This window comes from Streptomyces sp. NPDC015346 (genome assembly GCF_043078785.1).
GTDB lineage: Bacteria > Actinomycetota > Actinomycetes > Streptomycetales > Streptomycetaceae > Streptomyces.
This window is the reverse complement of sequence record NZ_JBIBTW010000004.1, coordinates 185,081-409,464: the sequence shown is the minus strand read 5'-3', so window position 1 is coordinate 409,464 and position 224,384 is coordinate 185,081. Positions and strand designations below refer to the sequence as shown.

Genomic DNA, 224,384 nt, shown 5'->3' with positions numbered 1-224,384 from the left:
GACGACGTGACCGGCCGCGTGAAGGTCTACGAGGCCATCGTCAAGGGCGAGAACATCCCTGAGCCCGGCATCCCCGAGTCCTTCAAGGTGCTCATCAAGGAGATGCAGTCCCTGTGCCTCAACGTGGAGGTGCTGTCCTCGGACGGCATGTCCATCGAGATGCGCGACACCGACGAGGACGTCTTCCGCGCAGCGGAGGAGCTCGGTATCGACCTGTCCCGGCGCGAGCCGAGCAGCGTCGAAGAGGTCTGACGGGAGTCCGGCCGGGGCACCAGCGATGGTTCCCCGGCCGGCCCCAGGACCCCCGTATCAGACCCCTAAGACTTACAACCCTGAGAGGGATTGACGCATAGTGCTCGACGTCAACTTCTTCGATGAGCTCCGGATCGGTCTGGCCACCGCTGACGACATCCGTCAGTGGAGCCACGGCGAGGTCAAGAAGCCCGAGACCATCAACTACCGCACCCTGAAGCCCGAGAAGGACGGACTCTTCTGCGAGAAGATCTTCGGTCCGACCCGGGACTGGGAGTGCTACTGCGGCAAGTACAAGCGTGTCCGCTTCAAGGGCATCATCTGTGAGCGGTGTGGCGTCGAGGTCACCCGCGCCAAGGTGCGTCGTGAGCGGATGGGCCACATCGAGCTCGCCGCTCCCGTCACCCACATCTGGTACTTCAAGGGCGTCCCGTCGCGCCTTGGCTACCTGCTCGACCTCGCGCCGAAGGACCTCGAGAAGGTCATCTACTTCGCCGCGTACATGATCACGTTCGTCGACGACGAGCGCCGCACGCGTGACCTGCCGTCGCTGGAGGCCCACGTCTCCGTCGAGCGTCAGCAGATCGAGAACCGCCGCGACTCCGACCTGGAGGCCCGCGCCAAGAAGCTCGAGACCGACCTGGCCGAGCTCGAGGCCGAGGGTGCCAAGGCCGACGTGCGCCGCAAGGTGCGCGAGGGCGCCGAGCGTGAGATGAAGCAGCTGCGCGACCGTGCGCAGCGCGAGATCGACCGTCTCGACGAGGTCTGGACCCGCTTCAAGAACCTCAAGGTCCAGGACCTGGAGGGCGACGAGCTCCTCTACCGCGAGCTGCGTGACCGCTTCGGCACGTACTTCGACGGTTCGATGGGCGCGGCCGCTCTGCAGAAGCGCCTGGAGTCCTTCGACCTCGAGGAGGAGGCCGAGCGCCTCCGCGAGATCATCCGTACCGGCAAGGGCCAGAAGAAGACCCGTGCGCTCAAGCGCCTCAAGGTCGTCTCCGCGTTCCTGCAGACCGCGAACAGCCCCAAGGGCATGGTTCTCGACTGCGTGCCGGTGATCCCGCCGGACCTGCGTCCGATGGTGCAGCTGGACGGTGGCCGCTTCGCGACCTCCGACCTCAACGACCTGTACCGCCGTGTGATCAACCGCAACAACCGTCTGAAGCGTCTGCTCGACCTCGGTGCCCCCGAGATCATCGTGAACAACGAGAAGCGGATGCTCCAGGAGGCGGTCGACGCCCTCTTCGACAACGGCCGTCGCGGTCGCCCGGTCACGGGCCCCGGCAACCGTCCGCTGAAGTCCCTCAGCGACATGCTGAAGGGCAAGCAGGGTCGATTCCGTCAGAACCTGCTCGGTAAGCGTGTGGACTACTCCGCGCGTTCCGTCATCGTCGTCGGTCCGCAGCTGAAGCTGCACCAGTGCGGTCTGCCCAAGGCCATGGCCCTGGAGCTCTTCAAGCCGTTCGTGATGAAGCGCCTGGTCGACCTGAACCACGCGCAGAACATCAAGAGCGCCAAGCGGATGGTCGAGCGCGGCCGCACGGTCGTGTACGACGTCCTCGAAGAGGTCATCGCCGAGCACCCGGTTCTCCTGAACCGTGCGCCCACGCTGCACCGCCTCGGCATCCAGGCCTTCGAGCCCCAGCTGGTCGAGGGCAAGGCCATCCAGATCCACCCGCTCGTCTGCACCGCGTTCAACGCGGACTTCGACGGTGACCAGATGGCCGTGCACCTGCCGCTCTCCGCGGAGGCGCAGGCCGAGGCCCGCATCCTGATGCTGTCCTCGAACAACATCCTCAAGCCGGCCGACGGCCGTCCGGTCACGATGCCGACCCAGGACATGGTCCTCGGTCTGTTCTTCCTGACCACCGACGGTGAGCTGCGTGACACCAAGGGCGAGGGCCGCGCGTTCGGCTCCACGGCCGAGGCGATCATGGCGTTCGACGCCGGTGAGCTGGCGCTGCAGTCGCAGATCGACATCCGCTTCCCGATCGGCACCGTTCCTCCGCGCGGCTGGGTTCCCCCGGTCGCCGAGGAGGGCGAGCCGCAGTGGCAGCAGGGTGACTCGTTCCGGCTGCGGACCTCGCTGGGCCGCGCGCTCTTCAACGAGCTGCTGCCCGAGGACTACCCGTTCGTCGACTACTCCGTCGGCAAGAAGCAGCTCTCCGAGATCGTCAACGACCTCGCCGAGCGCTACCCCAAGGTCATCGTGGCGGCGACGCTCGACAACCTGAAGGCGGCGGGCTTCTACTGGGCGACCCGTTCCGGCGTCACCGTGGCCATCTCCGACGTCGTCGTTCCCGAGGCGAAGAAGGAGATCGTCAAGGGCTACGAGGCGCTGGACGAGAAGGTCCAGAAGCAGTACGAGCGCGGTCTCATCACCAAGGAAGAGCGCACTCAGGAGCTCATCGCGATCTGGACCAAGGCGACCAACGAGGTTGCCGAGGCCATGAACGAGAACTTCCCCAAGACGAACCCCATCTTCATGATGGTTGACTCGGGTGCCCGAGGAAACATGATGCAGATGCGGCAGATCGCCGGTATGCGTGGTCTGGTGTCGAACGCCAAGAACGAGACGATCCCGCGTCCCATCAAGGCGTCCTTCCGTGAGGGTCTCTCCGTCCTCGAGTACTTCATCTCGACGCACGGTGCCCGTAAGGGTCTGGCCGACACCGCCCTGCGTACCGCCGACTCGGGTTACCTGACCCGTCGTCTGGTGGACGTCTCGCAGGACGTGATCATCCGCGAGGAGGACTGCGGCACCGAGCGCGGTCTGAAGCTGCGGATCGCCGAGAAGGGTGCCGACGGCATCCTGCGGAAGACGGACGACGTCGAGACCTCCGTGTACGCGCGGATGCTCGCCGAGGACGTCGTCGTGGACGGCAAGGTCATCGCGCCGGCCAACGTCGACCTGGGTGACGTGCTCATCGACGCCCTGGTCAACGCGGGTGTCGAGGAGGTCAAGACCCGCTCGGTCCTGACCTGTGAGTCCGCGGTCGGCACCTGTGCCTTCTGCTACGGACGCTCGCTGGCCACCGGCAAGCTGGTCGACATCGGTGAGGCCGTCGGCATCATCGCGGCCCAGTCCATCGGTGAGCCCGGTACCCAGCTGACGATGCGTACCTTCCACACCGGTGGTGTGGCCGGTGACGACATCACCCAGGGTCTGCCCCGTGTCGTCGAGCTCTTCGAGGCTCGTCAGCCCAAGGGTGTCGCCCCGATCTCGGAGGCGGCCGGCCGCGTCCGTATCGAGGAGACCGAGAAGACCAAGAAGATCGTCGTCACCCCGGACGACGGCAGCGACGAGACGGCGTTCCCGATCTCGAAGCGTGCCCGTCTGCTGGTGGGCGAGGGCGACCACGTCGAGGTGGGCCAGAAGCTCACCGTGGGTGCCACCAACCCGCACGACGTGCTGCGGATCCTCGGTCAGCGCGCGGTCCAGGTCCACCTGGTCGGCGAGGTCCAGAAGGTCTACAACTCGCAGGGTGTGTCGATCCACGACAAGCACATCGAGATCATCATCCGGCAGATGCTGCGCCGTGTGACGATCATCGAGTCCGGCGACGCGGAGCTGCTGCCGGGCGAGCTCGTCGAGCGCTCGAAGTTCGAGACCGAGAACCGTCGGGTCGTGACGGAGGGTGGCCACCCGGCCTCCGGCCGTCCGCAGCTGATGGGTATCACCAAGGCCTCGCTCGCCACCGAGTCGTGGCTGTCGGCGGCGTCCTTCCAGGAGACGACCAGGGTTCTGACCGACGCGGCGATCAACGCCAAGTCGGACTCCCTGATCGGCCTCAAGGAGAACGTCATCATCGGTAAGCTCATCCCGGCCGGTACGGGCCTGTCCCGCTACCGCAACATCCGGGTCGAGCCGACCGAGGAGGCCAAGGCCGCGATGTACTCGGCCGTCGGCTACGACGACATCGACTACTCGCCGTTCGGCACCGGCTCCGGCCAGGCCGTCCCGCTGGAGGACTACGACTACGGTCCGTACAACCAGTAAGTAGATCGAAACCGAAGGGCGGTCACCCCGTGGGGTGGCCGCCCTTCGGCGTCTTTGGAACTAGCTCTGGAACTGTCTCTGGGGCTGTCTCTGGAACTGAGGGGCTACCGCCCCGCCAGCTCCCAGACCGCGAGCATCAGACCCGCGCTCGCCGTCAGCGCGGCGATGCTGGCCAGGGGCCAGCGGGCGCGCTCCAGGGCGTCGAGGCGGGTCTCCATGTCGGCGAGCTGCTTGTCGGTCTGGTCGCTGCGCTGCACGAGCAGCGCGAGCGAGCCGTCGACGCGGGCGAAGCCGGCCTCCAGGGTGCCGCGCAGCCGTTCCAGTTCGAGCGCGACGGTGACCGGGTCGTGCTGATCAGAGTCGGTCATCGGCACCGCCCGGGGAGCCGCTGCGCAGCCACGCCGGCAGCAGGTTCTGGACACCGGGGACGGCCATGACACGGGTCAGACCGCCGGCCACGGCCAGGGCGGCGGCGACCCAGGGGAGGGTCGCGGGGATGCCGGAGGCATCGACGATCGCGGGGAGCACGACGGCGATACCGACGGCGGACTGCAGGACGGTACGGGCCGTGCGCCTGGCGGCGTCGGACATGGGGACTCCTTTACGTGGGGTACGGGGGCCTTTACTTGGTGTACGGGACCTTGAGCGCGTTCCAGGACATGAGGCCCGGCCAGCCGTCGGCGTCGGAGCCGCTGAAGCCGAGCTTGCGCTGCCACGCGGCGTACGACTGCCGGTCGGCCTCCGACCAGCGCGGACCGGGGCCGACCCGGTAGCGGCCGCAGCCCTCGGCCATCAGCCGGCGGCCCATCGCGGTGATGATCGGCGAGCTGGGGTTGTTCTTGAAGAACGACGTGCCGGGGAAGGGCTGGTAGCGCGGGGCGGCCGGCTTGGCGGGGGCGGTCGTGCCCTTCGAGGGGGCGGCGCCGAGCCGCTTCTGGACCCGCTCGCGCATGACCGGCATGGCGAAGCCGCGGGGGTCGCTCTTCCAGTCGGACCACTCCAGGTGCCCGATGACGGACTTGGCGCCCCAGCTGTGGGCCCGGCAGAGCGCGGCGGAGGCCCGCTCGATGGCTTCGAGCTGGGCGGCCGGCCAGGGGTCGGTGCCGTTGCCGAGGTTGACGCACTCGAAGCCGTAGAAGCGGGAGTTGCCGTCGACGGCGCCGGAGCTTCCCTGGTGCTCGCGGGGGGCGGGCGGCCGGTCCCCGTACGTCTCGGTGATCACGGCCTGGAGGACGGAGGGGTCGCCGCCGCCGGCGTGGTTGGCGCGGCCGCTGCCGACGAGGTGGACGGTGCCGTCCTTGGCGATCACGCCGTGGCAGAGGGGGCCCGGCAGACCGGCGTACCCGTTGTAGCAGAGCTCGACGGACTGGCTGGTGCCGCTGGAGACGGTGTGGTGGATCATCACACCGACCACCGGGCCCCAGGCGCCCGCCTGGTTGCGGTGGTGGGTGCGCCAGCCGTCGTGCTCGACGACCTTGACGCCTTCGGCGCGGAGCGCGGCGACGAGCCGGTCCGCGGAGAGGGGAGTGGCCATCTGGTGTCCTCCAGAAATGGGAAAGGCCCGCACGGGGGCGGGCGTACGAGGGTGGGCGGTGGCCTTGGCGGGCTACTCGGCCGGGGGCTCGGGGGCCTCCGGGGCCGGGTCCGGGGTGGGCTCCGGGGCCGGTTCCGGCGCCCAGGTCGCGCACAGTGCGGCGTAGGCGGCCCGGCGGTTCTCGAAGTCGGCGAGGGCGGCGGTCACGGCGCGCTCGACGGCGGTCGGGTCGGGCACGATCGGGTTGCCGCCCTGGCCGTGGACGATGACCATGCCGGAGCCCCGCAGGGCGGCATCCGCATCGCCGGTCTCGGTGACCTGGGCGGTGACGTACACCTGCGGGTACTCGCCCGTCATCGGGTCCCGTTCCAGGGTGCCTCCGATGCTGTTGTCGAAGACGCGTACGTCGAGGGTGTGGCCCGTCTCGGTGACGGTGGCGCGGCCCGCGTAGTCGATGGCCACGCCCCAGGGCTGTGTGGGGTCGATGTTCATGGTGGGCTCCTCGTCGGGGCGGGTCAGGTCTGGGTGCCGTACATCAGGACGGGCTGGGCGTAGACCGTGCCGCCGCTGGCCAGGGCGTGGATCTCGACGGTCATCACCTTGCCGAACTTGGTCGGGAAGTCGACGGGCAGCAGGCCGGTGTGGTCGAAGGTCGAGCCGGCGGTGACCGTCGGGCCGAACTGCTGGCCGTCGACGAGGACCTTCACCTGGCCGGTGACCCCGGTGCCGGAGACCTTCGTGTAGACCGTCATCCGCATCTTCGGCTGCCAGACCGGGTTGAAGGACTGGGCGATGCTGGTGAAGGCGGCGCTGGTGGTGGACGGCCACCGGGTGTGGTTCATGTCCATCGGGGGCATCAGCTGCAGCCAGGGCCGGGCGAGACCGCCGGTCAGGATGTCGTCCGCGAAGATCTCGTGGTTGTAGCCGTCGAAGATCCGGATGACGGGCCTGGTCGTGCCCGGTGCGCTGCCGCCCATCAGCAGGACGGGCGAGGTGGTGTTGTCGTTGTTGGTCCGGTTGACCGTGAACTGGCCGTTGGTGACCTGGTTCTGGGCCGGACGGGTGTTGACGGCGGTGGAGAGCGCCTTGAGCCGGCGCTCCATCTGGTTCAGCCGGTCGATGATGTCCTCGGGCAGCTGGGGCATCAGGCCTCCTCAAGGTAGAGCTCGGCGGTGTCGGGGCGGCCGCGCTCCTGGGGGGTGACCTTGACGCCGATGATGCGGTAGCGGGCGTCGAGGCCGTCCGCGAACCACTCGTCGGTGATCCGGACGCGGGCCACGCGCCCCAGGAGCGCCGGCGGGACGATCCCGCCGAGGCGGATGCTGATCGCCGGGATGACCACGGCGCCGCGCGCCTGGCCGAGTTCCGCGGCGGCCAGGGAGTCGAGCGTGAGCTGATCCGTGACCTCGTTGTGGTCCGAGGACAGGTCGATCAGCGGCCAGCCGTCGGCGAGCAGGTCGGTGGCCACCTGCTCGCGGGAGACGAGCGGCCGGGACTCGGCGGCGGCGTTGCTGTTGGTGGACGCGCCGCGGGCCAGGGCGGTGGTGCCGCCACGGGTCGCGTCCCAGGGGAAGGAGTACGACAGGATCGCGCCCGGCCGGTCGAAGATGAGGTCAGTGGCGCCGGTACGGATCTGGGGCGAGCCGAGCCGCAGCTGCCGGATGCGCCTGCCGGTGACCGGGTCCCGGTACACCAGGATCTGGTGCTCGAATCCGTCCCGCAGGGCGGCGAGCTGGTCCAGCGCCTCCAGGTAGACGGTCTCGTCGCCGGGGCGCCAGCTGACGGTCCGCTTGACCTCGGAGGCCTCCTCCCCGAACTCGATCTGGAAGCCGCCCCTCGTCAGCTCGGTCCACAGCCCGCGGGCGATGTCCAACTGCTCGGTGTCGGTGTACTTGATCTCGGTGCGGATGCGCCGCCGGCCCGCGTACGAGTCGAAGGTCGCGGCCTGGAGGGAGAGGGTCAGTACCCCGCGTCCGCTGGACTGCAGGGTGCTGGTCCAGACGATGCCGCCCCACCACAGGTCGCCGCCGCGCTCCAGGTAGACCGCGGTGCGGCCTTCGCGGACCTTCTTGACCCGGTCGGCGATCTCCTTGTTCGGGATGGGGATGGTGCCGGACATGGAGCCGGCCTTGCCGATGTAGTCGTCGAAGGAGACGTCCCGCAGAGGCAGGATGTCGAGTGTCTGGTCGGTGATCAGATCGCAGAAGATCGCCCGGTAGGGCGTGTCGAGACTCATGCGGAGGCCCTCACGGAAGGATGTAGGTGGCGCTGAGGCGGACGTGGCGGCCGGCTTCGAGCGTGCCGTTGGGTGACCAGGTGCGCAGGTTGACCTGCCCGTTGGTCCAGAAGTTGCCGCTGCCGCTGCCGATGCCGTCGCTCGCCGAGGCCTCGTAGTCGATGGCGGGGCGCCATCCGGCGGGCAGGGTGCACAGCGGCTCGTCGGGGATGTGGCCCGCGTTGGTGGCGGTGATGGTGGCGCCGTTGCGGGTCACGGAGAGCAGCACGTGCGCGATGCCGCGGGTGCGCCGGCCCGAGAAGGACACGACGGTCCAGCCGGGCAGCGCGATCGCACCGGTGGTGGCGCTCTCCACCTCGACCGGCGGGTGGTAGGTCGCCCACACGCTGCCGTTCCACCGCTGGAGGACGCCGTTCGCCTCGCGGAACTGTCCGATGTAGCTGCCGGCGGTCAGGACCCCGCTGGGCGCGATCCCGCCGACCTCCTTCGGATACGGGACCCACTCGGTGCCGCTCCAGCGCTGCAGGACGTGGGCGTTGTCGTTGTCCCGATACTGGCCCGGATACGAGCCGAAGTCGGCGCCGTTGTTGTAGACGGGCAGGATCCCGCCGACGCCGACGGTGGTCACGCGCAGGTCGGTGGACGCGCCGGCCGACCAGTCGATGCCACCGGTGCCGGCGGAGGCACCGGCCTTCACCTTGACGGAGAACAGCGCGAGCGAACGCGGCGGCACCGCGGGCTTCTCCGGAGCGGCCTTCGGCTGGCCCCGGACGATCTCGACGACCGCCTCGTGCCGCCCGGGGCTCTCGACGTCGTTGTCGTACACGCGCAGCACGACGAGGTCGATGCGCGGGTTGAGCGGGTCGCCGTCGGCGAAGGTGATCGAGGTGTCCTGGTCGAGCGCGACCGGGTAGGCGCCCTCGGCGTTCGTGCCCTGGATCACCGCCCGGCCGGTGTAGACGGTGGCCGTCATCGGGCCGGTCGAGCTCATCCACAGGCCACCGACGCGGTACTTGCCGTCGGTGGTGCCCGGCAGGATGCCGGACCGGGAGGAGAGCGGGCCCGTCGTGAGGGTCGCGCCCAGTGCGGTGTGACGGGTGGCGACGCGGGTCTGCCCCGAGGGCGTGAGCCAGCCTGAGTGCAGGGTCATGAGGGTCTCCTGGGGTCCGTGGATCAGGCCTGCGGGTCGACGCGGATGAAGGAGTTGTCGAACCAGGCCTTCACACCGGACGGATTGGCGACGACGCGGTAGTAGGCGGTCAGCGTGTACGAGGCTCCGGCGACCAGGCCCGACAGCCGCCGGCTCATGGAGAGCGACAGGGAGTGCACGGTCGCCGCCATGACGGCGTAGTCGTCGCTGGGCTCCTGCACGACGGTGCTGCCCTGGGTGAGCCGCAGGGCCATGTACGAGTAGTAGTCGTTCGACCCCCTCGTCCGGGCGCCGAAGTTGACCAGGACGGCCTTGGACGGCGGCGCGGTGAAGGTCAGGGAGAGGTTCGAGGTCCGCTCCACCAGGGTCGGGGTGTACGTCGCCGACGTGGTGTACCCCGCGTCCGTGTTGTCGTTGTAGTACGGCCCCGGGACCGCCGGGGCCCACGCCGAGCCGTTCCACCGCTGGAGCTGGCCGCCGGCACCGTCCCGGTACTGGCCGGTGTAGCTGGCCGGGGTGGTGGAGGCGGAGGACGGGATGATGCCGCCGATCGCCGCCGGGTACGACACCCACTTGCCGCCGTCCCAGCGCTGGAACTGGCCGTCCGCCGTGTCCTGGTACTGGCCCGGGTGGGCGCCCGGCAGGACCGGCCCCTCGACCGGGATGATGCCGCCGACGGCGACGACCGGCGTGCGCAGGTCCCTGAGGGCGGTGTTCCACGGGATACCGCCGTTGCCGGCGCTGGCGCCGGCCGGAACGGTCACCTCGTACAGCGCGAGGCTGCGCGGCGGTGCGAGCGGCGCCTTCGGGTCGGGCTCGGCCTTGCCCTGGATGATCTCGATCTTCGCCTCGTTGCGCTGGGTGGCGTCGTAGACGTTGTCGTAGATCTTCAGAACGACCAGGTCGATCCGGTTGAACTGGGCGTTGCCCGCACCGAAGGTGATCGTCTCCGACGTGGGCAGCGTCACCGGGTACATGCCCTGGGAGATGTCGCCCTGGATGACGGCCCGGCCCTCGGAGACGGTCGCCGACATGGCGGCGGAGCCGAACATCCAGAAGCCGGACAGCCGGTACTGGCCGTCGTACGAGCCCGGCAGGATGCCGGAGCGGACCTGGACGGGGTTGGCGGGGGTGGTCGCGCCGACCTGGTTGAGGCGGGTGTCCTCGCGGGTCTGGCCGGTCTCGGCGACCCAGCTGCTGCGCAGGTTCATGGTGTCTCCAATCAGAGAAGAGCGGGGGACGGGCGGGTCAGGACTTGATCCACTCGGCGGAGAGGTTGCCGGCGTAGCCGGAGCCGCCGAGGGTCTTCACCGCCGCGGTGTGCGTCTGGTAGCCGGCCAGCGTGATCGTGGAGCCCGCGGTGAGCTTGAGCAGGCCCTGGCCGCCGACGGCGACGGCTCCGGCGCCGGCCGGCACGAGCCAGGTGCAGCGCAGGACGCCGACGCCGTTGACCACGACACGGGCGCCGCGCATGCCGGTCTGGGAGTCGTTGGCGAACACGACGTGCCCCGAGACGCGCCACCAGCCGGCGCGCGGCACGGTGTAGGTGGTGGAGCCGTCCCAGCCGGGGCCGTCGTCCACGTCGGTGCTCTGGAAGGCGAGCGTGGTCCAGGTGTTGGGGGCGATGGACTGGGAGGCGGTCTGCGAGGCGCTGAAGAGGATCTTCGATCTGCCCTCGACGTACTGCCAGTTGGAGCCGTCCCAGCGCTGCAGGATCCCGGCGTTGTCCCGGTACTGGCCGGTGTAGCCGCCGGCCGTCACCGAAGAGGGGGCGATGCCGCCGAGCGCCTTCGGGTACGAGCTCCAGGTCGCGCCGTCCCAGCGCTGGAGCATGCCGCCCGCGTCGCGGTACTGGCCGACGTACGCGCCCTTGAAGCCGCTGGTGGGCATGATGCCGCCGAGCGCCACCACCGCCCAGTGCTGGGTGGTGACGCCGCCGCCGGTCCAGGCGATGCCGCCGGTGCCGGCCGAGGCGGCCTTCGGGACGCGGATCGTGTAGAGCGGGATCGTGCTGCCCGGGCCGGTCGCCGGAGCGGTCGGGGAGGCCTCAGGCTTGCCCTTGACCAGGCGGATGACGGCCTCGGTGGTGCCGGTCTTGTCGTAGTCGACGTCGACCACGGCCAGTTCGATCAGGTCGATGCGGTCGTACTGCGGGTCACCGTCCTCGATGGTGATCTTCTCCGGCGAGACGCAGCTGACCAGGTAGGCGCCCTGACGGGTGTCGTTGCCCTGGACGATCGCGCGTCCCGTGCCGATCGTGCACTCCATGGGAGCGGTTCCGGTCAGGACGAAGCCGCCCGGCACGATGCCCGGCCGGGAGCGCAGCGGGGTCTCCTCCGGGGCCTGACCGCTGGGAGTGAGCAGGGCGGCCAGGGTGAGACGGGTGTCCTCGCGGGTCTGGCCCTCGGTTTGGAGCCAGGCGGCCCGTACGGTCATGGGTTCACCTCTTCTGGGAGTGGGGGAAGGGGGCTGCGGTCACCACTCGGCGCTGCGCCAGCGGACCGTCATCAGGGCGTCCGGGGTGGAGGCGTCGGGCCGGAAGGACAGCTCCGTGCGGCCCGGATCGAGCAGGAAGAGCTCCTCCGGGCTGGAGTCGGCCATCGCCGTGTGCCGGCGGGAGGCGGTGTTGTTGAGCATCACGGTGCCGTTGACGGTGTCCACGGTCAGCTCGTCGCCGGCGGCCAGGTCGATCGCGTACCGCAGTCGGCGCCGGCTGGTGCGTTCGGTGACGGTCGGCGTGGAGCACGGGCCGCGGAAGACGATCACCGGGTGGGTGGGGGCGGAGCCGGTGTTGTCGACGACGGCGTCGCCGGTGCTCTTCGCCTCGCCCCACTTGAGCGGCCAGGTCAGCGGCCAGGTGAGGCCGGACTCGGGCTGCGGGGCGGTGGTGGTGGCGGTCTGCTCGTTGACGACGTAGCGGCGCGGGTCGGCGGCCAGCCACTGGATGGACATCTTCGAACTGCCCTGGGTGGCGAAGCCCTGGTCGGCGGGGACCACGCGCTGGGCGATCCGCGCGCGTACGGCGAGCAGTTCGCCGTGGAGCTGTACGGTCAGCCAGCGCTCCTCGTCGAGCAGGGCGAGCGCCTGCCGCAGGGCGCGGATGGCCTCGGGGGCCGCCTTGTACTCCGGTATCAGCACGATCGTCCCGCCGACCTTGCGCGGCTTGGCGTACCGGGATCCCGGCCAGGCGCCGTGCGAGGTGGGGCGGTCGGCGTCGGAGGAGTCGTACTCGGGCAGGTCCTCCCAGCCGGTGAGGCCGGAGCGGTCGACGGCGAAGGGGGTGCCGGGGCCGATGAGAAGCCCGGCCCACTGGATCTGCCCGTCCTGGGTGATCAGTGAGCCGGGCGCGAGGTCTGCGGTGTAGGCGTTTCCGGCGTATGCGGTTGTGTTCTCGGCCATGGGCCGGTCACCTCACTTCTGATGGAGTGTCGGTGGTGGGCGGTGCGGTGGGCGGTCGGCGGTGCGCGGTCGGTGGTGACGGTCGGCCGCTCGACGGTCGGTCGTTCGACGGTCGGTCGTTCGACAGTCGGTCGCTCGACGGTCAGCGGTGCGCGGTCGCCAGGAAGAGGAGGTCCTCGGCGGTCGACCGGGGGCCGGCGCCGGGCTCCTCGCGGAACTCCCGTATGCGGTGCGGCGGCCGGTCCGGCTCGGTGAGGGCCGGGACGCGGCGGTTCTCCAGCACGGTGAGCGAGTCGATGCGCGGGGCGTCGGCGGCTCCGGGGAAGACGACACCGCCGTCTGCGAGCATCGGGATCTTGTCGATGTCGACGCCGAACTTCTTGTCCGTGAGCGGGATCGACACGGTCAGCTTGTTGAGACCGTCGATGATCCAGTTGGCGAAGGCGATGAGGCCGTTGATCGGGCCCTTGACGACGCCGACGACGGCGCTCAGGGCGCCCTTGATGAGATCGCCGATCCCGCGCAGGGCCTTGCTCACCGCGTCCTTGGCGGTACGGAAGAAGCCGGGGATCTTGTCCGTGATGAAGGAGACGACCGGCTTGACCGCGTTCTTGATCCCGCCCAGGGTGCGCGAGGCGATCCCGCGCAGCGCGTTGGAGGCGGAGGTGACGGCGCCGCGGATCTTGGAGATGCCGTTGATCGCGGCTCCGACGATCTTCAGGGCGGTCTTGAACAGGGTGAGGTACGCCTTGAAGTACGTCCCGACGGCCTGACCGAGCACCTTCATGATCGGCGAGAGGAACTTCCAGATCGCCTGGAAGACCTTGAGAGCGGCCTGGAAGGCCTGCTTGAGGAACTTCTGACCGGTCTGGGAGTTGACGGCGAGCTCGATGAGGTACGCGGCGACGGGCACGAGGATGCCGACGAGGAAGCCGATCGGGTTGGCGCGCATGGCGACGTTGATGCCGGTCATCGCGATGGAGGCGACGGTCATGACGGTGCCGTAGGTCTCCATCAGCTTGGCTATGACATCGGTGACGGGCAGCAGGGGCGCGAGGATCGCGACCAGGCCGCCGATGCCGGTGCCGATCTTGCCGACGGCGGTCCTGGCCTTGCCCGCGGCGGTGCCCGTCCTGCGGATGCCGGTGGCCGCCTTGGACTGCTGGATCTTACGGACGGCGGTCGCGGCGCCGGAGGCGTTGGTGCCGAGGGTGCGTAGGGAGGAACCGGTGGTGCGCAGGCCGGTGGCGAACGTGGACATGCCGCCGGCCGCCTGCTGGACGCCCTGCTTGAGCCGCTTGAGCGAGTCGCCCGCCTGAGCGGCGCCCTGCCGCAGGGAGCTCATCACCGGAGTGACCGCGCCGAACCGTGGCATGGCGACTGCGGCGGCACTCATCCGCGTGCCTTCGCCAGGTACATCAGCGCGTTCGCCGTCGACTGCGGGTCGGTGCCCCGCGCCGCGTGATAGTGCTCGATGTGCAGGGTGGCTCCCGCGCCGCCTGCCTGTGTGTGGGCCGACATGCGGGCGCGGCGGGCGGTCTGGGCGAGCAGCCGGTCCAGCTTGGAGAGCGGGAGGACGGCCTCGGCCTCGCCGGCCTCGGCGAGGATCGCCGGGACACCGCCGTGGCGGGGCATGACGACACCACCGGTGGCGAGCATGGGGATGGTCGGGATGTTGACGCCGAAGGTCTTGCCGCCGACGAGCGGGACCCAGCTCGGGACGCTGACCTTGACCCGGTTCAGGCTGCCGATCATGCCGTTGATGAGGCCGATGACCGCGTTGATCGGACCCTTCACGCCGTTCTTGATGCCCTCGAACGCCCGGGACGCGATGTCCTTGAGGCCGTTCCAGATGGAGGACATCTTGTCCTTGACGGCGCTGAAGGCCTTCGGGATCACGGTCTTGATCCAGTTGACGATCGGCGTGATGACGGCCTTGATGCCGTTCCAGACGGCGCTGATGACCGTCTTGATCGCCTTCATGACCGTGGTGATGACCGTCTTCCAGATCTTCACGTAGGTCTTGATGACGGTGGCGACGGCCTTGACGACGGTGGAGATGGCCTTCTTGATGCCGTTCCAGACCGTCTTGATCAGCTGACCGGCCTTCTTCATGATCGGGCCGATGGCCTTCATGACCGAGCTGATGACGGTCTTGATGGCGCTGAAGGCCTTCTTCATGATCGTCTGCATGGTCTTCGAGCGCATCGCCATGTCGACGATCTTCTCGATGAGCGGCATGAACAGCTCGATCAGGCGGGCGAGGATGTTGCCCTTCATGGACCTGTTGAGCTTGTCCTGGCCCTTGGCGGCCTTGCCGGCGCCGGACTCGTACTTCCCGAGCTTCTTGCCGGCGGACTCGGCGGTCTGTCCGGCCTTCTTCATGGAGCGCTCGGCTTGGTCCGAGGCGGTCTTGAGGTTCTTGAGCTGGGTGCTGGAGCCCTGGGCGCTGGTCTTGAGGTTCTTGAGCTGCCCGTTGGCCGACCGCCCGGCATCACCGACCTTCTTGACCGAGGTGCCGGCGCCGGAGGCTTGGGTCTTGAGGTTGCGGAGACCGGTGGACGCGTTCTTCAGGTTTCTGACGAGAGACATGGGTTACCTCCTTTCGGGGTGGGTGGGGGTCAGGCGGGGGAGCCGGCGCCGAGTTCCTGGTTGATGTCGCTGACCGTTCGTGCGAACTCGCGCATCTTCGTGGCCAGGGTCCCGGTGTTGTCGGCGAGTCGCTTCGCGTTGTCCGCCGCTTGCCCCAGGGTCCCCGCCTTGGGGACCTTGTCCACTTCGAGGCCGTCCATGGCGAGCTTGAGCTTCCCGATGGCGCCGGCGAACTTGGTGGTCTTCTTGGGGTCCGAGTTCTTCACGGCGCCGTTGATCTTGCCCATGCCTCGGGCGACCAGAGGCATCGACTGGTAATCGACGCCGGCGACTGCCTCGGCGATCTTCTTGATGGCGGTCGCCGCCTTCTCCACCGCGCTCACCTTCGGCAGCTTGCGGAACGCCTCGTTGAACGAGGGGGCGTGGCGGTTGAACTCCTTGAGGTGCGGGTTCAGGTTGGTGAGCTGTTCGCGGAGGCCGTCGAAGTTGGCGTCTCGCGGGATGGCGGCCATACCGCCACCAGCGGCCGCCTCGCGGTCGTTCACGACCGTGCGGTCCTGGAGGCGGGGGATGATGCCTCCTGCCCCTCCGGCGATGACTTTGTTCTCGAGCCTCGGGAACCGTCTGGCGAGGCGATCGATGATCGCGGTCTGGAGGCCCCGCTGCAGGTTCTTGAAGTTCAGCGCCAGGGCGAGGAGGAACGCGGGGATGGCGAGGCTGATGAAACCCGACAGGAGATATGCGGGCCACCACACGTTGTTCTCGTGCCACTTCTCGACGGCGGCGGCGAAACTGCCGAGCCCCATCGCCTCCAGCCACTCCGTCTTCTTGGCCTTGGTGAGCTCCTGGTGCATGTCGTCGATCTTCTTGAAGTACCCCGCCGTGAACATGTTGTCCATGTAGTAGGTGGTGACGACATACGGGGAGACCGCGATCAGGTGTTCCTTGAGCTGGGAGACGTTCGGTGGTTTGCCGGGCTCGGGCTGGGGATAGACGAGGGCGGCCTTGAGATCCTTGATCGCGCTGATGACCTCGGCGTTCGTTGGGTCTGCCATGAGTTGCTCCGCTTCCGGCCCGTGAGGGCCAAGCGCCGAAAAGCCCCTGTCGGCATGGAACTTCGGCAGGGGCTCGTGCGTGAGGGGCGGGCGGTCGGGTGGCTAGGCGTCGTCGTCCCGGCGGGAGCCGCGGCGCGTCGTCGCGAGGGCGTCGTTCCAGCCGGCCGCGTACGCGAGGGTCTCGTAGCGGGAGACCTCGGCGTACAGCGTGCCGAGCAACGCTCTCTTGTCGAGGGCGACGGGTCCGTCGAGGAGCTGGCGGAGGCGGTCCTGGAGCGGGATGTGCGGTCGCGATGCCTCGGCCTGCTGAGTCATGGACGCCTGCCTTCCGGTTGCTTGCCCTTGCGTGCGTGGCGGCGCCGCGGAGTGAGGCGGGGGCACCACATGTTCGAACGAGTGTACGAACAGAGTGTGGAACACCTGTTCGAGGTTTGTCGAGCGGGAATGCTCTGACGGCGTGTCTGCTTGTGGCGAAACGTGACCGGTTGATGATGCAACGTTCGCCGAGAACGACCGGGTACGCTGGATACGCGTTCCAGAGCCGGACCATCTCGGAGCGCCAGGGGCGCGAGTGGCGCGAGGGGACCCCAGGGGGCGGAAGGCATACAGACGTATGGACAGGGAGCGGGGCGATGGCCGCCGCGGACGGGTCGTCGACTGGTTCGAGACGAACTCCGACCTACCCCATCTGTTCGCATGGATCTCCGAACTGGTCCATGTCCACGGGTACGCACCCGAGGATCTCGTCGTGATCGCCAGAGCCGAACTCGACCGCCGCGAGACCGCCGCCTTCACCGCCGGCTGGGCCGAGGCCGTGTCGGAGGAACTCCCCCGCATACGCCGGGAGTACGAGCGACGTGTCGCCGACGCCTACGCGCAGGGCCAGCGTGACGCGCGTGGAGTCCGTCGCCCCCAGCGCCGTGTGGGGGAGGGCGAGGACGGTGCCCGGGTCATCCCGCTGCCCTTCGCCCGGCTCCTGGAGCCGCCCGCCGCCGTGATCCAGGCCGAGGAACGCCTCCGCCGGGAACGCGAACAGTTCGACGAGCGGGCCCGGCCGCCCGAGCCTGAACAGCAGACGCAGCCGGACCCAGAGCCGGACCCCGAGCCGGGTCGCGATGCCCAGCCCGAACACGCCACCGCGCTCCGGGACGACGACGAGCCGCCCCGCCCCCGCACCGAGGAGCCCGAAACCGAAGCCGAAACGGTACGGGCCCCGGAGCCGGAACCAGGACAGGACGTCCTGCTCACCGCGCAGGAGCTGCGGACCCGCAGGGCGACCCATTCGGTACGGAAGGTGGTACGCGGCAAGGGCGGGCGCCCCGTGGTGCCGCCGCTCGGCCAGGTCCCCGGACAGACCGGGTCCGCGGCCGACCGCCGTACCTCCGAACCCGGCGAACCGGAGACGCGCGGGCGCAGGGGACGACGGCTGTCGGAGCGGGCCAGAGCTCTGGAGGAGGAACTGGTCGACCGAGCACAGGAACCGCCCCCGGAGCCCGCTCCCTGAAAAACGGGAACGGGCGCCGGGGGCCGGGGCGGGACGGGACGGGCCGTCAGCCGAAGAACCGGGCGAGCGCTCCCGGGGAGACCGCCTCGCCGGCGCCCTCCGCCGCGGTGTCCCCGCCCTCTTCCTCTCCCTCGCCGTCCGCGTCCGAGCCCGGACGCGGGACGGGCTTCGGAGGATCGGGCGTATCGTCGTCCTCGCTGCTGTTGACGCACTGGAACATCCAGTTGGCGACGGCCAGATGGTCCACCGTCGCCGCCAGCAGATGATCGGTGATCGACCACTCCGCGGCCTCGCCGTGCAGCTCCCGCTGCACGGCGCTGTCCTGCGGAAGGTGCTTGATCAGCGTCAGGACCCGGCGACTGGAGAGGTCGCCGCGGTACCAGTCGAGGAGATCGACGGAGTAATAGCGGAGGAGATCCGCTTCAAGGGCCTCGGCGTGTTCGTCGACGAACTCGACGAGGCTCAGTCTTCCCCCAGGCCGAGCCCGGTCTCCTTGCCGTAGGCCTCCAGGATGGCGGCGATGTCCTGCATGGTGATGTCGTGCTGCTCGAAGCGGGCGAACTGCTCCTCACCCATCAGGAGCGCGAGGAGCCCGTCCACGTCGTTGTCGTCGAGCTTGCGCAGACCCTTCGCGGTCGCGCGGCTGAGCTCGGTGGGGAGGGTGTAGGACTCGCCGTCCAGCTCGAAGGACCAGCTGCGGCCGCTGGCCTCCAGGCGCTGGGCGCGGGCTGCGTTGACGTCGAAACGGGCCATGGTGATGCGTACTCCTTGTTCGAGTGAGTGAAGAGGAGAGGGGTGGGGCGGGACGGCGGTGTGCCGTCCCGCCCTGGGTGGAGAAGGGATCAGACGGTCGTGGAGTACTGGTTGTCCTGCATGAGGAAGGTGGCCAGCGGCTTGCCGTCGCCCTTCGACATGGCGGAGAAGGTGATGCCCAGGGTGGACGCCGCCTTGCGGGCCAGCTTGATGTCGTCGGACGCGGTGACCTGACCGCGCGGGATGATGAAGCGGTACGTGACCTTGCTGCTGGTGCCGTCCGCGTTGGTCTTGTAGTCGGTGAACTCCAGGCCGAGGGCGCGCACGTCCGCGAACGGACGCTCGGCGATGTCGTACTTGTAGACGCCGACCGCCGGGGCGGCCTCCGCCTCGACCTTGCCGCCGCCCATGAAGAAGGGCAGCGTGTCCTCGTTGAACTGGAGCATCGAGAACTTCAGCGAGAGATCACGGGCCGAGTAGATGTAGTGGACCGGGGAGACCGACTGCCACGAGTCGATGGCCTCCAGCTTGTCCTTCTTGGAGAAGGTGACGCCGTCACCGGTGGTGAAGCCGAGGTCGGTCCAGCTCGACCAGTCGGCGGAGGCCTCGCCGGTGCCGAAGGTCGGGGCGGCGGTGCCGACCTTGGCCACGTAGAGCTTGCCGGTGCCTGCGACGCGGATCTCGGCGGAGTTGTTTCCTGCCATGGTGGTTTTCTCCTTGGGTTGAGACGTGGGTTGAGCGGGAGCACCGTCCCCGGGCATCGGGCCCGGGAACGGCAAAGGCCCCGCCGGATGGCAGGGCCTGGTCTGTGGGGTGAGCGTCCGTCAGGAGCCGGGAGGGATCCGTCAGGGAGCAGGGAGGGAGCCGGGAGGGCTCAGAAGACGCTCACGGAGAGGCGGATCACGCACAGGTAGCGGTTCGCGCCCCGGTAGAGGTAGTCGGGCAGCCAGCGGGGGCCGTCCTGCTCCTCGACGTCGCTGATGAAGTTCGTGCCGATCTGCTTGCCGATGGTGGCGAGCAGCGAGCGCCGGGCCGCGTTGGCGAGGACGTGGGCCGCGTTCTTGGTCGGCCCGTACACCTCGAACTCGATCAGCGGCATGTCGACGTGCTGGTCGCCGATCCAGGCGCCGCCGCGGCGGTTCACCAGGACGGCGCTCTGCGTTCCGTCGAAGCCGGCCGGCGCGTTGACCGCGATGGTCGCGCCGGCCAAGGCGGGGTCGGCCTTGAGGACGTCGACGACCAGCTTCTCGACGTCTGGGAAAGCACTCGGGGGAGTGGTCATGACGGTTCTCCTCAGGAGGGGATGGCGTGAGGGCCGCTGCCGGGCGCGCTCCCCGCGGGGAAGGGGGGCGTACGGCGCGGGAGCGCGCCCGGACAGCGAACGGCGGAGCTGCGGCCCGTCTCGCGGGCACAGCTCCGCCGCTGCACCAACTGTGACAGAGAGCGTGCGCGCACGCAACTAATTCGGGGGGCGGGTTCGGGACGCGGTCTCGGGCGTCGGCCGCCGACGGCCCACCGCCGTGCCCCGGCAACGACAGAACGCCCCCTGTCCGGAGAGGACAGGGGGCGTTCCGGGTGTCGGTGCGCGCCGGTCGGCGGGTCGGCGGGTCGGCGGGTCAGACGGAGAGGCGTGGGCGGCGGCGGGCCGCGCGTTCCGCGGCGAAGACGTCCTCCAGGCGGAAGAGCTGGGCGCGGCCCGCCTTGCCGGCCGCCCTCAGGTGGCCCAGCTGGACCCACTTGCGGATGGTCGCCGGAGCGACGCCGGCCTCCTCCGCCGCGAGCGGGCCCGGGATCAGGGCCGGCAGGGGCAGGGAGAGGGGCAGGGACTTCAGCACGGGGTCTCCTCCATCGCGGCTTCGAGTTCCTCGGTACGGCAGCCCGCCGCGTCCGCCAGTTCCCGCCACTCCGCCTCGGGCCACAGGTGGCGGTAGGCCGGGTCGTCCTGGCAGCCGCAGTCCTCCACGGTGCACGTGCAGGCCGGGTTCACGCAGAGCACGGCCCGCCGGTCCGGGAAGGCCCGCAGCGACACCGAGTCGCACCACGGGCAGCGCCCCGACACCCGTACGACCGGCTCCGTGTCGCCCAGCGTGCGGGCACAGCGCCGCGCCATCCGGCGCAGCTCGTCGCGCACGTGCCGGGCCAGGTCCGGGTGGGCCGCGATGTCGTCGAGCAGCGCGGCGATCCGCCGGAGCCGCTCGACCACCTGCGCCCGCGCCGGCCGGGGCAGGCCGAGCCGCGCCCGTACCGCCTCCTCCAGCTCCACCACGCCGTCGGTGATGTCGCGGATGGCGTCGGAGATGTGCAGCCGGATCGGGGCGGCGCCGTGACCCGGAACCACCAGGCCGTGCCGCTGCTGGAGGAGGAGCGCCTCGCGGCGCTCCTCGCGGATGAGCTCGTCCCGGGCCGGGGAGGGCGCGGTGGGGGCGGTGCCGACGGGGGAGCGGCGGCCGGGCGCCAACTCCTCGGAGAGCTCGGGGAACTGGCGGACGAGCGAGGCCGTCCACAGGGTGATGTCGGTGATGATGCGGTCGATCGCGCGGTCAGACACGGACGCTCCCAGCGGCAGCGGCAGCGGCGGCGGCGGAGGAGGGGGCGGCGGAGTCGGTGGCGGAGTCGGTGGCGGGCGCGGGGAGCGTCGTCGTACGAGACGCGGTGCCCACCCCCGTACGCGATGCCGGCACCGGGCGGCCGTTGCGCCACAGGCGGCCCGCGCAGACGCCGTCGAAGAAGCTCTCCGCCGGTGCGACCGCCTCCTCGCACTCGCGGCGGACGGGACAGTTCGTGCAGGCGCGCAGCGCCGGGGCCGCCTGCTTGGCGCGGCGGGAGAAGACGACGGCCGGGGGGAGGCCGGCACACGCGGCGACGGTCTGCCAGGCGGGGGAGTCGGGTGGAAGCAACGTGTACTCCGGGTCCGGGGCCAATGGGCGTCCCGCGGGGCCTGTGAGGTCCCTGGGGCTCAGGAGGCCGATGAGTTCGGCGGCGAGCCAGCGTGACATGTTGCGTGCGGGCGCGCAACAAAGAAATGGAGACCTCTTCACTGATTCGCCACGATTGCGCACCCGAAAGCACGTAATTCTGTGCGCGCAAGCACGCTAGAGTAAGGCGCCTGGAGGAGTGAGGAGCGGTACATGACCACTCGTGGGCTGGATGAATTCGCAGGCTGGGTCGAAGGCCTGATGAGAGCGCGCGGCTATGACATCGACAGCCCGCGCGGCGGCGGCAAGTCGCGGATCGCGGACGAGGCGGGAGTCCATCGCGCCGCCGTGACCCGGCTGCTGCAGCGGCAGAGCATGCCGGACCTGGAGACCATGCGCAGGATCGCCCCGCTCCTCGGGGTGTCCGTCCGCGACATGCTCATCCGGTCCGGCCGGGTGACCCCGGAGGAGCTGCCGCTGGCGGAGGATCTGCTGCCACCGAACGACTGGCAGCCGACCATGGAGGACTTCGCGCGCTGGCTCGGCGTCCCCGACGAGCGGCTCGGGGTCTTCATCAAGGTGGTGAACCAGTTCCTGGAGCCCGACGCGGACGACGCGGAGGGCGGCGAACGCGCCGAGGCGCGCCGCGCCGCACGGGACTGAACGGGACCGGGTGGCCGCCGGTGCGGCCGGGGAAAGAAGAGCCGAGGGAAGCCCCCCGGCTCTTCGGCGCGTCCGGCCCCAGGCCCAGCGCTTGACCCGGACCGGATCCCCTTCCGGACCGGGGCCCGACCCCCCGCCCCGGCCCCCGCCCCCACCCCGATCCGGCCCCCCGCCCCCACCCCCTCCCCACCCCCTCGTTCTCCGAGGTGAGCCGGGCTTCGGGGTGCGTGGGCATTTGTTTTGACCGGAGTCCATGCGATAGGTACGCTCAGACCTTGTGCCTGGGGTGTGCCTGGGCTCGTGTGCGTGTCCTCAACCGCATGGCGAGTCCGTCAACGGCCATCGCAATCTGCGCCTTTTCCGCCCCACGGCGGACGATCGCAGTATTCGACACACCCGACCGCGTGGGTCGGAGATGTTCCAGGTTAGTTTCACCGACGGCACACAGAAACCGGAGAAGTAGTGCCTACGATCCAGCAGCTGGTCCGGAAGGGCCGGCAGGACAAGGTCGAGAAGAACAAGACGCCCGCACTCGAGGGTTCCCCTCAGCGCCGCGGCGTCTGCACGCGTGTGTTCACGACCACCCCGAAGAAGCCGAACTCGGCCCTCCGTAAGGTCGCGCGTGTGCGTCTGACCTCCGGCATCGAGGTCACGGCCTACATTCCGGGTGAGGGACACAACCTGCAGGAGCACTCCATCGTGCTCGTGCGTGGTGGCCGTGTGAAGGACCTGCCGGGTGTTCGTTACAAGATCATCCGCGGCTCGCTCGACACCCAGGGTGTCAAGAACCGCAAGCAGGCCCGCAGCCGCTACGGCGCCAAGAAGGAGAAGTAAGAATGCCTCGTAAGGGCCCCGCCCCGAAGCGCCCGGTCATCATCGACCCGGTCTACAGCTCTCCTCTTGTCACCTCGCTGATCAACAAGATCCTGCTGGACGGCAAGCGCTCCACCGCCGAGCGCATCGTCTACGGCGCCATGGAAGGCCTCCGCGAGAAGACCGGCAACGACCCGGTCATCACGCTGAAGCGCGCCCTCGAGAACGTGAAGCCGTCGCTCGAGGTCAAGTCCCGCCGTGTCGGTGGCGCCACCTACCAGGTTCCGATCGAGGTCAAGCCCGGTCGCGCCTCCACCCTCGCGCTCCGCTGGCTCGTGGGCTACTCCCGCGCCCGCCGCGAGAAGACCATGACCGAGCGCCTCATGAACGAGCTTCTCGACGCCTCCAACGGCCTCGGTGCTTCGGTCAAGAAGCGCGAGGACACGCACAAGATGGCCGAGTCCAACAAGGCCTTCGCGCACTACCGCTGGTAGTCGCACCCCACATCGAGACCGAGAGAAGACTGAAGCCTTATGGCTACCACTTCGCTTGACCTGGCCAAGGTCCGCAACATCGGGATCATGGCCCACATCGACGCGGGCAAGACGACCACCACCGAGCGGATCCTGTTCTACACCGGCGTTTCGTACAAGATCGGTGAAGTCCACGACGGCGCTGCCACGATGGACTGGATGGAGCAGGAGCAGGAGCGCGGCATCACGATCACGTCTGCCGCGACGACCTGCCACTGGCCGCTGGAAGACGTTGACCACACCATCAACATCATCGACACCCCGGGCCACGTCGACTTCACCGTCGAGGTGGAGCGTTCGCTCCGCGTGCTCGACGGTGCGGTGACGGTGTTCGACGGCGTCGCCGGTGTCGAGCCCCAGTCCGAGACTGTCTGGCGTCAGGCGGACCGCTACGGCGTCCCGCGTATCTGCTTCGTCAACAAGCTCGACCGTACGGGCGCCGAGTTCCACCGCTGCGTCGACATGATCGTGGACCGCCTCGGCGCGACCCCGATCGTCATGCAGCTCCCGATCGGCGCCGAGATGGACTTCCAGGGTGTTGTGGACCTCGTCCGCATGAAGGCCCTGGTCTGGTCCGCCGAAGCGACCAAGGGCGAGATGTACGACGTCGTCGACATCCCCGCCTCGCACACCGAGGCCGCTGAAGAGTGGCGCGGCAAGCTGGTCGAGACGGTCGCGGAGAACGACGAAGAGATCATGGAGCTCTTCCTCGAGGGTGTCGAGCCCACCGAGGAGCAGCTGTACGCCGCGATCCGTCGTATCACCATCGCGTCCGGCAAGGGCGGTGGCGAGAAGACCGTCACCCCCGTCTTCTGTGGCACCGCGTTCAAGAACAAGGGCGTCCAGCCCCTGCTCGACGCGGTCGTGCGCTACCTCCCCTCCCCCCTGGACGTCGAGGCCATCGAGGGCCACGACGTGAAGGACCCGGAGGAGGTCGTCAAGCGCAAGCCGTCCGAGGACGAGCCGCTGTCGGCCCTCGCGTTCAAGATCGCGAGCGACCCGCACCTCGGCAAGCTCACCTTCGTCCGGATCTACTCCGGTCGCCTGGAGGCCGGCACCTCGGTGCTGAACTCCGTCAAGGGCAAGAAGGAGCGCATCGGCAAGATCTACCGCATGCACGCGAACAAGCGTGAGGAGATCGACTCGGTGGGCGCCGGCGACATCGTCGCCGTCATGGGCCTGAAGCAGACCACCACCGGTGAGACGCTGTGCGACGAGAAGAACCCGGTCATCCTGGAGTCCATGGACTTCCCGGCGCCGGTCATTCAGGTCGCGATCGAGCCCAAGTCCAAGGGTGACCAGGAGAAGCTGGGTGTCGCCATCCAGCGTCTCGCGGAGGAGGACCCCTCCTTCCAGGTTCACTCGGACGAGGAGACCGGCCAGACCATCATCGGTGGTATGGGCGAGCTTCACCTCGACATCCTCGTCGACCGTATGCGTCGCGAGTTCAAGGTCGAGGCGAACGTCGGCAAGCCGCAGGTCGCGTACCGCGAGACGATCCGCAAGGCCGTCGAGCGCGTGGACTACACCCACAAGAAGCAGACCGGTGGTACCGGTCAGTTCGCCAAGGTGCAGATCGCGATCGAGCCCATCGAGGGCGGCGACGCTTCGTACGAGTTCGTGAACAAGGTCACCGGTGGCCGCATCCCGAAGGAGTACATCCCTTCGGTCGACGCCGGTGCGCAGGAGGCCATGCAGTTCGGCATCCTGGCCGGCTACGAGATGACTGGCGTCCGCGTCATCCTTCTCGACGGTGCCTACCACGAGGTCGACTCCTCCGAGCTCGCGTTCAAGATCGCCGGTTCGCAGGCCTTCAAGGAGGCCGCGCGCAAGGCTTCCCCCGTCATCCTTGAGCCGATGATGGCCGTTGAGGTCGTCACGCCCGAGGACTACATGGGTGAGGTCATCGGTGACATCAACTCCCGCCGTGGTCAGATTCAGGCCATGGAGGAGCGCAGCGGCGCTCGCGTCGTGAAGGGCCTCGTGCCCCTTTCGGAGATGTTCGGCTACGTCGGAGACCTCCGCAGCAAGACCTCGGGTCGCGCAAGCTACTCGATGCAGTTCGACTCCTACGCCGAGGTTCCGCGGAACGTCGCCGAGGAGATCATCGCGAAGGCCAAGGGCGAGTAACTCTCCCAAGTTCACGCTTTAGGCTTGACACCAGTCGCCGGGGCTCCGCCCCCGAAACCCGAGGATCGGGTCCCGGCGCCTGGCATCCCAGCAAAGATCACCTGGCGCCGATGAAGCAAGGCGTTCAGAACCACTCCAGGAGGACCCCCGTGGCGAAGGCGAAGTTCGAGCGGACTAAGCCGCACGTCAACATCGGCACCATTGGTCACATCGACCACGGTAAGACGACCCTCACGGCCGCCATTACCAAGGTGCTGCACGACAAGTACCCGGACCTGAACGAGGCTTCGGCCTTCGACCAGATCGACAAGGCTCCTGAGGAGCGTCAGCGCGGTATCACCATCTCCATCGCGCACGTCGAGTACCAGACGGAGTCGCGTCACTACGCGCACGTCGACTGCCCGGGTCACGCGGACTACATCAAGAACATGATCACCGGTGCGGCCCAGATGGACGGCGCCATTCTCGTCGTCGCCGCCACCGACGGCCCGATGCCGCAGACCAAGGAGCACGTGCTCCTGGCCCGCCAGGTCGGCGTTCCGTACATCGTCGTCGCCCTGAACAAGGCCGACATGGTGGACGACGAGGAGATCCTGGAGCTCGTCGAGCTCGAGGTGCGTGAGCTCCTCTCCGAGTACGAGTTCCCGGGCGACGACCTGCCGGTCGTCAAGGTCTCGGCGCTCAAGGCGCTCGAGGGCGACAAGGAGTGGGGCGAGTCGGTCCTCAACCTGATGAAGGCTGTCGACGAGGCCATCCCGCAGCCCGAGCGTGACGTCGACAAGCCGTTCCTCATGCCGATCGAGGACGTCTTCACGATCACCGGTCGTGGCACCGTCGTCACCGGTCGTATCGAGCGTGGTGTCCTCAAGGTCAACGAGACCGTCGACATCGTCGGTATCAAGCCCGAGAAGACCACCACCACGGTCACCGGCATCGAGATGTTCCGCAAGCTGCTCGACGAGGGCCAGGCCGGTGAGAACGTCGGTCTGCTCCTCCGTGGCATCAAGCGCGAGGATGTCGAGCGCGGCCAGGTCATCATCAAGCCCGGCTCGGTCACGCCGCACACCTCGTTCGAGGCCCAGGCGTACATCCTGTCGAAGGACGAGGGTGGCCGTCACACCCCGTTCTTCAACAACTACCGCCCGCAGTTCTACTTCCGTACCACGGACGTGACCGGCGTCGTGACCCTCCCCGAGGGCACCGAGATGGTCATGCCGGGCGACAACACCTCCATGACCGTCGAGCTGATCCAGCCCGTCGCCATGGAGGAGGGCCTGAAGTTCGCCATCCGTGAGGGTGGCCGGACCGTGGGCGCCGGCCAGGTCGTCAAGATCAACAAGTAATTGTCGATCGTCTGACCTGTGCCGCTCCTGACGGAGCGTCATCAGAGGGCCCCCGGCCCGCCGTTCGCGGCGGGACGGGGGCCCTCGTCGTCGTTCCTCCGCCCCGCTTACGAGGGGGAGGCGCCGGACCCGTCCGCCGGGCGCCACACCCACGGGTGGGCGTCGGCGCCCAGACCGACGGCGAGCGGACCCGCCGGTACGAGGCGTAGCGCCGCCGCCTGCACGGCCGCCGTTCCCTGCGTACGGGTCCAGAGCCGGCCGCCGCGCCGCAGCTGGATCCGGCCGCGCAGGTCCCTGCCGAGCAGCACGGTTCCGTGGGCGTCGGCAGCGGCGGCCACGGGACCGTAGCCGTCGAAGGAGGCGTTCCCGGCGCCCGAGAGCAGCTCTTTCGCGGCCGGCTCGCGGTAGTACACGGCGAGACCACCCGTACCGCCCGCGCCGCCCGTACCGCCCGCGCCCGGGACGGCGGCGACGGGATCACCGGCCGGCGGCAGCGGATCGGCGAGCGTGCCGTCGATCCAGTGCGCGACGGCCTCCCGGCCCGCCGCCAGCACATGGACCCGGCCGGCCGCGTCGACGACGGCGTTCAGCCCGTCCTGCACCTCGACGCCGCCGCCCAGGGCGCGCCACGCGCTCCACTCGCCGTCGGTCTCCCGTACCCGCGTCGACACTCCCTTGTCCGCGTCGCGTACGAAGAGATGGACCCGGCCGTCGGGGGCCGTCACGGCCACCGGCACACCGATCCTGCGCCCCCGGTCGGCCCCGCGCTCCGGGTTGCCGAGGCCCCGCCAGGCGAGGAAGGGGCCGCCGGGGGAGCGCTGCTCCAGGAGGACGACCTCCCGCCTGTTCGGGCCGCCGTGGCCCGAGAGCGCGGCGAAGCGCACCCCGAAGAGGAGGACGCGGCCGTCGAGGAGCGTGGCCGAGCCCAGCGCGGGCGCGAGCGGGCCGCCGCCCAGGTCCTCCGGCTCGCCCCACCGGCCCGAGCCCTTCTCCGTCTCCCGCCAGCGCACCGCGCGCAGCCCGAGGACGCCGAAGGCGTCGAGCCGTCCGTCCGGCCGCTCGACGACCGCGGGGCCGGCGCCCGGCCAGCGGTGGTGGGTGGCGCGCACCCAGCCCTTCTTGTTGGTGAGCGGCCGGTCGCCGCCGACGCCGTAGTCGCCGCAGCCGGACGGATTGCCGCACTGCCAGGACGGATCGCCGCCGTACGGAACGAGGTTGCCGGCCTTCTCCTTGAGGACCTGCGGGGGGAGGTTCTTGGGCCAGTGGCGGTTGTAGTAGCCGCGGAAGGCGGTCGCGACGAAGGCCGGTATCGTCCCGCCGCTCCGGGCGGTGTCGGCGACCCAGCGGATGAGCGCCGCCCAGGAGAAACAGGCGACGGCGGTGTGGTCGCCGTGGTCGGAGTAGCCGGGCTGCTCGCTGTCCCGCTTGCGGGTCGCCTCGTCGCTGAGCTGGATGTCCGGGTCGGGGTCGAGGGTCTGGACGACGGTCGGCCGGTAGCGGTCGAGCAGCCCGACGAGGACCTCGATCAGCTGCCCGTGGTCGTACGTGTCCGACCGTTCGACGGGGGAGTCGGCCGACAGATGCGTCCGCAGTTCGAGGGCGCGGTCGTCCCAGAGCGCGGGCAGGGCCATGTAGCGGCGGGAGGTGTGCATGGGCAGATTGAGGAAGATCAGCTCCACCCGGCGGCCGCCGTGCGTGAGGGTGTTGATCTCGGCGGTACGCCCGCCGCTGAGCGGGGTGGTGCCCTTCTGCCAGGGCGTGAACATGTCGAGACCCAGGAGCGTCGCGTACGCCTGCCGCAGGCCCTGGTGGCGCGCGGAGGAGTAGGCGGCCTTGTCCGGTGCCGTCTCGGGCATCCCCTGGATCCAGTTCTTGCCGGTGTGCTCGCCCGCCGTGACGTAGACGGAGACGAGCGGGACCCCGGCGTCGAGCATGCGCTGGGTGTCGGGGTTCATGAAGTACAGGTCGTCGTCCGGGTGCGCGGCGATCTGCATCAGCCGCGCGGGGCGCGAGCCGGCGATCGGCATCCCGGGCGCGGGGTCCGCGGTGGGTCCGGTGCGCCGGGTCGCGGGTACGGAGCAGCCGGTGAGGCCGCCCGCGAGGGGGCCGGCGAGCGCGGCGGCCCCGATCGCGGCGGCGAGCACACGGCGTCGACGGGGCAGACCCGTCCTGGGTTCGGATCTGTCGTCCACTGCTGGTGCGTCCCCTGGGCTGGTACCGATCCTGCGCCTTGCCAGACGGGTGTTCGGTGCCCGGGGTTGTGCGGGATCTGGTGCGATCTGCCGAAAGTATCCCCGAACGGAGGTGCGACCTGGTCAGGCGGGGGTCCACCGGACGACGCCGGTTCCGAGTCGCACGGTCGCGCGGACGCGCATCGGCTCGTCGCCGCGGCGGGAGAGCAGGACGAGTTCGGTGACGCGCGCGGTCATCGCCCCGAGGAGGGCCTCGGCCTCGGCGGCGAGCTGGTGGGGGTCGCGGCTGCGCCCGAGGGAAAGGTGGGGCGTGTAGCCCCTGGAGTCGTCCGCGCAGAGGGGGAAGCGGCTCTCCAGGGCGGCCCGCAGCCGGGCCCACGGCTCTTCCCCGGCCGCCGCGGGGTCGATCCAGACGGTGGCGTCCTCGCGGTGCCCGAACCAGTGCACCCCCTCAAGGCGCGCCTTGAACGCCTGGACCTCGGCGAGGGCGGACGCGACGAGCGGGGCGGCCCGGGGGAAGTCGTCCTCGGGCACGAAGCCGAAGAGGACGTTGACGTGGGGCGGCCAGCGGTGGATCTGCCGGTCGTGCGCGCGCCGGATGTGCTGGATGGCCGGCCACAGCTCCTGGGGCGGGATCCAGGCGACGGCCGTACGGTGCGTGGGCGCGACGGCGAGCACGGGAGGCGGCGGCTCGGGCCGGTCACCGGCGAGGGTCTCGCGGAGCCGGTCGACGTGGGAGGCCCGGTCCCAGACGATCTCGCCGTCGGCCTCGAAGAACACCACCCGATGCCAGGGAATCTCCCCACCGGGCACGAAGTCGGCCAGCGCCATCCGCGTCGGTGGCGCCCCGCGCTCGGCGATCCCCATGACGAAGCGCTCGGCCTCCAGTCGGGGATCCCAGAGGACCTGGTGGTAGATCTCGTCACTGGTGCGCATGATGATGCGCCTCCCCGGGTGCGGCACCGCTACGGGTAGCGGGGCAGATCCTCGGTCGAGATCGTCCAGTTCGCGATGGTCACGTCCTCGCCGTAGACGAAGTCCTTACGGGTGGCGTAGCGCGGGCCCTCCGGCGTGGCGTGGATGTCGGAGAACACGGCGCCCGTGCCGGTGCGGGGGTCGAAGATCGCGTAGAGGGGTACGCCGATGAGCGCGTAGTCCCGCAGCTTGCCCACCCAGTCGTTGTCGGGGTTGGACCGTGAGACGACCTCGATGGCGGCGATGAGGCTGCGGGGGGCGAACGAGCTCTCCACTTCCATGTCCGCCTCGGCGATCACCATCACGTCCGGGTGGCGCATGATGCCCTCGGGCTCGTCCTCGACGTCTGGCTCCCCGGTGTGTGCGGCGAGCTCGTCGGGCATCACCTTCTCCAGCCTCTTTCGCAGCCGCAGCACGGTGAGCTCGTGGGGACCCCCGGGCGTCATCATGTCGTGAACGAGTCCTTCTTTGGTGATCTCGAATTTGCCGGAGACGGTGTCGTCCAGCTTCTCCACCGCCGCGCGCATACTCCGGTAGTGGGCAGAAACGGTCGTCATGGCGCTGGCTCCTCGTCCGTGCCCTGGGGCTCGAGTCATCAGCTTCATGCTAAGCGGCCTCTCTCTCGTGGGGACGGCAGTCGCGGCAGCGGCCGGGCTCCCGCGCGCGGAAGGGGCGGTCGCAGCCGTCGCAGTCCTGGAAGGGGGCCATGGCCTGCGGTTTCACCGGTAGTGGGGGTGGACGCAGGGCCGTGAGGCGGTGGGCGAGGAGTCCGGCCGGGTGCACCAGATCGTCCGGGAGGCTCGCGGCGAGGGTGCGCACGATGGCGTCGGGGGCAGCGCCGCGTTCCAGCCAGGTGGTGACGCCGGGCGCGAGGCGCTGGATGTCGCGCTCGGCCAAGAGCAGCCGGGGCTCGTGGAGGCGGAGGCCGGCGAGCAGGTCGGCCGCCGGGTGGTGTGCGGGCGCGAGCGGCGGGGGAGCCGGGGTTACGGGGCGGGGCGCGGGTTTCGCCGGGCGCGGCGGGGCCGGCGCCGGGGTGTCCGGGGGCTCCGGCGGCGACGGCGGTTGCGGGGGCTCCGGCGGCTCCGGCGGCGACGGCGGCTCCGGGGGCTCCGGGGGCGTCTCCGGTACGGGCTCGGGTTCAGCCACTGGTCGGTTGTACGAGATCGTGCGCGGGGCGATGCGCCCGTTGGGCAGCCGCTCCTTGTACCGCTTCAGGTAGCCGTGGTCCTCCAGCTCCCGCATGGCGCCCGCGATCCGCATCTCGCTCTCCGGGAATTCCGAGGCCAGGGCCTTGATTCCGACGGGTGCCCCGGTGGGGAGCGACTGGAGGTGGACCGCGAGCCCGATGGCGAGCAATGAAAGCTGGCGGTGCTGGGAGAGGTGGTTGCCGACGACCGTGTAGCGGCTCGTGTGCCGGACGTTGACGTGAATGAGCCCGGAGGCGCGCGAAGGCGCGCTAGGGTGCTGTGAAGCCATCGGGAAGCCCTAACTTCCTCGTTGGTCAGGCCCTCGATCGGGATCGCTAGTCCCGGCCGGGGGCCGTCGCATGTCTGGGGTTGTGGCGGTGAGCATATGCCAGGCAACCGGCCCCAAATCCAGCCCAGTTGGCACAGATCACCCGTGTGGGTGACGGGGCGCGGCGGGGAGGCTGGAGGGGTTGGGAGGGGTACTTGCCCTGGTTCTTCAAGTCTTTTATGTCGTGGGCCACCGGGTCGCGGACGGCCGCGTCGCGGTCGCGGCGTGATCAACAGACCCGACCTGCCTGAGCCCTCCGCCACGCCGCGTGAAACCCTCCTGACCGCACACACGATCAGGAGTGGGGAACATGAGCGAGAAGGGCCCGTCGGTCTCCGACGAGGATTGGGCCGCGTTCGTCGAGGCGGCGAGGAAGGACGGGGTCGGTTCCGGTGCCGTCCCGGAGCCCCGGCGGCGGCTCCGGCGGCCGGAGCGGAGCGAGCCTGAGGGGTGGCGGACCGGGCCCGCCTGGCGGGAGATGGACGGACGGGGCAAGGCCCGGCGCCAGGTCAAGGGCGTCGTCGGGATCACCCTGGCCGCCGGCCTCCTCCTGGTCGTCCTGCGCCCGGAGCTCGTCACCGACCGGTTGCCCCAGGGGCTCGGCGGCCCGGGCGCGACCACCCCACTGTCCGCGGAGACCGCACGCCCCAGCGCGCCCCCGTCCCAGGAGGTGCTCCCGGATCGCCCGACGCTGAAGGAACCGTTCAAGGGATCGCCGGCTCTCCGGTGGGCGGACGGGGCCGCGGGTATCGAGGTGCCCAAGGCCAAGGCCGTCGGAGGGATGTCCAGGGAGGAGGTCGCCGGAGCGCTCGACTCGGTCAGACGGTTCCTCGTCGCCGCGAATCTGGACCCGGCCACGCTGCGCGGGGAGCGGCCGACCGACGCGATCGAGCTGCTCGACCCCCTGCAGAAGGACGTCCGCCCGCGCATCGACCGGTGGCTCACCGAGCCGGACAAGGACAACAACCCGCTGTGGCTGTTCAGCCGGTTCGACCCGGCCGAGGTGCGCCTCGCCGGTGACGTCGTCAAGACGCGCGGGCGCATGACCTTCGAGGCGGGCGAGCGGAGCGGCGAGGTGCGGGTGCACGCCGACTACACCTTCGTCTATCCGCTGGTGAAGACCCGCCCCGGCTTCGACGAGGTGGCCCGTACCGTCGTCCGCCGCCAGATGACGTTCGCTCTCCACGACCCGGCGAAGGTCGTGACGACGCGAGGCATGTTGTCCGTGCTGCGGATGGAGGAGTCCGCCGGGAACAGCGACTGCGCCAGGGCCGCGGACGGCTTCCTGCATCCGCAGTTCAGCGAGGACCTGGCCGGCGCGGCGCCGCACCCCGGAGGGCCGGAGATCGATCCGTACGACCGCAGCAAGGACATCGGTGATCTCTCGCACACGTGCGGCACGGTCACCCGCACCTGACGCGTGTCCCGGGTTTGATCTCTGTCACGCCCGGGGTACTCTCTTCGGCCCGATTGGCCACGATCGCATCCCGTATGGCAGACTGTCGGGGTTGCTCGGTTGAGTGCCGATGCTGCGCGCCTCCCGCCGGGAGGACCGGAAGCGAGTCCCACAGTACTCGTCGCCTCTTCTCAGGGGCGGACGTACGGGAATCTTCCGGGAAGCGTCAGCGGGGCGCCGACCAGGCACCCGGTGGGTGTTCCACCCCCGGTTCCGCGGGTTTCTGGGCCCGCACCCCCTTGGTTGGGAAATCCTTCGGGACTTCTGCGTAGAGGGAGTGCGACACGCCCGACCGCGTGGGTCGGAGGAGGAGTCAAGAGAACCCCCGGGTTCCAGAGCGTTTCGAGAGACAGGACTACTGAGTAGCCATGGCGGGACAGAAGATCCGCATCCGGCTCAAGGCCTACGACCACGAGGTCATCGACTCCTCGGCGAAGAAGATCGTCGAGACGGTGACCCGCACTGGTGCGTCGGTCGCGGGCCCGGTGCCGCTGCCCACTGAGAAGAACGTGTACTGCGTCATCAAGTCGCCGCACAAGTACAAGGACTCGCGCGAGCACTTCGAGATGCGCACGCACAAGCGCCTCATCGACATCCTCGACCCCACGCCGAAGACGGTTGACTCGCTCATGCGCCTCGACCTCCCGGCAGGCGTCGACATCGAGATCAAGCTCTGAGGTGACGCGCGAGATGGCTAAGAACATTAAGGGCGTCCTGGGCGAGAAGCTCGGCATGACCCAGGTCTGGGACGAGAACAACCGGGTTGTCCCGGTGACCGTCGTCAAGGCCGGGCCCTGCGTCGTCACCCAGGTGCGCACCAACGACAACGACGGCTACGAGTCGGTCCAGATCGCCTTCGGCGAGATCGACCCGCGCAAGGTGAACAAGCCCCTCAAGGGCCACTTCGCCAAGGCCGACGTCACCCCGCGCCGCCACCTGGTGGAGCTGCGTACCGCTGACGCCAGCGAGTACACGCTCGGCCAGGAGATCACCGCCGCCGTGTTCGAGTCGGGCGTCAAGGTCGACGTCACCGGCAAGAGCAAGGGCAAGGGCTTCGCCGGTGTCATGAAGCGTCACAACTTCAAGGGCCTCGGCGCCGGTCACGGCACCCAGCGCAAGCACCGCTCGCCCGGTTCCATCGGTGGCTGCGCCACCCCGGGCCGCGTGTTCAAGGGCCTCCGCATGGCGGGCCGCATGGGCAACGAGCGGGTCACCACCCAGAACCTGACCGTCCACGCCGTTGACGCGGAGAAGGGTCTGCTGCTCATCAAGGGCGCGGTCCCCGGCCCGAACGGTGGCCTCGTCCTGGTCCGTACCGCGGCCAAGGGGGTTTGAGGAACCGATGAGCACCATTGACATCCTTTCGCCGGCAGGCGACAAGGCCGGGACCGTCGAGCTCCCCGCGGAGATCTTCGACGCGAAGACCAGCGTTCCGCTGATCCACCAGGTCGTCGTCGCCCAGCTGGCCGCTGCCCGTCAGGGCACGCACAAGACCAAGCGCCGCGGCGAAGTCCGCGGTGGTGGCAAGAAGCCTTACCGCCAGAAGGGCACCGGCCGCGCGCGCCAGGGTTCGACCCGTGCGCCGCAGTTCGCCGGCGGTGGCGTCGTCCACGGCCCCGTGCCGCGTGACTACTCGCAGCGCACCCCGAAGAAGATGAAGGCCGCCGCCCTGCGCGGTGCCCTCTCGGACCGGGCGCGCCACTCCCGCATCCACGTCGTCACCGGCGTGGTCGAGGGTGAGGTCTCCACCAAGGCCGCGAAGACGCTGTTCGGCAAGATCTCGGAGCGCAAGAACCTGCTCCTGGTCGTCGACCGCGCCGACGAGGCCGCGTGGCTCTCCGCCCGCAACCTGCCCCAGGTTCACATCCTGGAGCCGGGCCAGCTCAACACGTACGACGTGATCGTCTCCGACGACGTGGTCTTCACCAAGGCCGCCTTCGAGTCCTTCGTGTCTGGCCCCCAGACCGCTGAGACCGAAGGGAGCGAGGCCTGATGTCCGAGGCCACGATCACCAGCAAGACCTTCACGGACCCGCGCGACATCCTCGTCAAGCCGGTTGTCTCCGAGAAGAGCTACGCGCTGCTCGACGAGAACAAGTACACGTTCATCGTCGCGCCCGGATCCAACAAGACCCAGATCAAGCAGGCCGTCGAGGCGGTCTTCTCGGTCAAGGTCACCGGGGTCAACACGATCAACCGTCAGGGCAAGCGCAAGCGCACCCGCACCGGTTTCGGCAAGCGTGCCAACACCAAGCGCGCCATCGTGACCCTTGCCGAGGGCAACCGTATCGACATCTTCGGCGGTCCGACCGCCTAACGGCGGTCTGGATCGTCCGAAATCGGACGAGGACTGAGAAATGGGAATCCGCAAGTACAAGCCGACTACGCCGGGCCGCCGTGGCTCCTCCGTAGCCGACTTCGTCGAGATCACGCGGTCCACGCCGGAGAAGTCGCTGGTCCGCCCGCTGCACAGCAAGGGCGGCCGTAACAACACCGGTCGTGTGACCGTCCGTCACCAGGGCGGTGGCCACAAGCGTGCCTACCGTCTGATCGACTTCCGTCGCCACGACAAGGACGGCGTGCCGGCCAAGGTCGCTCACATCGAGTACGACCCGAACCGCACCGCGCGCATCGCGCTGCTCCACTACGCGGACGGCGAGAAGCGCTACATCATCGCCCCGAAGAACCTGTCGCAGGGTGACCGGGTCGAGAACGGCCCCGGCGCCGACATCAAGCCCGGCAACAACCTGGCCCTCCGCAACATCCCGGTCGGTACCACGATCCACGCGATCGAGCTCCGTCCCGGCGGTGGCGCCAAGTTCGCCCGTTCCGCGGGTGCCTCCGTGCAGCTGCTGGCGAAGGAGGGCTCGATGGCCCACCTTCGTATGCCGTCCGGTGAGATCCGTCTGGTCGACGTCCGCTGCCGCGCCACTGTTGGCGAGGTCGGCAACGCCGAGCAGTCGAACATCAACTGGGGCAAGGCCGGCCGCAAGCGCTGGCTGGGCGTTCGCCCGACCGTTCGCGGTGTGGCGATGAACCCGGTCGACCACCCGCACGGTGGTGGTGAGGGCAAGACCTCCGGTGGTCGCCACCCGGTCTCCCCGTGGGGTCAGAAGGAGGGTCGTACTCGCTCGCCGAAGAAGGCTTCGAGCAAGTACATCGTCCGCCGCCGCAAGACGAACAAGAAGCGCTAGGAGCGGGTTTAGATGCCGCGCAGTCTCAAGAAGGGGCCCTTCGTCGACGACCACCTCGTAAAGAAGGTGGACGCCCAGAACGAAGCCGGCACCAAGAACGTCATCAAGACCTGGTCCCGTCGCTCGATGATCATCCCGGCCATGCTCGGCCACACGATCGCGGTGCACAACGGCAAGACCCACATTCCGGTGTTTGTCACCGAGTCGATGGTCGGCCACAAGCTCGGCGAGTTCTCGCCGACGCGCACCTTCCGGGGTCACGTGAAGGACGACCGGAAGTCGAAGCGCCGCTAGTAGCGGGGTGGAATGACCATGACAGACACTGGAAGGACAACCATGGAAGCCAGGGCCCAGGCGCGGTACATCCGCGTCACGCCCATGAAGGCCCGCCGCGTGGTGGACCTTATCCGTGGCATGGACGCCACGGAGGCTCAGGCGGTCCTGCGTTTCGCCCCGCAGGCCGCGAGCGTGCCGGTTGGCAAGGTGCTGGACAGCGCCATCGCCAACGCTGCACACAACTACGACCACAGTGACGCCTCTTCGCTGTTCATCAGCGAGGCGTACGTGGATGAGGGCCCGACCCTGAAGCGGTTCCGTCCGCGTGCTCAGGGCCGTGCCTACCGGATCCGTAAGCGGACCAGCCACATCACCGTGGTCGTCAGCAGCAAGGAAGGAACCCGGTAATGGGCCAGAAGGTTAACCCGCATGGGTTCCGGCTCGGCATCACCACGGACTTCAAGTCCCGCTGGTACGCCGACAAGCTGTACAAGGACTACGTCAAGGAAGACGTCGCCATCCGTCGGATGATGACGTCCGGCATGGAGCGCGCCGGCATCTCGAAGGTTGAGATCGAGCGCACTCGTGACCGCGTGCGGGTGGACATCCACACCGCGCGTCCCGGCATCGTCATCGGCCGCCGTGGCGCCGAGGCCGACCGCATCCGCGGCGACCTCGAGAAGCTCACGGGCAAGCAGGTCCAGCTGAACATCCTCGAGGTCAAGAACCCCGAGATGGACGCTCAGCTGGTCGCCCAGGCCGTTGCCGAGCAGCTCTCCTCCCGCGTCTCCTTCCGTCGCGCCATGCGTAAGAGCATGCAGGGCACGATGAAGGCCGGCGCCAAGGGCATCAAGATCCAGTGCGGCGGTCGTCTCGGCGGCGCCGAGATGTCCCGCTCGGAGTTCTACCGCGAGGGCCGTGTGCCCCTGCACACGCTCCGCGCGAACGTCGACTACGGCTTCTTCGAGGCCAAGACCACCTTCGGTCGCATCGGCGTGAAGGTCTGGATCTACAAGGGCGACGTCAAGAACATCGCCGAGGTCCGCGCCGAGAACGCCGCGGCCCGTGCGGGTAACCGCCCGGCCCGTGGTGCCGGCGCTGGTGACCGTCCCGCCGGCCGTGGTGGCCGCGGTGGCGAGCGTGGCGGCCGCGGCCGCAAGCCGCAGCAGCAGTCCGCGCCGGCTGCGGAGGCCCCCAAGGCCGACGCTCCCGCCGCCGCTGCCGCTCCGGCTGAGAGCACCGGAACGGAGGCCTGACCGAAATGCTGATCCCCCGTAGGGTCAAGCACCGCAAGCAGCACCACCCGAAGCGCAGCGGTATGTCCAAGGGTGGTACGCAGGTTGCGTTCGGCGAGTACGGCATTCAGGCCCTCACTCCGGCGTACGTGACCAACCGCCAGATCGAGGCGGCCCGTATCGCGATGACCCGCCACATCAAGCGTGGCGGCAAGGTCTGGATCAACATCTACCCGGACCGCCCGCTGACCAAGAAGCCTGCCGAGACCCGCATGGGTTCCGGTAAGGGTTCGCCGGAGTGGTGGATCGCGAACGTCAAGCCCGGTCGGGTGATGTTCGAGCTGTCCTACCCGAACGAGAAGATCGCGCGCGAGGCCCTGACCCGTGCGGCCCACAAGCTGCCGATGAAGTGCAAGATCGTCAAGCGCGAGGCAGGTGAGCTGTGATGACTGCCGGTACCAAGGCGTCCGAGCTGCGCGAGCTGGGCAACGAGGAGCTTCTCAACAAGCTCCGCGAGGCCAAGGAAGAGCTGTTCAACCTCCGCTTCCAGGCGGCGACTGGCCAGCTCGAGAACCACGGGCGGCTCAAGTCCGTCCGCAAGGACATCGCGCGGATCTACACCCTGATGCGTGAGCGCGAGCTGGGCATCGAGACGGTGGAGAGCGCCTGATGAGCGAGAACAACGTGACTGAGAAGACCGAGCGCAACGCCCGCAAGGTCCGTGAGGGCCTGGTCGTCAGCGACAAGATGGACAAGACCGTCGTCGTCGCCGTCGAGGACCGCGTCAAGCACGCTCTGTACGGCAAGGTCATCCGCCGTACGAACAAGCTCAAGGCTCACGACGAGCAGAACGCTGCCGGCGTCGGCGACCGCGTCCTCCTGATGGAGACCCGGAAGCTGTCCGCCACGAAGCACTGGCGCGTCGTCGAGATCCTCGAGAAGGCCAAGTAATTACCTGAGGGGTTTCCCTCAGGTCAGTTCCGCCAGGCTCGGCAGGGGCACTCCGGTGCCCCTGCCGGGAACCGGCAGACAATCAGGAGATAGACGTGATCCAGCAGGAGTCGCGACTGCGTGTCGCCGACAACACTGGTGCCAAGGAGATCCTTTGCATCCGTGTTCTCGGTGGTTCCGGTCGCCGCTACGCGGGCATCGGTGACGTCATCGTCGCCACCGTCAAGGACGCGATCCCCGGTGGCAACGTGAAGAAGGGTGACGTCGTCAAGGCGGTCATCGTTCGCACCGTCAAGGAGCGCCGCCGCCAGGACGGCTCGTACATCCGCTTCGACGAGAACGCCGCTGTCATTCTCAAGAACGACGGCGACCCTCGCGGCACCCGTATCTTCGGCCCCGTGGGCCGTGAGCTGCGCGAGAAGAAGTTCATGAAGATCATCTCGCTCGCGCCGGAGGTGCTGTAAGCATGAAGATCAAGAAGGGCGACCTGGTCCAGGTCATCACCGGTAAGGACAAGGGCAAGCAGGGGAAGGTCATCGCGGCCTTCCCCCGCGAGGACCGTGTCCTGGTCGAGGGTGTCAACCGGGTCAAGAAGCACACCAAGGCCGGCCCGTCGCAGGCCGGTGGCATCGTCACGACCGAGGCCCCTGTCCACGTGAGCAACGTTCAGCTCGTCGTGGAGAAGGACGGCAACAAGGTCGTCACGCGTGTCGGTTACCGCTTCGACGACGAGGGCAACAAGATCCGCGTTGCCAAGCGGACGGGTGAGGACATCTGATGGCTACCACCACTCCGCGTCTCAAGACGAAGTACCGCGAGGAGATCGCGGGCAAGCTGCGTGAGGAGTTCTCCTACGAGAACGTCATGCAGATCCCCGGCCTCGTCAAGATCGTGGTCAACATGGGTGTGGGCGACGCCGCCCGCGACTCCAAGCTGATCGAGGGCGCCATCCGCGACCTCACCACGATCACCGGTCAGAAGCCGGCCGTCACCAAGGCCCGCAAGTCCATCGCGCAGTTCAAGCTGCGTGAGGGCCAGCCGATCGGTGCGCACGTCACCCTCCGTGGCGACCGCATGTGGGAGTTCCTCGACCGCACCCTGTCGCTCGCGCTTCCGCGCATCCGCGACTTCCGTGGTCTGTCCCCCAAGCAGTTCGACGGGCGTGGCAACTACACCTTCGGTCTCACGGAGCAGGTCATGTTCCACGAGATCGACCAGGACAAGATCGACCGTGTCCGGGGTATGGACATCACCGTGGTCACCACGGCGACCAACGACGCTGAGGGCCGCGCCCTTCTCCGTCACCTCGGCTTCCCGTTCAAGGAGGCGTAAGCGAGATGGCGAAGAAGGCTCTCATCGCGAAGGCTGCCCGCAAGCCCAAGTTCGGCGTGCGCGGCTACACGCGCTGCCAGCGCTGTGGTCGTCCCCACTCCGTGTACCGCAAGTTCGGCCTGTGCCGCGTGTGCCTTCGTGAGATGGCTCACCGTGGCGAGCTGCCGGGCGTGACCAAGAGCTCCTGGTAATCCCCGTACTTCTGGGATAACCGGAGTCTCTCGGTAAGCAGAGGGTTGGCAGAGGCCCACCCCTCCATGGCTTAGGCTAGGAGGGTTGGGCGTCTGCCGCCCGTACGACTTACTACGCCGTAGGTCCCCGCGCCGCACCCGTCCCGCCCCTGTGTGGGGAGAGGGATGGCGCATACAGGAAACCCCGGCGAGAGAGGCCGAAGGCCAATTCATGACCATGACTGATCCCATCGCAGACATGCTCACGCGTCTGCGTAACGCGAACTCGGCGTACCACGACTCCGTGTCGATGCCGCACAGCAAGATCAAGTCTCACATCGCGGAAATCCTCCAGCAGGAGGGCTTCATCACGGGCTGGAAGGTCGAGGACGCCGAGGTCGGCAAGAACCTCGTTCTCGAGCTCAAGTTCGGTCCGAACCGTGAGCGCTCCATCGCGGGCATCAAGCGGATCTCGAAGCCGGGCCTCCGGGTTTACGCGAAGTCCACCAACCTGCCGAAGGTCCTCGGCGGCCTGGGCGTGGCGATCATCTCCACGTCCCACGGTCTCCTGACCGGACAGCAGGCAGGCAAGAAGGGCGTAGGTGGGGAAGTCCTCGCCTACGTCTGGTAGTCGGGAACGGAGGAATAGCTAATGTCGCGTATTGGCAAGCTGCCTATCCAGGTTCCCGCCGGTGTGGACGTCACCATCGAGGGCCGCACGGTCACGGTCAAGGGTTCCAAGGGCACCCTGAGCCACACCGTCGCCGCGCCGATCGAGATCGTTAAGGGTGAGGACGGCGTTCTCAACGTCACCCGCCCGAACGACGAGCGTCAGAACAAGGCCCTCCACGGCCTGTCCCGCACGCTGGTGGCCAACATGATCACCGGTGTGACCCAGGGGTACATCAAGGCGCTCGAGATCAGCGGTGTCGGTTACCGCGTCGCCGCGAAGGGCTCCGCTCTGGAGTTCCAGCTCGGTTACAGCCACCCGATCCTGATCGAGGCGCCCGAGGGCATCTCGTTCAAGGTCGAGTCGCCGACCAAGTTCTCGGTCGAGGGCATCGACAAGCAGAAGGTCGGCGAGGTCGCCGCCAACATCCGCAAGCTTCGCAAGCCCGACCCCTACAAGGCCAAGGGCGTGAAGTATGCGGGTGAGGTCATCCGCCGCAAGGTCGGAAAGGCTGGTAAGTAAGCCATGGCATACGGTGTGAAGATCGCCAAGGGCGACGCCTACAAGGGCGCTGCCAAGAAGCGCCGCCACATCCGCATCCGCAAGAACGTGTCGGGTACGGCGGAGCGTCCGCGCCTCGTCGTGACGCGTTCCAACCGCGGTATCACCGCTCAGGTCATCGACGACCTCAAGGGTCACACCCTTGCGTCGGCGTCGACCCTGGACGCGTCGATCCGTGGCGGCGAGGGTGACAAGTCCGCGCAGGCCAAGCAGGTCGGATCCCTGGTCGCCGAGCGCGCCAAGGCCGCCGGCGTCGAGGCTGTCGTGTTCGACCGTGGTGGCAACAGGTACGCCGGGCGCATTGCCGCTCTGGCTGACGCCGCCCGCGAAGCCGGGCTGAAGTTCTAAGCCCCGGTTCCGGGACTAACGGACGTAACAGAGAGAGGTAATCCAATGGCTGGACCCCAGCGCCGCGGAAGCGGTGCCGGTGGCGGCGAGCGGCGGGACCGGAAGGGCCGCGACGGTGGCGCTGCCGCCGAGAAGACCGCGTACGTTGAGCGCGTTGTCGCGATCAACCGCGTCGCCAAGGTTGTGAAGGGTGGTCGTCGCTTCAGCTTCACCGCGCTGGTCGTGGTGGGCGACGGTGACGGCACCGTAGGTGTCGGTTACGGCAAGGCCAAGGAAGTTCCCGCGGCCATCGCCAAGGGTGTCGAGGAAGCCAAGAAGAACTTCTTCAAGGTTCCCCGCATCCAGGGCACCATCCCTCACCCGATCCAGGGCGAGAAGGCCGCGGGCGTCGTCCTGCTCAAGCCGGCTTCCCCCGGTACCGGTGTGATCGCCGGTGGCCCGGTGCGCGCCGTGCTCGAGTGCGCCGGCGTTCACGACATCCTGTCGAAGTCGCTCGGCTCCGACAACGCGATCAACATCGTGCACGCGACCGTGGCGGCCCTCAAGGGCCTGCAGCGTCCCGAGGAGATCGCGGCTCGCCGTGGTCTGCCCCTCGAGGACGTCGCCCCCGCGGCTCTGCTCCGTGCGCGTGCTGGGGCGGGTGCGTAATGGCTCGCCTCAAGGTCACGCAGACGAAGTCGTACATCGGTAGCAAGCAGAACCACCGCGACACCCTGCGTTCGCTCGGGCTCAAGCGCCTGGGCGACACGGTTGTCAAGGAGGACCGCCCCGAGTTCCGCGGAATGGTGCACACCGTCCGCCACCTCGTGACGGTTGAGGAGGTTGACTGACATGGCGGAGAACAGCCCGCTGAAGGCCCACAACCTCCGGCCTGCCCCGGGCGCCAAGACCGCCAAGACCCGTGTGGGTCGTGGCGAGGCGTCCAAGGGTAAGACCGCTGGTCGTGGTACCAAGGGTACGAAGGCCCGTTACCAGGTTCCGCAGCGCTTCGAGGGTGGGCAGATGCCCCTCCACATGCGTCTGCCGAAGCTCAAGGGCTTCAAGAACCCGTTCCGCACCGAGTACCAGGTCGTGAACCTGGACAAGCTCGGCGCTCTCTACCCCGAGGGTGGAGAGGTCACGGTGGCCGACCTGGTCGCCAAGGGCGCGGTGCGCAAGAACAGCCTCGTCAAGGTGCTCGGCACCGGTGAGGTCTCCGTGGCGCTGCAGGTGACGGTCGACGCCGTCTCCGGCTCCGCCAAGGAGAAGATCGCCGCTGCCGGCGGCACCGTCACCGAGCTCGTCTGAGACGACTCGATGGCTTGAACATCCAACCGGGGATGCCTCCCAAAAGGGGCATCCCCGGTTGGTCGTTCCTAGGGGGGCATGGTCGCCGGTAAGGTGGCGTGCACTGTCTATGCTCCGTGCGGTATGCCCGTACGGCCTTGACCGGTATCCGTACCTGTTTCTGTACCTGTTTCTATTCGTCGAACCTCAAGACCGTCACCTCTGACGCACTTGCGCGGGGGTCGCAGGAGGCACCGTGCTCACCGCGTTCGCCCGGGCGTTCAAGACGCCCGACCTGCGCAAGAAGCTGCTCTTCACGCTCGGCATCGTCGTGCTGTACCGGCTCGGGGCACACATCCCCGTCCCCGGTGTCAGCTACAAGGCCGTCCAGCAGTGTGTTGACCAGGCGAGCCAGGGCAACAACTCCCTGTTCGGCCTGGTGAACATGTTCAGTGGCGGAGCGCTGCTGCAGATCACCATCTTCGCGCTCGGCATCATGCCGTACATCACGGCGAGCATCATCCTGCAGCTGCTGACCGTCGTGATCCCGCGACTGGAGGCCCTCAAGAAAGAGGGACAGTCCGGCACCGCCAAGATCACGCAGTACACGCGCTACCTGACGATCGCGCTCGCCATCCTCCAGGGCACGGGTCTCGTGGCGACGGCCCGCACCGGCGCGCTCTTCAGCGGCTGCACGGTCGCCAACCAGGTCGTCCCCGACCAGTCGATCTTCGTGACCATCACCATGGTCATCACCATGACCGCCGGCACCGCCCTCGTCATGTGGCTCGGTGAGCTCATCACCGACCGCGGCATCGGCAACGGCATGTCGATCCTGATGTTCATCTCGATCGCCGCCGGCTTCCCGGGCGCCCTGTGGGCCATCAAGGAGAGCGGCAAGCTCGCCAAGGGCTGGATCGAGTTCGGCACCGTCATCCTGATCGGCTTCGTGATGGTGGCGCTCGTCGTCTTCGTCGAGCAGGCCCAGCGCAGGATCCCGGTGCAGTACGCGAAGCGGATGATCGGCCGCAGGTCCTACGGCGGAACGTCCACTTATATCCCTCTCAAGGTGAACCAGGCAGGTGTGATTCCTGTCATCTTCGCCTCGTCGCTGCTCTACATCCCGGCCTTGATCGCCCAGTTCTCGAACTCCACCGCGGGCTGGAAAACCTGGATCGAAGCCCACTTCGTCAAGGGTGACCACCCCTACTACATCGCTACGTACTTCCTCCTGATCGTGTTCTTCGCCTTCTTCTACGTGGCGATCTCGTTCAACCCCGAGGAAGTCGCGGACAACATGAAGAAGTATGGTGGCTTCATCCCGGGTATCCGGGCTGGTCGACCTACTGCCGAGTATCTGAGCTACGTGCTCAACCGGATCACTTGGCCGGGCTCGCTGTATCTGGGTCTGATCGCTCTTGTGCCGACGATGGCGTTGGCAGGCTTCGGTGGCGCCAATGCCAACTTCCCCTTCGGCGGGACGAGCATCCTCATCATCGTGGGTGTGGGGCTGGAGACCGTGAAGCAGATCGAGAGCCAGCTCCAGCAGCGCAATTACGAAGGGTTCCTCCGCTGATGCGAATCGTCCTCGTCGGACCGCCCGGGGCCGGCAAGGGTACGCAGGCCGCGTTCCTTGCCAAGAACCTGGACATCCCGCACATCTCCACGGGTGACCTGTTCCGCGCCAACATCAGTCAGGGCACGGAGCTGGGCCTCAAGGCCAAGGCGTTCATGGACGCCGGTGACCTGGTGCCCGACGAGGTGACCATCGGCATGGCCAAGGACCGCATGGAGCAGTCGGACGCCGCGAACGGCTTCCTGCTCGACGGCTTCCCGCGCAACGTGGCCCAGGCCGAGGCGCTGGACGTGGTCCTGAAGGCCGAGGACATGCAGCTGGACGCGGTCCTGGACCTGGAGGTCCCCGAGGACGAGGTCGTGAAGCGGATCGCGGGTCGCCGCATCTGCCGCAACGACAGCGCGCACGTCTTCCACGTGACGTACACCCCGCCGAAGGCCGAGGGCGTGTGTGACGTGTGCGGCGGCGAGCTCTACCAGCGCGACGACGACTCCGAGGAGACCGTCCGCCGGCGCCTGGAGGTCTACCACACGCAGACCGAGCCGATCATCGACTACTACCGGGCGCAGAACCTGGTCGTCACGATCTCGGCGCTCGGCAAGGTGGACGAGGTCACCGCACGCGCGATGGCGGCGCTGAAGAAGAGCTGACGCTCACCCCTGTTCCACGGATACGGCCGCGGTGCCCCTCGGGGGCGCCGCGGCCGTATCGTTGTTCTGTTCCCCGTATCCGAAGGAAAGGCCCCCGCCGCGATGGTGCAGATCAAGACCCCCGAGCAGATCGCGAAGATGCGCGAGGCCGGGCTGGTCGTCGCCGCCATCCACGCGGCGACCCGGGAGGCGGCCGTGCCGGGCGCCACGACGAAGGACCTGGACGAGGTCGCCCGCAAGGTGATCGCCGACCACGGCGCGAAGTCGAACTTCCTCGGGTACGGCGGCTTCCCCGCGACGATCTGCACCTCGGTGAACGAGGTCGTCGTCCACGGCATCCCGGACGAGAAGACGGTCCTCAAGGACGGGGACATCATCTCGATCGACTGCGGCGCGATCGTCGACGGCTGGCACGGGGACGCGGCGTACACGGCCTTCGTGGGCACGGGGCACGCCCCGGAGCTGATCGAGCTCTCCCGGGTGACCGAGGAGTCGATGTGGGCCGGCATCGCCGCGATGAAGAACGGCAACCGGCTGGTGGACATCTCGCGCGCGATCGAGACGTACATCCGCCGCCAGCCGAAGCCCGGCGGCGGCAAGTACGGCATCGTCGAGGACTACGGCGGCCACGGCATCGGCACCGAGATGCACATGGACCCGCACCTGCTGAACTACGTCTCCCGCAAGCGCGGCAAGGGCCCGAAGCTGGTCCCCGGCTTCTGCCTGGCGATCGAGCCGATGGTCTCCCTCGGCACGCCGCACACCGAGGTCCTCGCCGACGACTGGACGGTCATCACGACGGACGGCACCTGGTCCTCCCACTGGGAGCACTCGGTGGCCCTCACGGAGGCCGGACCCCTGGTCCTGACCTCCCCGGACGGCGGCAAGGCGAAGCTGGCGGAGCTGGGCGTGACGGCGGCCCCCGATCCGCTGGCGTAACGATCTCCGCGGGTGGGCATTCTTCCTGGATTCGTCTTTTCCAGGGGCCTGACGTAGACTGATGCGTCGGCTCTCGTGTACCCGTGTGTCTTCACCCGGGGCGAGAGTCGATCAAGGTAGCCGATTCGAAAGGCGAAGCGTGGCCAAGAAGCAAGGTGCCATCGAAATCGAGGGCACCGTGATCGAGTCCCTCCCGAACGCCATGTTCAAGGTGGAGCTCCAGAACGGTCACAAGGTCCTCGCGCACATCTCCGGCAAGATGCGGATGCACTACATCCGAATCCTTCCGGACGACCGGGTCGTCGTGGAGCTCTCTCCGTACGACCTGACGCGTGGCCGGATCGTCTACCGGTACAAGTAGATCTTGCCCGCACCCCGCATCTTCCGTGCGCGGGTGGTGGCACTGACCCGGAGAACCTCACATCCCATGAAGGTCAAGCCGAGCGTCAAGAAGATCTGCGACAAGTGCAAGGTGATCCGCCGTCACGGCCGGGTCATGGTCATCTGCGACAACCTGCGCCACAAGCAGCGCCAGGGCTGACGCACGCCGACCGACCTGCACCTCCGCAGTTCTTCGCGCGACGCAAGCAACGTACATATGGCAAAGCCCGCCCAGCCCGCAAGGGTCGGCGGCACCTCCGGCGGGGGCCGGGGACCCGGACGTACCACTTCTTTGACATCAAAGGGGTCGGCGGTCGGGAGCGGCTTTGTTGAAGACCCCCGAACACACAGGAGCCATTGAATGGCACGCGTTTCCGGTGTTGACATCCCGCGCGAAAAGCGTGTGGAGATCGCACTCACCTACGTCTTCGGTATCGGGCGTACCCGGTCCAAGGAGATCCTCGCCTCGACCGGCGTGAACCCGAACACCCGCGTTCGTGACCTGGCCGAAGAGGACCTCGTCAAGATCCGCGAGTACGTGGACGCCAACCTCCAGACCGAGGGTGACCTCCGCCGCGAGATCCAGGGCGACATCCGCCGCAAGATCGAGATCGGCTGCTACCAGGGCATCCGCCACCGTCGCGGCCTCCCGGTCCACGGTCAGCGCACCAGCACGAACGCCCGTACCCGCAAGGGCCCGCGTCGCGCCATCGCCGGCAAGAAGAAGCCGGGCAAGAAGTAGTCCTCAGCGGACGCTTGACCACACGGTCTTCGCTGTAGGACCGACCACCTCCCGTAGGAGATATAGATGCCCCCCAAGGGTCGTCAGGGCGCTGCCAAGAAGGTGCGCCGCAAGGAAAAGAAGAACGTCGCTCACGGCCACGCGCACATCAAGAGCACGTTCAACAACACGATCGTCTCGATCACGGACCCCTCGGGCAACGTGATCTCCTGGGCCTCCGCCGGCCACGTCGGCTTCAAGGGCTCGCGCAAGTCGACTCCGTTCGCCGCGCAGATGGCCGCCGAGTCGGCCGCTCGCCGCGCGCAGGAGCACGGCATGCGCAAGGTCGACGTCTTCGTGAAGGGTCCGGGCTCCGGCCGCGAGACCGCGATCCGCTCCCTCCAGGCCACGGGCCTCGAGGTCGGTTCGATCCAGGACGTCACCCCCACGCCGCACAACGGCTGCCGTCCGCCGAAGCGTCGTCGCGTCTGACGCACGACCGGTGACGGTCTGAGTGTCCGGGCGGTACGACCCCTTCGGGGGCCGTGCCGCCCGTACCCTTGCAGTACCAGCAGTGCCTCAGGACATCAAATAGTGGGTGTCCATGACTGAAGGAACCACATCATGCTGATCGCTCAGCGTCCCTCGCTGACCGAAGAGGTCGTCGACGAATTCCGTTCGCGGTTCGTCATCGAGCCCCTGGAGCCGGGCTTCGGCTACACGCTCGGCAACAGCCTCCGTCGTACGCTCCTCTCCTCGATCCCGGGTGCGGCGGTCACGTCCATCCGCATCGACGGTGTCCTGCACGAGTTCACCACCGTGCCGGGCGTCAAGGAGGACGTCACCGACCTCATCCTGAACATCAAGCAGCTGGTCGTCTCCTCGGAGCACGACGAGCCGGTCGTGATGTACCTGCGCAAGCAGGGTCCGGGTCTGGTCACCGCCGCCGACATCGCCCCGCCGGCCGGTGTCGAGGTGCACAACCCCGACCTGGTCCTCGCCACGCTCAACGGCAAGGGCAAGCTGGAGATGGAGCTGACCGTCGAGCGCGGTCGCGGCTACGTCTCCGCCGTGCAGAACAAGCAGGTGGGCCAGGAGATCGGCCGTATCCCGGTCGACTCCATCTACTCGCCGGTGCTCAAGGTCACGTACAAGGTCGAGGCGACCCGTGTCGAGCAGCGCACCGACTTCGACAAGCTGATCGTCGACGTCGAGACCAAGCAGGCCATGCGGCCGCGTGACGCCATGGCGTCGGCCGGTAAGACCCTGGTCGAGCTGTTCGGTCTGGCGCGCGAGCTCAACATCGACGCCGAGGGCATCGACATGGGCCCGTCCCCGACGGACGCCGCCCTCGCCGCGGACCTGGCGCTGCCGATCGAGGAGCTCGAGCTCACCGTTCGTTCGTACAACTGCCTCAAGCGCGAGGGCATCCACTCCGTGGGTGAGCTCGTGGCGCGCTCGGAGGCCGACCTGCTCGACATCCGCAACTTCGGTGCGAAGTCGATCGACGAGGTCAAGGCGAAGCTGGCCGGCATGGGCCTGGCCCTCAAGGACAGCCCGCCCGGATTCGACCCGACCGCCGCGGCGGACGCCTTCGGCGCCGACGACGACGCGGACGCGGGCTTCGTCGAGACCGAGCAGTACTAGTCACCGGCCCGGCGGGACCGGCCCCTCGGGGCCGGCCCCGCCGCGACGGGTGCACCCCCGGGGCTCCGCCCCGGACCCCCCCGGCCTCCGGCCGGGAAGCGCAGCGGCCTCGCGGCCGCGCGCCGCGTGACTTCCGGGCCTCGCGGCCCGGGGATCCCTCCGGCCTTCGGCCGGGAAACGCAGCGGCCTCGCGGCCGCGGCGCATGCCTGGGCCTCGGCCCGGGCCGTCGGGCCGTGAGGCCCGGCAGACTCCGGGCCTCGGTCCGGGAATTCCTCCGGCTTCGGCCGGATCTCCGTCGGGCAGACGCCCGCGCGGACACTGACACCGGTACCTCACACGGCCGGTGCAGATCAGAAGGAGAAACACCATGCCGCGTCCCACCAAGGGTGCCCGCCTCGGCGGCAGCGCCGCTCACGAGCGTCTGCTGCTCGCGAACCTGGCGAAGTCGCTCTTCGAGCACGGCCGCATCACCACGACCGAGGCCAAGGCCCGCCGCCTGCGTCCGGTCGCCGAGCGCCTGATCACCAAGGCGAAGAAGGGCGACATCCACAACCGTCGCCTGGTGCTGCAGACGATCACCGACAAGGGCATCGTCCACACCCTCTTCACCGAGATCGCCCCGCGCTACGCCGAGCGTCCGGGTGGCTACACCCGTATCACCAAGATCGGCAACCGTCGTGGCGACAACGCCCCGATGGCCGTGATCGAGCTCGTCGAGGGCGAGATCGCCAAGAAGGCGACCGTCGCCGAGGCCGAGGCCGCCACCAAGCGTGCGGTCAAGGAGGACGAGGCCAAGGTCGAGGAGACCAAGGCCGAGGACGCCACCGAGGCTCCGGCCGAGGAGGCGAAGGACGCGTAAGCGTTCTTCCGTTTTTCTCGTGGGCGGGCCCGTACCCCTTGGGGTGCGGGCCCGCCTCCGTACGCAGAGGTTTCGAGAGGATTCAGCGCGTGAGCGACGACGTGCAGGCCGGGTTCGTACGCATCCGGCTCGACCTGTCCTACGACGGCAAGGACTTCTCCGGCTGGGCCAAGCAGGCCCACGGGCAGCGCACCGTCCAGGGCGACATCGAGGACGCCCTGCGGACCGTCACCCGGTCCAAGGAGACGTACGAGCTGACCGTCGCCGGCCGGACCGACTCCGGCGTGCACGCGCGCGGGCAGGTCGCCCACGTCGACCTCCCCGTCGAGCTGTGGGCCGAGCACCGCGACAAGCTGCTCCGGCGGCTTGCGGGGCGCCTCTCCCACGACGTACGGGTGTGGAAGCTCACCGAGGCCCCCAGCGGCTTCAACGCCCGCTTCTCCGCCGTCTGGCGCCGCTACGCCTACCGCGTCACCGACAACCCCGGCGGTGTCGACCCGCTCCTGCGCGGCCACGTCCTGTGGCACGACTGGGCCCTCGACATGGACGCCATGAACGCCGCCGCCGAGCGGCTCGTCGGCGAGCACGACTTCGCCGCGTACTGCAAGAAGCGCGACGGCGCCACCACCATCCGGACGCTCCAGGAGCTCCGCTGGGAGCGGCGGCCCGGCGGCATCCTCGAAGCGACCGTGAAGGCCGACGCCTTCTGCCACAACATGGTCCGCTCGCTCGTCGGCGCCCTGCTGTTCGTCGGCGACGGGCACCGCCCCGTCGACTGGCCCGCGAAGGTGCTCGCCGCGGGCGTCCGGGACTCGGCCGTCCACGTCGTACGTCCCCACGGGCTCACCCTCGAAGAGGTCGGCTACCCGGCCGACGAGCTCCTGGCCGCCCGCAATCTGGAGGCCAGGAACAGGCGGTCACTCCCCGGGAGCGCCGGCTGCTGCTGAGGCCTGGGCGCGGCCGCGGGCGTAGATCTGGTTGAAGGCGAAGGTGGCCAGGTCGTCGCTGACCTCGTAGATGGGCTTGTCGGCCGTCGTGACCCGCTTGCCGTCGGCGAAGCCGGCGGTCGTGAAGTAGGCGTACCGGCCGATCGAGTTCGAGCGCCAGAGACAGACCGTCGCGCGGCAGAACTCGGCCACGCCCGAGCCGGCGAGCGGGGCGACACCGCCCTTTGCCTGGTCCTTCGCCTTCAGCGCCTCCGCCTCGGTGGAGAAGACCGCCACACCGACGGTGATCGCGACGCCGTCCTTCACGTAGGTGGCACGGATCACACGGTCGCAGCCGTTCCGCTTCAGGATCGGGCCGAGCCCGCCCTGTGTGACGCTCGCGCAGTTCGTGGTCGAGGAGGTCGCGCCCTTCTTGTACGCGCGGCCGCTCATCGTGAGTTTCTTGCCCGGGAAGAGGCCCTCGGCGCTGAGCGGGGCCTTGTCCTTCGTCTCGTTCGAGATGAAGTCCTTCGGGTTCGGCGGGGGCGGCGGGGCCACGGACGAGAACGTCGGCTCCGGAGTGGGGGAGTCGGTGGGCGCGGAGCCCGTGGGGGTGACCGAGCCGTTCTTCGCCGTGTCCTCGCCCTTCCCGCTGCTCACGACCGCGGTGGCGACGAGCGCGCCGACCACGAGGGTCGCGAGCGCGCCGCCGCCGATCATCAGCCAGCGCTTGCGCCGCCGGCCGGCCGCCGAGGCGTCCGCCAGGGCACCCCAGTCGGGTGTCTGCGGTGCCTGCGCCCCGGGAAACGGGTTCGGCTGCTGTCCGTACGGCTGCTGCTGACCGTGCTGCTGCGGCTCCTGCGGCCACTGCGGTCCCCCAAAGCTCATGCCGCGCATCCTAATCCGGTTGGGAACAGGCGGTGCGGGCGGCGACAATGCGCACCATGGGACATGTCGAGGCCGCGCATCTGGAGTACTACCTTCCGGACGGGAGGGTGCTTCTCGCCGATGCCTCCTTCCGCGTGGGGGAAGGCGCGGTGGTCGCCCTCGTCGGGGCCAACGGCGCGGGGAAGACCACGCTGCTCCGGATGATCGCCGGTGAGCTCCAGCCGCACGGCGGCACGGTCACCGTCAGCGGCGGCCTCGGGGTGATGCCGCAGTTCGTGGGGTCGGTGCGCGACGAGCGTACGGTCCGCGACCTGCTGGTCTCCGTGGCCCAGCCCCGCATCCGTGAGGCCGCGAAGGCGGTCGACGAGGCCGAGCACCTGATCATGACGGTCGACGACGAGGCCGCGCAGATGAAGTACGCGCAGGCCCTCAGCGACTGGGCCGAGGTCCAGGGGTACGAGGCCGAGACGGTCTGGGACATGTGCACGACGGCCGCCCTCGGCGTCCCGTACGAGAAGGCGCAGTTCCGCGAGGTGCGCACGCTCAGCGGCGGCGAGCAGAAGCGGCTGGTCCTGGAGTCCCTGCTGCGCGGCACCGACGAGGTGCTGCTCCTGGACGAGCCGGACAACTATCTCGACGTGCCCGGCAAGCGGTGGCTGGAGGAGCGGCTGCGGGAGACCCGTAAGACCGTGCTCTTCATCTCCCACGACCGGGAGCTGCTGGCCCGGGCCGCGCAGAAGATCGTCGCGGTCGAGCCGGGTCCGGCCGGGTCCGACGTCTGGGTGCACGGCGGCGGCTTCGACACCTTCCACGAGGCGCGGCGGGAGCGGTTCGCCCGGTTCGAGGAGCTGAAGCGCCGCTGGGAGGAGAAGCACGCCCAGCTGAAGAAGCTGGTGGTCAACCTGCGGCAGGCGGCGGCGGTCAGCCACGAGATGGCGTCCCGGTACGCGGCCGCGCAGACCCGGCTGAAGAAGTTCGAGGAGGCCGGCCCGCCGCCGGAGCCCCCGCGCGAGCAGGACATCCGGATGCGGCTGCGCGGCGGCCGGACCGGCGTACGGGCGGTGACAGCTGAGAATCTTGAGCTGACCGGGCTGATGAAGCCGTTCTCGCTGGAGATCTTCTACGGGGAGCGGATCGGCGTCCTCGGCTCGAACGGCTCGGGCAAGTCGCACTTCCTGCGGCTGCTCGCCGGGGACCCCTCGGTCGCGCACACGGGGACGTGGAAGCTGGGCGCGCGGGTCGTCCCGGGCCACTTCGCCCAGACCCACGCCCACCCGGAGCTGCAGGGCCGGACCCTCGTCGACATCCTGTGGACGGAGCACGCGAAGGACCGGGGCGGGGCGATGTCGGTGCTGCGCCGGTACGAGCTGGAGGGGCAGGGGGACCAGCCCTTCGAGAAGCTCTCCGGCGGGCAGCAGGCCCGTTTCCAGATCCTGCTCCTGGAGCTGTCCGGCACGACGGCGCTGCTGCTCGACGAGCCGACGGACAACCTGGACCTGGAGTCGGCGGAGGCCCTGCAGGACGGCCTGGAGTCGTACGAGGGCACGGTGCTCGCGGTGACGCACGACCGGTGGTTCGCGAAGACCTTCGACCGCTTCCTGGTCTTCGGGTCGGACGGGGTCGTGCGGGAGACGACGGAGCCCGTCTGGGACGAGCGGCGGGTGGAGCGCGCGCGCTGACCTGGTGCCTCGCTGCGTTTTGACCCGTCGGGGGCGGCGCGGGTACTGTTGCGGTTTGTTATGCGTATTGGCTTCGTCGCTCTCGCGCGAAGAACCCGTACGCAGGTTCCCTGGAGCAGTTACCAGTGGTTTGCATACGGGCGATGATCCCGGCAGTGCAGGCCCCAGCTGCATGATCGCTTCAGGTGTGTCTGGACTCCATCCACTGAAGAAGCGAAGGCTACGAAGTGCGTACGTACAGCCCCAAGCCCGGCGATGTCACTCGCCAGTGGCACATCATCGACGCGCAGGACGTTGTCCTGGGCCGTCTGGCGACCACGGCTGCGAACCTCCTGCGAGGCAAGCACAAGCCGATCTACGCCCCGCACATGGACATGGGCGACTTCGTCATCATCATCAACGCTGACAAGGTCCACCTGTCCGGCAACAAGAAGACCCAGAAGCTGGCGTACCGCCACTCCGGTTTCCCGGGCGGTCTGCGCTCCGTCCGTTACGACGAGCTGCTGGAGAAGAACCCCGAGAAGGCCGTCGAGAAGGCCATCAAGGGCATGATCCCCAAGAACTCCCTGGGCCGTCAGATGCTCTCGAAGCTGAAGGTCTACGCGGGTGAGAACCACCCGCACGCTGCCCAGCAGCCGGTCCCGTTCGAGATCACCCAGGTCGCGCAGTAGTTCCGGCCACCCCCTAAGAACGAAAGAAATCTGAGGAGAATCGTGGCCGAGACCACTGTTGAGACCCCCGTCGAGGGCGTCGAGGGCGAGGAGACCTACGCGGAGGTCACCACCTTCGAGTCCGAGGTCCCCGTCGAGGGCGAGTACACCACCGAGTCCCTGGCTTCCCGCTTCGGCGACCCCCAGCCGGCCGCCGGCCTGGGCCGTCGCAAGAACGCCATCGCCCGCGTCCGGATCGTTCCGGGCACCGGCAAGTGGAAGATCAACGGTCGCACCCTCGAGGACTACTTCCCGAACAAGGTGCACCAGCAGGAAGTCAACGAGCCCTTCAAGGTGCTCGAGCTCGACAACCGCTACGACGTCATCGCCCGCATCTCGGGTGGCGGCGTCTCCGGCCAGGCCGGCGCCCTGCGCCTCGGTGTGGCCCGTGCGCTGAACGAGGCGGATGTCGAGAACAACCGCCCGGCGCTGAAGAAGGCCGGCTTCCTCTCCCGCGACGACCGTGCGGTCGAGCGCAAGAAGGCCGGTCTCAAGAAGGCCCGTAAGGCCCCGCAGTACAGCAAGCGTTAATCTGCCTGCTCGACCTGCTTTGCACGTACGCCCCGGCGGCACTGCCCGTGCTGCCGGGGCGTACGTCTTTTCCTCCCCCTGAGTACGTTCTGGTCGGCTCGCGCAGTAAAAACGGGCATCACAGGCTCAGGGGATCGCACTTTCGGAGCAGTTTCGGAGGACAGCTGTGGGACGACTCTTCGGCACGGACGGTGTGCGCGGTGTGGCCAACGCGGATCTGACGGCGGAGCTCGCGCTCGGCCTGTCGGTCGCGGCGGCGCACGTGCTCGCCGAAGCGGGGACCTTCGAGGGCCATCGGCCGACCGCCGTGGTCGGGCGCGACCCGCGTGCGTCGGGAGAGTTCCTGGAGGCCGCCGTCGTGGCGGGCCTCGCGAGCGCGGGTGTCGACGTCCTGCGCGTCGGCGTGCTGCCCACCCCCGCCGTGGCCTATCTCACCGGGGCGCTCGGCGCCGACCTCGGCGTGATGCTCTCCGCCAGCCACAACGCGATGCCCGACAACGGCATCAAGTTCTTCGCCCGCGGTGGCCACAAGCTCGCCGACGAGCTGGAGGACCGGATCGAGTCCCTCTACGAGGAGCACCGCACCGGCGCCCCCTGGGAGCGGCCGACCGGCTCCGGCGTCGGCCGGGTCCGCGACTACGACGAGGGCTTCGACAAGTACGTCGCCCACCTCATCGCCGTCCTGCCGAACCGGCTCGACGGGCTCAAGGTCGTCCTCGACGAGGCCCACGGCGCCGCCGCGCGCGTGTCGCCCGAGGCGTTCTCCCGGGCCGGCGCCGAGGTCGTCACCATCGGTGCCGAACCGAACGGCCTCAACATCAACGACGGCTGCGGCTCCACCCACCTCGACCTGCTCAAGGCCGCCGTCGTCGAGCACGGCGCGGACCTCGGCATCGCCCACGACGGCGACGCGGACCGCTGCCTCGCCGTCGACGCGGCGGGCAACGAGGTCGACGGCGACCAGATCCTCGCCGTCCTCGCGCTCGCGATGCGCGAGGCCGGGACGCTGCGCGGCGACACCGTCGTCGCGACCGTGATGTCCAACCTCGGCTTCAAGCTCGCCATGGAGCGCGAGGGGCTGCGGCTCGTACAGACGGCGGTCGGCGACCGCTATGTCCTGGAGTCCATGAAGGAGCACGGGTACGCGCTGGGCGGCGAGCAGTCCGGGCACGTGATCGTGCTCGACCACGCCACCACCGGCGACGGCACCCTGACCGGCCTGATGCTGGCCGCCCGGCTCACGGCGACGGGCAAGTCCCTCGCCGAGCTGGCCGGTGTGATGGAGCGCCTGCCCCAGGTGCTCGTCAACGTCCGCGACGTCGACAAGACGCGCGTGACGACCTCGGGAGAGCTGGCCGCGGCGGTCACCGAGGCCGAGCGCGAGCTCGGCACCACCGGCCGGGTGCTGCTGCGTTCCTCCGGGACGGAGCCGCTGGTACGCGTGATGGTGGAGGCCGCCGACATCGAGCAGGCGCGGTCGGTGGCGGGCCGGCTCGCCGACGTGGTGAAGTCCACGCTGGGCTAGCTTCTTCGAGCTGATGACGATGACGAGCAGGCCCCGCCGCCCGGGAGACCGGGAGGCGGGGCCTTCGCATGTTGGGGGAGCGTCGCTCAGCGCTTACCGGTACGGGTCCAGCGGCCGCGCTGGGTCCGCCAGAGCAGCTTCTGTCCGTACAGCGTCAGAATGCCCGCCAGCATGATGCCGAGCAGGTTCAGCAGCAGCTGCTCCGCCGAGCCCCACATCTGGCCGACCTGCCCGTAGCTGAGGGCCACGGCGGCGTTCGCGGCGGCCGGGACCGTGGTGACCGAGATCGCGACGCCCACCAGGGCCCCGGACTTCGACGAGGTCAGCGAGAGGACGCCGGCCACCCCGGCGAGGACCGCCACGACGAAGGAGAACGGGTCCGGCTGCCAGATGAAGCTCGTGTTGGGCCGGGGATCGTCGAGCTGATCCTCACTGAACAGATCCAGCGCGTCCATCCCCAGACTGAAGACGGTGGTCGCCGCTATCGCCACCGCGAAACCGATCAGCAGCGCTGTCAGGGAGCGCGCGGCCAGCCTCGGAGCCCGCCGCACCACACCCGTACAGACACCGGCGAGCGGACCGAACTCCGGGCCGACCGCCATCGCGCCCACGATCAGGATCGCGTTGTCCAGGACGACACCACAGGCCGCGATCATCGTCGCCAGGATCATGAACGCGCAATAGGTGATCGAGAGGGTCGACTCCTCGTGGGTCGCCTCGGACATCTGCTCCCAGAGCACCGCGTCGGCGCCCTCGCCCGGAGCCTCCTCCTCGGCGTCGTCCGCGCGCTTGGAGAGGGAGAGATCGATGTTCTCGACGGCGATCGAGCCGTCCTGATCGATGTTCAGGTCGCGCAGTCCGCCGAGCAGTTCGTCACCCGCCTCGCGCGCGACGTCACACAGCACCACGTCGCCGGAGGGGTCCCGGGCGGCCCCGGGCAGGACGACCAGATGGGTGGTGCCGACGGTCTTCTCGATGAGCTGGACCGTCGCCTCCGTGTGCTCGGAAGGAACGATTATCCGCAGATGCAGCATCCTCAGAGCTTACGGAGGCTCAGGCGCTGCACCTTGTGATCGGGGCCCTTGCGGACGACGAGCGTCGCACGGCCGCGCGTGGGAGCCACGTTCTCCAGGAGGTTCACCTTGTTGATCGTCCGCCACATCGTGCGGGCGTAGTCCAGCGCCTCCTCCTCGGAGACCTGGGTGTAGCGCTGGAAGTACGAGAAGGGGTTCTGGAACGCCGTCTCGCGCAGCTTGCGGAAACGGTTGAGGTACCAGCGCTCGATGTCCTCGGGCCGGGCGTCGACGTACACCGAGAAGTCGAAGTAGTCGGCGAGACCGACGCGGGTACGGCCGTCCTTGCCGGGCAGGGCCGGCTGGAGGACGTTGAGCCCCTCGACGATCAGGATGTCGGGGCGGCGCACGACGAGCCGCTCGCCGGGCACGATGTCGTAGATCAGGTGGGAGTAGACGGGGGCCGTGACCTCGTCCTTGCCCGCCTTGATGTCGGCGACGAACCGGGTCAGGGCTCTTCTGTCGTACGACTCGGGGAAGCCCTTACGGGACATGAGGCCGCGAGCCTTGAGCTCCTCCATGGGATAGAGGAAGCCGTCGGTGGTGACCAGCTCCACGCTCGGGTGCTCCGGCCAGCGGGCGAGGAGCGCCTGGAGGAGACGGGCGACGGTGGACTTGCCGACCGCGACGGAACCGGCGACCCCTATGACGAAGGGGGTGCCACGCTGCTCGCCCCGCTCGCCGAGGAAGGTGTTCAGGGCGCCGCGCAGACCGCTGGTGGCCTGGACGTAGAGGTTGAGCAGACGGGAGAGCGGGAGGTAGACGTCGCGGACCTCGTCGAGGTCGATGACGTCGCCGAGGCCACGGAGCCGCTCGACCTCGTCGGCGGAGAGCGGAAGCGGCGTCTTGTCGCGCAGCGCGCTCCACTCGGCGCGGGTGAGGTCCACGTAGGGGGTGGCCTCGGGCCGGCGCTGGCCGTTGCCGTTGCCATTGCCGGGGGCGCTTCGTGGCGGCGAAGTGATCACAGGGCCATTGTCGGGGGTCGGGGGCGGTTGTGGGGGGTGGGGTGGGTCACGCGGGGGGCTCGGGGGGCTCGGGGGGCTCGGGGGCCTTGGGGTGGGCCGGGTTCGTGGGTTTCTGGTGGTGGCCGCCCTCTCTCCGAGTGTGGCGCCCTCCGCCGGCCCCTCAAGGGCGCTCCTTCGTCGCGTCGCTGCGCGATGGGCTCCGCCCACCCTTGACCGCCCGGCTCCGGGCGCCTTTTCACACTCGGAGGGCGGCCCGGGGTGGGGTCCCCACGCCTTCGCAGAATCGTTCCTCCGTTGGGCGGGCGCCTGCGGCCGCGTGGGTGGATTGCGCGGCAGTGGAGTGGGGCGGCCCGGCCCGGCTTAGCGAGTGACCTTCGGTGGGCGGTGGGGCTTCATGCCCCGCTGGGCACTGTCCGGCAGCCAAAACCGCAGCGAACTTGCCCCGCCGAGGCCCGGTATCCCCGCAAATGGGGCATCCGGTCCGGTGTTACCGGAAGTAGGCAGCACTTAGGCACGCTGGAAGCCCCGAATGGGCGCCCGACCCCCCACCGGAACAGCCGCCAGCGGGGCATGAGGCCCGGCCAACGGACGGCCGTCAGCCGCTAAGCCGTGCCGGGCCGCCCCATTCCACTGCCGCGCAATCCACCCACCGCCCCGCACACGCCCACGGCGCTGCGCGCCGAGGAAGCCGGCGCGTGGGGACCCCACCCCCGGGCCGCCCTCCGAGAGTTTTCACGCGCCCGGAGGTGGCGGGTCAAGGGTGGAGCGCAGCGGAATCGGCGGAGCCGACGCGACGAAGGAGCGCCCTTGACGCGTCGCCGGAGGGCGCGACTCTCGGAAGGAAGGGCGGCCAGCGCCAGAAGCAGCCGGAAACGCTCGCCCGGAGTGCCTGCCCGCACTGCCGTCGGGCGCTTCCGGTCAGGCTGCCTGGGTCAGCCCCGGCGTGGGTGCCAGTTCGCACCAGAGGAGTTTGCCGCCGCGCCCGAAGAGGTCGTCGCCCAGCGGGTAGCCACCCCAGTTGTCGGCGCAGAACTGGACCAGCAGGAGGCCCCGGCCGGTCTCGCTGTCCGCCGGCGGATGCGTCGGTACGGCCCGCAGTGCGCCGGGGGGCCTGTCGAACGGTGGCGGGATGAGCGGGTTGGTGTCCCAGACGCTGATCCGTAGCCATCCGCCGTCCATGTGCCGAAGGCGGAGCATGGCCGGGCCGCAGGAGTGCCGGTACGCGTTGGTGATCAGCTCGCAGGCGAGCAGCTCGGCGGTGTCGAGACGGTCCTCCATGCCGTGGCCCCCGAGGGCGGCGCGCAGCGTCATGCGGGCGACGCGGGGTGCGCGGGGATCGTGGGGGAGGTGGAGGACGTACGACCAGGGGGCGTGCGGGGATGGGGCTACGGTGGTCACGGAAGTCTCCTGCGAGGAGGTGGAGTTGGGTCACTCTGCGACGGCGGGCCGTGCGGTGGCATTGCCGCGTGGACGCGGTGCGCTTCCGGCTCGGCCGAGGGGCTTGAGTCACACCGTAGAGCTCGTGTTGATATACCTACCAGCGATCTAATGAGAACCATCGCAAGATGCCCTGTGTGGGTGACAGGGTCGTGAATGTGTGTGCGACGAACGGAGATCTGTGCGTCCCAGTACTGCCCCCACGCTCCGCCAACAGCGACTCGGCGCGGAGCTGCGGAAGTTGCGCGAGCAGGCCGGCCTCAGCTCCACCAGCGCCGCAGCGCTGCTCGGCCTCAACCAGGCGCGCGTCAGCAGTATCGAGTCGGGCCGTTACGCGGTGAGCGCCGAGCGAGTGCGCGCCTTCGCGCGCGGCTACGACTGCGCGGACGAGCCGCTCGTCGAAGCGCTGTGTGCCATGACGGGCGGGCGGACCCGGGGCTGGTGGGACGAGTACCGCGAGTACCTGCCCGCAGCCCTGGCCGACCTGGCCGAACTGGAGCATCACGCCGTGGCCTTGCGCGTCAGCCTGGTGATTCACATCCCGGCTCTGCTTCAGACGGCCGATCACGCCCGGGCGCTGTTCCGGGAAGTGGCGCCGCCGCTCCTTCCGTACGAGATGGAGCACCGGCTTTCCCACCGCATCAAGCGGCAGGGCGTGCTGTACGGCGAAGCCCCGGTGCCCTACACCGCGCTGATCCATGAGGCCGCGCTGCGGATGGGTTTCGGCGGGCCGGAGGTCTCCCGCGCGCAGCTCCAGCACCTCATCGACATGGGGGAGCGGGACAACATCACCGTGCAGGTGACCCCCTTCGGCAGTGGCTTCGCGGGCACCGGGCAGTCCGTGGACTACATCTCGGGCTCAGTGCCCCAGCTCGACACCGTGCAGTTGGACACCCACCACGGCTGTGAGTTCCTCGACGCGCGAGCCCAACTGGCGAAGTACGCGTCGGTACTCGACCGGATACAGGAAGCCGCTCTGAGCCCGGCCGCCTCGCGGGATTTCATCCACCGGCTTGTCCAAGAGATCTGAGGAGGGGCTGCAAAGTGCCCACGTACCAGTGGAGGAAGTCCTCCTACAGCGGCGATGCCTCCAACTGCGTCTGCGTCGCCCTCGCCCCCGACGGCTCCGTCCGCATCCGTGACAGCAAGGTGCCCGGCGTCATCGTCGCCGCCAGTGCCGAAGCCCTCCGGGTGTTCGTCGAGGCCGTCGGGGGAGCGCACCCCGGTGAGCCACGGGGCGCGGCCCGTACATAGGGTTCGCACAGATTCGCTTGCCCCGACAGAGAGTTGCGTCATGAGAGCCACCGCCCTTCGCCGTACCGCCGTCGCCGCCACCACCGTCTCTCTGGCGCTGCTCGTCACCGCCTGCGGTGGTGGAAAGGAGGAGGGCGGCGACAAGGGGAAGGACGCCCCCAAGGGCTCCGCCTCCGCCTCCGCCGCGCCCGACGCCAAGGCGCTCTCCGCCGCCGAGCTGGAGAAGCTGATCATCGAGCGGGCCGATGTCCCGGGGTACCAGGTGCAGAAGGGCAAGCCGACCGACGTCGTTCCGTCCAGCGCCGTCACGACGGACAAGCCGGCCTGCAAGCCGCTCGCCGACGCCCTGTCGTTCATCGCGACCGGAAACCCCGGGGCCAGCGTCATGCGCAAGGCGATCGCCGAGCCGAAGAAGGACAAGGCGACCTCGCCGGAGGACATCATGGGCGCGCTGGGCGCGCCGGTGACGGCCGTGACGCTCGGCTCGTACGACGGGAAGGGCGCCCAGGACGCGTTCGCCTCGCTGAAGACGGCCGGCGCCGAGTGCGCGGGCGGCTTCACGCTGAACGGCGGCGGCGAGAAGACGAAGATCATGAAGGTCGCCCCGGAGACCGTGACCGCCGGTGAGGAGGCCGTCGCCTTCACCGTCACCACCGACATGGACGGCAAGCCGTTCATCAGCAAGCTCGTGGCCTTCCGCAAGGGCAACACCCTCGCGTCCTTCTCCGTCATCAGCCTCGCCGGCAAGGTGACGGAGCTCCCGAAGGCCGTCGTCGACGCGCAGTCCACCAAGCTGGGCTGAGTCCGGCCCCGCGGCGGCCTTCGGCCTTAGGCTGCCGACCATGTGCGGAATCGTGGGTTACGTCGGCGGGCAGTCGGCGCTTGATGTGGTGATCGCGGGCCTCAAGCGGCTCGAGTACCGGGGCTACGACTCGGCCGGTGTCGCGGTGCTCTCCGACGGAGGACTGGCCGCGGCGAAGAAGGCGGGCAAGCTCGTCAATCTGGAGAAAGAGCTGGTGGACCGGCCGCTGCCGAGCGGCGCCACCGGCATCGGGCACACCCGCTGGGCCACCCACGGCGGGCCCACCGACGCCAACGCGCACCCGCATCTGGACAACGCGGGGCGCGTGGCCGTCGTCCACAACGGGATCATCGAGAACTTCGCCGCCCTGCGCGCCGAGCTGGAGGAGCGGGGCCACGACCTGGCGTCCGAGACGGACACCGAGGTCGTCGCCCATCTCCTCGCCGAGGAGTTCTCCTCCTGCGGCGACCTCGCGGAGGCGATGCGGCTGGTGTGCCGCCGGCTCGACGGGGCGTTCACGCTGGTCGCGGTGCACGCCGACGAGCCCGACGTGGTCGTCGGCGCGCGCCGCAACTCACCGCTGGTGGTCGGCGTCGGCGAGGGTGAGTTCTTCCTCGCCTCCGACGTGGCCGCCTTCATCGCCCATACGCGCGCGGCCATCGAACTGGGCCAGGACCAGGTGGTGAAGCTGTCCCGCGAGGGCGTCGAGGTCACCGACTTCGGCGGCGCCCCCGCCGACGTACGGTCGTACCACGTGGACTGGGACGCCTCGGCCGCCGAGAAGGGCGGTTACGACTACTTCATGCTCAAGGAGATCGCCGAGCAGCCCAAGGCCGTCGCCGACACCCTCCTCGGGCGGATCGACGCCGAGGGCCGTCTCAGGCTCGACGAGGTGCGCATCCCCGACGCGGTGCTGCGCGAGGCCGACAAGGTCGTCATCATCGCCTGCGGCACCGCCTTCCACTCCGGTCTGATCGCGAAGTACGCGATCGAGCACTGGACCAGGATCCCCTGCGAGGTGGAGCTCGCCAGCGAGTTCCGCTACCGCGACCCCATCCTCGGCCAGCGCACCCTCGTCATCGCCATCTCCCAGTCCGGCGAGACGATGGACACCCTGATGGCCCTGCGGCACGCGCGCGAGCAGGGCGCGAAGGTGCTCGCCATCTGCAACACGAACGGCTCCACGATCCCCAGGGAGTCGGACGCCGTGCTCTACACGCACGCCGGTCCCGAGGTCGCCGTCGCGTCGACGAAGGCCTTCCTGACGCAGTTGGTGGCCTGCTATCTGGTGGCGCTGTATCTGGGGCAGGTGCGCGGTACGAAGTGGGGCGACGAGATCCACGCCGTGATCCGCGAACTCGCCCGGAGCGCCGACGACGTCGAGCGCGTCCTGGAGACGATGGAGCCGGTGCGCGCGCTGGCCCGTTCGCTCGCGCACAAGGACACGGTCCTCTTCCTCGGCCGGCACGTCGGCTACCCGGTGGCCCTCGAAGGCGCGCTGAAGCTGAAGGAACTGGCGTACATGCACGCCGAGGGCTTCGCGGCGGGCGAGCTCAAGCACGGGCCGATCGCGCTCATCGAGGAGGACCTGCCGGTCGTCGTCGTGGTGCCGTCCCCGAAGGGCCGGTCGGTCCTCCACGACAAGATCGTCTCCAACATCCAGGAGATCCGGGCGCGCGGGGCGCGGACGATCGTCATCGCCGAGGAGGGCGACGAGACCGTCGTCCCGTACGCCGACCATCTCATCCGTATCCCGGCAACGCCTACGCTGCTCCAGCCGCTGGTCTCCACCGTGCCGCTCCAGGTCTTCGCCTGCGAACTGGCCACGGCGCGCGGCAACGAGGTGGACCAGCCGCGCAACCTGGCGAAATCTGTGACCGTGGAGTGATGAGCGAATGATCATCGGGGTGGGCATCGACGTGGCCGAGGTGGACCGCTTCGCGGCCTCGCTGGAGCGGACCCCCGGGCTGCTCCAGCGGCTCTTCGTCGAACGGGAGCTGCTGCTGCCGAGCGGCGAGCGGCGCGGGCCCGCCTCGCTGGCCGTCCGCTTCGCGGCGAAGGAGGCGCTGGCCAAGGCGCTCGGGGCGCCGGCGGGTCTGCACTGGACCGACGCGGAGGTGTACGTCGAGGAGAGCGGGCAGCCCCGGCTGCGGGTGCGCGGGACGGTGGCGGCACGGGCGGCGGAGCTGGGGGTGCGGCACTGGCACGTGTCGCTCAGCCATGACGCGGGCGTGGCGTCGGCGGTGGTGATCGCGGAGGGTTAGCCCCCGGCGGGCGTACGGCGGTACGAGGGGGTACGGCGCGGCGGTACGCGGGCGGTGCGGAGGCCGTACGGGGGCGCGGTGCGGCGGCCTACGAGCCGTACCGCCGCGCCCCCTTCCGAGCGGGCGTCAACCCGCGTCCCCACGCACGGGCTTGAGTCGTGCGGCAGACTGCGGGGCATGCGTACCGCTTACCGTGTGGAGACGATCCGGGCCGCGGAGGCCGAGCTGATGAGCCGTCTGCCGGAGGGCACGCTCATGCGACGGGCGGCCGCCGGGCTCGCCGCCGCCTGCTTCTCGCTGCTCGGCCGTGGCCGGGTGTACGGAGCGAGGGTCGTCCTGCTCGTGGGCAGCGGGGACAACGGCGGCGACGCGCTCTTCGCCGGGGCGCGGCTCGCGCGGCGCGGGGCGGGCGTGACGGCCGTCCTGCTCGGCTCGCGCGCGCACCAGGGCGGGCTCGCCGCGCTGCGGGCGGCCGGGGGGCGCGTGGCGGAGGATCCGTTCGAGCCGCTCGCGGCGGCCGATCTCGTCCTGGACGGGATCACCGGAATCGGCGGGCGCGGGGGGCTGCGGCCGGACGCGGTCCCGGTCGCCCGGGCGGCGCGCGGCTCTGGCGCGGTCGTCGTCGCCGTCGACCTGCCGAGCGGGGTCGACGCGGACACGGGGGAGGTGACGGGCGAGGTGCTGCGCGCGGACGCGACGGTGACCTTCGGGGCGTACAAGCCGGGGTTGCTGATCGACCCGGCGCGGGAGTACGCGGGTGCGGTACGGCTCGTCGACATCGGTCTTGGGGACTTCCTGCCCTCCGTGCCCGAGCTCCAGGCCCTCCAGCACGAGGAGGTGGCCCGGATGCTGCCCGTCCCGGCGGCCGAGAGCGACAAGTACCGGCGGGGCGTGGTGGGCGTGGTCGCCGGCTCCCGGCGCTATCCGGGCGCGGCCGTCCTCGCGGTGGCGGGCGCGCTGCACGGCGGCGCGGGGGCCGTGCGGTACGTCGGGCCGGCGGGGGAGGCCGTGATCGCGCGCTTTCCGGAGACGCTGGTGCACGCGGGGCCGCCGGCGAAGGCGGGGCGGGTGCAGGCGTGGGTGGTGGGGCCGGGGCTCGGCGACGCGCCGGGCGTGGACGACGTCCTGGCCTCGGACGTGCCGGTGCTGGTGGACGCGGACGGGCTGCGGGACCTGTCGGCGGAGCTGGTCCGGACCCGTACGGCCCCGACGCTCCTCACCCCGCACGCGGGGGAGGCGGCGGCGCTCCTCGGCGTGGCCAGGGAGGCGGTGGAGGCCGGTCGCCTCGCGGCGGTACGGGAGCTGGCGGCGCGCTTCGGGGCGACGGTGCTCTTGAAGGGCTCGACGACGCTGGTGGCGGAGGCCGGGGGGCGCGGGCCGGTCCGGGTGAACCCCACGGGCACGTCCTGGCTGGCGACGGCGGGCAGCGGCGATGTCCTGTCGGGTCTCGCGGGGTCCTTGCTGGCCGCGGGCCTGCCGGCCCTGGACGCCGGCTCGGCGGCCGCGTACCTGCACGGCCTGGCGGCGCGGCGGGCGTCGGGGGGCGCGTCGGGTGCCGCTTCGGGCGGCGCGTCGGGCGGCGCGTCAGGAGGTGCGTCGCCGATCGCGGCGGGAGAGGTGGCGACGGCGCTGTCGGGGGCGTGGCGGGACGTCACCTCGTAGCAGGGAAGCCCACCCCCGGCCGGGGGAAAGCGTTGGTCCAGGTGTGGGGTTGGGCGGGCGGAGCGGCGCGGGGGCGGATTGGCTGGGCGCGTGATCAGATCGACCGCCCCCTCTCGTGCCGTGACGCTGCTGCTCGTGGCCGCAGCCGCCCTTCCGCTGACCCCCGGCCCCGCGCTCGCCGACCCGGCGCCGCCGCCCCCGGCCCCGGCGCCCGCCCCCGCGCCCGACGTCCTCGTCCCAGGAGTCCCCGGCGGCGGGCGGGCCGAGTACCCCATGGACACGCCCGACCAGGTGTTGCCGCCGCTCCAGCAGGAGGGTGAGGGGATCCCCGTACCCGAGCCCGAGGCCCCTGTCGACGAACTGGTCGAGTACGTGCCGCGCAGCGCCCTCGCCGCCGCCTGCACCGCCAAGACCGGCAGCCACCAGCGTCGGGTCGAGCAGCTGCTCGGGCTCAAGGCCGACGGCAAGCAGTCCGCCGCCGACTGCAAGGCCATCCGCGCCTTCCAGGTCAAGGAGAAGATCAAACCCGCCAACGGGTACGCGGGGCCCGTCACCTGGGCCCGCGCCGAGCTCCTCGCCGCCCGCAAGAACCCCGACCCCGCCGGCAAGTGCCCCGCCAAGAAGGAGACCGTCGCCTGCGTCGACCTGAACCGCGAGCTCATGTGGGTGCGGAAGAACAAGAAGGTCACCTTCGGACCGGTCAACATCCGCAGCGGCCGTCCCGGCTACCGCACCCGTACCGGCTGGAAGAAGATCTACTGGCGCAACAAGAACCACTGGTCCACCATCTACAACACCCCCATGCCCTACTCCCAGTTCTTCGACGGCGGACAGGCCTTCCACGCCGTCTACGGCCAGCTCGCCACCCCCACCGGCAGCCGGGGTTGCGTCAATCTCAGCCACGCCCACGCCAAGAAACTCTGGGACGTGCTCCGCAAGGGTGACCGGGTCTACATCTGGGGAAAGCGGCCCGGGAGCTGACACCTGAGAGACTGGGCGCGATGACTGAGACACCGCCGCCCCGCAGAGCCCGCGCCGAGATCGACCTCGGCGCGCTGCGTGCGAACGTCCGCACGCTGCGCGCCCGCGTCGCGCCCCACGCCCAGGTGATGGCCGTGGTCAAGGCGGACGCGTACGGACACGGCGCCGTCCGCTGTGCCCGCGCCGCCCTCGACGCGGGCGTCGGCTGGCTCGGCACGGCCACCCCGCACGAGGCGCTCGCGCTGCGCGCCGCCGGGATCACGGAGGCCGACGCGCGGATCCTGTGCTGGCTCTGGACGCCCGGAGACCCCTGGGCGGACGGCGTCGCGGCCGGCCTCGACATGACCGTCAGCGGAATGTGGGCCCTTCGGGAGGTCGTCGAAGCCGCCCGGCAGACGGGGAAGCGGGCGCGTGTCCAGCTGAAGGCCGACACCGGCCTCGGCCGCAACGGCTGCCAGCCCGCCGACTGGCCGGAACTCGTCGGCGAGGCCCTGAAGGCCGAGAGCCAGGGCCTGCTCACGATCACCGGTCTCTGGTCGCACTTCGCCTGCGCCGACGAGCCCGGCCACCCCTCCATCGCCTCCCAGCTCGACTCCTTCCACACGATGCTGGAGTACGCCGAGAAGGCGGGCGTCGAGCCCGAGGTCCGGCACATCGCCAACTCCCCGGCCACCCTCACCCTGCCCGAGACCCACTTCGACCTCGTCCGGCCGGGCATCGCCATGTACGGCGTCTCGCCCAGCCCCGAGCTCGGCACCTCCGCCGACTTCGGCCTGCGCCCGGTGATGACGCTCGCGGCGAGCATCGCCCTGGTCAAGCAGGTCCCCGCCGGGCACGGCGTCAGCTACGGACACCACTACGTCACCGAGCGGGAGACGCACCTCGGCCTGGTGCCGCTCGGGTACGCCGACGGCATCCCGCGCCACGCCTCCGGCCGCGGCCCCGTCCTGGTCGGCGACCGGGTCCGCCGGGTGGCCGGCCGGGTCGCCATGGACCAGTTCGTGGTCGACCTCGGGAGCGACACCGTCGAGCCGGGCGCGGAGGCGCTGCTCTTCGGCCCCGGCGACCGGGGCGAGCCGACCGCCGAGGACTGGGCACGGGCCGCCGACACCATCGCGTACGAGATCGTCACGCGCATCGGCGCGCGCGTCCCGCGCGTCTATCTGAACGGGTAGCGGCAGCCGAGAGAGACGCCGAGAGAAGAGACGCCGAGAGAGTCGCGGCGAGGGACGGGGAGCGATCACGTGAGCGAGTCCAGCACCGACAACTGGCGCCGGGCCGGCTTCGCCGGTGCCGCGCTGGGCGTCCTGGCCGCCGGCGCGGCGGCCGGCGTCGCCCTGGAGCGGCTCACCGTCGGGCGCGGCATGCGCCAGAAGGCGCGCCTCGCTCTCGACGCCTCCGGCCCCTACGGCTCCCTCCGGGGCACCCCCGGCAAGGCGATCGCCGACGACACCACCGCCCTGTACTACGAGGTCGACGAGGTCGACCCGGAGAACAGGCCCGGCAGCGCCCCGCGCAAGCGGCGGCTCTTCGGCCGCAAGGCCCCCGCCCCCGTGACGGTCGTCTTCAGCCACGGCTACTGCCTCACCCAGGACTCCTGGCACTTCCAGCGGGCGGCGCTGCGCGGCCTGGTCCGTACCGTCCACTGGGACCAGCGCAGTCACGGGCGGTCCGAGCGGGGGGTCGCCCAGGCCGGGCCCGACGGGCTGCCCGTCTCCATCGACCGCCTCGGCCGCGACCTGAAGGCCGTCATCGACGCGGCCGCGCCCGTGGGACCGCTGGTCCTGGTGGGGCACTCGATGGGCGGCATGACGATCATGGCGCTCGCCGACGCGTACCCCGAGCTGATCCGCGAGCGGGTCGTCGGGGTGGCCTTCGTCGGCACCTCCACGGGCCGGCTGGGTGAGGTGAACTACGGGCTGCCGACGGCCGGGGTCAACGCGGTGCGGCGGGTGCTGCCCGGCGTCCTGAAGGCGCTCGGCTCACAGGCGGAGCTGGTCGAGCGGGGCCGCAGGGCCACCGCCGATCTCTTCGCCGGGCTGATCAAGAGGTACTCCTTCTCCTCGAAGGACGTGGACCCGGCGGTCGCCCGGTTCGCGGAGCGGATGATCGAGTCGACGCCGATCGACGTGGTCGCCGAGTTCTATCCGGCCTTCGCCGATCACGACAAGGCGGAGGCGCTCGCCGCCTTCCGTGACGTGCCGGTGCTCGCCCTGGCCGGCGACCGTGACCTGGTCACCCCCAGTTCGCACACCGAGGCCATCGCCGATCTGCTGCCGGACAGCGAACTGGTCATCGTGCCGGACGCCGGGCACCTGGTGATGCTGGAGCACCCCGAGGCGGTCACCGACCGGCTGGCGGACCTGCTCGTCCGGGTCGGCGCGGTCCCCGCGACAGGGGCGAGGACGGGTTCGGTCAGCGGCTAAGTTTGGTCGTATGGAAGCACCGCTCACCCCCTCCGCCCCCGCCTCCGGGGCCACGCTCGACGTCGACTCCCCCGAGCAGATGCAGGAGATCGGCCGCCGCCTGGCGAAGCTGCTGCGCCCCGGCGACCTCGTGATGCTCACCGGCGAGCTGGGCGCCGGGAAGACGACGCTCACCCGCGGCCTGGGCGAGGGCCTCGGCGTGCGGGGCGCCGTCACCTCCCCGACCTTCGTCATCGCCCGCGTCCACCCCTCCCTGGTCGGCGGCCCCGCCCTGGTCCATGTCGACGCCTACCGCCTCGGCGGCGGCCTCGACGAGATGGAGGACCTCGACCTGGACGTCTCGCTGCCCGAGTCGGTGGTCGTCGTGGAGTGGGGCGACGGCAAGGTCGAGGACCTGACGGAGGACCGGCTGCACGTGCTGATCCACCGGGTCGTCGGCGACACGGACGACGACCGGCGCACGGTCGTGCTGCGCGGGATCGGCGCCCGGTGGGCGGACGAGGAACTCCGGCTCGGATGAGACCTCGCCGGTGCCGCACGGCTGAACGTACGTAGGTTCCGACAAGGTGTCGGGAAGATGTTGCATCGGTCGTACGAGCCGTGGTGACATGGATGCACGAGCTGGTTAGGTGTACCTAACCTACGGGAGGCATGCATGGCGACGCCAGAGCGCGCGGAAGAGCGCATCTCGATGAGTGACCTGCTGGCGTCCTGTGCCGCCGCGAGCGCGGTGTCGACACCACCGCGCGAGGCGGACCCGGCGGAGGCCGAGCCCGACGTCGTCGAGCACGAGAGCCCGGTGCGGCGCGAAGCCGCGTAGGAATGCCTTGTACGTAGTGAAGGCCGGGCTGCGACGCCCGGGCGTGTGACCGATCGGCGTGCGGGTAACCCGTACGGGCGATCTAGGCGACGACGACGACCTTCGCGCCGATCGAGGCGAACGTCCACATCGCCTCGCCGTCCGCCCGCTTCATGCGGATGCCGCCCGTCTTGCGTGCCGGATCCGGCGTCGGAAGCGAGCCGTCGACCGCCGCGCTGAAGCCGATCGAGACGTCCTGGACCGTGGTGAACCGCACGACGTGCTCGATCTGCACCCCGTCGGAGCCCGTCACCGCGCCCGAGCGGGACGTGACGGTGTACTGCCCCGGCGCCGGGTGGACCGTGCTGGGCATCACCGAGAACGTATGGGTGGCCTGGCCCTTCTCGTCCACCAGCCACACCCGGCGCTCGGCCAGCGCGTACACGACGCGCGCGCCGGTGCCCGAGTGCGCCGGGACGGCGAGGGGGTCCTTCACCTTCTTGGGGGGCCCGCCCGTCGCGGCCGCCGTCGGGGCCGCGTTCGGCGTCCTCGGCTCGACCATCGAGAAGTCCCCGGGCGCGTTGGCCGACGCCTGATAGGCGAGGAAGGCGACCGCGGCGACCGCCGCCGCGGTGAGCGCGGCCACGAACCCCGAGCTGCTCCTTGCCACCGTGCCAACCTCCCTGCCTCCGGAGCCTGCACGGCCCGGGAGTGCCCCACGTTCTGTTCGAGTGGTGACGTTAGCAGCCGCCGGCCGGTGGGACGGGGCGCCGTGCCCTGCGCCCGGGAGCCGTAGGCTGTTTGCGTGCTCTTGCTCGCCATGGATACCGCCACACCCGCTGTCACCGTCGCCCTCCACGACGGCGACTCCGTCGTCGCCGAATCGCTGCGGGTCGACGCCCGCCGCCACGGGGAGCTGCTGCTGCCCGCCGTCGACCGGGTCCTCAAGGAGGCCGGGCTGACGCTCGACGCGGTCACCGGCATCGTGGTCGGCGTCGGACCGGGGCCGTACACCGGCCTGCGCGTCGGTCTGGTCACCGCCGCCACCTTCGCCTCCGCGCTCGGCGTGCCCGTGCACGGCCTGTGCACGCTCGACGGCCTCGCCCACGCCTCCGGGATCGATGAGCCGTTCGTCGTCGCGACGGACGCGCGCCGCAAGGAGGTCTACTGGGCGCGGTACGACGACTCCCGTACGCGCGTGACCGAAGCGGCCGTCGACCGGCCGGCCGAGATCGCCGGACAGGTCGCCGGACTTCCCGCCGTCGGCGCCGGCGCCCGCCTGTACCCCGAGGTCTTCCCCGACGCCCGCGACCCCGAGCACCAGTCCGCCGGCGCGCTCGCCGCGCTCGCGGCGGAGAAGCTCGCGGCCGGCGCCGACGACTTCCTCGACCCGCTGCCGATGTACCTGCGCCGCCCGGACGCCCAGGTGCCGAAGAACTACAAGGTGGTCACGCCCAAGTGACCGCCGTGACGACGTCCGCCGCCGTGCTGCGCGAGATGCGCTGGTGGGACATCGCGCCCGTGCTGACCCTCGAACACGAGCTGTTCCCGGAGGACGCCTGGTCCGAGGGGATGTTCTGGTCCGAGCTCGCGCACGCGCGCGGGCCTCGGGCCACCCGCCGCTACGTGGTCGCCGAGGACCCGGCGGACGGCCGGCTCGTCGGCTACGCCGGGCTGGCCGCCGCCGGCGGCCTCGGCGACGTGCAGACGATCGCCGTCGCCCGCGACCAGTGGGGGACCGGGCTCGGCGCCCGGCTGCTGACCGATCTGCTCCAGCACGCCACCGCCTTCGAGTGCGAGGAGGTGCTGTTGGAGGTACGGGTGGACAACACCCGGGCCCAGAAGCTGTACGAGCGCTTCGGCTTCGAGCCCATCGGCTTCCGGCGCGGCTACTACCAGCCGGGCAATGTGGACGCGCTCGTGATGCGACTGACCGTTCAAGGAACTGAGACTGATTCTGATGGCTGCTGACGAACCGCTCGTACTCGGCATCGAGACCTCCTGCGACGAGACCGGGGTCGGCATCGTGCGGGGCACGACCCTGCTCGCCGACGCCATCGCGTCGAGCGTCGACACCCACGCGCGCTACGGCGGTGTCGTCCCCGAGATCGCCTCCCGGGCGCACCTGGAGGCGATGGTCCCCACCATCGAGCGCGCCCTGAAGACCGCCGGGGTCTCCGCGCGCGACCTCGACGGCATCGCGGTCACCGCGGGCCCCGGACTCGCGGGCGCCCTGCTCGTCGGCGTCTCGGCGGCGAAGGCGTACGCGTACGCGCTGGGCAAGCCGCTGTACGGCGTGAACCACCTGGCCTCGCACATCTGCGTCGACCAGCTGGAGCACGGCCCGCTGCCCGAGCCCACCATGGCGCTCCTGGTCTCCGGCGGTCACTCCTCGCTGCTCCTCGCGCCCGACATCACCGCCGACGTCCGTCCGATGGGCGCGACGATCGACGACGCGGCCGGCGAGGCCTTCGACAAGATCGCGCGCGTGCTCGACCTCGGCTTCCCCGGCGGTCCGGTCATCGACCGGCTCGCCAAGGAGGGCGACCCGGACGCGATCGCCTTCCCGCGCGGCCTGACCGGCGCCAAGGATCCCGCGTACGACTTCTCCTTCTCCGGCCTGAAGACGGCCGTGGCCCGCTGGATCGAGGCGAAGCGGGCGGCGGGCGAGGAGGTGCCGGTACGGGACGTGGCGGCCTCCTTCCAGGAGGCGGTCGTGGACGTGCTGACCCGCAAGGCCGTCCGGGCCTGCAAGGACGAGGGCGTCGACCACCTGATGATCGGCGGCGGCGTGGCGGCCAACTCGCGGCTGCGGGCACTGGCCGAGGAGCGGTGCGAGCGGGCCGGGATCCGGCTGCGGGTGCCGCGGCCGGGGCTCTGCACGGACAACGGTGCGATGGTGGCGGCGCTCGGCGCCGAGATGGTCGCCCGCAACCGGCCGGCCTCCGACCTGGAGCTGTCGGCGGACTCCTCGCTTCCGGTGACCGACCCGCACGTCCCGGGCAACCACGGCCACGACCATGACCACGACCACGTGCATGAGGTGAGCAAGGAGAACCTCTACTCATGAGGGTCGCCCTGATGTGGGAGGCGCGCGCGGTCCAGGGCCGCGGCGCCGAGCTCCTGGAGTGGGCGCGGGCGCGGGTGCTGCCGTACGAGCCGCTGCGGCGTGAGACCTTCCGCGCCCCGCAGGACCGGGTGCTCGTGCTGACCTGGTGGGAGGCGCCAGCGCTCGACGCCGAGCTGCCGGAGCTGCCGGAGCCGGCGGCGGAGCTGGTCACCCGTCCGGTGCACCGTTGGCGTTTCGAGTCCGTGGACTGAGGCAACCTCCGGTCGTTTCATCGCATCATCCACGGCGTGACATGCGGCGTGGGCAAGAAGATCGTGGTGTGGGCGGCGCTGACCGTCGCGGCTCTGCTGATGACGGGCTGTACGTCTGGTGCGGACGCCACCGAACGCGCGGCGACCGGCGCTCCCGCGCCTAAGGCCCCCATGGCGCCGAAGGTGCCCGACAAGGCGGCCGAGGCCGCCGCGTACCAGAAGTGGGGCCTGAAGCCCCTCGCCGCGCCGCCCGCCCCGCCGAGGACCAAGCCGGTGAGGCGGACGCCCGGCGGCCCCGTGCCGGTCGTCAGCGAGATCCCGACGAAGGACAAGGTCGTCTTCCTCACGATCGACGACGGGGCCGAGAAGGACCCGGAGTTCCTGAGGATGATGAAGGAGCTCGACGTCCCGGTGACGATGTTCCTCACCGACTCCGCCATACGTGACGACTACGGCTACTTCAAGCCACTCGCCGCCCTCGGCAACGGCGTCGCCAACCACACCCTCACCCACCCCAACCTGCGCACCCTCGGCCGCGAGGCCCAGCGCCGGGAGATCTGCGGGCAGCAGACGAGACTGGCGAAGGAGTACGGAACGACCCCGCGGCTCTTCCGCCCGCCCTACGGAAACTGGAACGAGGACACCCGCGCGGCGGCCGGGGAGTGCGGTGTGGACGCGATCGTGCTGTGGCGCGAGTCGATGCAGATCAAGAACATGCAGTACCAGCGGGGGGACGGGAAGCTGCACCCCGGCGACATCATCCTGGCCCACTTCCGCGGCCCGTCGGAGCTCAAGGGCACGACGATGACCGAGATGACGGCCAACCTGCTCCGCCACATCCAGGCACAGGGCTTCACGGTGGCCCGCCTGGAGGACTACGTGTGAGGTCCGAAGAGGGCGCCTTCCGGATGGAGGAGGCCGACCCCGGGTTCGAGGAGCGCATGCGCGCTGCAACCGCGCCGTCGATCTCGTACGGCGCCGGGAGACGTACGCGCGCCGGACCGCGCTGTACGGACGGCTGGCGTCCGTCGCGCCGTCGCCGGTGGTCGAGTTGAACCGTGCGGTCGCCGTGTCGAGGGCGCGCGGCCCGGAAGCGGGGCTCGCGCTCGTCGACGCCCTAGCCGACGAACCGGCCCTGACCGGCTACCACTTGCCGCCGAGCGTACGGGGAGACCTGCTGGACCGGCTGGGGCGCACGGAGGAGGCCCGGGCGGAGTTCGAGCGGGCGGCCAGCTCGGTAGTCTCGTGGGCATGTCACGCCGTACCCCGCTTCCGCCGCCTCCGCCGCCCGCCGAGATCCAGAGCTGGCCCGACCGGGAGGCCCGGCTCGCGGACCGCGCGCGGGCGATGGGAGAGCTCAACAACCGTCTGCTGGGCGGCGGTCGGCTGGCACGGTTCCTGGTGTGGGTGGTGACCCTGCAGCTGGGCTGGGGGTTCGCCGGGGGCGGGCTCGTCGCCCTGGAGGACGCCATCGACCCGCTCTCGGTGATCTTCGTGTTCTTCCTCGTCGCCGTCGGCCTGTGCGTGCTGGTCCCGGCGGTCTACTTCTTCGCCCGCGGTGTGCGGCGCGACCGCGAGGCGCGTGTCCGCCTGCTCCGGTGGGCCGCCCTGGACCTCGACCCGGCCGGCGACGCCCGCCTGCGGGAACCCGTCCTCAGCGCTGTCTGGCTGGTGTTGTCCTTCGGCCTCTGCGCGCTGGGCCTGTGGGTGTCGCTCGCGGCGCCCGCCGAGCTCGTCGGGCCGGGGCTCGGCGGGTACGGCACGGTCGCCTATCTCATGGGCGCCGCCCTCGCGCTGTGGATCCCCGGCCTGACCGGGCTCGTGAAGGCGATCGGTCACTACCGCTTCGCGGTCCGCCTCATCGTGTCCGAGGGCTCTGAGGGCTCTGAGGGCTCGCGGGGTGACCGATCAGCATCGTCGGGGCGCCCGCGACCCGAGTGAGGAAGACCGTCGCGGAGTTCCTCCCCTTCGGCTTGATCCGGCGGCGCAGCTCCTCCGGTTCGACCGCCGAGCCGCGCTTCTTCACCGTCAGCGTGCCGACCTCCCGCTCGCGCAGCAGCGCCTTCAGCTTCTTCAGGTTGAAGGGCATCTCGTCGGTGATCTCGTACGCGGTGGCGTAGGGGGTCTCCCTGAGCCCGTCCGCCGTCACGTACGCGATCGTCTCGTCGATCAGGCCGCCGTCCAGCTCCCGGGCGACCTCGGCGACCAGGTGGGCGCGGATGACGGCGCCGTCCGGTTCGTAGAGGTAGCGGCCGACCGGGCGGACCGCCGGGTCGGGGAGCGGCGTCGCCGTCCACAGCGAGGCGCGGGCCGGGAGCAGGGTGGCGCGGACCGAGCCGGGGTCGGTGCCGAACCAGAGCACGGCCTCCTTCACGTCGCCGCCGTCCGAGATCCACTCGGCCTCGGCGTCCTCGGGGACCGCCTCGTGCGGCACCCCGGGGGCGATCTTCAGCGCCGCGTGCGGGGCCCTGCGGGCGGCCTGGACGGCCCAGGAGAGCGGCGGGGAGTACGCCTCCGGGTCGAAGATCCGCCCGCGCCCGCCGCGCCGCGCCGGGTCGACGAAGACCGCGTCGTACGGGGACGTGTCGATCTCGGTCACGTCCGCGCAGCGGACCTCGATCAGGTCGGTGAGGCCCAGCGCCTCGGCGTTCGCGCGGGCCGCCTCGGCGGTGGGCGGGTCGCGGTCGACGGCCAGGACGGAGATCCCGGCGCGGGCGAACGCGATCGCGTCGCCGCCGATCCCGCCGCACAGGTCGGCGACGCTGCGCACCCCGAGCTCCCTCATGCGCTCGGCCCGGTAGGCGCCGACCGAGGCCCGGGTCGACTGCTCGACGCCGTTGGGCGTGAAGTACATCCGGTACGCGTCCTCGGCGCCGAACTTCGCGACCGCGCGCTGCCGCAGCCGGGCCTGGCCCAGGGCCGCCGTGACCAGTTCGGCGGGGTGCTCGCGGCGCAGCCGGGAGGCGACGGCCAGTTCCTGGGCGGGGTCGTAGTCGCGCAGGGCGGCGAGGAGCGTCTGGCCCTCGGGGGTGAGCAGGGCGGTGAAGGCGGCGAGGTCGGTCACCCGCCCCATTGTGGGCCCTGGTCCGGTGTGGGCCGGCCGGGGGACCGTGCGCGCGGCACGGCGGTGTCGTGGCGGTGGGAGGGGCCGCCGCTGACAGGATGCGACGCCATGCAGCTAGTACGACAAAACGAAGAAATGCGGTCCATTCGAGCCAACCGCCCTCTCCCTGTGCGCCGGTCGGTCGGTGCGGTGCTGCTCGTCGCCGCCCTCGCGTCCGCCTGCGCCGAGCCGTCCGACGGGGCACGTGGAGCCGGCGGGGCAGGTGGGGCCGGTGGCGGAGCCGGCTCCCAGGTGAAACCCGCCCCCGGCCAGCCCCGGGAGCAGGCGCAGGGGGCGTCCGGCGCCCTCACCGCGTACGTCGAGAAGGTCCGTAAGCAGCGCGCCGCCCGGGCGCTCGCCGCCAAGAAGTGGGGGCTCGACCGGCCCCCGCTGGACCCCCCGGCCCCGCCCGCCGTGAAGCCGAAGATCACCACACGCAAGGGGTTCGAGACCGACGGCGAGGGCCTGCCGCCGGTCTTCACCACCGTGCCGACGAAGGAGAAGGTCGTGTTCCTGACGATCGACGACGGCTCGGAGAAGGACCCCGAACTGCTGCGGATGATGAGCGAGCTGCGGATCCCGTACAGCGCCTTCCTCAGCGACTACCTCGTCAAGGAGGACTACGGCTACTTCAAGAAGATGCAGGACGCCGGTGTCTCCCTGCACAACCACACCCTGAACCACCGCTACATGCCCGGGCTCTCCTACGAGGCGCAGAAGCGGGAGATCTGCGGGATGCAGGACACCATCGAGAAGCGGTACGGGAAGCGGCCCCCGCTCTTCCGCCCGCCGTACGGCAACTACAACGAGGACACCCTGCGCGCGGCCAGGTCGTGCGGGGTGAAGGCGGTCCCGCTGTGGGCGGCGGAGGCGTTCCCGGACCGGATGGAGTGGCGTGAATGGGACCGGGACCTGCACCCCGGCGACATCGTGCTCACACACTTCCGCGGCAAGGAGGACTGGAAGGGCTCCATGGCGGACATGATCCGTCGGGTGATGAAGACGATCACCGCCAAGGGCTACGCCGTCGCGAAGCTCGAGGACTACGTGTGACCGGGGACGCCACTTGGCTCTGAATTGGCACTCCGCTTGACCGAGTGCTAATCCCGGTCATAGTCTCAGCTCTGGCACTCACCACTGGAGAGTGCCAACACAGCGACGGGCAGGTCCGGCACCCGCGACGACGGATCCACCTGGTCGCCACCTCAGACAGTCAACCCCGTGATCTCCGAAGGGGGAGGTCGGATCGTGACGACCACCAGCTCCAAGGTTGCCATCAAGCCGCTCGAGGACCGCATTGTGGTCCAGCCGCTCGACGCCGAGCAGACCACCGCCTCTGGCCTGGTCATCCCGGACACCGCCAAGGAGAAGCCCCAGGAGGGCGTCGTCCTGGCCGTGGGCCCGGGCCGCTTCGAGAACGGCGAGCGCCTGCCGCTCGACGTCAAGACCGGCGACATCGTGCTGTACAGCAAGTACGGCGGCACCGAGGTGAAGTACAGCGGCGAGGAGTACCTCGTCCTCTCGGCTCGCGACGTGCTCGCGATCGTCGAGAAGTAGTTCACCGAAGTACCTGAGCACCTGAAGCAGATGCTTTGAGCTGCGCCCCGAGGCCCCTTCCGGGCGCCTCGGGGCGCAGTTCGTTCCACCCGATTTCCGAGAGGGCTGAACCGCTCCCATGGCGAAGATCCTGAAGTTCGACGAGGACGCCCGTCGCGCCCTTGAGCGCGGCGTCAACAAGCTTGCCGACACGGTGAAGGTGACGATCGGCCCCAAGGGCCGCAACGTCGTCATCGACAAGAAGTTCGGCGCCCCCACCATCACCAACGACGGTGTCACGATCGCCCGCGAGGTCGAGCTCGACGACCCGTACGAGAACCTCGGCGCCCAGCTGGTGAAGGAGGTGGCGACCAAGACCAACGACATCGCGGGTGACGGCACCACCACCGCCACCGTGCTCGCCCAGGCGCTCGTCCGCGAGGGTCTGCGCAACGTCGCCGCCGGCGCCTCCCCGGCCGCCCTGAAGAAGGGCATCGACGCCGCCGTCAAGGCCGTGTCCGAGGAGCTCCTCGCGACCGCCCGTCCGATCGAGGACAAGTCCGACATCGCCGCCGTGGCCGCGCTCTCCGCGCAGGACCAGCAGGTCGGCGAGCTCATCGCCGAGGCGATGGACAAGGTCGGCAAGGACGGTGTCATCACCGTCGAGGAGTCCAACACCTTCGGTCTCGAGCTCGACTTCACCGAGGGCATGGCCTTCGACAAGGGCTACCTGTCGCCGTACATGGTGACCGACCAGGAGCGTATGGAGGCCGTCCTCGACGACCCGTACATCCTGATCAACCAGGGCAAGATCTCCTCGATCCAGGACATGCTGCCGCTCCTGGAGAAGGTCATCCAGGCCGGCTCCAGCAAGCCGCTGCTGATCATCGCCGAGGACGTCGAGGGTGAGGCCCTGTCGACCCTGGTCGTCAACAAGATCCGTGGCACCTTCAACGCCGTGGCCGTCAAGGCCCCCGGCTTCGGCGACCGCCGCAAGGCGATGCTCGGCGACATGGCCACCCTCACCGGTGCCACCGTCATCGCCGAGGAGGTCGGCCTCAAGCTCGACCAGGCCGGCCTGGACGTGCTGGGCACCGCCCGCCGCGTGACGATCACCAAGGACGAGACCACCATCGTCGACGGTGGCGGCAACTCCGAGGACGTGCAGGGCCGCGTCAACCAGATCAAGGCCGAGATCGAGACCACGGACTCCGACTGGGACCGCGAGAAGCTCCAGGAGCGCCTCGCGAAGCTGGCCGGCGGCGTGTGCGTGATCAAGGTCGGCGCCGCCACCGAGGTGGAGCTCAAGGAGCGCAAGCACCGTCTGGAGGACGCCATCTCCGCGACCCGCGCCGCGGTCGAGGAGGGCATCATCTCCGGTGGTGGCTCCGCTCTCGTCCACGCCGCCAAGGTGCTGGAGGGCAACCTCGGCAAGGAGGGCGACGAGGCCACCGGTGTCGCCGTCGTCCGCCGCGCCGTCGTCGAGCCGCTGCGCTGGATCGCCGAGAACGCCGGCCTCGAGGGCTACGTCATCACCTCCAAGGTGGCGGAGCTCGACAAGGGCCAGGGCTTCAACGCCGCGACCGGCGAGTACGGCGACCTGATCAAGGCCGGCGTCATCGACCCGGTGAAGGTGACGCGCTCCGCGCTGGAGAACGCCGCCTCGATCGCCTCCCTGCTGCTCACGACCGAGACCCTGGTCGTCGAGAAGAAGGAAGAGGAGCCGGCGGACGCGGGCCACGGCCACGGTCACGGCCACTCCCACTGAGGCCGCTCATAGCCGCTAGGAGCAGCTCGTAGCCGCTCGTAGTCGCTTGTAGTCGCGCACTGCTGATCACCGAGGCCCGGTGCCCCCGCGACGGGGGCACCGGGCCTCGGTGTCGTTCGGTGGTGTCAGGCCTCGGATGTCGTCGCCGTCACGCTTCGTCGGCGCCGAGCTGGCCCATGAGCCCGAGCGTGTCGTACTGCCACCAGCCCTCGACGATCTTGCCGTCCTCGCGGAAGCGGTGGATGATCGTCCCCGTCATCGAGACCGCCTTGCCGGTCGCCTCGATCCCCCTGAACTCGCCGGTGTGCGTGGCGTTCCAGGTCCAGCGGGTGCAGACCCGGTCGCCCTCGGCGATCTGGTCGTCGACGGTGAAGGTGAACCTGAAGCCGCCGCGCCACTCGTCCAGCTCCCGCCGGACCGCGTCCATGCCGATGACGTCCTGCGGATTGGTGGGGTCGTGGTCGTGGTATCCCTCGGCGAAAACCTCGTCGAGCGGTCCGAGCTCGCCCTCGGCCGCCGCCAGCTCGAAGAACCGCCGGGCCGTCGCCTTGTAGAGCTGCTCGTCGCGGACGACGTCCAGGTCGGTGAACGTCGGCATCTCGTCACAGAGCGCGACCATCTCCTGGAAGATCCGGTCGGTCTCGGGGAGCTGCGAGTTCTTCATCGCCAGGTCGTACGACGGGAACTCGACGATCTCCACGAAGTGGGAGGCGTCGGAGCGGTCCTTGGCGATGATGTTGTGCGTGGCGGTGCGCTTGCCCTTGGTGAGCTCGACCCACTGGTCCATGAGCCGGTTCATGTCGTCGAACCGCTGAGTCTTGCAATCGATGATCTGTACGAATGTCATGGCGCCTCCCGAACCGGGTGGGGACACCTCCATGCTAGGACGGTGCCGCCGGTCAGGCCGATCGCTCCAGGGCCGTCGGGAGCACGGCCTCCAGGAAGGGTTCGCCCCGCACGTACCGTTCCAGCTCGTCCAGCGCCTGGTCCGCCATGCGGTGCAGTTCGTTACCGAGGGACCCGGCCACATGCGGGGTGAGCAGGACGTTCGGCAGCTCGTACAGCGGCGAGCCGGCCGGCGGGACCTCCGGATCCGTCACGTCGAGGACGGCGTGGAGGCGGCCGGCCCGCAGATGGGGGAGGAGCGCGGCCTCGTCGACGAGGGAGCCGCGCGCGGTGTTGATCAGCGTCGCCCCGTCGGGCATCGCCGCCAGCTGCGCCGCGCCGATCATCCGGTGGGTGGCGGGCAGTTGGGGGGCGTGCACGGAGACGATCGACGCGCGGGCGCACAGTTCGTCCAGGGACACGAGCTCGACGCCGAGGTCACGGGCCTCGGCCGCCTCCACGTACGGGTCGTGGAGCAGCACCTCGAAGTCGAAGGGGCGCAGCAGCTCGATGACCCGCCGCCCGATCCGGGAGGCGCCGATCAGTCCGACCGTACGCCGGTAGTTGCCCCAGGCCGCCGACTCGGCCGTCCAGGCGTGGTCGGCGCGGACCTCCCCGTACCGCTGGGCGGAGTGCAGGACGCGTTTGCCGGCGAAGAGGATCGCGGCGAGCGTGTACTCGGCGACGGGCAGGGCGTTGGCCGCCGCGGCCGAGGTGACGGCGAGGCCGCGCTTCCAGCAGGCATCGGTGATGTGGTGCTTGACCGAGCCGGCCGCGTGGACGACGGCCCGCAGGCGCGGGGCGCGCGCCAGGACGTCGGCGGTCAGCGGCGGGGCGCCCCAGCAGGTGAGGAGGACCTCCGCCTCGCCGAGGGCGGCGGCGACGCGGGGGGCGGGTGCGGCGAGGTCGTGGGCGACCAGGTGCGGGTCGGTACGGGTGAGGGCGGCGAGGCGGGCGCGGTGGGCGTCCGTCAGGAGGCGCTCGGGGATGCCGGGGCCCATCGCGAGCAGGAGTGTCGGCCGGTTGTCAGTGGCGTGGTGCATGGTGGAACTCGTGCTCCTCACTTGACGCTGCCGGCGGTCAGGCCGGCCTTCCAGTGGCGCTGGAGGGAGACGAAGGCGACGACGAGGGGGACGACGGCGAGCAGGGACCCGGTGACGACGAGGGGGTAGAAGTCGGGTTCGGCGTGGGCGTTGCTGTTCCATGCGTACAGCCCGAGGCTCAGCGGGAAGAGCTTCTGGTCCGAGAGCATCACCAGGGGGAGGAAGAAGTTGTTCCAGATGGCGGTGAACTGGAAGAGGAAGACGGTCACGAAGCCCGGCATGACCATGCGCAGACCGATCGACCAGAAGGTCCGCAGTTCGCCGGCGCCGTCGATACGGGCGGCTTCGAGGGCCTCGTCGGGGATGTAGCCGGCGCTGAAGACCCGGGAGAGGTAGACCCCGAAGGGGTTGACCAGGACGGGGATCAGCACGGCCCAGTAGGTGTTGACGATGCCCACCTCGCTGGCGAGGAGGTACATGGGCAGGGCGAGTGCGGTGGTGGGGACGAGCACGCCGAGCAGGACGACGCCGAAGAGCTTCTCCTTGCCCCGGAAGTCGTACTTGTCGAAGGCGTAGCCCGCGGCGACGCTGATCAGGGAGCAGACGAGGGCGCCCAGGCCGGCGTAGAGCAGGCTGTTGACGTACCAGTGGAAGTAGATGCCGTCGTTGTAGTCGGCGAGGCGGGTCAGGTTGCCGCCGAGGTCGAAGCCCTCGAAGGAGAAGGCGTTGCCGGCGAGCAGTCCGCCCGCGTCCTTGGTGGCCGCGGTCACCAGCCAGACGAGCGGGAAGAGCATGTAGACGACGGCGAGGACGAGGGCGCCGTTGACGGCGGACTTGGAGAGCCAGGCGCTCTGGGGGCGGGGCTTGCTCATGCTGCCTTCTCCTTCCGGCCGCGGCGGCCGGTCAGCCGCGTGACGCCGAAGGAGAGCAGCGCGGCGGTCAGGGCGAGGAGGACGGAGGCCGCGGCCGCGAGCCCGTAGTCGTTGCGGTCGAAGGCCGCGGTGTACGCGTACATGTTCGGCGTCCAGGTCGAGGTGACGGCGGAGCCCGTGCCCTTGTTGAGGATCAGCGGCTCGGTGAAGAGCTGCAGCGAGCCGATGACGGTGAAGAGGCCGACCATCGCGAGGGAGGCGCGGACCAGCGGGATCTTGATGCTGAAGGCGATGCGCCAGGAGCCCGCCCCGTCGACGGTGGCCGCCTCCAGGACCGAGCGGTCGATGGCCTGCAGGGCGGCGTAGAAGATGACCATGTTGTAGCCGAGCCATTCCCACAGCGCGATGTTGACCACGGAGGGGAGCGCGCCCTCGGGCGAGAAGAAGTCGAAGCCGATGCCACCGGCCTCCATGGCCTGGACGACCGGGCTGAGTTGGGGCGTGTAGAGGTAGACCCAGATCAGCGCGGCGATGATGCCGGGGACGGCGTGCGGCAGGAAGAGCGCGAGCTGGAAGAAGCGGCGGGCGCGGGCGAGCGCGGAGTCGAGCAGCAGGGCGAGGCCGAGGGCCCCGGCGATCAGCAGCGGAATGTAGAACAGGCAGTATCCGAGCAGTACGCCGAAGCCCTCGCGGAAGGCCCGGTCACCCAGTGCCGCGGTGTAGTTGTCGAGTCCCGTGAAGACGGTCTCGGTGCCGCCGAAGCCCAGCCCCGACTGCTTCTCGGTGAACAGGCTGAGCCAGACCGCGTATCCGATCGGCACCACCATCACCGCGGTGAACAGGACGAAGAAGGGGGTCAGCAGGAACGCCGCTGCACGGGTGCGGGCCTTCATCGGGTCAGCCCTCGACCTTCAGGCCGCGCTTCTTCAGCTCGGCGACCGTCGCCTCGTGTCCGGTCCTGATCGCGTCGGCGATGGTGGTACCGCCCTTGGTGATCTTGCCGAACTGGTCCTTGATGGCGGTGTTGGTGGTGCCGGTGGTCGGACCCCAGGCCCAGTTCTGGCCGATGGAGGCGCCGGACTGCTCGAAGAGGGCGTAGATGTCCTGGCCGCCGTAGTAGCTGGCGTCGAAGGCCTGCTTGGCGACCGGGCGGAGCGCGGTGGCGGCGGGGAAGGCGCTGGAGGTGCCGGAGGCGATACGGGCCTTGACGCCCGCCTCGGTGGTCGACATCCACTCGGCGAACTCGACGGCCGCCGCCTTGTTCTCGCTGTCCTTGGTCACCGCGAAGGTGGAGCCGCCGAGCATGCCGCTGGCGGGCTTGCCGTCCCAGCTCGGCATGGGCGCCACCGCCCACTTGCCGTTCTGCTCGGGCAGGGTGCCCTTGAGGACTCCCGCGCCCCAGGAGGCGCCGAGGTAGCCGATGGTGGTGCCGTTCTTGAGCGAGCCGGTCCACTCGGGGCTGAACGAGGCGTTCTTGTGGACGAGGTCGGCGTCGACCAGGCCCTGCCAGTAGGCGGCGACCCTGGTGGTGGCCGCGTCGGTGGTGTCGATCTTCCAGGTGTCGTTCTCGGCCTTGAACCACTGGGCGCCGGCCTGCCAGGCCATCGCCTCGAAGGTGGTCGGGTCGTCCGGGAAGAAGGTGGCGATACGGGCCTTGGCGTCGGCCTTCTTCACCTTCTCCGCGGCCGTCTTGAAGTCGTCCCAGGTCTTGGGGACGTCCACCCGGTACTTCTCGAAGAGGTCCTTGCGGTAGAAGAAGGCCTGCGGGGCGGCGTCGAAGGGGACGGCCCAGGTCTTGCCGCCGAGGGTGGTGAGCTCCACGGCCTGCGGCAGCAGCTTGGCCCGGTCCGCCTCGGTGAACTCGCCGCCGATGTCCTGCAGGGCGCCGGAACTGACGAACTCGGGGAGCGAGGAGTACTCGATGGAGACGAGGTCGGGCGCGTTGCCCGCCTTCACGGCGTTGGAGATCTTGGCGTAGCCGCCGGCGGTGCCGGAGGGGATCTCCTCGAACTTCACCTGGATGTTCTTGTGGGAGGCGTTGAACGCGTCCACCACATCCTTGGAGCCCTTGGCCCAGCCCCAGAAGGTGATGGTGACGGGCTTGTTCGCCGGCGATCCGGCACTCTCACCGCCGCCGCCGCATGCCGTGAGGACGGCGAGGGCGGTGGCGGTGCCGGCTATGACACGGGACGTTCTGTTCCAAGTACGGCTCACGGCGCGGCTCCTGGGACGGCGGCACGGGGGGTGTGTGGCCGTGATCCTGCGACCGTCCCTGACCGAAGTCAAGAGCGAAAGATTGATTGATCGAAAAAAGGTCAATTCGATCAGAGGTGGCGGCCCTACGGCGGCCCTACGGCAGCCCCGACGTTCAGGCGGGGCCGGTCCCCGCCGTCGCCCCGCAGGAGGACCGGACCCGCAGCCGGGGCAGCAGGCTCAGATGGCGCCGCGCCGCCTCCTCGTCCGGGGCCTGTGTCAACCGCTCCACCAGCAACTCCGTCGCGTGACGGCCCACCTGACGCTTGGGCGGGGCGACCGCCGTCAGGGGGATGTCGGCGAGCGCGGCGACCTCGTCGTCGTACGCGATCAGCGCCAGGTCCTCGGGCACCTTCACGCCCAGCTCGGCCAGGCGCTGCACGATCTCGATCGCGTCCACGTCGTTGTGGACCAGGGCCGCGCTCGCCAGGCCCGAGGTGACCGCCTCGTGCAGGGCCCGTACCGCGCGTTCGAAGCCCTCCGGGTTCTGGTCGGCGGGCACCGACTCGATCACCGGTCCCGGCGCCTCCACCCCCAGGGCCCGCAGCGCCTCGGCGTACCCGGCGCGCACCGCGAGCGCGGTCGGGCTGTCCCCGCGCGCCACCAGCAACGGCGTCCGGTGACCCAGATCCAGCAGGTGGCGCAGGGCGAGCAGGACCCCGTGGCCGTGGTCGGAGGCCACCCGGTCCAGGCCGTCGAGAGGCGATCCGGGGTCGGCCCGGCGCTCCAGGAGCACGGCGGGCACGGGGAGTTCGGCCAGCCAGTCGCCGTAGGAGAGCCGGTCCTCCGGGCCGCGCCAGCCGGGCGCGACGAGCACGCCCTCGGCGCCGGCCGCCAGCAGGCCCTCGGTGCGGGCCCGGTCCTCCTCGGGGCGGTAGTCCGAGATCCGCAGGATGAGCCGGGCCCCCGCCCGCGCCGCGGCCTCGTGCGCACCCCGGATGACCTCGGCGAAGTAGTACGTGGCCGAGGGGGCGAGCAGCCCGAGGACCAGGCCTTCGCCGGCGGCCGGGCGGCCCGCGCCCTCGGCGGCCGGGCGCTCCGGCCACGAGACCTGCCCGTGCACCCGGTCGAGCAGCCCTCTGGCGGCCAGCGCCTCGACGTCCCGGCGCGCGGTGACGGGGGAGACCCCCAGCAGAACGGCCAGGTCGGAGACGCGTGCCGTACCGCGCTCGCGCACCAGGGCCAGCAGGCGGTCGTGACGTTCGACGGAACTCTCGCGCACGGCGTTCCTCCCCCTCGCGGTGTGGTGGTCCGGCGGGACGCCGTCCCGTAACAGACCTTAATACAAATGATCGAACGGGCGGGAGTTTCGATCATTCGGTCCGATCCATTGACGTTCGATCGAGCCGCGTTCATGATTCCGGGCGAAGCGCCGTCCGCCTCAGGGGAGCATCATGCCCACGCCGCCCGAGAATCGTGAGCTCAGCCCGTTCACCGGCTGGACCCGCGCCCACTGGGAGGACAGCGCCGACCGACTCCTCCTCGCCGTACGCCCGTACGCCACCCCCCGCCGAGCCCTCGTCGACCTGCCCGGGCCCCGCCCCAGCTGGTCCGGCGTCCGCTCCGACGGCCTCGAAGGCTACGCCCGTACGTTCCTCCTCGCCGCGCTCCGCGTCGCGGGCGCCCACGGCGACGACCCCCTCGGCCATCTCCCCCGCTACGCCGAGGGACTTGTGGCCGGCACCGAGGAGCCCGGTTCCACCGGCCGCTCCACAGGCCGCTCCACAGGCCGCTCCACCGGCCGCTTCACCGGCCCCGAATCCTGGCCCCTCCTGACCGACGTCCGTCAGGCCGTCGTCGAATCCGCCTCCGTCGCCCTCGCGCTGCGCCTGACCCGGCCCTGGCTCTGGGACACTCTCGACGACCGCACCCGGCAACGCGCCGTCGACTGGCTGCTGCCCGCCCTCGCGCCCTCGCCCGTCGACAACAACTGGTGGCTCTTCGGCCTCACCGTCGCCGGCTTCCTCCAGGACGCCGGCATCGAGACCGACCGCGCCGCCGCCACCATCGACCGGTCCCTCGACCGCATCGAGCACTGGTACCTCGGCCAGGGCTGGTACAGCGACGGCGACAACCGGGCCTTCGACCACTACAACGCCTGGGCCCTGCACTTCTACCCCGTCCTGCACGCCCACCTCTCCGGCGACCGGGACCTCCTCGCCCGCTACGGCCCCCGGCTGCGCGCCCAACTGGATGACCACGTCCGCCTCTTCGACGCCGACGGAGCCCCCCTTCCGTACGGCCGCTCCCTCGTCTACCGCTTCGCCGCCGCGGCCGCCCCCTGGCTCGGCGCCCTCACCGGCCACACCCCGCTCACGCCCGGCGCCACCCGCCGCCTCGCCTCCGGCGCACTGCGGCACTTCCTCGACCGCGGCGCCACCGACGAGCGCGGCCTGCTCACCCTCGGCTGGTACGGCCCGCACCCGCCGCTCGTCCAGAGCTATTCCGGCCCGGCCTCGCCCTACTGGGCCTCCAAGGGGTTCCTCGGCCTCCTCCTCCCGGCCACCCATCCCGTCTGGACCGACCGCGAGGAGCCGCTCCCCGCCGAGCGCGCCGACACCGTTCGCCCCGTCGCCCCGGCCGGGCTGCTCATCCAGTCCACCGCCGCCGACGGACTCGTACGCCTCCACAACCACGGCAGCAACCACGTGGCCGCGCACGAGACGACCGAGGACGACCCCGGCTACGCCCGCTACGCCTACTCCACCCGCACCGGACCGACCGCCCCGCCCGACCCGGCCGACAACCACTTCGCCCTGGTCGTCGACGGCCGGGTCACCCCGCGCGGCCCCGCCGTTCCCGTCTCCACCGGGCCCTGCTGGGCCGCCTCCCTGCACACTCCGCTGCCCGGCGTCCGGGTCCTCTCCGCGACCCTCGCGCACGGCCGCGCCGAGGTCCGCGCCCACCTTGTGCTCGGCGCCCCGGAGGGAACGCCCGTACGCCAGACCGGCTGGGCCACCACCCCCGAAGGCCCCACCGCCCAGCTTCACCCGGTCCACGGCTATCCGCCGGCCGCCGACACCGTCCCCCTCGCCACCGGTGCCACCCTCCAGGGCCCGCGGACCCGCACCGCGGCCCTGCACTCCACCACCAGCGGCGCCGAGTCCCTCTTCGTGTGCCTCGCCTCGCTCACCGCCGAGCCGGACCCGGCCCCCGTCACCACCCTCGCCACCGTCCAGGTCACCGGCCGCACCCTCCACGTCACCTGGCGGGACGGCACGACCGCCCGTCTCACCCTCGACCCGGAGGACCACCCCCGCGCCGGATGACAGCGCCTACTTCGGGCCGTACGTGCGGCCCGCCCGGGAGGAGACCCCGCCCAGCAGTCCGCGCGGCGCCAGCTTCACCACGCCCATCAGCGCCTTGTACCGCGGATCGGGGATGGAGAGCGTCCGGCCCCTCGCCAGGTCGGTCAGAGCCGTCGCCACCAGCTTGTCCGCGTCCAGCCACATCCAGCCCGGGATGTTGTCCGTCCCCATCCCGGCCCGCTCGTGGAACTCCGTACGGACGAAGCCCGGGCACAGCGCCATCAGCCGCACCCCGCTGCCCGCCAGGTCCCGCGCCGCGCCCTGGGTGAACTGCACCACCCACGCCTTCGACGCCCCGTACGTGCCGCGCGGCAGGAACGCGGCCACCGAGGCCACGTTCACCACGCCGCCCCGGCCCCGCGTGCGCATGGACCGCGCCGCCGCCGACGTCAGCCGCAGCACCGCCTCGCAGTGCACCGTCAGCATCTTCAGCTCGTCGGCCATCGGCACGTCCAGGAACTGGCCCTTGTTGCCGAAACCGGCGTTGTTCACCAGCAGGTCCACCGGCTGCCTGGCATCGGAGAGCCGGGCCTCGACCGCGGCGATCCCCTTCTCCTCGGCCAGGTCCGCCGCGAGGACCTCGGCCTCGACGCCGTGCCGGTCGTGCAGCTCGGTCGCCTGCTCCCGCAGCCTCTTCACATCGCGGGCCACGAGCACGACATCGTGCCCGTCCGCCGCCAGTCTCCGCGCGAACGCGGCCCCGATCCCCGCCGTCGCGCCCGTAATCAGTGCAGTCGTCATAACGGCACGGTAGTGCCCCGCGCGAGCGCCACCCAGGCCGGTGGTGCGTAGCTAAGAGCGAACCCGGGCCCCGGTTCCGTACTTCTCCGCGTATGTACGGGCGAGGGCGAGGAGGCCCGGCTCCATCCACTCGGCCGCGGCGAGGATGCCCGGCAGCAGCGCGCGCTCGGTCGTCGCGGCCCGGTGCGCCAGCGCGACCGTGACCTCGTGCTCCGGCCGGCGCACGACCGTCACCGGGTCGCCGGCCGCGATCTCCCCCGGCTCGATCACCCGCAGCAGCGCGCCAGGCCCGGCCGTCGACCGGGTGAAGCGCCGCACCCAGCCCGGCTCCCCGACGAAGCCGGCGAAGGTACGGCAGGGGATGCGGCCCGCGGTCACTTCGAGGACCACCTCCCGGCCGATCCGCCAACGCTCCCCGATCAGCGCCCCGTTCACATCGAGCCCGAGGGTGGTGAGGTTCTCCCCGAAGGAACCGTTGGCCAGCGGCCTGCCCAGTTCGCTCTCCCAGAGGTCCATGTCCTCCCGGGCGAAGGCGTACACGGCGCGGTGGTCGCCGCCGTGGAAGCGCAGGTCGCACACCGTGTCCCCGGCGACCCCGCTCGCCCCGACGCCCTGCGGGCCCGGCGCCTCGACCCGTACCGGCCCCTCGACCGGACGCTTGTCGATGCCCGTCGTCCCGGACGGGGCGTCGGTGTACTCCACGGCCTTGGCCCGGCCCGCGTTCACGCTCAACACCTTCATGGCGGCACCCTAAAGGCATACAAAGGGATACGTTCTCAAAGCAGTGGACCACTATTGTCCGCGAAGCCCAAGACTCGCTTATGCTCGACGTATGATCGAGGCCCGTCACCTCCGCGTCCTGCGCGCCGTCGCCGCCACCGGCTCCTTCTCCGCCGCCGCGCGCGAACTGGGCTGCACCCAGCCCGCGGTGAGCCAGCAGATGAAGGCGCTCGAATCCTCCGCCGGCACCCCGCTGCTGATCCGGACCGGCCGCGAGATGCGCCTCACCCAGGCGGGCGAGGCGCTGGTCCGTCACGCCTCCGGGATCCTCGCCGGGCTCACGGCGGCCGAGGAGGAGGTGGCCGCCATCGCCGGACTGCGCGCCGGACGCGTCCGCCTGGTCTCCTTCCCCAGCGGCAGCTCCACCCTCGTCCCCACCGCGCTCGCCGCCCTGCGCGCGGCACACCCGGGCACCCGGGTCTCGCTGGTGGAGGCCGAGCCGCCGCGCTCGGTGGAGATGCTCCGGGAGGGTGACTGCGACGTGGCCCTCGCCTTCCGGTACGGAGCGGGCCCGGCCGAGTGGGACGACCTGGTGGTCCGTCCGCTGCTCGCCGACCGGCTCGTCGGCCTGGTGCCGGAGGGGCACCGGCTCGCGGACGCGGAGTCGGTGGGGATCGCCGAACTGGCCGGTGAATCCTGGATCGCGGGCTGCCCGCGCTGCCGTCGCCAGCTGGTGGAGGTCTGCGAGGAGGCCGGCTTCACGCCGCGCATCGACTTCGCCACCGACGACTACCCGGCGGTCGTGGGGCTGGTGGGCGCCGGCCTGGGGGTGGCCGTCCTGCCGGAACTCGCGATCGAGTCGGTACGCCCCAAGGGCGCGCGGACCGTGGCCGTGGAACCTGCTGTCGAACGGGAGATCGTCGCCCTCACGCTGCCCGATCTGGCCCAGGTGCCGGCGGTCGCCGCGACCCTGGACGAACTCTCCCGCGCCGCCACGCGCGCGTAGCGCCGCTCACGGGCAAAACCCGGCGGCGTTCACCGGTGAATCAAGGGGCCGGGCGGGGTGCGTGTCCCGGCCCCGTTCTCTCGACCTGCCGCGGCTGTTCTTCCCCTTGCCGCGCAGAAACGTTCCTTCAGGCGTGCCCCACGCCTGCCGAACTCGATGCCGATGCCGTGGCCGATGGGGTGGCCGTCGCCGTGATCAGGCGGTTGCGGGCACGTCCCATGAGCTCTTCGCGTTCGTCCTCGGTGAGGCCGCCCCATACGCCGTAGGGCTCCCGTACCGCGAGTGCGTGTGCCGCACACTCCGCGCGTACCGGGCACCGCATGCAGACCTCTTTCGCCGAGTTCTCACGCGCACTCCGTGCCGCGCCGCGCTCTCCCTCGGGGTGGAAGAACAGGGAGCTGTCCACCCCGCGGCAGGCCGCGAGGAGTTGCCAGTCCCACAGATCGGCGTTGGGTCCGGGAAGGCGGGAGAAATCTGCCATTGCGCTTGTCCCCTTGAAACCGTGTCGAACGGATAGGTGGGCGGGTGGATGGCTGATGAGTTGGGGGCCCTTCGCCCCCCAGGGGTCTCGGGTACCCGCTCTCACGGGATCGACCCGACCGTACAACTACTGTCTAAGTAGATGTAAATATGACTCATTGCGAATCTAGCCACAGACACTGCAAAAAGGGAAGAAAACCCGCTAAATGGGGCATAGCTTCCAATGAAGGGCAGATGGGCCGCGTCGCTCTCCTCCGCGCACGCCTCCTCACGTAGAGTGCCGAAGGCGGCCGCCGACCCGTAACTCTTTCGAGTGACCGTCGTTGAGAGTGCGGAGGCGGTTGAAGGAACAAGCGCTCGGGCAGATGTCCGAGGGCGTCAACCGCACAGGTGACGATACGTACCAGCCCTGGAGGCTCAAGGTGACGCGCATCAGCTGCGGAGGGCGGCCATGACATCCGTCCTCGTCTGCGACGACTCCCCGCTTGCCCGAGAGGCGCTTCGCCGCGCGGTCGCGACCGTGCCCGGTGTGGAGCGCGTGACCACCGCCGCCAACGGTGAGGAAGTCCTCCGCCGCTGGGGCGCGGACCGCTCGGACCTGATTCTGATGGACGTACGCATGCCCGGTCTGGGCGGCGTGGAGACCGTCCGCCGGCTGCTGTCCGCGGACCCCGGCGCCCGCATCATCATGCTCACCGTCGCCGAGGACCTGGACGGCGTCGCGCTCGCGGTCGCCGCCGGTGCCCGTGGCTATCTGCACAAGGACGCCTCGCGCGCCGAACTGCGGGCCACGGTCACCCAGGCCCTCGCCGACCCGACCTGGCGCCTCGCCCCGCGCCGACTGCGGTCGGCCGAGATGGGCGCGGCGCCGACCCTCACCGCGCGTGAGATCCAGGTGCTCGAAGGCATGAGCCACGGCCGGTCCAACGCGGAGATCGGACGCGAGCTCTTCCTCTCGGAGGACACCGTCAAGACCCACGCGCGGCGCCTGTTCAAGAAGCTCGGCGCATCGGACCGCGCCCACGCCGTCGCCCTCGGCTTCCGCTGGGGTCTCGTCCGCTAGGGGGTGCCCCGGCGGATGTCGGCCGGGGCCACGACGCCGGGCGCCCCCTGCCCGGCCGTATCCCCGTCCGCCGTCGGCGGGCGGGGCGGCTCTGGTCCGGGCCGCCGCGGCGGCCCGAGTCCCGCCGGGACAGGGGCTTGTGTCACTTACGCGCGGGATGCCGCATCCTTGAGGGTGTGGAGTTCCTCGGGGACGAGTCGATCGAGCGGGAGGGGAGGGCGCAGGAGATGAGTTCCGGCGCACCTGCTCATAACGCTTCGGTGCACAACTACGGACGCGGTGCCGCGAATCCTCAGGCGTCGAGGCACCATGGAGCGATGCGCGACGACGAGACCGTGGGGTCCCCCATGCCCGCAGGGCAGGGTGAGATCGGCGCACTCGTCCACCGCGCCGTCGAGGGCGACGAGCAGGCGACGCACGATCTCCTGGCGCGCGTGCACCCGCTCGCCCTGCGCTACTGCCGGACGCGACTGAGCCGACTGCCCGGTGACGCTCGTCACTTCGTGGAGGACCTGGCGCAGGAGGTCTGCGTCGCCGTCCTGATGGCCCTGCCGCGCTACAAGGACACCGGCAGGCCGTTCGAGGCGTTCGTCTTCGCCATCGCCGGACACAAGGTCGCCGATCTGCAGCGGGCCGCCATGCGCCACCCGGGATCGACGGCCGTGCCGTCCGACGAGATGCCCGAGCGGCCGGACGACTCGCTGGGCCCCGAGGAGCGCGCGCTGCTCAGCGACGACGCGGAGTGGGCCAAGAGGCTCCTCGCCAACCTCCCCGAGAACCAGCGCGAACTGCTGGTGCTGCGGGTCGCGGTCGGGCTCACCGCGGAGGAGACCGGCCAGATGCTCGGGATGTCGCCGGGGGCGGTACGGGTGGCACAGCACCGCGCGCTCAGCCGCCTGCGCGCACTGGCCGAGCAGTAAGGGTCGACGAGGGCCGGTGGCCCTCACGTACACGTATGAACGTACAAAGCTCCTCGGTGATCTTGATCGTGGAATGAGACACCGCCGTAGCCCGTTAGCATGGACGTCCGCACCGATCAAGGCCATTTGGGGAAGGTGTCATGACTGTCAACGTCGACGGAGTGCCCGAGAAATTCGCGACGCTCGGGCTGACCTACGACGACGTGCTGCTGCTGCCGGGCGCGTCGGAGGTGCTCCCGAACGCGGTCGACACCTCGTCCCGTATCTCCCGTAACGTCCGGGTCCAGATCCCGCTGCTCTCGGCGGCGATGGACAAGGTGACCGAGTCCCGCATGGCGATCGCGATGGCCCGGCTGGGCGGCGTCGGCGTGCTGCACCGCAACCTCTCCATCGAGGACCAGGCCAACCAGGTCGACCTCGTCAAGCGTTCCGAGTCCGGCATGGTCACCGACCCCATCACGGTGCACCCGGAGGCGACGCTCGCCGAGGCGGACGCCCTGTGCGCCAAGTTCCGCATCAGCGGTGTCCCCGTCACCAACCCGGACGGCAAGCTGCTCGGCATCGTGACCAACCGCGACATGGCCTTCGAGAGCGACCGCAGCCGCCAGGTCCGCGAGGTCATGACGCCGATGCCGCTGGTCACCGGCAAGGTCGGCATCTCCGGCGTCGACGCCATGGAGCTGCTGCGCCGCCACAAGATCGAGAAGCTGCCGCTGGTCGACGACGAGGGCGTGCTCAAGGGCCTGATCACCGTCAAGGACTTCGTCAAGGCGGAGAAGTACCCGAACGCCGCCAAGGACGCCGAGGGCCGCCTGCTCGTCGGCGCCGCCGTGGGCGCCAGCCCCGAGGCGCTGGAGCGCGCCCAGGCGCTCGCCGCCGCCGGCGTGGACTTCCTGGTCGTCGACACCTCGCACGGCCACAACAGCAACGCCCTGAGCTGGATGGCGAAGATCAAGTCCAGCGTGAGCGTCGACGTGATCGGCGGCAACGTCGCCACGCGTGACGGCGCGCAGGCGCTGATCGACGCCGGTGTCGACGGCATCAAGGTCGGCGTGGGCCCCGGCTCCATCTGCACCACCCGCGTGGTCGCGGGCATCGGCGTCCCGCAGGTCACGGCCATCTACGAAGCCTCTCTCGCGGCCCGTCCCGCCGGTGTCCCGCTGATCGGCGACGGCGGTCTGCAGTACTCCGGCGACATCGGCAAGGCGCTGGCGGCCGGCGCCGACACCGTGATGCTCGGCAGCCTCCTCGCGGGCTGTGAGGAGTCGCCCGGCGAGCTGCTCTTCATCAACGGCAAGCAGTTCAAGTCGTACCGCGGCATGGGCTCGCTCGGCGCCATGCAGTCCCGTGGCCAGGGCAGGTCGTACTCGAAGGACCGGTACTTCCAGGCCGAGGTCAGCTCCGACGACAAGCTCGTGCCCGAGGGCGTCGAGGGCCAGGTGCCCTACCGCGGCCCGCTCTCGAACGTCCTGCACCAGCTCGTCGGCGGTCTGCGCCAGACGATGGGCTACGTGGGTGCCGCCACCGTCTCGGAGATGGAGTCCAAGGGCCGCTTCGTGCGGATCACCTCCGCGGGTCTCAAGGAGAGCCACCCGCACGACATCCAGATGACGGTCGAGGCGCCGAACTACAGCAGGAAGTGACGCGCGGGTGAGCGAGGGGCGGGGGCGGGCCGGGGGCGGGCCCCCCCCCCCCCCGGGGGCGGGGGGGGGGGGGGGGGGGGGGGGGGGGGGGGCGGCCCCCCCCCCCCCTCCCGCTTGTGTCGGGGATACTGGTAGGCGCAGACATAGAGGGAAAGGCCACACATCGTGACTGAGATCGAGATCGGGCGCGGCAAGCGCGGCCGCAGGGCGTACGCGTTCGACGACATCGCCGTCGTACCGAGCCGGCGCACCCGGGACCCCAAGGAGGTCTCGATCGCCTGGCAGATCGACGCCTACCGCTTCGAGCTTCCCTTCCTGGCCGCCCCCATGGACTCGGTCGTCTCGCCGCAGACCGCCATCCGCATCGGCGAGCTGGGCGGCCTGGGCGTGCTCAACCTCGAGGGCCTGTGGACCCGGTACGAAGACCCGCAGCCGCTGCTCGACGAGATCGCGGAGCTGGACGAGGCCAACGCGACCCGCCGTCTGCAGGAGATCTACGCCGCCCCGATCAAGGAGGAGCTGATCGGGCAGCGGATCAAGGAGGTGCGCGACTCGGGCGTGGTCACCGCCGCCGCGCTCTCCCCGCAGCGGACCGCGCAGTTCTCCAAGGCCGTCGTCGACGCCGGCGTGGACATCTTCGTGATCCGCGGCACCACGGTCTCCGCCGAGCACGTCTCCGGCGCCGCCGAGCCGCTGAACCTGAAGCAGTTCATCTACGAGCTCGACGTCCCGGTCATCGTCGGCGGCTGCGCCACGTACACCGCGGCCCTGCACCTGATGCGCACCGGCGCCGCGGGCGTCCTGGTCGGCTTCGGCGGCGGCGCGGCGCACACCACGCGCAACGTGCTGGGCATCCAGGTCCCGATGGCGACCGCGGTCGCCGACGTGGCCGCGGCCCGCCGCGACTACATGGACGAGTCCGGCGGCCGGTACGTCCACGTCATCGCCGACGGCGGTGTGGGCTGGTCGGGTGACCTGCCCAAGGCGATCGCCTGCGGCGCCGACTCGGTGATGATCGGCTCCCCGCTGGCCCGCGCCACGGACGCGCCCGGCAAGGGGCACCACTGGGGCATGGAGGCCGTTCACGAGGACGTGCCGCGCGGCAAGCTGGTCGACCTCGGCATCGTCGGCACGACCGAGGAGATCCTCGCGGGCCCGTCGCACTCCCCGGACGGCTCGATGAACTTCTTCGGCGCGCTGCGCCGGGCGATGGCGACGACGGGCTACAGCGAGCTCAAGGAGTTCCAGCGCGTCGAGGTCACGGTCGCGGACGCGCAGCACAAGCGCTGACCCGTTCGGCGGTACGCGTACGGAAAGGGCCCCGCACCGGGTGGTGCGGGGCCCTTCGCGTGTGCGGCGGCCTTCCACGGGCGCGGTTCTCAGAGGCGGTGGGCCGCGCCCGCCGGGGTCGCGCCCCTGGTGTCGAGGAGCAGTTGGGCCTTGACCGCCAGGCCCTGGAGGTCGTAGGTGCGGTGGTGCTGCAGAAGGACCGTCAGGTCGGCGTGGGCGGCGGCCTCGTAGAGGGAGTCCGCGCGGGGCACGGGGAGGTCGCGGACGCGCCAGTCGGGGACGTAGGGGTCGTGGTAGCTGACCACGGCTCCCAGGTCCATCAGGCGGCGGGCGATCTCGTCGGCGGGCGAGCTCTCACGGTCGGCGAGATCGGGTTTGTACGTGATGCCGAGCAGAAGGACCCGGGCGCCGCGGGCCGACTTCCCGTGCTCGTTGAGGAGGGTGGCGCAGCGCTGGACGACGTACTGCGGCATGCGCTCGTTGACCTGGTTCGCCAGCTCGACCAGGCGCAGCGGGCGGTGGGTGCCGACGGTGTCGACGGGGACGCCGTGGCCACCCACACCGGGTCCCGGCCGGAAGGCCTGGAAGCCGAAGGGCTTGGTCTCGGCGCAGCGGATGACGTCCCAGAGGTCGACCCCGATCTCGTGGCAGAGCACCGCCATCTCGTTGACCAGCGCGATGTTGACGTGGCGGAAGTTGGTCTCCAGGAGCTTGACCGTCTCGGCCTCGCGCGGGCCACGCGCGCGTACCACCTTGTCGGTGAGCCGGCCGTAGAAGGCGGCGGCGGATTCGGTGCAGGCCGGGGTGAGGCCGCCGATGACCTTCGGGGTCCCGGCGAAGCCGTGGGTGCGCCTGCCGGGGTCGAGCCGTCCGGGGGAGTAGGCGAGGTGGAAGTCGCGGCCCGCCCGCAGCCCGGAGCCCTCTTCGAGGAGGTCGCGCAGCACGCCCTCGGTGGTGCCGGGCGGAACGGGGGACTCCAGCAGCACCGTGGTGTGGGGGCGGAGCCGGGCGGCGAGGGCGCGGGCGGCTTCGGTGACGCCGGTGAGGTCGAGGGCCCGGTCCGGGCCGGGTGGGGTCGGGGCGCAGATGACGGCGGTGCGGACCCGGCCGAGCTCGGTCGGGCTGGTGGCGGGCCGGAAGCCCCCCGAGAGCATCCGGCGGATCTCCGACGCGGTGAGCGAGCCGTCGACCGGCGGGCGGCCGGCCGCGAGTTCGGCGACGGGCCGTGGGTCGGTGTCGTAGCCGACGGTGTCGATGCCGGCGGCGATGGCTGCCTGGGCGAGGGGGAGTCCGTGGTGGCCGAGGCCGATGACGGCGAGATCAGCGGGCATGGGGGTGGGCCGTCCTTCCCAGTAGCCGGAGGGGACGAGAAGCGCAAGCCCGGTGGACAGAACGGGTCGAGCGCAATGTCAGACTAGGCGTAAATATGACCGATATGCGGCATTGGGTGGTCGAAGGTCGCCGAGTGTTATCCACAGGCGGTGGCTGAAGTCGGAAGGCCGGGACAGAATCGACCCTGTGAGCCCGACCACACGGGGGGACGACGGGAGGCAGCGGTGAGGACAGCGAAACTGGGACCCGCCGAGCGCGCGGAAGCGCTCGCGGCGATGGCCGAGCGTGAACTGGACGTGCTGGTCGTGGGCGCCGGCGTCGTCGGCGCCGGGACTGCCCTCGACGCGGTCACCAGAGGGCTCTCCACCGGCCTCGTGGAGGCCCGCGACTGGGCGTCCGGCACGTCGAGCCGGTCGAGCAAGCTGATCCACGGCGGCCTGCGCTATCTGGAGATGCTGGACTTCGCGCTGGTACGGGAGGCGCTGAAGGAGCGCGGGCTGCTCCTGGAGCGGCTCGCACCCCATCTCGTGAAGCCGGTGCCCTTCCTCTATCCCTTGCGCCACAAGGGATGGGAGCGGCTCTACGCGGGCTCGGGCGTCGCGCTGTACGACGCGATGTCGGTGTCCTCGGGCCACGGCAGGGGCCTGCCGGTCCACCGCCACCTCTCACGGCGCCGCGCGCTGCGCGTCGCGCCCTGCCTGAAGAAGGACGCCCTGGTCGGGGCGTTGCAGTACTACGACGCCCAGATGGACGACGCCCGCTTCGTCGCCACTCTGGTGCGCACGGCGGCGAGTTACGGAGCGACGGCCGCCAGCCGCGCACGGGTGGTCGGCTTCCTGCGCGAGGGCGAACGCGTCGTCGGCGCCCGGGTGAAGGACGTCGAGGCGGGCGGCGAGTACGAGATCCGCGCCAGGCAGATCGTGAACGCGACCGGGGTGTGGACGGACGACACCCAGGCCCTCATCGGGGAGAGGGGGCAGTTCCACGTACGGGCGTCGAAGGGCATCCATCTGGTGGTGCCCAAGGACCGGATCCACTCCACCACCGGCCTCATCCTGCGGACCGAGAAGTCCGTCCTGTTCGTGATCCCGTGGGGGCGGCACTGGATCGTGGGCACCACGGACACCGACTGGGACCTGGACAAGGCCCATCCGGCCGCGTCCAGCGCCGACATCGACTATCTGCTCGAGCATGTGAACACCGTCCTCGCCGTCCCGCTCGGCAGGGACGACGTGCAGGGGGTATACGCGGGGCTGCGCCCCCTGCTGGCCGGTGAGTCGGACGCCACCAGCAAACTCTCCCGCGAGCACACCGTCGCCCATCCGGTCCCCGGCCTCGTCGTCGTCGCGGGCGGGAAGTACACGACCTACCGGGTCATGGCCAAGGACGCCGTCGACGCCGCCGTGCACGCCCTCGATCAGCGTGTCGCCGACTGCGTCACGGAGGACGTCCCCCTCATCGGCGCCGAGGGCTACAAGGCGCTGTGGAACGCGCGGGCCCGGATCGCCGCGCGGACCGGCCTCCATGTCGTCCGGGTCGAGCATCTGCTCAACCGCTACGGAGCCCTGACGGAGGAGATCCTGGAGCTGATCGCCGCCGACCCGGGGCTCGCCGACCCGCTGACGGGCGCCGACGACTATCTGCGCGCCGAGATCGTCTACGCCGCCTCGCACGAAGGGGCCCGGCACCTGGACGACGTGCTGACCCGGCGGACCCGGATCTCGATCGAGACCTTCGACCGGGGGACGCGGAGCGCGCGGGAGTGCGCCGAACTGATGGCACCGGTCCTGGGCTGGGACCACCACCAGATCGACAAGGAGGTGGAGCACTACGAGAAGCGGGTGGAGGCGGAACGCGAGTCGCAGCGGCAGCCGGACGACCTGACGGCGGACGCGGCGCGGCTCGGAGCACCGGACATCGTGCCCATCTGACCGGCCGTCGGGGGCCGTTGGCGGGCGGGTGCGGCATCCTGGTGCCGCGGGAGGGGAACCTTCGGGGGGTGGCTTCGCGTCGGGTGGCGTGATGGGGAGCGCTTTCTCCAGGGGCCGTCCTCTGGGAGTGCGGACCCGGGATCGGCATCGGTCCCGGAGTGAGAGACAATGGGCTCTCTTCCAGGGCGGGTTACCGCATCGCGCGGGAAGCGGCAGCGCGGGCGAAGATCAGGGATCGCAGAGGGGACGCATGTCGGAGGCGGAGCAGTCGCGGGACACGGCGCGGGACCCTCGGCGGGACGCCGGCGCGGGTGCCGGAACCGACGGCGACCGAGGTGTGGTTCCAGCGGCCCGTGAGGCGGAGCCGGACGTGGAGTCAGGCCCGAAGACGGACAGGAAGAGTGGCGCGGAAGGTGCCGGCGGCGGCGCCGCCGACCGCACGGTCAAGCCCGATTCCGGGCCTGATTCCGGGCCCTCAGGGTCGGATTCCCGGTCCGGAGCCCCGTCAGGAGCCGATTCCGGTGCCGTTTCCGAGGCCGGGTCCCGGTCCGGGTCCACGGACGGCGGATCCGGGAAGACGCCCGGTGCGAAGGAACCCGAGGACGCGCCGCCCGTGAAGCCGAAGGCGAAGGCCGCGTCGGAGGGGCGTTCCGCGCGGACCGGCGCGGCGCCGACGTCCGAAGGGCGGCTGCTCGCCGGGCGCTACCGCCTCGACGGGGTGCTCGGTCGCGGCGGCATGGGCACCGTGTGGCGCGCGGTCGACGAGACGCTCGGGCGGACCGTCGCCGTCAAGGAGCTGCGCTTCCCCAACAGCATCGACGAGGACGAGAAGCGACGCCTCATCACCCGGACCCTGCGCGAGGCGAAGGCCATCGCCCGGATCCGTAACAACGGCGCCGTCACGGTCTACGACGTCGTCGACGAGGACGACCGGCCGTGGATCGTCATGGAACTCATCGAGGGCAAGTCCCTCGCCGACGCCGTCCGTGAGGACGGCACGCTGACACCCCACCGCGCCGCCGAGGTCGGCCTCGCCATCCTCGACGTGCTGCGCTCGGCGCACCGCGAGGGCATCCTGCACCGCGACGTGAAGCCGTCCAACGTCCTGATCGCCGAGGACGGCCGTGTCGTCCTCACCGACTTCGGCATCGCCCAGGTCGAGGGCGACCCGTCGATCACCTCCACCGGCATGCTCGTCGGCGCGCCCTCGTACATCTCGCCCGAGCGGGCCCGTGGTCACAAGCCCGGCCCGGCCGCCGACATGTGGTCGCTCGGCGGCCTGCTGTACGCGAGCGTCGAGGGCAGCCCGCCGTACGACAAGGGATCGGCGATCGCGACGCTGACCGCCGTGATGACCGAGCCCGTCGACCCGCCGAAGAACGCCGGGCCCCTGCTGGAGAAGGTCATCTACGGCCTGCTCGCCAAGGACCCCGCGCAGCGGCTCGACGACGCCGGCGCGCGGGTGCTGCTCAGGGCCGTGCTCGACGCGCCGCCGCCGGTGATCGAACCGGAGCCGTCGCCGGAGGCCACCCGGGTCGTTCCGCTGCCGCCGCTGCCGGCCACGCCGCCGTTCGCCTCCGTACCGAAGGAGAAGCCGGCCGACGCGGCCGCCGAGCGGCTGCGCGGGGCGCTGAAGTCCGTGCGCAACGCGGCCGCCGCGGTGAAGCCCGAGCAGAAGGCCAAGCCGAGGCCGGAGCCGCTTCAGGGCGCAAACCGGCCGCCGCAGCCGCGGGCCTCGCTCACCGACGTCGTACCCCGCCGCACCCTCGTGATCATCGCCGCGGTCGTGGTCCTGGCCCTGCTCGGCACCATCCTGACCGTCGCCCTCGGCGGCGGGGAGGGGACGGAGAACACGGGCGGGGACAAGGGCGCCGGGGACAAGGTGACCTCGGCCGGCGCCACGGCCGGCAACGGCGACGGCGAGCAGCAGGGGCAGACGCCGAGCGATCCCGGTCAGCAGGGTGGGGAGAAGCCGGGCGGCACGGGCGAGCAGAGCGGCACGCCGTCCTCGAATCCCGGCACCGGCGGTACGGACGCGGGTGGCCCGCAGCTGCCCGCCGGGTACGTCATGGTGAGCAACGACCGGTTCCACTTCTCCATGGCGATGCCGGCGACCTTCAAGCTCAATGCCATCGCGGGCCTGAACTCCGGCGGGATATTCAACGCGAACGGCGGCTTCCCGCGCGTCCAGGTCGACTTCAACAGCAGCCCGAAGGACGACGCGCGCAGCGCCTGGGCCGCCGCCGTGGCGGGGGTGGCCGCGTCCAGCAAGGGGTACAAGACGATCGGCATCAGGAGCGTCCCGTACAAGGGCTATCCGACCGTCGCCGACTGGGAGTTCGAGCGGAACCAGAGCGGCATGCGCGTGCGGATACTCAACCGCGGCTTCAAGGTGGACGCCAAGCGCGGCTACTCCATCATGGTCAGCTGCAAGGCCGACGAGTGGCACGCCGCCGCGTGCAAGACGCTGCGGGACACGGCGTTCGCCACGTTCAGCCCCAAGGACTGACCGGCGCCACGTATCGTGAGAGGTCGCGGACCGTACGCAGCCGAACAGAGCCGTTAACTGCACCGGGCCGGACCGGAATTGACGGTTCTCGTACGCTCCATGGGATCCATGGGGTCCGTGGGAACCCGGAGGACAGCGCGCTCGGTGGGGAGGTGTCGTGGAGGACTACGCGGGAAGGGTGCTCGCCGACCGCTACCGCCTGCCGCTGCCGCCCGCGGACGCGTACGAACTCCTGGAGACGCGCGCCTTCGACACCTACAGCGGCCAGGAAGTCCTCGTCCGTCAGGTGCCGTTGCCCGAGGTGGTCGACGCCGAGGTCGTCGAGGACGACGGTGCCGGATACACGCCGTACCGCGCCCAGGGCCGGGCGACCCGGCGGCCGGCCGACCCCGCGGTGCGCCGGGCCGTCGAGGCCGCGCAGGCGGCCGCCCAGATCCCCGACCATCCCCGCCTCGACCAGGTCTTCGACGTGTTCGCGGAGGCCGGTTCGCTGTGGATAGTGAGTGAGCTGGTGGTGGCCACGCCGCTGGCGGCGCTCCTCGCCGAGCGGCCCCTGACCCCCTACCGCGCCGCCGAGATCGGCTCCGACGTCCTCACCGCCCTGAGGGCGTTGCACGCGCACGGCTGGACCCACCGCAACATCACCGCCCGCACGGTGCTCGTCTGCGACGACGGGCGCGTGGTGCTGACCGGACTCGCGGCCGGCGCGGCGGAGGAGGCCCTGTGCGGGTACGCACCGGTGCCGCTCCAGGAGGAGGGCGAGCGGGGGTACGGCGGCCCCGGCGGCGGCCCCGGCGGCGGATCCGGGGAGGAGGCGCCGACGGGTGCGACGAGCGTGCCCGGAGCGCGCGGACTTACGGAGATCGAGGCGGCGGACGGGCCGGAGGCGACGGACGGGACCGATGCGGCGGAAGCGGCGGACCTTTCCGGAAGGCCGACGTCGACGCCGACTCTGCCTGCCGCGCCTGTGCCCGGGCCCGCGTCGGCCCGGACGCCGACACCCGCCGTCTCCGATGTACGGGCGGCGCGCGCCGGGGCCATCGCCGCCTACCGGGCGGGAGCCCGGGCCGCCGCGCAGATCGGCGAGACCGGGGCCGTCCCGGTCCAGCGCCCCGTGCCCCCGCCCCCGTCACCGGTGCCCGCCCAGGGCCTCGGACCGGAGCCGCAGTGGTGGTCCCAGGCGGTGGACGACGATGACGATGACGACGACCCGGACGAGACCGACCGCACCTCCCCGGACGGCTACCGCCCCGAAGGCGGCAGCCCGCCGCGCGCGCTGCTCACCGGCTCCTGGAGCGACGGTCCGCACGCTTCCCGCGACAGCTCTCCGCCCGTCCCGGCGGGCGGCGGGCAGGTACTCCCCGGCTCGGGCCGCCCCGCCCTCCCGGCCGGCTACACCCCCGCGCCCGCTCCGGCGCCCGTCCCCGTCCCCGTACCCGCCGCCCCCGTACCGTCCTCCGGCCAGGGTGGAAGGGGCGGCTGGGGCGAGCCGGCCGAGGGGAGCGGCGGCCCCGCGCACGTCTACCGGGGTCCGGCCACCCGACTCGCCGGTGAGCGCGCCCGGCAGGCCCGGATCGCCGTCGTCGGCGCCGTCACCGAGCGCTGGGCGCCCGAACAGGCCGGACCGGTCCACGAGAACTGGCGGCTCGCTCCGCCCATCGGCCCCGCCACGGACCTCTGGGCGCTCGGCGCGCTCCTCTACCGGGCCGTTCAGGGCCACGCCCCCTACCCCGAGGACAACGCCGCCGAACTGGTCCAGCTCGTCTGCGCCGAGCCACCCGCCTTCGCGGAGGAGTGCGGCCCGCTGCGCCCGGTCGTCGAATCGCTGCTCCGCCAGGACCCCACCGAGCGCCCCGACTTCGAGGAGCTGCGCGGCTGGTTGCGCTCCCTCGTCCGCTCCGCGCCGGAGCCCGAGGCCGGCCTCGGGGTCGTCCCCCTGCCCCCCATGGACGCGACACGGCTGCCCGTGGTGCGCCGGCGCGGCGAGTTGGTGCGCAGGCGCCGCGGGTCGGCGGCCGGTGGCCGCCACCGCCACAAGAAGGGCAGGGAGCCCCGCACGCCCCGCCACCACGACGTACGGCACGACGAGCGCCGCGGCGTACGCGAGGAGTCCCGGCACGAGCGGCCCCAGGAGCGGTTCCACGAGGAGCTTCCGCAGCGCGCCCCGCGCCCGCCCCGGGCGCCGCGACCGTCCCGCGACGGACGGCTGCCCCGGTCCCCGCGTTCCCTGGGACGGACGCTCCTGCTCCTGATCCTCCTCCTGCTCGGCGGCGCCATCGCGTACGCCGTGATGTTCATGCCCAAGGAGGCCGCCGAGGGCCAAGGCCCAGCCAAGCGCCCCGCGAACGTGCCCACAGGACAGTCCGCCCCGCCCGCCGGGCCGAGCTCCAAGCCGAGCTCCACGCCCAGCGCCGAGCCCGGCTCCCGGCCGAGTTCCGGCCGGACGACTCCGCCCGCCACCGAACCCAGCACGCCCGCGCTCGCCGCCGGATACACCCTGCGCAAGGACCCGGAGGGCTTCCAGGTGGGTGTCGCCGACGGATGGCGGCGCAGTCCCGTCAACGACGCGGGCCAAGTGCGCTACACCGGAGGCGATTTCATCCTGATCGTCGTCCCCGGCCGCGACACGGTGCAGGCCAACGGCTCGGATCCGATGGCGTATCAGCGGACCAAGGAGCGCGAGCTCCAGCCCTGGCGGGACTCGTCCTGGTCCAGCGCCTCCGGGCTGCGCCGGATCGACGTCGGTCAGCAGGCCATGGCGGTGGGGCAGTTCACCTGGCAGGACAGCACGGGCCGTGAGGTGTTCGTCCGCAATCTGGCCCTGATCGACGGCGGCCGCTACCACGTCGTCCAGGTCATCGGGCCGGAGAGCGAGCGGGACAAGGTGTCCGAGATCTACGACCAGGCCGTGAAGGCCTACCGCCCGACCCGCTGAGCCCCGGTCAGGGGGCAGGCATATGTGGCCGAAAGACGTCGGTCCACCTCGCCCTGGTCACAGTGGCGTTCCTATGCCAGCCCCGAGGTTCCGTCCCCCGTATCCCCCTCCGTAACCTGGCATCCGAAGGAACGGGCGGGGGCAAGTGGAACAGTCTCAGAACACAGGTGCGGAGTCCGGCGGCGGCAGAGGGACCGGGGCGGAAACCGGGGAGGGTCTCCTGCTCGCCGGACGCTACCGGCTGGCCGAAAGCATAGGTCGCGGTGGCATGGGCAAGGTCTGGCGCGCCCATGACGAAGTCCTGCACCGGGTGGTGGCGGTCAAGGAACTGACGGCGGGTCGGTTCGCGGCGGAGGCCGACCGGCTTGTCCTCCACGCGCGGACGCAGAAGGAGGCCCGGGCCGCGGCGCGGATCACCCACCCGGGCGTGGTCACGGTGCACGACGTGCTGGAGCACGACGACCGGCCGTGGATCGTGATGCAGTACGTCGACGGCCCCTCGCTCGCGGACGCCGCCAAGGAGGCCGGCACGATCGAGGCCCGTGAGGCGGCCAGGATCGGACTGCACGTCCTCGGCGCCCTGCGCGCCGCGCACGCGGCCGGCGTGCTGCACCGGGACGTCAAGCCCGGCAACGTCCTGCTGGCCAGGGACGGCAGGGTCCTGCTCACCGACTTCGGGATCGCGGCGATCGAGGGCGACTCCACCATTACGCGTACCGGTGAACTGGTCGGCTCCATCGACTATCTGGCGCCCGAGCGGGTACGGGGCGGGGACCCCGGACCGGCCTCCGACCTCTGGTCGCTCGGCGCGACGCTGTACACGGCGGTGGAGGGCGTCTCGCCGTTCCGCAGAAGCTCGCCGATCAGCACCATGCAGGCCGTCGTCGACGAGGAGCCGCCGCATCCGGGGAAGGCCGGCGCGCTGGCCTCCGTCATCGTCGCGCTGCTCCGCAAGGATCCGGCCGACCGGCCGCGCGCGGACGAGGCCGAGCGCATGCTGCTCGACGCCATGGAGGGCCGCGACCCGGTCGCGGCGCAGGCGTACGTACCGACGCGGCGGGTGGGGCGGGAGGAGCTGACCTCCGCCGGTCTCCGGCAGTCGACAGCGCGGCAGCCCGCGCCCGCCGCCCCACCGGTCACCGCCCCACCGGTCACCGCCCCGCCGCTGCCCCCGGCCCCGGTGCGGAGCCGCGGCCGGTGGCGTACGGCGGGCATGGCGGTCACGGCGGCCGTGCTCGCCGGCCTGATCGCCGGCGGAGCCGTCTTCGTCGCCATGAACCCCTCCGACGGTGGCGCCAAGGACGGGGCAGCCGGCCACTCCACGGCGACGAAGCCGGCGACGGACGGCGTTCCGGCGGGCTGGCACCGGGTGGAGGACCCGAAGGGCTTCAGCCTGCTGGTGCCCAAGGGCTGGAAGCGGCAGATGGACGGCGACAACATCGACTACACGCCGGACAACGGCCGCCACCGCATCCGGATCAGCATCGACCCGACGCCCGACTTCGAGAACCCGTACATGCACGCGCTGGACCTCGAGAAGACCCTGAAGAAACGGCTCAAGTACCAGCGGGTCCTGCTGCACCAGAACACCTACCGTGACCAGGTCCGCTCGGCGCGGTGGGAGTTCACCTGGCACGAGAGGCAGAGCTTCCCGGGCCCGAGGCACGCGATCGACCAGATGTACTTCGGGGACGACGGCACCGAGTACGCCCTGTACATGTCCTCCCCGGAGGCGAGCTGGGAGACCACCCGGGAGCAGTTCGACATCGTTCTCCAGCACTGGCGGGCGCCGGGCGACTGACCCGCCGAAAATCCCGGAATCGTACTCCTGGCCGACCGTAAGTCGCTGATCAGGGCTTATGCGCCAGTGATCGCTGGCGCGATTGTGCGCACCCGGTGAAAACGCATTACCGACGGGTACCCAAAGAGCGGAATGCCGCCTACTCTCCCCCTCATGACGGACTCGCAGGCCTCCACCGCCACGGCCACGGCCACCCACGCTGCCCCCACCTCCGGCAAGGGGACGAACCCGCTCGCGCCCTCACCGGCCGGCGCCCGTACCGCAGCCGACGTGGTCACTCCCGAGGTGGTCGCGCAGCTCACCCGCGGTGTCGTCGGCTCCGGCCGGACCGCCAACCACACCCCCTTCACCGGGGAGAAGCTGGCCGACCTGCCCGAGTCCACCCCCGAGGACGTCGCCGAGGCCTTCGCCCTCGCCCGCGCCGCCCAGGTCGCCTGGGCAGCGACCCCCGTCAAGGCCCGCGCCGCCGTCCTCCTCCGCTTCCACGACCTGGTCCTCGAACGGCAGGCGGAGGTGCTCGACCTCATCCAGCTGGAGACCGGCAAGGCCCGGCTCCACGCGCACGAGGAGGTCCAGGCGGTCGCCGTCGCCGCCCGCCACTACGGCCGCAAGGCCCCCTCCTACCTGCGCCCCAAGCGCCACACCGGCGTCGTACCGACCCTCACCAAGGTCACCGAGCTGCGCCAGCCGCGCGGTGTCGTCGGCCAGATCGCGCCCTGGAACTACCCTCTGGAGCTGTCGGTCGGCGACGCGCTCCCTGCCTTCGTCGCCGGCAACGCCGTCGTGATGAAGCCGGACACCGAGACCGCCCTCACCGCCCTCTGGGCCCGTGACCTGCTCATCGAGGCCGGCCTCCCGGCCGGCGTCTTCCAGGTCGTCCTCGGCGAAGGGCCGGTCGTCGGCCCCGAGGTCGTCAAGCACGCCGACTACGTCTCCTTCACCGGCTCCACCCGCACCGGACGCCAGGTCGCCCAGGGCGCGGCCGCCCGGCTCGTCGGCGTGAGCCTCGAACTCGGCGGCAAGAACGCCATGCTGGTCCTGGAGGACGCCGACGTCGAGAAGGCGGCCGCCGGCGCCGTCCGCGCCTGCTTCTCCTCCGCCGGACAGCTCTGCATCTCCATCGAGCGGCTGTACGTCCACGCGTCGGTCGCCGACGACTTCGTCGCCCGGTTCGCCGCCCGTACGAAGGCGATGCGCCTCGGCAACTCCCTCTCCTACGGCGCCGACATGGGCTCCCTCGTCGGCGAGCGGCAGCTGGAGACCGTCACCCGGCACGTCGAGGAGGCCGTCGCCAAGGGCGCCAGGCTCGTCGCGGGCGGCGTCGCCCGCCCCGACATCGGCCCGCTCTTCTACGAGCCGACCATCCTCGACGGCGTCGAGGCCCCGATGTCCGTCTGCACCGAGGAGACCTTCGGCCCGGTCGTCTCCATCTACCGCTTCACGGACGAGGACGAGGTCGTCGAGCTGGCCAACGCCACCCCGTACGGCCTCAACTCCTCCGTCTGGACGAAGGACTCGCGGCGCGGCCACGCCATCGCCGCCCGGCTGCGCACCGGCACGGTCAACATCAACGAGGGGTACGCCCCGGCGTACGGCAGCGTGCAGGCGCCGATGGGCGGCATGAAGGACTCCGGCCTCGGCCGGCGCCACGGCTCCGAGGGCATCCTCAAGTACACCGAGGCCCAGACCGTCGCCCAGCAGCGGCTGATGCCGCTCGCTCCTTCCTTCGGGATGGACGACGAGAAGTACGCCGCGTTCATGAGCGTGTCCCTGAAGGCGATGAAGGCCCTGCGCCTGCGCTGACACCCCGTCCGCATCCACCCGTTTGCATACGTTCCGCACGTTTACATACGTTCCGTACGTTCCGCACTTTTCCGTACGAGGAGAGCCATGGCCGCGGTACCCCCTGCCCAAAATCAGGAAGACGACGGTGCGTACGACTACGACGTCATCGTCGTCGGCTCCGGCTTCGGCGGCTCGGTCACCGCCCTGCGCCTGACCGAGAAGGGCTACCGGGTCGGCGTCCTGGAGGCCGGCCGCCGCTTCACCCGCGGCGAACTGCCCAAGAACTCCTGGGACCTGAAGAACTTCCTCTGGGCCCCCGCCCTCGGTCTCTACGGCATCCAGCGCATCCACCTGCTGGGCAACGTGATGGTGCTCGCGGGCGCCGGGGTCGGCGGCGGATCCCTCAACTACGCCAACACCCTCTACGTACCGCTCGAGCCGTTCTTCGACGACCCGCAGTGGAGGGACATCACGGACTGGCGGGAGGAGCTGGCGCCCTACTACGACCAGGCCAAGCGGATGCTGGGCGTCCGCCTCAACCCGACGATGACCCCCTCGGACGTCCACCTGAAGGCGACCGCGCAGGCCATGGGCATCGGCGACACCTTCCACATGGCGCCGGTCGGCGTCTTCTTCGGGGACGGGGCGGACGCCGAGGGGGCCGTGAAGGCGAAGCCGGGCACGGAGGTCGCCGACCCGTACTTCGGCGGCGTCGGCCCGTCCCGCACGGCGTGCACCGAGTGCGGCGAGTGCATGACGGGCTGCCGCCACGGCGCGAAGAACACCCTGAACGAGAACTACCTCTACCTCGCCGAGAAGGCCGGCGCCGTCGTCCACCCCATGACCTCGGTCGTCGCCCTCACCGAGGACTCGCGGGGCGGGTTCGCGGTCAAGACGCTCCCCACGGACAACCGGAAGAAGGGCAAGGGGAGGACGTTCACCGCCCGGCGGGTCGTCGTCGCGGCCGGTACGTACGGCACGCAGACGCTGCTGCACCGGATGAAGGACACCGGTCTGCTGCCCCGGATCTCCGCCCGCCTCGGGGAGCTGACCCGTACGAACTCCGAGGCGCTGGTGGGCTCGCAGACCACCGACCGGCGCTACCGCAAGAAGCACGGCGCCGCCAAGGTCGACTTCACGCGCGGGGTCGCGATCACCTCCTCGATCCACCCGGACGAGAACACCCACATCGAACCGGTCCGGTACGGCAAGGGCTCCAACGCCATGGGCGGCATGACCATCCTCCAGGTGCCCTACGGCGCGCACCGGGTACGGAACTGGCTCCTCCACATGGCCCGGCACCCCGCCCTCGCGGTCCGCTCGCTCTCCAACCGCCGCTGGTCGGAGCGGACCATCATCGGTCTGGTCATGCAATCTCTGGACAACTCCCTGACGACCTTCCGCAAGCCCGGCGGCATCGGAAAGGGCCTGCTCACCGCCCGCCAGGGCCACGGCGCGCCCAACCCGAACCAGATCCCCGAGGCGACCCGGGCCGCGTCCCTGCTCGCCGAGGAGATCAACGGCTTCGCCGGCTCCAACATCGGCGAGCTGATGGGCACCCCGCTGACCGCGCACTTCCTCGGCGGCTGCCCGATCGGCGCCGACGCAGCGTCCGGTGTCATCGACCCGTACCACCGGCTCTACGGCCACCCGGGCATCTCGGTCGTCGACGGGGCGGCCATCTCCGCGAACCTCGGCGTCAACCCCTCGCTGACGATCACGGCCCAGGCGGAGCGGGCGATGTCCTTCTGGCCGAACAAGGGCGAGGAGGACCCGCGGCCGAGGCAGGGAGAGGCGTACGTCCGTCTCGCCGCGGTCGCCCCGAAGGCCCCGACGGTCCCGGCGGACGCCTTCGGCGCGCTGAAGCTGCCGTTCCTGGGGATCCCGGCCGTGCCGCCGAAGGATTCCAAGCCGCTGGAGGGCTCTCAGCCGGCGTAGTCGGCGCAGCCGTGGCAGCCGTTGTAGCCGCGCCGCTCCGGACGGCGTTCGGAGCGGACGCGTTCCGGATATGGAAGAGGCGCTGCACCCCCCTCCGAGTGCAGCGCCTCTCCAGTCTTCTGGGTGGTGCCGCATAGATGACCTGTGGCCAGGGGGATTGGTTGTAGCCGCCGACAGGATTTGTGGTGTGACGCGCGTCACTCCCGCGCGTGGGGGAGTGTCCGGGCAGGGCAAGGGCCCCGCTGCGCGATTCCGGTCGCGGCGGGGCCCTTGCGGTTCGGCACCGGTGTCAGGGCAGCGGCGGTGCCGAGCGGGAGCGGCGCCGGGGGGGTGAGCGCCGCGTGGGGTGGTGTGTGGGACGGGGAGGTGTGGGGTTGTCGCGCATCGCGCGACTCGTGCGGGACGGGTGCCGGCGCATCCGTCTGGACCGGTTGCGGTCGGCCCCGGGCGTCCCCGGGGGCCGACCGCCCTTTATCGGTGACCGGGCTGCTGTCCCCTGCCGTCCGGTCACACGCGCTGGGGCGAGGTCCCACGACGTACTTGCGGTACGTCACACGCCCCAGCGAAGCCACGCGTGGTTTTTTCGGGCCCGCCCCTGGCTGGCACGGACACCACGACCAACGAAGGGGTACGGGAGCCGGTCACGCGCCGTACGGGTGAGACCGGGCCCGAACTCAGATCCGTCGCGTCCCCCCGGCGGCCGCGGGTCGAGCCGACTGCCGGTGCCCGGCGCCCCCGCAGGTCAGACGCGGCCCCGGCACAGCTCCAGGACGGTCATCGCGAGCGAGGTGCCCGGCTTGCCCAGCGCGTCCCGGTAGTGGCCCAGGACCTCCATCTCGCGCGCGAGGTTCACCCGGCGGCCGCCCGAGCCGATCCGGGCCTCCTGGATCACGGCCGAGACGGCCATCCGTTCCTGGATCAGGCCGATGATCCGGTCGTCGAGGGCGTCGATCCGCTCCCGGGCGTCGCCGATGAGCGCGGCGGCCTCGTCGGTGCGGGCGCCGGTCTTCTCAGCGGTGTTCGCGGTCGGCGTGGTCGGCGTAGTGGGCGTGGTCGTGGTGGTCATCGTGGGGTTCCTTCGGCTGTCGGGGTCGGCTGCCCCGGAGCGACACGGCCCGGAAACCACGAAGCGCCCCGGGCCTTGTCGGCCCGGGGCGCCTGGGAAGTCGCTTGTCAGTTGCTCAAGCAGCACGACCATGGCAGCCGGACGGGCCGGTGCCATAGGTAAAGACGAAGGTCGAGAGCTTGCGCATGGCGACAGTATGGACTCCCGCCCGGGCGGCCGGCCACACCCGGTTCGGATGGTGAGACGAAAAGCGACACGGGCGCGCCGGTAGAATCGACAAATAGCCCCCCTCTCGGGGGACCCTCCCTACCGCCGGAAGGCCGCCGTAGTGTCATCAGCGACTCCCGCTGCCGCGCCCGACGTCTCCAACCCGGACGTAGTCCTCGTTGTCGACTTCGGCGCCCAGTACGCCCAGCTCATCGCCCGCCGTGTCCGTGAGGCCCGGGTCTACAGCGAGATCGTCCCGTCCACCATGCCGGTGGCCGAGATGCTGGCCAAGAACCCCAAGGCGATCATCCTCTCCGGCGGTCCGTCCTCCGTGTACGCGGAGGGCGCCCCGCGCCTCGACCGCGCCATCTTCGAGGCCGGTGTCCCCGTCTTCGGCATGTGCTACGGCTTCCAGCTGATGGCGACCACCCTCGGTGGCACCGTCGACAACACGGGCGCCCGCGAGTACGGCCGTACCCCGCTGTACGTCTCCAAGAGCGGTTCGACCCTCTTCGAGGGCACGCCGAGCGAGCAGTCCGTGTGGATGTCGCACGGCGACGCCTGCTCCGCCGCTCCCGAGGGCTTCGCCGTCACCGCGTCCACGGACGTCGTGCCGGTCGCCGCCTTCGAGAACGACGAGAAGAAGCTGTACGGCGTCCAGTACCACCCCGAGGTGCTGCACTCCACGCACGGCCAGCAGATCCTGGAGCACTTCCTCTACCGCGGCGCCGGCATCCAGCCGAACTGGACCACCGGCAACGTCATCGAGGAGCAGGTCGCGGCCATCCGCGAGCAGGTCGGCACCAAGCGCGCCATCTGCGGTCTCTCCGGCGGCGTCGACTCCGCCGTGGCCGCCGCCCTCGTGCAGAAGGCCATCGGCTCGCAGCTCACCTGCGTGTACGTCGACCACGGTCTGATGCGCAAGGACGAGACCGAGCAGGTCGAGAAGGACTTCGTCGCCGCCACCGGCGTCCAGCTGAAGGTCGTCGACGCGCAGGAGCGGTTCCTCACCGCGCTCGCCGGGGTCTCCGACCCCGAGGAGAAGCGGAAGATCATCGGCCGCGAGTTCATCCGCGTCTTCGAGCAGGCCCAGGCCGAGATCGTCGCCGAGTCGGCGGGCGCCGGCGAGGACGTCGCCTTCCTCGTCCAGGGCACGCTCTACCCGGACATCGTCGAGTCCGGCGGCGGCACCGGCACCGCGAACATCAAGTCCCACCACAACGTGGGCGGGCTCCCCGAGGACCTGGAGTTCGAGCTCGTCGAGCCGCTGCGCCAGCTGTTCAAGGACGAGGTCCGCATGGTCGGCCAGGAGCTCGGCCTGCCGGACGAGATCGTCCAGCGCCAGCCCTTCCCCGGCCCCGGCCTCGGCATCCGTATCGTCGGCGAGGTCACCAAGGAGCGCCTGGACCTGCTGCGCGAGGCCGACGCCATCGCCCGCGAGGAGCTGACGGCCGCCGGTCTCGACCGGGACATCTGGCAGTGCCCGGTCGTCCTGCTCGCCGACGTGCGCTCCGTGGGCGTCCAGGGCGACGGCCGCACCTACGGCCACCCGATCGTCCTGCGCCCCGTCTCCTCCGAGGACGCGATGACGGCGGACTGGACGCGGATGCCGTACGACGTGCTGGCGAAGATCTCGACCCGGATCACCAACGAGGTCGCCGACGTGAACCGCGTGGTGCTCGACGTGACGAGCAAGCCGCCGGGCACCATCGAGTGGGAGTGACCCCTCCTGCCGTACGACGGTGAGACCGCCGCCCCCACCATCCGGGGGCGGCGGTTTCGTCTGTTCCGTCGTTCCGCGGTTCCGTCGTTCCGCCGTGTGATCTCTCTGGTCAGTTGCGCGGCCCGGAGCTACCTTCCCGCGCATGAGCGAGATACCTGCCCCCGTGCCCGCGGACCGGCTGCGCGTGGCGATGCCTCCCGTCCACGAGACCGTCGAGGACGAGCGGACGTACCGCAAGCGGAGACTCGCGGGCGCGCTCAGGATCTTCGGACGGTTCGGTTACGAGGAGGGCGTCTCCGGTCATGTCACCGCCCGGGACCCCGCGTACGCGGACTGTTTCTGGGTGAACCCCTTCGGCGCGCCCTTCGACGAACTGACCGCGGGTGATCTCGTCCTGGTCAACGGGGACGGGCAGGTCGTGCGGGGCGGCGCGCACGTCAACCAGGCGGCCTTCGCCGTCCACGCCGAGGTGCACCGGGCCCGGCCCGACGTCGTCGCCGTCGCGCACACCCACTCCACCTACGGGCGGGCGCTCGCGGCCCTCGGCGAGCTGATCGAGCCGATCACGCAGGAGGCCTGCGGTTTCTACCAGGACCACGCGCTCTACGACGCGTACACCGGGGTCGCGGTCGACCGGGAGGAGGCGCGCCGGATCGCCGCCGCCCTCGGCCCGTACAAGGCGGTCGTGCTGCGCAACCACGGGCTGCTGACCGTCGGGGACTCGGTCGACGCGGCGGCCTGGTGGTTCATCGCCATGGAACGCTGCGCCCAGGTGCAGCTGACCGCGCGCGCCGCCGGCAAGCCGGTCCCCATCGGCCACCGGGAGGCGGTCGCCACCCGCGAACAGCTCGGCACCGACCTGGCCGCCTGGGTCAACTACCAGCCGTTGTGGCGCCGGATCAGCCGCACGGAACCCGAACTCCTGTCGTAGAACGGCACGTCGAACGGCACTTCAGCTGTCCTTACGTCAATGCGATGAGGGTTCAATCACTCTCGCGCGGGGCGCTCGAAGCATGTGGGGCACGTTTCGATACGGCACAATTCCCGATAATCACCGGCGAGTTGACCGATCGGGAAGTGAGCGCCGTGGCGGTGCAAGAGGCCAGACAGTGCGGTGACCACGCGTGCTGCGCGGGCGGCGGGCGAGCGGGGCACCGGCGCGCCGTCGCCGCCTTCCTCGCCCGACGGGACGAGCTGGCCGCGGGCCGGGGGGTGCCGGCGGCGGTCGCCCACTCCCCGGGCGCCTCACGGCAGTGGGTCTCCGACGAGCTCGCCGAGTCCGCCCGCACCGTCGCCGCGCGCGGCCGTGAGGCCGGCGAGGCCTGGCTCGGGCGCGTCCGGCGCGTCACCTTCGGCGTCGTCGGGGGCGCCGCCCTCGCCCTGCTCCTCGGACAGGCGCTCACGGCGATCGGCACGGGATGGACCGGGGCGCGTACGGCGGCGCTGGCCGCGACCCTCGTCCTCGCCGCCGCGCTGATCGGCGCCGGCCAGGCCCACCGGGCGCGCGGCGGCGTCCTCGCGCCGCTGATCGGGGAGGACAACCGGCTCTCGACCTCCCGTACCGTCGCCGCCTGCTGGCTCCTCTTCGCCGTCTGGACCGTGCTCTTCCTCGCTCTGCGCCTGGTCACCGGCGCCGACCGGATCGGCCTCGGGGCCGCCCGCGGCGCCGGACTGCTGACCGCCTGCGCGCTGACGGTGGCGGTCGCCGTCGCCGTCCGCCGGATCGTGTGGGCGCGGATCGTGGGGCGGCGGCTGCAGAAGATCCGCGCCGATCGACCCCGTGCGGCCGACCTCCTGTGCGACGACAACGGCCGGGCGAGCCTCACCGACCTCCAGTACGTCCTGGTCACCGGCGCCGTCCTCGTCCTCGGCGCCGTGCGGCTCGGGCGTGACCCCGACCGGCTGCCCGCCCTGCCGTGGAGCCTGGTGCTCCTCGTCGCCGTGTCGGCGGCCGGCTATCTCGCCGGGAAGTGGACGGAGGGAGGCCGGCCCACGATCCTCTCCGTCGTCCGGTCCCGCGAGGCGGGCGACCTGGACGCGCCGATCCGAACCGGGGACGACATCGAGATCCGGGGAGCCGGCTTCGTCCCGGCCGGCGCCCAGGGCCCGAACGCCCTGACCCGTCTGGTCGTGCGCGTCGGGCCCGTCCACGCACACGTCCCCCTGGTCCCGGTCCCGGGCGGCTTCGCCAACCCGACGGACGCGACCCTGACCGTGCCGCTCCCGGTGGACGTGGAGCCGGGGCGGGTCGAGGTGTGGGTGGTGACGGCGGCGGGTGTGGAGACCAACCGGGTCACCATCGACGTCGTCGACTGATCCCCGGCCGAGCAACGGCTGAGTCTCGGCCGAGCCACCTGAACTCCCGGCGTGTTCTTCGCGTATCCAGATGCGGGGGGGCCGAGGACAATCGGTTCTGCGGACAGTGGCGTGGAGAGGCAGGCCGGCGATGTCAGGACGCATGCGCGGAACGAACGGGCCCCACGGGGAGCACGGGGCGTACGGGACCGTGGACGGCGGCCGCGGCGGTCCCGGGGGCCTCGGCGGGCCGGGCGGACCCACCGGGTGGAAGGCCACCGCATCGCGGTACGCACTGCTGCCGCTGCGTGTCTTCCTCGGTGTCACCTTCATCTACGCCGGCCTCGACAAGCTCACCGACTCCTCCTTCATGGCCGACACCGGCAGCGGGTCCATCGGCGAGATGATGCGAGGGGTGCGGGACAGCTCGGCCGTCCCCGCCCTCGTCGACCTGGCGCTCAAGAGCCCCACCGGCTTCGGCCACGCCATCGCCATCGCGGAACTCGCCGTCGGCATCGGCACCCTGGTGGGCCTCTACGCCCGGCTCGCGGCGCTCGGCGGCGCGCTGATCTCGCTGAGCCTCTGGCTGACCGTGAGCTGGCAGACCGACCCGTACTACTACGGCAACGACCTCGCCTATCTGATGTCCTGGCTGCCGCTGGTGCTCGCCGGTGCCTCGGTGTTCTCGCTCGACGCGGTCCTCGCCGAACGGCGGCGGCGTATCCGATAGGCGATCCAGGTCGCGAGCGCGGCCGTCCCCAGGCCGCCGCAGAGCACCGGGACGACGCCGTACCACGGCGTCACCCAGGCGTCGGCGGCATCGCCCGCGTAGAGCGCGGCGAGCCCGAGGGCGGTCAGGCCGGCGATCAGCCGGCCCGGACGGAACTCATGAAGCGGCACGGGTGACCTCCACCTGTCCGAGACCGACCTCGAGGGACAGATCCAGCGTCCCGGACGGGACACTGCCCGCCGGAGGCGTGAGCGTACGGGTCTCGTCGCGGTCCGGGGCGATGTCGATGTCACCGGGGCGCTGCTGCGCCAGCCGCAGATCCCCCAGGCCCACCTGGGCCCGCACCTTCACCGTGACGTCCTTCGGGACGACCACTTCGAGCTTTCCGGCGCCGACCTCCACCGCGGCGCCGACCGTCGTCCCCGCCGGGACGGCGAGGCGCGACAGATCGAGCGTGCCGACGCCCGAGCCCAGTTCGTACCGCGGCTGCACGGCGGTGACCGACGCCGGTCGCCAGGTCGTACGGACCCAGTCCGTCGAGATCTCCTTCGGCAGCGCGGCGGACACGGCGAGCAGGCCGGCGGTGACCACGGTCAGGAAGATCGTGCCGAATCCGGTCCGGCCGAGGAAACTGGCGACCACCAGTCCGAGGCCGAACACCGCCAGGGCGGCCACCAGGCCGATCTGCAGGCTCGTGCCGAGCGGATGCGTGTCCCAGGACAGCCCCGTGCCGAGCCCGCCCGCCAGCAACGCGAGCAGGAAGACCAGCCCGCCGATGGAGCGCGGGCCACGCCGGACCGTCGCCGCCGTGGGCCTTGCACCGTCCTCGGGGAGGCTCGTGCCCCACTGGCTGCCCGGGACCGGGATCTCGCCGTTCTCGAGCCTGCCGTCCGGGCCCACCACGCCGTGCGGGCCCCAGAGGTAGCCGACCGCGATCCTGCCGGTCGAGCCGTCCTTGACTATCGGGTCCTTCCACCAGGACGGGAACTCCACCAGCGGCGGGGCCTTCGTCTCCGGCGGCGCCTCGGCGACCGCATGCGCGGTCGCCGCGTCCATCCGGCCCTCGGCGTCACCGCCGACGCCCTGCCGGCGCCGCTGCGACCAGACCGCCGCGCCGCAGACCGCTGTCGACAGCATCATCGCGAACGCGATCGTCCCGCCGCTGTGCAGCATCGACAGGAATATGCCGCAGCCGGTCAGCGCCATGAGCAGGGCCGCGAGCGAGGAACCGTCGACCCGACCGGACAGCAGTCGGCGGCCCTGGTTCTCCTCCTCGCCGTCGAGCGGGATCAGCAGCCACGCGAAGCCGTAGAAGATCAGCCCTATGCCGCTGATCACGGACAGCACACCGATCACGATCCGGAAGATCACCGGATCCAGATCGAAGTGCCGGCCCAGACCGCCGCACACACCCGCCACGACCTTCTGCCGCGGCGAGCGGCGCAGCGCCGTGACGGGCGGGGCCTCCGCCGCCGGCGGGGCCCCGTGGTGCGAAGGCGTCGAACTCGTCATGCCTCCATGGTGACGGCCGGTGACCCTCCGCGGCACCGGGAACGACCCTGGCCCGACCCTGATATTCCGCGGCCGATCCGCACCGGGGAACTCCGGAGACCCACCTCGGGGGCATCTCAGGGGCGGACCCTGATGTGCCCGCACCGGCGAGCGTGTGACGATCGGGACATGCCAGCAGCCGCCCGTGTCGCCGACACCGACGAACCGCCCGTGCGCAAGCTCTACCGGAGCGCCGACGGGCGGTGGCTCGGCGGTGTCGCACGCGGTCTCGCGGGACATCTCGGAGTGCCGGTCGTCTGGGTCCGCGCCCTGTTCGTGGTGCTGCTGCTCGCGGACGGGCTCGGCGCACTGCTGTACGCGGTCTTCTGGATCGTCGTCCCGCTCGGCGTCGGCGGCCGGGCCGCGCCCCGCCCCGTGTTCGAGACGACCCCCGACGGGCGGCGCCGGCTGCGCAAGCCCGACCGGGGGCAGGTCTTCGCACTGATCGCCCTGGGGCTGGGCGCCGCCGTCTTCGTCGGCAACGTCGACTTCGGGAACCAGGCCGACCGCTACGTCTGGCCGACGCTGCTGACCGGCATCGGCGTCGTCCTCGTCTGGCGGCAGGCCGACAACGCCCGCCGGGCCAGCTGGACCGAGACCGGCCGCCGCCGGCGCGTCCTCCAGCTCGCGCGCGGCTTCGCGGGGGTCGCGCTCGTCGGCGTCGGCCTGACCGTCTTCCTGGTGATCCGCGGCTCCGCCGCCCAGCTGGGCACGGCGTTCACGGCCGCCATAGCGGTCCTGACCGGCATCGCCCTGCTCGCAGGACCCTGGCTGGTGCGGATGTCGCAGGATCTCTCCGAGGAGCGGACCATGCGCATCCGCGCCCAGGAGCGCGCCGAGGTCGCCGCCCACGTCCACGACTCCGTCCTGCACACCCTCACCCTGATCCAGCGCAACGCCGACGAGCCGGGCGAGGTGCGCCGCCTCGCCCGCGCCCAGGAGCGGGAGTTGCGGAACTGGCTGTACCGGCCGGAGGGTAACGGCAAGGACGAGGGCGAGGAGCCCGACACCCTCGCCGAGGCGGTGAAGAAGGCCGCCGCCGAGGTCGAGGACAAGCACGGCGTGCCGCTGGAGGTCGTCGTCGTGGGCGACTGCCCGCTCGACGAGAAACTGGTCGCACAGATGCAGGCCGCACGCGAGGCGATGGTCAACGCCGCCAAGTACGGTGGCGAGGGAGGGGCGGTGCAGGTCTACGCCGAGGTCGAGGGCCGCACGGTCTTCGTCTCCGTCCGGGACCGGGGCCCCGGGTTCGACCTCGACGCCGTACCCGACGATCGGATGGGCGTACGAGAATCGATCATCGGCCGGATGCAGCGCAACGGCGGTTCGGCCCGGCTGCGGTCCGTGCCGGACGGAGGCACCGAAGTGGAGCTTGAGATGGAGAGGGCGGACGCATGAGCGACGAGACCGGGACCGGGACGACGGAGGCGCAGACCCCGGAGCGCCGGGTACGGGTCGTGCTCGTCGACGACCACCGGATGTTCCGCACGGGCGTGCGGGCCGAGATCGGCCGGACCGACGTCACCGGCGTCGAGGTGGTCGGCGAGGCCGCCGACGTCGACCAGGCGGTCACGGTCATCACCACCACCCGCCCCGAGGTCGTCCTGCTCGACGTGCACCTCCCTGGCGGCGGCGGCGTCGAGGTGCTGCGCCGCTGCGCGAGCCTGATGGCCGCGCCCGAGAACCCGGTCCGTTTCCTGGCCCTCTCGGTCTCGGACGCGGCGGAGGACGTCATCGGCGTGATCCGCGGCGGCGCCCGCGGCTACGTCACGAAGACGATCACGGGCACCGACCTGGTCGACTCGATCTTCCGCGTCCAGGAGGGCGACGCCGTCTTCTCGCCCCGCCTGGCCGGCTTCGTCCTGGACGCCTTCGCCTCGACCGACGCCCCGCCGGTGGACGAGGACCTGGACCGCCTCACCCAGCGGGAGCGGGAGGTGCTGCGGCTGATCGCCCGTGGATACGCGTACAAGGAGATCGCCAAGCAGCTCTACATCTCGGTGAAGACGGTCGAGTCGCACGTGTCGGCGGTGCTCAGGAAGCTGCAGCTCTCCAACCGGCACGAGCTGACCCGCTGGGCCACCGCCCGCCGCCTGGTCTGACCCTCCCTGCCCCGGAGCCACCGGCCAGACCCCACGAGCGGTCACCCCACGAGCGGTCACCCCACGAGCGGTCACCCCACGAGCGGTCACCCCACCCGGGTCGCCCCCGCGAACGGCATCTCGTCGATCGGCGCGACCCGCACCGGCGCGCCCGGCCGGGGCGCGTGGATCATCTGGCCGCCGCCGATGTAGAGCCCGACGTGGCTGATGCCGGAGTAGAAGAACACCAGGTCGCCCGGGGCCAGTTCGGAGCGCGAGACGCGCTGTCCGGCGTTGATCTGCGTGTACGTCGTGCGGGGCAGCGACACCCCGGCCGCGCGCCAGGAGGCCTGGGTCAGGCCCGAGCAGTCGTAGGCCGAGGGGCCGGTCGCCCCCCACACGTACGGCTTGCCGATCTGGGCCCGGGCGAAGGAGATGGCCTCGGCGGCCCGGGCGTTCGGCGCCGCGATCGGCCCGCGCGGCTCCGAGGCCCGGTCGGCCCTGACCCCCGCCCCGGTCCCGGAGCCCGTACCACCCGAGGCGCCCGCCCCGGCGCGCCCCGATCCCGCCACAGCGGCCTCGTACCGCGCCCGCTCCTCGGCGGTCAGCCGGGCCAGCAGCGTCCGCGCCTCGGCGAGCTTGCTCTGGACGGCGCTCTTCTGCCGCCGCAGGTCGTCCTCGTGTCCGCGCAGCTCGGCGAGGCGCCGGGTGGACTCGGCGCGCAACTGCCGGATCCCGGCGAGCTCACGCCGTACGGACGTGAGGGCCGCGGCCTGCCGCTCCCCGGCCTTCTCGGCGATCGCGGCCCGCTCCAGATACTGCTCCGGGTCGGAGGTCAGGGCGAGCTGCACGGCGGGGTCGAGGCCGCCCGAACGGTACTGCGCGGTGGCGACCGAACCGAGCCCGGCACGGCCGGCGTTGAGCCGGTCGGTCCTGCGGGCGGCCTCGTCGCGCAGCCGGTCGAGAGCGCCCCGCGCCACCTCCGCCTTCTCCTTGGCGCCGTTGTACTTCTCGGTGGCCACCTCGGCCTCCTGGTACAGCCGGTCGACCTCCGCCTTGACCTGGGCGGGGGTGAGCCGGGGCTCGGCGTGCCCGGAGCCCTCGAAGAGGGTCGCCGTCGCCGCCGAGGCGAGGGCGACGGTGGCGGCGGTCCTGGCCGCCTGGCCACCGAGGGGGAACTGCCGGGGCTTTCGGTGTGCTGCCACGAGGGCGGGTCACATCCTCTCCCTGTGGGGGTCGTTGCCCGCCGGGTCCGGCGGCGGATCGCACAGGGGAGACGGCCCACCGCCGGTTTTCCCGGCGGGGGCGACCGACTGCCGCCGGAGATCCGACGGTGGTGGGAGCCGGCCACCTGAGGCGTGACGCTAAACCTGGGCGTCACGGTGATGCGGGGACTTGACCGCTATTGGCGCCAGTTGACGCTCCGGGACCGGTCGCGTCCGGTCCCGGCGACCGGTGGGATCCGCTTTCCGGCGGGGGTCCGACCGATCCGCCGGAGAAGGTGGACCCGGCCGGGGCGCGGTGCTAAGGCCCGGTTAGGCTCCGCCCCATGGACGTACTCATCAATGTCTTCGTCGCCCTGCACATCATCGGTATCGGCGCCCTGCTCGGCGGGTTCCTCACCCAGATGAAGGCGATGGGCGCGGGTACGGCCCGCTTCAGCCCCGCGATGCTGCACGGCGCGCTGACGATGCTGATCACGGGCGTCGCGCTGGTCGGCCTCAACCAGGCGGACGACCAGACCGTCAACAACGTGAAGATCGGCGTCAAGCTGGCCGTCCTGGTCGTCATCCTCGCTCTCGTCTACGTGAAGCGGGACGACGAGAAGGTGGACAAGGGCCTCTTCGGCGCCGTCGGCGGCCTGACCGTCGCGAACATCTTCATCGCGACGCTCTGGACCTGAGTCCGGCGAGTACCTGAGTCCGGTGAGGACCTGAGTCCGGTGAGACCCCCCTTGCGGCGTCAGGCCGGGCGCACACTCCCGTAGACCGGCATGTAGTAGATCGACTCCTCGCGGACGTCGGCGCCCGGCTTCGGCGCGTGGATCATCTTCCCGCCGCCGATGTAGAGGCCGACGTGGCTGATGTCGTCGTAGAAGAAGACGAGGTCGCCGGGGAGCAGATCGGCCGTCGCCACCCGGGTGCCGATCTTGACCTGGTCCCAGGTGGTGCGGGGCAGATCGACGCCCGCTGCCCTCCAGGCGGCCTGGGTGAGCCCGGAGCAGTCGTACGAACTCGGGCCCGTCGCCCCCCACACGTACGGCTTGCCGATCTGGGCCCGGGCGAACGCCAGCGCCTTCTCCGCCTTCGCCGCGTAGGTCGAGCCACCGGTCTGCGGCGGGGCCGTGGGCGGTGTCGTGGGCGTGGTGGCCGGCGGGGGCGACGGCTGCTGCCGCCGGGCCGCCTCCTCCTGGCGACGCCGCTCGGCCTCGGCCTCGGCAGCCTCCGCCTTCGCCCGCTCCTCCGCCTTGCGCCGGGCCTCGGCCTCCCGCTTGCGCTCCAGCTCCGCGAGCCGGGCCTTCTCCTCGGCCGTCAGCCGGGCGAGCAGCGTCCGCGCCTCGCCCAGCTTCCGCTGCACGGTCTGCTTGCTCGCGCGCAGCGTCGCCTGTGAGTCGGTCAGGCTCTCCAGGCTCTTCGTCGCCTCCGCGCGCTGCTTCGCCGCCGCCAGCCGCTTGCCCTCGTAGTCGGCGACCGCGCCGCGCTGCCGCTCGGAGAGCCGGTCCATCAGGTGGGTCTGGTCGAAGTACGACTGCGGGCTGTCCGCGAAGATCAGCGCGGCCGTCGGCCCGACCGCCCCGGCCCGGTACTGCGCCGCCGCGTACGAGCCGAGCGCGCGGCGGGACTCGTTGATCGCGTCCGTACGCCGGGCGACGTCGTCGAGGATCCGGTCGACCTTGCGCCGCTGCTCGTCGGTGGCCTCCTTGGCCCGGTTGTACTCCTGCGTCGCCGTGCCGGCCTGGCGGTAGAGGTCGTCGACCTTCTTCTGGATCTCCTCCACCGTCGGCCTCGGCGGGGCGGCGGGCGTCGCGTGCGCGCTCTGCGTGGACAGCAGGGTGACGGAGGCGATGGCGGCCGTCGTGACCCCGACGGCGGGGGAGTGCGGACGTGTGCTGCGCGGCTTGCGATGGGACGCCAAGACCGGCATCTCCTTCCGTGGCCACCGAGGAGGCGTCCGGTCCCACCGCCTTGCGCGGGGCCGGATTCGGCGTGGGCCGCCCGCTCGGCGCGATTCGCCGTCGGAGGGGACGGGCTGCTTGGGCGAGCACGCTAGCCAACCCGTGGGGCGGCTGGGAAGGCCGATGTTCGATATGCCCGATACATTTTCGTGACCTGAAGCGGACGGTCACCTTCCGTGAGAATCCGCTCACTTCTGGAGGTGGGGCCGGGTTGTCGGTGGGGCGGCCTAGACTCGTTAAGCGATGAGCAGCCTCTTTGACGACAGCTTCCTGGCGAGCCTCCAGAACCACTCCTCGGAGGAGCCCCCGCCCCCGCCCGAGGACCACGACCACGGCGCCCCGGCCGCGGAGGAGGTCCCGCACGACCTCTTCGGGGGCACCTTCGACGTGCCGCCGGCCAGGGACGCGCACTACCGCGACGGAGCCCCGCGCCCCGTCGTGGACCCCGCCGCGCTCCTGGACGGGCTGAACGAACAGCAGCGCGCCGCCGTCGTACACACCGGCACCCCGCTGCTCATCGTCGCCGGCGCCGGCTCCGGCAAGACCCGGGTGCTGACCCACCGCATCGCCCACCTCCTGGGCACCCGGCACGTCCACCCCGGCCAGATACTGGCGATCACCTTCACCAACAAGGCCGCCGGCGAGATGAAGGAGCGCGTCGAGCACCTCGTCGGCCCGCGCGCCAACGCCATGTGGGTCATGACCTTCCACAGCGCGTGCGTCCGCATCCTGCGCCGCGAGTCGAAGAAGCTCGGCTTCACGTCCTCCTTCTCGATCTACGACGCCGCCGACTCCAAGCGCCTGATGGCGCTGGTCTGCCGCGACCTGGACCTCGACCCGAAGAAGTTCCCGCCGAAGTCCTTCAGCGCCAAGATCTCGAATCTGAAGAACGAGCTGATCGACGAGGAGACCTTCGCCGACCAGGCCGCCGACGGCTTCGAGAAGACGCTCGCCGAGGCGTACCGGATGTACCAGGCACGGCTGCGCGAGGCCAACGCCCTGGACTTCGACGACATCATCATGACGACGGTCCACCTGCTCCAGGCGTTCCCCGACGTCGCCGAGCACTACCGCCGCCGCTTCCGCCACGTCCTCGTCGACGAGTACCAGGACACCAACCACGCGCAGTACACCCTCGTACGGGAACTGGTCGGCACGGGCTACGAAGACCTGGGACCGGCCGAGCTGTGCGTCGTGGGCGACGCGGACCAGTCGATCTACGCCTTCCGCGGCGCGACCATCCGCAACATCCTCCAGTTCGAGGAGGACTACCCCGACGCGACCACGATCCTGCTGGAGCAGAACTACCGGTCGACGCAGACGATCCTCTCCGCCGCCAACGCCGTCATCGAGCGCAACGAGAGCCGCCGCCCCAAGAACCTGTGGACCAACGCGGGCGCGGGCGCGCAGATCACCGGCTACGTCGCCGACACCGAGCACGACGAGGCCCAGTTCGTCGCCGACGAGATCGACCGGCTCACGGACGCGGGCGAGGCGAAGGCCGGCGACGTCGCCGTCTTCTACCGGACCAACGCCCAGTCCCGTGTCTTCGAAGAGATCTTCATCCGCGTCGGCCTGCCCTACAAGGTCGTCGGCGGCGTGCGCTTCTACGAGCGCAAGGAGGTCCGCGACGTCCTCGCCTACCTGCGCGTTCTCGCCAACCCCGAGGACAGCGTCCCGCTGCGCCGCATCCTCAACGTCCCCAAGCGCGGCATCGGCGACCGCGCCGAGGCGATGATCGACGCCCTCTCCCTCCGCGAGAAGATCACCTTCCCGCAGGCGCTGAAGCGGGTCGACGAGGCGTACGGCATGGCGGCCCGCTCCGCCAACGCCGTCAAGCGCTTCAACGCGCTCATGGAGGAGCTGCGCACCATCGTCGAGTCCGGCGCCGGCCCCGCCGTGGTCGTGGAGGCGGTACTGGAGCGGACGGGGTATCTCGCCGAGCTGCAGGCCTCCACCGACCCGCAGGACGAGACCCGGATCGAGAACCTCCAGGAGCTCGCGACCGTGGCCCTGGAGTTCGAGCAGGAGCGCGCGGAGGCGGAGGAGGGTGCCGGGACGCTCGCCGAGTTCCTGGAGAAGGTGGCCCTCGTCGCGGACTCCGACCAGATCCCCGACGAGGACGAGGAGGGGTCCGGAGTCATCACGCTGATGACCCTGCACACCGCCAAGGGCCTCGAATTCCCGGTGGTCTTCCTGACCGGCATGGAGGACGGCGTCTTCCCGCACATGCGCGCGCTCGGCCAGACCAAGGAGTTGGAGGAGGAGCGGCGCCTGGCGTACGTCGGCATCACGCGCGCCCGCGAGCGGCTGTACCTGACCCGCTCCTCGATGCGCAGCGCCTGGGGCCAGCCCTCCTACAACCCGGCCTCGCGCTTCCTCGAGGAGATCCCGGCGACATACCTGGAGTGGAAGCGGACCGGCCCCATGGTCAAGCCGGCCGGGCCGACCTCGGGGATCACTTCCTCGCTCTCCACCTCGCGCTCGCGCTCGGGCCCCTCCGGCTTCGCCACCCGCCGCGCCGGCGACAAGCCGGCGATCACGCTGCACGTCGGAGACCGGGTCACCCACGACCAGTTCGGCCTCGGCACGGTGATGCAGGTGACGGGGGTGGGCGCCGACGCGCAGGCGACGATCGACTTCGGCGACGAGAAGCCGAAGCGACTGCTGCTGCGGTACGCCCCGGTCGAGAAGCTCTGACAGGCAGACGCGCATAGGGAGAGGGGCCCCGGCTTCGGCCGGGGCCCCTCTCCCTATGGGTATGTTCCGCTGTTCCGCTGTTCCGTGTACGGGTGTCAGCCGGTCGGGTCGAGACCGTGGCTGCGCAGCCACGGCAGCGGGTCGATCGCCGCCCCGCCGCCCGGCCGGACCTCGAAGTGGAGGTGCGGGCCGGTGGAGTTGCCGGAATTGCCGGAGTACGCGATGACGTCACCGGCCTTGACCTTGCCGGAGCGGATCTTGGTGCTGCTGAGGTGGCAGTACCAGGTCTCGGTCCCGTCCGCGGCGGTCACGATCGCCATGTTGCCGTAGGCGCTGTTCCACTGGGTACGGACCGTGCCGTCGGTCGCGGCCATCACCTTCGTGCCGTACTGCACCGGGAAGTCGATTCCGGTGTGCAGGGACATCCAGTTGACGCCGGCCTGCCCGTAGCGCGCGCTGAGCTGGTGCAGCTTCACCGGCAGGACGAACTTCGGACGCAGCGCCTCCTTGCGGGCCGCCTCCTCCTCGCGCTTCTTCCGCTCCGCCTCCTGGCGAAGCTTGAGGTCGATGCGCTCCTGGGTGCGGCTGGCGCGGTCGCCGAAGTCGCGGGCGTCGGCGCTGAGCGCGGCGAGCTGGGTGTCCAGCTCGTTGTTGGCGGCGACGGGCTTGACCGAGGACGGGTCGGCGGCGGCGAGCGCCATCGTGTCGTCCTTCGTCTCCGCGTTCGCGTCGGCGAGTCCGCCGACCGAGGCGGCGGCGATGCCGGCGACCCCCATGACGCAGGCGGAGGGGACGGCGACGGTCAGGAGCGCGGAGCGCTTGGCGGGCGTACGGCGCCGGCCGCGGCTGCCACCGGAGGAGCGGCGTGCGGAGCGGGCGGCGGGGACGACGGCGGCCGGAGCCTCCGCGAGCATCTCGACGACCGGCTCCTCGGACTCCGCCGGGATCTCGTGGTCGTACGCGTAGCTGTCGGGAGTGAGTGCCTCGAACTGCGCGGTGTGGTCCGCCTGCTCCATGAGGTCGAGCCGCTCGTGGAGTGCGGCGCCGGCTTCGGCCTCGGGTTCGGGTTCGGCCGCGGGGATGAAGTCGTAGTCCGGGGTGTACTGCTGGGGTACGACCGGCTCGGCGTAGTTCCAGGCGGTGGCGTCGTACGTGCCGGTCTCGACCGTGGGGGTCGTCCACTGGCCGGTGGTGTCGTACGACGTGAACTGCGAGGTCTCGTACGTCCCGGTCTGCTGCGCCTCGGTCCAGGCGGTCGCGTCCCACTGGCCGGTGGTGTCGTAGGCGGCGCTGTCGTACGTGGCCGTGTCGTAGTGCTGCGTCATCGGCTGCTGTGCGACGTAGGTGTCGTACGAGCCGGCGTCCCACTGGTGGCTGCCGTTCCACTGAGTGGTGTCGTACTGCCCGCTGTGCCCTGCTTCGTAACCGTCCGGGAAGGCACCGAAGAGCGGATCCGTGGCGAAGTTGCCGGTGCTGTGGGCGTCGTCTCCGACGTACCCGGCGTGGGGGTGCTGGTCGTTCACCAACTTCTCTCTCGCCTCGGCGGCAGGACCAGCCCGGGGCGGGCCCGACGAAGGGTGTCCCGGGGTTAAGCAGTGGCGCGACTGTACCCGGCGGTATACGGAAGCGACAATCTTCGGAGGGTTTTGGGTTCACAGGAAACGGGCAATCGGCCGTGTTTCGGGGGCCTCGGGGGAGAGCTTTGGCTCTGTGTTCGAGGAACGTTCGAAGAACGGACACCTTCTGGCGGGCCGTCAGACGGCTGCCAGCCGTCCGCGCGACCGGAGACCGCGACCGGAGACCCTCGCGAACACGGCTCACGCGACGGAGGCGGCTCCGGGGTCGGCGTCCGGCGCGACGACGCCCGGCTCCTCGTGGTCGAGCGCCTGCCGGATCCCGGCGGCGACGGTCGGATGCACCGGCAGGGCGAGATGCCCGATCCCGCTGACCCGTACGTTGTGCACCAGGAGGTCCGGGTGGTCGAGCCGGGCGGTCTCCACCGGCACCATCACCTGGTCGAGATCGCTCCAGAAGCTGACACAGCGGGTCCGGCAGCCCGGCGCGGGCTCGGCCAGCTCCCGCAGCACCTCGGAGCCGGGGCGCATCTGGCGGACCAGCGGGTGGGCGCCCGCCCATGGAATCGCGGTGGTGCCGGCGTGCGGCGTACCCAGCATGACCAGCGTGCGGACCCGAGCGTCACCGCCTTGACGCTGTACGTAATAGCGGGCGATCAGGCCACCGAGGCTGTGCCCGACGATGTCCACCTCCCGCTGGCCCGTGCGGGTGCAGAGCTCCTCCACATGGCGGCCCAGGAGCGCCGCGGCGGCGCGCAGATCGCAGGTGAGCGGAGAGTAGTTGAACGACCCGATGTGGTGACGGCCGTGCCGGGCGAGCGAGCGGCGCAGCAGGACGAAGACCGAGCGGTTGTCGACGAAGCCGTGAAGGAGGACGACCGGGCGTCCTGGGCCGCTCCCGGGGGCCGGGGCGGCGGCGGGGCGCTCGGAGACGATTCCGGAGGGGTAGAGGAGCAGGTGGCCGGTGAGGATCGCCAGTTCCAAGGCGTTGGCCTTCAGCGCGGTGGTGACCTTGGTGAGCCTGGTGAGCTCCATCGGCGCCTCCCGACCGGCGCGCGGGCCGCCGAACGGCATCCGGTGCGCCCTACCTCCGTGCCTGCGACTGCGGCGCGGAGGTACGACGACCCCGTCGCGGCTCCCTTGCGCACGAGCATGTCCCTCTGTGTGATTTCCCCCTCGCTGCCCACCGCGAAACGGCCGCTTGCGGGATGCTGGCGATAACGTTCGTTCACCTCCCCGGCAAACAGGCGCGGGGGTCGCATGTGGAGGCAGTGATGGGTGTGACCGGTCCGATCCGCGTGGTGGTGGCCAAGCCGGGTCTCGACGGCCACGATCGCGGGGCCAAGGTGATCGCGCGGGCGCTGCGCGACGCCGGCATGGAGGTCATCTACACGGGGCTGCACCAGACGCCGGAGCAGATCGTCGACACGGCGATCCAGGAGGACGCCGACGCGATCGGCCTGTCGATCCTCTCGGGCGCGCACAACACGCTCTTCGTGAAGGTCCTGGAGCTTCTGAAGCAGCGCGACGCCGAGGACATCAAGGTCTTCGGCGGCGGCATCATCCCCGACGCGGACATCGCTCCCCTGAAGGAGAAGGGCGTGGCCGAGATCTTCACGCCGGGTGCGACGACGGCCTCGATCGTCGACTGGGTGAACGCGAACGTGCGCGTCGCGGCCTAGGGACTGTCCGGCGGCCGGGAGCGGGCAGCTGTCTTCAGTCAAGCCGGCCGTCCCCTGCCCCTGTCCGCCCCTGTCTGTCTTTCACTGTTTTCACTCCAACGGCCCTGTCAGCTCCGCCCGCATCGCCGCCCGCAGGCGCAGCGTCGACACCAGACGCTGGAAGGCCTCCGTCCAGTAGCCCCCGGAGCCGGGGGAGGCGTCCTCCGGTTCCGTCGGCAGGGCGGTCAGGGCCTCCAGCTGGCCGGCCGCGTCGGGGGACAGGCAGCGCTCGGCGAGGCCCATCACGCCGCTGAAGCTCCATGGATAGCTGCCCGCGTCCCGCGCGATGTCCAGGGCGTCGATCACCGCACCGCCCAGTGGCCTCGCCCAGGGCACCGCGCAGACACCGAGCAGCTGGAAGGCCTCCGACAGGCCGTGGGCGGCTATGAACGAGGCGACCCACTGGGCCCGCTCGTCCTCCGGGAGCGTCGACAGCAGCTTCGCCCGCTCCGCGAGGGACGAGGTCCCCGGACCGGTCGCGGGCGGGGCCGCGGGGGCGCCGAGCAGCGCCCGGGACCAGGCCGCGTCCCCTTGCCGTACGGCGGCGCGGCACCAGGCCGCGTGCAGCTCTCCCCGCCAGTCGTCGGCGACCGGGAGCGCGACGATCTCCTCCGGCGTCCGTCCCCCGAACCGGGCCGGCCAGCAGGACAGCGGCGCGGACTCGACGAGCTGGCCCAGCCACCAGGACCGCTCGCCCCGGCCCGTCGGCGGCGTCGGTATCAGCCCGTCCCGCTGCATCCCCGCGTCGCATTCGTGCGGCGCCTCGACGACGATCGTCACGGCCCCTTCCGTACGGTCCAGGGAGACGCAGGACGAGGCGCGCCCCGCCATCCGGCCGGCCAGCGCCGAATCGGGCAGCGCGGAGAGCAGTTCGGCGGCCGTGGAACGGACGTTCCGGCTGCGGTCGGACAGGGCCGCCTCCAGGAACTCCTCGTCCGCGCCGGAGAGTCCGTCCCGCAGGGAGTCCAGGAACATCAGCCGGTCCTCGGCCCGCTCCGCGGCCCAGGTCGAGCCGAGCAACTCCAGGGCGGCCGCCGGGTCCTCGGCCCGTACGGAGGCGAGCAGCGCGACCCGCTCGGCGAACAGGCCCTCCTCCCACAGGACACGGACGGCGTCACCGTCCCGGACGTCGGGGAGCGCCGCGCGGCCGCCCGCGCCGCGCAGGGCGAACCTCCACTCCGGGTTGAGCCGGGCCAGCCACAGCCCGCGCGGGCCGGCCAGGGTGAGCGCCTGGGGCCGCAGATCGGTGCGGGCTCGGGCGGCGTCGAGCAGCGCGGGCAGGGCGGACGCCGGTGCTCTGTAGCCGTGTTCGTTGGCGGCGGCGAGCCACTGCGGCAGCAGTTCGGCGAGATCGGGCGCGGCTCCCCGGCGTCCGCCGGAGGGGGCGGGGGCGGCGCGGCCCGCGAGGAGCTGGTCGAGGCGGCGGCGGGCCGGTTCGGGCAACGGCCTGCGGTCGTCCTCGGGCGCGGGCTCCGGAGGCTCGGCCGCGGGCCCGGGCCGCAGCCCCGCCCTGCGCCGTACGGTGTGCAGCGCGGCGGCGTCGAGCAGGGCGACGGGCGCGTCGCCGACCGCGCCTCCGGCGAGCGCGGGCGGCCGCCGGTCGGTGCCGAGCAGCGCCGAGGTGACGAGCTCTTCCCACTCTTCCCAGGCGTCCATCGAGGTCCTCCAAGCTGTCCTGTCGTCGGGCGTTGGGCGAGGCTGTACGGTCGCGCGGGCGTACAAGGTCGTACGGAGCCGTACGGGAGTCGTAAGGACTCGTACGGAGTCAGTGGAGCGGGACCGTCTCTCCCGGGGCGTCGGCCGACCAGGCGGCGAGCGGCGTGAAGCCCCGGTGCCCGCACTCCCCGAAGACGGTCACGGGCCGGCCACCGGAGAGGGCGGCGAGCCGCCACAGGCCCGGTCTTCCGAGCGCCGGACCGCTCACCGGAATCGCCTCGCCACCGCCGCCACCGCCGCCACCGCTGCCACTCCCGCCCGGGCCCGCCGGTGCGGCGTCGGCGAGCTGCCAGCCGTGGTCCGTCGGTATCGGCAGGACATCGGTCAGCGTCACCGGCCATGAGTCCAGCCAGGGGTCCTCCCGCAGGGCGTGGCCGTAGGCGGCGAGGGCCTCGCCGACCGTTCCGCCCGGGGGCGGGGCGTCGAGCGGGGCCGGTGGGCCGAACTGCTCGCCCAGCTCGGCCCGCAGGGCCCCCGCGCCCGCGTGGCGGGTGAGCACGGCGTCGATGACCGTGCCGACGGGGAGCGCCGGGGCCGGTGCGCGACCGGCGGCGCCGAAGGAGAGGAGAAGGGCCGTCCGACCGCTCTCGCGGCCGTGGAGCCAGGCGCGACGGGTCGTCAGCCTGCCGTCCGCGGAGTCGTACTGGGCGAGGACCAGCCACCGGTCCCGTACCGCCGGACCCTCGGCGGGCGCGGTCAGGCCCACCCTGGTCCGCACGGTCGCCGCGAGCGGAGCGGGAAGCCGGTCCACGGAGAGCCAGGCCCGGTCGAGGAGATGGGTCAGCGCGCACTCCTCCAGGAGCCGGACGGGCCAGCCCGCCCCGGAGCCTGGTATCGCGCCCAACTCCCGGACCCGTCCGGCGAGTCCCGGCGCCTGGGCGTCGACCATGCGCGCCGCCGTCTCCTCCCACAGGCCGTACCCCGCTCCTTCGGCCGCCGCCAGACCGCCGCGGAGCAGATCGGCGAGCCGCTGCTCCAACTCCTGCGCGCCTGAGGTGATCCGGGCGGCCCGGCGCTCCGCCCTGCGGCGTGCGGCCTCGGGATCGGCGGCGGCCGGCCGGCCGGATCCCTCGGCGTCGCCCGTCCGGGCCCGGCCGGCACGCTCACGCCTGCTCTCCAGCCACCGGGCCGCCCAGTCGGGCACGTCGGTGACGGTGACGGCCGCTTCGTCCCCCGACCGGAGCAGCAGCAGCCCCAGCGCGTGTTTGCACGGGAACTTCCGGCTGGGGCAACTGCACGCGTACGCGGGGCCGGTGGTGTCGACCACCGTCCGGTACGGCGTGCTGCCGCTGCCCCGGCACAGCCCCCAGACCGCCCCCTGGCCGTCGCTGCCCGTACCGGACCACGGCCCGGACGTGCCGAGCCTGCTCCCCGCTCTGCGCGAGGCGTCGTCAGGAGCCAGAGCCAGCACCTGATCCGCCGTCCAGCGCACCCCCTGTGTGTCCATGCCCCCGACCGTAGAGGGGACCACTGACAACGCCCCGGGGCTGCGGCGTCGACCGGCGAAGTCGCAGGCCGCGACTTGACTTTACCTTTTCTTTACGGTTCTGTGCCCTCACAGAACCGAAACTCCAGGGGGAGACCCGCCATGAAGCGCACCGTCCGCACCGCCGTCTCGGCGCTCGCCGTCACCGGCCTCGCGTTCGGCCTCGGAGCCTGTTCCGAAGCCGCGAACAAGGCCGCCGACCAGGTCGACAAGGCCGTGAACGAGACGTACGAGGTCACGTACGAGGTCACCGGGAAGAACATCGAGTCGATCCAGTTCCACGGCGGCGGCGGAACGGCGATGGAACCGAAGCTCGAGACGGAGACGAAGCCGACCACGCCGTGGACGAAGACGGTGACGCTGAAGGGCATCATGCCGGCGGCCGTCATGCCGCTGTCGATCGACGCCGCCGACGTCACCTGCAAGGTCATCCACAAGGGCAAGGTCCTCAAGGAGGCGAAGGGCGAGCAGGCGATGGCGGGAGGCTGCGTCGCGGTCTCCCCGGTCGCCGGCTAACTCCCCTTCCGCACGCCCCGATTGCACTCCTGACCTGCGACGACGGTCGATTGTCAGTGGCGTGGTGCACGGTGGATCCCACATCAGGTCGAACGATCTGGAGGGGGATCCATGACCGTGCCCGAAACCATCACGAGCGCCGTGTCCGGTGCCGTTCCCGGTGCCGTGTCCGGTGCCGGAACCAGCACCGGAACCGGCGCCGGGAGCGTCGCTCCGGCCGAGGTCCTGCGGCCGCACGCCGAGCACGCCTTCGCGGACGAGCTCAAGGCGCTCGCCGCCGCCGACGACCGGCCGCGGCCCGTCCGCTGGCAGCTCTCGCCGTGGGCCGTCGCCACCTATCTCCTCGGCGGCACGCTCCCCGACGGGACCGTGATCACGCCCAAGTACGTGGGGCCACGGCGGATCGTAGAGGTCGCCGTCACCACACTCGCCACCGACCGCGCGCTGCTGCTGCTCGGTGTGCCCGGCACCGCCAAGACCTGGGTCTCCGAGCACCTCGCCGCCGCCGTCAGCGGCGACTCCACCCTGCTGGTCCAGGGCACCGCGGGGACGCCCGAGGAAGCGATCCGGTACGGCTGGAACTACGCCCGGCTGCTCGCCCACGGCCCGAGCCGGGACGCGCTCGTCCCCAGCCCCGTCATGCGCGCGATGTCCGAGGGCCTGACCGCACGGGTCGAGGAGCTGACCCGCATCCCCGCGGACGTCCAGGACTCGCTCATCACGATCCTGTCGGAGAAGACGCTCCCCGTCCCCGAGCTGGGACAGGAAGTCCAGGCCGTCAGGGGCTTCAACCTCATCGCCACCGCCAACGACCGCGACCGCGGGGTCAACGACCTCTCCAGCGCGCTGCGCCGCCGCTTCAACACCGTCGTGCTGCCGCTGCCCGCGACCCCTGAGGCGGAGGTCGACATCGTCTCCCGGCGGGTCGACCAGATCGGCCGCTCCCTCGACCTGCCGGCCGTGCCGGAGGGCGTCGACGAGATCCGCCGGGTCGTCACCGTCTTCCGCGAACTGCGCGACGGGGTCACCACGGACGGCCGCACGAAGCTCAAGTCCCCCTCGGGGACGCTGTCGACGGCCGAGGCCATCTCCGTCGTCACCGGTGGCCTCGCCCTGGCGGCCCACTTCGGCGACGGCGTGCTGCGGTCCGGCGACGTCGCCGCCGGCATCCTTGGCGCCGTCGTCCGCGACCCGGCCGCGGACCGGGTCGTCTGGCAGGAGTACCTGGAGACGGTCGTACGGGAGAGAGACGGCTGGAAGGACTTCTACCGCGCCTGCCGCGAGGTGAGCGCATGACGACACTCCGAACGCCCTCGCCCTCGCCCCCGCCCTCGCCCTCGCCCGCGACGCCCACGCCGACGGCCGGACCGGTGGGGCCTGTGTCCTCCCCGCCCGGCGGGGGGATCGGTGAGGGTGGCCCGCGGGCCGGGCGGTCGGGGGCCGGGGGGCCGATGCTGCTGGGGGTGCGGCATCACGGGCCCGGGTCCGCGCGGGCCGTGCGGGCGGCGCTCGATGCCGGGCGGCCCGCGGCCGTGCTGATCGAGGGGCCGCCCGAGGCGGACGGTCTCGTGGAGCTCGCCGCCGACGAGGCGATGCGGCCCCCCGTCGCGCTGCTCGCGCACGCCGTGGACGACCCCGGGCGGTCCGCGTTCTGGCCGTTCGCCGTGTTCTCGCCCGAATGGGTGGCGATCCGCTGGGCCCTGGCCCACGGCGCCACCGTCCGCTTCATCGACCTGCCCGCCGCCCACACCCTCGCCGCCACCGACCCCACCTGGGGCGACGGCGACGAGGAGCTGCACCCGGAGCTGCGGATCGACCCGATCGCCGAACTCGCGGACGCCGCCGGGTACGACGACCCCGAGCGCTGGTGGGAGGACGTGATCGAGCTCCGCGGCGCGACCGCCCCCGGCGGCCCCACCGGTCCCGCCGGTCCCGCCGACCCCACCGCCCCGTTTGCGGCGCTCGCCGAGGCCATGGGCTCCCTGCGGGAGACCCACGGCCACGGCGGCCACGCCCGCGACCTCGTGCGCGAGGCGTACATGCGGCTCCAACTCCGCGCGGCTCGCAAGGAGTTCGGGGAAGAGGTGGCCGTCGTCTGCGGCGCCTGGCACGTGCCCGCGCTCTCCCGGAAGACCACCGCCACCGCGGACCGCGCCCTGCTCAAGGGCCTGCCCAAGGTGAAGACCGGGATGACCTGGGTCCCGTGGACCCACCGCCGGCTCGCCCGCCGCTCGGGGTACGGCGCCGGTATCGACGCGCCCGGCTGGTACGAGCACCTCTTCGCCGTCCCCGACCGCCCCGTCGAACGCTGGATGACCAAGGTCGCCGGCCTCCTCAGGGCGGAGGACCGACTCGTCTCTCCCGCCCACGTCATCGAGTCCGTCCGGCTCGCCGAGACCCTCGCCGCCATGCGCGGCAGGCCGCTCGCCGGGCTCGGCGAGACCACCGACGCCGTCCGGGCCGTGATGTGCGACGGCTCCGACGTCCCGCTCGCCCTCGTCCGCGACCGCCTCGTCGTCGGCGACGTCCTCGGCGAGGTCCCGGCCGACGCCCCCGCCGTACCGCTCCAGCGCGACCTGAACCGGCTCCAGCGCGGCCTGCGGCTCAAACCGGAGGCCGGGGAGCGGGAGCTGGAGCTCGACCTGCGCAAGGAGAACGACGCCGCCCGCAGCCGGCTGCTCCACCGGCTGCGGCTCCTCTCCGTCGGCTGGGGGGAGCCGGCCGCCGGACGCGGAAGCACCGGCACGTTCCGGGAGAGCTGGCGGCTGCGCTGGGAGCCCGAACTCCACGTCAGGGTGGCCGAAGCCGGCGTCTGGGGCACCACGGTCGCCTCCGCCGCCACCGCCAGGGCCGAGAGCCGCGCGCTGGAGGCCACCGTCCTCGCCGACGTCACCTCGCTCGCCGAGCAGTGCCTGCTCGCCGGCCTCGGCGAGGCCCTGCCCGTCGTCATGACCGCCCTCGCCGAGCGGGCCGCCCTCAACACCGACGTCGGCCACCTCGCCCAGGCCCTGCCCGCCCTCGCCCGCTCCCTGCGCTACGGAGACGTACGCGCCACGGACACCGCCGCGCTCGCCGAGGTCGCGGCCGGGCTCGCCGAGCGGATCCGGGTCGGGCTGCCGCCCGCCTGCACCGGGCTCGACGCCGACGCCGCCGCCGAGATGCGCGGCCATCTCGACGCCGTCCACACCGCCCTCGCCCTGCTCCCCGACGACGCGGAGCTGACCGACCGCTGGGCGCGGGCGCTGCGGGGGCTCGCCGGCCGCGACAGCGTGCCCGGCGCGATCCGCGGCCGGGCCGGCCGGCTGCTCCTCGACGAGGGGCGGCTCGACGAGGACGAGGCGGCCCGGCTCATGGGCCTCGCCCTCTCGCCCGCGACCCCGCCCGCCGACGCCGCCGCCTGGATCGAGGGCTTCGTCGGCGACGCCTCCGGAGCAGGCATGCTCCTCGTCCACGACGAGCGGCTGCTCGCCCTGGTCGACGACTGGCTGACCGGTGTGACGGGGGAGGCCTTCATCGACGTACTGCCGCTGCTGCGCCGCACGTTCTCCGCGTACGAAACGGGAGTGCGACGCACCCTCGGGGAGCTCGTCGCACGTGGTCCGGCCGCCTCGGCGGCCCGCCCGCGGGCCGGCACGCCGGGCTTCGCCGCCCACCTCGACGAGGAGCGGGCCGACGCGGTGCTTCCCGTCCTGCGCATGCTGCTCGGAATCGACGACCCGGACCTCGTGGGGGTGGCGGGATGAACGAAGGAACGGCGATCGGAGGGGCAGCGGTGGGCGGGGCAGCGGTGAACGAGGCAGCGATCGACGGGAAAGCGATCGACGGGAGAGCGGTGGACGGGGCAGCGGTGGACGGGGGCGGGCACGACGAGCGGCTGCGGCGCTGGCGCCTCGTCCTCGGCGGTGGCGAGGCGGACGGCACGGGCCGCTCCCTCGCCGGTACGGACGCGGCGATGGACGGCGCCCTGACCGCGCTCTACGGACACTGCAAGGGCACACTCGCGGGGCGCGACCGCTCCGGGGGCCTCGGCGGCTCGGCCCCCTCGGTGGCCCGCTGGCTCGGCGACATCCGGACGTACTTCCCCCGCTCCGTCGTCCAGGTCATGCAGCGCGACGCCATCGACCGCCTCGGCCTCTCCACCCTGCTCCTGGAACCCGAGACGCTGGAGGCCGTCGAGGCGGACGTCCACCTCGTCGGCACCCTCCTCTCGCTCCACAAGGCCATGCCCGAGACGACCAGGGAGACGGCGCGCGCGGTCGTCCGCAAGGTCGTGGCCGACCTGGAGAAGCGCCTGGCCACCCGTACCCGCGCGACCCTCACCGGCGCGCTCGACCGCTCGGCCCGGATCAGCCGCCCCCGCCACCGGGACATCGACTGGGACCGTACGATCCGCGCCAACCTCAAGAACTACCTGCCCGAGCACCGCACGGTCGTCCCCGAGCGGCTCATCGGCCACGGCCGCGCGTCGCAGGGGGTGAAGAAAGACGTCGTGCTCTGCGTCGACCAGTCCGGCTCGATGGCGGCCTCGGTGGTGTACGCCTCCGTGTTCGGCGCGGTCCTCGCCTCGATGCGGTCGATCGCGACCCGGCTCGTCGTCTTCGACACGGCGGTGGCCGACCTGACCGACCAGCTCGACGACCCGGTGGACGTCATGTTCGGCACCCAGCTCGGCGGCGGCACCGACATCAACCGGGCCCTGGCCTACTGCCAGGCGCGGATCACCCGCCCCGCGGACACCGTCGTCGTCCTCATCAGCGACCTCTACGAAGGGGGGATACGCGACGAGATGCTCAAGCGGGTCGCGGCGATGAAGGCGTCCGGCGTGCAGTTCGTCGCCCTCCTCGCGCTCTCCGACGAGGGAGCCCCCGCCTACGACCGGGAGCACGCGGCCGCCCTCGCCGCGCTCGGAGCCCCGGCGTTCGCCTGCACCCCCGACCTCTTCCCCGAGGTGATGGCGGCGGCCATCGAGAAACGCCCGCTGCCCCTGCCGGTCGTGACGGAGGAGGCGGCGACCCACCGGTAGCCCGGAGCCCACCCGACAGATCCCCGACAGATCACCGAGACGTCCCCGAGACATCCCGTCGCGACCCGACAGAGCTGCGGAATCCGTTGCCGCGCCGCCATTCGGTGGGATGCCGCACGCCTACTGAGGCCCATATCACATCCGCTGCCCCGGGCCCCTCACCCCCGGGGTGGGCGCGCCGTGAGGTCCGCCAAGCCCGCGCCCCGCCTGCTACTTGGCTTCCTCCACCCCCAGGTCGCACCCCTACGGACCGCCCCGCACCGCCTACGATCTGTGACCCGTATCACCGCTCGGGTGTGAGCTGCGATTTAGGGACCCACGTCCCTCGGGGATAACCTGCGAGACGGACATGCCGCGTCCACGGACACCGTGTACGCCTCCCTTGTGACAGCGCAGTCACGTTGCCCTTCGCGGCACGCCCACGCAGACAACGAACCGCGATCATCAGAAAAGGGACGGACGCGCGTGGACCTGTTCGAGTACCAGGCGAGGGACCTCTTCGCCAAGCACGGTGTACCGGTGCTGGCCGGTGAAGTCATCGACACGCCTGAGGCGGCGCGCGAGGCCACCGAGCGTCTTGGCGGCAAGTCGGTCGTCAAGGCGCAGGTGAAGGTCGGCGGCCGCGGCAAGGCCGGCGGCGTGAAGCTGGCCGCCACCCCGGACGAGGCCGTCGCCCGCGCGACGGACATCCTCGGGATGGACATCAAGGGCCACACGGTCCACAAGGTGATGATCGCGGAGACCGCTCCGGAAATCCTCGAGGAGTACTACGTCTCGTACCTCCTCGACCGCACCAACCGCACCTTCCTGGCCATGGCCTCGGTGCAGGGCGGCATGGACATCGAGGAGGTCGCGGAGAAGACCCCCGAGGCCCTCGCGAAGGTTCCGGTCGACTCCAACACCGGTGTGACCATCGAGAAGGCCCGCGAGATCGTGGCCCAGGCGAAGTTCCCGGCCGACGTGGCCGAGAAGGTCGCCGAGGTCATGGTGACGCTGTGGGACACCTTCGTCGCCGAGGACGCGCTCCTCGTCGAGGTCAACCCGCTGGCCAAGGTCGCCTCCGGCGACATCCTGGCCCTGGACGGCAAGGTGTCTCTCGACGAGAACGCCGACTTCCGTCAGCCCGGCCACGAGGCGCTCGAGGACAAGGCAGCAGCCAACCCGCTCGAGGCTGCTGCCAAGGCCAAGAACCTCAACTACGTCAAGCTCGACGGCGAGGTCGGCATCATCGGCAACGGCGCCGGCCTGGTCATGTCGACCCTGGACGTCGTCGCGTACGCCGGTGAGAACCACGGCGGCGTGAAGCCGGCCAACTTCCTCGACATCGGCGGCGGCGCCTCCGCCGAGGTCATGGCGAACGGCCTGGAGATCATCCTGGGCGACCCGGACGTCAAGTCCGTGTTCGTCAACGTCTTCGGCGGCATCACCGCCTGTGACGAGGTCGCCAACGGCATCGTCCAGGCTCTCGAGCTCCTCGCCTCCAAGGGCGAAGAGGTCACCAAGCCGCTGGTCGTGCGCCTCGACGGCAACAACGCGGAGCTGGGTCGCAAGATCCTGTCGGACGCGAACCACCCGCTCGTGCAGCGCGTGGACACCATGGACGGCGCGGCCGACAAGGCCGCCGAGCTCGCGGCTGCGAAGTAAGGGACGAGGTCAAGCACACCATGGCTATCTTCCTCACCAAGGACAGCAAGGTCATCGTCCAGGGCATGACCGGTGCCACGGGCATGAAGCACACCAAGCTCATGCTGGGTGACGGCACCAACATCGTCGGTGGCGTCAACCCGCGCAAGGCCGGTACGTCCGTCGACTTCGACGGCACCGAGGTCCCGGTATTTGGCTCCGTCGCCGAGGCGATGGAGAAGACGGGCGCCGACGTCTCCGTCCTCTTCGTCCCGCCGGCCTTCGCCAAGGCCGCCGTGGTCGAGGCGATCGACGCCGAGATCCCGCTGGCCGTCGTGATCACCGAGGGCATCGCGGTCCACGACTCCGCCGCCTTCTGGGCGTACGCGCAGGCCAAGGGCAACAAGACCCGGATCATCGGCCCGAACTGCCCGGGTCTCATCACCCCCGGCCAGTCCAACGCCGGCATCATCCCGGGCGACATCACGAAGCCGGGCCGCATCGGCCTGGTCTCGAAGTCCGGCACGCTGACGTACCAGATGATGTACGAGCTCCGTGACATCGGCTTCTCGTCCGCCGTCGGCATCGGTGGCGACCCGGTCATCGGTACGACGCACATCGACGCCCTCGCGGCGTTCGAGGCCGACCCCGAGACCGACCTCATCGTCATGATCGGCGAGATCGGCGGCGACGCCGAGGAGCGCGCGGCCGACTTCATCGCGAAGAACGTCTCGAAGCCGGTCGTCGGCTACGTCGCGGGCTTCACCGCGCCCGAGGGCAAGACCATGGGCCACGCCGGCGCCATCGTCTCCGGCTCTTCCGGCACCGCACAGGCCAAGAAGGAAGCCCTGGAGGCCGCCGGCGTCAAGGTCGGCAAGACGCCGACCGAGACGGCCAAGCTGGCGCGCGCGATCCTCGCGGGCTGAGCTTTCGGCTGACGCGTACGTACGAACGCGTACGCGTTCGCGTTCGCGTTCGCACAGGAGTGGGCCCCGCCCCTCCCGGGAGACCGGGTGGGGGCGGGGCCCACTCGCGTGTACGGCGGCCGGCTCGTCGGCCGCTCACTGAGGGGCGGGGACCAGCCGTTCCGGGCCGGGGTGCGGCCGGCTGCGGAGCATCTCCCGCAGCTCCCTGTCCTCGGGGGTGAGCTGCGGCGAGCCGCCGCGCACCGGGACGCCGTTCACCGTCTGGCCGGGGGCGTGGACCGGCAGGTACGACGTCGGCGCGGTGGCGGCCGTGAAGGCCGTCACCCCGATGAGCCCCGCCGTCACCGCGAGCGCCGCCCGCGTCCACAGCCGGGCACGCCGCTCGCTGCGCGTCCGTACGGTCCGGGCGTCCGCGAGCGTCGCCGTCGGCGCCTCCGAGACCAGCGCGGCGAGCCGCCGGTGCAGGGCGTCCGGGTCGGCCAGCTCGGGGACCCGCTCACCGATGACGGTCCGGGCGTGCAGCAGCCGGTGGGCGGCCGCGGGGGTGCTCGCCTCGGTCTCGGCCGCCGTGTCGGGCAGGTCGAGGCCCAGACCGTCGTAGAGCAGGACCGTACGGCGGTACGGCGGCGGCAGCTCCAGCAGGGCCGCGAGCAGCGCCCGGCGCCCGGCCTCGGTGGGAGCGGCGTCCGGGTGCCGGTGGCCGCGGCGCAGCCGGTGCCAGGGGGAGAGCGCGTACTCGTACGCCGCGGCGCGGACCCAGCCCGCCGGGTCGCGGTCCACCGCGACCTCGGGCCAGTGCTGCCAGGCGTAGTGGAAGGCGTGCTCGACGGCCTCCCGGGAGAGTCGGCGGCGGCCGGTGAGCAGGTACGTCTGGTGGACGAGCGCGGGAGCGGCGTAGGCGTAGAGCGCGTCGAAGGCCTCCTCGGGGGTGAGGGACGACCTCGGGCTCTCGACGGGAGGCTTCGCGGCCGGGGACGCGGGTTTCAGGCGTCCCCGAGTCGGCTGAGGCTGCTGAGGCTGCTGGGGCGCCTGGGTCCGCTCGGGCGCCTGGGCCGGCTGTGCGGCCGTGGCGGCGGCGGGGACCGGGCCCGGGGAAGGGGCCGATCCCTTGGGGGGCTTGGCGGCCCGCTTGGACGCCGCCCTCGGCCGGGTCGACGCGCTGCTCGCGGCGGGCCTCGTGGGCCACGGACGACCGGATGTCGCCGGCCCCGGCACGCCCTCCGGCGCGCCGGCCGAAGACTCCGAAGGTGTGCCCAGGGGTGTCTCCAGAGGTGTCTCCGAAGGCGCGGGCGCGGGCTTCGCGTCCTCGGGCGAGGGAGGCCGGGCGCCGGACGGGGCCGGCTCCGGGGCGGAGGGCGCGTCCTCCTCCTCGTACGCGCCGAGCAGCTTCGCGTACGCATCGCGCTTGCGGCCGCGCGGCTCCGTGCGGCCGGTCTCCCAGGACCGGAGGGTGGCGCGCGTGACACCCACGGCGTCCGCGACCTGCTCCTCGCTGAGGGCCTTGGCCTCACGCAGTCTGCGCCGCTCCTTCGGGGTGGGAAGCGAGACGGCGGATGCGGAATCTGCGGTGCTCCGGCTCATCGGCGACGACCTCCCGCGAAGCTGCTCCGGGCGGAAAAGTACATAAACGTATCTTGAGCGACACAACGGCGGTTTGCCTGTTACGCGAGAAAAGCGCGTGTCGTTGGGAGCATGGGCGCGTGACGCAGGTGACCGAGAAGCCCCCCTCGCCGACGGCCGATCCGCTCGTCCACGGCGGCCGCTCCGCCGCGATGGCCACCGCCTTCGTACGCGGCGCGGTCGCGGCGGGTCTCGGCCTGGGCGCGCTGGCGGTCCTGGTGACGGCGGCGTGGATCAGCTCGCCTTTCCCCGACAGCGGCCCCGGTGGGGCGCTCCACACGGCCGCCGGGCTGTGGCTGCTGGCCCACGGCGTGGACCTGGTCCGTACGGAGACCCTCTCCGGCTACCCCGCGCCGCTCGGCGTCACCCCGCTGCTGCTCATGGCCCTGCCGGCCTGGCTGGTGCACCGGGCCGCACGGGACACCCTGGAGCCGTACACCGACGGGACGACGGCCGCGTCCCGTCCCTCCCCCGGCGGTGCGGTGGCCGCGGTGGCGGGGGGATACCTGCTGGTCGCGGCCGGTGTCGTCCTCTACGCGGCGAGCGGCACGCTCCCCGCCGACCTGGTCTCGGCCGGTCTCTGGCTGCCCGCCGTGGTCCTCGCCGCGGCGGGCCTGGGGGTCTGGACGGCGTCCGGGCGGCCCCTGCCGGAACAGGAGCAGGCGGCCGTCGCGCTGCGCTCGGTCGCCTGGGCGGTGGTGGCCCTGCTGGGCGGCGGGGCGGCGCTGTTCGGCACCTCGCTCGTCTGGCACGCGGGGGCGGCGCGGGAGTCCTTCGCCGGGCTCGCGGGCGAGTGGTCGGGCCAGGTCTCGGTCGTGCTGCTGACCGTCACGCTGGTGCCGAACGCGGCGGTGTGGGCGGCCTCGTACGGTCTCGGCCCCGGGTTCTCGCTCGGCGTCGAGGCCTCGGCGACCCCGCTGGGCCTCGTCGGCACCCCTGCCGTCCCGCCCTTCCCGCTCCTCGCCGCGCTGCCGTCGCCCGGGCCGGGGAGCTGGCCGCACTGGTCGGCCGTCGCGGTTCCCGTGGCGGCGACGCTGGTCCTCGGCGGGTGTGTGGGACGGTCGGCCCGGCGGTGGACGGGCCGCGAGACGGCGCTGACCGCGCTGGTCGGGGCGTGCGCGTGGGGCGCGGCGGTGGCCCTCCTGGCGGCGGCCGCGGGCGGCCCGCTCGGCTCGGGACGGCTGGCCGCGTTCGGCCCGGTCTGGTGGCAGGTCGGCCCGGCGGCGGTGCTGTGGGGGGTGGTGGTGGGGGTGCCGGTGGCTCTGGGGGTACGGGCATGGGCGCGGCGCGACGTGAAGCCGGTGGCGGTGGCGGCCCCGGTGCCCGTGCCGTTCGGGCCCTTGCCGTTCGGGCCCGAGCCGGTGTCGCCGACGGCGGCGGCCCCCGCCCTCGCTACCTTGACGACGACCTCGACGGCGACCTCGACAGGGACCGCGACGGCGAAGGCGAAGGCGAAGGGAGGGCGCTGGACGAGCTGGTTGCGGAGAGGGCGGGGCGGTGCCGTGAACGCGGCCGATCCGGTCGCGGTGGAGGCCGAGGAGCCGGGGTTCGAGCCGTACGACTTCCTGCCCGCCGCCTGGGAACCCACCCTGCCGCCCCCGCCCCCGCTCCCACCTCTGCCTCCGCTGCCGACGAAGCCGCCTACCGAGCCGCCTACCAAGACGCCGTCCCCGGCACCGCCCTCGGCGCCGCCGTCCGGCGAAGCTTCCGGGCCCGGCCCCAGCGCCAGCCCTGGCCCCGGCCCCGGACGCACAGAGGCGCCGGAGGCCGTCGAGCCCCCGGCGCCGTCCGCCTAGCGTTTCCTACTCCGGTACGCCGAAGGGCTTCCGGAGGGGCTCCGGCAGCAGGTCGTTGCAGGCCAGCTGGCCCGCGCGAGTCAGGGCGTCGTCGGCGCAGGTGTAGAAGTCGCGGTAGACGAGCTGGAGGGTGAAGCTGCCCGCGACGATCAGCAGGGCCAGGGCGGCGGCGACCAGGCCGCTGACGGCCGCCGTGCGCTGCGCGCGCGCCGGAGCGGCAGCAGCGGCGGCGGCCCCGATCGCCGACGCGGTCTCCGTCTCCCTCTCCGTCTTCGCCGCCGTCGCCGTCGTGGTGGCCGTGCCCGCCGCCGACGCGGTCGCGTCGCCCGCCGTCGCCGCCTTCGGCTTGGCACGCAGGGAGCTCACGGCCCAGTACAGAGCCAGCGCCCCGAGAAGCAGCGCCAGTTCCTGGATCTCGAAGATCGCGAAGAAGAACGCCCACATGCCCGAGAGCAGCGCGTACCGCGCCCGCCGCTGTGCCGGGTCGGTCGGGTCCCACTTCGGCCCCGGCTTCTGGCCCTGCTCAGGGCCGCCCTGACGCTCGGGACGGCGCCCGAAACCGTCCGAGGAGCGCCCGGGCTGGCGGCTGCTCCAGCGGCCCCGGGAAGAACCCGAAGAGCCGGAGGAACCGGAAGACCCGGAAGATCCGGAGGCGTCGGACGACGAGTCGTCGTCCGAGCCCTCCGGCCGCCGTGGCTGCCACGGCTGGTCCGGCTGCCCCTCGGGCGGCGGCGCGAACGGATTGTCGTCGTCGGTGGACTGGCGTTCCGGCATCTGCTGAACGTCTTCCCTCTGTCGTCTCAACTGCTGTCTCAACTGCCGTCTCGGGTGCTGTCTCAACTGCTGTCTCGTCTGTCGTAGAACCCAGACGCTACCCCCCGCCCACGCCCCCGTCCCGTGGGGGCCGTCCGGTGTGCCGGTATCGTTGCTGACGGTCGGGCCATTCGTAGGGTTCCCCGTATCGAGGGCCACGATTCGTTCGTACGACCGTACAAACACCACGGAAAGAGTGACTCAGTGGCCGCCGCCCGCCTCGTCGTCCTGGTCTCCGGGTCCGGTACCAACCTTCAGGCCCTGCTGGACGCCATCGCCGCCGACCCCGAGGGGTACGGAGCGGAGATCGTCGCCGTGGGCGCCGACCGCGAGAACATCGCCGGCCTGGAGCGCGCCGAGCGCGCCGGGCTGCCCACCTTCGTGTGCAAGGTCAAGGACCACCCGACCCGTGACGCGTGGGACCGCGCCCTGACCGAGGCCACCGCTGCGTACGAGCCCGACCTCGTCGTCTCGGCCGGCTTCATGAAGATCGTCGGCAAGGAGTTCCTCGCCCGCTTCGGCGGCCGGGTCGTCAACACCCACCCGGCGCTGCTCCCCAGTTTTCCCGGTGCCCATGGAGTGCGCGACGCACTCGCGTACGGCGCGAAGGTCACCGGATGCACCGTCCACTTCGTCGACGACGGCGTCGACACCGGCCCGATCATCGCCCAGGGCGTGGTCGAGATCCGGGACGAGGACGATGAAGCCGCTCTCCATGAGCGCATCAAGGAAGTCGAGCGCTCGCTGCTCGTCGAGGTCGTGGGGCGTCTGGCCCGGCACGGCTACCGCATTGAGGGACGAAAGGTAACAATCCCGTGACCGCCGAAGGTACGAAGCGCCCCATCCGCCGCGCACTCGTCAGCGTCTACGACAAGACCGGCCTTGAGGAGCTGGCCCGCGGCCTGCACGAGGCGGGTGTCTCCCTCGTCTCCACCGGCTCCACCGCCTCGAAGATCGCCGCGGCCGGCGTGCCGGTCACCAAGGTCGAGGAGCTCACCGGCTTCCCCGAGTGCCTGGACGGTCGCGTCAAGACGCTCCACCCGCGCGTGCACGCCGGCATCCTCGCCGACCTGCGCCTGGAGGACCACCGCTCCCAGCTCGCCGAGCTGGGCGTCGAGCCCTTCGACCTGGTGATCGTGAACCTCTACCCGTTCCGGGAGACCGTCGCCTCCGGCGCCACCCCCGACGAGTGCGTGGAGCAGATCGACATCGGCGGCCCGTCCATGGTCCGCGCCGCCGCCAAGAACCACCCCTCCGTCGCGGTCGTCACCAGCCCCGCCCGCTACGCCGACGTGCTCACCGCGGCCCGTGAGGGCGGCTTCGAGCTCGCCGCGCGCAAGCGCCTCGCCGCCGAGGCCTTCCAGCACACCGCCGCGTACGACGTGGCCGTCGCCTCCTGGTTCGCCGACGACTACGCGGCCGCCGACGACAGCGGCTTCCCCGACTTCCTCGGCGCCACGTACGAGCGCTCCCATGTGCTGCGCTACGGCGAGAACCCGCACCAGGGCGCCGCGCTGTACGTCGACGGCACGGGCGGTCTGGCAGAGGCCGAGCAGCTGCACGGCAAGGAGATGTCGTACAACAACTACACGGACACCGACGCCGCGCGCCGGGCCGCGTACGACCACGACGAGCCGTGCGTCGCGATCATCAAGCACGCCAACCCGTGCGGCATCGCGATCGGCGCCGATGTCGCCGAGGCGCACCGCAAGGCCCACGCCTGCGACCCGCTGTCCGCGTTCGGCGGCGTGATCGCCGTGAACCGCCCGGTCTCCGTGGCGATGGCCGAGCAGGTCGCCGAGATCTTCACCGAGGTCATCGTGGCCCCGGGCTACGAGGACGGCGCGGTCGAGGTCCTGGCCAAGAAGAAGAACATCCGTGTCCTGCGCGCCGAGGGCGCCCCGGCCGACCCGGTAGAGGTCAAGCCCATCGACGGCGGCGCGCTCCTCCAGGTCACCGACCGTCTCCAGGCGGACGGCGACGACCCGGCCAACTGGACGCTGGCGACGGGCGAGGCGCTCTCCGCCGACGAGCTGGCCGAGCTGTCCTTCGCGTGGAAGGCCTGCCGCGCGGTCAAGTCGAACGCCATCCTCCTCGCCAAGGACGGCGCCTCGGTCGGCGTCGGCATGGGCCAGGTCAACCGCGTCGACTCCGCGAAGCTCGCGGTCGAGCGCGCGGGCGAGGAGCGGGCCCGTGGCGCGTTCGCCGCGTCGGACGCGTTCTTCCCCTTCCCGGACGGCCTGGAGATCCTCACGGCCGCCGGCGTCAAGGCGGTCGTGCAGCCGGGCGGTTCGGTGCGCGACGAGCTGGTGGTCGAGGCCGCGAAGAAGGCCGGCGTGACGATGTACTTCACCGGAACGCGCCACTTCTTCCACTGACGCTGAGCCGGCATGAGCTGGCATGAGCTGGCATTGACCCCTCTACGGGGGTGACGGCGGACGGCCCCTGCCGGTACCTGAAGGTACGTGCGGGGGCCGTCCGCACGCTTTTTCAGCCGCCTCAGCCGCCTCAGCCGCGCAGGGTCTCCGCCGGCGCGATGCGCGAGGCCGCCAGGGCCGGGTAGACCCCCGCCAGCATGCCCACCGCGAGACCGAGCAGCGGCCCGGCGGCGGTGAGCGCGGGGTCGAGGACCACCAGCCAGCCCTTCGCGAGTGCCGTACCGGCCGTCACGTCCACGCCGACCGCCGTGCCCAGGACCCCGCCGATCAGGCCCAGGAGCCCGCACTCCACCAGGAACTGTGCCGAGACCGCCGCCCGGCCCGCGCCGACCGCACGGCGCAGACCGATCTCGGAGCGGCGCTCGACCACCGACACGTAGGTGGTGTTGCTGACGCCGAGCGCGCCGATCAGCAGGGAGACCCCGGCGAGTCCCAGGAACAGGGCCCGGGTCTCGCTCTCCACCCCGCCGCGGAAGGTGCCGAGATCGGCCGGGACGATCGCCGCGAGCCGGTCCGGTCCCTCGGGGTGGAGGGCGAGCGGGGCCTCGACGCCGACCTGCTGGGCGGCGCCCAGTTCGGTGCGCAGGACCGCCTCGGTCGCGCCGAAGACCAGCTGCCGGTCCCCGCCTTCCTCCGCCACCGGAGGGGGGCGGTTCAGGACTCCGCCGTCGGAGGCGCAGGAGGCGTACGGGATGACGACGCTGCCGGTCAGCCGGGCGTCCCCGGCCGGGGCCCGGAAGCTGCCGATCACGGTGAAGGGGCGGCCCGCGAGATGGACCGAGGGGGCCGCCTCCGGGGTCTGTTCGAGGAGGGCGTCCAGGCCGAGCGCCTTGGCCGCCACCGTGTCCACGACCGCCACGGCGTCGCCGCGCGCCATGTGCCCCGCGTCCGGCAGCCGTCCGGAGCGGGCGGTGACGCCGAGGGCCGCGAGGGCGCCCTCGTCGGCGGCGAGGACGCGCAGCTCCTGCGGGGTGGCCCAGTCGTAGCGGGGGCCGAGGGCCGAGACCGAGGGACGTTCGTCGGCGGCGCAGAGCAGCCCCGCGGCCCGTACGCCGTTCAGTCTCCGCGCCCGTGCCGCCGCCTCGGCCGTGGGCCGCGCCGCCTCGTTGTGGAAGCGGACGGTCACGGCGGTCGCCTTGAGGGTGTCGAAGCGGCCGGACACGGCGTCGGCGGCGCTCGCCGTGATGCCGGTGGTCGCCAGCGCGGCGGCGATGCCGAGCGCGATGCCGAGGACGGTCAGGACGGAGCGCAGACGCCGGCCGAGGACGGCGTGGACCGCCTGGACCACGATGTCCGTGAACGCCGTCCCGGTCCGTTCCCGCCGGTCCCGCGCCTCCCGCCGGTCCCGCGTCTCCCGCCGGTCCCGCCTACGCCGGAGGCGACCGGCGCCGCGCCGTTCAGACCACATGCCCGTCCACGACCCTCAGTTCCCGGTCCGCCCGTTCGGCCACGTCCCGTTCGTGGGTGACGACGACGACCGTGCGTTCGGGGGTGACGAGCGCGCGCAGCAGCTTCATCACCTGGTCGGTGTTGGCCGAGTCGAGGTTTCCGGTCGGCTCGTCGCACAGCAGGACGGACGGCTCGTGCACGACGGCCCTGGCCAGCGCGACCCGCTGCCGCTCCCCGCCGGAGAGTGTGGTGGGACGCGCGGAGATCCGGTGCCCGAGCCCCACCGACCGCAGCGCCCGCTCGGCGCGTTCGCGCCGCTGTGCGCGCGGGTGGCGGGTGTGCACCAGCGGCAGCTGCACATTGCGCAGGCAGGTCAGGTACGGCACCAGGTGGAAGGACTGGAACACGAACCCGAGCCGGGTCGCCCGCAGCCGCGTCCGCTCCCGCTCGCCGAGCGTGCGGACGTCGACGCCGTCCATGGCGTACGTGCCGCCGCTCGCGGTGTCCAGCAGGCCGAGGATGTTGAGCAGCGTGGACTTGCCGGAGCCGGACGGGCCGGTGATGGCCACCATCTCGCCGGTACGGATCTCCAGCGTCGCGTCCCTGAGCGCGGTCACCGGGGTGGCGGCCGGGTACGTCTTGGAGACCCCGCGCATCGCGATCACCACGCGCCCCGCCTGACCGGGAACGTCAGCCAAGACCGGCCTCCCGGTAGGCGTAGCCGACGAGCAGCGGGGCGCCCTTCCGGAGGGCGGGATCGGCGCCGGTCACCGCCGCCCGGCCGCCGACCGTGAGGGACACGTCCACCGGGACGTGCCGGCGCCGCTCGCCCTGGAGGACGGTGACCGAGACGGTCCCGGCGGGATCGGTCCACAGCGCGGAGACGGGTACGACGAGGGCGTCGGCCGAGCTGCTGCGGCGGACGGCCTCGACCTTGACCTCGCTGCCCAGGGCGGAGTCCGGCACCTTGCCCACGAGGTCGAAGAAGGCATGCCGGGCGGTGCCGGTCGACACCCTCGCGTACGTGGCCTGGAGCGCCGTTCCGCCGAGCCGGTCGCCGGAGACGGTGGCGCGGGTGCCCTGGGGGAGGGTGGTGAAGTCGGGAAGGGTGGTGTCGGTCACCGGGATCTTGATCTGCCAGCGGCCGCCGGTGACGGTGAACAGGGGATCGGAGGCGTTCGCCCCGACCCGGCCGGAGACCTCGCCGACGGTGGCCGGCAGCGAGCCCATGAAGACGACCTCGGACATGGGGAGCATGACGACGTTCCGGCCGGCGCCCGCCGACGCCCCGCCGACCGTTCCGCCGGTACCGTCCGCGCCCGTCGTTCCGCCGGTCGTCCCGCCCGTCGTTCCGCCGCTGGTGCCGGTCCCTCCAGTGCCGCTCCCGCCCGTCGTTCCGCTCTCCCCTCCGCCCGTCTTGCTCGCCCCGCCGCCGGGCGCGGAGTTCTCCCCGCCGCCCTCGGCTCCGAGCAGCGGCCGGTATCCCGCCCGCCGGTACAGCCGCTTCAGGTCCCGGGCCGTACGGTCGTCGAAGGCGCCGGTGACGGGAGTTCCGTACAACTGCTGTAGGGCCTGCTGGAGTTGGCGTACGTCTGGTCCCCGCATGCCCTCGCGGAGGTCGCGGTAGGCCGGGAAGGCGCCTTCGAGGAGGAAGAGGGGGCGGCCGGAGACCTCCGCTCCGAGGGCGCCGTTGCCGAGCGTGTCGCCGGGCTTCACGGAGAGCCGGGTGACGACCTGGCGGGCCGCGCCCTCGGCCGACTCGGGGCCGCGCACGACGAGGTTGGTGCTGCGGCCCAGGACGCCGTCCCACGTCCTGCGGTCGACCAGGGGCCCCGCCTCGGCGGGGACGGTGACGCTGGAGCGCGGCGGGGCGGCGGCCGAGGCGGCGCGCTGTTCGGGCGTACGGGCCTGGGAGGCGGCGAGCCAGGCGCTGCCGCTCGCCGCGAGCGCGACGACCACGCCGGTCGCGGCGGCGACCCGGCCCCAGCGGCGCCGCGCGGCCGGGCCGCCCTCCCCGCCGGCGGGCGCGACCTCCGCCGCGCGGCCCCCGCCGCTGATCTCCACCTCAGGACTCCAGCATTTGCTGGGCCTTCTTCTGCGCCTCGGTCAGGATTTCCTGATAGGCGACGAGGTCGGCCTCGTTCTTGACGTAAAGGGCGCTCAGCGCCTTCTGATTGGCCGTGCGCCAGATCACGTCGTACTTCGAGGTGTCGGCACACTTCGCGTCGGCTTTCGCCTGGGCGATCTCCTTCTTCCGGCCGGCTTCCACGGCCGCCGTGTCAAGATTCTTTCCGGCGCCTTTTCCGCCGTAGTAATCCTTGACCCTCTTCACCGCGTCGGTCGGCGATTTCAGTCCGGGGTATCCCGCCTTCTCCATGCAGGAGGACCAGATTCCGACGGCTTTCAGGAAGGCGTCCGACTGTTCCGCCTGGCGGCCGGCCTCGTGGCGCATTCCGTTGTCGGTGAGCCACATGAGGCGGAGATACTTCGGCATGTCGCCGTAGAGCTTCTTACGGGTCTCCCCGATGCAGCCGCCGCTCGGGGAGGAGAACTTGCCCTCTCCGGTCTCGTAGCTGACCAACTGGTCGGGGTCGCCGTTCTTGGCCAGGGTGTAGCGCTGCTTCTCCCCGTCCGGCAGGTCCCGCCAGGGGCCGGGCGGCTCCTGCACGGAGTTCTCCGGCTGCCCGTTCGCGGTGTCCGGCGCGGCGCCGTAGCCGCGCCGCGCGGCCTGTTCGGCGGTGGGGGAGACGCGCCCCTCGGGGCCGTCGGCACCGTCCGCGTCCGGCCGGGCCACCGGGTCCGGCGGGTGCACGGTGAAGCCCTGGGCGACCATGCACTTCGTGGTGATCCGCAGCTCCAGCGACCCGACCTGGCGGGAGAGTTCCTTCGCCGAGTTGAAGGCCGAGGTGGCCTTGGCTGCGCTCGCCGCGTCCGGCGCCGAGCCCGGGGCCGCGTCCGGGCCGCCGGGCGGATCTCCCGCTCCGTCGCGGCCCGCGTCCGGTCCGGAGCCGCAGCCGACGAGCACGGTCAGGGCGGCGGCGGCCAGGGTGGCGCCGATGGCGCCGATCCGGTGACGGGGGAACATCTGGGTCCTCTCGAGGCTATGGTGGGGGGCCGGATGCCTCCCCCTCCTGCGACGAGGGGGAGGCATCCGGCTGTTCACCGTGGTGCGAAGACTCGGTCCGCCGGACGGCGGGTCAGCACCAGCTGGTGCCGTCCCACTTGTGCGAGCGGCCGTTGTCGTTCTGCGAGGTGCCACCCGACCCCAGCTGGTAGCCCGGGTTGAAGCAGGTGTTCACCGTGGAGTAGTTGGCCAGGGCGTACACCTTGACCGTGACGCTCCAGCGGTTCTTCCAGGAGCTGTCGTTGTCGTAGATCGCCGACTGGTCGGACCAGTTGGCGTCCGCCCCGCTGAAGCGGTACATCGGGTAGTTGGTGTTGAACTCCCGTGCCTGATAGACGCAGAAGTTGCCGTCGTAGCAGTTCCGGTCGACAGCCTGGGCGGGAGCCGAGGCGACCATCGTGAGACCGGCCGCCGCCGCGGTGCCGAGAACGGCGGAGATCATTCTGCGCTTGACCATGTGCTCTTCCTTTCACGTGCCGTGAGTGGGAGAAACGGGTTGGTCTTGCCGGTCGAGGAAGTTAGCACAGCGATTCAGGGCTTCGGACGGAACTTTTTGCTCCGCAGGGTGAGTTCGGGCCAGGTCCTTGGAATGTGGCCGAAATACCGCGACGTGATCGAATGATTCCGCTCGTGACGAATCCGTGAGCGAGCGCATCCGCTCCCCGTGCAGCCAGTGGGAATCGCGGACGGGCGGGTTACGGGTGGGAGTGGAGTGGTGAATTCCAACTCCGGTCAATGTGATGCGCGTCACACTCTCTTGATCTTCTTTCCAGGCCACTCCTTCCGTGCGGGTTCGACCGGCGATTCCGCCGCTCGGGTCCTCTCTGGTCTAATGGGTTGCTCTTTTGTCGGCGGCTGGTAAGTGGGGGCGCGGTGTTCGATGTGCAGAACGGGGCTGTGGCGGAGACCTCCGCCCCGAAGACCGGCACCACCGGCACCACCAGCCCTACCGGCAGCGGCACCGGGCCGCCCGAGGCCGCCCCCGCGAAGGTGCCGCTGCGCCCGTACGTCCTGGTGGCGACCGTGCTCTGCGGCCTCTACTTCCTCTACTCCTGGGTGCAGTACGAGCAGTTCCGTACGCCCTCCTGGGACCTCGGGATCTTCAACCAGTCCGTCAGGGCCTACGCCGAGTTCCGCGCCCCGATCGTCGACATCAAGGGCCCCGGGTTCCTCATACTCGGGGACCACTTCAGTCCGGTCACCGCCCTCCTCGCGCCCCTGTACTGGATCTGGTCCTCCCCGCTCGCCCTCCTCTTCGCCCAGGCCGCGCTCTTCGCCGCCTCCGCCGTCGTCGTCGGCCGCACCGCCCAGCAGGTGCTCGGCAGCCGGGCCGCCGGCCTCGGCCTCACGATCGCCTACGGCCTGTCCTGGGGCCTTCAGGAAGCGGTCAAGTCCGACTTCCACGAGATCGCCTTCGCCGTCCCGCTGCTCGCCCTCACCTGCCGCGCCCTGCTCCTGGGCCGCTGGACCGCCGCCGTCGCCTGGTCCGCGCCCCTCGTCCTGGTCAAGGAGGACATGGGGCTCACCGTCGCCATGGTCGGCGCGGTGCTCTTCCTGCGCGGCGCCCGCCGCCTGGGCGTGGCCCTCGCGGCCTTCGGCGTGGCCTTCTTCGCCCTGACGGTCCTGGTCCTCATCCCGGCCGCGAGCCGGGTCGGCCAGTACGACTACTGGGCCAAGATCGAGAAGTCGAGCGAGGGCGCGGACGTCTCCTTCGCGCAGGCGCTGGTCACCTCGCTCGGCTCCGACGTGAAGTGGGAGATGCTCTTCTTCCTCGTCGGCATCACCGGCTTCCTCGCCCTGCGCTCCCCGCTGATGCTGCTCGTGCTGCCGACGCTCGGCTGGCGCTTCCTCTCCCAGGACCCCAACCACTGGGGGATGATCTGGCACTACAACGCCATCCTGATGCCGATCGTCTTCCTCGCCCTGGTCGACGCCGTCCGCACGGTCCGCACCTCTCCGCGCGCCCTGCTCGTGTCGTACGGGAAGGTCGTCGTCCCCGTCGTGACGGCGGTCGCGATCGTGCTCGCCCTGGAGCTGCCGCTGCGAGATCTGCTGCGCTCGGAGACGTACCGTACGGACGCCCGGACGCTGGAGGCGCGGCGGGCGGTCGAGGCGGTGCCGGACGGGACGAGCGTGGAGACCAACGTGACGCTCATGGCCCATCTCACCGCGGACCACACGGTCTACTGGGTGGGCGGGGCGAAGGGCGTCAGCCCCGACTACCTCGCGCTCGACCTGAACTCGGGCTGGTCCCAGCCGGTGACGGACCCGGTGGGGCTGGCGGCGCAGCTGCACCCGGAGGCGAAGTACGAGGTGTCGTTCCAGGCGGGACAGTTCGTGGTGCTCAAGCGGAGCTGACCACGGACGCCGAAGGGGCCCGGTTCTCCGAGAACCGGGCCCCTTCGCGTGTGCGGATCAGTACTGGATCAGTACTGCTGCTGGTGGCGCTTGAACCAGGCCGCGCCGTCCGCCTTCGCGAAGAAGACGATGATCAGGATGCCCATGACAAGGCTGATCAGGGCGAAGACGTTGGCGCCGACCAGGTTGACGAGGCTGCCCAGCGTCACCAGGGAGCCGTAGACGATGCCGGAGATACGGATGCCGTTGCCGCCGGAGCGGGTCTTGGCCGCCATCACAATCGCCCACACGCCGAAGGCGAGCGAGACGATGCCGAAGACGACCATGATGCCGGTGAAGGCGGCGGCGGCGTTGTCGCCGTCGCTGCCCAGCTCACCCGAGTCGGCCATCTGGTCGGCGATCCAGCCGCCGGCCGCGACCATGAAGATCGCGCCGAGCACCTGCAGGACGCCGAGGATCCACAGCATCACGCGGGCCGCCTTCACGCCGCCCGGCATCTCCATGGCGGCGCCCGGGTAGCCGCCGCCGTACGGCTGCTGGACCGGGGGAGCCTGGGGGTAGCCGTACTGCGAGGGGACGCCCTGCGGAGCCTGCTGCGGGTAGCCGTAACCGGGCTGCTGGCCCTGCGGCTGACCGTAGCCGGGCTGCTGGCCCTGCGGCTGGCCGTAGGGGTTGTTCGGTTCGCCGAAGCTCATCGCGGGTTTCCTCCGTGGGATCGTGCGGGGACGACGCGGCCCGCGCGGAGGAACTCGTACGACTTATGAGCGGTTTGCCCCCCGGCACTGCCCGCGGCACTGCGCCGTCATCGTCGTCGTACCACGGACTTTTTGTCCAGTCGGAATGCCGGGAGTTGTGCAGGTGCAATCTGTGCGGGTGCCGGTCTCGTCCCGTGCGCGGGACCATCTGCGGGCCCGGGTGCGGGCCCGTGTACGGACCCTGCGCGGACCCTGTGCGGCCGAATTGGAACTAGCGAGGGGTCATCCGGGAGGATGGGTCCATGAGCGCCCAGATTCTCGATGGCAAGGCCACCGCGGCCGAGATCAAGTCCGATCTGACAGCCCGTGTGGCGGTTCTGAAGGAGAAGGGCATCACGCCCGGCCTCGGTACCGTCCTGGTCGGCGACGACCCGGGCAGTCAGAAGTACGTCGCGGGCAAGCACCGCGACTGCGCGCAGGTCGGCATCGCCTCCATCCAGCGCGAACTGCCCGCCACGGCCACCCAGGAGGAGATCGAGGCGGTCGTACGCGAGCTCAACGAGGACCCGGCCTGCACGGGTTACATCGTGCAACTCCCGCTTCCCAAGGGCATCGACGAGAACCGCATCCTGGAGCTGATGGACCCGGCCAAGGACGCGGACGGCCTCCACCCGATGAACCTGGGCCGTCTCGTGCTGAACGAGCCGGCGCCGCTGCCCTGCACGCCGAACGGCGTCCTGACGCTGCTGCGCCGCCACGGCGTGGAGATCAAGGGCGCGGAGGTCGTGGTCGTCGGGCGGGGTGTGACCATCGGCCGCCCCATGCCGCTGCTGCTGACCCGCCGCTCGGAGAACGCGACGGTGACGCAGTGCCACACGGGTACGCGTGACCTGTCGTCGCACCTGCGGCGCGCGGACATCATCGTCGCGGCCGCCGGTGCGGCGCACCTGATCAAGCCCGAGGACGTGAAGCCGGGCGCGGCCGTCCTGGACGTCGGCGTCTCGCGCAACGGCGACGGCAAGATCGTCGGCGATGTGCACCCGGGGGTGGCCGAGGTCGCCGGCTGGATCTCGCCGAACCCCGGCGGCGTGGGCCCGATGACCCGCGCCCTCCTCCTGGTCAACGTCGTGGAGGCCGCGGAGCGCGCGGCCGCGGCGCTCTGACATGACCTCCCCCACCGAGGGCGCCCGGGGCGCCGAGGACCCACGGCCGGAGCCGGCGGGTACCGCCGGCGGCGCCTCGGCGGCCGAACGACCGATGCGACCGAAGCGACCCGAGCGGTCCCGGGGCGCTGCCGCGCCCCGAACCGGGCCCAGCCCGCGCTCCCGCGCGGACACCGGCCCGGAGGCCCAGGCCGGTACGGACGTGTCCGCCGCTTCCGGGGCGGGGGCCGGGGTCGGGGCCGGGGCCGGGGGCCGGGCCGTGCCGGTTCGGCAGGAGGGTGTGGCCGGGGGGCGGTCGAGGCGGCCGCCCACCATGACCACCGACACCGCGCGCCCCGAGGGGGGTGGGCGGGCGGCCCCCGGGGACGCGCCCGCGCCGGCGCGGCAGTGGCCCCTGCTCACCGTGCTCGGCCTGGCCGCGCTCGGACTGCTCGTCGTCGGGACGGACCTCTTCCCGCAGTCGTTCCGGGTCGGGACGGTCCTCGTCGGGATCGCCCTGCTCACCGGCGCCGGACTGCGCCGCGCGCTGCCGTCCGTCGGCATGCTCGCCGTGCGGTCCCGGTTCACCGACATGGTCACGTACGGGCTGATGGGCACGCTCATCGTGCTGCTCGCGCTCATGGTCCAGCCGGACCCCTGGCTGAGGATCCCGTTCCTGGAGGACATCCTCCACCTCACGATCACCTGATCGCCCGGCACGCGACGGCGCCCGTCCTCTCCCCCGAGGGAGGACGGGCGCCGTCTGCGATCAAGGGTCATGTACGCGCCAAGGGTGCTTCAAGGTCCGTCAGCGCCCTGTGGCACGGAGGTGACCATTCCGGTACGTCTTCGGCGCGCGGGCACGCAGTCGGGTGGCAGTGAGCCGCACCACAAGGGGGTGGGGGTTGGGCAGGGCCCGGGTCGGATAGCCTGACCGCTGGATATCTCTTCACATCGAGACACCGATCGATCAAGAGGGGTATCCAGCCTCAGGGGCAGGGACCCCCACCGCCAGCTGTCTTACGGAGATCGCCATGACCCGCACTCCCGTGAATGTCACCGTGACCGGCGCGGCCGGCCAGATCGGCTACGCGCTGCTCTTCCGCATCGCCTCCGGCCACCTGCTCGGCGCGGACGTGCCGGTCAAGCTGCGCCTCCTCGAGATCCCGCAGGGCCTCAAGGCCGCCGAGGGCACCGCCATGGAGCTCGACGACTGCGCCTTCCCGCTGCTGCGCGGCATCGAGATCACCGACGACCCGAACGTCGCCTTCGACGGCGCCAACGTCGCCCTCCTCGTGGGCGCCCGCCCGCGCACCAAGGGCATGGAGCGCGGCGACCTGCTGGAGGCCAACGGCGGCATCTTCAAGCCGCAGGGCAAGGCGATCAACGACAACGCCGCGGACGACATCAAGGTCCTCGTCGTCGGCAACCCGGCCAACACCAACGCCCTGATCGCCCAGGCCGCGGCCCCGGACGTACCGGCCGAGCGCTTCACCGCGATGACCCGCCTGGACCACAACCGCGCGATCTCGCAGCTGGCGAAGAAGACCGGCGCCCCCGTCACCGACATCAAGCGCCTGACCATCTGGGGCAACCACTCCGCCACCCAGTACCCCGACATCTTCCACGCGGAGATCGCCGGCAAGAACGCCGCCGAGGTCGTGGGCGACGAGCAGTGGCTGGCCGACACCTTCATCCCGACCGTCGCCAAGCGCGGCGCCGCGATCATCGAGGCCCGTGGCGCCTCCTCGGCCGCCTCCGCCGCCAACGCCGCCATCGACCACGTCCACACCTGGGTCAACGGCACCGCCGAGGGCGACTGGACCTCCATGGGCATCCCGTCGGACGGCTCCTACGGCGTCCCGGAGGGCCTGATCTCCTCCTTCCCCGTCACCTGCAAGGACGGCAAGTACGAGATCGTCCAGGGCCTGGACATCAACGACTTCTCCCGCGCCCGCATCGACGCCTCGGTGCAGGAGCTGGCGGAGGAGCGCGACGCGGTCCGCGGGCTCGGCCTCATCTGAGCATGAGCCCGGCCGCGGCCTGAGCCTCAGGCCCGGGCCGCGGCCACCGAACGACGCACGGCGCCCTCGGCCTTCACGGCCGGGGGCGCCGTTCTCGTGCCCCACCCGGGCCGTCCGGACCCGCGCCGGCGCTGACCTAAACTGTGCGGTCGCGACCAGGCGATGGGGAGGACGGACATGCGCAGGCTGAGGTCGAGCACCGTGGTGCTCGGCGGTATGGGGGTGCTCGCCGCGACGATCACCGCGTGCGGGTCGGAGCCCGACAAGCGGTGCGTCGACCCGCTGACGCGCGAGAAACTGCCGAGCTACGAGTGCGAGAGCGGCAACGGCAGCTCCACGCGCGGCTCGTACTACTACGGCGGCCGGGTCACCAACGGCACGGTCAGCGGCGGCAGCTTCGACAGGTCCGCCGTCGACACCGGCGGCTTCGGCTGCTCCGGCTCGGGCGGCGGCTGACCCGCCACCATGCGACGGCACACCATCGAACCGAGGCCCGACTGGCAGCGGACCGTGGAGGAACAGGGTCTCGTCTACCCCCTCACCCGCTACCCCGACGGCTCCCTGCGCCCGTACTGGGACGAGAGCGCGTACTACTCCTTCAGCCTGCCCGAGGTCGAGGCGCTCGAGGAGGTCGTCGAGGAGCTGCACGCCATGTGTCTGGCGGCGGCCGCGCACATCGTCGAGCAGGACCGTTTCGCCGATCTGGGGCTCACCGACCCCCGGCTCGCCTCCCTCGTCGCCGAATCCTGGCGCCGCCGGGCCGAACTCCCCTCCCTCTACGGCCGTTTCGACCTCCGCTACGACGGCACGGGCCCGGCCAAGATGCTGGAGTACAACGCCGACACCCCCACCTCCCTGGTCGAGGCCGCCAGCCCGCAGTGGTTCTGGATGGAGGACCGCTTCCCCGGCGCCGACCAGTGGAACTCGCTCCACGAGCGGCTCGTCGACGCCTGGCGGCGCCAGGCGAAGCTGCTGCCGCCCGGCAACCCCGTCCATTTCGTCCACTCCGACGGGGACGAGCTCGGCGAGGACCTGATGACCGTGGCGTACCTGCGCGAGACGGCCCAGCAGGCAGGGCTCGACACGGAGGCCCTCTCGGTCGAACGGATCGGCTGGGACCGGCTCTCGGGGCGGTTCGTGGACGACCGGCTCCGCTTCATCCGCAGCTGCTTCAAGCTCTACCCGTGGGAGTGGCTGACCACCGACCGCTTCGGCCCGCACGTCCTGGACACCCTCGACAACGGCGGCGGTACGGGCACGACCTGCTGGATCGAGCCCGCCTGGAAGATGCTCCTCTCCAACAAGGCCCTGCTGGCCGTCCTGTGGGAGCTCTACCCGGGGCACCCGAACCTGCTCCCGGCCTATCTGGACGGCCCGCGCGAACTGGCCGCGCACGGCGGCTATGTCGCCAAGCCGCTCCTCGGCCGGGAGGGCGTGGGTGTCACGATCCACGAGCCCGGCGGCCCGGCCGTCGTACGGGAGGAGCCCTGCTGCTACCAGGAGCTGGCCCCGCTGCCGGACTTCGACGGGAACCGGGTGGTGCTCGGCGCGTGGGTCGTCGAGAACGAGGCGGCGGGGCTCGGCATCCGCGAGTCGGCGGGGCTCGTCACGGACGAGTACGCCCGCTTCCTGCCGCACGTCATTCTCTGACGTACTCCCTCAGCGGCGCGGGCTTCAGTCCGGCCGCGTCGGCGGCGGCGAGAGCGCGGCTCAGATCCTCTGCCAGGGTCTCGTTGAAGTGCAGCAGGATGATGTCGCCGGCCTTGAGGCGCGGGGTCGGCGGCGTCCACTGCCCCCAGGTGGTGAAGTCGTACGTCCAGGTCACGAGCGCCTTCGCCCCGCAGGCCCGGGCGGTGGTCCGGGTGGCCGCGTCGTACGCCCCGTAGGGCGGGCGCAGCAGGCGCGGCCCGTCGCCGAACTGGGCGAGATGCCGCTCGCGCGCGCCGCAGACCTCCGCCTTCTGTCCGTCGGCGTCCAGGGTGGTGAGGTCGGGGTGGCCGACGGTGTGGTTCTCGACGCGGGAGCGTCCCTGGTCCAGCAGGGTGTGGAAGTAGCCGGAGTCGTACGCGTAGGCGCCCGGGAGCAGGAAGAGCGAGGCGGGCACCCGGCGGTCGAGGAGGATCCGGGCGGCGGCCGGGTCGTGGTACCAGCCGTCGTCGACGGTGATGAAGACGACCGGGTCCGTGGTCTCGACGTGCGAGACCACCGGCACGGGCTCGGCCCAGGCCGCGCGGGGGGCGGCGCTCGCGGGGCCGGTGAACGCGCCGAGCAGCGCGAGGGGGACGAGGGCGGCGAGCGCGCCGCGCAGGGCGCGGCGCAGACGGGGTCTCGGCATGGCGGCAACATTGGCCTAGACCAACTGCCCTGTCAATGCCCCCAGTTGCCGCGCCCCCGCCCCGACGCCCCGCCTGACGGCCCGCCCTGAGGCCCCGCCCTCACGCCTCCCTACAGCACCGCCCGCAGCTGTTCCAGGCCCCAGTCCAGGTCCTCCTTGCTGATCACCAGCGGGGGAGCGATCCGGATCGTCGAACCGTGGGTGTCCTTCACCAGCACCCCCCGGTCCATCAGCTTCTCCGAGATCTCCCGTCCCGTGCCCCGGGACGGGACGATGTCCACACCCGCCCACAGCCCGCGGCCCCGGACCTTCTCCACCGCCCCGCCCCCCACGAGCAGCCCCAGTTCGGCGTGGAGATGCTCACCCAGCTCGGTCGCCCGCTGCTGGTACTCGCCGGTCCGCAGCATCGCGATGACCTCCAGGGCCACCGCGCAGGCCAGCGGATTGCCGCCGAACGTCGAGCCGTGCTCACCCGGCCGGAACACCCCGAGGACGTCCCGGTCCGCCACCACGGCGGAGACCGGCACGACACCGCCGCCCAGCGCCTTGCCCAGGATGTACATGTCCGGCACGACACCCTCGTGCTCGCACGCGAAGGTCTTCCCGGTCCGGCCGAGGCCCGACTGGATCTCGTCCGCCATGAACAGCACGTTCCGCGCCCGGGTCAACTCCCGCACCCCGCGCAGATATCCGGCCGGCGGCACCAGGACACCGGCCTCGCCCTGGATCGGCTCCAGAAGGACCGCGACCGTGTTCTCCGTGACCGCCCGCTCCATCGCCGTCAGGTCGCCGTACGGAACGATCTCGAAGCCCGGGGTGTACGGGCCGTAGTGGTCCCGCGCCTCGTGATCCGTGGAGAAGCTGACGATCGTCGTCGTCCGGCCGTGGAAGTTGTTCGCCGCCACCACGATCTTCGCGTGCCCGTCCGGCACGCCCTTCACTTCGTACCCCCACTTCCGCGCGGTCTTCACGGCCGTCTCGACCGCCTCCGCGCCCGTGTTCATCGGCAGGACCATCTCCTTGCCGCACAACTCCGCGAGGCGCGTACAGAACTCCGCGAACCGGTCGTGGTGGAACGCCCTCGACGTGAGCGTCACCCGCTCCAGCTGCGCCCGCGCCGCCTCGATCAGCCGACGGTTGCCGTGCCCGAAGTTCAGCGCCGAGTACCCGGCGAGCATGTCGAGATAGCGGCGCCCCTCGACATCGGTCATCCACGCCCCGTCCGCCGAGGCGACCACGATGGGCAGGGGGTGGTAGTTGTGTGCGCTGTGCGCCTCCGCGGAAGCGATCGCGTCTTGCGTCCTCGACACGGGATCTCCGTTCGTCCTGCGGCCCGGGGGGTGGGTGTGGCCCCTTTCTTATCGTCGCTCGGATGCCGGACGGGGAAACCTCGACGGCGACGCGCCCGCTAGGCTGCGAACACGCACGGCGACTGGCGTACGGGGAAGCGACCCCGGGGGAGCCGTGCGCGGCAGACACACGAGGCGCCGCTCGCCTGGGCGCCGCGGGACCCTTTCCCGTGTGGCGCCGCGACCGTCGACTCGCCGTGGCGCACCGGGATCAGCCGAACGCCCCGGAGGAACGCCATGACCGCCCCGCACCCCGCGCTCGCCGCCGCCGACCCCGAACTCGCCGCCCTCGTCGCCGCCGAGGAGCGCCTGCAGGCCGAGACCCTGCGCCTGATCCCCAGCGAGAACTACGTCTCCCACGCCGTGCTCGAAGCGTCCGGCACCGTCCTGCAGAACAAGTACAGCGAGGGCTACCCCGGCCGCCGCTACTACGAGGGCCAGCAGAACATCGACCGGATCGAGACCCTCGCCGTCGAACGCGCCAAGGCGCTCTTCGGCGTCGACCACGCCAACGTCCAGCCCTACTCCGGCTCCCCGGCCAACCTCGCCGTCTACCTCGCCTTCGCCCGGCCCGGTGACACCGTGATGGGCATGGCCCTGCCGATGGGCGGCCACCTCACCCACGGCTGGGGCGTCTCGGCCACCGGCACCTGGTTCCACGGCGTGCAGTACGGCGTACGCCAGGACACCGGTCTCATCGACTTCGACCAGGTCCGCGAACTCGCGCTCAAGGAACGGCCGAAGGTGATCTTCTGCGGCGGCACCGCGCTGCCGCGCACGATCGACTTCGCCGCCTTCGGCGAGATCGCCCGCGAGGCCGGCGCCGTGCTCGTCGCCGACATCGCCCACATCGCCGGCCTGATCGCCGGTGGCGCCCACCCCTCCCCGGTCCCGCACGTCGACGTCGTCTCCACCACCACACACAAGACCCTGCGCGGCCCGCGCGGCGCCATGCTCATGTCCCGCGAGGAGCACGCCAAGGCCCTCGACAAGGCCGTCTTCCCCGGCCTCCAGGGAGGCCCGCACAACCAGACCACCGCCGCCGTGGCCGTCGCCCTGCACGAGGCCGCCCAGCCCTCCTTCCGTGACTACGCCCACGCGGTCGTCGCCAACGCCAAGGCCCTCGCCGAGGCGCTGCTCGCCCGCGGCTTCGACCTGGTCTCCGGCGGCACCGACAACCACCTGATCCTGATGGACCTCACCCCCAAGCAGGTCCCGGGCAAGATCGCCGCGAAGGCTCTCGACCGAGCCGGGATCGTCGTCAACTACAACACCGTCCCCTACGACACCCGGAAGCCCTTCGACCCCTCCGGCATCCGCATCGGCACCCCCTCCCTCACCTCCCGGGGCCTCGGCACGGAGCACATGGCCCAGGTCGCCGCGTGGATCGATCGCGGTGTCGCCGCTGCGGGCACGGGCGACGAGGACGCGCTCCTCGCCGTCCGCGCCGAGGTCGCGGAGCTGATGGCCGCCTTCCCGGCCCCCGGCCTCCCGGTCTGACCACCCCGGCGCCCCCACGCGGGCGCCTGCGCCCCGGCCACCGGACCACCGGCGGCCGGGGCGGCCACCCCGGCGCCCGCCGCCGACCGTCAGCCGGTCGACTCCGCCGTGCGGCGGGCCCGCTCCCGGTCCGGTATGCCCTCCAGGCGGAGGGTGAGCGCGCCCCCGTTCCTCGTCCACAGGAGCGTGGGGCCGGCCGTGCGGACCTCGTGCGTCCATACCGAGCCGGACGCGTCCGTCATCGGGAAGGTGAGCAGATGCGGGGCCGCGAACCAATAGCCCTGCGCGCCGTCCGGCAGATCGACCCACTCCGGCTGCGTCCTGACCAGCTTGCCGAAGGCGCCGTCCAGCGTCGCCGGGAACTGGTCGAGCCGGACGATCCCCTCCCCCTCCCGCCAGCAGAGGCTGATCACCGCTCGCCCGCGCGCGGCCGACCCCGTGACCGACACCGCGTCCGGGGCGCCGAGCGCCCGGGGTATCAGGGGCTCGAAGCCGGCCCGGCGCCCGGCCTCGCCCAGCGCCACCGGATCAGGGCACCCCGGAACCGCCGCCCCCGGCGCCGGCCGCGCCCCCGGGTCGTACCGCACCTCGACCCCGCCGAAGCCGAGCCAGTCCGCGACCGCCGCCCGCACCGGCGGTGTGAGCACCAGGACCACCAGAAGCCCGGAGACGGCCGCGAGCAGGGCCCGCCACCGCCGCCGCAGCCACTCGAACCGCCGCCGGGGCGCCGGCGCCGGCACGTGCTCGGCCAGCAGCTGGGCCAGCACCCGCTCGGCCATCGACTCGCCGTCCACGTCCGGCACCCTCAGCCCCCGCCCCAGCGCCCGCAGCTCCTCGGGCAGCCCTTCCTCAGCCATGCTCCTCACCCCCTCCCGGAAGGATCGTCTCCAGCTTCTTCAGCGCCCGGCTCAGCCGGGACTTCACCGTCCCCCTCGGCCAGCCCAGGGCCTCGGCCGTCTCCGCCTCGTCCAGCTCCAGCAGATACCGGTGGATCACCACCTGGCGATGGTCCTCGCCCAGCCCGTCCAGGGCCGCGAGCAGGTGCCGGCGCCGCTCCTGCTCCTCGACCGCCACCGCCGGGTCCGCCGACTCCGGTATCCGCGGCTCGCCGCCGAGCAGGTCCGCCTCCCGGCCCGCGACGGCACGCTGCCGCCCCACCGAGCGCACTGTGTTCCTCGTCTCATTGACCACGATCCGCAGCAGCCAGGGCCGGAACGACGCTCCCTCCTTGAACCGCCCCAGCGAGCGGTACGCCTTGAAGAACGCCTGCTGCACCACGTCCTCGGCCTCCGCGCCCGCCCCGCACGCCACCGCGGCCCGCAGCGCGACCGCCGTATGGGCGCGGACCAGCGTCGCGTACGCCTCCGCCTCCCCGGCGCGCACCCGAGCGATCACCGCGGCCTCATCGACGATCAGGCCCCCCTCCCGCGTCCTCACACCTTTGATACACCGGCAGTCCGGGATCGGTTCCCACACCTGAGAGAATGTGGGGCATGGCCTCTGACAGTCCTCGTGTGCTCTCCGGAATCCAGCCCACCGCAGGCTCGTTCCACCTCGGCAACTACCTCGGCGCCGTCCGCCAGTGGGTCGCCCTGCAGGAGACCCACGACGCCTTCTACATGGTGGTGGACCTGCACGCGATCACGGTCCCGCAGGACCCCGCGGAGCTGCGTGCCAACACCCGGCTCGCCGCCGCCCAGCTGCTGGCCGCGGGCCTCGACCCGGAGCGCTGCACGCTCTTCGTCCAGAGTCACGTCCCCGAGCACGCGCAGCTCGGCTGGGTCATGAACTGCCTCACCGGCTTCGGCGAGGCCTCCCGCATGACCCAGTTCAAGGACAAGTCCGCCAAGCAGGGCGCCGACCGGGCCACCGTCGGCCTCTTCACGTACCCGATCCTCCAGGTCGCCGACATCCTGCTGTACCAGGCCCACCAGGTCCCCGTCGGCGAGGACCAGCGCCAGCACATCGAGCTGACCCGCGACCTCGCGGAGCGGTTCAACGGCCGCTTCGGCGACACCTTCACGATCCCGGCGCCGTACATCCTCAAGGAGACGGCGAAGATCTACGACCTGCAGGACCCGACCATCAAGATGAGCAAGTCGGCGTCCACGCCCAAGGGTCTGATCAACCTGCTCGACGACCCGAAGACGACGGCGAAGAAGGTGAAGAGCGCGGTCACCGACACCGACACGGTCATCCGCTTCGACCCGGTGAACAAGGCCGGCGTCTCGAACCTGCTCACGATCCTCTCCACGCTCACCGGCACGTCCGTCGCCGCGCTGGAACAGGAGTACGAGGGCAAGATGTACGGCGCGCTGAAGACCGACCTGGCGGAGGTCATGGTGGACTTCGTCACGCCGTTCCGGAGCCGTACGCAGGAATACCTGGACGACCCCGAGACGCTGGACTCGATCCTGGCCAAGGGCGCGGAGAAGGCCCGCGCCGTCGCCGCCGAGACGCTGGCGAAGACGTACGAGCGGATGGGCTTCCTGCCCGCCAAGCACTGAGTCCGAGGACCCTGGCCACAGAGGTGGTGCAGGCCGCACACTGGCGCTGCACCACCACACGTGGACCACGGACCCGGACCACAGACCCGGACCACACGCGCGGACCACACGCGCGGACCGACCGATCAGATGAGGAGTGAGAGACGTGGGGACCGTAACGCTCGGCGTTTCGATCGCGGTCCCGGAGCCCTACGGCAGCCTGCTCCAGAAGCGGCGCGCGGGCTTCGGTGATCCCGCCGCGCACGGCATCCCCACGCATGTCACCCTGCTGCCGCCCACCGAGGTGGACGACTCCCGGCTGCCCGCGGTCGAGGAGCATCTCGCCGGGGTCGCGGCCGGCGTCCACCCCTTCCCGATGCGGCTCAGCGGGACGGGGACGTTCCGGCCGCTGTCGCCGGTGGTCTACGTCCAGCTCGCGGAGGGCGTCTCCGCCTGCACCTGGCTCCAGCAGCGGGTGCGCGACGCCTCCGGGCCGCTCGTGCGCGAACTGCAGTTCCCGTACCACCCGCACGTGACGGTGGCGCACGGCATCTCCGAGGAGGCGATGGACCGGGCGTACGAAGAGCTGGCCGAGTTCGAGGCGGGGTGGACCTGCTCGTCCTTCGGGCTCTACGAGCAGGGCGCGGACGGGGTGTGGCGCAAGCTGCACGCGTACGAGTTCGGCGGGGGCCTCTCCACCTCCTCCGTGCCCGCCCAGGGCAGCCCCCTCGGCACCCACACCCGCGCGGCCGGCTGACCCTCGGACCCTCGCCACCGGCCGCCCCCGGGCGGGCTAGCCCACCGGCAGGCGGCGGAACACCGGCCTCGGCACGTGCCGTAGCGCCGACATCACCACCCGCAGCGCCCCCGGCACCCACACCGTCTCCGAGCGCCGCCGCAGCCCCAGCTCGATCGCCCTGGCGACCGTCTCCGGAGTGGTCGCCAGCGGAGCCTCCGCCAGCCCCGCCGTCATCCTCGACCGCACGAACCCGGGCCGTACGACCATCACGTGCACGCCCGTGCCGTACAGCGCGTCCCCGAGCCCCTGGGCGAAGGCGTCGAGACCGGCCTTGGACGAGCCGTAGATGAAATTGGCCCGCCGGGCCCGCTCGCCGGCCACCGAGGAGAGCACCACCAGGGAGCCGTGCCCCTGCGACTGCAGGGCCCGCGCGCAGACCAGGCCCGCCGAGACGGCCCCCGTGTAGTTGGTCTGGGCGACCCGGACGGCGGCGAGCGGATCGGCCTCGTCGCGCGCCTGGTCGCCGAGGATCCCGAAGGCCAGCAGGACGAGGTCGATGTCGCCCTCGGTGAAGATCTTGCCCAGCCGCTCCTCGTGCGATTCCGGGTCGAGCGCGTCGAACGGGACGGTGCGGACGTCGGCGCCCAGCGCGCGCAGCGAGTCGGCGGCGGCCGTCAGGGCGGGGGAGGGACGCCCGGCCAGCCAGACCGTACGGGTGCGGCGGGCGATCAGCCGGCGGGCGGTGGCGAGACCGATCTCGGAGGTGCCGCCGAGCAGGAGCAGGGACTGCGGGGTGCCGAAGGCGTCCTTCATGACGATCAAACTCCTCAGAGGGCGAGACGACGGGAGAGGTCCGAGGTGAAGACGGAGCGCGGGTCGAGCGCGGCGCGCAGCGCCTGGAAGTCGGCGAGCCTCGGGTACATCGCGTGGAGCAGGTCGGGGCGCAGCCGCGAGTCCTTCGCGAGGTAGACCCGGCCGCCGGCGTCCACCACCTCCTCGTCGAGCTCGTCGAGGAAGGCGCCGAGCCCGGAGAGCCTGGCCGGGATGTCCAGCGCGAGCGTCCAGCCGGGCATGGGGAAGGAGAGCCAGCCGGGGTCGCCCTCGCCGAAGCGTTTCAGTACGGCGAGGAAGGAGGGGCAGCCGCGGCGCGCGACGCGCTTCACGATCCGGCGCACGGTCTCCTCGTGGCCGTACCCGACGACGAACTGGTACTGCACGAAGCCGCCGCGGCCGTAGATCCGGTTCCAGTGCGGCACGCCGTCGAGGGGATGGAAGAAGGCGGACAGGCGCTGGAGTTCGCCGGTGCGCCGGCGCGGCGCCCTGCGGTACCAGACGTCGTTGAACAGGCCGACGGTGGTGCGGCCGAGCAGCCCCTCCGGGACGAGCGCGGGGGCCGCGGGCAGCCTGCCGGGGCGGAAGGCGAGCGGTGCGCGGCGGGCGCGGCGGGGGAGTGCGTCGTACGGGGCGTGGTCGCCGCGGGTGAGGACCGAGCGGCCGGTGGCGGCGCCGCGGGCGAGCAGGTCGATCCAGGCGACGGAGTAGCGGTAGCGGTGGTCGCCGGCGGTGAGCCGGGCCATCAGGTCGTCGAGGTCGGTGGCGCGCTCGGTGTCGACGGTCATCAGGGAGGTCTCGACGGGCAGGAGCCGGAGGGTGGCGGAGAGGATCACGCCGGTGAGACCCATGCCGCCCGCGGTGGCGTCGAAGAGGTCGCTCCCGGGGACGACCGTACGGATCTCCCCGTCGGCGGTGAGGAGTTCGAGGGAGGTCACGTGCCGGGTGAAGGAGCCGGAGACGTGGTGGTTCTTGCCGTGGATGTCGGCGCCGATCGCGCCGCCGACGGTGACGTACCGGGTGCCGGGGGAGACGGGGACGAACCAGCCGAGCGGCAGCAGCACCTCCATCAGCCGGTGCAGGCTCACCCCGGCGTCGCAGACGACGACGCCGGTGGTGGCGTCGATGGTACGGACGCGGTCGAGGCCGGTCATGTCGAGGACGGAGCCGCCGGCGTTCTGCGCGGCGTCGCCGTAGGCGCGGCCGAGGCCGCGGGCGATGGAACCGCGGGCGCCGCAGGCGCGGACGGCTTCGGACGCCTCCTCGTAGGTACGGGGGCGGAGCACGCGTGCGAGGGTGGGCGCGGTGCGGCCCCAGCCGGTGAGGGGTTCGGACGTGTCCAGGGCCTCGGTGTCGGTGGTGGTCTCGGCAGCCATGGAGGCGACCGTATCGCCCTGCCTGTCACTTATGTGCGGTTTGCCGTTCGGTTCGCCGAATGGGTGATTAAAGGAGTGTCAGGAAAGATTGCCGTGCGGTCGACGGCCCGCCGGGCCAGAGTCGCCCCTGGTTGACCGAGAACCGGGGAGGCGGAGCCGATGCGATACGCGGACTGGGCCGGTGCCGAGCGGAGGCTCCTGGCCGTCCTGCGCGGCTGCGGACGGCGGGCGCCGGTGGCGACGGCGGCCCGCGCGCTCTCCTACGGCGGGGAACACGGCGCGCTCTGGCTCGCCGCCGGGCTCACGGGCGCGGCGGTGGACCGGCGCCGCCGGACCGGCTGGCTGCGCGGTACGGCCCTGATCGCCGGGGCGCATCTGGCGAGCATGGGCGTCAAGCGGGTGGTGCGCAGGGCGCGGCCCGGGGTGGCGGAGTACGAACCCCTGGTCCGCACGGCGGGCCGGCACTCCTTCCCCAGCTCCCACGCGACCTCCGCCGCGGCGGCGGCCGTCGCCTTCGGCGCCCTGCATCCGGCGGGCCGCCGCCTCGCCACCCCGCTGGCCGCCGCGATGTGCGCCTCCCGCCTGGTGGTCGGCGTCCACTACCCGACGGACGTGGCCGCCGGCGCCCTCCTCGGCGCGCTGACGGCGGGCATCGGCCGCCGCTGGCTGCGCACGGCACCTGGGGGTGCGACACATGGCGGTGCGACACACGGCGGTGCGGCACATGGCCGGGTGACACATGACGGGGCGGCACCACGTCACGGGGTGGCACACGACGGGGCGGCGCATCACGGGGTGGGCGGCGAGCGACGGCGGGCCTCATGACCGAGCGCGCCACGGGGGCGGCCGCCGTGCTCGACTCGCCCGTCGTCGTACGGGGGCCGGAACCGGCCCCCGTACGACGGGCCTTCGCCGTGCCGCTCGGGCTGCTGCGGACCGCGCGCCCCCGGCAGTGGGTCAAGAACGTCCTCGTCGTCGCCGCGCCCGCCGCCGCCGGCCAGCTCCTCTCCTGGCACACGGCGGCCCGACTCGCCCTGGTCTTCGCCCTGTTCACGGCGGCCGCCGCCGCCGTCTACCTCGTCAACGACGCCCGCGACGCCGCCGCCGACCGCGCCCACCCCGTCAAACGCCACCGCCCCGTGGCCGCCGGGCTCGTCCCCGTACCCCTCGCCTACGCCACCGGAACCCTCCTCGCTCTCGGGGCCGCCGCCGCGAGCGCGGTGCTCTGCAACCCCATGACGGCCGCGCTCCTCATCGCGTACCTCGCCATGCAGTTCGCGTACTGCGTCCGGCTCAAGCACGTCCTCGTCGTCGACCTCGCCGTCGTCACCACCGGCTTCCTGATGCGGGCGATGATCGGCGGTGTCGCGCTCGCCATCCCGCTCTCCCGCTGGTTCCTCATCACCACCGGCTTCGGCGCGCTCTTCATGGTCGCCGCCAAGCGGTACTCCGAAGCCGTCGAGATGGAGGCCGCGCGGGGCGCGACCCGCGCGCTGCTCACCCAGTACACGACCGGATATCTGCGCTTCGTCTGGCAGTTGGCGGCCGGTGTCGCCGTCCTCGGCTACTGCCTGTGGGCGCTGGAGAGCGGCGGCGTCGCCCACGGCGCTCTGCTCCCCTGGCGCCAGCTCTCCATGATCGCCTTCATCCTCGCCGTGCTGCGCTACGCCGTCTTCGCGGACCGGGGCACGGCCGGAGCCCCCGAGGACGTCGTCCTGCGCGACCGGCCGCTCGCCGTCATCGGGCTTGTGTGGGCGGCGATGTACGGGATGGCGGTCACGGACCTGTGAGACTCCTGAGGCCGGGGCCGGGGCCGGGGCCGGGAACGGAGCCCGTCCGGTCAAGCGGTGGATCAACGGGTAGGCGTACGACATGGAATGGCTGACGAAGCTCCCCGTCATCGGCCCCTGGGCCGCCCGGCTCATGCGCACGCACGCCTGGCGCTCGTACGAGACCCTCGACGAGGCCCACTGGACCCGCCTCGCCGCCGCCGTCACCTTCCTCAGCTTCCTCGCCCTCTTCCCCCTGATCACCGTCGCCGCGGCGATCGGCGCCGCGCTGCTCAGCCGTGAGCAGCTCGACACGATCGAGGCGCGGATCGCCGAGCAGGTCCCGGGGATCTCCGATCAGCTGAACATCAACGCGCTGGTCGACAACGCCGGCACCGTCGGCATCGTCGCCGGCGCGCTGCTGCTCCTCACCGGCATCGGCTGGGTCGGCTCGATGCGCGACTGCCTGCGCGCGGTGTGGGGCATCGACGACGAGGACGAGGGCAACCCCGTCGTACGCAAGGGCAAGGACGCGATCGTGCTGCTCGGGCTCGGCGGTGTGGGACTCGGCTCGCTCGCCGCCTCCTGGCTCGGCTCCACCGCCATCGGCTGGACCGCCGACCGGATCGGGATCTCCGACCGCGGGGCGGGCGGCATCCTGCTGCAGATTGCGGCGGTCGCCGTCGCCGCCGTCGCCGACTTCCTCATCCTGCTGTACGTCCTGACGCTGCTCCCCGGCGTCGAGCCGCCGCGCCGTCGACTGGTGGTGGCGGCGGTGATCGGCGCGGTCGGCTTCGAACTGCTGAAACTGCTCCTCGGCGGCTATATGAGCGGCGTCGCGGCGAAGTCGATGTACGGCGCGTTCGGCGTCCCGGTCGCGCTGCTGCTGTGGATCAATTTCACCGCGAAGCTGCTGCTCTACTGCGCGGCCTGGACCGCCACCGGGTCCAAGGAACCTAGTCGTCCGACTCGTCCTCCGCACGCTGACGACGACGGACCAGCTCCGGCAGCGGCCAGCGGCGGTTGACGAGGAAGACCCCGCCCGCGATCAGCGCCAGGACCCCGCCGACCAGGGCGAGGGCGATCCCCGCCCCGTCGGACTTCTTCTCGGCCACGGCGCTTTCGAGCACCGTGCCGGGCGCGTCCATGCGGGGCGTGGGTACCGTGCTGCTCTCGGTTCCCGGCTTCGTACGGGCGGACTTCGGCGGGACCAGTTCGCCGACCGGCTTCACCTTGCCGGCCGCGGCGAAGCCCCAGTCGAGGAGCCGGGCAGTCTCCTTGTAGACCGCGTGCTGCTCCTTGGAGGACGGGTTCATCACCGTCACGAGAAGCACTTTGCCGTTGCGCTCCGCGACGCCGGTGAACGTGGAGCCCGCGTGGGTGGTGCTGCCGTTCTTGACGCCCGCGATCCCCTGGTACGGCGCGATGCCGAACCCGCCGGTCAGCAGCCGGTTGGTGTTCTGGATCTCGAAGGTCTCGCGCTTCTTGCCGGGCTTCAGCTCGCCGGGGAACGTCGCGCGGGCCGTGGCGCTGTACTCCCGGAAGTCCGCGTTCTGCATACCGCTGCGGGCGATCAGGGTCAGGTCGTATGCGGAGGAGACCTGGCCCGGGGCGTCGTAGCCGTCCGGCGAGACCACGTGGGTGTCGAGCGCCTGCAGCTCGGCGGCGCGCTCGTTCATGTCCCGCACGGTCTGCGGAATGCCGTTGTTCATCGCGGACAGGACACGCACGGCGTCGTTGCCCGAGCGAAGGAAGACGCCCAGCCAGAGGTCGTGGACGCTGTAGGTCTGCTTCTCCTTGATCCCGACGAGGCTGGAGCCCGAGCCGATACCCGCCAGGTCCGTGGGGGCGACGGTGTGGAGCGCCGTCCTCGGGAACTTCGGCAGGAGCGTGTCCGCGAAGAGCATCTTGAGCGTGGAGGCCGGGGCCAGGCGCCAGTGGGAGTTGTGCGCGGCGAGCACGGCGCCGCTCTCCGCGTCCGCGACGATCCAGGACCGGGCGGACAGCTCCTTGGGCAGCACGGGCGCGCCGGGGCCGAGCTGGACCTGGGTGCCCGGCCGGCCGAGCAGCGCGCCTCCGACGGTGGACATGACGGCGGGAGGCTTGGGCTGTTTGTCCTCCTTGCTGTCCGCGTGGGCCGCCGGTGAGGCGGCGAGGAGGGGGAGAAGCGCGGCGGCGGTGACCGCCCAAGCGGTCTTGTTCGAAGCAGGCACGGTCGAGAACGTACAGGTACGGCTCAGCGAACCGAACCCCGCCAGGCGGTTCCCGGGCGGCCGTCCACCCGGACGCGGGGCCTGTGGGCCGGGCGAGGATACTGGGGACATGAAGCTCAGCCGGCCCGTCTCCTGGTTCCTGCTCGCCTTCGGGGTGTGGAGCTGGTTCATCTGGATCACCTTCGTCAAGAACCTCTGGAACGACGCGAGCGGTCTCGCCTTCGACGACGCGGGCGACCCGACGGCCTACTTCTGGGTTCATCTGCTGCTCGCCATCACGTCCTTTGTCCTGGGGACGGTGATCGGTGTGATCGGGTTGCGTGGCGTACGCGCATCGAGACGCGATCGCGATCGCGGATAGGGGTTGGGGCTCGTGCTCGTCTTCCTGCTGGGGCTCATCGTGGTCCTCGCCCTGCTGGGCGGGGTCCACTGGTACGTGTGGCGACGCCTGGTGCGCGATGTGACGGCGCGGGGGAGCGCGGCGCGCCGCGTGGGCACGGTGGCGGCGTTCGCGCTGCCGCTGCTGTCGTTCGCCGCCCTGGTCTCCTCCCGCGCGGGCGCCCCGTTCTGGCTCCAGCAGACCGTGGCCTGGCCCGGCTATCTCTGGCTGGCACTGCTGCTGTACGTGACGCTCGCCCTGGCCGTCGGCGAGGCGGTCCGCCCCCTGCTGCGCCGGTGGCTGGAACGCCGGCCGGCGAACCCCGGCCCGGCCGCGACCCCCGGGGGCGGCGCCCCTGTGTCCGTACCTCCGGCCCTGGACGGCCTGCCGCCCGCGCCTGCGGGGCTGGACGCGGCCGTGGCCGCAGGCACCGCCCCGGCGGGGCGTACGGCGGTCGCCGGAGCCGACAGCGTCCCGCCGCACGGCGACACGCTGACCGAGCCCACTCCAAGCGGCCCGCAAACCGGGACCGACACCGGCCTCGCGACCGCAGGGGCCACCGCGGGCCTGACGGCCACCGGCAGCGACGCGGGTCTCGCGACCGCCGGCGGGGAGGGCGACACCGCCCGCACGGCCGCCGGCGGCACCCACACGGGCGCGGAGGCCGGCACGGACGCCCGCACGGGCACCGGCACCCACGCGGACGTGGAGCCCGGCACGGACGCCCGCACGGGCACCGGCACCCACGCGGACGTGGACGCCCGTATGGACGCCGGGACCGCCGGGGCCTCTGCCCTCTCGCGGCGGTTGTTCGTCTCGCGGGTCGTCGGTGGGGCCGCGGCGGCCGCCGCCGTCGGGACGGTCGGCTACGGGACGTACGGCGTGCTGCGCGGGCCGCGCGTCAAGCGGGTCACCGTGCCGCTCGCCAAGGTGCCCCGCGCCGCCCACGGCTACCGGATCGCCGTCGTGTCCGACATCCATCTCGGGCCCGTCCTCGGCCGCGCCCACACCCAGCGCATCGTCGACGCCATCAACGCCACCCAGCCCGACCTGATCGCCGTCGTCGGCGACCTCGTCGACGGCACCGTCGAGAACCTCGGGACCGCCGCCGAGCCGCTCGCCCGGCTCCGCGCCCGCCACGGCTCCTTCTTCGTGACCGGCAACCACGAGTACTTCTCCGGTGCCGACGCCTGGGTCGACCACGTCCGCGAGCTCGGCCTGCGCCCGCTGCGCAACGAACGCGTCGAGATCGGCGCCGGGTTCGACCTCGCCGGAGTCGACGACATCGCCGGCGAGAGAGAGGGCCAGGGCCCCGACTTCGCCCGGGCGCTCGGCGACCGCGACCGCGCCAAGGCCACCGTCCTGCTCGCGCACCAGCCGGTCGTCGTCCACGACGCCGTCCGCCACGGCGTCGACCTCCAGCTCTCCGGCCACACCCACGGCGGCCAGCTCTGGCCCGGCAACTACCTCGCCGAGCTGGCCAACCCGACCGTCGCGGGCCTGGAGCGCTACGGCGACACCCAGCTCTACGTCTCCCGGGGCGCGGGCGCCTGGGGACCCCCGGTCCGGGTCGGCGCGCCCTCCGACATCACGCTCGTGGAACTCGCCTCGAAGCAGACCTGAGGAGCGAGGGAGCCCCGCTGCGTGAAGGGTGTGAAGGTTCACTCTTCCGCTTGTGAATTCCGTGTGATTGGGTGGGCGCCATCGCGGCACGGCCGGGGCGCCGCCGCGACAGGGGTGGGCTCTAAAAAAGGGAAACAGCGCGATGCGGTCGACGGTCCGTCTTCGGATCCTCATCACGTGTGGAGTTCTGGTGGCCGCCGGAGTGGGAGGCTGGCAGCTGCTGCCCTCCGACGACGTCCGGACCGACGCCATCACCGTCGGTACCACCGACGAGGTCACGTCCCTCGACCCGGCCGGCGCCTATGACGCCGGCTCCTGGGCGATGTACAGCAACGTCTTCCAGTCGCTGCTGACCTTCCAGCCCGGCGTCACCACACCGGTCCCGGACGCCGCCGAGAGCTGCAAGTTCGCGGACGCCAGACTCAGCACGTACCGGTGCGAGCTCCGGGACGACCTCACCTTCGCCAACGGCCGCAAGGTCACCGGCGAGGACGTCGTGTACTCCTTCGAGCGGATGCTGGGCATCAAGTCGGACGTCGGTCCGCAGTCGCTCTTCCCCACCCTCAAGTCGGTCGTGGCCGACGGCCGGACCGTCACCTTCCACCTGAGCGGACGCGACGCGACCTTCCCGCTGAAGCTCGCCACCGGCGCCGGCTCGATCGTGGACCGCACCCAGTACCCGGCGAACAAGCTGCGCGAGGGCAACAGCGTCGACGGTTCGGGGCCGTACGTCCTGAAGGAGTACAAGCCCGGCGAGAGCGCGCGGCTCGAGCCCAACCCGTCGTACAGGGGCGCGGTCGCCAGGGCCGGCGGCCCGGTCGTGGTGAAGTACTTCACCGAGTCCGAGGGGCTGGCCTCCGCCTGGAAGGCCAGGAAGGTCGACGTCACGCACCGGCAGCTGCCGCCGGAGTTCCTCTCCACGCTGGGGACGGGCGGAGGCTCCACCCGGATCACCGAGGCGCAGACGGCCGAGATCCGCAATCTCTACTTCAACGTGAAGTCCGGCTCTCCCATGGCGGAGAAGGCGGTCCGGCAGGCCGTCGCCGCCGTGATCGACCGGCCGGCGATCGTCACCGGCGCCTACCACGACACCGTTCAGCCGCTGTACTCCCTGATCCCGCAGGGCTTCAACGGCCACAGCACCTCCTTCTACGACCGGTACCCGGAGCCCTCCAAGAAGAAGGCCGCGAGCCTGCTGGAGGACGCCGACGTCGAGACCCCGGTGCGCTTCACCCTCGGCCACCGCAAGGACGCCACCTACGCCGCCGAGGCGGCCGAACTGAAGCGGCAGCTGGAGGAGACGGGCCTGTTCGAGGTCGAGCTCGTGGACGCGGAGTGGACGGAGTTCCAGAAGGCCTATGTACGGGGCGACTACGACGCGTACCCGGTCGGCTGGCTCCCCGACTTCCCGGACTCGGACAGCTTCACCGCGCCGCTCGTCGGTACCGGCAACGCCATGCACAACGGCTTCGGCAGCAAGAAGATCGACTCGCTGATCTACGCCACGCAGCAGTACAGCGAGCGGGCCGCCGCCGCCAACGCCTTCGAGGACATCCAGGCGGAGGTCGCCGCCGAGGTCCCGCTGGTGCCGCTGTGGCAGAAGAAGGACTACGTCCTGGCGACGGAGGACGTCGCCGGGTCCCAGTACCTCTCGGACGGCACCGGCATCTGGCGTCTGTGGGAACTCAACTGGATCTAGGCTTTCTCTACGGCCTTCTCCAGGTGATCAGGCCCGCTCCAGGGCCTTCTCCACGGCCTTGTCCAGGGCCCTCTCTACGGCTTCTTCTCGGGCTTCTTCGTCTTCGGCACCGCCCGCTTCGGCTTGCCCGAGGCCGCCATCCCGGCCGCCGTCGGCATGAAGTCGGCGAGGAGGTCGTGCGTCTCCTTCACCAGCGGGCGCAGCAGCCGGAAGCGCGAGAGCGAGATCGCCCGGGCGGTGACCGGTGCCAGGCGTTCGACCAGGCGGCGGCTGTTGGCGCAGCCTTCGGAGCGGTCGTACACCCAGAACAGCACCAGGCCCATCTGCTGGAGCCAGAGCAACTGCGGGAGCGGTTCGGCCAGTTCGGGGTCGATCTTCACCGAGGCCCCCGCGATGACGCGGCGGTACACCTCGATGGCGGCCTCGCGCGGGCCCTCCGACTCGGGGGAGAAGGGGCTGAGGGGGCTGTCCGGGTCGGCGGCGTTCTTGAAGAACTGGGCCGCGAACTCGTGGTACGGCTCGGCGATGTCGAGCCAGCCGAGGAGGACCCCGCGGATGCGGGCCGTGAGGTCCTTCTCGTCGCTGTCGAGGATCTCGGCGACGGCCGCCTGGTGCTCCTCGGCGATCCGGTCGTAGAAGCCCTGGACGAGGTGTTCCTTGGAGGAGAAGTAGTAGTACGCGTTGCCGACGGAGACCCCGGCCTCCTGGGCGATCGCCCGCATCGTCGTCTTGTCGTAACCGCGCTCCTTGAAGAGCCGGAGGGCGGTCTCGAGGATGAGGGTGCGGGTCTGTTCGCTCTTCGGGGCCTTGGCGGGGGACTTCTCCGCCGCGGCGTCGGGTCCGGCGGGCTTCTCTTCCTTCACGTCCTTCACACTGCCCGAGCCTAGCCGGGCGCGCCGGGCGCCTCACACAGCCCGTCCTCGCAGGCCGGCCCGTAGGCCTTGACCGCCTCGCGCCACTTGGCGGCGGCGAGGACGGTCGCCCGGGCGAAGGGCTGCCCGGCCGGGGTGGCCAGCCAGTGGGCCTTGGGCCGGTGGTCGGCAAGCGCCCAGAGGCAGACGATCCAGGCGGAGGCGGCGCGGTAGACCTGCCCCCGGTCCCCGATCACGGTGATCTCACGCAGGGTGGACTCGTGGTCGAGGCCGGGGAAGCGGCGCCTGGCCTCCTGGGAGGCGGCCGGGACGAGGTCGAGCGGGACGAGCTGGCGCTGCCGCAGGAGCCAGTGCCGCAGGTGGACACAGAGCGAGCAGTCCGCGTCGTACAACACGGTCAGCCGGTGGACAGGCGTGACCGGTCGTCCGGTCGGCGTCGTCATGGGGTGCTCACGCCCCGGCGCCCGCGCCGGTGGCGGGCGGTGCCCAGGGGCCCTTGGCGGGGCCGGTCCAGCCCTGCGGGGGCACCGGCGGAACCTGCTCGCGCTCCATCACGCCGCGGCGGCGGATCTTGTTGAGGACGTAGACGTTGCCGAGGTGCATGACGCCGAGGACGAGCAGCACCACGCCGAGCTTGACCGAGAGCGCCTCGAAGAGGTTCCGGGCGTCGGTGACGGCGTCGTCCTGGCTGAGGTAGAGGGCGACGAAGCCGAAGTTGACGAGGTAGAAGCCGACCACCAGGAGGTGGTTCACGGCGTCGGCGAGCTTCTCGTTCCCGTGCAGGACGTCGGCGAGGAAGATCCTTCCGTTGCGGCTGAGCGTACGGGCGACCCAGACGGTCAGACCCACGCTGATGAGCAGGTAGACGATGTACGCGACGACAGTGAGGTCCATGCCCCACGCTCCCTTGAACGCGTTCAAAAGCTGACGGTCATGACTGTAGGGCTTTACTTGAACATGTTCAAGTGCGCGGAAAGGGAAGGGGCGGCCGACCGCCCGGCCGTCGTCGGCTCCTCCTTCGGCGACGGGAAGACGCGCTCCTGGAGGCCGGCGACATCGACGCAGCGGTCGCCCTCAACGTCGACACCTGCTCGGCCCCGAGGCCGGAGCCGAGGCGCGTGAGCGAGTCCGCGTCATGCGGCGGCGCGCCTTCGACGTCCAGCTCGCCGCGCCCGAGGAGTTCGGTCCGGTCGACCCGGGCGTCGGGGCGGCGGAACTCGCCGCGATCGCGCTCCCGACCCTGGTCGTCTCCGGGGCGCACGACGTGGCCGACTTCCGGGAGATCGCGACCCGGCTCGCGGCCCTCCTGCCCGACGCGCGGTACCTCGACCTGAACAGGGCGGGCCATCTCCCGGCCCTGGAGCGCCCGGAGGGGACGAGCCGGCTGCTCCTGGAGTTCCTCTCCATGGCGGGAGACCGGTCGGCGGCGGCCTGAGCCCGGACCGGCGCGGATCAGCGTGCGGCGCCGAAGCGCCGCACTCCCGGCACCAGGGCCGTCCCCAGACAGCAGCCGCCCACGATCACGGCGGCGGCGATCAGGGGGACCTCCGCCCCCCAGGCGGAGGCGGCGATCGGCGCCAGGGCGTAGCCCAGGGGCATGGCGGCCAGCGAGAGCAGCCAGTCGTAGGACGTGACGCGGGCGAGGGTGTGGGCGGGGACGGCCTGCTGGACGGCGGTCTGCCAGACCGGCGAGAGGAAGCCGAGGCCGGCCTGGGCGATCCCGTACGCGGCGACGGTCAGCGGCGCGGGGGCGGGGACGGCCAGGAGGACCAGGGGCAGGGCGTAGGCGGCGAGGCCGAGGTTCGCCACCAGGACCGGTCGCCGGGGACGCAGCCGGTCGGCGAGCAGAGCGCCGAGCAGGAAGCCCACCGCGCCGGTCTGGAGGAACACCACCCAGACGCCCGTGCCGCCGAGCCGGGTGAGGGCGATCGACGGGCCGAGGGTCATCAGGACGGCCGCGGCGGCGTTCCACGCGCTGTGGGCGACGAGGCTGGTCCAGTACCAGTCGCGTGACCTGACCTCCCGCCATCCCTCCCTCAGGTCGGCGCGCAGCGAGCGGCAGGGGACCGGGACCCGCTCGACGCGCACCGCGCGCAGCAGCGCGGCGCTGACCGCGAACGTGGCCGCGTCCAGGACGAACGCCCAGCCCGGCCCGACGGTCACGATCAGCACCCCGGCGAGCGCCGGCCCGCCGATACGGGTGGCGCTCTGGGCCACCCCCATCGCGGCGTTGGCGCGCTGCAGCGCCCCGGGTGCGACCGTCCCCCGCACCAGCGGGGAGCCGGTCGGCATCGCGAACGCCCCGGCCGCGCCGCCGGCGACCTCCGCGCCCGCGATCACCCAGAGGCTCGGCTCCCCGCTCAGCAGCTGCCAGGCGACGAGGAGTTGGGCCGCGCACCGGACGAGGTCGGTGGCCATCGCGACCGTACGGGCGTCGAAGCGGTCGCCGACGACACCGCCGACCGGCAGCAGCAGAAGCTTGGGCACCATCGCGCAGGCCAGGATCAGCGCGAGCGCGGCGGTCGAACCGGTGGCCTCCCAGACGGCGATGGCGAGCGCGGCCGGGATGACGGCGTCGCCGAGGAGGGAGAGCGCCCGGCCGGCGAAGAGCAGCCGGAAGGGGCGGGTACGCAGCGGGTGGCGGACGGGCGTGGACGGGGCCACGGCGGCGGACGGCTGTTCTTGCGGGGCGGCAGCGGGCACGGGCATGACCGTGAGAGTATTTCGGTACCGAATCATTCGGCAACGAAATATCTGGCAACGAAATATTCGTCGGCGAAGGAACGCGGCGGGCGTCGTACGATCGGTCCATGGAGCCGACCGACCCCGCGGGGCCGCAGCAGCGCGACTGGACCGACGAACACGTGGCGCGCTGGCAGCCGGTCCTGCCCGGCCTCGACCCTGTCGTCGAGGGCGCGGTCACCCGGATGAAGAAGCTCTCCGTCCATCTGCGCCGGGTCCGCGAGCAGTCCCTGCTCGACTTCGACCTCGAACGCCACGAGTTCGACACCCTCCACAAGCTCGCCGGACGCGGCGGCAGCGCCGCCCCCTCCGAACTCGCCCAGGATCTCGACCTCGCCCCCGCCTCGGTCACCGGCCGGCTGGACGCCCTGGAGAAGCGCGGCTTCGTCCGCCGCACCCCCTCCACGACCGACCGGCGCCGGGTCGTCGTCGAACTCACCGCCTCCGGCCGCGAGACCTGGCTCGGCGCCATGGACGTCCTCGGCCACGAGGAGGAGCGGCTCCTCGGCGTCCTCGACAAGGACGAGCGCGTGCTGCTCAACGACATGCTCCGCCGCGTCATGACGGCCGCCGAGAAGCCCGACGTCCCGGAGCCCTGGCACGGCTGACCCACGGCCCCGCCGGATCGGCGGTCCGTCCGCCCTACCGGCTCAGATGCTCAGCGAGCGCGCGTAGTTGAGCTGCCCCATGACCCGGTGGATGGTGTCCGGACCGGTCGCCGGGATCATGGTGGTGTGGTGCCGGCCGCCGCTGGTCACGGTGACCTGGATGAAGCCGGTCGTCTGCTTCTCCTTCATCAGCAGGAAGAGAAGACCGATCAGGCAGAGCAGGGCGAAGACGATGGCCAGCACGATCGCGACGGTCGGGATCTTCTCCTCGGTCCGCGACATGTCCATCGCGTTCCACACCGCGCCCTTGAGCGGCATCGAACCCGCCGGCGTGATGATCTGGTCCCCCACGACCGTGATGTCCCCGAGGCTCAGCAGCGGCGCCCCGCCGCCGTGCGGCACCGGCGGATACTGCGGCGGCACCGGCACCCCGTCGGCCAGCGTCGGCTGGTACGCGGGACCCGAGCCCGGCTGGGGATATCCGTAACCCGGCGCTCCGGCCTGCTGATCAGGCCCCCACTGGTACTCGGGACCGTCCTTGTAAGGGTTCGGCTCGCTCATGTCTCCCCGCTCTCCACAATGAAAATGAAAAGGCCCGCTCCTGCACGCCGCAGCGTACAGAAGCGGGCCACCACACCGGACCAGGTGTCAGAAGCGACGCGTGATCAGCGCGCGCTTGACCTCCTGGATCGCCTTCGTGACCTCGATGCCACGCGGGCAGGCGTCCGTGCAGTTGAACGTCGTGCGGCAACGCCACACGCCGTCCTTGTCGTTCAGGATCTCCAGGCGCTGCTCGCCCGCCTCGTCACGCGAGTCGAAGATGAAGCGGTGCGCGTTGACGATCGCGGCCGGACCGAAGTACTGCCCGTCGTTCCAGAAGACCGGGCAGGACGACGTGCACGCGGCGCACAGGATGCACTTGGTGGTGTCGTCGAAGCGCTCGCGGTCCTCGGCCGACTGCAGACGCTCACGCGTCGGCTCGTTGCCCTTGGTGACCAGGAACGGCATGACGTCCCGGTACGCCTGGAAGAACGGCTCCATGTCGACCACGAGGTCCTTGAGGACCGTGAGGCCCTTGATGGCCTCGACCGTGATCGGCTTCTCCGGGTTGATGTCCTTGATCAGCGTCTTGCAGGCGAGCCTGTTCTTGCCGTTGATCCGCATCGCGTCGGAACCGCAGATGCCGTGCGCGCAGGAGCGCCGGAAGGTGAGCGAGCCGTCGACATCCCACTTGATCTTGTGGAGGGCGTCGAGCACGCGCTCCTTGGGGTCGATCTCGATCTGGAAGTCCTCCCAGACCGCCGCGTCCGAGATCTCGGGGTTGAAGCGGCGGATCCGGAAGGTGACCGTGATGTACGGCGAGGCGGCGGAGCCCGCCTCGACCTTGTCCAGTACGGGGGTGGCCATCAGTACTTACGCTCCATCGGCTGGTAGCGGGTCTGGACGACGGGCTTGTAGTCGAGACGCACGGTCTCGGAGCCGTCGGCGCCGACCTCGCGGTACGCCATGGTGTGGCGCATGAAGTTGACGTCGTCGCGGTTGGGGTAGTCCTCGCGGTAGTGACCGCCGCGGGACTCCTTGCGCGCCAGGGCCGAGACGGCCATGACCTCGGCCAGGTCGAGCAGGTTGCCCAGCTCGATGGCCTCCAGGAGGTCCGTGTTGAAACGCTTGCCCTTGTCCTGGATGGACACGTTCAGGTAGCGCTCACGCAGCTCGGCGATCTTCTCGACCGCCGTCTTGATGGTCTGCTCGGTACGGAACACCATCACGTTGGCGTCCATCGTCTCCTGCAGCTCCTTGCGGAGGACGGAGACCCGCTCCGTACCCGTGGAGTTGCGCAGCCGCTCGACCTGCTCGGCGACGAACGCCGCCGGGTTCTCGGGCAGCTCGACGTAGTCCGACTTCGCCGAGTACTCGGCGGCGGCGATACCGGCCCGCTTGCCGAAGACGTTGATGTCCAGGAGCGAGTTGGTGCCCAGACGGTTGGCGCCGTGCACGGAGACACAGGCGACCTCGCCCGCCGCGTACAGACCCGGGACGACGGTGGTGTTGTCGCTGAGGACCTCACCCATGACGTTGGTCGGGATGCCGCCCATGGCGTAGTGCGCGGTCGGCTGGATCGGGATCGGGTCCGTGTAGGGCTCGATGCCGAGGTACGTACGGGCGAACTCGGTGATGTCCGGGAGCTTGGCGTCGAGCTGCTCCGGCGGAAGGTGCGTCAGGTCGAGGTAGACGTGGTCGCCCTCGGGACCGCAGCCGCGGCCCTCGCGGATCTCCGTGTAGATGGAGCGCGAGACGACGTCACGGGACGCGAGGTCCTTCATGACCGGCGCGTACTTCTCCATGAAGCGCTCGCCGTCCTTGTTGCGGAGGATGCCGCCCTCACCGCGGGCGCCCTCCGTCAGCAGGATGCCCATGCGCCAGATGCCCGTTGGGTGGAACTGGAAGAACTCCATGTCCTCCAGCGGCAGACCGCGGCGGTAGCAGGCCGCCTGGCCGTCACCGGTGAGGGTGTGCGCGTTGGAGGTCACCTTGAAGAACTTGCCCGTGCCGCCGGAGGCGTAGATCACGGCCTTGGCCTGGAAGATGTGGATCTCGCCGGTGGCCAGCTCGTAGGCGACCACACCGGCCGACTTCTTGACGCCGTCGACCTCGGTGATCAGCTGGTCCAGGACGTAGAACTCGTTGAAGAACTCCACGCCCTCCTTGACGCAGTTCTGGTACAGCGTCTGGAGGATCATGTGACCGGTGCGGTCCGCGGCGTAGCAGGACCGGCGGACCGGGGCCTCGCCGTGGTTGCGGGAGTGACCGCCGAAGCGGCGCTGGTCGATGGTGCCGTCCGGCGTCCGGTTGAACGGCAGACCCATCTTCTCCAGGTCGAGGACGGCGTCGATGGCCTCCTTCGCCAGGATCTCGGCGGCGTCCTGGTCGACCAGGTAGTCACCGCCCTTGACCGTGTCGAAGGTGTGCCACTCCCAGTTGTCCTCCTCCACGTTGGCGAGCGCGGCGGCCATGCCGCCCTGCGCCGCGCCGGTGTGGGAGCGGGTGGGGTAGAGCTTCGTCAGCACGGCGGTGCGGCTGCGCTTCGTCGCCTCGATGGCGGCGCGCATGCCGGCGCCGCCGGCTCCGACGATGACGGTGTCGTACTTGTGGATCTTCATGACGTGGATTACCTCAGCCCCGTGCCTAGCGGATGTTCGGGTCGAAGGTGAAGATCACCAGCGTGCCCAGAAGGATGGTGAACACCGTGGCGGTGTACAGCAGGCCCTTGAGCCACAGGCGCGTGCCCGCCCGCTCGGCGTAGTCGTTGATGACCGTGCGGAGGCCGTTGGCGCCGTGCAGCATGGCGAGCCAGAGCATCAGCAGGTCCCAGACCTGCCAGAACGGGGACGCCCAGCGGCCGGCCACGAAGGCGAAGCCGATCTTGGAGACGCCGCCGTCGAGGAAGAGCTGGATCAGCAGGTGGCCGAGGACCAGGACGACGAGGACGATGCCCGAGAGGCGCATGAAGAGCCACGCGACCATCTCGAAGTTGCCCCGGGTCGCCTTCGGCGTCTTGCCGGTGCGCTTGCGGGGGGCCTCGATGTACGGGGCGGGGTTGTCCACGTCGTAGTGGGCGCCGCCCTCGACGGGACCGATCGCGGAAGTGGTGTCAGCAGACATGTCTGGCGTCAGCTCCCGAACAGTTCACGTGCGGCGTGGCCGAGGACGGGATACACAGAGCCCGCCATCAGCACGACCCAGATGCCCACGACGGTCCAGAGCATCTGCTTCTGGTAGCGCGGGCCCTTGGACCAGAAGTCCACGGCGACGACCCGCAGGCCGTTGAGCGCGTGGAAGAGGATGGCGGCGACGAGGCCGTACTCGAGGAGTGCGACGATCGGCGTCTTGTACGTGGCGACGACCTCGTCGTACGCCTCGGGGGAGACGCGGACGAGAGCGGTGTCCAGCACGTGTACGAACAGGAAGAAGAAGATGAGGACGCCGGTGACTCGATGAGCCACCCAGGACCACATTCCTTCCCGGCCGCGGTACAGCGTTCCAGCCGGCACGGAAAAACCCTCCGGGAGCGGGGATCAGGGTCGGCCGGCTTCAGTGTCGGTCAGACCCGGCCGGGTACGGTCCACCGGCCCCGGTCATCGTAGCGACGAGATGTCGGTTCCCTCGCGCGGGGTCCATAGGTGTGATCAAAGAGGCACGTACGGGCTATCGCCAGGACCGGAATCGCCGCATTCCGGACGGAATCACGGCGCGGCGATCCCGACCGTGAGGCGGGCGCGGGCCAGCCGGCGCAGCTCGTCGGCGGCGATCGCCCGCTCCTCCTCGGGTTCGTTGCCCAGTCGTGACCGGATTCCGGCGAGGACCTGGTCGAGCCGCTCGGCGGGTCGCACCCCGTCGAGGCTGATGACGAACGCGTGCCCGAACCTGCTCTCGTACGCGGCGTGGGCGGCGCGCAGCGCGGTGTGCGCGGCGGCCGGGGCGTCGGGATGCGGCGCGGCCGGGCACTCCGCGGCCAGCGCCTCGTCGAGATCGGCGGCGGCCAGGTCGTAACCGGCCTCGTCGGCGGCGGCGAGCAGCGCGTCGAGCGTCGGGTACGGCCGGTGCGCGGCCACCCGTTCGGCCCAACGCCGACTGTGGCAGCAGGAGAGGAGCAGCTCCTCGGCCTCGGCCTCGGAGGCGGCGTTGAAACGCACGAGGCCGGCCGGGTGCCGGGGATACCCGGGAGCGCCCTGCCGGCCGGGTATCGCGGGCGTGGCGGGGGAGCCCAGGTTCCGGGACGGGGCGCGGGTGTCGCTGGTCAGCGTGGACTCCGGGAAGGGTGGGGTGGGTGTGACGCAACGTTATCGACGGGGAGGGGGAGCCGTCCGACGGATGCGCGAATTTCACCCGGAAGGGAGAGTTTCGGAACACGGGTATGACGTCCGTCTGACCGTACGGAGGACGGCCCCGTGCGCCGAATGGCCCTCAGCCCCTCCGTGAGGGAGGATTCCGAATGATGCGGTACTCCATACGTGGGCCCCGGGCGGGCTCCTCTCTCCTCGCGGGCGCGGTGGCCCTGGTCACCCTGACCGCCTGCTCGGACGGGGCGGCCTCCGGCCCCGGCGGGCCGACCTCCGGCGTCGGCACGCCCTCCGCCCTCACGAGCCCGGCCACGAGCCCGACACCCGAACCGAGTCCGACGCCCACCCGGACGTACCCCCTGTCCACCGCCCCCCTCACCGTCCCCGCCGTGCGCTCCCACGAGGCGGCCCGCGGCCCCGGCTGGCGGCCGGTGCCCGCCGCCGGTGTCGTCGTCGCCGCGGGCAGCGAGAAGCTCGCCGACGAGGGGCGGCTGCTCGCGGGCGAGCTCAAGATCGCCTACCGGGGCGCCGTCGCCGCCCGCGCGGGCGACGTCGAGCTGGCGCTGGGCGGGAAGGGCTCGCCCGAGTCGTACACGCTCACCACCCGCGACAACCGGGTGCGGATCACCGGTCCCGACGAGGCGGGGGTCTTCTACGGGACCCGGACCCTCAAGCAGTCGGTGAAGGGCTCCGGGGCGATGCCCGAGGGCACGGTCACCGACACGCCGGCGAAGCCGCAGCGCGGCCTGATGGTCGACATCGCGCGCAAGCACTTCACCGCGGGCTGGATCGAGGCCCGGGTGCGCGAGATGGCCGACCTCAAGCTCAACCAGCTGGGCCTGCACTTCTCCGACGACCAGGGCTTCCGGATCGAGTCCGACAGCCACCCCGAGATCGTCTCCGCCCAGCACCTGACCAAGGCCGAGGTCCGGCGGATCGTGGATCTCGCCCGGAGTCTGCACATCACCGTCATCCCCGAGATCGACTCGCCGGGACACCTCGGCGCGGTCATCGCCGCCCACCCGGACCTCCAGCTCAGGAGCGCCACGGGCCGGGCGCCGCGCGGCGCCGTCGACATCGCGAACCCCGCCTCGGCGAAGATCGTCGACGAGCTGCTGCGCGAGTACATGGGCCTGTTCCCCGGCGGCTACTGGCACCTGGGCGCGGACGAGTACGTCGCCCTGATGGCCCGGGATCCCGAGGCGACCTACCCGGGCCTGGCGCGGGCGGCCCGCGCGAAGTACGGCTCCTCCGCCCGGGTCCAGGACCTGGCGACGGGCTGGCTCAACGACCGGGCGGCGGTCGTCCGCCCGACGGGCAGGACGCTGAAGGCCTGGAACGACGGCTTCTTCCCGGGCGGGGTGGTGAGCGCCGCCAAGGACATCGAGGTCGAGTACTGGACCGGCAAGGAGATCGGCGCCCGGCCGCCGACCGCCTACCTGAACGAGGGCCGCAAGGTCGTGAACCTCAACGACGAGTACCTCTACTACGTCCTCGGCGAGCCGAACCAGTTCACGTACCCCACCGGTCGCCGGATCTACGAGCAGTGGACCCCGCTGGTCCTGCGCGGCACGGCCCCCGTGCCGGCGCGGTACGGCCCGCAGATCCTGGGCGGCCGGTTCGCGGTCTGGTGCGATCTGTCCCAGGCGCAGACCCAGGCGCAGGTGGCGGACGGCATCCGGATGCCGCTGACGGCGACGGCGCAGAAGCTGTGGGACGAGCGGAAACCGGCGATGAGCTGGGAACGGTTCCGGGACCTGGCGGCGAAGGTGCGCTAAGGGACGCCGGGCGGTGGGGGGATACGCTCCCCACCGCGGCGGCCGTCCGGCCGCCCGGCGCCTCGGGGAGGGGCGCCGTTCACCCGTGGGGGTCCCGCTCGCTCATGCTTCGCAATCCCGTTGGCCTGTCGTACGCCGTCGTGGCCCTGCTCGCGGCGGTGATCGTGGCCGATGCCGCTCTCTTCGCCGCGGCCCTCGACGTACGGCTCCTGATGGCCGGCGATCTGAACGACCACCCTCATCCGGCGGGGTTCGCGCACATGGGTGTCGAGGCGGCGACCGTCGTCCAGGGCCTGATCGGCCTGGCGCTCATGGTGGTCTTCATCATCTGGTTCTTCCGGGTCCGCAAGAACGCAGGTGTCTTCGCGCCCGATCTGCACCGGGGCGGTCCTGGCTGGGCCATCGGCGCCTGGTTCGTCCCGGTCGCCAACCTCTGGTGGCCGCGCAGCGTGGCCGCCGGCACCTGGCGGGCCAGCCGCCGGGACCCTTACGGCGACGGCAAGGTCGAGGGCGAGTCGTTCGCCCTGCTCAACTGGTGGTGGACCTTCTGGACCCTCACGAACCTGGCCGGTCTTTTCGCGAGCGCCGTATATGAAGACGCGAACACGGTCGAGGGGTTCGCGGCGGGGGCCCTCGCGCTCATGGTGTCCGCCGTCGTGGACATCGTCGCCGCTCTCCTGGCGATTCTCTTCGTGCGGCGTCTCACCTCTATGCAGCACGCGAAGGCCACTGGCATGATTCCGGCCGCGTAGTGACGTAATCGCGCCAAGCGGCGCAGTAATGAGGAAGTACTGCGTCCGCAACGGGAGGCCTCCATGAGCCTGCTGGAACTGATCGACCGGGCCGATGAACGGAGCCTGGCCGCCGCCGGGCTCGCCTGCCTGGACCGGTGTCTGCCGCTGCTCGCGCCGGAGGCCGCCGACGTGCTGCGCCCGGTGTGGGCCGCCGTCGCGCGCGGCGACGGCGTGGCATGGGGCGAGACGCTCGCCAAGGCCCGGGCGGAACTGTCGGGCGGCGATGGCGAGGCCGCCGCGCTCGTACGGGAGATGCTGGCCGCCGCGCCCGCGGAGTGGGCGGAGGGGCCGCTACGGGAGTGGGCCTCCGGGTGCTCCGTCACGGCCCTCGTCCTGCACGGGCGGTACGACGCCGCCGACGCCACCGAGGAGCTGATCGCGCGCTGCCGGGCCGGTGACGCGGTCGGGGCCGGTCCGCTCCTCGCCGGAGAGCTGCGCCGCCAGCGCACCGTCCTCGAATCGGTCGCCCACGGCCCGACGGGGCTGCGCCGTGCCCGGGAACTCTCCACGGAGGGCGGCCGGGTGCTCCGGGCCGTGGTCTCCCGCCGGGCGCGTACGGCCTGAGCGGCGGCCGCAGGTCCTCGACTGGGCCTGAGCGGGCGGGCGTTCGGCCGGGTGCCCCGCGAGGCGCCCGGCCGCTCTTGTCATGCCGCTCTTGTCATGCCGGCGAGGTCATGCCGTCGAGTCCGACTGCTGGACCAGGGCGATCGTCCGGGCGATGTCCGACTCCGCCCGCGCCTTGTCGAGGCCGAGGCCCGACAGGACCCCCTGGCCGTCCTCGTACTCCAGCAGTGCCAGCAGGACGTGCTCGGTGCCGACGTAGTTGTGGCCGAGCCGGAGGGCCTCGCGGAACGTCAGTTCCAGGACCTTCTTCGCCGCCGCGTCGTACGGGATGAGTGAGGGCACCTCGGCGACCGAGGACGGCAGGGTGGCCGTGACGGCCTCGCGCAGCCGCTCCGGGCTCACGTCCTGCGAGGCGATCCAACGCGCGGCGAGTCCGTCGGGCTCGGCGAGCAGGCCGAGGGCCAGATGGCCCGGGACCATCTCGGCGTTGCCGGCGGCCGCGGCCTCGTTGTGGGCCGCCATCACCACGCTCCGCGCCCGCGGTGTGAACCGGCTGAAGCCCGCGTTCGGGTCCATCTTCTCCGTGTCGGGTGCCTTGGGCACGAAGCGCTTCTGCGCCGCCTGCCGTGTGACGCCCATGCTCTTGCCGATGTCGGTCCAGGAGGCGCCGGAGCGTCGTGCCTGGTCGACGAAGTGACCGATCAGGTGGTCGGCCAGGTCGCCGAGGTGGTCCGCCGCGATGACCGCGTCCGACAGCTGGTCGAGCGCGTCGGTGTGGACCTTCTTGATCGCCTGGATGAGGTCGTCGAGCCGGATGGGAGGGGTCGAGCCGACTGGGTTCGTCATGAGTGCAACCCTAGGTTGACAGTCGAAGGGGTGTCAACCCGTGGTTGACAGTTCGAGGGTCGTCATGATGATCGCCATGACGACCGGTCCCCGCATCACCGCAGACGACCTCCAGCACGCCCTCCGCCTCTCCCTCACCGCCCTGCGTGCCGCCGCCGCGGGCACCGCTCCCGCCGACTGGGAACGGCCCGCCGGCACCCTGACGTGGAGCTGCTGGGAGACCGTCGAGCACCTCGCCGACGACCTCTTCGCCTACGCCGCGCAGATAGGCCTCGAAGCGCCGCCGCTCGACACGGAGGTGCCCTACCTCTGGGAACGGCGGCGCCCGGGCGGCCCCGCCAACGTGACCTACGCCGACCCCGCGGCCGGCACCCATGGACTGCTCCAGGTCCTCGAGTCCTGCGGCGCGATGCTCGCCGCCCTTGTCCGCACGGCCCCGGCCGACCGGCGCTCGTACCACTGCTTCGGTGTCTCCGACGCCGAGGGCTTCGCGGCCATGGGCATCGTCGAGACCCTCGTCCACACCCATGACGTCGCCACCGGGCTCGGGGTCGCCTGGGCGCCGCCGGCCGGGCTGTGCGACCAGGTGCTCACCCGGCTCTTCCCGGACGCGCCCACGGACACGGACCGCTGGCCGACCCTGCTGTGGGCCACGGGCCGCGGCGAACTCCCGGGCCGCGAGCGGCTGGCATCCTGGCGCTGGTTCGCCGAAGTGCGCGACCGGGACGAGGAGTTCGACCGCCCGGTGTGATCAGCGCCACTCCCGTCCCCTGTGACACTTGGGCCCCGCCGGTCGCTTGGTGGAGCATGCACCGGGAAACCGACAACCCGCCGACCACGCCGTCCGCCGACGGAATGCGTGCCTACGTCAGCCAGTTCGTCGACCGGCTCACGGAGAGAAGCCGTCTGCCGCTCGACTACTCCGTGGCCAGCCTCCGGCTGGTCGACAGAATCGTCGACGGACTGAGACGCGACCGGCCCGACCGCGCCCAGGTCGCCCCGACCCTCCAGGGGCTCGGCGCGTACACCGGGGAGGTGATCGTGCGGCGGGCCGGTGGGTGCTGGGTGGACTTCGACGCGGGGCAGCGGGAGTTCTTCCGGCAGCCCGTCGGGATACGGATGCCCGACGGGCGCGCCTGGAATCCGCTCGGAAAGGTCGTCAACCGCTTCGAGACGGGCCCGGAGGAATCCGTACAGCGCTTCTATCTCCTGCTCCACGGGCGGGCGCGAACTCCTGTGCGGTGCCTGTGAAGCTGTGACGTTTCCGCCGGGCCGCGCGCTGAAGGAAGGGGGACGGTCGGTGCGCGGTGCGCCCCGCTCTCCTGTTTTTCAAGCCACGGGCACGGTGTGCGGTGCCGAGTCGGCACGAAGAGGGAAGCGTGGGCGCGGACGACGCGGAACTGGGGATCCTTGTCGAACGCGCGCGGCGCGGGGACGAGGAGGCCTTCGCCCGGGCGTACCGCATGGTGCAGCCGGGGCTGCTCGGCTACGTCCGGGGCCTGGTCGGGGAGGACGCCGAGGACGTCGCCTCCGAGGCCTGGCTCGAGATCGCCCGGGACCTGGGGCGGTTCCGGGGCGACGGGCCCGGATTCCGGGGCTGGACCGCGACGATCGCCCGCCACCGGGCGCTCGACCATCTGCGCAGGCAGCGGCGCAGGCCCCGGACCGCCCTGCTGAAGCAGGACCTGCTGGAGCTGCCGGGCGGTCACGACACGGCCGCCGCCGCCCTGGAGACCCTGTCGACGGAGCAGACGCTCGCCCTGGTCCGCAGCCTGCCGCCGGACCAGGCCGAGGCCGTCCTGCTCCGGGTGGTGGTCGGTCTGGACGGGCCGGCGACCGCCCGCGTCCTGGGCAAACGTCCCGGGGCGGTCCGCACGGCGGGCCACCGGGGCCTGAGGAGACTGGCCGGCCTGCTGGCCGCCGCCGCGGAGCCGCCGCGACGGCAGAAGGATGGAACATGACACGGGAACCTGAACCGGACACGGACGAGGACCCAGCCACGCGAGCCGAGGTACGAGCCGTCGCGGGAGTCGACGTACGGGCCGACGCGATCGCCGTCGTCGACCCGCTCTCGCTCTCCGTCGACCCGCTCTCCGTCGACCCGCGCGAGGCGCGGGCGCGGGCGGCGTACCGGGCCGCGCGGGACGCCGGGGCGCACCGCTCGCTGCGCACCCGGCGGCGGGACGACTGGCGCCCCGCCCGAGTGCGGAGACGGTGGCACGGAGGCCACAGACCCTGAACGGGGCCCAGGAAAACGGTCGGAAGCGACACGAAACGGCCGGAAATGGAGGACGACCGGGGCCGCCACCCCCCACAGGAGAGGCCCCGGTCGCCGTCCGCCGGGGCCGCAGCACGGCCCCGTACTCCTATCAGCGCCGCGCATGCGTTTTCTGTCACACCGTGAGGGCCCGCTGCGGCTGTCGAAGGTTGCACCCTGTACAAAGACCGGACGAACATGGACGCGGCGCCCGGCAAGGACGTAGCGTGCTGGTGCGCGCCGGGCGGCGTGGCGGTGATGACCAGCCGCGATGACGAACAGGTTGTGGGGAGTGCTGGGGGACGACGCGGAGCTGACGGCCGCGGTGCTCGCTGCGCAGGACGGGGACGAAGACGCCTTCCGTACTGTGTATCGCGCCGTGCATCCCCGGCTGCTGGGCTACATACGCACACTCGTCGGCGACGCCGACGCGGAGGACGTCGCGTCCGAGTCCTGGCTCCAGATAGCCCGGGACCTCGACCGCTTCAGCGGTGACGCGGACCGGTTCCGGGGCTGGGCGGCGCGTATCGCCCGCAACCGGGCGCTCGACCACATCCGGATGCGCGGCCGGCGCCCCGCCGTGGGCGGCGACGAGACCGAACTCACCGACGAACCCGCCGACTCCGACACCGCGGACGAGGCCCTGGAAGCACTGGCCACCGGCCACACCATGAAACTGATCGCCCAACTGCCGCAGGACCAGGCCGAGGCCGTGGTCCTGCGGGTCGTGGTCGGCCTGGACGCCAAGAGCGCCGCCGACGCCCTGGGGAAGCGCCCCGGCGCGGTACGGACCGCGGCGCACCGCGGCCTCAAGCGGCTCGCCGAACTCCTCGGCGCCGACGCCGACGGGACCATGGCCGCACTCGGGGGCGTACCGCCGCAACGCGGTCGCAGGCCGGGGCCCCCGGCCCCCGGTGGTGTGACGCAATCGCGTGCGCGGACGCAGAAGGAACTGTGATGGCCGACGAGCGGTACGAGTGGCTCGACCTGGAGGCCGCGGAGCGGTTGCTGCGCGGCGAACCGGTCGATCCCGTCGACGATCACGCCCGCGCGCAGGCCCAGCGCCTCGCCGACGCCCTGGCGGCGGCCCGGCCCATAATCCTTCCGCGCCCGGCGGAGGCCGAACTCCCCGGCGAGGCGGCCGCCCTGGCCGCCTTCCGCAAGGCCACGGCCGAACGCGCCGCCGCGGCCGCCTCCGCCGCGGCCGCCCCCTCCCCGGTCACCTCCGCCGAACTGGGCGGAATACGGCTCGCGCCGGAGTCCCCGGCCCGGCGGTGGGGACGCTCGCTGAGGTACGGCCTGGCGGCCGCGGTCGCCGCCGTCGCGGTCGGCGGCGTCGCCGTCGCCGCCGGTACGGGCATGCTGCCGTTCCACCGGGACGCCCCCACGCCGGCCGGCTCCGTGTCGGCCGTCGACACCCCCGAGCCGCGCCTCTCCGGAAGCCCGGACGACGGCGGTCTCGGCACCGAGGTGCCCTCGGTGCCTCCCACCGGCGAGGGCCGGTCGCCCGGCGCGTCCACGTCGCCCGCGACGCCCCCGGCCGTGGCCGGTTCCGGCGGTACGGACGGTACGAGCGGTACGGGCGGGAAGAGCGGCGGGACCCCGGAGCCGGGCCAGACCAAGGGATACCCGGACCAAGGCGGCGAGGCCGCGGTCGCCGCCCGCGTCAAGGACTGCCAGGACTACCGCGCCGGACGCCTCGACGACAGCGGTGTACGCAGGCTGGTGAAGGAGGCGCGGAGCGGCGAGACCGTCCAGCGCTTCTGCGACCGCGTCCTGTCCGGCGGCTCGGACACGGGCGGCACCTCGGGCGACACGAGGGACGGCTCCACCGGAGGCACGTCCGGCGGCGGCTCGTCCGGTGACAAGGGCGACGGCAAGGGCGACGACGACTCCGCCGGCGAAGGGGATCGAGCGGGCGGCCTGTCGGCGGGCGCCGGCGGCAAGTCCACCGGCGGCAGGTCCACCGGCGGAAAACCCACCGGTGGCAAGGGCGGCGGCGGCAAGGGCGGCGGCGACCGCACGAGCCCCGAGCAGGCCGCGGACCTGGCGGGACACGGTTCCACGACCCCTGTCGAGCCCGCCCCGAGCGTCCCCGCCGAACCCGTCACGCGGCAGGTGTGACACTTTTCGGCCCGTCGGCGCAGTACTGAGTGAGCCGACTGGTCATCGGCCGCGCGGTGAGCCGGGGTTCCCCCCGTACCTACGGCTCCGCGCACCCGGCGCGGGTGGGACACGTTCCCCCGGTCCCACCCGCGCCCCTCATTTCCTCCTACGCTCTCCCGCTCACCAGTGGACGACGACCTTGTCGCCGACCTTCACCTGGCCGAAGAGCGTGGCGATCTTCCCGCGGTCCCGGACGTTGACACAGCCGTGCGAGGCCCCGTTGTAGCCGCGGGCCGCGAAGTCCGACGAGTAGTGCACGGCCTGGCCGCCGCTGAAGAACATCGCGTACGGCATGGGCGTGTGGTAGAGCGTCGAGACGTGGTCGCGGCTCTTGAAGTCGACCTTGAAGGTGCCCTCACGGGTCGGGGTGTTCTCCGATCCGAAGCGGACGTCCATCGACGAGACGACCTTGCCGTCGATCATCCAGGCCAGCGTCCGGCTCTCCTTGCTGATGCACAGCACGCGCCCCGTCATGCAGCGCGGGTCCGGCGTGTCCAGCTTGTTCGTGGTGGCCGGCTTCAGCTCGTCCGCCGTGGGCTCGCGGGTCATCGCGAGCAGCCGCTGCCAGGTCGTCTCGTCCACCGAGCCGGTCTGCGGCAGCTCCCGCTTCTTCTGGAAGCCCTTGACCGCCCCCGCGGTCATCGTGCCGTAGAAGCCGGTGGGGGCGCGGTCGAAGTACCCGATCTGCCGCAGCCGCGCCTGCAGCTCGCGCACCCGCTCGCTCTCGTCGCCGTCCTTCATCAGGACCTCGGCGGCCGGGGCCGCGGAGGTCGGGGACGAAGACGGTGACGAGGACGGCTTGTCGTCCGTCGTGGCGGACGGCGAGGCCGTCGCCGTCGCCGTCGCCGAAGGCTGTGATGACGCCGACGAGGTGGCGGGCGCCGGCGCGGTCGAGCCGCCACCGCCTCCCGGTCCCGCGGCCTGGGCCGTACAGCCGGTGGCGAGTGCCACGGCGGCCACGGCTATGAGCGATCTGAAGACGACGGACGAACGGCGCATCGGTTTCCCCCCGAGACAGGTCTGTGTACCTATTGGATGCTTCCCGCGCCCGCTTGGTTGCGCACCCCCCGCAAGTACGGCGCATGCTGTGAGGGAGGTCCGTGCGAGGTGCTGTGAGGAAGGTCCCAGCGTGCGGCTCTCCACCGGCCGCACGGCCGCCGCTACAGTCCGTCGCGAGGGTTGGTACCACTCAGTAGGTCTACCGGGAGGCACAACAGATGGCGCGCGAGTCGGAGTCGGGGCTGCCCATTGAGCCGGTCTACGGACCGGACGCTCTGGACGGGTGGGATCCCGCCGAGAAGCTGGGCGAGCCGGGCTCGTACCCCTTCACGCGCGGTGTGTACCCGTCGATGTACACCGGCCGCCCCTGGACCATGCGGCAGTACGCGGGCTTCGGCACCGCCGTCGAGTCCAACGCCCGCTACAAGCAGCTGATCGCCAACGGCACGATGGGCCTGTCCGTCGCCTTCGACCTGCCGACCCAGATGGGCCACGACTCCGACGCGGCGATCTCCTCGGGCGAGGTCGGCAAGGTCGGTGTCGCGATCGACTCGATCGACGACATGCGCGTCCTGTTCGACGGGATCCCGCTGGACAAGGTCTCGACCTCGATGACCATCAACGCCCCCGCCTCCCTCCTGCTGCTCCTCTACCAACTCGTGGGCGAGGAGCAGGGCGTCCCGGCCGACAAGCTGACGGGCACGATCCAGAACGACGTGCTCAAGGAGTACATCGCGCGCGGCACGTACATCTTCCCGCCCAAGCCGTCGCTGCGGCTGATCGCGGACATCTTCAAGTACTGCAAGGCCGAGATCCCGAAGTGGAACACGATCTCGATCTCCGGCTACCACATGGCCGAGGCCGGTGCCTCGCCCGCGCAGGAGATCGCGTTCACCCTCGCCGACGGCATCGAGTACGTCCGTACCGCCGTCGCCGCCGGCATGGACGTCGACGACTTCGCGCCCCGGCTCTCCTTCTTCTTCGTGGCCCGCACCACCATCCTCGAAGAGGTCGCGAAGTTCCGGGCCGCCCGCCGCATCTGGGCGCGGGTGATGAAGGAGGAGTTCGGCGCGAAGAACCCCAAGTCGCTGATGCTCCGCTTCCACACCCAGACCGCCGGTGTGCAGCTGACCGCACAGCAGCCCGAGGTCAACCTGGTGCGCGTCGCCGTCCAGGGACTCGCGGCCGTCCTCGGCGGTACGCAGTCGCTGCACACCAACTCCTTCGACGAGGCCATCGCGCTGCCGACGGACAAGAGCGCGCGCCTCGCGCTGCGGACGCAGCAGGTCCTCGCCTACGAGACGGACGTCACCGCCACCGTCGACCCCTTCGCCGGCTCGTACGTCGTCGAGAAGATGACCGACGACGTGGAGGCGGCGGCCCTGGAGCTGATGCGGAAGGTCGAGGACCTCGGCGGCGCGGTCAACGCGATCGAGCGGGGCTTCCAGAAGAACGAGATCGAGCGCTCCGCCTATCGCATCGCGCAGGAGACCGACAGCGGCGAGCGGGTCGTCGTCGGCGTCAACCGCTACACGATCGACGTCGAGGAGCCCTACGAGCCGCTGCGCGTCGACCCGGCGATCGAGGCCCAGCAGGCCGAGCGGCTCGCCAAGCTGCGTGCCGAGCGGGACCAGGCGGCGGTGGACGCGGCGCTCGCGGAGCTGAAGAAGGCGGCGGAGGGCACGGACAACGTGCTCTACCCGATGAAGGACGCGCTCAGGGCGCGGGCCACGGTCGGCGAGGTCTGCAACGCGCTGCGCGAGGTGTGGGGCACCTACGTCCCGACCGACGCCTTCTGATCAGCTGATCTTCCGGCATACGGAACACCTGGAGGGAGTGTCGTACCCGCGTGCGACACTCCCTTTCATGTTGGGTGTCACCGATCTGCCGACCTATCTCGTGGGCCTCGTCCTCATCATCCTTCTGCCGGGGCCGAACTCGCTGTACGTGCTGTCCGTCGCCGCCCGCAAGGGCACCCGGACCGGATACAGGGCCGCGGCCGGCGTCTTCACCGGCGACGCGGTCCTGATGACGCTGGCCGCGCTCGGCGCCGCCTCGCTGCTCCAGACCACACCCCTCCTCTTCATGATCGTGAAGTACGCGGGCGCGGGCTATCTCGCCTGGATGGCGTACGGCATGCTGCGGGCGGCCTGGTCCATGTGGCGCACCCGCGGCGAGTCGCTGTCGGCCGCGGAGCCCTCGGGGACGCCGGCCGGCGCGGGGGAGAACCCGTACCGCCGGGCGCTGATCATCAGCCTCTTCAACCCGAAGGCGATCCTCTTCCTCATCTCGTTCTTCGTGCAGTTCGTCGACCCCGGGTACGCCTACCCCGCGCTCTCCTTCCTGGTGCTCGGCACCCTGCTCCAGCTCAGCAGCTTCCTGTACCTCACGATGCTGATATTCGGGGGCACGCGGCTCGCGACCGCGTTCCGCCGCCGCAGACGGCTCGCGGCGGGCGCGACCTCGGCGGCGGGCGCCCTCTTCCTCGGCTTCGCCGCCAAGCTCTCCCTCACCAGCGCCTGACCGACGGCTCCGCTTGCCCCTGACATGGTGTGAGGCTCCCCGGCGGGCCCGGCCTCAGGTCACTTCGTCAGGGCACGCTTCAGCCGCAGGGCCCGGCGGGCCAGGCGGCGGACGCGGGGGTGGCGGGGGACCGGGAGGCCGCCCGGGAGGCCGAGGACGGTGAGGCGGCGGCGCTTGAAGTAGGGGCGGGTCCGTTCGGCGAGGGGTCCCGAGAGGTGACGGACCGCCGCCTCCCGCAGGTCCGGGCGGATCTTGGGCTGCATCGCGAAGCCGACGGCGGCCACCAGGCCCGCGAGCCCCTCCGCGTCCGGGGGCTCGTGGGCGCTGCCGGTGCCGGTGCTCTCCAGGTCCGGGATGAGCGCGTCGGCGAGCGTCACCGGGACGCGGTTGCTGTTCTGGTACGGAGTCAGCCGGTCCAGGAGCGTCCGGGTGCCGACCCTGGCCACCGGGATGCCGTGGAAGGCGTGGGCGGTGAAGAGACCGGTGGAGAAGCAGCCGACCACCAGGGCCGGTCGTAGCTCCCGGTAGGCGACCTCGGCGAGCACCGGCCGGTCGAGGACGGTCAGTTCGGCGCCGAGCGCCTCCGCCTCCCGGCCCAGCCTCCGCGTCCAGGCGTCCGGCGCCGTCGGATGCGGCTTGAAGACGAGCCGCCGGTGCCCGCGCGCGACCGCGCCCCGGACCATGCGGACGTGCAGGTCCTCCTCCTCGGCCGGCGTGAGGATCGACAGCGCCGCCAGGTACTGCCCGAGCAGCAGCGCCGGCCCCTCCGCCTCACCGGCCGTCTCCTCCGGCTCCGCCAGCTCCGCGACCACCTTCATGAACGCCTCGGTCGGCACCACCACCGCCTCCGCCCCGAACTCCGCGAGCAGCAGCGGCGCGAGCCCGGGCACCAGATCGAGGTGGAGCAGCCGGCGTACCCGCTGGCCGACCAGCGGATCGATCTTGTTACGGGTGGGGCCGTAGCTCATCAGCCCGTCCGCGTACACGTCGAGCCGCGCGTCAGGGAAGAGCCGGGCGACCGTCAGCGCCGGTGTCACCTGCACCGACTCCAGGGCGAGTTCGATCCGGTCGTCGCCGAGATCCCACAGCCGCCGCAGATGGCGCTCCAGCAGCGGAAGGTCGTCGGCCCGGGGCGTCCAGCCGGCCGGGTGCAGCGGCGAGATCGCCTCGTTCCAGGACAGGACGGAGTCGAAGCGCCCGCGCAGCTTCTCGAAGCCGGGCATCTCGTCCAGGGCGGGCGTCGTCTCCGGCACCGCCGCGTTGTTGGCGACCAGCAGCAGCCGCCGGTCCGCCGGGCCGAAGCAGCCGCTGTCCAAGGCCGCGGCCAGCGTCGTCGCTCCGTACAGCGTGGAGGCGTAGAAGATCTGGGTGGTCCTCACGCGGCGGCCTCCCCGCCCGCGGCGCGCGGGACGGAGTGCGCGACCGCGCCCGCCCCCCGGCGGCGGCGCAGCTTGCGCAGCACGGCCGCCCGCCGCTCGTCCATCGACCTCAGCGCCTCGCCGAGCACGTCCTGCGGCATGCGCCGCAGCGCCGCCGCACTCATCGCACGCAATTGTTTCGCCACCGCCGGTTCGAATCGTTCCACCGATGAGATGTGGTGGGAAATGAGGGCGCAATACGTACGGACGGCCTTCGGGAGCAGCTGTTCCGCGTCCCTGTCCTTAACCGTTTCGTCGATCACCTGATCGAAAGCGCGAATGAAATCCAGCTGACGGATATCGCCGATCTGTGTGAGTGAAGTGGAGACCCCACGCCGGTAGAAGATTCCCAGCGTGCTCACCGCCGCGAAGGACTCCGCCTCCCGGTGCAGTTTCCAGATCCACGGCCGGTCCTCCGCCGTCCGCAGCCCCGGCGTGAAGTGCAGCAGCCCGCGGTCCAGCAGCCGCCGGTGGTACATCCCGGCCCAGGCGTACGGATAGTCCACGGACGTCGTCCGGTCGGCCGGCAGGATCGCGTCCCGGGGCCGCAGCACCTCACCGCGCCGCCCGACCGGCGAGCGGCGCACCGACCGGGTCCTGCCCGTGGCGCGCACATGGTCGGTACGGAGGAAGTCGCAGCCCAGCTCGTCCATGGACGCGACCAGCCGGTCGTAGAAGCCGGGCGCGAGCCAGTCGTCCCCGTCCAGGAAGGCCAGATACCGGCCGCGGGCGGCGTCCAGGCCGGTGTTGCGCGCGGTGGCGAGCCCTTCGTTGCGTTCGTGTCGGATCAGGACGGCCCCCGGGATCTCGCGCCCGGCCCGTTCGAGGAGCTCCGTGGTCCCGTCCGTCGAGCAGTCGTCGACGAGAAGGAACTCGAAGTCCTCGCGGGCGTTGGCGCGCAGGCTTCTGAGGGTGTCCAGGGCATATGTCTGCACGTTGAAGAACGGCACGACGACGGAGAGCTTGACCACGCGTTCGACGCTAGGCGCCGCTCCGGCATTCGTTCTGGCCGGTGGAGGGATGTTCGGTGAACACGAAGCGGCGGGCCGATTAACCACCCTGGATCCCGGCCTTTTTCAGAACGCGTAGTGGCGCTGTTCACCGTTTGTTGTGGCCCAGTTGGGCCGGGAAACGGAATGGCTCTCTAGCGTCCTCGGCGTGCCAGCAAGTACCAAGCAGGCGGTACGCGTCGCCGTACTCGCCGATTCCGACACCCGGTGGAAATGGGGTGCGCTCACCGCGCGCCGAATCACCGATCAAGGGGCCCAGGCCGCCGAACCCACCGGTTTCCTGCTGCGCGGCCGGGCCACGCCCACCGCGCGCCAGCTCGCCGAGACCGGAGTGTCCACGACGCCTCCGCGCGAGGTGACGGGCGCCGAGTTCCTCCGCGAGGTACGCGACGCGGCGGCCCGCGGGGAGGGATTCGACGTCGTCGTCCTCGCCCTCGTCGGCGGCACCGTCCGCGCCCTCCTGCAGGGTGTCGCCGAACTGGCCCTGGAACGGCGCCCGGTGCTCGTCACCGGCTATGTCGGAGTGGTCTACGAGAAGCTCGCCGACGGGCTGCTGCTGCGCCACGGTGCCGACGTCGTCCTCGCCAACTCGCGGCACGACGCCGAGCGTTTCCGCGCGGTCTACGAAGGGGTGGGCGCCGACGCCTCCTCGGTGGTGGAGGCCGCGCTGCCGTTCCTCGGCGGCGCGCCCTACGCTCCCGAGGCCGGCCGGGACACCCTCGTCTTCGCCGCCCAGCCCTCGGTGCCGGCCGGCCGCGCCGAACGGACGTACCTGCTGCGCAGACTCGTCGAGCACGCCCGGCTCCACCCGCGCCGCGAGGTGCTGCTCAAGCTCCGCTCCAAGCCCGGCGAGCACACGACGCACCTGGAGGAACTCCCGTACCAGCGGCTCGTGCGCGATCTCGACCCGCCGCCCAACTTCCGCCTGGTGTACGGGCACATGGGCGAGGTCCTCGACCGCACCGACCTGCTGGTCACGGTCTCCTCGACCGCCGCCCTCGAAGCCCTGCACCGGCGGGTGCCGACGGCGATCCTCAGCGACCTCGGCGTACGCGAGGTCCTGGGCAACCACCACTTCATCGGCTCGGGGCTGCTCACCTCCTTCGACCGGCTCGACGCGGACGTGCGCCCGGAGCCGGACGAGGAGTGGCTCGGCCGGCAGGGCGTCGCCGCCGGGGGGTCGTACGAGACGGCCTTCGACGCCGCCAGGGCGCGCGTCCAGGAACTCCTCACCGGCCCCGGACTGCCCCCGATCACGCCCTACTACACCGCTGAGACGGCCCCCGGGTACCTGCCCGGGATCCTCGCCCGCCACCGCCTCGACGTGACCGCCCCGGAGCCTCGCGACAGCGGGCTGCGGCGCGTGGTCCGGGAGGCGGCGCGGGGCGCGTACCGCCACGGCGTGCAGCGCGTCGCCCCCGTCATCCGCCGCCTGGGAGAACTCTGATGACCGCCACGCCACCGACCGCCACGACGACGACGGCCGCCACCTTGCCGCCGACGGTGACGACATCGACCGCCACGACGACGGCCGCCACGCCGCTGACCGCCACGACTCCGGCCGCCGCCACGACGAGGCCCACCGTCCTCGCCGTCATCCCCGCGCGGGGCGGCTCCAAGGGCGTCCCCGCGAAGAACCTCGCCCCGGTGGCGGGCAGCCCGCTCGTCTCCCGGGCCGTCCGCGCCTGCCTCGGCGCCCGCCTGGTCACCGACGTCGTCGTCTCCACGGACGACGCGGAGATCGCGGCGGCGGCCCGCGCGGCCGGAGCCGAGGCGATCCACCGCCCGGCCGCGATCGCCGGCGACACCGCCACCAGCGAATCGGCGGTCCTCCACGCGATGGACGCCTTCGAGGCCGCCCAGGGCCGCCGCGTCGACGTGGTCCTCCTCGTCCAGTGCACCAGCCCCTTCCTCACCCCCGCCGAGGTGAACGGCGCCGTCGAGAAGATCACCTCCGGCGAGGCGGACACCGCGCTCACGGTGGCCCCGAGCCACGGCTTCCTCTGGCGGGAGACCGCGGACGCGACCGGCGCGCACGGCGTCAACCACGACAAGGCCCACCGCCCCCGCCGCCAGGACCGGCAGCCCGAGTACCTGGAGACCGGCGCCGTCTACGCCATGGCCGCCGAGGGCTTCCGGACCCACGGCCACCGCTTCTTCGGCACCACCGGCCTCGTCGTCACCGACCCCGCCCGGGTCCTGGAGGTCGACGACCCGCACGACCTCGCCCGCGCCCGCGCGCTCGCGCCGCTGCTCGACGCCGCCCGTACGCCGGTACGCGCCGACGTCGACGCCGTGGTCCTCGACTTCGACGGCACCCAGACCGACGACCGGGTCCACATCGACGCGACCGGCACCGAGTACGTCTCCGTCCACCGCGGCGACGGCCTCGGCATCGCCGCCCTGCGCCGCGCCGGGCTCCCGGTCCTCATCCTCTCCACCGAGCAGAACCCCGTCGTCGCGGCCCGCGCCCGCAAGCTCAAGATCCCCGTCCTGCACGGCATCGACCGCAAGGACCTCGCCCTCAAGCAGTGGTGCGAGGAAGAGGGCATCGACCCGCAGCGCGTGCTCTACGCCGGCAACGACGTCAACGACCTCCCCTGCTTCCACCTCGTCGGCTGGCCCGTCGCGGTGGCGAGCGCCCACGACTCCGTACGGGCCGCGGCCCGCGCGGTCACCCTCACCCCCGGTGGCGCGGGAGCCGTCCGCGAGATCGCGGGCTGGCTCCTCGGGCCCGAGCTCCACACCCCCAACTCCTAAGGAACGCACCGACCATGAGCACCCGCCTTCGCACCTTCGGCACCAAGACCGCCGGCCCCGGCCGCCCCGTCTACATCACGGGCGAGATCGGCATCAACCACAACGGCGACCTCGAGAACGCGCTCGCGCTGATCGACGTGGCCGCCGACGCCGGCTGCGACGCCGTGAAGTTCCAGAAGCGCACGCCCGAGATCTGCACCCCGCGCGACCAGTGGGACATCGAGCGCGACACCCCCTGGGGCCGGATGACGTACATCGACTACCGCCACCGCGTCGAGTTCGGCGAGGACGAGTACCGCGCCATCGACGAGCACTGCCGCGAGCGCGGCATCGACTGGTTCGCCTCCCCCTGGGACACCGAGGCCGTCGCCTTCCTGGAGAAGTTCGACGTCCCCGCCCACAAGGTCGCCTCCGCCTCTCTGACGGACGACGAGCTGCTCCGCGCGCTGCGCGCCACCGGCCGTACGGTCATCCTCTCCACCGGCATGTCCACCCCGAAGCAGATCCGGCACGCCGTCGAGGTCCTCGGCAGCGACAACATCCTGCTCTGCCACGCCACCTCGACCTACCCGGCCAAGGCCGAGGAGCTCAACCTCCGGGTGATCAACACCCTCAAGGAGGAGTACCCGAACGTCCCGATCGGCTACTCCGGCCACGAGACCGGCCTCCAGACCACCCTCGCCGCCGTCGCGCTCGGCGCCGCGTTCGTCGAGCGTCACATCACCCTCGACCGCGCCATGTGGGGCTCCGACCAGGCCGCCTCCGTCGAGCCGCAGGGCCTGCAGCGCCTGGTCCGCGACATCCGCACCATCGAGACCGCGCTCGGCGACGGCGTCAAGAAGGTCTACGAGTCGGAGCTCGGCCCGATGAAGAAGCTCCGCCGGGTCCAGGGGCTCGTCGCCGCATGACCGGGCAGCTGGCGTTCGTCGAGAGCCCGGTCCAGCTCCTGAACGTCCTGGAGTGGGCCCACGCCCGCACGCCGGCCACCGGCGGCGCCGCCCTTCCCCACCCCGGTGTGGGCATTCGTTCCGCCGGGGCGACGGGGGCTCCCCCGGACGACGTCCGGGGGAGGGTGGGCACAACGGACGGAGCCCCTGCCGGGCCCAGGCTCCCGGTCCCCGCGGCGCCCACCGGTGCGGCGCCGTCGCGGGGAGGAGAGGCCCCGACGGACCTCACGCTCGTCGTCCTGTCGCCGACCGACCCCATGTCGCGGGGCCAGCTGCGCCGCATGGCCCAGCTGGCCCGGGACGAGGGCGTCACCGTCCGCTGGCAGGAAGCCCGCGACGGCCGCGGTTCGCTCGCCCGTACGCTGCGGGAGCTCGCCCCGCTGCTGCGGGCGGCGGAGCGGGTGATCGTCGGGGACCCGTTCTCCCGTTACGTCCAGCTGCTGCTCACCCTCTTCGGCCCCCGCCACCTCACCGTCGTCGACGACGGCACCGCCACCATGGAGTACGCCGCCCAACTCGCGCGCGGCGAACGCCTGGTGCGCTGGCACCGGCGGGGCAGCCGGGGCCCGCGCGAGCTCGTGCTCGCCCCGGTCTCCGCCGCCGCCCGCCGCCGGCTCGCCCCCACCCGCCGCCGCACGGTCGAGATCTTCACCTCGCTGCCCGTCGAGGCGCCCCCGGGCACCACCGTCACCCCGCACACCTTCGCCTGGACCCGCGCCCGCTTCGGTCCGCCCCGCCTCACCCGGGGCGCGGACCTGGTCGGCACCTCGCTGGTCGAGACGGGCGTGGTCGACCCCGACCGGTACGCGCAGGCCGTCGCGGGCCTCGCCCGTACCCACGGCGCCACCCGCTATTTCGCGCACCGCCGCGAGAGCACCGAGAAGCTGCACCGGATCGCGGTGGAGACCGGCCTGGAGATCGTGCGGCCCGATCTGCCGCTGGAGCTGATCGCCCGGCGTGGCCCGATCGGCCGTACGGTGGTCAGTTTTCCCTCCACCGTCGTGCACACCCTGCCGCTGGCCCTCGCGGGCACCGGGGTGAAGGTCGCCGTCTGCGCCGTCCCGCCGGAGTGGCTGCGTGAGAACGTCTCCGCGCGGGCACAAGGGTTCCTGGCGGGGGTCACGGGCACCGCCGCGCGCGAGGTCGACCGGCTCACCGTCCACGCCGCACCGGCGGTGGAACGGTTCGAATTCGGGTGAGCTTACCCACATGGAGGGGCCGTCATGCCTCGTGAACCGGGTTTCTTTCCCCTATCGGGCTGAAGTTTTCGTGATCAACGGGCAGTTGACGTGTCTGGGGGCCTACCCTTCAAAAGGTGAACCAGTTGAAGTCCCGTGAGCCAGGCTCCGTCGCTCTGCCCGGAACACTGTCCTCGTCGCTGCGCGCCGAACTGATCGCCTTCCGCCGCGACTTGCACATGCACCCCGAGCTGGGCAACCAGGAGTTCCGCACCACCGCGGCCGTCAAGGACCGCCTGGAGGCCGCCGGACTCGCGCCCAGAGTGCTTCCCGCGGGCACCGGCCTCGTCTGTGACGTGGGCACCTGGGACCGGGAGCGGCCCATGCTGGCGATCCGCGCCGACCTCGACGCGCTGCCCATCCCGGACGTCAAGACCGTCGCGTACCGCTCCACCGTGCCCCATCGCGCGCACGCCTGCGGCCACGACGTCCACACCACCACGGTCCTGGGCGCCGGACTCGTCCTCGCCGACCTCGACCGGCAGGGGCTGCTGCCCAACGCCGTACGGCTGATCTTCCAGCCCGCCGAGGAGGTGCTGCCCGGCGGCGCCGCGGACGCCGTCGAGGCCGGTGTCCTGGACGGGGTCGGCCGGATCATCGCCGTGCACTGCGACCCCAAGGTGGACGCGGGCCGGATCGGGATGCGGCACGGCCCCATCACCTCCGCCTGCGACCGGCTGGAAATCACCCTCGACGGGCCCGGTGGCCACACCGCCCGCCCGCACCTGACCACCGACCTGGTCACCGCCGCCGCCCGGATCGCCGTCGACGTCCCGGCCGTCCTCGCCCGCCGTGTGGACGCCCGCTCTGGACTCTCGGTCACCTGGGGCCGCATCGAGTCCGGCCACGCCTGCAACGTCATCCCGCAGCACGCCGCGCTCTCCGGCACCGTCCGCTGCCTCGACCTGGCCACCTGGCGCGAGGCGCCGGACCTGGTGCACGCGGCGGTCGACGAGATCGCGACCCTGCACCGCGCCAAGTCGACGATCACCTACGTCCGCGGCGTCCCGCCCGTCGTCAACGACCCGGCCGTCGCCGATCTCCTCACCGAGGCGATGACCGCGCGCCGCGGCCCGTACGCCATCGAGGACACCGAGCAGAGCCTCGGCGGCGAGGACTTCTCCTGGTACCTGGAGCACGTCCCGGGCGCCATGGCCCGCCTCGGCGTCCGCGCCCCCGGCGACACGACCCGCCGTGACCTGCACGCCGGCGACTTCGACGTGGACGAGCACGCCATCCAGGTCGGCGTGGAGCTGTTCACCGCGGCGGCCCTGATCGACGCCGCGCCCAGGCCCTGAGAAGGCCCGGGAAACGGACCGCCGCCGGAGGTGCGAGCCGGGCAACAGGCCCGCAGCATGGTGAGGTAAGGCTCGCGGGCGTCGATCCGGTAACGACTCGTGAACGGGTCTTTAACTGACATCTACGCGCGTTACGATCGCCGACAAGCCAGCGCCGCAAGGGGCGCTTTCGGTCAGTCTTGAAGGGACCTCCTCGTGCGCCGGGTATCCAAGATCACCGCCGCGTGTGCTGTCACTGCGGCCCTCGCTCTCACCGCCACCGCCTGCGGAGAGTCCTCCACCGAGGACACCGGCTCCGGCGACGGCACCATCAAGGTCGGCATGGCCTACGACGTCGGCGGCCGTGGCGACAACTCCTTCAACGACTCCGCGGCCCGCGGCCTGGACAAGGCCAAGGCCGAGCTGGGCGTCGAGACCAAGGAGCTCACCGCCAGGACCGGTGAGACCCCGGCCGACCGTGAGCAGCGCCTCGCCTCGCTGGCCGAGGGCGGCTTCAACCCGGTCATCGGCGTCGGCTTCGCCTACAAGGACGCGATCGACAAGGTCGCGGGCAAGTACCCGAAGACCACCTTCGGCCTCATCGACTCGGTCTCCGACAAGAAGAACGTCGACTCGATCGTCTTCACCGAGGAGCAGGGCTCGTACCTCGCCGGCGTCGCCGCCGCGCTGAAGTCGAAGGACGGCAACATCGGCTTCATCGGTGGTGTCGACCTCCCGCTGATCAAGAAGTTCGCCGCCGGCTTCCAGCAGGGTGTCAAGGACACCAAGCCGGACGCCAAGGTGCAGATCCAGTACCTGTCCACCGGCACGGACCTCTCCGGGTTCGGCGCTCCGGACAAGGGCAAGGCCGCCGCCAAGGGCATGCTCGACAAGGGCACCGACGTCATCTTCGCCGCCGCGGGCGGCTCCGGCGCCGGCGCCATCGAGGCCGTCGCGGCCAAGCCGGGCACCTGGGCGATCGGCGTCGACTCGGACCAGGCCAAGGACCCGGCCCTGTCGAAGTACGCCGGCTCGATCCTCACCTCGGTCGTCAAGAACGTCGACACCGGCGTCTTCGACCTCATCAAGTCGGTCAAGGACGGCAAGCCGCTGAGCGGCACGCACGCCTACTCGCTGGCCGAGAACGGCGTCTCCCTGACCACCACGGGTGACCACCTCAAGGACATCCAGGCCAAGATCGACGAGGCCAAGAAGAAGATCGTCGACGGCCAGATCAAGGTCGCCACGACCCTCTGACCCACGTGGGACGGGGGCCCGGAGAGCGGCTTCGGCCGACACTCCCGGGCCCCCTTCACACGTATGCCCGTAGGCAGTTGAACGATTTCCCTGAAGCTACGCGCGTAGCGCCCGGCGTACAGGGTATTTTTCGCCACCGACACCGCCTGCGTCCCGCCTCGTCCTCCTCACGCTCCCTGCCTAGGAGAGTGCGTCATCAAAGCCTCCAGCCCCAGCAGTCCGAACGCCGTAGAACTCCGCGGCATCACCAAGCGCTTCCCCGGAGTCGTGGCCAACCACGACATCGACATCACCGTGCGCCGCGGCACCGTGCACGCCCTCGTGGGCGAGAACGGCGCGGGCAAGTCGACCCTCATGAAGATCCTCTACGGCATGCAGAAGCCGGACGAGGGCACCATCGCGGTCGACGGCGAGCAGGTGACGTTCCACAACCCCGGCGACGCCATCGCCCGCGGCGTGGGCATGGTGCACCAGCACTTCATGCTCGCGGACAACCTCACGGTCCTCGAGAACGTCGTCCTCGGCTCCGAGAAGCTCCACGGCATCGGCGACAAGGCCCGCGCCAGGATCAAGGAGATCTCCGACGCGTACGGGCTCGGCATCCGCCCCGACGTCCTCGTCGAGGACCTCGGCGTGGCCGACCGTCAGCGTGTGGAGATCCTCAAGGTCCTCTACCGCGGCGCCCGCACCCTGATCCTCGACGAGCCGACCGCCGTGCTCGTCCCGCAGGAGGTCGACGCGCTCTTCGACAACCTGCGCGAGCTCAAGGCCGAGGGCCTCACCGTCATCTTCATCTCGCACAAGCTCGGCGAGGTCCTGTCCGTCGCGGACGACATCACCGTCATCCGGCGCGGCACCACGGTCGGCACCGCGGACCCGAAGCACACCACCACCAAGCAGCTCGCCGAGCTGATGGTCGGCAGCGAGCTGCCCTCCCCGGAGACCCGCGAGTCGACGGTGACGGACGTGCCCATGCTGACGGTCGAGGATCTGTCGCTCAGCGCCGTCGACCCCGACGGCGTGGTCCGCGCGGTCCTGGACGGCGTCACCTTCACCATCCACAAGGGCGAGGTCCTGGGCATCGCCGGCGTCGAGGGCAACGGCCAGTCCGAGCTCGTCGACGCGATCATGGGCATGCGCCACCCCGACCGCGGGGTGCTCACGCTGGACGGCGCCGACATCTCCGCCGCCCCGACCCGCAAGCGGCGCGAGGACGGCATCGGCTGCATCCCCGAGGACCGCCACCGGCACGGCCTGCTCCTGGAGGCCCCCCTCTGGGAGAACCGCATCCTCGGCCACGTCACCGAGAAGCCCAACTCCCGGGGCGCCGTCCTGGACCTGAAGGCCGCCCGCCGCGACACCGAGCGGATCGTCCGCGAGTACGACGTCCGTACCCCCGGCATCGACGTCACCGCGGCCTCCCTCTCCGGCGGCAACCAGCAGAAGCTGATCGTCGGCCGCGAGATGAGCCACGACCCCAAGCTGCTGATCGCCGCGCACCCGACCCGGGGCGTGGACGTCGGCGCGCAGGCGCAGATCTGGGACCAGATCCGCGACGCCCGCCGCGAAGGTCTTGCGGTCCTGCTGATCTCCGCCGACCTGGACGAGCTGATCGGTCTCTCCGACACCCTGCGGGTGATGTACCGCGGCCGTCTGGTCGCCGACGCCGACCCCGCCACCATCACCCCGGAGGAGCTGGGTTCGGCCATGACCGGCGCCGCCACCGGACACCTTGAGCACGAGAGCCCCGAGGGCGGCAGCCGCCCCGAGGCCACCGACGGCCCGGAGGACGAGGCCCGATGAAGAAGATCGACAAGGAGCGGCTGCTCCTGGGCATCGCGGCACCGCTCCTCGCGGTCGTCGCCGCCTTCCTGATCACCGCCCTGGTCCTGGCCGCGACCGGCAAGGAGCCGTTCAGCGCCTTCGGGATCATGTTCGACTACGGCATCAAGTCGGACAGCCAGGTCTACATCATCAACAAGGCGACGACGTACTACCTGGCGGGTCTCGCGGTGGCCATCGGCTTCCGCATGAACCTGTTCAACATCGGTGTCGACGGTCAGTACCGTCTCGCCGCCTTCTTCGCCGCCGCCGTCGGCGGGGCGCTGACCCTGCCGGGCATCGTCCAGATCCCGCTGATCATCATCACCGCGATGATCGTCGGCGCCATGTGGGCGGGCATCGCCGGTGTCCTCAAGACCACCCGGGGTGTCAGCGAGGTCGTCTCCACGATCATGCTGAACTTCATCGCGACGGCGATCATCGGCTACCTCCTCCAGCCCGGCCGTCTCGGCCACCTGGACGAGGCCGGCACCGAGGTCGCCACGAACCCGCTCCCGGAGTCCTCGCACTTCTTCGAGTTCCCGACCACGCCGACCCCGGTCATCGGCTTCGTCGTGATCGCGGCCATCGCGGGCGTCGCGTACTGGTTCGCGCTCGCCCGCACCCGCTTCGGCTTCGACCTGCGGACCGTGGGCCAGTCCGAGTCGGCCGCCGCGGCCAGCGGCGTCAACGTGAAGAAGATGGTCGTCACCTCCATGCTGATCTCCGGCGCCATGGCCGGTCTGATCGGCATGCCGACCCTGCTCAACGAGTCGTACGAGTACGGCGGCGGCTTCCCGCTCGGCATCGGCTTCACCGGTATCGCCATCGCGCTGCTCGGCCGCAACCACCCGGTCGGCATCGCGCTCTCCGCGATCCTCTGGGCCTTCCTGGAGCGCGGCGGCCAGCAGCTGGAGTTCGAGGAGTACGACAAGGAGATCGTCGGCGTCATGCAGGGCGTCATCGTCCTCTGCGTCGTCATCGCCTACGAGGTCGTGCGCCGCTACGGCCTCAAGCGTCAGCAGCGCCAGGTCGGCGAGAAGCTCGCCGCCCAGGCCCGTACCCACGACAAGACGGAGGTGTCGGCGTGAGCGCCACGGCGACTTCCACCCCGCCGCCCGCGGCCCCCAAGGTGGCCGGTGGCAAGGGCGGCCGCACCCGCCGCCTCTCCCTCCCGGTGATCCTGCTGATCGTGGCGGGCGGGCTCATCGCCCTCTCCGCCGTCCGCGCCATCACCGGCGCGCAGGACCTCACCTCCGCGGGCCAGATCAGCGCCGCGCTCTCCCTCGCCGTGCCGATCGGCCTCGCCGGTCTCGGCGGTCTGTGGGCCGAACGCGCGGGCGTGGTCAACATCGGCCTCGAGGGCATGATGATCCTCGGCACCTTCTTCGGTGCCTGGGCCGGCTGGCAGACCGACCCCTGGCTCGGCGTCCTCGCCGGCATCGTGGGCGGCATGCTCGGCGGTCTGCTGCACGCGGTCGCCACCGTCACCTTCGGCGTCGACCACATCATCTCCGGCATCGCGATCAACATCCTGGCGCTCGGTGTCACCACCTACTTCGCCAAGCTGTGGTTCAACACCGGCGAGGCCGCGGCCAAGGGCGGCAGCCCCAAGCAGTCCCCGCCGGCCGAGGACATCACCTCGATCACCGTGCCGGGCATCTCGGACTGGCTCGCCGACATCGAGAAGCACCACTGGTTCCTGGTCTCGGACATCGCCGGCATCCTCGGCGGCCTGGTCACCAACCTCTCGCTGGTGACGGTCCTCGCCGTGCTGCTCGTGATCGGCACGTACTTCGTGCTCTGGAAGACCTCGTTCGGTCTGCGCCTGCGCTCCTGCGGCGAGAACCCGATCGCCGCCGAGTCCCTGGGCGTCAACGTCTACAAGTACAAGTACATCGCCGTGGTCGTCTCCGGCGGTCTCGCCGGCCTCGGCGGCGCGTTCCTCTCGCTGGTCACCTCGCACATCTACAACGAGGGCCAGACGGGTGGCCGCGGCTACATCGGCCTCGCGGCGATGATCTTCGGCAACTGGCGGCCGGGCGGTCTCGCCATGGGCGCCGGGCTCTTCGGCTTCGCCGACGCCCTCCAGCTGCGCAGCGGCGGCCAGACCGTCCACGCGCTGCTCCTGCTGCTCTTCGCGATCCTCGTCGTCATCGCCGCGTGGAAGGCGTACCAGAAGCGCTGGATCACGGTCGCGATCAGCGCCGTCATCGCCGTCGGCGTGCTGATCTGGTACCTCGGTACGGACACCGTCCCGGTCGAGTTCGTCAGCGCCACCCCGTACGTGGTCACCCTGCTCGTGCTCTCGCTCTCCGCGCAGCGCCTGCGGATGCCGAAGGCGGACGGCATGCGGTACCGCAAGGGCGAAGGCAAGTGACGACCCCCGCCGGCGGCCCCGACTGGGAGGCGCTGCGGACGGCCGCCCGGGAGGCCATGTCCCGCGCGTACGCTCCGTACTCCGGCTTCTCGGTCGGCGCCGCGGCCCTCGTGGACGACGGGCGGGTGGTCGCCGGCTGCAACGTGGAGAACGCCTCGTACGGCCTCGGTCTGTGCGCGGAGTGCGGGCTGGTCTCCCAGTTGCAGGCGACCGGCGGCGGCCGGCTCACCCACTTCGTCTGCGTGGACGGCCGGGGCGAGCCCCTGGTGCCGTGCGGGCGCTGCCGGCAGCTGCTGTACGAGTTCGGGGGCCCCGAACTCGTCCTGGAGACCCCGGCCGGGCTGCTGACGCTCGCGGAGATGCTTCCGCAGGCGTTCGGCCCGGACCACCTCGCGAAGTAACACCTCGGAGCGGCCCTTCCGGCACGATGGGAAGGGCCGCTCTCCCTTTTCTCCTCTATGCGCGTAGAAAGAGGCACCACATGGACGTCATCTCCGTCATCCGCACGAAGCGGGACAAGGGCGAGCTGAGTCCCGAGCAGATCGACTGGGTCATCGACGCCTACACCCGCGGCGAGGTGGCCGACGAGCAGATGTCCGCGCTGGCCATGGCGATCCTGCTCAACGGCATGAACCGCGCCGAGATCGCCCGCTGGACCGCCGCGATGATCGCGAGCGGCGAGCGGATGGACTTCTCCTCGCTCTCCCGCCCCACCGCCGACAAGCACTCCACCGGCGGCGTGGGCGACAAGATCACCCTTCCGCTGGCGCCGCTGGTCGCCGCCTGCGGCGCGGCCGTGCCGCAGCTGTCGGGCCGGGGTCTCGGCCACACCGGTGGCACGCTGGACAAGCTGGAGTCCATCCCCGGCTGGCGGGCCCTGCTCTCCAACGAGGAGATGCTGCACGTCCTGGACACGACCGGCGCGGTGATCTGCGCGGCGGGCGACGGCCTGGCGCCCGCGGACAAGAAGCTGTACGCCCTGCGGGACGTCACCGGCACGGTCGAGGCCATCCCGCTGATCGCCAGCTCGATCATGTCGAAGAAGATCGCCGAGGGCACGGGCTCGCTCGTCCTGGACGTCAAGGTCGGCACCGGTGCCTTCATGAAGACGATCGAGGACGCGCGGGAACTCGCCGCCACGATGGTCGGCCTCGGCACGGACAGCGGGGTGAAGACGGTGGCCCTGCTCACCGACATGTCGACTCCGCTCGGCCTCACGGCCGGCAACGCCCTGGAGGTCCGCGAGTCGGTCGAGGTCCTCGCCGGCGGCGGCCCGGCGGACGTCATCGAGCTGACGATCGCGCTGGCCCGCGAGATGCTCGACGCGGCGGGCGTCAAGGGCGCGGACCCGGCGAAGGCGCTCGCGGACGGTTCGGCGATGGACGTCTGGCGCCGCATGATCGCGGCCCAGGGCGGCGACCCGGACGCGCCCCTCCCGGTCGCCCGCGAGCACCAGGTCGTCACGGCCCCGTCCTCCGGCGTCCTCACCCGCCTCGACGCGTACGACATCGGCATCGCCGCCTGGCGCCTCGGCGCGGGCCGCGCCCGCAAGGAGGACCCGGTACAGGCCGGCGCGGGCGTCGAACTCCACGCCAAGCCGGGCGACACGGTGACGGCGGGCCAGCCGCTGCTGACCCTGCACACGGACACCCCGGAGAAGTTCGACTACGCCCTGAAGTCCCTGGACGGCGCCTGGGACATCGCGGCCCCGGGCACGGAGTTCACGCCGACGCCGATCGTCCTGGACCGCATCGCGTGACGCCCTGATCGCTGCCGGCACGTGCCAGTGGCTCTCGGGTGAACGGGACCGGTGGACCTCCACCGGTCCCGTTCGGCGTGCTGGGAGTTACACCGCCGGCTCCGTCGTGCTCATCGCAGCGGCTCCCCGAGCAGCCTCGGCAGTTCTCGCATGTCGTCGAAGACCAGCGTCCGGGGCCCCATCAGCCGGTCCGCGCGGGTGAGGCCCCCGCAGTAGCCGAAGGCCCGCATCCCCGCCGCGCGGGCCGCCGCCACGCCGTACGGGCTGTCCTCCACCACCGCGCACCGCTCCGGTGCCACCCCCATGCTCGTCGCCGCGTGCAGGAAGAGATCCGGCGCCGGCTTGCCCCTGGCCACGTCGCGGGCGCTGAACATCCGCCCCTCGAAGCGCTCCAGCAGGCCCGTGCGCGTCAGATTGCGGCGGATCGTGGCATGGCTGCCGTTCGACGCCAGGCAGAACGGCACGTCCAGCGCGTCCAGGGCATCCGTGATGCCCTCGACCACCGTCAGCTCCGCGTCCAGCGCCCGGTCGTACAGCGGCCGGTACGCCGCGTGCCAGTCGGGCTCCAGGGGCCGCCCGAGCCGCTCCTCCAGGATCGCCGTGAGCACCTCGCTCGACGAACCGACGAAGTGCTCGACGATCTCCGCCTCGGTGAACTCCGCCCCGAGCGCCGCGAACACCTCCCGGTCGACCCGGCAGTAGATCCGCTCGCTGTCCACCAGGACGCCGTCACAGTCGAAGATCACCAGTTCGACAGGGTCGTGAATCATGCGCGCAGCCTAGATGTTCCGATGAGTTCGGGCCGTGGCGCGGGTCTCCTTGGCGTGGACACCAGTCAACCGCTCGTTCTGACCCTGGGCGCCCGGGCCACCCCGGACGAGGTCGCCCGGCTCTGCGCCGTGCTCCGGGCGGTGCCGCCCACCGATGTCGTCTGCGAGATCGGCGCGCTCGCGCACGCCGATCTCGCCGCCGTCGACGCCCTCGCGAGGCTGCGGCTCGTCGCCGGGCGGCTCGGCCACCGGCTCACCTTCCGGGGCGCCCGGGCCGAGCTGCGGCTCCTCCTCGAACTCGTCGGCCTCACCGACCTCGTATGACGACACCCAGGCCGCCCACGAACAGCCCCCTACGAACAGTCCTACGCCTCCAGCCGCTCCGGCATGTCGAACAGCGGGAACCACCGCTTGGTGTCCAGGAAGAAGTCCATGCCGGCCACCATGCCCTCACGGATCTCCAGGACGATCAGCGCCCAGGGGCTGTATCCGCCCTCCGGGTCCGGGTGGTACTGCGCGAACGCCGGCGAGCCGTTCGCCACCGTCGGCACCAGCTTCGAGCCCGCGCACACCTCGCCGACCCCGAGCATCCAGCCCACGATGTCGTCGTGTCCCCGGAGCCACAGGTCGTACGGCGGCATGGACATCGTCGCGTCCTCGTGCAGGAGCGCGGTCAACGCCTTCATGTCGTACCCCTCGAAGGCCGCGACATAGCGCTCCAGGAGCTCCTTCTGCTCCTCGTCGAGCGGGTTCGCCGGGTCCGAGGCCGCCGGTTCGTTCTCGGCGAGCGTCGCGCGCGCCCGCTGGAGCGCGCTGTTGACCGAGGCGACCGTCGTCCCGAGCAGCTCGGCGACCTCGCTCGCCTTCCAGGCCAGCACCTCGCGCAGGATCAGCACCGCCCGCTGCTTGGGCGGCAGATGCTGCAGCGCGGCCACGAACGCCAGCCGCACGGTCTCGCGGGACACCGCCGTGTCCGCCGGGTCGGCCACCGACGGCAGCACCCGCCCGTCCGGCACCGGCTCCAGCCAGGTGATCTCCGGCCGGGCGTTCAACCGCGCCTGCGCGACCGGCGTCGCGGCCGTCAGGTCCATCGGCCGGGCCCGCCGGTTGCCCGCGTTGAGCGAGTCGAGGCAGACGTTCGTGGCGATGCGGTAGAGCCAGGAGCGGAGCGACGAGCGGCCCTCGAAGGAGTCGATGGCCCGCCAGGCGCGGACCATCGTGTCCTGCACGGCGTCCTCAGCCTCGAAGGCCGAGCCGAGCATGCGGTAGCAGTAACCGGTCAGCTCGGTACGGTACTTGTCGAGTTCCTCGGTCGTCGTCGTCGCGACGTCACTCATCGGGTCCACCCCACTCGCCCCTCATCGGCACCGACGCGATACCGATGAGGGGAAGCTACCGCAGCCCACCGACAGCGGGGGTCAGGTTCCCGGCTTGCGCCCGTAGACGAAGACGTCGTCGCCGTTCCGGAGCAGGTTCCAGTACGCCTTCGCGTCGGCCGGGCGCATGTTGACGCAGCCGCCCGAACCCGGCGGGTTCCACATCGACTTGGTGGTGGAGTGGAAGGCCTGCCCGCCGTCGAAGAACTGCGCGTACGGCATCGACACGTGGTAGATCGTCGACCAGTGGTTGATGTTGCGCCAGTAGACCTTCTTCGCGCCGGTACGGGTCTCGGTCCCGTCCTTGCCCGTACGGACCGGTACCGGGCCGTACTTCAGCCGGGCGCCGTCCTGGATCCAGCTCAGCTGCCGGGTCAGGTCGACGCAGGCGATCCGGCCCTTGTTCGTCGGACACGTGCCCGCCCGGTTGGGGTTGGTGCCCGCCGCCCGCTGCGCCAGCATCGTGTTCATCGTCCGCCAGGTCAGCGGCCCCGCGTACCCCAGGGTCGGGGTGATGCCGTGCGTGCGCTGGAAGGCCTGGATGGCCTGACAGTCGCCGAGCGACTGCCGCCCGTCCACCGTCCGCCCGAGGAACTTCTCCACCTGCTTCTGGTACGGGCCCGTGGTCGCGTTGCAGGACGCCGCCCGCGCCGGTGCCGCGCCGAGGGCCACCGTCAACGGCACCACCATCGAGGTGATGCCGAGGACGATCCCCGCCCGCTTCGGTATGACTGCCATGCTCATCAACTCCCCGTCGAGTCCTATGACGTGAGACGACCGGGAGGGCGTACCGGTTGTAACGGAAGCGGTACGGATTCAGTGCGCCGCGCGGACCCGGAGCCGGCCCGCCTCGGCCCGCGCCGCCACCCGCGCGCTGTGCGTCCCGTACAGCGTGATCGACACGACGCCGAGGACCGCGACCAGGCCGAGCAGGACGGTGCCCGCCCAGCCGCCCGCGTGGAAGGCGACCGCGCCGAGCGTGCCGCCCGCGCTGCTGCCCAGGTAGTACGCGGACTGGTACAGCGCCGAGGCCTGCGCCCGCCCGGTCCGCGCCGTACGGCTCACCGAGGAGGAGGCGACCGCGTGCCCGGCGAAGAAACCGGCCGTGATCAGCACCAGGCCGAGCAGGACGGCGACCAGCGCGTCGGCCAGCGAGAGCAGCAGACCGGCCGCAGTCGTCCCGACCGCGAGGTAGAGCGCCCCGCGCCGGCCCAGCCGGCCGACCAGCCGGCCGGCCGCGGCGGAGGAGACCGTACCGACGAGGTAGACCAGGAAGACCGACCCGATCACGCCTTGGGGGAGCGAGAACGGCGCCTCGGCCAGGCGGTAGCCGATGACCGTGTAGACCGCGCCGAACACCGTCATGAACAGCGCGCCGATCGCGTAGAGGCGCATCAGCAGCGGGTCGGAGAGGTGGGGGCGGACGGCCCCGGCGAGAGCCTTCGGACCACGCGAGCCGGGGGTGAAGTGGCGGGCCTTCGGGATCAGCAGCCGGAAGACCACCGCGCCGGCCGCGGCCAGCAGACCGACCGCGAGCAGCCCCGCACGCCAGCCCCACGCCTGGGCCGCCCAGCCGGTGACGATCCGCCCGCTCATGCCGCCGATCGAGTTGCCCGCGACGAACAGGCCGATCGCGGCGATCAGCGCCTTCGGCCGCACCTCCTCGGCGAGGTAGGCCATCGCCGAGGCCGGCAGACCCGCGAGCGCCGCGCCCTGGACCGCCCGCAGGGCGATCAGCCACTCCAGGTTCGGGGCGAAGGGGATCAGGAGCCCGACGACGACCGCGACCACGAGGGAGGCGGTCATCATCGCGCGCCGCCCGAAGCGCTCGGAGAGGGCGCTCAGCGGCAGGACGAGGAGGGCGAGGGCGCCGGTCGCGGCGGACACCGTCCAGGAGGCGGCGGACGCGGTGGCGCCGAACTCCGCGGAGATCGCGGGGAGGAGGGCCTGGGTGGAGTAGAGGAGCGCGAAGGCGGCGACTCCGGCGGCGAAGAGGGCGAAGCTCATGCGGCGGTGGCCGGGGGCGCCGGGGGCAAGGCGGGTGTCGGCGGCCGTGCTGGTGGCGGCCGCCTTGGTACTGGCGGAAGGCATGCCTCGAACGTAGGCCGAACCGTTTCATGCGTCCAATGCACGGAACTGCTGTAATCGTTCCCATGGTGCATGAGTACAGGTCACAGGGTCGGCTGTCACCGAACAGTAACGAAGAAGACATGGGACTGCTGCTCGCGCCGCGGCTCGCGTACTTCGCGGCCGTGGCGCGGCACGAGCACGTGACCCGGGCGGCGGCCGAGATGGGCGTGCCGCAGTCGACGCTCTCGCGGGCCATGGTCCGGCTCGAACAGGACCTGGGCGTCGCCCTGTTCGCCCGCCGGGGACGGACGGTCTCGCTCACGCCGGCCGGCCGGACCTTCCTCGCCTCCGCCGAGCGGGCGCTCGCGGAGGTGGAGCGGGCGGCGGACTCCGTACGGGCCGACGCGGACCCGACGGCCGGGCGGGTCGCCTTCGGATTCCTGCACACCATGGGCTCGGAGACGGTGCCCGGTCTCATCCGGGCCTTCCGGGTCGACCACCCCCGGGTGCGGTTCACCCTGGTGCAGAACTACGGCGAGGCGATGATCGAGCGCCTGCGGGCGGGCGACCTGGACCTGTGCCTGACGTCGCCGGTCCCCGACGCCCCGGACCTGGTCGCCCGGCGCATCGACGAACAGCGGCTGCGGCTCGTCGTCCCGGACGACCACCGGCTCGCCTCCCGCAAGCGGGTCCGGCTCGCCGAGGCCGCCGACGAGACCTTCGTGACCCTGGAGCCCGGCTACGGGCTGCGGCGCATCACCGACGACCTGTGCGCCGAGGCCGGGTTCAAGCCCCGGGTCGCCTTCGAGGGCGAGGAGGCCGAGACCCTGCGCGGCCTGGTCGCGGCCGGCCTCGGCGTCGCCCTGCTCCCCCCGCCGGCCGTGCCGCGCCCGGGTGTCGTCGAGCTCAACGTGACCGCACCCCGCGCCGTCCGCGAGATCGGCGTCGCCTGGCTGGACGGCCACCCCGACACGGCCCCGGTGGCGGCCTTCAAGAAGTTCCTCCTGAGCAAGCGGGGAACCCTGCTGCCGGAGTGAGCCGCCAGGACGGGCGGGTGCCGCCACGACCGGCCGCCGTGCCGCCAGGACCGGTCGCCGTGCCGCCGCGACCGGTCGCCGTGCCGTCAGGACCGGAGCGAGCGGCCGAAGCCCGCCGCCAGGGGCATGCGCAGTCCCAGCGGCGGCGGGGCCGCCAGCGCGTCGGCGACCGGGCGGGCGTAGGGACGGGCGAAGAGCGAGCCCATGACGAAGTCGACGGCCAGGGCGTGGACTTCGTCCCGGTACTGGCGCAGCGCGTGGCCGTCCGCGTGGACCTCGAAGCGGCAGGTGTCGCGGTTCGCCTTCTTCGCCCGGTCCGCCAGCCGGTACGACAACTCCGGGTCCACCCGGGCGTCGTTGGTGCCGTGCGCGATCAGCACCCGGCGTCCGGCCAGCTGCCGCACCGGTTCCGGTTCCGCCGCCACGTCGTCCTCCGGCAGCCAGGGGGCCAACGCGAGCACGGTGTCGACGGCCGCGTGCCCGGCCGCCCGCAGCGCGGCCCGCGCACCCATGCCGTAGCCGGCCAGGCAGACGGGGACGTCGCCGTAGCGCCGTACCGTCTCCGCCACCGCCCAGGCCGCGTCCGCCGCCAACCCGGCGTCCGCGCCGTTCCAGCCGCGCCCCCGGTAGCGCACCACGTGCGCGACCAGGCCGTCGCCGCGCCCCGCCGCGGCCAGTCGCCGGCCGAGCGGCAGTATCGCCGCGTGGGCCAGGGCCGAGGCGCCCCGCGCGGACGTCACCTCCCCGTCGGGGAGGAGCAGCACCACCCCGCCCACCGCTGTGACCGGGTGCGATGCGCCGACGGGCCGTCCGAGCCGGGGCGTCCGGCCGCCGGCAGTCCCTACGAGTGCGGAGTGCGCCATGGCAGAACAGTCTCAGAAGCCGAGGTGTACGCCATCCGTACGCGCGGTCACTGTTACGTATCGACAGGCGAGTGGAGAGGGAGCGCTCTACGCGCGTAGGCGCTAGAGTGCGAAAATGACGAGCCAGATCCCGAACGTCCCCACCACGGACCAGATCCGCCGCGCCCCGAAGGTGCTCCTGCACGACCACCTCGACGGCGGACTGCGCCCCGGCACGATCATCGACCTCGCCCGCGCCCAGGGCTACGGCGACCTCCCCGAGACCGAGCCCCACAAGCTGGGCCTCTGGTTCCGCGAAGCCGCCGACTCCGGTTCGCTGGAGCGCTATCTGGAGACCTTCGCGCACACCTGCGCCGTCATGCAGACGCGTGAGGCGCTCGTGCGCGTCGCCGCCGAATGCGCCGTGGACCTCGCCGAGGACGGTGTCGTCTACGCCGAGGTGCGCTACGCCCCCGAGCAGCACCTGGAGGCCGGGCTCACCCTCGAAGAGGTCGTCGAGGCGGTCAACGAAGGCTTCCGCGAGGGCGAGCGCCAGGCCAGGGAGAAGGGCCGGCGCATCCGCGTGGGCGCGCTCCTGACGGCGATGCGGCACGCCGCCCGCGCCCTGGAGATCGCCGAACTGGCCAACCGCTACCGCGACTCGGGCGTCGTCGGCTTCGACATCGCGGGCGCCGAGGCGGGCTACCCGCCCACCCGCCACCTCGACGCCTTCGAGTACCTCAAGCGGGAGAACAACCACTTCACCATCCACGCCGGCGAGGCCTTCGGACTGCCGTCCATCTGGCAGGCGCTGCAGTGGTGCGGCGCCGACCGGCTCGGCCACGGCGTCCGCATCATCGACGACATCGAGGTCGCCGAGGACGGCTCGGTGAAGCTCGGACGGCTCGCCGCGTACGTACGGGACAAGCGCATCCCGCTGGAGATGTGCCCGACCTCCAACCTCCAGACCGGCGCGGCCGCCTCCATCGCCGAGCACCCCATCGGTCTGCTCCGCAAGCTCCACTTCCGGACCACGGTCAACACCGACAACCGGCTCATGAGCGGCACGAGCATGAGCCGGGAATTCGAGCTGCTGACCGAGGCGTTCGCTTACACGCTCGACGACATGGCGTGGTTCACGGTCAATGCGATGAAATCAGCGTTCATTCCTTTCGATGAACGCCTCGCCATGATCAACGACGTCATCAAGCCCGGATATGCCGAGCTGAAGTCCGAATGGCTGTTCAAGCAGACCGCCACGACCAGCGAGTCTTCCCGTACGACGGGCTGACGGAACATTTCGGTGAGGGCCCGCGGCGGCCGGGGGAACACGCCCCCGGCCGCTTTTCGGTGTTTGCGGGAGCGTCGTGTGGTGGCTAGTTTGCGAAGCCGCTCTGCGTTTTCCCCGCATTTCCCTGCTTTCCCGAAGCTCCAAGATCCCCAAGGATGATTTTCTGATGAAGCAGTCTGCCGCCAAGAAGCTCGGTGTCGCCGCTCTCGGTGCCGCTTTCGCCGCTGCCGCCGCCGGCACGGCCTCCGCCGCCCCGAGCGTGCCCGCCGCCCCCGAGGCGCTCGGCCTGGTCACCCAGACCGTGCCGCTGGGCGACGGCCTCACCGAGCTCCCCGACGGCGCGTCCGAGTCCCTCGCCGGCGGCGAGGGGGCGCTCGGTCACGGGCTCGACCACGGAGTCAAGGCCGTCCCCGGCACGCTGGCCCAGCCCACGAAGAGCGTCAACCTCGACAGCACGACCGACGTGCTCAAGGACAACCCCGCCGCCAGCCTCCTCGGCGGCCTGCCCCTCAAGGGCGCCCTGCCGATCGGCTGAGTCCTCCTCGCGCCGATGGGGCGCGCACCCACTCCGGGTGCGCGCCCCATTGGCGTACGTACGTCGTCCCGTGCTCCTACCAGGCCGTGCTCGCCGACTTCTCGGCCGGCAGCAGCATCCACAGCGCCAGGTAGAGCAGGAACTGCGGGCCGGGCAGCAGGCAGGAGACGAGGAAGATGACCCGCATGGTCGTCGCCGAGGTGCCGAAGCGCCGTGCCAGCGCTGCGCACACTCCGCCGATCATGCGGCCGTCACGGGGGCGGACAAGTGCGGCCATGGTGGGCTCCTTCGAGAGGCGTGTCCCGGAAGCCGCTCCGTCGGGCTCCCGTTGACTCCATACTCGCCCCGGACCGCGGGACAAAACGTCGGTCTACGGGGCGATCCCGACCCTGGGAATCGTCGGGGTAGCCCCCTGAGTCCCCTCGTCCCGCAGCAGGGCGGAACCCCGGCCCGGCCTGGTCCCCGAGGAGGACCGACGCCTCCTCGCGTCCCTCCCGCGGCGCAGCCGCGCCCGCCCGGCCGGCACCACGAGCACATGGGCCAGCGCCACCCCCGCGGTGTTCAGGATCAGCGAGTCCACGTCCACGACCTGCCCCGGCACGGCGGTCTGCAGCAGTTCGACGGCGAGGGAGATCAGCGCCCCCGCCGCGACGGTACGGGCCAGGGACGCCCACGGCGCCACGTACAGCCGCCCGTCGGCCATCGGCAGCAGGACGCCGAGCGGCGCCAGGAGCAGCAGCCCCTCACCGATCCGCCGGGCCGCCTCGGCCGGGCCGAGCGCCAGATCCGCCTTGATCCCGGCCAGTGGTCTCAGGTTCGGCGCCATCACCCAGGCCACGTCGAGTGGGCGGAGAGTCACCCAGGCGACGAGCAGCAGATGCGCGAGGAGGAGGGCGAACCCCGCCACGCGTACGACCACGGCGGCACTGCCGCCCGAACCTTGACGCTGCACGCCCCCCAAGACGCGCACCGCACCGGAATCGGTTCCGCCGCCTTCCCGGCAGCCCGGTTCAGGACGCCGAGGGCTTCGGCGGGGCCGCCACCGGGGGAGTCGAAACCGCGGTCGTGGGGACCGCCGAGTCGGGCCGCTGCCTCACCTCGGCGGTGCACCGGTAGCGGCGCGGGGCGTAGTCGCCGGGACCGCCGAGCACCACCGTGTCCTCGCCCGCGCCGGCCGAACTCTCCGCGAAGGTGCAGACGATCTGTGACAGCGCGGTCGCCGTCAGATCCTCCGGCTGCCTGCTCAGCCGCAGTGTGTCCGCCGGATCGCCCTCGCGACCGCCGGTCACGGTCAGCGGGCCCTTGACGGCCGTGGAGAAGCCGGCCTGCCGCTCGCTCTGCGACGGCTCGCTCTGCAACTGCGCGAGCAGCGCGGCCGCGGTCCGCACCGGATCCCCGCCCGCCTTCTCCTCCTGCAGCGGCGACCGGCGGTCCACCGCGTCCAGCTGCGAACCGCACACCAGGAACACCCGGACCGCGATCCCCGTCGTCTGCGCGGCGGCCTCGTCGCCGGAGACACTGCACGGCACCCGCGAAGGGGCCGGACCCGCGTCCACGGGCACCGATGTCGTCCGGATCCCGCACCCGGCGGCGAGCCCGGCCAACACCAGGGCCGCCGCGCCCACTCCCGTACGGCGAAGTCGGCTCAACTCTCCTCCACCCCGCCCCGCTCGCCGGCCTCCGCGCCCGTATCCGTGTCCGCATCCGTATCCGCGTCGGCGTCCTGCGGCAGTCGCAGGACGAACACCGCGCCGTCGCCGTCCGGCGAGTTCGCCGCGGTGATCGAACCGCCGTGGATCAGCGCGTTCTCCATGGCGATCGAAAGCCCCAGACCACTGCCGTCCGACCGGGGCCGGGACGCGCTCGCCTTGTAGAACCGGTCGAAGACGTGCGGCAGGACCTCCTCCGGGATGCCAGGACCGTGGTCCCGCACCTCGATGACCAACTCCCCGTCCTCCGTACGGATCGCCACCCGCACCGGCGAACCGCCGTGCTTGAGCGCGTTGCCGATCAGATTCGCCAGGATCACGTCCAGCCGGCGCGGGTCGAGCCGCGCCATGATCCCGCGCTCGGCGTCCAGCTCCACCGCGTCCAGCCAGGCCCGCGCGTCGATGCAGGCCGTCACCTGGTCGGCGACGTCGACGTGGTCCAGGACCAGCCGGGCGGTGCCCGCGTCGAAGCGGGTCACCTCCATCAGGTTCTCCACCAGGTCGTTCAGGCGCCGGGTCTCGCTCACCACCAGCGCCACGGCCGGCGCGATCATCGGGTCGAGGGAGTCCTGCTCGTCCTCCAGGACCTCTGTCACGGCCGTCAGCGCCGTCAGCGGGGTGCGCAGCTCGTGGGACATGTCCGCGACGAAGCGCCGGCTCGACTCCTCACGCGCGCTCATGTCCGCGACCTTCTTCTGCAAGGACTCGGCGGCGCTGTTGAACGTCCGCGACAGCTCGGCCAGTTCATCCGTGCCGGAGACCCGCAGTCGGGTGTCGAGCTTCCCCTCGCCCAGCTGCCTGGCCGCCTCGCCGAGCCGGTGCACCGGCCGCAGGACGGTGGTGGCCGCGGCCTGCGCGAGCAGCGCCGAGCCGACCAGCGCGAGCGCCGTCGCGATCCCCAGGGACCAGGCGAGCGAGTTCAGATCCGCCCGCTCGGCCTCCAGCGACTTGAACATGTAGCCCGTCGGACCGCCGCCGTCGATCTTCGTCCCGCCCACCAGGTACGGCGTCCCGCCGCGCTGCGTACGCTGCCAGAACAGGTGGTACGGATAGGGGTTGGCGTCCGTCACCGGCCGCTTGGTCTCCACCTGCTCCCGCAGGGCGCGCGGCACGTCCGCCAGCGTGAAGGTGTCCGGGTCCGAGGCCCCGGCGATCGGCTTGCCCGCGTCCCGCTCCCCGAGCAGCAGCACGCTGTAGCCGGCGCTGCCGCTCCCCATCTGCTCCGCGGTGCGCCGCAGCTCCTCCTCGGTGGGCCGCAGCGGCAGCGTCGCCGCCCGGTTCTGCATCTCCTGCCGGAAGTCGTTCAGCGCCCCGTCCTGGGTCCGGGTGAGGACGGCCTCGCGGTTCAGCCAGTACGCGATCCCGGAGGCGGACACGGCGGCGGTGAGCGCCACCAGGGCGAAGACGACCACCAGCCGCAGCCGCAGGCTGGTGAAGCGCAGCCCGGCGAACATCCCTCGTCTCACGCAGGGACGTCCAGCCGGTAGCCGACTCCGCGCACGGTACGGATCAGGGTCGGCGAGGACGGCACGTCCTCCACCTTGGCGCGCAGCCGCTGGACACAGGCGTCGACCAGACGCGAGTCGCCGAGGTAGTCGTGCTCCCACACCAGGCGCAGCAACTGCTGACGCGACAGCGCCTGTCCGGGGCGCCGGCTCAGCTCCAGGAGCAGCCGCAGCTCGGTCGGCGTGAGCTGCAGATCCTCGCCGTTCTTCGTCACCGTCATCGCCGAACGGTCGATGACCAGCGAGCCGAAGGTCGCCGAGTCGGTGGACTCCCGCTCGCCGCGCCGCAGCACGGCCCGGATCCGGGCGTCGAGGACCCGGCCCTGGACCGGCTTGACCACGTAGTCGTCCGCGCCCGACTCCAGGCCGACGACCACGTCGATGTCGTCGCTGCGCGCGGTCAGCAGGATGATCGGCAGCTGGTCGGTGCGCCGGATGCGCCGGCACACCTCGAAGCCGTCGATCCCGGGCAGCATGACGTCCAGCACGACCAGGTCGGGGCGCTGCTCGCGGAGCAGCTGCAGGCCGTCCTCGCCCGTCGCCGCGGTGGCCACTCGGTGGCCCTGGCGAGACAGGGAGAGCTCGAGGGCCGTGCGGATGGCGTCGTCGTCCTCGATCAGCAACAAGAAAGGCACGGACGCCATTCTGTCCCATGCGGCCACCGGAGTTCGACTGCGCGGCTCCCCCGGC

Annotated in this window: 225 protein-coding genes, 2 pseudogenes and 1 riboswitch (1 of these 228 cut by a window edge); of the genes and pseudogenes, 138 read left to right on the top strand and 89 right to left on the bottom strand. The window is 71.4% G+C overall.

The genetic code is table 11. The annotated features are described in order from the left end of the window. Both rpoB and ACF06X_RS17015 read left to right on the top strand, forming a co-directional pair. Positions 1-252 carry the end of a DNA-directed RNA polymerase subunit beta gene (rpoB, locus tag ACF06X_RS17020; protein WP_392288052.1) on the top strand. Its footprint begins 3,231 nt before the window's first position, so only the last 252 of its 3,483 coding nucleotides appear in the window; the start codon falls outside the window, past its left edge; its stop codon occupies positions 250-252. 100 nt (positions 253-352) lie between these two features. Then, positions 353-4,252 (top strand): DNA-directed RNA polymerase subunit beta', encoded by a 3,900-nt coding sequence (locus tag ACF06X_RS17015; protein ID WP_158989355.1) that lies wholly within the window; start codon positions 353-355, stop codon positions 4,250-4,252. Positions 4,253-4,356: 104 nt separating this feature from the next. On the opposite strand, the gene ACF06X_RS17010 is transcribed toward ACF06X_RS17015, so the two are convergent. From ACF06X_RS17010 to ACF06X_RS16945, 14 genes are all read right to left on the bottom strand, one after another. Continuing rightward, the gene (locus ACF06X_RS17010) at positions 4,357-4,620 is read right to left on the bottom strand and encodes a hypothetical protein (RefSeq protein WP_392288051.1); all 264 of its coding nucleotides are present in this window, start codon (positions 4,618-4,620) and stop codon (positions 4,357-4,359) included. Then, on the bottom strand, positions 4,607-4,843 hold the full coding sequence (locus tag ACF06X_RS17005) for a hypothetical protein (protein ID WP_392288050.1): 237 nt from the start codon (positions 4,841-4,843) through the stop codon (positions 4,607-4,609). Before ACF06X_RS17005 ends, ACF06X_RS17010 begins: the two co-directional genes overlap by 14 nt. A 31-nt stretch (positions 4,844-4,874) precedes the next feature. Next, complete coding sequence (locus ACF06X_RS17000) at positions 4,875-5,786, bottom strand: peptidoglycan-binding protein (RefSeq protein ID WP_392288049.1); 912 nt, start codon at positions 5,784-5,786, stop codon at positions 4,875-4,877. Positions 5,787-5,858: 72 nt separating this feature from the next. Further along, a complete protein-coding gene (locus ACF06X_RS16995; protein WP_392288048.1) occupies positions 5,859-6,278 on the bottom strand; it encodes an ATP-binding protein in 420 nt (139 codons plus the stop codon). Between the two features lie 23 nt (positions 6,279-6,301). Further along, on the bottom strand, positions 6,302-6,931 hold the full coding sequence (locus ACF06X_RS16990) for a hypothetical protein (protein WP_392288047.1): 630 nt from the start codon (positions 6,929-6,931) through the stop codon (positions 6,302-6,304). After that, positions 6,931-8,022 carry a hypothetical protein gene (locus ACF06X_RS16985; RefSeq protein ID WP_392288046.1) on the bottom strand — a complete coding sequence of 364 codons (1,092 nt, stop codon included), beginning with the start codon at positions 8,020-8,022 and terminating at the stop codon, positions 6,931-6,933. The genes ACF06X_RS16990 and ACF06X_RS16985 overlap by 1 nt, the downstream gene beginning before the upstream one ends. 10 nt (positions 8,023-8,032) lie before the next feature. Next, positions 8,033-9,172, bottom strand: a complete 1,140-nt coding sequence (locus ACF06X_RS16980) for a hypothetical protein (RefSeq protein ID WP_392288045.1) — start codon at positions 9,170-9,172, stop codon at positions 8,033-8,035. Positions 9,173-9,195: 23 nt separating this feature from the next. Continuing rightward, positions 9,196-10,383, bottom strand: coding sequence for a hypothetical protein (locus ACF06X_RS16975; protein ID WP_392288044.1), 1,188 nt, complete (start codon positions 10,381-10,383; stop codon positions 9,196-9,198). 37 nt (positions 10,384-10,420) lie between these two features. Next, positions 10,421-11,608 carry a hypothetical protein gene (locus tag ACF06X_RS16970; RefSeq protein WP_392288043.1) on the bottom strand — a complete coding sequence of 396 codons (1,188 nt, stop codon included), beginning with the start codon at positions 11,606-11,608 and terminating at the stop codon, positions 10,421-10,423. A 39-nt stretch (positions 11,609-11,647) separates the two neighbouring features. Next, positions 11,648-12,571, bottom strand: a complete 924-nt coding sequence (locus tag ACF06X_RS16965) for a phage distal tail protein (RefSeq protein WP_392288042.1) — start codon at positions 12,569-12,571, stop codon at positions 11,648-11,650. A gap of 142 nt (positions 12,572-12,713) precedes the next feature. Next, entirely contained in the window at positions 12,714-13,967 is a 1,254-nt protein-coding gene (locus tag ACF06X_RS16960) for a tape-measure protein (RefSeq protein ID WP_392288041.1), read from the bottom strand. Next, complete coding sequence (locus ACF06X_RS16955) at positions 13,964-15,163, bottom strand: phage tail protein (RefSeq protein ID WP_392288040.1); 1,200 nt, start codon at positions 15,161-15,163, stop codon at positions 13,964-13,966. The genes ACF06X_RS16960 and ACF06X_RS16955 overlap by 4 nt, the downstream gene beginning before the upstream one ends. Before the next feature lie 29 nt (positions 15,164-15,192). Next, positions 15,193-16,218, bottom strand: a complete 1,026-nt coding sequence (locus ACF06X_RS16950) for a hypothetical protein (RefSeq protein WP_392288039.1) — start codon at positions 16,216-16,218, stop codon at positions 15,193-15,195. A 102-nt stretch (positions 16,219-16,320) separates the two neighbouring features. Further along, positions 16,321-16,533, bottom strand: coding sequence for a hypothetical protein (locus ACF06X_RS16945; RefSeq protein WP_392288038.1), 213 nt, complete (start codon positions 16,531-16,533; stop codon positions 16,321-16,323). A 298-nt stretch (positions 16,534-16,831) separates the two neighbouring features. Between ACF06X_RS16945 and ACF06X_RS16940 the strand changes: the two genes are divergently transcribed. After that, positions 16,832-17,722 carry a hypothetical protein gene (locus ACF06X_RS16940; RefSeq protein WP_392288037.1) on the top strand — a complete coding sequence of 297 codons (891 nt, stop codon included), beginning with the start codon at positions 16,832-16,834 and terminating at the stop codon, positions 17,720-17,722. 46 nt (positions 17,723-17,768) lie between these two features. Here the strand turns inward: ACF06X_RS16940 and ACF06X_RS16935 are convergent, their stop codons facing one another. The 7 genes from ACF06X_RS16935 to ACF06X_RS16905 all read right to left on the bottom strand — a co-directional run bounded on the left by ACF06X_RS16935 (position 17,769) and on the right by ACF06X_RS16905 (position 21,471). After that, positions 17,769-18,035 (bottom strand): hypothetical protein, encoded by a 267-nt coding sequence (locus ACF06X_RS16935; RefSeq protein WP_392288036.1) that lies wholly within the window; start codon positions 18,033-18,035, stop codon positions 17,769-17,771. Between the two features lie 149 nt (positions 18,036-18,184). Beyond that, positions 18,185-18,475, bottom strand: coding sequence for a hypothetical protein (locus tag ACF06X_RS16930; RefSeq protein WP_158989387.1), 291 nt, complete (start codon positions 18,473-18,475; stop codon positions 18,185-18,187). Between the two features lie 89 nt (positions 18,476-18,564). Then, entirely contained in the window at positions 18,565-19,179 is a 615-nt protein-coding gene (locus ACF06X_RS16925) for a phage tail protein (RefSeq protein ID WP_392288035.1), read from the bottom strand. A gap of 170 nt (positions 19,180-19,349) precedes the next feature. Continuing rightward, positions 19,350-19,757: a hypothetical protein gene (locus tag ACF06X_RS16920; protein WP_392288034.1), complete on the bottom strand. Its 408-nt coding sequence runs from the start codon at positions 19,755-19,757 to the stop codon at positions 19,350-19,352. A gap of 334 nt (positions 19,758-20,091) precedes the next feature. Beyond that, the gene (locus ACF06X_RS16915; RefSeq protein WP_392288033.1) at positions 20,092-20,310 is read right to left on the bottom strand and encodes a hypothetical protein; all 219 of its coding nucleotides are present in this window, start codon (positions 20,308-20,310) and stop codon (positions 20,092-20,094) included. Next, on the bottom strand, positions 20,304-21,023 hold the full coding sequence (locus ACF06X_RS16910) for a hypothetical protein (RefSeq protein ID WP_392288032.1): 720 nt from the start codon (positions 21,021-21,023) through the stop codon (positions 20,304-20,306). Before ACF06X_RS16910 ends, ACF06X_RS16915 begins: the two co-directional genes overlap by 7 nt. Next, positions 21,016-21,471: a WhiB family transcriptional regulator gene (locus ACF06X_RS16905; protein ID WP_392288031.1), complete on the bottom strand. Its 456-nt coding sequence runs from the start codon at positions 21,469-21,471 to the stop codon at positions 21,016-21,018. The genes ACF06X_RS16910 and ACF06X_RS16905 overlap by 8 nt, the downstream gene beginning before the upstream one ends. A gap of 132 nt (positions 21,472-21,603) precedes the next feature. On the opposite strand from ACF06X_RS16905, the gene ACF06X_RS16900 reads away from it, so the two are divergent. From ACF06X_RS16900 to tuf, 5 genes are all read left to right on the top strand, one after another. Then, positions 21,604-22,053, top strand: coding sequence for a helix-turn-helix domain-containing protein (locus ACF06X_RS16900; protein ID WP_392288030.1), 450 nt, complete (start codon positions 21,604-21,606; stop codon positions 22,051-22,053). 462 nt (positions 22,054-22,515) lie between these two features. Continuing rightward, positions 22,516-22,887, top strand: a complete 372-nt coding sequence (rpsL, locus tag ACF06X_RS16895) for a 30S ribosomal protein S12 (RefSeq protein ID WP_003948652.1) — start codon at positions 22,516-22,518, stop codon at positions 22,885-22,887. A gap of 2 nt (positions 22,888-22,889) precedes the next feature. Further along, entirely contained in the window at positions 22,890-23,360 is a 471-nt protein-coding gene (gene rpsG, locus ACF06X_RS16890; RefSeq protein WP_003966970.1) for a 30S ribosomal protein S7, read from the top strand. Between the two features lie 39 nt (positions 23,361-23,399). Then, positions 23,400-25,529, top strand: a complete 2,130-nt coding sequence (gene fusA, locus ACF06X_RS16885) for an elongation factor G (protein WP_392288029.1) — start codon at positions 23,400-23,402, stop codon at positions 25,527-25,529. Positions 25,530-25,678: 149 nt separating this feature from the next. Then, positions 25,679-26,872 carry an elongation factor Tu gene (tuf, locus tag ACF06X_RS16880; RefSeq protein WP_392288028.1) on the top strand — a complete coding sequence of 398 codons (1,194 nt, stop codon included), beginning with the start codon at positions 25,679-25,681 and terminating at the stop codon, positions 26,870-26,872. Between the two features lie 107 nt (positions 26,873-26,979). Here the strand turns inward: tuf and ACF06X_RS16875 are convergent, their stop codons facing one another. The 4 genes from ACF06X_RS16875 to ACF06X_RS16860 form a co-directional block, all read right to left on the bottom strand. Further along, complete coding sequence (locus ACF06X_RS16875) at positions 26,980-29,064, bottom strand: PIG-L family deacetylase (RefSeq protein WP_392288027.1); 2,085 nt, start codon at positions 29,062-29,064, stop codon at positions 26,980-26,982. A gap of 123 nt (positions 29,065-29,187) precedes the next feature. Continuing rightward, positions 29,188-30,000: an RNA repair domain-containing protein gene (locus ACF06X_RS16870; protein WP_392288026.1), complete on the bottom strand. Its 813-nt coding sequence runs from the start codon at positions 29,998-30,000 to the stop codon at positions 29,188-29,190. 29 nt (positions 30,001-30,029) lie between these two features. Next, positions 30,030-30,635 carry a Uma2 family endonuclease gene (locus ACF06X_RS16865; RefSeq protein ID WP_392288025.1) on the bottom strand — a complete coding sequence of 202 codons (606 nt, stop codon included), beginning with the start codon at positions 30,633-30,635 and terminating at the stop codon, positions 30,030-30,032. A gap of 10 nt (positions 30,636-30,645) precedes the next feature. Further along, positions 30,646-31,515 (bottom strand): helix-turn-helix domain-containing protein, encoded by an 870-nt coding sequence (locus ACF06X_RS16860; protein ID WP_392288024.1) that lies wholly within the window; start codon positions 31,513-31,515, stop codon positions 30,646-30,648. A 349-nt stretch (positions 31,516-31,864) separates the two neighbouring features. On the opposite strand from ACF06X_RS16860, the gene ACF06X_RS16855 reads away from it, so the two are divergent. The 32 genes from ACF06X_RS16855 (at position 31,865) to truA (ending at position 50,733) form a co-directional block, all read left to right on the top strand. Next, complete coding sequence (locus ACF06X_RS16855) at positions 31,865-32,971, top strand: hypothetical protein (RefSeq protein WP_392288023.1); 1,107 nt, start codon at positions 31,865-31,867, stop codon at positions 32,969-32,971. Between the two features lie 407 nt (positions 32,972-33,378). Further along, positions 33,379-33,687 (top strand): 30S ribosomal protein S10, encoded by a 309-nt coding sequence (gene rpsJ, locus ACF06X_RS16850; RefSeq protein ID WP_003948644.1) that lies wholly within the window; start codon positions 33,379-33,381, stop codon positions 33,685-33,687. Positions 33,688-33,700: 13 nt separating this feature from the next. Continuing rightward, on the top strand, positions 33,701-34,345 hold the full coding sequence (gene rplC / locus ACF06X_RS16845; RefSeq protein ID WP_158989417.1) for a 50S ribosomal protein L3: 645 nt from the start codon (positions 33,701-33,703) through the stop codon (positions 34,343-34,345). Between the two features lie 7 nt (positions 34,346-34,352). Continuing rightward, positions 34,353-35,003, top strand: a complete 651-nt coding sequence (rplD, locus tag ACF06X_RS16840; protein WP_158989419.1) for a 50S ribosomal protein L4 — start codon at positions 34,353-34,355, stop codon at positions 35,001-35,003. Further along, positions 35,003-35,326, top strand: a complete 324-nt coding sequence (gene rplW / locus ACF06X_RS16835) for a 50S ribosomal protein L23 (protein WP_158989420.1) — start codon at positions 35,003-35,005, stop codon at positions 35,324-35,326. The genes rplD and rplW overlap by 1 nt, the downstream gene beginning before the upstream one ends. A gap of 40 nt (positions 35,327-35,366) precedes the next feature. Then, positions 35,367-36,203 (top strand): 50S ribosomal protein L2, encoded by an 837-nt coding sequence (rplB, locus tag ACF06X_RS16830; protein WP_392288022.1) that lies wholly within the window; start codon positions 35,367-35,369, stop codon positions 36,201-36,203. Positions 36,204-36,215: 12 nt separating this feature from the next. Beyond that, positions 36,216-36,497: a 30S ribosomal protein S19 gene (rpsS, locus tag ACF06X_RS16825; protein WP_019888752.1), complete on the top strand. Its 282-nt coding sequence runs from the start codon at positions 36,216-36,218 to the stop codon at positions 36,495-36,497. A gap of 42 nt (positions 36,498-36,539) precedes the next feature. Next, entirely contained in the window at positions 36,540-36,887 is a 348-nt protein-coding gene (gene rplV / locus ACF06X_RS16820) for a 50S ribosomal protein L22 (RefSeq protein ID WP_058848120.1), read from the top strand. Next, complete coding sequence (gene rpsC / locus ACF06X_RS16815; RefSeq protein ID WP_017239578.1) at positions 36,887-37,735, top strand: 30S ribosomal protein S3; 849 nt, start codon at positions 36,887-36,889, stop codon at positions 37,733-37,735. Before rplV ends, rpsC begins: the two co-directional genes overlap by 1 nt. A gap of 5 nt (positions 37,736-37,740) precedes the next feature. Beyond that, positions 37,741-38,160: a 50S ribosomal protein L16 gene (gene rplP / locus ACF06X_RS16810; protein WP_015035580.1), complete on the top strand. Its 420-nt coding sequence runs from the start codon at positions 37,741-37,743 to the stop codon at positions 38,158-38,160. Next, the gene (rpmC, locus tag ACF06X_RS16805; RefSeq protein ID WP_030214018.1) at positions 38,160-38,384 is read left to right on the top strand and encodes a 50S ribosomal protein L29; all 225 of its coding nucleotides are present in this window, start codon (positions 38,160-38,162) and stop codon (positions 38,382-38,384) included. Before rplP ends, rpmC begins: the two co-directional genes overlap by 1 nt. After that, complete coding sequence (rpsQ, locus tag ACF06X_RS16800) at positions 38,384-38,665, top strand: 30S ribosomal protein S17 (RefSeq protein ID WP_282694362.1); 282 nt, start codon at positions 38,384-38,386, stop codon at positions 38,663-38,665. Before rpmC ends, rpsQ begins: the two co-directional genes overlap by 1 nt. Positions 38,666-38,760: 95 nt before the next feature. Continuing rightward, entirely contained in the window at positions 38,761-39,129 is a 369-nt protein-coding gene (gene rplN, locus ACF06X_RS16795; protein WP_003956455.1) for a 50S ribosomal protein L14, read from the top strand. 2 nt (positions 39,130-39,131) lie between these two features. Beyond that, positions 39,132-39,443 (top strand): 50S ribosomal protein L24, encoded by a 312-nt coding sequence (gene rplX / locus ACF06X_RS16790; protein ID WP_158989426.1) that lies wholly within the window; start codon positions 39,132-39,134, stop codon positions 39,441-39,443. After that, on the top strand, positions 39,440-39,997 hold the full coding sequence (gene rplE, locus ACF06X_RS16785) for a 50S ribosomal protein L5 (protein ID WP_215069857.1): 558 nt from the start codon (positions 39,440-39,442) through the stop codon (positions 39,995-39,997). Before rplX ends, rplE begins: the two co-directional genes overlap by 4 nt. Positions 39,998-40,002: 5 nt before the next feature. Continuing rightward, positions 40,003-40,188: a type Z 30S ribosomal protein S14 gene (locus ACF06X_RS16780; RefSeq protein ID WP_003948630.1), complete on the top strand. Its 186-nt coding sequence runs from the start codon at positions 40,003-40,005 to the stop codon at positions 40,186-40,188. A 211-nt stretch (positions 40,189-40,399) separates the two neighbouring features. Continuing rightward, entirely contained in the window at positions 40,400-40,798 is a 399-nt protein-coding gene (gene rpsH / locus ACF06X_RS16775; RefSeq protein ID WP_158989430.1) for a 30S ribosomal protein S8, read from the top strand. Between the two features lie 21 nt (positions 40,799-40,819). Beyond that, a complete protein-coding gene (gene rplF / locus ACF06X_RS16770) occupies positions 40,820-41,359 on the top strand; it encodes a 50S ribosomal protein L6 (protein WP_392288021.1) in 540 nt (179 codons plus the stop codon). Between the two features lie 3 nt (positions 41,360-41,362). Continuing rightward, complete coding sequence (gene rplR, locus ACF06X_RS16765) at positions 41,363-41,746, top strand: 50S ribosomal protein L18 (RefSeq protein WP_056651228.1); 384 nt, start codon at positions 41,363-41,365, stop codon at positions 41,744-41,746. A 45-nt stretch (positions 41,747-41,791) separates the two neighbouring features. Then, positions 41,792-42,394, top strand: a complete 603-nt coding sequence (rpsE, locus tag ACF06X_RS16760) for a 30S ribosomal protein S5 (RefSeq protein WP_017239585.1) — start codon at positions 41,792-41,794, stop codon at positions 42,392-42,394. Next, a complete protein-coding gene (gene rpmD, locus ACF06X_RS16755; protein ID WP_392288020.1) occupies positions 42,394-42,576 on the top strand; it encodes a 50S ribosomal protein L30 in 183 nt (60 codons plus the stop codon). The genes rpsE and rpmD overlap by 1 nt, the downstream gene beginning before the upstream one ends. A 1-nt stretch (position 42,577) precedes the next feature. Then, positions 42,578-43,033 carry a 50S ribosomal protein L15 gene (gene rplO, locus ACF06X_RS16750; protein WP_392288019.1) on the top strand — a complete coding sequence of 152 codons (456 nt, stop codon included), beginning with the start codon at positions 42,578-42,580 and terminating at the stop codon, positions 43,031-43,033. Between the two features lie 235 nt (positions 43,034-43,268). Next, entirely contained in the window at positions 43,269-44,588 is a 1,320-nt protein-coding gene (gene secY, locus ACF06X_RS16745) for a preprotein translocase subunit SecY (RefSeq protein ID WP_392288018.1), read from the top strand. Next, on the top strand, positions 44,588-45,238 hold the full coding sequence (locus ACF06X_RS16740) for an adenylate kinase (RefSeq protein WP_392288017.1): 651 nt from the start codon (positions 44,588-44,590) through the stop codon (positions 45,236-45,238). Before secY ends, ACF06X_RS16740 begins: the two co-directional genes overlap by 1 nt. A 102-nt stretch (positions 45,239-45,340) precedes the next feature. Then, positions 45,341-46,177: a type I methionyl aminopeptidase gene (map, locus tag ACF06X_RS16735; RefSeq protein WP_392288016.1), complete on the top strand. Its 837-nt coding sequence runs from the start codon at positions 45,341-45,343 to the stop codon at positions 46,175-46,177. A 139-nt stretch (positions 46,178-46,316) separates the two neighbouring features. Continuing rightward, a complete protein-coding gene (infA, locus tag ACF06X_RS16730; protein ID WP_003956442.1) occupies positions 46,317-46,538 on the top strand; it encodes a translation initiation factor IF-1 in 222 nt (73 codons plus the stop codon). A 66-nt stretch (positions 46,539-46,604) separates the two neighbouring features. Then, complete coding sequence (rpmJ, locus tag ACF06X_RS16725; protein WP_003956441.1) at positions 46,605-46,718, top strand: 50S ribosomal protein L36; 114 nt, start codon at positions 46,605-46,607, stop codon at positions 46,716-46,718. A 201-nt stretch (positions 46,719-46,919) separates the two neighbouring features. Further along, complete coding sequence (gene rpsM, locus ACF06X_RS16720) at positions 46,920-47,300, top strand: 30S ribosomal protein S13 (protein ID WP_392288015.1); 381 nt, start codon at positions 46,920-46,922, stop codon at positions 47,298-47,300. Between the two features lie 66 nt (positions 47,301-47,366). Continuing rightward, entirely contained in the window at positions 47,367-47,771 is a 405-nt protein-coding gene (rpsK, locus tag ACF06X_RS16715) for a 30S ribosomal protein S11 (RefSeq protein WP_003956432.1), read from the top strand. 132 nt (positions 47,772-47,903) lie between these two features. Further along, positions 47,904-48,926, top strand: coding sequence for a DNA-directed RNA polymerase subunit alpha (locus tag ACF06X_RS16710; protein WP_003966937.1), 1,023 nt, complete (start codon positions 47,904-47,906; stop codon positions 48,924-48,926). A 368-nt stretch (positions 48,927-49,294) separates the two neighbouring features. Then, positions 49,295-49,786: a 50S ribosomal protein L17 gene (gene rplQ / locus ACF06X_RS16705; RefSeq protein ID WP_392288014.1), complete on the top strand. Its 492-nt coding sequence runs from the start codon at positions 49,295-49,297 to the stop codon at positions 49,784-49,786. Positions 49,787-49,875: 89 nt separating this feature from the next. Then, on the top strand, positions 49,876-50,733 hold the full coding sequence (gene truA / locus ACF06X_RS16700; RefSeq protein ID WP_392288013.1) for a tRNA pseudouridine(38-40) synthase TruA: 858 nt from the start codon (positions 49,876-49,878) through the stop codon (positions 50,731-50,733). Here the strand turns inward: truA and ACF06X_RS16695 are convergent. Continuing rightward, a complete protein-coding gene (locus ACF06X_RS16695; RefSeq protein WP_392288012.1) occupies positions 50,704-51,600 on the bottom strand; it encodes a hypothetical protein in 897 nt (298 codons plus the stop codon). The two genes, truA and ACF06X_RS16695, sit on opposite strands and share 30 nt — an antisense overlap. A 56-nt stretch (positions 51,601-51,656) precedes the next feature. On the opposite strand from ACF06X_RS16695, the gene ACF06X_RS16690 reads away from it, so the two are divergent. The 4 genes from ACF06X_RS16690 (at position 51,657) to glmM (ending at position 56,045) form a co-directional block, all read left to right on the top strand. Continuing rightward, the gene (locus ACF06X_RS16690; protein WP_392288011.1) at positions 51,657-53,279 is read left to right on the top strand and encodes an ABC-F family ATP-binding cassette domain-containing protein; all 1,623 of its coding nucleotides are present in this window, start codon (positions 51,657-51,659) and stop codon (positions 53,277-53,279) included. A 227-nt stretch (positions 53,280-53,506) separates the two neighbouring features. Next, complete coding sequence (gene rplM, locus ACF06X_RS16685; protein WP_189600870.1) at positions 53,507-53,950, top strand: 50S ribosomal protein L13; 444 nt, start codon at positions 53,507-53,509, stop codon at positions 53,948-53,950. A gap of 42 nt (positions 53,951-53,992) precedes the next feature. Then, positions 53,993-54,520 carry a 30S ribosomal protein S9 gene (gene rpsI, locus ACF06X_RS16680; protein ID WP_158989449.1) on the top strand — a complete coding sequence of 176 codons (528 nt, stop codon included), beginning with the start codon at positions 53,993-53,995 and terminating at the stop codon, positions 54,518-54,520. A gap of 166 nt (positions 54,521-54,686) precedes the next feature. Beyond that, a complete protein-coding gene (glmM, locus tag ACF06X_RS16675) occupies positions 54,687-56,045 on the top strand; it encodes a phosphoglucosamine mutase (protein WP_392288010.1) in 1,359 nt (452 codons plus the stop codon). An 86-nt stretch (positions 56,046-56,131) separates the two neighbouring features. Here the strand turns inward: glmM and ACF06X_RS16670 are convergent, their stop codons facing one another. From ACF06X_RS16670 to ACF06X_RS16660, 3 genes are all read right to left on the bottom strand, one after another. Then, positions 56,132-57,079, bottom strand: coding sequence for a DUF389 domain-containing protein (locus ACF06X_RS16670; protein WP_392288009.1), 948 nt, complete (start codon positions 57,077-57,079; stop codon positions 56,132-56,134). Between the two features lie 2 nt (positions 57,080-57,081). Continuing rightward, on the bottom strand, positions 57,082-58,083 hold the full coding sequence (coaA, locus tag ACF06X_RS16665) for a type I pantothenate kinase (protein WP_392288008.1): 1,002 nt from the start codon (positions 58,081-58,083) through the stop codon (positions 57,082-57,084). A gap of 918 nt (positions 58,084-59,001) precedes the next feature. Beyond that, on the bottom strand, positions 59,002-59,481 hold the full coding sequence (locus ACF06X_RS16660; RefSeq protein WP_392288007.1) for an ATP-binding protein: 480 nt from the start codon (positions 59,479-59,481) through the stop codon (positions 59,002-59,004). Between the two features lie 220 nt (positions 59,482-59,701). Between ACF06X_RS16660 and ACF06X_RS16655 the strand changes: the two genes are divergently transcribed. From ACF06X_RS16655 to ACF06X_RS16605, 11 genes are all read left to right on the top strand, one after another. Continuing rightward, the gene (locus tag ACF06X_RS16655; protein ID WP_392288006.1) at positions 59,702-60,550 is read left to right on the top strand and encodes a helix-turn-helix domain-containing protein; all 849 of its coding nucleotides are present in this window, start codon (positions 59,702-59,704) and stop codon (positions 60,548-60,550) included. A gap of 14 nt (positions 60,551-60,564) precedes the next feature. Continuing rightward, complete coding sequence (locus ACF06X_RS16650; RefSeq protein WP_392288005.1) at positions 60,565-60,774, top strand: DUF397 domain-containing protein; 210 nt, start codon at positions 60,565-60,567, stop codon at positions 60,772-60,774. A gap of 40 nt (positions 60,775-60,814) precedes the next feature. Continuing rightward, a complete protein-coding gene (locus tag ACF06X_RS16645; RefSeq protein WP_392288004.1) occupies positions 60,815-61,576 on the top strand; it encodes a hypothetical protein in 762 nt (253 codons plus the stop codon). Positions 61,577-61,616: 40 nt separating this feature from the next. Continuing rightward, positions 61,617-63,464 (top strand): glutamine--fructose-6-phosphate transaminase (isomerizing), encoded by a 1,848-nt coding sequence (gene glmS / locus ACF06X_RS16640; protein ID WP_392288003.1) that lies wholly within the window; start codon positions 61,617-61,619, stop codon positions 63,462-63,464. 7 nt (positions 63,465-63,471) lie between these two features. Then, on the top strand, positions 63,472-63,840 hold the full coding sequence (locus ACF06X_RS16635) for a holo-ACP synthase (protein WP_158989461.1): 369 nt from the start codon (positions 63,472-63,474) through the stop codon (positions 63,838-63,840). A 177-nt stretch (positions 63,841-64,017) separates the two neighbouring features. After that, the gene (locus ACF06X_RS16630; RefSeq protein ID WP_392288002.1) at positions 64,018-65,502 is read left to right on the top strand and encodes an NAD(P)H-hydrate dehydratase; all 1,485 of its coding nucleotides are present in this window, start codon (positions 64,018-64,020) and stop codon (positions 65,500-65,502) included. A gap of 90 nt (positions 65,503-65,592) precedes the next feature. Next, positions 65,593-66,483 (top strand): L,D-transpeptidase family protein, encoded by an 891-nt coding sequence (locus tag ACF06X_RS16625; RefSeq protein WP_392288001.1) that lies wholly within the window; start codon positions 65,593-65,595, stop codon positions 66,481-66,483. 20 nt (positions 66,484-66,503) lie between these two features. Next, positions 66,504-67,658: an alanine racemase gene (alr, locus tag ACF06X_RS16620; RefSeq protein WP_392288000.1), complete on the top strand. Its 1,155-nt coding sequence runs from the start codon at positions 66,504-66,506 to the stop codon at positions 67,656-67,658. 69 nt (positions 67,659-67,727) lie between these two features. Beyond that, positions 67,728-68,909 carry an alpha/beta fold hydrolase gene (locus ACF06X_RS16615; RefSeq protein WP_392287999.1) on the top strand — a complete coding sequence of 394 codons (1,182 nt, stop codon included), beginning with the start codon at positions 67,728-67,730 and terminating at the stop codon, positions 68,907-68,909. A 10-nt stretch (positions 68,910-68,919) separates the two neighbouring features. Next, positions 68,920-69,429, top strand: a complete 510-nt coding sequence (gene tsaE / locus ACF06X_RS16610; RefSeq protein WP_392287998.1) for a tRNA (adenosine(37)-N6)-threonylcarbamoyltransferase complex ATPase subunit type 1 TsaE — start codon at positions 68,920-68,922, stop codon at positions 69,427-69,429. Positions 69,430-69,600: 171 nt separating this feature from the next. Then, on the top strand, positions 69,601-69,729 hold the full coding sequence (locus ACF06X_RS16605; protein ID WP_392287997.1) for a hypothetical protein: 129 nt from the start codon (positions 69,601-69,603) through the stop codon (positions 69,727-69,729). An 82-nt stretch (positions 69,730-69,811) separates the two neighbouring features. Here ACF06X_RS16605 and ACF06X_RS16600 read toward each other — a convergent pair whose 3' ends face one another. After that, positions 69,812-70,378, bottom strand: coding sequence for a hypothetical protein (locus ACF06X_RS16600; RefSeq protein WP_392287996.1), 567 nt, complete (start codon positions 70,376-70,378; stop codon positions 69,812-69,814). Positions 70,379-70,513: 135 nt separating this feature from the next. Between ACF06X_RS16600 and tsaB the strand changes: the two genes are divergently transcribed. From tsaB to ACF06X_RS16565, 7 genes and pseudogenes are all read left to right on the top strand, one after another. Further along, positions 70,514-71,170: a tRNA (adenosine(37)-N6)-threonylcarbamoyltransferase complex dimerization subunit type 1 TsaB gene (gene tsaB / locus ACF06X_RS16595; RefSeq protein WP_392287995.1), complete on the top strand. Its 657-nt coding sequence runs from the start codon at positions 70,514-70,516 to the stop codon at positions 71,168-71,170. A 5-nt stretch (positions 71,171-71,175) separates the two neighbouring features. Next, positions 71,176-71,679: a ribosomal protein S18-alanine N-acetyltransferase gene (gene rimI, locus ACF06X_RS16590; protein ID WP_392288428.1), complete on the top strand. Its 504-nt coding sequence runs from the start codon at positions 71,176-71,178 to the stop codon at positions 71,677-71,679. Further along, complete coding sequence (gene tsaD, locus ACF06X_RS16585) at positions 71,669-72,778, top strand: tRNA (adenosine(37)-N6)-threonylcarbamoyltransferase complex transferase subunit TsaD (RefSeq protein WP_392287994.1); 1,110 nt, start codon at positions 71,669-71,671, stop codon at positions 72,776-72,778. The genes rimI and tsaD overlap by 11 nt, the downstream gene beginning before the upstream one ends. Continuing rightward, positions 72,775-73,029, top strand: a complete 255-nt coding sequence (locus tag ACF06X_RS16580; protein ID WP_392287993.1) for a hypothetical protein — start codon at positions 72,775-72,777, stop codon at positions 73,027-73,029. The genes tsaD and ACF06X_RS16580 overlap by 4 nt, the downstream gene beginning before the upstream one ends. A 99-nt stretch (positions 73,030-73,128) precedes the next feature. Then, positions 73,129-73,914: a polysaccharide deacetylase family protein gene (locus tag ACF06X_RS16575; RefSeq protein ID WP_392288427.1), complete on the top strand. Its 786-nt coding sequence runs from the start codon at positions 73,129-73,131 to the stop codon at positions 73,912-73,914. Between the two features lie 115 nt (positions 73,915-74,029). Next, positions 74,030-74,443 (top strand): annotated as a pseudogene (locus ACF06X_RS16570) (hypothetical protein); the annotation flags it as partial. Beyond that, on the top strand, positions 74,326-74,970 hold the full coding sequence (locus tag ACF06X_RS16565; RefSeq protein ID WP_392288426.1) for a hypothetical protein: 645 nt from the start codon (positions 74,326-74,328) through the stop codon (positions 74,968-74,970). The pseudogene ACF06X_RS16570 and the gene ACF06X_RS16565, both read left to right, overlap by 118 nt. Here ACF06X_RS16565 and ACF06X_RS16560 read toward each other — a convergent pair. Further along, positions 74,888-76,102, bottom strand: coding sequence for a methyltransferase domain-containing protein (locus ACF06X_RS16560; protein WP_392287992.1), 1,215 nt, complete (start codon positions 76,100-76,102; stop codon positions 74,888-74,890). The two genes, ACF06X_RS16565 and ACF06X_RS16560, sit on opposite strands and share 83 nt — an antisense overlap. 126 nt (positions 76,103-76,228) lie before the next feature. On the opposite strand from ACF06X_RS16560, the gene ACF06X_RS16555 reads away from it, so the two are divergent. The 3 genes from ACF06X_RS16555 to groL all read left to right on the top strand — a co-directional run bounded on the left by ACF06X_RS16555 (position 76,229) and on the right by groL (position 79,436). Beyond that, positions 76,229-77,185, top strand: a complete 957-nt coding sequence (locus ACF06X_RS16555) for a polysaccharide deacetylase family protein (protein WP_392287991.1) — start codon at positions 76,229-76,231, stop codon at positions 77,183-77,185. A 195-nt stretch (positions 77,186-77,380) separates the two neighbouring features. Continuing rightward, positions 77,381-77,689 carry a co-chaperone GroES gene (gene groES, locus ACF06X_RS16550; protein ID WP_010471835.1) on the top strand — a complete coding sequence of 103 codons (309 nt, stop codon included), beginning with the start codon at positions 77,381-77,383 and terminating at the stop codon, positions 77,687-77,689. Between the two features lie 118 nt (positions 77,690-77,807). Further along, positions 77,808-79,436: a chaperonin GroEL gene (groL, locus tag ACF06X_RS16545; RefSeq protein WP_392287990.1), complete on the top strand. Its 1,629-nt coding sequence runs from the start codon at positions 77,808-77,810 to the stop codon at positions 79,434-79,436. Between the two features lie 148 nt (positions 79,437-79,584). Here the strand turns inward: groL and ACF06X_RS16540 are convergent, their stop codons facing one another. The 6 genes from ACF06X_RS16540 to ACF06X_RS16515 form a co-directional block, all read right to left on the bottom strand. Continuing rightward, entirely contained in the window at positions 79,585-80,283 is a 699-nt protein-coding gene (locus tag ACF06X_RS16540) for an ester cyclase (protein ID WP_392287989.1), read from the bottom strand. A 52-nt stretch (positions 80,284-80,335) separates the two neighbouring features. Further along, positions 80,336-81,364 carry a hydroxyacid dehydrogenase gene (locus ACF06X_RS16535; protein WP_392287988.1) on the bottom strand — a complete coding sequence of 343 codons (1,029 nt, stop codon included), beginning with the start codon at positions 81,362-81,364 and terminating at the stop codon, positions 80,336-80,338. A gap of 17 nt (positions 81,365-81,381) precedes the next feature. Then, positions 81,382-82,236 (bottom strand): carbohydrate ABC transporter permease, encoded by an 855-nt coding sequence (locus ACF06X_RS16530; RefSeq protein WP_392287987.1) that lies wholly within the window; start codon positions 82,234-82,236, stop codon positions 81,382-81,384. Beyond that, positions 82,233-83,129, bottom strand: coding sequence for a carbohydrate ABC transporter permease (locus tag ACF06X_RS16525; RefSeq protein WP_392287986.1), 897 nt, complete (start codon positions 83,127-83,129; stop codon positions 82,233-82,235). Before ACF06X_RS16525 ends, ACF06X_RS16530 begins: the two co-directional genes overlap by 4 nt. 4 nt (positions 83,130-83,133) lie before the next feature. Next, positions 83,134-84,450: an ABC transporter substrate-binding protein gene (locus tag ACF06X_RS16520; RefSeq protein WP_392287985.1), complete on the bottom strand. Its 1,317-nt coding sequence runs from the start codon at positions 84,448-84,450 to the stop codon at positions 83,134-83,136. 154 nt (positions 84,451-84,604) lie between these two features. Further along, positions 84,605-85,711 carry a substrate-binding domain-containing protein gene (locus tag ACF06X_RS16515; RefSeq protein WP_392287984.1) on the bottom strand — a complete coding sequence of 369 codons (1,107 nt, stop codon included), beginning with the start codon at positions 85,709-85,711 and terminating at the stop codon, positions 84,605-84,607. Positions 85,712-85,883: 172 nt separating this feature from the next. Here ACF06X_RS16515 and ACF06X_RS16510 point away from each other — a divergent pair, with 172 nt between their 5' ends. Then, positions 85,884-87,758, top strand: coding sequence for a DUF2264 domain-containing protein (locus ACF06X_RS16510; protein ID WP_392287983.1), 1,875 nt, complete (start codon positions 85,884-85,886; stop codon positions 87,756-87,758). Between the two features lie 6 nt (positions 87,759-87,764). Here ACF06X_RS16510 and ACF06X_RS16505 read toward each other — a convergent pair whose 3' ends face one another. Next, the gene (locus ACF06X_RS16505; protein ID WP_392287982.1) at positions 87,765-88,538 is read right to left on the bottom strand and encodes an SDR family NAD(P)-dependent oxidoreductase; all 774 of its coding nucleotides are present in this window, start codon (positions 88,536-88,538) and stop codon (positions 87,765-87,767) included. 51 nt (positions 88,539-88,589) lie between these two features. Then, complete coding sequence (locus tag ACF06X_RS16500) at positions 88,590-89,279, bottom strand: MOSC domain-containing protein (protein ID WP_392287981.1); 690 nt, start codon at positions 89,277-89,279, stop codon at positions 88,590-88,592. A gap of 91 nt (positions 89,280-89,370) precedes the next feature. On the opposite strand from ACF06X_RS16500, the gene ACF06X_RS16495 reads away from it, so the two are divergent. Further along, positions 89,371-90,264 (top strand): LysR family transcriptional regulator, encoded by an 894-nt coding sequence (locus ACF06X_RS16495; RefSeq protein ID WP_392287980.1) that lies wholly within the window; start codon positions 89,371-89,373, stop codon positions 90,262-90,264. Positions 90,265-90,391: 127 nt separating this feature from the next. On the opposite strand, the gene ACF06X_RS16490 is transcribed toward ACF06X_RS16495, so the two are convergent. Continuing rightward, positions 90,392-90,745, bottom strand: coding sequence for a WhiB family transcriptional regulator (locus tag ACF06X_RS16490; protein WP_392287979.1), 354 nt, complete (start codon positions 90,743-90,745; stop codon positions 90,392-90,394). 450 nt (positions 90,746-91,195) lie between these two features. Here ACF06X_RS16490 and ACF06X_RS16485 point away from each other — a divergent pair, with 450 nt between their 5' ends. The 4 genes from ACF06X_RS16485 (at position 91,196) to ACF06X_RS16470 (ending at position 95,660) form a co-directional block, all read left to right on the top strand. Continuing rightward, a complete protein-coding gene (locus tag ACF06X_RS16485; protein WP_003948568.1) occupies positions 91,196-91,807 on the top strand; it encodes a response regulator transcription factor in 612 nt (203 codons plus the stop codon). Positions 91,808-92,124: 317 nt separating this feature from the next. Next, positions 92,125-92,727, top strand: coding sequence for a sigma-70 family RNA polymerase sigma factor (locus ACF06X_RS16480; protein ID WP_392287978.1), 603 nt, complete (start codon positions 92,125-92,127; stop codon positions 92,725-92,727). A 140-nt stretch (positions 92,728-92,867) separates the two neighbouring features. Beyond that, entirely contained in the window at positions 92,868-94,370 is a 1,503-nt protein-coding gene (gene guaB, locus ACF06X_RS16475) for an IMP dehydrogenase (RefSeq protein ID WP_392287977.1), read from the top strand. Between the two features lie 165 nt (positions 94,371-94,535). Further along, positions 94,536-95,660 carry a GuaB3 family IMP dehydrogenase-related protein gene (locus ACF06X_RS16470; protein ID WP_392287976.1) on the top strand — a complete coding sequence of 375 codons (1,125 nt, stop codon included), beginning with the start codon at positions 94,536-94,538 and terminating at the stop codon, positions 95,658-95,660. A gap of 89 nt (positions 95,661-95,749) precedes the next feature. Here the strand turns inward: ACF06X_RS16470 and ACF06X_RS16465 are convergent, their stop codons facing one another. Then, positions 95,750-96,991, bottom strand: a complete 1,242-nt coding sequence (locus ACF06X_RS16465) for a nucleotide sugar dehydrogenase (RefSeq protein WP_392287975.1) — start codon at positions 96,989-96,991, stop codon at positions 95,750-95,752. A 225-nt stretch (positions 96,992-97,216) separates the two neighbouring features. Here ACF06X_RS16465 and ACF06X_RS16460 point away from each other — a divergent pair, with 225 nt between their 5' ends. The 6 genes from ACF06X_RS16460 to ACF06X_RS16435 all read left to right on the top strand — a co-directional run bounded on the left by ACF06X_RS16460 (position 97,217) and on the right by ACF06X_RS16435 (position 109,891). Beyond that, entirely contained in the window at positions 97,217-98,923 is a 1,707-nt protein-coding gene (locus ACF06X_RS16460) for a glycerol-3-phosphate dehydrogenase/oxidase (protein WP_392287974.1), read from the top strand. Positions 98,924-99,173: 250 nt separating this feature from the next. Further along, positions 99,174-101,432, top strand: coding sequence for a protein kinase (locus tag ACF06X_RS16455; RefSeq protein WP_392287973.1), 2,259 nt, complete (start codon positions 99,174-99,176; stop codon positions 101,430-101,432). Between the two features lie 157 nt (positions 101,433-101,589). Then, positions 101,590-104,367, top strand: a complete 2,778-nt coding sequence (locus ACF06X_RS16450; RefSeq protein WP_392287972.1) for a protein kinase — start codon at positions 101,590-101,592, stop codon at positions 104,365-104,367. Positions 104,368-104,635: 268 nt separating this feature from the next. Next, complete coding sequence (locus ACF06X_RS16445) at positions 104,636-106,168, top strand: serine/threonine-protein kinase (RefSeq protein ID WP_392287971.1); 1,533 nt, start codon at positions 104,636-104,638, stop codon at positions 106,166-106,168. 153 nt (positions 106,169-106,321) lie between these two features. After that, complete coding sequence (locus tag ACF06X_RS16440; protein WP_392287970.1) at positions 106,322-107,971, top strand: succinic semialdehyde dehydrogenase; 1,650 nt, start codon at positions 106,322-106,324, stop codon at positions 107,969-107,971. An 87-nt stretch (positions 107,972-108,058) separates the two neighbouring features. Further along, positions 108,059-109,891: a GMC oxidoreductase gene (locus ACF06X_RS16435; RefSeq protein WP_392287969.1), complete on the top strand. Its 1,833-nt coding sequence runs from the start codon at positions 108,059-108,061 to the stop codon at positions 109,889-109,891. 742 nt (positions 109,892-110,633) lie between these two features. Here the strand turns inward: ACF06X_RS16435 and ACF06X_RS16430 are convergent. Next, entirely contained in the window at positions 110,634-110,957 is a 324-nt protein-coding gene (locus ACF06X_RS16430; protein ID WP_392287968.1) for a chorismate mutase, read from the bottom strand. Between the two features lie 328 nt (positions 110,958-111,285). Between ACF06X_RS16430 and guaA the strand changes: the two genes are divergently transcribed. From guaA to ACF06X_RS16410, 4 genes are all read left to right on the top strand, one after another. Further along, positions 111,286-112,887, top strand: coding sequence for a glutamine-hydrolyzing GMP synthase (guaA, locus tag ACF06X_RS16425; RefSeq protein ID WP_392287967.1), 1,602 nt, complete (start codon positions 111,286-111,288; stop codon positions 112,885-112,887). A 142-nt stretch (positions 112,888-113,029) separates the two neighbouring features. Beyond that, the gene (locus tag ACF06X_RS16420; RefSeq protein WP_392287966.1) at positions 113,030-113,818 is read left to right on the top strand and encodes a class II aldolase/adducin family protein; all 789 of its coding nucleotides are present in this window, start codon (positions 113,030-113,032) and stop codon (positions 113,816-113,818) included. A gap of 155 nt (positions 113,819-113,973) precedes the next feature. After that, positions 113,974-115,203, top strand: a complete 1,230-nt coding sequence (locus tag ACF06X_RS16415) for a hypothetical protein (protein WP_392287965.1) — start codon at positions 113,974-113,976, stop codon at positions 115,201-115,203. A gap of 142 nt (positions 115,204-115,345) precedes the next feature. Beyond that, positions 115,346-115,912 carry a DoxX family protein gene (locus ACF06X_RS16410; protein ID WP_392287964.1) on the top strand — a complete coding sequence of 189 codons (567 nt, stop codon included), beginning with the start codon at positions 115,346-115,348 and terminating at the stop codon, positions 115,910-115,912. Here the strand turns inward: ACF06X_RS16410 and ACF06X_RS16405 are convergent. Continuing rightward, positions 115,819-116,082, bottom strand: a complete 264-nt coding sequence (locus tag ACF06X_RS16405) for a hypothetical protein (RefSeq protein ID WP_392287963.1) — start codon at positions 116,080-116,082, stop codon at positions 115,819-115,821. The genes ACF06X_RS16410 and ACF06X_RS16405 overlap by 94 nt on opposite strands. After that, entirely contained in the window at positions 116,069-117,424 is a 1,356-nt protein-coding gene (locus ACF06X_RS16400; RefSeq protein WP_392287962.1) for a PspC domain-containing protein, read from the bottom strand. Before ACF06X_RS16400 ends, ACF06X_RS16405 begins: the two co-directional genes overlap by 14 nt. 168 nt (positions 117,425-117,592) lie before the next feature. Here ACF06X_RS16400 and ACF06X_RS16395 point away from each other — a divergent pair, with 168 nt between their 5' ends. Beyond that, the gene (locus tag ACF06X_RS16395; RefSeq protein ID WP_392287961.1) at positions 117,593-118,861 is read left to right on the top strand and encodes a PspC domain-containing protein; all 1,269 of its coding nucleotides are present in this window, start codon (positions 117,593-117,595) and stop codon (positions 118,859-118,861) included. Beyond that, on the top strand, positions 118,858-119,565 hold the full coding sequence (locus tag ACF06X_RS16390; protein ID WP_392287960.1) for a LuxR C-terminal-related transcriptional regulator: 708 nt from the start codon (positions 118,858-118,860) through the stop codon (positions 119,563-119,565). The genes ACF06X_RS16395 and ACF06X_RS16390 overlap by 4 nt, the downstream gene beginning before the upstream one ends. 86 nt (positions 119,566-119,651) lie before the next feature. Here the strand turns inward: ACF06X_RS16390 and ACF06X_RS16385 are convergent, their stop codons facing one another. Then, positions 119,652-120,749 carry an NlpC/P60 family protein gene (locus tag ACF06X_RS16385; protein WP_392287959.1) on the bottom strand — a complete coding sequence of 366 codons (1,098 nt, stop codon included), beginning with the start codon at positions 120,747-120,749 and terminating at the stop codon, positions 119,652-119,654. A 344-nt stretch (positions 120,750-121,093) separates the two neighbouring features. Between ACF06X_RS16385 and ACF06X_RS16380 the strand changes: the two genes are divergently transcribed. Further along, a complete protein-coding gene (locus tag ACF06X_RS16380; RefSeq protein WP_392287958.1) occupies positions 121,094-121,447 on the top strand; it encodes a hypothetical protein in 354 nt (117 codons plus the stop codon). Positions 121,448-121,506: 59 nt separating this feature from the next. Here ACF06X_RS16380 and ACF06X_RS16375 read toward each other — a convergent pair whose 3' ends face one another. Then, the gene (locus ACF06X_RS16375) at positions 121,507-122,688 is read right to left on the bottom strand and encodes an NlpC/P60 family protein (protein WP_392287957.1); all 1,182 of its coding nucleotides are present in this window, start codon (positions 122,686-122,688) and stop codon (positions 121,507-121,509) included. 274 nt (positions 122,689-122,962) lie between these two features. Between ACF06X_RS16375 and pcrA the strand changes: the two genes are divergently transcribed. Further along, positions 122,963-125,419, top strand: a complete 2,457-nt coding sequence (gene pcrA / locus ACF06X_RS16370) for a DNA helicase PcrA (protein ID WP_392287956.1) — start codon at positions 122,963-122,965, stop codon at positions 125,417-125,419. Positions 125,420-125,514: 95 nt separating this feature from the next. Here pcrA and ACF06X_RS16365 read toward each other — a convergent pair whose 3' ends face one another. Next, a complete protein-coding gene (locus tag ACF06X_RS16365; RefSeq protein ID WP_392287955.1) occupies positions 125,515-126,942 on the bottom strand; it encodes a M23 family metallopeptidase in 1,428 nt (475 codons plus the stop codon). A 294-nt stretch (positions 126,943-127,236) separates the two neighbouring features. Further along, on the bottom strand, positions 127,237-128,028 hold the full coding sequence (locus tag ACF06X_RS16360) for an esterase/lipase family protein (protein WP_392287954.1): 792 nt from the start codon (positions 128,026-128,028) through the stop codon (positions 127,237-127,239). A gap of 239 nt (positions 128,029-128,267) precedes the next feature. Between ACF06X_RS16360 and ACF06X_RS16355 the strand changes: the two genes are divergently transcribed. Further along, complete coding sequence (locus ACF06X_RS16355; protein WP_392287953.1) at positions 128,268-128,675, top strand: cobalamin B12-binding domain-containing protein; 408 nt, start codon at positions 128,268-128,270, stop codon at positions 128,673-128,675. Positions 128,676-128,765: 90 nt separating this feature from the next. Here ACF06X_RS16355 and ACF06X_RS16350 read toward each other — a convergent pair whose 3' ends face one another. Together ACF06X_RS16350 and ACF06X_RS16345 are read right to left on the bottom strand one after the other, a co-directional pair. Beyond that, the gene (locus tag ACF06X_RS16350) at positions 128,766-130,370 is read right to left on the bottom strand and encodes a DUF5691 domain-containing protein (protein ID WP_392287952.1); all 1,605 of its coding nucleotides are present in this window, start codon (positions 130,368-130,370) and stop codon (positions 128,766-128,768) included. 109 nt (positions 130,371-130,479) lie between these two features. After that, positions 130,480-131,877 carry an SWIM zinc finger family protein gene (locus ACF06X_RS16345; protein WP_392287951.1) on the bottom strand — a complete coding sequence of 466 codons (1,398 nt, stop codon included), beginning with the start codon at positions 131,875-131,877 and terminating at the stop codon, positions 130,480-130,482. Positions 131,878-132,018: 141 nt separating this feature from the next. On the opposite strand from ACF06X_RS16345, the gene ACF06X_RS16340 reads away from it, so the two are divergent. From ACF06X_RS16340 to sucD, 6 genes are all read left to right on the top strand, one after another. Continuing rightward, positions 132,019-132,432 (top strand): hypothetical protein, encoded by a 414-nt coding sequence (locus ACF06X_RS16340; protein ID WP_392287950.1) that lies wholly within the window; start codon positions 132,019-132,021, stop codon positions 132,430-132,432. A 111-nt stretch (positions 132,433-132,543) separates the two neighbouring features. After that, entirely contained in the window at positions 132,544-133,728 is a 1,185-nt protein-coding gene (locus tag ACF06X_RS16335) for an AAA family ATPase (RefSeq protein ID WP_392287949.1), read from the top strand. Positions 133,729-133,883: 155 nt separating this feature from the next. Continuing rightward, positions 133,884-136,175 carry a DUF5682 family protein gene (locus ACF06X_RS16330; RefSeq protein WP_392288425.1) on the top strand — a complete coding sequence of 764 codons (2,292 nt, stop codon included), beginning with the start codon at positions 133,884-133,886 and terminating at the stop codon, positions 136,173-136,175. Continuing rightward, entirely contained in the window at positions 136,172-137,455 is a 1,284-nt protein-coding gene (locus ACF06X_RS16325; protein ID WP_392287948.1) for a VWA domain-containing protein, read from the top strand. Before ACF06X_RS16330 ends, ACF06X_RS16325 begins: the two co-directional genes overlap by 4 nt. A 465-nt stretch (positions 137,456-137,920) precedes the next feature. Beyond that, positions 137,921-139,099 carry an ADP-forming succinate--CoA ligase subunit beta gene (gene sucC / locus ACF06X_RS16320; RefSeq protein WP_392287947.1) on the top strand — a complete coding sequence of 393 codons (1,179 nt, stop codon included), beginning with the start codon at positions 137,921-137,923 and terminating at the stop codon, positions 139,097-139,099. A gap of 20 nt (positions 139,100-139,119) precedes the next feature. Beyond that, entirely contained in the window at positions 139,120-140,004 is an 885-nt protein-coding gene (gene sucD, locus ACF06X_RS16315) for a succinate--CoA ligase subunit alpha (RefSeq protein ID WP_158989570.1), read from the top strand. A gap of 135 nt (positions 140,005-140,139) precedes the next feature. Here sucD and ACF06X_RS16310 read toward each other — a convergent pair whose 3' ends face one another. Continuing rightward, complete coding sequence (locus tag ACF06X_RS16310) at positions 140,140-141,585, bottom strand: helix-turn-helix domain-containing protein (RefSeq protein WP_392287946.1); 1,446 nt, start codon at positions 141,583-141,585, stop codon at positions 140,140-140,142. A 119-nt stretch (positions 141,586-141,704) separates the two neighbouring features. On the opposite strand from ACF06X_RS16310, the gene ACF06X_RS16305 reads away from it, so the two are divergent. Then, complete coding sequence (locus ACF06X_RS16305) at positions 141,705-143,420, top strand: DUF6350 family protein (RefSeq protein WP_392287945.1); 1,716 nt, start codon at positions 141,705-141,707, stop codon at positions 143,418-143,420. A gap of 6 nt (positions 143,421-143,426) precedes the next feature. Here the strand turns inward: ACF06X_RS16305 and ACF06X_RS16300 are convergent, their stop codons facing one another. Next, a complete protein-coding gene (locus ACF06X_RS16300; protein WP_392287944.1) occupies positions 143,427-144,194 on the bottom strand; it encodes a hypothetical protein in 768 nt (255 codons plus the stop codon). A 243-nt stretch (positions 144,195-144,437) separates the two neighbouring features. On the opposite strand from ACF06X_RS16300, the gene purN reads away from it, so the two are divergent. After that, positions 144,438-145,052 (top strand): phosphoribosylglycinamide formyltransferase, encoded by a 615-nt coding sequence (gene purN, locus ACF06X_RS16295; protein ID WP_158989578.1) that lies wholly within the window; start codon positions 144,438-144,440, stop codon positions 145,050-145,052. Further along, a complete protein-coding gene (purH, locus tag ACF06X_RS16290) occupies positions 145,049-146,611 on the top strand; it encodes a bifunctional phosphoribosylaminoimidazolecarboxamide formyltransferase/IMP cyclohydrolase (protein ID WP_392287943.1) in 1,563 nt (520 codons plus the stop codon). Before purN ends, purH begins: the two co-directional genes overlap by 4 nt. Positions 146,612-146,741: 130 nt before the next feature. On the opposite strand, the gene ACF06X_RS16285 is transcribed toward purH, so the two are convergent. The 5 genes from ACF06X_RS16285 to ACF06X_RS16265 all read right to left on the bottom strand — a co-directional run bounded on the left by ACF06X_RS16285 (position 146,742) and on the right by ACF06X_RS16265 (position 151,641). Continuing rightward, entirely contained in the window at positions 146,742-148,079 is a 1,338-nt protein-coding gene (locus tag ACF06X_RS16285) for an ABC transporter permease (RefSeq protein WP_392287942.1), read from the bottom strand. Further along, on the bottom strand, positions 148,069-148,758 hold the full coding sequence (locus ACF06X_RS16280; protein ID WP_392287941.1) for an ABC transporter ATP-binding protein: 690 nt from the start codon (positions 148,756-148,758) through the stop codon (positions 148,069-148,071). The genes ACF06X_RS16285 and ACF06X_RS16280 overlap by 11 nt, the downstream gene beginning before the upstream one ends. Then, positions 148,751-150,124, bottom strand: a complete 1,374-nt coding sequence (locus tag ACF06X_RS16275) for a hypothetical protein (RefSeq protein WP_392287940.1) — start codon at positions 150,122-150,124, stop codon at positions 148,751-148,753. The genes ACF06X_RS16280 and ACF06X_RS16275 overlap by 8 nt, the downstream gene beginning before the upstream one ends. Before the next feature lies 1 nt (position 150,125). Continuing rightward, positions 150,126-151,145, bottom strand: coding sequence for a hypothetical protein (locus ACF06X_RS16270; protein ID WP_392287939.1), 1,020 nt, complete (start codon positions 151,143-151,145; stop codon positions 150,126-150,128). A gap of 112 nt (positions 151,146-151,257) precedes the next feature. After that, positions 151,258-151,641: a peptidase inhibitor family I36 protein gene (locus ACF06X_RS16265; protein ID WP_392287938.1), complete on the bottom strand. Its 384-nt coding sequence runs from the start codon at positions 151,639-151,641 to the stop codon at positions 151,258-151,260. A gap of 440 nt (positions 151,642-152,081) precedes the next feature. Here ACF06X_RS16265 and ACF06X_RS16260 point away from each other — a divergent pair, with 440 nt between their 5' ends. Beyond that, positions 152,082-153,542 (top strand): DUF2079 domain-containing protein, encoded by a 1,461-nt coding sequence (locus ACF06X_RS16260; RefSeq protein WP_392287937.1) that lies wholly within the window; start codon positions 152,082-152,084, stop codon positions 153,540-153,542. Between the two features lie 68 nt (positions 153,543-153,610). Here the strand turns inward: ACF06X_RS16260 and ACF06X_RS16255 are convergent, their stop codons facing one another. Continuing rightward, positions 153,611-154,237, bottom strand: coding sequence for a hypothetical protein (locus ACF06X_RS16255; RefSeq protein WP_392287936.1), 627 nt, complete (start codon positions 154,235-154,237; stop codon positions 153,611-153,613). A 302-nt stretch (positions 154,238-154,539) separates the two neighbouring features. Between ACF06X_RS16255 and ACF06X_RS16250 the strand changes: the two genes are divergently transcribed. The 5 genes from ACF06X_RS16250 (at position 154,540) to ACF06X_RS16230 (ending at position 159,053) form a co-directional block, all read left to right on the top strand. After that, positions 154,540-155,400, top strand: coding sequence for a bifunctional methylenetetrahydrofolate dehydrogenase/methenyltetrahydrofolate cyclohydrolase (locus ACF06X_RS16250; RefSeq protein WP_392287935.1), 861 nt, complete (start codon positions 154,540-154,542; stop codon positions 155,398-155,400). A gap of 313 nt (positions 155,401-155,713) precedes the next feature. Further along, entirely contained in the window at positions 155,714-156,088 is a 375-nt protein-coding gene (locus ACF06X_RS16245; protein ID WP_392287934.1) for a DUF3017 domain-containing protein, read from the top strand. Between the two features lie 325 nt (positions 156,089-156,413). Beyond that, entirely contained in the window at positions 156,414-157,403 is a 990-nt protein-coding gene (locus tag ACF06X_RS16240) for a malate dehydrogenase (RefSeq protein WP_392287933.1), read from the top strand. 177 nt (positions 157,404-157,580) lie between these two features. Then, positions 157,581-157,859, top strand: coding sequence for a hypothetical protein (locus tag ACF06X_RS16235; RefSeq protein ID WP_392287932.1), 279 nt, complete (start codon positions 157,581-157,583; stop codon positions 157,857-157,859). A gap of 9 nt (positions 157,860-157,868) precedes the next feature. Next, positions 157,869-159,053 (top strand): glutathionylspermidine synthase family protein, encoded by a 1,185-nt coding sequence (locus ACF06X_RS16230; RefSeq protein WP_392287931.1) that lies wholly within the window; start codon positions 157,869-157,871, stop codon positions 159,051-159,053. Here the strand turns inward: ACF06X_RS16230 and ACF06X_RS16225 are convergent. Together ACF06X_RS16225 and rocD are read right to left on the bottom strand one after the other, a co-directional pair. Next, entirely contained in the window at positions 159,043-159,738 is a 696-nt protein-coding gene (locus ACF06X_RS16225; RefSeq protein ID WP_392287930.1) for a polysaccharide deacetylase family protein, read from the bottom strand. The two genes, ACF06X_RS16230 and ACF06X_RS16225, sit on opposite strands and share 11 nt — an antisense overlap. A 110-nt stretch (positions 159,739-159,848) precedes the next feature. Continuing rightward, positions 159,849-161,048: an ornithine--oxo-acid transaminase gene (rocD, locus tag ACF06X_RS16220; protein ID WP_392287929.1), complete on the bottom strand. Its 1,200-nt coding sequence runs from the start codon at positions 161,046-161,048 to the stop codon at positions 159,849-159,851. A 108-nt stretch (positions 161,049-161,156) separates the two neighbouring features. Continuing rightward, positions 161,157-161,246: riboswitch (ZMP/ZTP riboswitch) on the top strand. 78 nt (positions 161,247-161,324) lie between these two features. Here rocD and glyA point away from each other — a divergent pair. After that, entirely contained in the window at positions 161,325-162,587 is a 1,263-nt protein-coding gene (glyA, locus tag ACF06X_RS16215) for a serine hydroxymethyltransferase (protein ID WP_392287928.1), read from the top strand. 89 nt (positions 162,588-162,676) lie between these two features. Here the strand turns inward: glyA and ACF06X_RS16210 are convergent, their stop codons facing one another. Beyond that, a complete protein-coding gene (locus ACF06X_RS16210) occupies positions 162,677-163,444 on the bottom strand; it encodes a hypothetical protein (protein WP_392287927.1) in 768 nt (255 codons plus the stop codon). After that, positions 163,437-164,024: an RNA polymerase sigma factor gene (locus ACF06X_RS16205; RefSeq protein ID WP_392287926.1), complete on the bottom strand. Its 588-nt coding sequence runs from the start codon at positions 164,022-164,024 to the stop codon at positions 163,437-163,439. The genes ACF06X_RS16210 and ACF06X_RS16205 overlap by 8 nt, the downstream gene beginning before the upstream one ends. A gap of 56 nt (positions 164,025-164,080) precedes the next feature. Between ACF06X_RS16205 and trpS the strand changes: the two genes are divergently transcribed. Continuing rightward, positions 164,081-165,094, top strand: coding sequence for a tryptophan--tRNA ligase (gene trpS, locus ACF06X_RS16200; protein WP_392287925.1), 1,014 nt, complete (start codon positions 164,081-164,083; stop codon positions 165,092-165,094). 145 nt (positions 165,095-165,239) lie between these two features. Continuing rightward, entirely contained in the window at positions 165,240-165,830 is a 591-nt protein-coding gene (locus ACF06X_RS16195; protein WP_392287924.1) for a 2'-5' RNA ligase family protein, read from the top strand. 36 nt (positions 165,831-165,866) lie between these two features. Here ACF06X_RS16195 and ACF06X_RS16190 read toward each other — a convergent pair whose 3' ends face one another. After that, positions 165,867-166,625, bottom strand: a complete 759-nt coding sequence (locus tag ACF06X_RS16190; RefSeq protein WP_392287923.1) for a decaprenylphospho-beta-D-erythro-pentofuranosid-2-ulose 2-reductase — start codon at positions 166,623-166,625, stop codon at positions 165,867-165,869. Positions 166,626-166,639: 14 nt separating this feature from the next. Continuing rightward, on the bottom strand, positions 166,640-168,019 hold the full coding sequence (locus ACF06X_RS16185) for an FAD-binding protein (protein WP_392287922.1): 1,380 nt from the start codon (positions 168,017-168,019) through the stop codon (positions 166,640-166,642). Positions 168,020-168,178: 159 nt separating this feature from the next. On the opposite strand from ACF06X_RS16185, the pseudogene ACF06X_RS16180 reads away from it, so the two are divergent. The 3 genes and pseudogenes from ACF06X_RS16180 to ACF06X_RS16170 all read left to right on the top strand — a co-directional run. Then, positions 168,179-168,700 (top strand): annotated as a pseudogene (locus ACF06X_RS16180) (phosphatase PAP2 family protein); the annotation flags it as partial. A 140-nt stretch (positions 168,701-168,840) separates the two neighbouring features. Then, the gene (locus ACF06X_RS16175; RefSeq protein ID WP_392287921.1) at positions 168,841-169,809 is read left to right on the top strand and encodes a decaprenyl-phosphate phosphoribosyltransferase; all 969 of its coding nucleotides are present in this window, start codon (positions 168,841-168,843) and stop codon (positions 169,807-169,809) included. A gap of 82 nt (positions 169,810-169,891) precedes the next feature. After that, the gene (locus ACF06X_RS16170) at positions 169,892-170,815 is read left to right on the top strand and encodes a YihY/virulence factor BrkB family protein (protein ID WP_392287920.1); all 924 of its coding nucleotides are present in this window, start codon (positions 169,892-169,894) and stop codon (positions 170,813-170,815) included. On the opposite strand, the gene ACF06X_RS16165 is transcribed toward ACF06X_RS16170, so the two are convergent. Further along, positions 170,745-172,172, bottom strand: coding sequence for a D-alanyl-D-alanine carboxypeptidase (locus ACF06X_RS16165; RefSeq protein WP_392287919.1), 1,428 nt, complete (start codon positions 172,170-172,172; stop codon positions 170,745-170,747). The two genes, ACF06X_RS16170 and ACF06X_RS16165, sit on opposite strands and share 71 nt — an antisense overlap. On the opposite strand from ACF06X_RS16165, the gene ACF06X_RS16160 reads away from it, so the two are divergent. From ACF06X_RS16160 to ACF06X_RS16150, 3 genes are all read left to right on the top strand, one after another. Beyond that, a complete protein-coding gene (locus ACF06X_RS16160) occupies positions 172,111-172,362 on the top strand; it encodes an SCO4848 family membrane protein (RefSeq protein ID WP_392287918.1) in 252 nt (83 codons plus the stop codon). The genes ACF06X_RS16165 and ACF06X_RS16160 overlap by 62 nt on opposite strands. A 12-nt stretch (positions 172,363-172,374) precedes the next feature. Further along, positions 172,375-174,003 carry a metallophosphoesterase gene (locus tag ACF06X_RS16155; protein ID WP_392288424.1) on the top strand — a complete coding sequence of 543 codons (1,629 nt, stop codon included), beginning with the start codon at positions 172,375-172,377 and terminating at the stop codon, positions 174,001-174,003. 142 nt (positions 174,004-174,145) lie between these two features. Next, complete coding sequence (locus ACF06X_RS16150; protein ID WP_392287917.1) at positions 174,146-175,702, top strand: ABC transporter substrate-binding protein; 1,557 nt, start codon at positions 174,146-174,148, stop codon at positions 175,700-175,702. A 74-nt stretch (positions 175,703-175,776) separates the two neighbouring features. Here ACF06X_RS16150 and ACF06X_RS16145 read toward each other — a convergent pair whose 3' ends face one another. From ACF06X_RS16145 to ACF06X_RS16135, 3 genes are read right to left on the bottom strand one after another with little or no spacing between them, the layout of a single operon-like run. Next, on the bottom strand, positions 175,777-176,574 hold the full coding sequence (locus ACF06X_RS16145) for a TetR family transcriptional regulator (protein ID WP_392287916.1): 798 nt from the start codon (positions 176,572-176,574) through the stop codon (positions 175,777-175,779). An 11-nt stretch (positions 176,575-176,585) separates the two neighbouring features. Further along, the gene (locus ACF06X_RS16140; RefSeq protein ID WP_392287915.1) at positions 176,586-177,017 is read right to left on the bottom strand and encodes a thiol-disulfide oxidoreductase DCC family protein; all 432 of its coding nucleotides are present in this window, start codon (positions 177,015-177,017) and stop codon (positions 176,586-176,588) included. Between the two features lie 7 nt (positions 177,018-177,024). Next, positions 177,025-177,468, bottom strand: a complete 444-nt coding sequence (locus ACF06X_RS16135) for a hypothetical protein (protein WP_392287914.1) — start codon at positions 177,466-177,468, stop codon at positions 177,025-177,027. A 241-nt stretch (positions 177,469-177,709) separates the two neighbouring features. Here ACF06X_RS16135 and ACF06X_RS16130 point away from each other — a divergent pair, with 241 nt between their 5' ends. Next, complete coding sequence (locus ACF06X_RS16130) at positions 177,710-178,009, top strand: alpha/beta fold hydrolase (RefSeq protein ID WP_392287913.1); 300 nt, start codon at positions 177,710-177,712, stop codon at positions 178,007-178,009. 17 nt (positions 178,010-178,026) lie between these two features. On the opposite strand, the gene ACF06X_RS16125 is transcribed toward ACF06X_RS16130, so the two are convergent. After that, positions 178,027-179,283 (bottom strand): MFS transporter, encoded by a 1,257-nt coding sequence (locus ACF06X_RS16125; protein ID WP_392287912.1) that lies wholly within the window; start codon positions 179,281-179,283, stop codon positions 178,027-178,029. Positions 179,284-179,384: 101 nt separating this feature from the next. On the opposite strand from ACF06X_RS16125, the gene ACF06X_RS16120 reads away from it, so the two are divergent. Beyond that, complete coding sequence (locus tag ACF06X_RS16120) at positions 179,385-179,924, top strand: MarR family winged helix-turn-helix transcriptional regulator (RefSeq protein ID WP_392287911.1); 540 nt, start codon at positions 179,385-179,387, stop codon at positions 179,922-179,924. Between the two features lie 42 nt (positions 179,925-179,966). On the opposite strand, the gene ACF06X_RS16115 is transcribed toward ACF06X_RS16120, so the two are convergent. The 6 genes from ACF06X_RS16115 to ACF06X_RS16090 form a co-directional block, all read right to left on the bottom strand. Continuing rightward, the gene (locus tag ACF06X_RS16115) at positions 179,967-180,485 is read right to left on the bottom strand and encodes a hypothetical protein (protein WP_392287910.1); all 519 of its coding nucleotides are present in this window, start codon (positions 180,483-180,485) and stop codon (positions 179,967-179,969) included. Between the two features lie 87 nt (positions 180,486-180,572). Then, complete coding sequence (locus ACF06X_RS16110) at positions 180,573-181,331, bottom strand: succinate dehydrogenase iron-sulfur subunit (RefSeq protein ID WP_392287909.1); 759 nt, start codon at positions 181,329-181,331, stop codon at positions 180,573-180,575. Then, positions 181,331-183,085, bottom strand: a complete 1,755-nt coding sequence (gene sdhA, locus ACF06X_RS16105) for a succinate dehydrogenase flavoprotein subunit (RefSeq protein WP_392287908.1) — start codon at positions 183,083-183,085, stop codon at positions 181,331-181,333. The genes ACF06X_RS16110 and sdhA overlap by 1 nt, the downstream gene beginning before the upstream one ends. A 25-nt stretch (positions 183,086-183,110) precedes the next feature. Further along, complete coding sequence (locus ACF06X_RS16100; RefSeq protein WP_392287907.1) at positions 183,111-183,587, bottom strand: succinate dehydrogenase hydrophobic membrane anchor subunit; 477 nt, start codon at positions 183,585-183,587, stop codon at positions 183,111-183,113. Positions 183,588-183,595: 8 nt separating this feature from the next. Next, positions 183,596-183,976, bottom strand: coding sequence for a succinate dehydrogenase, cytochrome b556 subunit (gene sdhC, locus ACF06X_RS16095; RefSeq protein WP_392287906.1), 381 nt, complete (start codon positions 183,974-183,976; stop codon positions 183,596-183,598). A gap of 192 nt (positions 183,977-184,168) precedes the next feature. After that, complete coding sequence (locus tag ACF06X_RS16090; RefSeq protein ID WP_392288423.1) at positions 184,169-184,693, bottom strand: 2-oxo-4-hydroxy-4-carboxy-5-ureidoimidazoline decarboxylase; 525 nt, start codon at positions 184,691-184,693, stop codon at positions 184,169-184,171. 224 nt (positions 184,694-184,917) lie between these two features. On the opposite strand from ACF06X_RS16090, the gene ACF06X_RS16085 reads away from it, so the two are divergent. The 3 genes from ACF06X_RS16085 to ACF06X_RS16075 all read left to right on the top strand — a co-directional run bounded on the left by ACF06X_RS16085 (position 184,918) and on the right by ACF06X_RS16075 (position 187,901). Next, positions 184,918-186,543 carry a glycoside hydrolase family 20 protein gene (locus ACF06X_RS16085; RefSeq protein ID WP_392287905.1) on the top strand — a complete coding sequence of 542 codons (1,626 nt, stop codon included), beginning with the start codon at positions 184,918-184,920 and terminating at the stop codon, positions 186,541-186,543. Positions 186,544-186,647: 104 nt separating this feature from the next. Further along, on the top strand, positions 186,648-187,295 hold the full coding sequence (locus ACF06X_RS16080) for a DUF4328 domain-containing protein (RefSeq protein ID WP_392287904.1): 648 nt from the start codon (positions 186,648-186,650) through the stop codon (positions 187,293-187,295). A gap of 63 nt (positions 187,296-187,358) precedes the next feature. After that, the gene (locus tag ACF06X_RS16075; protein ID WP_392287903.1) at positions 187,359-187,901 is read left to right on the top strand and encodes a hypothetical protein; all 543 of its coding nucleotides are present in this window, start codon (positions 187,359-187,361) and stop codon (positions 187,899-187,901) included. A gap of 108 nt (positions 187,902-188,009) precedes the next feature. Here ACF06X_RS16075 and ACF06X_RS16070 read toward each other — a convergent pair whose 3' ends face one another. After that, a complete protein-coding gene (locus tag ACF06X_RS16070) occupies positions 188,010-188,747 on the bottom strand; it encodes a Clp protease N-terminal domain-containing protein (RefSeq protein WP_392287902.1) in 738 nt (245 codons plus the stop codon). A gap of 76 nt (positions 188,748-188,823) precedes the next feature. On the opposite strand from ACF06X_RS16070, the gene ACF06X_RS16065 reads away from it, so the two are divergent. The 6 genes from ACF06X_RS16065 to ACF06X_RS16040 all read left to right on the top strand — a co-directional run bounded on the left by ACF06X_RS16065 (position 188,824) and on the right by ACF06X_RS16040 (position 193,128). Then, positions 188,824-189,498, top strand: coding sequence for a maleylpyruvate isomerase N-terminal domain-containing protein (locus ACF06X_RS16065; protein ID WP_392287901.1), 675 nt, complete (start codon positions 188,824-188,826; stop codon positions 189,496-189,498). Between the two features lie 56 nt (positions 189,499-189,554). Beyond that, positions 189,555-189,998, top strand: a complete 444-nt coding sequence (locus ACF06X_RS16060; protein ID WP_392287900.1) for a hypothetical protein — start codon at positions 189,555-189,557, stop codon at positions 189,996-189,998. A gap of 128 nt (positions 189,999-190,126) precedes the next feature. Beyond that, on the top strand, positions 190,127-190,708 hold the full coding sequence (locus ACF06X_RS16055) for an RNA polymerase sigma factor (RefSeq protein WP_392287899.1): 582 nt from the start codon (positions 190,127-190,129) through the stop codon (positions 190,706-190,708). Then, the gene (locus ACF06X_RS16050) at positions 190,705-190,986 is read left to right on the top strand and encodes a hypothetical protein (protein WP_392287898.1); all 282 of its coding nucleotides are present in this window, start codon (positions 190,705-190,707) and stop codon (positions 190,984-190,986) included. The genes ACF06X_RS16055 and ACF06X_RS16050 overlap by 4 nt, the downstream gene beginning before the upstream one ends. A 310-nt stretch (positions 190,987-191,296) precedes the next feature. Further along, a complete protein-coding gene (locus ACF06X_RS16045; RefSeq protein WP_392288422.1) occupies positions 191,297-191,962 on the top strand; it encodes an RNA polymerase sigma factor in 666 nt (221 codons plus the stop codon). Beyond that, complete coding sequence (locus tag ACF06X_RS16040; protein WP_392287897.1) at positions 191,962-193,128, top strand: hypothetical protein; 1,167 nt, start codon at positions 191,962-191,964, stop codon at positions 193,126-193,128. Before ACF06X_RS16045 ends, ACF06X_RS16040 begins: the two co-directional genes overlap by 1 nt. Positions 193,129-193,290: 162 nt before the next feature. On the opposite strand, the gene ACF06X_RS16035 is transcribed toward ACF06X_RS16040, so the two are convergent. After that, entirely contained in the window at positions 193,291-194,169 is an 879-nt protein-coding gene (locus ACF06X_RS16035) for a L,D-transpeptidase family protein (protein WP_392287896.1), read from the bottom strand. 218 nt (positions 194,170-194,387) lie between these two features. On the opposite strand from ACF06X_RS16035, the gene ACF06X_RS16030 reads away from it, so the two are divergent. Next, entirely contained in the window at positions 194,388-195,968 is a 1,581-nt protein-coding gene (locus ACF06X_RS16030; RefSeq protein WP_392287895.1) for a methylmalonyl-CoA mutase, read from the top strand. A gap of 67 nt (positions 195,969-196,035) precedes the next feature. Further along, complete coding sequence (leuE, locus tag ACF06X_RS16025; protein ID WP_392287894.1) at positions 196,036-196,692, top strand: leucine efflux protein LeuE; 657 nt, start codon at positions 196,036-196,038, stop codon at positions 196,690-196,692. 59 nt (positions 196,693-196,751) lie between these two features. On the opposite strand, the gene ACF06X_RS16020 is transcribed toward leuE, so the two are convergent. Together ACF06X_RS16020 and ACF06X_RS16015 are read right to left on the bottom strand one after the other, a co-directional pair. Continuing rightward, entirely contained in the window at positions 196,752-198,071 is a 1,320-nt protein-coding gene (locus ACF06X_RS16020; RefSeq protein WP_392287893.1) for an alpha-2,8-polysialyltransferase family protein, read from the bottom strand. Then, positions 198,068-199,081, bottom strand: coding sequence for a glycosyltransferase family 2 protein (locus tag ACF06X_RS16015; protein ID WP_392287892.1), 1,014 nt, complete (start codon positions 199,079-199,081; stop codon positions 198,068-198,070). The genes ACF06X_RS16020 and ACF06X_RS16015 overlap by 4 nt, the downstream gene beginning before the upstream one ends. A 187-nt stretch (positions 199,082-199,268) precedes the next feature. On the opposite strand from ACF06X_RS16015, the gene ACF06X_RS16010 reads away from it, so the two are divergent. The 11 genes from ACF06X_RS16010 (at position 199,269) to ACF06X_RS15960 (ending at position 212,559) form a co-directional block, all read left to right on the top strand. After that, complete coding sequence (locus ACF06X_RS16010) at positions 199,269-200,567, top strand: DUF6716 putative glycosyltransferase (protein WP_392287891.1); 1,299 nt, start codon at positions 199,269-199,271, stop codon at positions 200,565-200,567. After that, positions 200,567-201,880, top strand: coding sequence for a cytidylyltransferase domain-containing protein (locus tag ACF06X_RS16005; RefSeq protein WP_392287890.1), 1,314 nt, complete (start codon positions 200,567-200,569; stop codon positions 201,878-201,880). Before ACF06X_RS16010 ends, ACF06X_RS16005 begins: the two co-directional genes overlap by 1 nt. 14 nt (positions 201,881-201,894) lie before the next feature. Beyond that, entirely contained in the window at positions 201,895-202,788 is an 894-nt protein-coding gene (locus ACF06X_RS16000) for an N-acetylneuraminate synthase family protein (protein ID WP_392287889.1), read from the top strand. Next, the gene (locus ACF06X_RS15995; RefSeq protein ID WP_392287888.1) at positions 202,785-204,026 is read left to right on the top strand and encodes a hypothetical protein; all 1,242 of its coding nucleotides are present in this window, start codon (positions 202,785-202,787) and stop codon (positions 204,024-204,026) included. The genes ACF06X_RS16000 and ACF06X_RS15995 overlap by 4 nt, the downstream gene beginning before the upstream one ends. Positions 204,027-204,142: 116 nt before the next feature. Beyond that, positions 204,143-205,363, top strand: coding sequence for an amidohydrolase (locus ACF06X_RS15990; protein ID WP_392287887.1), 1,221 nt, complete (start codon positions 204,143-204,145; stop codon positions 205,361-205,363). A 195-nt stretch (positions 205,364-205,558) separates the two neighbouring features. Next, a complete protein-coding gene (locus ACF06X_RS15985; RefSeq protein ID WP_392287886.1) occupies positions 205,559-206,599 on the top strand; it encodes a BMP family protein in 1,041 nt (346 codons plus the stop codon). A gap of 195 nt (positions 206,600-206,794) precedes the next feature. Further along, positions 206,795-208,402: an ABC transporter ATP-binding protein gene (locus tag ACF06X_RS15980; RefSeq protein WP_392288421.1), complete on the top strand. Its 1,608-nt coding sequence runs from the start codon at positions 206,795-206,797 to the stop codon at positions 208,400-208,402. Continuing rightward, a complete protein-coding gene (locus ACF06X_RS15975) occupies positions 208,399-209,511 on the top strand; it encodes an ABC transporter permease (RefSeq protein WP_392287885.1) in 1,113 nt (370 codons plus the stop codon). Before ACF06X_RS15980 ends, ACF06X_RS15975 begins: the two co-directional genes overlap by 4 nt. Next, positions 209,508-210,800: an ABC transporter permease gene (locus ACF06X_RS15970; RefSeq protein ID WP_392287884.1), complete on the top strand. Its 1,293-nt coding sequence runs from the start codon at positions 209,508-209,510 to the stop codon at positions 210,798-210,800. Before ACF06X_RS15975 ends, ACF06X_RS15970 begins: the two co-directional genes overlap by 4 nt. Beyond that, a complete protein-coding gene (locus ACF06X_RS15965) occupies positions 210,797-211,201 on the top strand; it encodes a cytidine deaminase (RefSeq protein ID WP_392287883.1) in 405 nt (134 codons plus the stop codon). Before ACF06X_RS15970 ends, ACF06X_RS15965 begins: the two co-directional genes overlap by 4 nt. A gap of 80 nt (positions 211,202-211,281) precedes the next feature. After that, positions 211,282-212,559, top strand: coding sequence for a thymidine phosphorylase (locus ACF06X_RS15960; RefSeq protein ID WP_392287882.1), 1,278 nt, complete (start codon positions 211,282-211,284; stop codon positions 212,557-212,559). A gap of 110 nt (positions 212,560-212,669) precedes the next feature. Here the strand turns inward: ACF06X_RS15960 and ACF06X_RS15955 are convergent, their stop codons facing one another. After that, positions 212,670-213,329, bottom strand: coding sequence for an HAD family hydrolase (locus ACF06X_RS15955; RefSeq protein ID WP_392287881.1), 660 nt, complete (start codon positions 213,327-213,329; stop codon positions 212,670-212,672). A gap of 54 nt (positions 213,330-213,383) precedes the next feature. On the opposite strand from ACF06X_RS15955, the gene ACF06X_RS15950 reads away from it, so the two are divergent. Continuing rightward, positions 213,384-213,653, top strand: coding sequence for an STAS domain-containing protein (locus ACF06X_RS15950; RefSeq protein WP_392287880.1), 270 nt, complete (start codon positions 213,384-213,386; stop codon positions 213,651-213,653). A 41-nt stretch (positions 213,654-213,694) separates the two neighbouring features. On the opposite strand, the gene ACF06X_RS15945 is transcribed toward ACF06X_RS15950, so the two are convergent. The 3 genes from ACF06X_RS15945 to ACF06X_RS15935 all read right to left on the bottom strand — a co-directional run bounded on the left by ACF06X_RS15945 (position 213,695) and on the right by ACF06X_RS15935 (position 216,796). Further along, complete coding sequence (locus ACF06X_RS15945; RefSeq protein ID WP_392287879.1) at positions 213,695-214,666, bottom strand: sigma-70 family RNA polymerase sigma factor; 972 nt, start codon at positions 214,664-214,666, stop codon at positions 213,695-213,697. Between the two features lie 81 nt (positions 214,667-214,747). Beyond that, entirely contained in the window at positions 214,748-215,395 is a 648-nt protein-coding gene (locus tag ACF06X_RS15940; protein ID WP_392288420.1) for a L,D-transpeptidase family protein, read from the bottom strand. A gap of 126 nt (positions 215,396-215,521) precedes the next feature. Further along, the gene (locus tag ACF06X_RS15935) at positions 215,522-216,796 is read right to left on the bottom strand and encodes an MFS transporter (protein WP_392287878.1); all 1,275 of its coding nucleotides are present in this window, start codon (positions 216,794-216,796) and stop codon (positions 215,522-215,524) included. 62 nt (positions 216,797-216,858) lie between these two features. Between ACF06X_RS15935 and ACF06X_RS15930 the strand changes: the two genes are divergently transcribed. Continuing rightward, complete coding sequence (locus tag ACF06X_RS15930) at positions 216,859-217,812, top strand: LysR family transcriptional regulator (protein ID WP_158989706.1); 954 nt, start codon at positions 216,859-216,861, stop codon at positions 217,810-217,812. A gap of 86 nt (positions 217,813-217,898) precedes the next feature. Here ACF06X_RS15930 and ACF06X_RS15925 read toward each other — a convergent pair whose 3' ends face one another. Beyond that, positions 217,899-218,675 (bottom strand): alpha/beta hydrolase, encoded by a 777-nt coding sequence (locus ACF06X_RS15925; RefSeq protein ID WP_392287877.1) that lies wholly within the window; start codon positions 218,673-218,675, stop codon positions 217,899-217,901. Between the two features lie 115 nt (positions 218,676-218,790). Here ACF06X_RS15925 and ACF06X_RS15920 point away from each other — a divergent pair, with 115 nt between their 5' ends. Together ACF06X_RS15920 and ACF06X_RS15915 are read left to right on the top strand one after the other, a co-directional pair. Beyond that, the gene (locus ACF06X_RS15920) at positions 218,791-219,945 is read left to right on the top strand and encodes an adenosine deaminase (protein ID WP_392287876.1); all 1,155 of its coding nucleotides are present in this window, start codon (positions 218,791-218,793) and stop codon (positions 219,943-219,945) included. A gap of 166 nt (positions 219,946-220,111) precedes the next feature. Then, entirely contained in the window at positions 220,112-220,480 is a 369-nt protein-coding gene (locus ACF06X_RS15915; RefSeq protein ID WP_392287875.1) for a hypothetical protein, read from the top strand. Between the two features lie 76 nt (positions 220,481-220,556). On the opposite strand, the gene ACF06X_RS15910 is transcribed toward ACF06X_RS15915, so the two are convergent. The 5 genes from ACF06X_RS15910 to afsQ1 all read right to left on the bottom strand — a co-directional run bounded on the left by ACF06X_RS15910 (position 220,557) and on the right by afsQ1 (position 224,329). After that, positions 220,557-220,757: a PspC domain-containing protein gene (locus ACF06X_RS15910; protein WP_392287874.1), complete on the bottom strand. Its 201-nt coding sequence runs from the start codon at positions 220,755-220,757 to the stop codon at positions 220,557-220,559. A 93-nt stretch (positions 220,758-220,850) separates the two neighbouring features. Next, complete coding sequence (locus tag ACF06X_RS15905) at positions 220,851-221,432, bottom strand: VanZ family protein (RefSeq protein WP_392287873.1); 582 nt, start codon at positions 221,430-221,432, stop codon at positions 220,851-220,853. 58 nt (positions 221,433-221,490) lie between these two features. Beyond that, on the bottom strand, positions 221,491-222,129 hold the full coding sequence (locus ACF06X_RS15900) for a hypothetical protein (protein ID WP_392287872.1): 639 nt from the start codon (positions 222,127-222,129) through the stop codon (positions 221,491-221,493). Further along, complete coding sequence (locus ACF06X_RS15895; protein ID WP_392288419.1) at positions 222,126-223,643, bottom strand: ATP-binding protein; 1,518 nt, start codon at positions 223,641-223,643, stop codon at positions 222,126-222,128. The genes ACF06X_RS15900 and ACF06X_RS15895 overlap by 4 nt, the downstream gene beginning before the upstream one ends. 8 nt (positions 223,644-223,651) lie before the next feature. After that, a complete protein-coding gene (afsQ1, locus tag ACF06X_RS15890) occupies positions 223,652-224,329 on the bottom strand; it encodes a two-component system response regulator AfsQ1 (protein WP_189600923.1) in 678 nt (225 codons plus the stop codon). Positions 224,330-224,384 lie beyond the last annotated feature (55 nt).

Coding starts and splice junctions, on each gene's coding strand:
- ACF06X_RS16325 (WP_392287948.1), top strand. CDS start 136,172: ATGAACGAAGGAACGGCGATCGGAGGGGCAGCGGTGGGCGGGGCAGCG.
- ACF06X_RS16950 (WP_392288039.1), bottom strand. CDS start 16,218: ATGGCAGACCCAACGAACGCCGAGGTCATCAGCGCGATCAAGGATCTC.
- ACF06X_RS16435 (WP_392287969.1), top strand. CDS start 108,059: ATGGCCGCGGTACCCCCTGCCCAAAATCAGGAAGACGACGGTGCGTAC.
- ACF06X_RS15935 (WP_392287878.1), bottom strand. CDS start 216,796: ATGCCTTCCGCCAGTACCAAGGCGGCCGCCACCAGCACGGCCGCCGAC.
- rplF (WP_392288021.1), top strand. CDS start 40,820: ATGTCGCGTATTGGCAAGCTGCCTATCCAGGTTCCCGCCGGTGTGGAC.
- ACF06X_RS16355 (WP_392287953.1), top strand. CDS start 128,268: ATGGGTGTGACCGGTCCGATCCGCGTGGTGGTGGCCAAGCCGGGTCTC.
- rpsJ (WP_003948644.1), top strand. CDS start 33,379: ATGGCGGGACAGAAGATCCGCATCCGGCTCAAGGCCTACGACCACGAG.
- ACF06X_RS16860 (WP_392288024.1), bottom strand. CDS start 31,515: ATGGCTTCACAGCACCCTAGCGCGCCTTCGCGCGCCTCCGGGCTCATT.
- ACF06X_RS16945 (WP_392288038.1), bottom strand. CDS start 16,533: ATGACTCAGCAGGCCGAGGCATCGCGACCGCACATCCCGCTCCAGGAC.
- ACF06X_RS16390 (WP_392287960.1), top strand. CDS start 118,858: ATGAGCGACGAGACCGGGACCGGGACGACGGAGGCGCAGACCCCGGAG.
- ACF06X_RS16240 (WP_392287933.1), top strand. CDS start 156,414: ATGACCCGCACTCCCGTGAATGTCACCGTGACCGGCGCGGCCGGCCAG.
- rpmC (WP_030214018.1), top strand. CDS start 38,160: ATGACTGCCGGTACCAAGGCGTCCGAGCTGCGCGAGCTGGGCAACGAG.
- ACF06X_RS16065 (WP_392287901.1), top strand. CDS start 188,824: ATGACGACCGGTCCCCGCATCACCGCAGACGACCTCCAGCACGCCCTC.
- ACF06X_RS16955 (WP_392288040.1), bottom strand. CDS start 15,163: ATGTCTCTCGTCAGAAACCTGAAGAACGCGTCCACCGGTCTCCGCAAC.
- ACF06X_RS16340 (WP_392287950.1), top strand. CDS start 132,019: ATGAAGCGCACCGTCCGCACCGCCGTCTCGGCGCTCGCCGTCACCGGC.
- ACF06X_RS16030 (WP_392287895.1), top strand. CDS start 194,388: ATGGCGCGCGAGTCGGAGTCGGGGCTGCCCATTGAGCCGGTCTACGGA.
- ACF06X_RS15975 (WP_392287885.1), top strand. CDS start 208,399: ATGAAGAAGATCGACAAGGAGCGGCTGCTCCTGGGCATCGCGGCACCG.
- ACF06X_RS16560 (WP_392287992.1), bottom strand. CDS start 76,102: ATGGGGCGGGTGACCGACCTCGCCGCCTTCACCGCCCTGCTCACCCCC.
- ACF06X_RS16330 (WP_392288425.1), top strand. CDS start 133,884: ATGCTGCTGGGGGTGCGGCATCACGGGCCCGGGTCCGCGCGGGCCGTG.
- ACF06X_RS16870 (WP_392288026.1), bottom strand. CDS start 30,000: ATGCGCACCAGTGACGAGATCTACCACCAGGTCCTCTGGGATCCCCGA.
- ACF06X_RS16035 (WP_392287896.1), bottom strand. CDS start 194,169: ATGCGCCGTTCGTCCGTCGTCTTCAGATCGCTCATAGCCGTGGCCGCC.
- ACF06X_RS16170 (WP_392287920.1), top strand. CDS start 169,892: ATGGAATGGCTGACGAAGCTCCCCGTCATCGGCCCCTGGGCCGCCCGG.
- rpsK (WP_003956432.1), top strand. CDS start 47,367: ATGCCCCCCAAGGGTCGTCAGGGCGCTGCCAAGAAGGTGCGCCGCAAG.
- rplW (WP_158989420.1), top strand. CDS start 35,003: ATGTCCGAGGCCACGATCACCAGCAAGACCTTCACGGACCCGCGCGAC.
- ACF06X_RS15940 (WP_392288420.1), bottom strand. CDS start 215,395: ATGGTGGTGCCGTTGACGGTGGCCCTCGGCGCGGCACCGGCGCGGGCG.
- ACF06X_RS16350 (WP_392287952.1), bottom strand. CDS start 130,370: ATGGACGCCTGGGAAGAGTGGGAAGAGCTCGTCACCTCGGCGCTGCTC.
- ACF06X_RS16960 (WP_392288041.1), bottom strand. CDS start 13,967: ATGAGTGCCGCCGCAGTCGCCATGCCACGGTTCGGCGCGGTCACTCCG.
- ACF06X_RS16925 (WP_392288035.1), bottom strand. CDS start 19,179: ATGGCAGGAAACAACTCCGCCGAGATCCGCGTCGCAGGCACCGGCAAG.
- ACF06X_RS16780 (WP_003948630.1), top strand. CDS start 40,003: ATGGCGAAGAAGGCTCTCATCGCGAAGGCTGCCCGCAAGCCCAAGTTC.
- ACF06X_RS15995 (WP_392287888.1), top strand. CDS start 202,785: ATGACCGGGCAGCTGGCGTTCGTCGAGAGCCCGGTCCAGCTCCTGAAC.
- ACF06X_RS17000 (WP_392288049.1), bottom strand. CDS start 5,786: ATGGCCACTCCCCTCTCCGCGGACCGGCTCGTCGCCGCGCTCCGCGCC.
- ACF06X_RS16185 (WP_392287922.1), bottom strand. CDS start 168,019: ATGGCTGCCGAGACCACCACCGACACCGAGGCCCTGGACACGTCCGAA.
- ACF06X_RS16210 (WP_392287927.1), bottom strand. CDS start 163,444: ATGGCTGAGGAAGGGCTGCCCGAGGAGCTGCGGGCGCTGGGGCGGGGG.
- ACF06X_RS16645 (WP_392288004.1), top strand. CDS start 60,815: ATGAGAGCCACCGCCCTTCGCCGTACCGCCGTCGCCGCCACCACCGTC.
- ACF06X_RS16575 (WP_392288427.1), top strand. CDS start 73,129: ATGACGGGCTGTACGTCTGGTGCGGACGCCACCGAACGCGCGGCGACC.
- ACF06X_RS16975 (WP_392288044.1), bottom strand. CDS start 10,383: ATGAACCTGCGCAGCAGCTGGGTCGCCGAGACCGGCCAGACCCGCGAG.
- ACF06X_RS16005 (WP_392287890.1), top strand. CDS start 200,567: ATGACCGCCACGCCACCGACCGCCACGACGACGACGGCCGCCACCTTG.
- ACF06X_RS16920 (WP_392288034.1), bottom strand. CDS start 19,757: ATGACCACTCCCCCGAGTGCTTTCCCAGACGTCGAGAAGCTGGTCGTC.
- ACF06X_RS16500 (WP_392287981.1), bottom strand. CDS start 89,279: ATGAAGGTGTTGAGCGTGAACGCGGGCCGGGCCAAGGCCGTGGAGTAC.
- rpsG (WP_003966970.1), top strand. CDS start 22,890: ATGCCTCGTAAGGGCCCCGCCCCGAAGCGCCCGGTCATCATCGACCCG.
- ACF06X_RS16395 (WP_392287961.1), top strand. CDS start 117,593: ATGCCAGCAGCCGCCCGTGTCGCCGACACCGACGAACCGCCCGTGCGC.
- ACF06X_RS16985 (WP_392288046.1), bottom strand. CDS start 8,022: ATGAGTCTCGACACGCCCTACCGGGCGATCTTCTGCGATCTGATCACC.
- ACF06X_RS16630 (WP_392288002.1), top strand. CDS start 64,018: ATGCGTACCGCTTACCGTGTGGAGACGATCCGGGCCGCGGAGGCCGAG.
- ACF06X_RS16100 (WP_392287907.1), bottom strand. CDS start 183,587: ATGTCTGCTGACACCACTTCCGCGATCGGTCCCGTCGAGGGCGGCGCC.
- ACF06X_RS16855 (WP_392288023.1), top strand. CDS start 31,865: ATGAGCGAGAAGGGCCCGTCGGTCTCCGACGAGGATTGGGCCGCGTTC.
- fusA (WP_392288029.1), top strand. CDS start 23,400: ATGGCTACCACTTCGCTTGACCTGGCCAAGGTCCGCAACATCGGGATC.
- rpsE (WP_017239585.1), top strand. CDS start 41,792: ATGGCTGGACCCCAGCGCCGCGGAAGCGGTGCCGGTGGCGGCGAGCGG.
- ACF06X_RS16380 (WP_392287958.1), top strand. CDS start 121,094: ATGGACGTACTCATCAATGTCTTCGTCGCCCTGCACATCATCGGTATC.
- ACF06X_RS17005 (WP_392288050.1), bottom strand. CDS start 4,843: ATGTCCGACGCCGCCAGGCGCACGGCCCGTACCGTCCTGCAGTCCGCC.
- rplC (WP_158989417.1), top strand. CDS start 33,701: ATGGCTAAGAACATTAAGGGCGTCCTGGGCGAGAAGCTCGGCATGACC.
- ACF06X_RS16335 (WP_392287949.1), top strand. CDS start 132,544: ATGACCGTGCCCGAAACCATCACGAGCGCCGTGTCCGGTGCCGTTCCC.
- ACF06X_RS16970 (WP_392288043.1), bottom strand. CDS start 11,608: ATGACCGTACGGGCCGCCTGGCTCCAAACCGAGGGCCAGACCCGCGAG.
- ACF06X_RS16580 (WP_392287993.1), top strand. CDS start 72,775: ATGAGGGTCGCCCTGATGTGGGAGGCGCGCGCGGTCCAGGGCCGCGGC.
- ACF06X_RS16130 (WP_392287913.1), top strand. CDS start 177,710: ATGCGGCGGCGCGCCTTCGACGTCCAGCTCGCCGCGCCCGAGGAGTTC.
- ACF06X_RS16190 (WP_392287923.1), bottom strand. CDS start 166,625: ATGAAGGACGCCTTCGGCACCCCGCAGTCCCTGCTCCTGCTCGGCGGC.
- ACF06X_RS16535 (WP_392287988.1), bottom strand. CDS start 81,364: ATGCACCACGCCACTGACAACCGGCCGACACTCCTGCTCGCGATGGGC.
- rplB (WP_392288022.1), top strand. CDS start 35,367: ATGGGAATCCGCAAGTACAAGCCGACTACGCCGGGCCGCCGTGGCTCC.
- rpmJ (WP_003956441.1), top strand. CDS start 46,605: ATGAAGGTCAAGCCGAGCGTCAAGAAGATCTGCGACAAGTGCAAGGTG.
- ACF06X_RS16905 (WP_392288031.1), bottom strand. CDS start 21,471: ATGTCACGCTGGCTCGCCGCCGAACTCATCGGCCTCCTGAGCCCCAGG.
- ACF06X_RS16525 (WP_392287986.1), bottom strand. CDS start 83,129: ATGAAGGCCCGCACCCGTGCAGCGGCGTTCCTGCTGACCCCCTTCTTC.
- ACF06X_RS16120 (WP_392287911.1), top strand. CDS start 179,385: ATGGAGCCGACCGACCCCGCGGGGCCGCAGCAGCGCGACTGGACCGAC.
- ACF06X_RS16465 (WP_392287975.1), bottom strand. CDS start 96,991: ATGCCCGCTGATCTCGCCGTCATCGGCCTCGGCCACCACGGACTCCCC.
- ACF06X_RS16990 (WP_392288047.1), bottom strand. CDS start 6,931: ATGCCCCAGCTGCCCGAGGACATCATCGACCGGCTGAACCAGATGGAG.
- rpsQ (WP_282694362.1), top strand. CDS start 38,384: ATGAGCGAGAACAACGTGACTGAGAAGACCGAGCGCAACGCCCGCAAG.
- ACF06X_RS16150 (WP_392287917.1), top strand. CDS start 174,146: ATGCGGTCGACGGTCCGTCTTCGGATCCTCATCACGTGTGGAGTTCTG.
- ACF06X_RS16250 (WP_392287935.1), top strand. CDS start 154,540: ATGAGCGCCCAGATTCTCGATGGCAAGGCCACCGCGGCCGAGATCAAG.
- ACF06X_RS16135 (WP_392287914.1), bottom strand. CDS start 177,468: ATGGACCTCACTGTCGTCGCGTACATCGTCTACCTGCTCATCAGCGTG.
- ACF06X_RS17010 (WP_392288051.1), bottom strand. CDS start 4,620: ATGACCGACTCTGATCAGCACGACCCGGTCACCGTCGCGCTCGAACTG.
- ACF06X_RS15925 (WP_392287877.1), bottom strand. CDS start 218,675: ATGGCGCACTCCGCACTCGTAGGGACTGCCGGCGGCCGGACGCCCCGG.
- ACF06X_RS16360 (WP_392287954.1), bottom strand. CDS start 128,028: ATGGAGCTCACCAGGCTCACCAAGGTCACCACCGCGCTGAAGGCCAAC.
- ACF06X_RS16740 (WP_392288017.1), top strand. CDS start 44,588: ATGCGAATCGTCCTCGTCGGACCGCCCGGGGCCGGCAAGGGTACGCAG.
- ACF06X_RS16430 (WP_392287968.1), bottom strand. CDS start 110,957: ATGACCACCACGACCACGCCCACTACGCCGACCACGCCGACCGCGAAC.
- ACF06X_RS16495 (WP_392287980.1), top strand. CDS start 89,371: ATGATCGAGGCCCGTCACCTCCGCGTCCTGCGCGCCGTCGCCGCCACC.
- ACF06X_RS16445 (WP_392287971.1), top strand. CDS start 104,636: ATGGGCAAGGTCTGGCGCGCCCATGACGAAGTCCTGCACCGGGTGGTG.
- ACF06X_RS16980 (WP_392288045.1), bottom strand. CDS start 9,172: ATGACCCTGCACTCAGGCTGGCTCACGCCCTCGGGGCAGACCCGCGTC.
- ACF06X_RS15920 (WP_392287876.1), top strand. CDS start 218,791: ATGACGAGCCAGATCCCGAACGTCCCCACCACGGACCAGATCCGCCGC.
- groL (WP_392287990.1), top strand. CDS start 77,808: ATGGCGAAGATCCTGAAGTTCGACGAGGACGCCCGTCGCGCCCTTGAG.
- ACF06X_RS16375 (WP_392287957.1), bottom strand. CDS start 122,688: ATGCCGGTCTTGGCGTCCCATCGCAAGCCGCGCAGCACACGTCCGCAC.
- ACF06X_RS15910 (WP_392287874.1), bottom strand. CDS start 220,757: ATGGCCGCACTTGTCCGCCCCCGTGACGGCCGCATGATCGGCGGAGTG.
- ACF06X_RS16420 (WP_392287966.1), top strand. CDS start 113,030: ATGAGCGAGATACCTGCCCCCGTGCCCGCGGACCGGCTGCGCGTGGCG.
- rpsH (WP_158989430.1), top strand. CDS start 40,400: ATGACCATGACTGATCCCATCGCAGACATGCTCACGCGTCTGCGTAAC.
- ACF06X_RS16490 (WP_392287979.1), bottom strand. CDS start 90,745: ATGGCAGATTTCTCCCGCCTTCCCGGACCCAACGCCGATCTGTGGGAC.
- ACF06X_RS16480 (WP_392287978.1), top strand. CDS start 92,125: ATGCGCGACGACGAGACCGTGGGGTCCCCCATGCCCGCAGGGCAGGGT.
- ACF06X_RS16085 (WP_392287905.1), top strand. CDS start 184,918: ATGATGCGGTACTCCATACGTGGGCCCCGGGCGGGCTCCTCTCTCCTC.
- map (WP_392288016.1), top strand. CDS start 45,341: ATGGTGCAGATCAAGACCCCCGAGCAGATCGCGAAGATGCGCGAGGCC.
- ACF06X_RS16930 (WP_158989387.1), bottom strand. CDS start 18,475: ATGGCCCGTTTCGACGTCAACGCAGCCCGCGCCCAGCGCCTGGAGGCC.
- ACF06X_RS16080 (WP_392287904.1), top strand. CDS start 186,648: ATGCTTCGCAATCCCGTTGGCCTGTCGTACGCCGTCGTGGCCCTGCTC.
- rplP (WP_015035580.1), top strand. CDS start 37,741: ATGCTGATCCCCCGTAGGGTCAAGCACCGCAAGCAGCACCACCCGAAG.
- ACF06X_RS16995 (WP_392288048.1), bottom strand. CDS start 6,278: ATGAACATCGACCCCACACAGCCCTGGGGCGTGGCCATCGACTACGCG.
- rpsM (WP_392288015.1), top strand. CDS start 46,920: ATGGCACGCGTTTCCGGTGTTGACATCCCGCGCGAAAAGCGTGTGGAG.
- ACF06X_RS16455 (WP_392287973.1), top strand. CDS start 99,174: ATGTCGGAGGCGGAGCAGTCGCGGGACACGGCGCGGGACCCTCGGCGG.
- rplO (WP_392288019.1), top strand. CDS start 42,578: ATGGCGGAGAACAGCCCGCTGAAGGCCCACAACCTCCGGCCTGCCCCG.
- ACF06X_RS15945 (WP_392287879.1), bottom strand. CDS start 214,666: ATGAGTGACGTCGCGACGACGACGACCGAGGAACTCGACAAGTACCGT.
- ACF06X_RS16345 (WP_392287951.1), bottom strand. CDS start 131,877: ATGGACACACAGGGGGTGCGCTGGACGGCGGATCAGGTGCTGGCTCTG.
- ACF06X_RS16555 (WP_392287991.1), top strand. CDS start 76,229: ATGCGGTCCATTCGAGCCAACCGCCCTCTCCCTGTGCGCCGGTCGGTC.
- tsaE (WP_392287998.1), top strand. CDS start 68,920: ATGGAAGCACCGCTCACCCCCTCCGCCCCCGCCTCCGGGGCCACGCTC.
- ACF06X_RS16865 (WP_392288025.1), bottom strand. CDS start 30,635: ATGACTCGAGCCCCAGGGCACGGACGAGGAGCCAGCGCCATGACGACC.
- leuE (WP_392287894.1), top strand. CDS start 196,036: ATGTTGGGTGTCACCGATCTGCCGACCTATCTCGTGGGCCTCGTCCTC.
- ACF06X_RS16175 (WP_392287921.1), top strand. CDS start 168,841: ATGACCGAGCGCGCCACGGGGGCGGCCGCCGTGCTCGACTCGCCCGTC.
- ACF06X_RS16075 (WP_392287903.1), top strand. CDS start 187,359: ATGAGCCTGCTGGAACTGATCGACCGGGCCGATGAACGGAGCCTGGCC.
- ACF06X_RS16000 (WP_392287889.1), top strand. CDS start 201,895: ATGAGCACCCGCCTTCGCACCTTCGGCACCAAGACCGCCGGCCCCGGC.
- rplD (WP_158989419.1), top strand. CDS start 34,353: ATGAGCACCATTGACATCCTTTCGCCGGCAGGCGACAAGGCCGGGACC.
- ACF06X_RS16070 (WP_392287902.1), bottom strand. CDS start 188,747: ATGACGAACCCAGTCGGCTCGACCCCTCCCATCCGGCTCGACGACCTC.
- ACF06X_RS15895 (WP_392288419.1), bottom strand. CDS start 223,643: ATGTTCGCCGGGCTGCGCTTCACCAGCCTGCGGCTGCGGCTGGTGGTC.
- sdhA (WP_392287908.1), bottom strand. CDS start 183,085: ATGAAGATCCACAAGTACGACACCGTCATCGTCGGAGCCGGCGGCGCC.
- ACF06X_RS16410 (WP_392287964.1), top strand. CDS start 115,346: ATGCGCGGAACGAACGGGCCCCACGGGGAGCACGGGGCGTACGGGACC.
- ACF06X_RS16125 (WP_392287912.1), bottom strand. CDS start 179,283: ATGCCCGTGCCCGCTGCCGCCCCGCAAGAACAGCCGTCCGCCGCCGTG.
- ACF06X_RS16050 (WP_392287898.1), top strand. CDS start 190,705: ATGACACGGGAACCTGAACCGGACACGGACGAGGACCCAGCCACGCGA.
- guaB (WP_392287977.1), top strand. CDS start 92,868: ATGACTGTCAACGTCGACGGAGTGCCCGAGAAATTCGCGACGCTCGGG.
- ACF06X_RS16485 (WP_003948568.1), top strand. CDS start 91,196: ATGACATCCGTCCTCGTCTGCGACGACTCCCCGCTTGCCCGAGAGGCG.
- rplR (WP_056651228.1), top strand. CDS start 41,363: ATGGCATACGGTGTGAAGATCGCCAAGGGCGACGCCTACAAGGGCGCT.
- rpmD (WP_392288020.1), top strand. CDS start 42,394: ATGGCTCGCCTCAAGGTCACGCAGACGAAGTCGTACATCGGTAGCAAG.
- ACF06X_RS16670 (WP_392288009.1), bottom strand. CDS start 57,079: ATGCTGCATCTGCGGATAATCGTTCCTTCCGAGCACACGGAGGCGACG.
- ACF06X_RS16605 (WP_392287997.1), top strand. CDS start 69,601: ATGAGTGACCTGCTGGCGTCCTGTGCCGCCGCGAGCGCGGTGTCGACA.
- ACF06X_RS15915 (WP_392287875.1), top strand. CDS start 220,112: ATGAAGCAGTCTGCCGCCAAGAAGCTCGGTGTCGCCGCTCTCGGTGCC.
- rplQ (WP_392288014.1), top strand. CDS start 49,295: ATGCCGCGTCCCACCAAGGGTGCCCGCCTCGGCGGCAGCGCCGCTCAC.
- glmS (WP_392288003.1), top strand. CDS start 61,617: ATGTGCGGAATCGTGGGTTACGTCGGCGGGCAGTCGGCGCTTGATGTG.
- ACF06X_RS16900 (WP_392288030.1), top strand. CDS start 21,604: ATGACCACTCGTGGGCTGGATGAATTCGCAGGCTGGGTCGAAGGCCTG.
- rplX (WP_158989426.1), top strand. CDS start 39,132: ATGAAGATCAAGAAGGGCGACCTGGTCCAGGTCATCACCGGTAAGGAC.
- ACF06X_RS16110 (WP_392287909.1), bottom strand. CDS start 181,331: ATGGCCACCCCCGTACTGGACAAGGTCGAGGCGGGCTCCGCCGCCTCG.
- sucD (WP_158989570.1), top strand. CDS start 139,120: ATGGCTATCTTCCTCACCAAGGACAGCAAGGTCATCGTCCAGGGCATG.
- ACF06X_RS16160 (WP_392287918.1), top strand. CDS start 172,111: ATGAAGCTCAGCCGGCCCGTCTCCTGGTTCCTGCTCGCCTTCGGGGTG.
- trpS (WP_392287925.1), top strand. CDS start 164,081: ATGGCCTCTGACAGTCCTCGTGTGCTCTCCGGAATCCAGCCCACCGCA.
- ACF06X_RS16255 (WP_392287936.1), bottom strand. CDS start 154,237: ATGAGCTTCGGCGAACCGAACAACCCCTACGGCCAGCCGCAGGGCCAG.
- rpsC (WP_017239578.1), top strand. CDS start 36,887: ATGGGCCAGAAGGTTAACCCGCATGGGTTCCGGCTCGGCATCACCACG.
- ACF06X_RS16060 (WP_392287900.1), top strand. CDS start 189,555: ATGCACCGGGAAACCGACAACCCGCCGACCACGCCGTCCGCCGACGGA.
- ACF06X_RS16230 (WP_392287931.1), top strand. CDS start 157,869: ATGCGACGGCACACCATCGAACCGAGGCCCGACTGGCAGCGGACCGTG.
- ACF06X_RS16440 (WP_392287970.1), top strand. CDS start 106,322: ATGACGGACTCGCAGGCCTCCACCGCCACGGCCACGGCCACCCACGCT.
- ACF06X_RS16695 (WP_392288012.1), bottom strand. CDS start 51,600: ATGAGCTTTGGGGGACCGCAGTGGCCGCAGGAGCCGCAGCAGCACGGT.
- ACF06X_RS16225 (WP_392287930.1), bottom strand. CDS start 159,738: ATGCCGAGACCCCGTCTGCGCCGCGCCCTGCGCGGCGCGCTCGCCGCC.
- pcrA (WP_392287956.1), top strand. CDS start 122,963: ATGAGCAGCCTCTTTGACGACAGCTTCCTGGCGAGCCTCCAGAACCAC.
- ACF06X_RS16235 (WP_392287932.1), top strand. CDS start 157,581: ATGCGCAGGCTGAGGTCGAGCACCGTGGTGCTCGGCGGTATGGGGGTG.
- ACF06X_RS16940 (WP_392288037.1), top strand. CDS start 16,832: ATGGACAGGGAGCGGGGCGATGGCCGCCGCGGACGGGTCGTCGACTGG.
- glyA (WP_392287928.1), top strand. CDS start 161,325: ATGACCGCCCCGCACCCCGCGCTCGCCGCCGCCGACCCCGAACTCGCC.
- ACF06X_RS16040 (WP_392287897.1), top strand. CDS start 191,962: ATGGCCGACGAGCGGTACGAGTGGCTCGACCTGGAGGCCGCGGAGCGG.
- rplV (WP_058848120.1), top strand. CDS start 36,540: ATGGAAGCCAGGGCCCAGGCGCGGTACATCCGCGTCACGCCCATGAAG.
- ACF06X_RS16300 (WP_392287944.1), bottom strand. CDS start 144,194: ATGCCGGAACGCCAGTCCACCGACGACGACAATCCGTTCGCGCCGCCG.
- ACF06X_RS16245 (WP_392287934.1), top strand. CDS start 155,714: ATGACCACCGACACCGCGCGCCCCGAGGGGGGTGGGCGGGCGGCCCCC.
- ACF06X_RS16710 (WP_003966937.1), top strand. CDS start 47,904: ATGCTGATCGCTCAGCGTCCCTCGCTGACCGAAGAGGTCGTCGACGAA.
- ACF06X_RS16505 (WP_392287982.1), bottom strand. CDS start 88,538: ATGACGACTGCACTGATTACGGGCGCGACGGCGGGGATCGGGGCCGCG.
- ACF06X_RS16265 (WP_392287938.1), bottom strand. CDS start 151,641: ATGGTCAAGCGCAGAATGATCTCCGCCGTTCTCGGCACCGCGGCGGCG.
- ACF06X_RS16635 (WP_158989461.1), top strand. CDS start 63,472: ATGATCATCGGGGTGGGCATCGACGTGGCCGAGGTGGACCGCTTCGCG.
- ACF06X_RS16140 (WP_392287915.1), bottom strand. CDS start 177,017: ATGACGACGCCGACCGGACGACCGGTCACGCCTGTCCACCGGCTGACC.
- ACF06X_RS16165 (WP_392287919.1), bottom strand. CDS start 172,172: ATGAACCAGCTCCACACCCCGAAGGCGAGCAGGAACCAGGAGACGGGC.
- rpsS (WP_019888752.1), top strand. CDS start 36,216: ATGCCGCGCAGTCTCAAGAAGGGGCCCTTCGTCGACGACCACCTCGTA.
- ACF06X_RS16530 (WP_392287987.1), bottom strand. CDS start 82,236: ATGAGCAAGCCCCGCCCCCAGAGCGCCTGGCTCTCCAAGTCCGCCGTC.
- alr (WP_392288000.1), top strand. CDS start 66,504: ATGACTGAGACACCGCCGCCCCGCAGAGCCCGCGCCGAGATCGACCTC.
- ACF06X_RS15960 (WP_392287882.1), top strand. CDS start 211,282: ATGGACGTCATCTCCGTCATCCGCACGAAGCGGGACAAGGGCGAGCTG.
- ACF06X_RS16690 (WP_392288011.1), top strand. CDS start 51,657: ATGGGACATGTCGAGGCCGCGCATCTGGAGTACTACCTTCCGGACGGG.
- ACF06X_RS16115 (WP_392287910.1), bottom strand. CDS start 180,485: ATGAGCGAGCCGAACCCTTACAAGGACGGTCCCGAGTACCAGTGGGGG.
- tsaD (WP_392287994.1), top strand. CDS start 71,669: ATGGCTGCTGACGAACCGCTCGTACTCGGCATCGAGACCTCCTGCGAC.
- ACF06X_RS15955 (WP_392287881.1), bottom strand. CDS start 213,329: ATGATTCACGACCCTGTCGAACTGGTGATCTTCGACTGTGACGGCGTC.
- ACF06X_RS16270 (WP_392287939.1), bottom strand. CDS start 151,145: ATGTTCCCCCGTCACCGGATCGGCGCCATCGGCGCCACCCTGGCCGCC.
- ACF06X_RS16510 (WP_392287983.1), top strand. CDS start 85,884: ATGCCCACGCCGCCCGAGAATCGTGAGCTCAGCCCGTTCACCGGCTGG.
- ACF06X_RS16310 (WP_392287946.1), bottom strand. CDS start 141,585: ATGAGCCGGAGCACCGCAGATTCCGCATCCGCCGTCTCGCTTCCCACC.
- ACF06X_RS16285 (WP_392287942.1), bottom strand. CDS start 148,079: ATGTGGTCTGAACGGCGCGGCGCCGGTCGCCTCCGGCGTAGGCGGGAC.
- ACF06X_RS16965 (WP_392288042.1), bottom strand. CDS start 12,571: ATGGCCGAGAACACAACCGCATACGCCGGAAACGCCTACACCGCAGAC.
- ACF06X_RS16400 (WP_392287962.1), bottom strand. CDS start 117,424: ATGACGAGTTCGACGCCTTCGCACCACGGGGCCCCGCCGGCGGCGGAG.
- ACF06X_RS16540 (WP_392287989.1), bottom strand. CDS start 80,283: ATGACATTCGTACAGATCATCGATTGCAAGACTCAGCGGTTCGACGAC.
- ACF06X_RS15930 (WP_158989706.1), top strand. CDS start 216,859: ATGGTGCATGAGTACAGGTCACAGGGTCGGCTGTCACCGAACAGTAAC.